We start from the raw sequence: 230,686 nt of genomic DNA, 5'->3' as shown, positions 1-230,686 counted from the left end.
AATACAGATAAGAAAGTCGAAATCTGGATGACAAAAGGCGATGAAAGCGTAAAATTACAGCAACAAAATGCATTAACTTTTGTAAATACTTCTAATAATTTTCAGAATATTGAAATTGACGACACTCAGAAGTTTCAATATATTGATGGTTTTGGGTATACATTAACCGGCGGAAGTGTTGAAGTAATCAATCGTCTTTCTCCTTCAAAAAGAAAAGCGCTTTTAAACGAACTTTTCGGAAATGATAAAAACTCAATTTCAATAAGTTATTTAAGATTGAGCATTGGTGCATCCGATTTGGATGGCGAAGTTTTTTCTTATGATGATTTATCGGAAGGGCAAACCGATCCTTCTCTTTCTAAATTCAGTTTGGCAAGAGACAAAGATTTGATTTCGATGTTAAAAGAAATTTTAGCAATCAATCCTAAAATAAAAATCATTGCAGCACCTTGGTCGCCACCGGTTTGGATGAAAGATAACGGTAAATCGATTGGTGGAAGCTTAAAAACTGAATATTATGATGTTTACGCAAAATATTTTGTGAAATATATTCAAGGAATGCAAAAAGAGGGAATTACAATTGATGCAATCACTCCTCAAAACGAACCATTACACCCAGGAAACAATCCCAGTTTACTGATGGTTTCCGATCAGCAGAGAGATTTCATTAAGCAAAGTTTAGGTCCGATCTTTAAATCAAATAATATTAAGACTAAAATCGTTGTTTATGATCATAATTGTAATAAACCAGAGTACGCTATCAATATTTTAAATGATGCTGAAGCCAATCAATATATCGACGGTTCTGCTTTCCATTTGTATGAAGGAGATATTTCAGCTTTGAGTACGGTTCACGAGGCTCATCCCAATAAGAACCTTTATTTTACAGAACAATGGACAGGTGCAAAAGGGACTTTCAATGAAGACCTAAACTGGCACACCAGAAATGTTGTCATCGGCTCGATGAGAAACTGGAGTAAAATTGCTTTAGAATGGAATCTTGCGAATGATACTCAATATAAACCTCATACACCGGGAGGATGTACAGAATGTAAAGGAGCGATTACTGTTTCAGACAGTGAAAACTTCACAAGAAATGTTGCCTATTATATTATTGCTCATGCTTCAAAGTTTGTTCCGGCAAATTCTCAGAGAATAGCTTCTACACAAACAGAAAACTTAGCTACAATTGCTTTCAAAACTCCCGAAGGTAAAACGGTTTTGATAGTTCAGAACAACAATAAATCGGATGAAAGTTTCAATATAAAATATAATCAGAAAACAGCGCCGGTTACAATCAGCGGAAGTTCTGTAGCAACTTATATTTTTTAAGTTAGAGTTATTATTAATTGGTAAAACTTCTTTTTTTGCTAAGTAAAAGATTTTAGTGAACTTAAAAAATCAACCGCACTATTTGCAAGAAAATCTTTGCGAACTTTACATTTAGAAACATACCAAAACTAATTATAAATGAAGAAGATATATTTCATATTAGCATTTACAGCATTCGGATTCAACGCTTTCGGGCAAAAAACAATCGACCAGAAAGTTTCCGAGTTGTTGTCAAAAATGACGTTGGAAGAAAAAGTAGGACAACTCGTTCAATACAGTGGTTTTGAATATGCAACGGGTCCGCAAAACTCAAATTCTGCGACGGTTTTAGAAGAAATAAAAAAAGGAAAAGTTGGTTCTATGCTCAATGTTGCAGGAGCAGAAGAAACGAAAAAATTTCAGGAATTAGCTTTAAAATCTAGATTAAGAATTCCTTTACTCTTTGGTCAGGATGTAATTCATGGCTACAGAACAACATTTCCCGTGAATTTAGGACAAGCAGCGAGTTGGGATTTAAAATTAATTGAAAAATCAGAACGAATTGCAGCCACAGAAGCTTCAGCTTATGGAATTCACTGGACTTTTGCACCGATGGTCGATATTGCAAGAGATCCGAGATGGGGAAGAGTGATGGAAGGTTCCGGCGAAGACACGTATTTGGGAATGCAAATTGGTTTGGCAAGAATCAAAGGTTTTCAGGGAAAAGGTCTTGGAAATCTTGACGCCATTATGGCTTGTGCGAAACATTTCGCAGCGTATGGAGCTGCAGTTGGCGGAAGAGATTACAATTCTGTGGATATGAGTTTAAGACAATTCCACGAAACTTATTTACCTCCTTTCAAAGCTGCTGCAGAAGCGGGAGTCGCGACTTTCATGAACTCTTTTAATGACATTAATGGAATTCCGGCAACAGCAAACAAATATATTTTAAGAAATCTTTTAAAAGACCAATGGAATTATAAAGGTTTTGTAGTTTCAGATTGGGGAAGTATCGGAGAAATGGTTCCTCACGGATATGCCAAAGACAGCAAAGAAGCAGCCGAAAAAGCCATGAATGCAGGAACTGATATGGATATGGAAAGTCGTGCTTACATGGCTGAACTTCCAAAATTAGTTCAAGAAGGGAAAGTTGATCCAAAATTTATTGATGACGCAACGAGAAGAATTTTGGTCAAAAAATTTGAAATGGGATTATTTGATGATCCTTACAGATTCAGCAGCGAAAAAAGACAGAAAGAACAATTAAACAATCAGGAAAATAGAAGATTCGGGAGAGAATTTGGTTCAAAATCTATTGTTCTGCTTAAAAATGAAAAAAATATTCTTCCGCTTTCAAAATCTATTAAAACGGTGGCTTTAATTGGTCCTTTCGGAAAAGAGACAGTTGCCAATCATGGCTTCTGGTCGATTGCATTTAAAGATGACAATCAAAGAATTGTTACTCAGTTTGATGGAATTAAAAATCAATTAGATAAAAATTCGACTTTATTGTACGCCAAAGGCGCTAATGTTGATGATCAGGATAAATCTATGTTTGCTGAAGCTGTAGAAACGGCAAAAAAAGCAGACGTTGTGATTATGACTTTAGGCGAAGGTCATGCGATGAGCGGAGAGGCGAAAAGCAGAAGCAATATTCATTTTTCGGGAGTTCAGGAAGAACTTTTAAAAGAAATTGCTAAAACGGGAAAACCAATTGTTTTAATGGTCAATGCAGGAAGACCTTTGGTTTTTGATTGGGCTGCAGATAATATTTCAACCATTGTTTACACTTGGTGGTTGGGTACAGAAGCCGGAAATTCTATTGCAGATGTTCTTTTTGGAACGGTAAATCCAGGTGGAAAACTTCCAATGTCTTTTCCTAGAACAGAAGGACAAATTCCTGTTTATTATAACCATTATAATACAGGAAGACCTGCAAAAAACAACACCGACAGAAATTATGTTTCAGCCTACATCGATTTGGATAATGATCCTAAATTCCCATTTGGTTATGGTTTAAGTTATACTCAATTTAAATATTCTGAAATGAATTTAAGTTCAACAAACCTGAAAGGAAATCAGACTTTAAATATCAGTGTAAATGTTTCTAACACCGGAAAATACGATGGGGAAGAAGTGGTGCAGCTGTACATCAGAGATTTATTTGGAAAAGTAGTACGACCTGTAAAAGAATTAAAAGGTTTTCAAAAAGTTTTCATTAAAAAAGGAGAAACTAAAACCATTAATTTTACATTAACTCCAGAAAATCTGAAATTTTATGATGATGAATTGAATTATGATTGGGAAGCCGGAGATTTTGACATTATGATAGGAACCGATTCTCAAAATGTTCAGACAAAAAGAATTAATTGGTCAAAATAAATAATAGTTTTTATTACTAAGAGCGGGATAAAACCCGCTTTTGGTTGTAACAAAATATAACGTTTGTCATTCTGAAAGAAGTGTAGCGGATTGAAGAATCTCAACATCATTATTAGAGATTCCTCGTTCCTCAGAATGACAAACTTTGAGAATAATGTAAATTGGATTTTTAACGAAAAGTTTTAAATATTACGTTCAAAAATTTTAAGGAGCAAAGAATTGCGACAAGTCGCTGATTAAGTAAGCTTCATAAAATCAATGGAATTGATTCGTCTTTTCCTCCCTAAAAATCAGATTTTTTTTAAAATAAAACTTTGCTTTAAAAAAATAGAATAGCTCATAACATAAAACTCAAAACTTTAATACAAAGTACACTTCATATTAATATTTTTAATTAAAATTCAGCGGAGCCTTTGGCTCCGCCGAATTTATTTATCACAAAAGGCTAGATAACTATCAAAAAAAATCCGAAACAAAATATTTCGGATTTAATATTCAGAGTGAAAATTTCACTTATTCAACATCATATTTGCTGATTACTTTCTGAGTAACTCCAGAGCTGCTGAATCCTCCATCATGGAAAAGATTCTGCATCGTTACTTTCTTCGTTAAATCAGAGAAAAGAGTTACGCAATAATCTGCGCATTCAAGAGCCGTAGCGTTTCCTAGTGGAGACATATCTTCAGCATACCCTAAGAAACCTCCGAAACCTTTCACACCGCTTCCTGCAGTAGTTGGAGTAGGAGACTGAGAAACCGTGTTTACACGTACTTTTCTTTCACCCCAATAGTTTCCGAAAGTTCTTGCGATACTTTCCAGATAAGCTTTGTTATCAGACATATCGTTGTAATCCGGGAATGTTCTTTGAGCAGCAATATAAGTTAGTGCCAAAATACTTCCCCATTCGTTCATACAGTCTTTTTCGTAAGCCACTCTCATTACTTTGTGGAAAGAAACTGCTGAAATATCCCAACCTTTTTCCAACCAATCGTAGTTCATTTCTGTATAATGCTTTCCTTTTCTCACATTGATAGACATACCAATTGAGTGAAGGATGAAGTCGATTTTACCAAATTTTGCAACAGCAGCATCAAAAAGTTTTTCAAGATCTTCGATAGAAGTTGCGTCTGCACCGATTACCTCAGAACCTGTTTTTTCTGCTAAACCGTTCAATTCTCCCATTCTAAGAGCAATCGGAGCGTTTGACAGGATAAATTCTGCGCCTTCTTCGTGGCATCTTTCAGCAACTTTCCATGCGATAGATTGTTCATTAAGGGCTCCAAAAATAATTCCCTTCTTGCCTTTAAGTAAACCGTATGACATAATTCTTTAATGTTTATTAATCCCACAAATGTAGCAATAATTTGTGTTTAGAACATAATAAAAAACGAAGCCTTCCTAAAAAGACTCCGTTTTTCTTTGATAATATATAAAAGACTAATAAACTTAGTTCGTTTTTTTGTTCCATTCTGCCTTCACATCTTCTGCTGCATCTTTGGTTTTTTCCCAAGCATCATTGGCTCCGTCTTTAATATCTTCCCACGTATCTGCTGCATTAGCTTTTACCCTGTCTAGCCAACCTTCATGGTTTGCTTCTTCGTCGTTATTTCTTTTTTCGTTGATATAATCTCTGGCTTTGTCTGCCAAATCACTGATTTTCCATTTTGCATCGGTTGCTGCATTTCTTAAAGAGTTTTCAGTGTTGTCTACTGCTTTTTCAGCTTTGTTATAATCCTGGTTTTCCATAATGTTAATATTTAAGTGTTATGTTTAAGAATAGGCAAGAAGTATTCCTAAATAATTTTATAAAAGTTAAAAAAAACATAATTTTTTTTATATTTGATTTTAATAAAAAACTATAATCAATTTTATGAAGATTAAAATACTACTGTCTTTACTTTGTTTTAGTACAGCGAAGATTTCTTCCCAACAATATTATGGGAAGAAACAGGATAAAGAACAACCGAAAGCTGAATTTGTAATGGAGGATGGCTCAAAAATAAATGGCTTTTTTGTCGGTTACAATTACCCAAATGGTACATATCCGGGCTTTTTTGATAAAGATAATATCTACAGTTTTGAATATAAAAAAACACAAAGTTCTTCGGCAGAAAAATTAAGTGCTAAAGATGTAAAATCTCTGAAAATATTTGATGATCATGATGATGTTACCAGTGCCATCGAAAGATTAGACATGAAGTATGTAGATAAAAACGGCAAAGTTGAGGACAAAAGAAAAAGATCTTTTCAACCATTGTTATATGATGGGAAAATTCAGATTTTTGGCTCTAATATAGATATTTGTACCAATTCAATCTGCAATTATGCCTATTCAGAGTTTTATATCAGAAATGCAAAAGATGATTTTGCTTTGATGCCTGTAGATTACGATAAAATGAGCCTTTTCAGTATAGGTTCGATGTACGACAGAATGGTGCAGAGTTTTAGATATGCAGGAAGAAATTGTCCTGATTTCCAAAAATACATGAATGTTTTTGAAGCGAAATTAGAAGAAAAAAGTTTCAGAAAAGAAATTAACGAAAGATTTAAACAAGTCCGTAAACAGGCTTATGATGATGCAAAAAAACAAGGCTATAAACACAATCGAACGCAGCAGGTTATCGGAGACTATATGCTTCGTGCTTATCTCGAATTTTATGCAGGAATCATAAAAGAATACGAAAAAAATTGCCCATATTAATAAAAACTAAAAAAGGATTGCAACTCGCAATCCTTTTTTTTATTATTTAATAATTCTGTCGAGAACCCACTCAATCAAATTCTTTTCAGAAGCATGATGATCAGATGAAAACTCACCACGTCTTCTGTTGGCAATCACATTATTTACGGTAATCGCTTTGTGGCCCAACAATTTTGAAAAAGCATAAATTGCAGATGTTTCCATTTCAAAATTGGTAATTCCTAAATCATTTAAAGTTTCAAGGAATTTATCATCCAAAGCTTTTAAACGAAGCTGTCTTCCTTGTGGAGCATAAAACCCCGGGAAAGTAGCTGTATTTCCGTGATATTTGGCATCTTTATACAATTCTCCCAATTCTTCAGACCACTCAGAGAAATAAAGCATGGGCTTAATTTTTTCGTACGGGAATTTTTCAAAGAAATTTTTTGAAAACTCATTTTCAAACTGATAATCCTGATAAAAATGCATCAAACCGTCAAGCCCAACTACATTTTGAGTAACCAGCATATTGTCAACCTGCACATCAGGATTTACACTTCCGCAAGTTCCCATTCTGAATAGTTGTAATGATTGATGTTCAGATTTAAATTCTTTTTCCTTTAAATCGATATTCACCAAAGCATCAAGTTCATTCATTACGATATCGATATTTTCGGTACCGATTCCGGTTGACATTACAGAAATTCTTTCACCACGCAAAGTTCCTGTGTGGGTATAGAATTCTCTTTTATTTTTTTTGATTTCTACCTTATCAAAGTATTTTGAAACTTTTGGAACTCTGTCCGGATCGCCTACCAAAATTATTTTGTTGGCAATATCTTCCGGCAAAAGGTTAAGGTGATATACACTTCCGTCTTCGTTCAGAACCAATTCTGAAGCTGCAAGTTTATTTAGCATAATTATTTTATTAAAAAAGGGAAGTGAAGATAAGAATTTTGTTTTAAAAAAAGCAGATCAATCAAAAGATAATCTTTATTTAATTTAAGATTAAAGTTACGGTAATATTGAAATCTTAGATTTGTGTTTTAATAATTACACTTTCTCTTTTGCTGTCGTCATGTTCTTTGTCGATGGCAATTTTTTTTATTTATACATTATTAAAAATAATTTCCTGAAAATATTTATGCCTGCTTTTCAGTTTTAAAACTTGAATTCATACTGTAAACTATCACCTATCAACTGCAACCTAAAACCTAATATAATCTATCCGCCGACTCTTTTAGTTTTATAACCCAAATCTTTTAGAATCGCCATAATTTTATCACGGTTATCTCCCTGAATAATAATTGTTCCGTCTTTTTCAGAACCACCGATTCCCAAAGTGGTTTTTATTTTTTTTGAAATCTTTTTCAAATCGTCTTCACTGCCTTGCCAACCTTCTACAATAGTTACAGGTTTTCCGTTTCTGCCTTTCTTTTCAAATTTACAAACCAGAGGTTCTTTCTGCTTAAATTCTTCTTCGGGCATTTGAAAATCCTGCTCTTCATGCTCAGGAAAAAGGTTTTTTAGTTGGTCTCTTAAATCCATAAAACAAAATTAAAAATAATATTTATAATTCGGGATAATTTAATTTCAATCCTAAATATCATTTAAAAAAAAACTGATTTTCTCTGATCTATTATAAATGAAAATTCTTAGAATTCTTCGCCTTTGCGAACTTAATAACAGTTAGTTCTTAAAAAAAATCTTAGCGACCTTTGCGTTAAAATTAAGTATTATAATCAATAACGAATAATCAATAAGAATTCTAAGTTAGATTGACTATTTGGAATAGTTTCCTTTAAACTTTTAAGGAAAATTTAAACCTTGAAAATTCTTCAATTCACTTTAAAATCAATAAATTTGTTTGTTTAAAAATCAAATTAAAATGTCTAAAAAAGCAATATTGGCAATACTTGACGGATGGGGTTTGGGAACAAATCCTGAAGTTTCTGCATTAGCTCAAGCAAATACACCATTCATAGATAGCTGTTATCAAAAATTTCCACATACAACTTTAGAAGCGAGCGGTTTGGCAGTTGGTCTTCCGGCCGGACAAATGGGGAATTCTGAAGTAGGACACATGAATTTGGGAGCAGGTAGAGTAGTATACCAGAATTTGGTAAAACTAAATATGGCTGTCGAAAATGGAACTTTAGGACAGGAAAAAGTAATTCAGGAGGCTTTTGCTTATGCCAAAAGAGAAAATAAAAATGTACACTTTATCGGTTTGGTTTCCAACGGTGGAGTACATTCACATATCAATCATTTAAAAGGACTTTTGTCTGCGGCAAAAGATTTTGGTTTAAATGAAAATGTTTACGTTCATGCTTTTACAGACGGTAGAGATTGCGATCCGCATTCAGGTTTAGGATTTATTGAAGAATTGCAGGAACACATGAGTCACACAACCGGAAAAGTAGCTTCTGTTATCGGAAGATATTACGCAATGGATCGTGACAGAAGATGGGAACGTGTAAAATTAGCTTACGACGCAATGGTTGAAGGAGTTGGTTTGCAGACAACCAATGCACTTGCAGCAATCAAAGCATCTTATGACAAAAATGTTACCGATGAATTCATCAAACCAATTATTTTGGTTAAAGAAACACAGATTGGAAACGTTGTTCCTGTAGGAAAAATCGTTGATAATGATGTAGTGATTTGCTTTAATTTCCGTACAGACAGAGGTCGTGAGATTACAGAAGTTCTTTGTCAGCACGATATGCCTGAATATTTCATGCGAAAGCTGAATCTTCATTATGTTACGCTAACCAATTATGATAAAACGTATCAAAACGTAAACGTCGTTTTTGACGAAGAAGTTTTAAAAGATACAATGGGTGAAGTTTTAGAAAGAAACGGAAAAACTCAGATCAGAATTGCTGAAACTGAAAAATACCCTCACGTTACGTTTTTCTTTTCAGGAGGTCGTGAAGAAGAATTTCATGGCGAAAAAAGATTGCTTTGTCCAAGCCCGAAAGATGTACCAACTTACGATTTAAAGCCTGAAATGTCGGCTTATGATATTACTAATGCAATTTTACCTGAACTGGAAAATGAAACTGCTGATTTTGTATGTTTAAACTTTGCAAATACCGATATGGTAGGTCACACCGGAGTTTTTGAAGCAGCAGTAAAAGCAGCCGAAACGGTAGATAAATGCATCGAAAAAGTTGCAACAATGGGTTACGAACACGGTTATGCCGTTTTTATTTTGGCAGATCATGGTAATTCTGATGTTATGATTAATTCAGATGGTTCTCCAAATACGCAGCATTCAACCAATTTAGTTCCTTTAATTGTGATGGATAAAGATAAAAAATGGGAATTGAAACCAGGAAAATTAGGAGACATGGCGCCAACAATTTTATCGGTAATGGGTGTAGAAATTCCTGCAATTATGACAGGAGATGTTTTAGTGAGCTAAAAGTGAAATAATATTATCAAAAAAATACCGTTATCATAGTGATAGCGGTATTTTTTATGATTTATGTCAGAAATAGTATGACTTACATATTATATTATGTCACAAATAACAAATAAACCTTATCTTTGTAAATTATAAATATATTATTTGATGTATAATGCTCTCGTAAGAAAAGAAGTAATGGGTATTTTGGAAAAGGAAGTTGGTTCTTTTCTCGATAAGTTTTTGACTCCAATTGAGAAAATTTGGCAGCCTTCAGATTATTTACCAGATCCTTCTAGTTCTGATTTTAAACATGACTTAGAAGAAATTCAAACTTTCGCTCAAGAAATGCCTTATGATCTTTTTGTAACATTGATTGGGGATTGTATTACTGAAGAAGCATTACCTTCTTACGAATCTTGGCTAATGAGCGTTGACGGAATTGATCAGGAAAAAAGCGGACCAACTTGGGCAAGCTGGATCAGATCTTGGACTGCCGAAGAAAACAGACACGGTGATTTACTTGGAAAATATCTGTATTTATGTGGTAGAGTAAACATGAGACAGATGGAAATTACCACCCAATATCTTATTAGTGATGGTTTTGACATCGGAACAAGTATGGATCCTTACAGAAACTTTATCTACACAAGTTTTCAGGAAACAGCAACCAACGTTTCGCATAGAAGAGTAGGTACTTTGGCAAAACAAACTGGTAACGGAAAATTAGCAAAAATGTGTGGTGTAATTGCAGCAGATGAAGCAAGACACGCAAAAGCTTACAAGCATTTCGTAGCAAAAATTTTAGAATTAGATCCTTCGGAAATGATTTTAGCATTTGAAGACATGATGCGTAAAAAAATCGTTATGCCGGCTCACATGATGAGACAATCTGGTCAGAAAGCGGGTGAACTTTGGGGACATTTCTCAGATGCAGCACAAAGATGCATGGTTTACACAGGTCAGGATTATATCAATATCATGAAAGACCTTCTTGACGAATGGAAAATTGAGCATATTACGGGTCTTACAGAAAAGGCAGAAAAAGCTCAGGAATATCTGATGAAGCTTCCATCAAGATTACAGAAAATTACAGATAGAATTTCTACTCCAGATTTGCAGTTTGAATTCAACTGGGTTAAAAAATAATTAGATTTTAACAATAAATTATAAATTGAAGTGTCGGAGTTTTTCGGCACTTTTTATTTATTTAGTATCTTTGCCCAGCTAAAAACGCAACAAAATGTTAAATAATAAAAAAATTGCTGTTGATTTTGACGGAACTATCGTAGATGACGCATATCCTGCAATTGGAAAAACTAAGATTTTCGCTTTCGAAACACTTAAAAAACTTCAGGCTCAAGGTTTTAGACTGATACTTTGGACGTACAGACATGGTAAGACTTTGGATGAAGCTGTAGAGTTTTGCAGACAGAACGGTATTGAGTTTTATGCAGTTAACTCAAGTTTTGAAGGAGAAGTTTTTGATGCTGAAACTCAGTCTAGAAAATTGGATGCAGATTGGTTTATTGACGACAGAAACTTAGGCGGTTTTCCAGGTTGGGGCGAAATTTACAATATCATCAACGAAAGAATTGAGTTTCGTGTAGAAGGGAAAGAGGTTTTAGCATATTCAAAACTGAAAAAAGAAAAGAAAAAAGGATTATTCTGGTAGAAGAATAAATCTAACAATATAGCAGTGTAGCAATTTACCAATGATAATTGTTACATTGTCAAACTTTTAAATTGTTACATTAATTACATGATTCAATTAAAAACAATAGACGAGCTTCGTCTTATGAAAGAAAGTGCCCAATTGGTTTCCAGAACGTTAGGAATGTTGGCAAAAGAAATCAAACCGGGAATTACTACTTTATATTTAGATAAATTAGCACACGATTTTATTAAAGATCACGGTGCCGAACCTGCATTTTTAGGATACGGAGGTTTTCCAAATTCTTTGTGTATTTCACCAAACGAACAAGTAGTTCACGGTTTTCCAAATAAAGAAGAGATCAAAGAAGGCGATGTACTTTCTGTAGATTGTGGCGCTATTCTTAACGGTTATGTTGGTGATCACGCCTATACTTTTGAAATCGGTGAAGTAAAACCTGAAACCAAAAAATTACTGAAAGTTGCTAAAGAATCTCTTTACAAAGGAATTGAGCAATGCATCAGAGGAAAAAGAATCGGTGATATTTCTCACGCTATTCAAAAACATTGCGAAAAAGAAGGGTACGGAGTTGTGAAAGAGCTTGTTGGTCACGGTTTAGGAAAGAAAATGCATGAAGATCCTCAAGTTCCGAATTACGGAAAACAGGGAAGCGGAAAAGTAATTAAAGACGGTTTGGCAATTGCTATCGAGCCGATGATTAATTTAGGTACTGAAAAAGTAAAATTCCATAATGATGGATGGACTGTTACAACATTAGACAATCAACCTTCTGCACACTTCGAGCATGATGTTTGTGTCATCAACGGTAAACCTGTTTTATTATCAACTTTCAAATATATTTACGATGCTTTGGGTATTGTAAGTGATGAAGAAAAGCCATTTCAATTGGATTTTTAATGAAAAAGCTGACTAAGTTTTTATTAAATAAAATCCCTCGTCCGATGCTTATCAAGATGAGTATTTGGGCGCGTCCGTTGATCTATCAGTTTTTTAAAGGGGATAAATTTTACGATCCTATCGATGGAAGATCTTACCGAAAGTTTTTACCTTACGGATACGGAAAGCAAAGAGAGAACGCGTTGTCTCCGGGAACTTTAAGTCTCGAAAGGCATCGTCAAATGTATCTGTACCTTCAGAATGAAACCGATTTTTTCATTAAAAATTATAAAGTTCTGCATATTGCTCCCGAACAGGAATTTTTGAGAAAATTTAAAAGAATGAGTAATCTCAACTATATTTCAGCCGATTTATATTCACCGATTGTAGATGTGAAAGCTGATATTTTAGATTTACCTTTTGAAAATGAAAGTTTTGACATTATCTTTTGTAATCATGTTTTAGAACATATTCAGGATGATGCAAAAGCAATGAGCGAATTATACAGAGTAATGAAACCGGGAGGCTGGGGAATTCTTCAGGTTCCGATGAAAAATTCTTTGGAAAAAACCTATGAAGATTTCACTATAAAAGATCCAAAAGAAAGGCAAAAACACTTCGGACAGTACGATCATGTTCGTTGGTACGGAATGGATTATTTTGACCGACTTAAAGATGCTGGTTTTGAAGTTGAAGCTAATTTTTATTCACAACAATTTTCTGATGCAGAAATAAAAAAATATGGTTTACGACTCAACGAAATTTTACCCATCGTTTTAAAGAAATAAAAAAACGGCTTCAGATTCTGAAGCCGTTTTTTTATTATAAGCTGAAAATTTATTTTTTAATAAAAATTCTGGTTTAAAGTTTTCTACACTTAAAATATATTGTCCGGTTGCAAAACTGCTCACATCTATTTTTAAAGTTTTATCCGATGTTAATGTTTCAAATAAAACCTTCCCTGAAAGATCATTAATCTTCAACTTTAAGTTTTTTTCTACATTGTCTATGATAACAAAATCCGTAGAAGGATTTGGGTATAATTTGAAAGCTTTTTTAATATTATTCTCCTTTGTACCTAAAAATGAATTATTATAATAAATTTTGTTACCTGTAACAGTATTTGTAAAAATGAGTGTTTTTGAACTTCCATTGTTTACAATTTCATAATTAAAAACACTTCCAGTCGGAGTATTCATAATGTAGAAATCACAATTTTGTTGGTCGTAATCCCTAACTGCGGTTTGATTTATTCCTACGTATTGCATCAATGTACATGCACCTCCGTTTGTTATAAAACTATCTTGTATGGTCGAAAAATTCATACTAATTACTGCCGAATTAAAATACTTAGAACTAAAAGAATTAGGTGTCCCTAGTTGATAAAATAACGACTTTTCAAGATTAATATTCATAGCAGGAGTAACTGTCGTTTGTCCGTTCATTACAATTTGGGAGATGTACCAATCATTATTAAAAAGATCAGCGTTTTGCCCAAACAATGTGCAGCTGATAAACAGGAAAAGTAGTTTTGTTCTCATATAATAGTTTTTCCCAAATATAAGAAATAAACCATTTACTTTTAATGAGAAACCGCTTTTAAGCCGATAACAGAACCAATCAATGTTGAAATGAAGAATATTCTCCAGAAACTTGCAGGATCTTTAAACACTAAAATTCCTACTAGAGCTGTTCCTACAGCTCCAATTCCGGTCCAGACTGCATAAGCAGTTCCGATAGGCAAAGTTTCTGTGGCTTTGATGAGCAAAAGCATACTGATGGTGAGACAAACCAAAAATCCTCCAAACCACCAATACATCTCGTTTCCGGTGGTTTCTTTTACTTTTCCGAGGCATGATGCAAAAGCAACCTCAAAAATTCCTGCGATAATTAAAATAATCCAGTTCATTACTATTTAATTTTATACCGCAAAATTGAGGCTTTAAAGTGAAATAAAATTTTACAAATGTTAAAAAATGAAATTTATTTTAATAATGGCAATAAAAAACCCCTCGCAGATTTAGCTAATTAAACAAATTTTTATCTGCGTCATCTGCTCAATCTGCGAGAATAATTTAATACTATTTAATTTCCGCACGAATTCTACTCAAACTAACCTGTGTAATTCCTAAATAAGAGGCAATATGACCCAACTGAACTCGCTGCAAGAGATAAGGCTTTTCTTTCAGCAAGTCTTTATACCTTTCAAGTGCCGTTTTATATTGCCGAGAAATAATCAGTTCTTCCGTTTTTACGAGTTCCCTTTCTGCAAACTTCCGTCCCCAATTTGCAATATGAATGTCTTCATGATAAAGATTTTTTAACTTTTCAGTTTCAAGTCTGTAAAATTCACAGTCTTCCAAAAGTTCTATATTTTCATAGCCTGGTTTTTCATCCACATAACTTTTCATAGAAACAACAGGTTCGCCTTCAGTCCCAAACCAAAAAGTAATATCATTATTTTCTGTAGAAGCATAAGCGCGAACAATTCCTTTCTTTAAAAAATAAATATAAGGAATCACTTTGTTGGCTTCCATCAGGCAAAATCCTTTAGGATAGCTAACTTCGGAAATATGTTGTACCAAACTTTCTTTTGAAGCTTGAGGAAGTGAGTAAATAGTATCTATAATCTCTTTAATATTCATTAGAATAATTGTTTGGAATTAACAGCGAAGGTTTCCAATTTTATAATCATTATTAAATAGCTGAATTAAATCGAAAATATAATGAAGTCAAACGTCTTTACAGTCTTAAAAGTATTTAGTTTAATAAAAACTCTGCAGTCTGTATTCATTAAATTTAGTTCAAAAATAATCTTTTTTAGGCATCTAATTTTCAATATTGGCCGAAAGACCAGTTTTGTTTTACTAACTTTGCAAATCGTAACAAAACGAATTAATACTTTTATATGCACAAAGCAGGATTTGTAAATATCGTTGGAAAGCCGAATGCCGGAAAATCTACCCTTCTGAATCAGTTGATGGGAGAGAAGTTGGCAATTGTAACGCAAAAGGCTCAGACAACACGACATAGAATTTTTGGAATTTATAATGAAGAAGACTTACAGATTGTATTTTCTGATACTCCGGGAGTTTTAGATCCAAAATATGGTTTGCAGGAAAAAATGATGGATTTTGTAAAAGATTCTTTACAGGATGCAGACGTTTTCCTTTTCATTGTAGATGTTACCGATAAAGCCCAACCATCAGAATTTTTAATTGATAAACTAAATAAAATTCCGGTACCGGTTTTATTATTATTGAATAAAGTTGACCAAACTAATCAGGAAGGTCTTGAGAAACTGGTTTCAGAATGGCATGAGAGAATTCCTAAGGCAGAAATCCTTCCTATTTCAGCTTTAAATGCTTTCAACACCGAAATTATTTTACCTAAATTAAAATCGATGTTGCCAGAAAGTCCGGCGTATTATGACAAAGATATGTACACCGACAAACCTGAACGTTTCTTTGTAAACGAAGCCATCAGAGAGAAAATTCTTTTGAATTATGAAAAAGAAATTCCTTATTCTGTGGAAGTGGTAACCGAAATGTTTAAAGAAAAAGAAGGCATTATCTTCATCGATTCTATTATTTATGTAGAAAGAGATACCCAAAAAGGGATCATTATCGGTCATAAAGGTGAAGCTATCAAAAAAGTAGGAACAGAAGCAAGAATTGATCTGGAAAAGTTTTTCTCTAAAAAAATTCACTTAAATCTTTTTGTAAAAGTGAAAAAAGACTGGCGAAAAAATGACAGAGATTTGAAAAATTTTGGATACAGATAGACTAAAACGTCTCTATTCATCGTTGTATTAACGGATATTTTTGTTATCTTTAGTTTAAATTTTCAATCAATGAGCTATTCAAACACAAAGGCGAATCCTGTAATTTTTGATATTGTACTATTTCTTGTAAGACTATTTATAGGCTTTGCGATGATTTCGCACGGTTTTCCCAAACTTCAAACATTAATTGACGGTGGTGAAATTCAGTTCTACGACTTTTTAGGTTTAGGTCCGCAAATCTCTTTAGGATTAACGGTCTTTGCTGAATTTGTGTGTTCTATTTTTCTTATTTTAGGTCTGTTTACAAGAGTTGCAGCAGGATTTTTAATCTTTACAATGGGTTTTGCTGCCTTTGTAGTTCATGGCGCCGATGGTTTTGATAAACGAGAATTAAGCTTATTGTATCTTTCAATTTACCTGATCATTATTACATTTGGAGCAGGAAGATTTTCAATTGATGGAATGATCGAAAAACGCAGAAGAGCCTCAGATTGGTAAAGTCAATTTGATATAAAATAAAATCCCGAAACATTTTGTTCCGGGATTTTTTATGTGAATTTGAAATATTTTATTCAATAAACGAATATCAAATCTCAAACTTCAGATTTCAAATTCTTACGCCAATTTTTGAGAATCTGCAACAAACTGAGCCAAACCGCTGTCTGTTAAAGGATGTTTCAATAAACTCAAGATTGGAGGAAGTGGTGAAGTGATAACGTCTGCACCAATTTTTGCACAGTCAATAATATGCATTGAATGACGGATAGAAGCTGCTAAAATTTCAGTATCGTACATATAATTATCAAAAATCAATCTGATTTCCTGAATTAAATTTAAACCGTCTGTTGTAATATCATCTAATCTTCCCAAGAACGGAGAAACATAAGTTGCACCAGCTTTAGCCGCTAAAAGAGCCTGTCCTGGAGAGAAAATCAAAGTACAGTTAGTTTTGATTCCTTTGTCTGAAAAATATTTCAAAGCTTTGATACCGTCTTTGATCATTGGGATTTTTACCACAATATTTGGGTGAATTGCAGCCAATTCATCACCTTCTTTGATCATTTCTTCGTACGTTGTAGAAAGTACTTCAGCAGAAATATCTCCATCTACAATCTCGCAAATTGCTTTGTAATGATTTTTGATTGCTTCAGCTCCCCGAATTCCTTCTTTAGCCATCAATGATGGGTTGGTTGTTACACCATCTAAAATTCCAAGGTCTTTCGCTTCTTTAATTTGCTCTAAATTAGCAGTGTCAATAAAAAATTTCATTTTGTTTAAATAGATTTATTTCCGCAAAGATAAACATTCCATTTTGAATTATCAGTTACGAGATTTGAGTTTCGAGGGTTGCTTATTGCATCATTCGACACGAACCCTGCAACTCGGATCAAATTTATAACTTTGAAAATATGAAAAACCAATTCACCGCAAAGCTCGAAATCATAGGAATTAATCCTTTTGTTTTTCTTCCTGATGAAGTTTTAAATGAAATATTTGAAACTTCAGGAAAGAATAAAAGCCCGATTCCTGTGAAAGGAACTGTAAACGGTAAAGAATTCAGACAAAATTTAATGAAATATTTAGGAGAATGGCGGTTATATATTAATTTAACCATGCTAAAAGATTCTCCGAAAAGAATTGGTGAAATGCTTGAAATTTTTGTGGAATTTGATAATTCAGACCGAACGATTTCAATTCATCCGGATTTAGAAAAAGCAATTAGAGAAAATCGTATTGCTTTACAAAATTTTGAAAACCTCATTCCTTCAAGAAGATTGGAGTTGATCCGTTACATTAATAATTTAAAGACCGAAGCAAGCATCCAAAGAAATATTGAGAAAATCATTCGATATTTAACTGGCGAAACAGACTTTTTCGGAAAGACAATCAAATAAAAAACCGAAGAAAATAAATTCTCCGGTTTTTATCTTTATGAATTAAGAGCCTGACTCAATTTTACAGCTTCCTGATTAGTAGGATCATACTGTATTGATTTTGCAATATGCTCTTTAGCTTTATTTGGATTGTCTTTTTGTTCGCTAAATGCGATGTAATAATAAGCATAAGCAAGATTTTTCTTACTTGCCTCAATCTCTTCCGGTTTTACGGTAGCAATGTATTTTTCATAAGAAAGTTTAGCATTTACATCATCTTTAGCCGATTGATAAGAATAGGCCTGACTGTAATAAGATGGAGCCCAATCTGGTAACAACACGGAAATTTTTTTCCATGTAGCAATTGCGTTTTGCCAATCTGTAGCATCCTGATAAGCAGTAGCTAATTTAGCAAGAGATTCTGCATCTTTAGGATTGGCTTCAACCTGTTTTTTTAATCCCTCAATCACAGGATTTGTTTGTACCTGAGTTGTAGAAGCAGTAACTTTTACACTGTCAGTTTTTGGTGAAGTCTGGGCAACAAGAGCACCTGTACTTCCTATCATCATTAAACCTACAAATAATTGCTTAGTATTAATTTTAATCGTTTTCATATTTCTTACATTTTTAAAATTGTAAATAGTGAAGTTCAAGAATAATTCCATTAAAAGAAAAGTTTTAGAACTCTTAAGTTTTTTTTGAAGGTATTAACAGTTATCAGACTTTTTTTAGCGTATTTTTTGATTCTTACCTTGTTTGAGTTTATCTTTGTTTCATTACAAACCTATTATTTTTCATCTTATGAATGTATTATTAGCCTCAACATCTACACTTTTTGGCGGAGAATATCTTGAATATTTAAAAGAAGAACTTATTGATTTATATAAAGGAATTGATGAAATCATTTTCATTCCATTCGCAAGACCCGGTGGAATTTCACATGACGATTACACTTCAAAAGCACAGTCTTTTTTTGAAACCATCAATATTAAAGTAAAAGGTTTACACGAATTTGATAATAAAATCGAAGCTTTGCATTCAGCGAAAGGATATTTTACAGGTGGTGGAAACACTTTTTTATTGGTTAAAACTTTGCATGAAGAAAACCTGATGTCTATTTTAAAACAAAACATCGAAACCGGAAAGGCATATTTAGGCTGCAGCGCAGGAAGTAATATTGGCGGACAAAATATGAAAACAACGAATGATATGCCGATTGTTTATCCTCCAAGTTTTGAATGTATGGGATTGGTTCCTTTCAATCTTAATCCACATTATTTAGATCCAAATCCAGATTTGAAACATAACGGAGAAACAAGAGAAACAAGAATTAAAGAATTTTTAACGCAAAACGACACTAAAGTTATAGGACTTCGCGAAGGAAACTGGATCAGAAGAATTGGCAATAAAATTACCGTGGAAGGAAATGAATTGACAAGAATTTTTGAAAAAGGAATAGAGCCTTACGAAATTAAAGCAGGAAGCGAACTTTAATTCTTATTTTTGAATACTACTCAAATAATTTAATATTATTAGCGTTGTCATGCTGAGCGGAGTCGAAGCATTCTGTAAAGCTTTTTAATAAATATCAAATGAAAAAAACTTTTGTATTTCTTACACTTTCCACACAAATTATTTTTGCTCAAAATATTTCGCAGAAATTAGATGATGCCACAAAAAATCTAATGAATTCTTCTTTGGCAATTTCATCCAATTTATCTTTTTATGTTGCTGATGAAAGCGGAAATCTTGTGTATGAATTTCAGGGAAATAAAGGATTATCTACTGCTTCAACACAGAAAATTTTCACCGCTGCGGCAGCTTTGGAAACTTTAGGCAAAAACTATACGTACAAAACAACATCATCCTATTCAGGAACGATTTCTAATGGAAATTTAAATGGAAATCTTTTTATCACTTCAAACGGCGATCCTACTTTGGGAAGCTGGAGATACGAAGGTTACAAACCCGAAAATTTCAAACAAAAACTGATTGAAGCAGTCAAAAAATCAGGAATTACAAAAATTTCTGGCGATTTGGTGATTGATGATTCTTATTTTGACCATCAAACCATTCCCGGAGGTTGGCCGTGGGACGATTTGGGAAATTATTACGGAGCCGGAGTTTGGGGTGTAAACTGGCGTGAAAACCAATTTGACATTAATATCAACGGGAATGATTTTAAAAGTTTTTCTTATCCTTTAGAAAACGTAAAATGGCTGAATGATTTAAAAGCTGCAGGAAATTCAGATCAAAGTTTAATTTTTACCGCACCGCATTCTAACGTCGCTTTAATCAACGGAAGTTTACCTGCAGGAAAAGTAACGACAGTTTCAGGTTCTGTTCCGAATCCACCTTTGCAATTGGGTGTGGAAGTTCAGAAATGGCTGAAGGAATCTGGTATTGATTTTTCAGGAAAAGTGTTGACCAATTCTCAATTAGAAATAGAAGGTAAAAACACGTTAGAAACTCCAAAAAACAATATTATTCTTACTTACGAATCGCCAACTTTAGATAAAATTGTGTATTGGTTTCTGAGAAAATCGGTGAATTTATATGGAGAAAATTTAATTAAAACTTTAGGCAAAGAGAAAAAAGGAAATCCAGGTTTTAAAAGTGGAATTGCATACTTAAAAGAATTCTGGAAATCTAAAGGAATTAATTCTAATATGATCAATTTTGCTGACGGGAGCGGACTTTCTCCTCAAAATTATGTCTCGGCAAAAGCGGAAGTTCAGGCATTATTGTATGCTAAAAAACAATCTTGGTCTGATTCTTATTACGATGGATTTCCCAATCAGGACAACGGCATGAAAATGAAAAGCGGAACAATGCGTGACACAAAATCATATGCAGGTTATCATACTTCAAAAGATGGAAAAAAGTATTTATATTCAATTATTATTAACAATTATCAGGGAAGCGGAAGTACAGAACTGCAGAAGATTTTGAATATTTTAAAATAAATAAAATTGAAAAAAAGATCCATATTTTCCAGATTCAACAACTGGTTTATTTTTTCTTTGATGACTTTGGTAGTTATCGCTATTGTGATTTCTTCCACTTTGGTTATCAATTATTTGAAGAAAGAAGAAGTAAAGAGAGTTGATATTTTGGTGAAAGCTATAAAATTTCAGCAGGATATGACTCCGAGTTTAGAAGTTCAGGAATTGCTTCTTGCTATTTATAGTTCAAACACAACTATTCCTGTGATTATTTTGGATAAAAATGATCAAGTTATTGAATATAAACATCTACCAAAAGAATTTGGAACTAATCCGGATGATATTGTTGCTTTAGCAAAAAAAATGGAGAAAAAATATCCCGCAATTGAAATAAAAGTTCAAGGCGGAAATGACCAGTTTGTTTATTATGACAACTCTATAATGCTTAATAATCTACAGTATTCTCCATTTTTACTGGGATTTTTTGTACTGTGTTATTTCTTGTTTTCCTTCTGGTTTTTAAGGACAGTTAAAAAAACCGACGAAGGTTATCTTTGGGCAGGATTAGCAAAAGAAACCGCCCATCAAATCGGAACTCCATTATCATCTATGATGGGCTGGATGGAAATTATGAAGCTTGAAAACCCCGATTCAGATGGCGTTATCGAAATAGAAAAAGACATTGAAAGACTGAGAACAATCTCCGAAAGATTCTCGAAAATTGGTTCAGTTCCTGAATTAAATGACACCAATTTTAATGAAACCATTAAAGAGAATTATGATTATCTGAAAACAAGAATTTCAAGAAAGATAGATTTTACACTTCTGCTTCCAACATACAATATTTTGGTTCCGCACAATAAAATCCTGATGAGCTGGGTGATTGAAAACCTCGTGAAAAATGCAGTTGACGCAATGAAAGGTGAAGGAACTTTGCAGATGTCGGTTTTCGAACGCAACAAAAATATTTTGGTAGAAGTAAAAGACAACGGAAGCGGAATGACAAAATATCAGGCACAAAATGCTTTTAAACCTGGATATTCCACGAAAAAACGCGGTTGGGGATTAGGTTTAAGTTTAGCCAAAAGGGTAGTGCAGGAATATCATAATGGTGATATTAGGATTTCTCAAACCGAAGTAGGAAAAGGAACTACTTTTAGAATTGTGATCAGAAAAGCATAAATCATTATCATTACAAAATGAATATTTTACAAGTCAAATTTTCATCTTAAAAGCAACAGTCAAAACTTCAAAACAAAAGAAAAAATCACTATTTTTGAAGCATGATTAAAGCGAGTAATATCCATAAATCTTATGGAAGTCTGGAAGTATTGAAAGGAGTTGATATTCAGATCAAAACTGGAGAAGTTGTCTCTATTGTTGGAGAATCCGGTGCCGGAAAATCTACATTGTTACAGATTTTGGGAACTTTAGACACCCCTTCAAATCCTACAAAATACAATACTGAAATCATGCTGAATGATGAATCGTTTATCAATATGACCGATAAGCAGATCTCAAAATTCAGAAACCAGAATATTGGTTTTGTTTTTCAGTTTCACCAATTACTTCCTGAGTTTACAGCTTTAGAAAATGTTCTGTTGCCTACCAAAATTGCAGGAACCAGCGAGAAAGAGGCTTTAGATAAAGCGTATCAACTATTTGAGGATTTAAAAATAGTTGAAAGAATTCATCATAAACCCAATCAATTATCGGGTGGCGAAGCGCAAAGAGTTGCCGTTGCGAGAGCATTGATCAATTCTCCAAAGATTATTTATGCAGATGAACCGACAGGAAATTTAGACTCAAAAAACGCAGATGATCTTCACCGATTATTTTTTGATTTGAGAGATAAATACAACCAGACTTTTGTGATTGTAACCCACAACCCACAACTGGCTGAAATTACAGACCGTAAACTGGTGATGAAAGACGGATTGATTATTGAGTAATATTTTAAATATGAAATCTTTACTATTTGCATTCTTATTTTTAATTTCCTGTAACTCTTCAAAAGCTCAGGAAAGTATAGATATTTTGCCTAAAGAAAAGATTTTAGAGCTTAAAAATTATATTAAAAATAAAGATTACAATCAAAACTTGGCTATTTTTATTAATTTTAAAATTCATTCAGGGAAGTACCGTTATTTTGTTTATGATTTGAAGAACGACAAAATAATACAGAAAGCAGTTGTTTCTAACGGTTCAGGATCTGTAATTAAAAATTCAAATCAACTTAAATTTTCTAATATTGAAGGCTCTTATCAATCTTCATTAGGAAAATATGAAATTAAAGAGAGTTATTCCGGTCAATTCGGAAAAGCATATCGTTTAAAAGGTTTAGATTCCACCAACAGCAATGCCATGCAACGTGCGATTGTATTACATTCTTTTGGATGTGTTCCGGATCAGGAATCTCAAAATTTAGCTTGTTTAAGTTTGGGTTGCCCGATGCTATCAACAAAAGCCTTTAAAGAAACCGCAAAACATGTAGACCAATCGAAAAAGAGTATTATTTTGTATGCTTTTTATTAATTTGGTTGATGGTTTTTAGTTGATTGTTGTTAGATTGATATTCGGTATAATAAAAAAATGTAGTAATAAATGTTTTTAATAACTAATAACTAATAACTAAATCCCATAACCTAAACCCTAAAATCATGTCTATAAAATTTTTGGCAGAAGATGACAGACCCAGAGAAAAGTTTTTACTGAAAGGTAAAAATTCACTATCTGATTCTGAACTTTTGGCAATCATTATGGGCAGCGGAAACAGAGACGAAACAGCTGTAGAATTAGGCCGAAAAATTCTGGCATCGGTTGATAATAATTGGCATCAGCTAAGTTTATTAACGGTTAAAGATTTAATGAAATTTAAAGGAGTAGGTGAAGTAAAAGCGATTTCAATTGCAACAGCTTTGGAAATCGGGAGAAGAAGAGCCAATCAGGAAATCCCTGAAAAACCTTTGATTTCGAGCAGTAAAGATGCTTACAATATTTTGAAACTGCATTTATCGGATCTACGAACTGAAGAATTTTGGGCACTTTTTCTCAACCAAAGCAATAAAGTAATTCATATCGCTCAGTTGACGCAAGGTGGAATTAATCAGTCGATTGTAGACATCAGAGTACTCTTTAAAACTGCATTAGAACATTTTTCGACAGGAATTATTATTTCGCACAATCATCCGTCAGGAAATTTAAAACCCAGTACAGAAGATATCAGTATAACCAAACAAGTGAAAGAAGCTGGAAATGTGATGAACATTCAGCTTTTGGATCATTTAATTATTACTCAAAACGCATATACCAGTTTTGCAGACGAAGGATTATTATGATTAAAAGATTAAAATACCATGAAATTGATTTTGAAAAATATGCTCAATGCCTGGAAAATTCCGCACAGCGAAAATATTCTGCTACAAAACAGTTTTTAGATATTTCATCAGATAAAAAATGGGAATTATTGGTTTACAAGGATTACGAAGCGGTGATGCCTGTTCCATATGTGTTCAAATCAAAAATTAAAATCGTTCATAATCCCATGCTTTGCCAGCAATTGGGTATTTTTTCAAGAGAGGATAATGTAGAAATTAACGAACAATTTTTAAGCTTTTTAGAGAAAAATTATCTCATCAGAATTTATACTTTTAATGAATTTAATCATTTTAAAACTCCCTTAAATTCTAAGAAAAATTTTCTCATTCTTCCTGATAACTACGAAACGGTTTACTCTAAATATTCTCCTAAAAGAAAAAGAAAACTTAGACTTGATGAAGAAGTTGTAAAAAACTCAGAGATTAAAAATATCAGTTTTTCTCAGGCAGAAAGCTTTATTAAAGAAAATTTTTTGGGAGCCAATAAAGAAGAAGATGTAGATTCTTTCATTTCGATATTTAAAAATATGTTTGAGGCAAACTGTTTGAATTTTTCAGCTTTTTATCTCAACCAAAGAATTATCAATATTATCGTCACTTATTTTGATGATTTTACAGTGGCACTTTTAGGAACGTTTAATGATAAAGAATCGGTTAAAGTATCGGGGTCTTCTGTTCTAATAGACAGATGTATAGGAGGAAATATCTCAACCAGAATCTTTGATTTTGAAGGGAGTGAATTGCCGAATGTAGAAGAATTTTTCAGAGGTTTCAGACCCGAACTTCGTCCTTATCATCTGATCGAATATTCTAAAAAAGATATCGTTAAAAAATTGTTGAGCTTGAAATTTATCATGAAACTTTAATTTAATCACGTTCTTTAGATTAGTTCTATATATTATTCTTAAATTTATAAAAGTATTTACAAACTGCTCACAATGCTAAAGAAGATTCGCAATTATAAGTTGCCTTACATGATTTATAATTTTTTCAACAAAAAAAAATTACAGCATAATATTCCGCTTTATAAAAAATACGGTCTTGATAAAAGCTATTTTTCGAGTATCTCAAGCAAAGACTTTGCGCATTTACCTGAAAATGAAAGAAAATTTGATGAGCAAAAACTTTTCAATACCGAATTTTATAAAAATCTTTCCGAAGAAAATAAAACAAGCGCCAAAGGTTTTAATGATAACGGTTTTTTGGTTCTGAGAAATTATCTTAAACCTGAAACTGCCGATCAGATCAACGATGAAATTGAAAAACTGATGAAAGATGGAACCATTAAATTCCGTTATGGCGGTAAATTAATGTTCGTTATTCATCATTCTGAAATCATAAAAAATATCGGAAATGATAAAAACTTACTCGAATTTTTATCTGTTTTAATCGATGGTGATGCAAAATTGTTCCAGAGCATCAATTTCATCAACGGAAGTCAGCAAAAAACACATTCAGACAGCATTCACATGACGACTTATCCTTTGGGCGGACTTTTAGGAGTTTGGATTGCCTTGGAGGATGTGGACGAAACGAATGGCGCTTTACAATACATTCCGGGAAGTCATAAGCTTCCGTATTTCTTAAATTCTGACTACGACAATGAAGGAACAACTTTTAAAATAGGCAAAAAAAGTTATGTAGCTTACGAAGAATTTCTTGAAAATAAAGTGAAAGAATTAGGTTTAAAAAAAGAAATTTTCAGAGCAAAAAAAGGAGATCTTTTGATTTGGCATGCCAATATTCTTCACGGTGGAGAACCGCATTTAGATAAAACAAAAACAAGAAAAAGCTTAGTTTATCATTATTTTGACGAAAAAAGCGTATGTTATCATGAGGTTACGCAAAGACCTGCATTATTTGAGCTGTAAAAAATGCTGAAGAAAAACTATCTTATTTTGAAGGTTTTACTTTCGGTTTATTTATGTTTTATGTCGTATTATCTTTATACGCATCAATATTATAATGTTGATATTGAAGCTTATATGGGGTTGCTTTATAAAGCTGAATATCCTGAAATGAAGATTGAAGAAATCCACCAAAAAGTGTTTGCTGAGTTGGATGAAAAAAGACCCGGAATGTTTGAGTCTGATCTTTTGCATGAAGAAACCGCAAAAGGTGAAAATACTTATTACAAAATCATCTCAGAAAATCCAAAAATTTTTGAAGAAGAATTACAGTTGTTTTCGGTAAAACCATTTTATAATTTTGTTAATTTATTATTTTTTAAAGCTGGTTTTGCAGCATCGACTTCTACATTTTTGATTTCGATACTATCTTATGCTTTAATACTATATTTTATCTTTTTATTTTTAAGCAAAACATTGAAAAACCATCAGTTAGCATTTCTGTTAACTATATTATTATCGCTTTTCAAAACTCTTTTAGAATCGAGTAGACATGCTTCACCGGATAGCTTATCTTGCTTGCTTTTGCTTTTAAGTTTTTATGCTTTCATTATTAAACGAAACTTTCTTATTGCAACAGTTTTTGCAATGCTTTGCATTTTAACCAGACCGGAATACTTTATATTTTATGCTTTCTTTTATATTTTAATTTTTATCCAGAGAAAAAAATTGGAGATTAAAAACCATGAACTTGCTGTTTCTTTTGTTTACTTATTTCTTTCATTTGCTGTAGTGCAGTATTTTAATCAGATTTCCTGGTCTACATTATTTATGAATCAGTTTACGAAAGTTCAGCTATATCCGATTTCAAACCCCGATCCGTTTAATTTTCAGGATTATTTACACTTTATTAAATCTAAAATATTGTTTGAATTTAATTCATCATATTTCTTATTACTGTTGATTTTTATTATAATAATTGTTTACAATAAATTTTCTTTTCACAGGAAAAACTATCTGCCATACCTGTTTTTTGGGTTTATTTATCTATCTATTTTTCTTAGATTTTTAATTTTTCCTACCATGGTCAACAGAATGATGATTGGTTATTATCTAATAATCATACTGGGTTTAGTTTACATTCAGAGTTCAAAAGAAGATTTATTTAAAAAACTTTCCTAAGAGCCAATTTATTAGTAATTTTGCTACCTCAAATTATGACAGATTTTTCAGACTATTTACCCTATGCAGCTGCATTAGTTATTGCAATTCCGTTTTTGGTTTTGCTGAGACAATTTGTGTATTCGTACATCAATTTAAAAAATCAGGAAATAAAATTACTTTCTGTAAAGTCGAATTCTGAAAACAAAACGCATTCTTATGAAAGAATGACTCTTTTTTTGGAAAGAATAAAACCTGCAAATCTTATTCTTAAGTTTGATAAAGAGCTTGCCGCTCATGAATTTGTATTTCTTACCGAGAAAACCATCAACGAAGAATTTGATTATAATGCTTCACAGCAGCTTTATTTAACAAAAAATTCATGGCAGAATATCGTAGATTCTAAAAATGCAATCATAGATTTGTTGCACAAAACCTATGAAAGTCTTAATAACAACCCGAATCTTAATGAGTATAAAACCGTTTTCATCATGAATTACATGAATGATAATGATTATATTGGAGAAACGATAGAAGATTTGAGGAGAGAAATTTTAATAATAGCTTAATTAAATAATAAATATAAATAATGATTCCAAATTTTAAAGCACATCCGTGGCATGGGATTTCTGCAGGAGAAGATGCGCCAAACGTGGTAAACGTATTCGTGGAAATAGTACCTTCAGACACAATTAAATACGAAATAGATAAAGAAACTGGTTACCTTAAAGTAGACAGACCTCAGAAGTTTTCTAACATTATTCCTGCATTATACGGTTTTGTTCCTAGAACTTACTGTAATGAGGAAGTAATGAAATTGGCAGTAGAAAGTGGCGCAACTGACGTTACAATGGGAGATCACGATCCTTTGGATATCTGTGTATTAAGCTCTCACAACATTCATTCTGGAGGACTTTTGATGGAAGCTATTCCAATCGGTGGTTTCAAAATGATTGACGGAGGTGAAGCTGATGACAAAATTGTTGCTGTAATGGTAAGCGATCACGCATTCGGTCATTTCAGAGATATTTCAGAATTACCTGAAGCTGAAGTAAAAAGATTGATGCACTATTTCTTAACGTACAAAAACTTACCGGATGAGCCTGCAAAATGTAGAATTCAGGAGGTTTACGGAGCAGAGCATGCAAGAAAAGTAATCATAGCTTCACAAAATGATTATTCAAGCAAATACGGAGGATAAAATTCTCTTTGTTTAACATATAAAAGGGTAAATGAAACTGTTCATTTACCCTTTTTTGTTTTTTAATCTGAATATTAAAATAGATTTCCGAAATCAATTACTTTCTAATATAAACCGGAATATCTTCTTTAATAGTTTCTAAAACTTTAATACTTCTAATTTTTTCTGGATCTATCGTTAAAGGATTCTGATCAAGTATTACAAAATCAGCTAATTTTCCTTCTTTAATAGAGCCTTTTCTATTTTCTTCCTGTAATTGATAAGCAGCATTAATCGTAATAGCTTTCAAGGCTTCAATTGTTGTAATTCTTTCATTTGATCCTAAAATTCTTCCGGAACGGGTTTTTCTGTTAACTGCAGCATAAACCGCAGTGATAAGATCTGGTGGAGTAACAGGAGCATCATGATGAATAGTAAAAATAATTCCCGCTTTTAATGCAGAGTTTGCTGGGCTAATAAAAGAAGCTCTTCCAGGACCAAAAACACTTGAATAATGCCAATCTCCCCACAAATAAGTATGAGTAGAAAAATAAGACGGAATAACCCCCAATTCTTTTATTTTTTGAATGTGATCTGGTCGGCTGTTTTGCACATGAATTAATGTTGCTCGCAATTCCGGAGTATAAATATTTTCATCTTTTAGTTTTTTGATGACACGGATTGTCTGGTCTATCGCTGCATCGCCATTTACGTGAAGTTGAGCGGTAATATGATTTTGAAATAAGGTTTTTAGGTCTTCATATAAAGTTTCATCTGTAAATATTGGGAAACCTTTGTAGTCTTTCGACTGTCCTTCAGGTGGAACAAGATAAGGCTGTGTAAGCCAAGCTGTTTTACCTTGAGGAGAACCATCGTCAGAAAATTTAAATCCTCCAAGTTTTAAATGATTTTTATATTTCATGTATTTAGGTTTAAAAACATCTAAATCTTTTTTAAAATATTCATAATCCGGAAAATAAACGACATCAGCTTTAAACAAGCCTTCAGTAGCAGCTTGCTCCAAAAGATCTACACTTCCTCCCATCGTTCTTCCGTCACAAATGGTAGTTTGCCCATAACTTAGCCATTCTTCTTGAGCTTTCATCAGATTATTCATAGCCTGAGCTTTAGAATCACCGGTTTTCATTTTTTCGGTAATAGTAAGTAATGCCTTAAAACTTGCATTTTCTTCTAGCTTTCCGTTGAGTTTTCCATTCTTATCTCTTCCTAAATATCCGCCTTCAGGATCTTTTGAAGAATCTGAGAGGTTGAGCAACTTTAGCATCGCAGAATTAGCAACACTTGCATGACCGGAAGTATGAATGACAATAATCGGGTTGGTCGTGCTGATTGCATTAAGCTCATCCTTTGTTGGATGTCTATGTTCTGTCATGATGGCATCATCGTATCCATTACCTATAACAGGTTGGTTATCCGAAATTTTATTTTTTATAATAGAATTTCTAATAGTATTTTGTAAATCTTTGATAGAGGTAACCGTACCGTATGGTTCAGGAAATAGATCTATCGCTTGTATCAATCCAGCTCTTGAAGTGAAATGACCATGAACATCTATAAAACCTGGTAGCAAAGTTTTACCATTCAGATCAATCATTTTTGTTTTGCTATTAACATGATGATCAGCTTCAGCTTTAGATCCCGCAAAAAATATCTTTCCATTTTTTACGACAACAGCTTCTACCTGAGGAGAAGAATCTTCCATCGTCAAAATTGTTCCACCAAAATAAAGCGATTCTGCTGATTTTTGGGTTTGACAACTGCTGATGAATAATGCTGAAATAGATAGGTAAAGTAAAATTTTCATGGTAAAATAGTTTGGATGGTGTTGACTAAATTTACAAAAAAATAGAATAATCAGGCTTGTTTTTACAAAGTATTTATAAAAATCATTATATTTATAAAGATAATCACGAACTTTTAATATAAAAATAATAAACTATGGACTTATTTGTTTTAGTACCCATTTTTGGTGTTATTGCCCTGATCTATACTTTTATTCAAAGTAATTGGGTAAGTAAGCAGAATGCTGGAAATGAAAAAATGAAAGTAATCAGCGGACATATCGCTGACGGTGCGATGGCTTTTCTAAAGGCCGAGTACAAGATCATGATGTATTTCGTAATTATTGTTGCCATTTTATTAGCCGTAATGGGAATGACCAATTCCAATTCACACTGGACTATTGGAATTGCCTTTGTAATCGGAGCTATATTGTCTGCTTTGGCAGGTTTTATTGGAATGAAAATCGCTACAAAAGCCAACGTAAGAACCGCAGAAGCCGCAAGAACTTCTTTATCTAAAGCATTGAAAGTATCTTTCACCGGAGGTTCCGTAATGGGAATGGGAGTTGCCGGATTAGCTGTTTTAGGTTTAGGAGCGCTTTATTTAATTATCAAACAGATTTTTGCTCCTGATGCTGCCGTAAATTCTCACGAAATGGAAAGAACCATAGAAATTCTTACAGGATTTTCTTTAGGTGCAGAATCTATTGCATTATTTGCCAGAGTAGGAGGTGGAATTTATACTAAAGCTGCCGATGTTGGAGCAGATTTAGTAGGAAAAGTAGAAGCGGGAATTCCCGAAGACGATCCCCGAAATCCGGCTACAATTGCTGATAATGTAGGTGATAACGTAGGTGATGTTGCAGGGATGGGAGCCGATTTATTTGGTTCGTATGTAGCAACCGTTTTAGCAACAATGGTTTTGGGAAGAGAGACGATTTCAAATGATTCTTTTGGAGGTTTTGCTCCGATTTTATTACCGATGCTTATTGCAGGAACAGGAATTATTTTTTCAATGATTGGTACTTTATTCGTTAAAATTAATGATAACGAAGGTTCATCAACATCCAATGTGCAAAATGCTTTAAACTTAGGGAACTGGGGAAGCATAGTCATCACCGCAATAGCTTCTTATTTTTTAGTAACTTATCTTTTACCTGAAAAAATGGTTTTAAGAGGTCATGAGTTTACTAAAATGGGAGTTTTTGGAGCCATCATAGTTGGCTTGGTTGTGGGAACTTTAATGAGCATCATCACAGAATTTTATACTGCGATGGGAAAAAGACCGGTTTCAAGTATTGTAAGACAGTCTTCTACTGGTCACGCAACCAATATTATTGGCGGGCTTTCCGTAGGAATGGAATCTACACTTTTACCAATTCTTGTTTTAGCAGGCGGAATTTACGGATCTTATTTATGCGCAGGATTATACGGTGTCGCAATTGCAGCAGCCGGAATGATGGCAACTACAGCAATGCAGTTGGCAATCGATGCTTTCGGACCTATTGCTGATAACGCAGGCGGAATCGCCGAAATGAGTGAATTACCAAAAGAAGTTCGTGAAAAAACAGATATTTTAGATGCAGTAGGAAATACAACCGCTGCAACCGGAAAAGGATTTGCAATTGCTTCTGCAGCATTAACGGCATTAGCTTTATTTGCTGCATTTGTGGGTATTGCAGGAATTGATGGTATCGATATTTACAGAGCTGATGTTTTAGCCGGATTATTTGTCGGTGGAATGATTCCGTTTATATTTTCATCTTTGGCTATTACCGCAGTTGGACAGGCTGCAATGGCGATGGTGGAAGAAGTGAGAAGACAGTTTAGAGAAATTCCCGGAATTCTTGAAGGAACAGCCGAACCGGAATATCAAAAATGTGTAGCGATTTCTACCGATGCTTCCATCAAAAAAATGATGCTTCCTGGTGCAATTGCAATTGTATCACCATTATTGATCGGCTTTATTTTCGGACCTGAAGTTTTGGGTGGTTTTCTTGCCGGAGCAACTGTTTGTGGTGTTTTAATGGGGATTTTTCAGAATAATGCAGGGGGAGCTTGGGATAATGCCAAAAAATCTTTTGAAAAAGGAGTTGATATCAACGGACAAACGTATTATAAAGGCTCAGAACCTCATAAAGCTTCTATAACAGGAGATACTGTGGGAGATCCATTTAAAGATACTTCAGGGCCATCGATGAATATTTTGATTAAACTAATGTCTATTGTTTCTTTGGTCATTGCACCTACTTTAGCAATCTTACATAAAGATAAAATTGAAGCCAACAGAAAAGCGAAAATTGAAAGCTTAATAGGAAAAACAGCAATTCACTCAGAGAACCAGTCAATCGATGGAAAAGACGTTGCTGTTGGAACTTTAGAAGTAGTTGGCCAAATTAATGAAAACGGAGACTTTGTCTACAATACAGGAACTATTCAGGAAGTAAAACTGAAAAGTGGTAAAACAATTTCTTTGGGTAATCAAAGCCAATTGTACTTTTTACAAGAAGATGTAAGTAAGAAAGATCAAACGGTTTTAGATCCGAATAACTGGTATACTATTGAGAACATGTATTTTGAAACTGGTTTAAGTGATTTAAAAACTGGTTCAGAAGCTCAACTTTCTAATTTAGCAGAAATTATGAATGCTTATCCCGATTTAAAAATCAAATTGGGCGGTTATACAGATAATGTAGGAAATGAAGAAAGTAATCTGAAACTTTCAAACCTTAGAGCTCAAACTGCAAAATTAAAATTATTGGAATTGGGAATTGCTACAGATAGAATAGAAGCAGAAGGATATGGTTCTCAACATCCCATTTGCCCTACAAACGACACCGAAGAATGTCAGGCAAAAAATCGTAGAATAGACCTAAGAGTTACAGCTCTTTAATTCAAATTAAACTAAACTGAGCACCGCAAAATGCGGTGCTTTTTTATTCTTTAGAAATAAAATATTCAAGCTTTAAAGAAAAAACTCTAATTAAATCATTTCAAGTTTTTTAATGTTTCTTTCAGGATAAAAAGATTAATTTTTATTGGGTTTTTTGATATTTCTTCTGGAATACTTGCAACATTATTGAAGCTTTTTTTAAGCATATCATACGCAATAGAGGCATCTTCTTCATCATAAAACAACTCATTCCAGTTTTCGTTTTTATAATGATTTTTTAATGCAATTCCATTTCCATAGAATTTAAAAGGCAAAGGCTCTAAATAAAGGGTCATCGCTACTTTATCTTCAAATTCATGATATTCTAAAAAAGCAATTGAAAACTCCAAGGCATTTTCAATTTTAGATTTTATTTTTTCTTTTGTTTGTTTACTCTTACTTTTTATACGCCATTTATTTAATTCATTAGTCGTAAAGTTGTATTTCGAACGGCTCACATCATTATAATCTTCTTTTTTATATTTAAATTCCATTCCCTTTACTTGCTTTTGTTCAGGAAAATTCAGTTTCATATTTCTCTCATTACTAGAAATTATTTTGGCTGAAAATTCCGGGATGTTCTTATGATTTTGAGTTTCAAAATAAATTATTGAGTCTTTTACCGACCATGTTCCGAAATAAACTTCTGTATTATTATCATTTTCATTAAGTGAATCTTTAGGAATACTCAATGTATTTATAGGACTCGATTGTCCGTGATCTACGAGCAAAAAAGAATTATCACCAGAAAGAGTTATATACGACTTGTATGATGAATAATCATCTTCTTTATACTTATCCGCTTCATTATTTGCATGACTGTAAGTAAATTTCCATGTTCCAATCAAAGGATTCTTTTTGGCACATGAATAAAATAATATGATGATACATAAATACATCAAAATTTTTTTTGAGATCTTCATTGAAGTTTTTTATTAAGTTTTATTTTTTTATGCATCTGTCAAATTCATTTAAACTAATTATAAACGAATTTGAAAATGTCAATTTTGGTAATTATAAGGTTTTGATAACATTTATAATACTTTCTTCAAATGCTCCAAAGCCTGAATAATCACTTCATCTTTTTTAGCAAAACTGAATCTGATGTAATCTGAATCTGTTTTAGAATTATAAAATGCAGAAAGCGGCAAACAAGAAACTTTTTTTTCTACAGTCAGCCATTTCGAAAACTCTACATCGGTCATGGTTTTCGTAATATTTCTGAAATTTATGATCTGAAAAAAACCACCTTGGGATATCTCTTCAACAATCAAAGGGGTAGATTGTATTAATTCATTAAAAATATTACGCTTATTCTCCATGATTTTCTGATTTTCTGCAGGATCAAAAACGTCAAGATATTTTGCAATTGCGTATTGACAAGGCGAATTGGAGCTATACGAAATGTATTGCTGATGATTTCTGAAATTTTCAAGCAAACTTTCTGAAGCTAAAATATAACTTACTTTCCAGCCTGTTGCGTGGAACATTTTACCAAAAGAAAAAATACAGAATGTTTTTTTTCTTAATTCAGGATGCAAAAATGAACTGTAATGTTCTGCATTATCATAATGGTAAATATCATAAACTTCTTCAGAAATAAGATAAATTTCCTGATGTTTTATAAGCTCGTATAGTTGATCCCAATCTTCTTTATTCCACGTTTTTCCGGTCGGATTTTGGGGTGAATTGACAATAATAGCTTTTGTTTTTACAGAAATACATTGCTTTAACTTTTCCCAGTCAATTTTAAAATCTTTTTCCAAATTGTAGTACACAGGAACACCGCCATTCATAACAATTGAAGGAGCATATGTATAATAAGAAGGTTGAATGACAATCACTTCATCGCCGTTATTTAAAATTGACTTTAAGGAAGTGTACAGTCCAAATGTAGAACACGGTACAATATTAACTTCTTCGTATTTTAATTGTAAGCTGTTTTTTCTGTTAAAATTAAAACGAATAATATTCTCGATCAATAAAGAATTTCCTGAAAGAGATTCGTAGCTGTGACTGATCATATCGGCAGATTCTTTAAGAAAATACCTAAGGCGAGGATCAATTTCAAAATCGGGAAGGCCTAATGATAAATCATAACTTTTATGCCTGGAAGAAAGCTCCGACATGTCTGTAAAAAATTTATAATCATTAAATCCGTAATTTTTTTCCATAGTGTTTATCAAATATATAAAAAAAATGTTTGCAGTAAGCAGATGAATTATTTTTGTTATTTTTAAACAAATATTTTTTACCATGAAGAAATTACTTCTCCCTATATTTTCAGCAATACTTCTTACAAGCTGTGGAAGTTCAGCAATTTCAACACAAAATCAGAATTCAGATCAACATTTAAATTCAAATAATTTAAAAAGTGAAAAAGCTTTTAATAAAGCGTATCAAAGAATTAAACTAAAAGATTTAAAGAAAAATCTATACGTCATTGCATCTGATGAAATGGAAGGAAGAGATACGGGAAGTCCCGGTCAGAAAAAAGCAGGCGAGTACATCATCAATTTTTATAAAGATTTAGGAATTTCGTTTCCCAAAAATTTAACTTTCTATTATCAAAAAGTTCCGTCTTCTTATATGAATAAAAGAGGTGGTGGAAATTTACCGGATTCCGAAAATATTTTGGCTTTTATTGAAGGGAGCGAAAAACCTGAAGAAATTATTGTGATTTCGGCACATTACGATCACGTAGGAACAAAAAACGGAGTGGTTTATAACGGAGCCGATGATGATGGAAGCGGAACGGTTGCGGTAATGCAGATTGCCAAAGCTTTTCAAAGTGCTAAAAAAGCGGGAAATGGTCCCAAAAGATCAATCTTATTTCTACATGTAACTGGAGAAGAACATGGACTTTTCGGATCGTCTTATTATTCGGATAATCCTGTTTTTCCTTTAGAAAACACAGTGGCAGATTTAAATATTGACATGATCGGAAGAGATGATATTGCAAACAGAGGAAAAAATTATGTGTATGTGATTGGTTCTGAAATGTTGAGTTCAGAACTGAAAATTATTAATGAAGCAGCCAACAAAAAGACCAACAATCTGGAACTGAACTATAAATATGATGACCCGAAAGATCCAGACAGATTGTATTACCGTTCTGATCATTATAATTTTGCGAAGCACGGTATTCCTGTAGCATTTTTCTTTGATGGAATTCATGAAGATTATCACAAACCAACAGATGATGTTGAGAAAATTGATTTTCCTTTGCTGCAAAAAAGAACACAACTGGTTTTTACGACAGCTTGGGAACTGGCCAATCGTGAAGCAAGAATTGTGGTAGATAAGAAATAATATTTCGTTTTTTAAAATTCAAATATGATTATTCGTGAAGCTAGAGTAGAAGATATACCTCAAATTCAGGTGGTAAGAAATTCTGTTAAGGAAAATACTTTGTCAAATCCTGATCTTGTGACTGATAAAGACTGTGAAGAGTTTATTAAAGAAAGAGGAAAAGGCTGGGTTTGCGAAATCGACGGAAAAATTACAGGTTTTTCGATTGTAGATTTAAAAGATAATAATATTTGGGCACTGTTTGTTGATCCCGATTTTGAAAAGAAAGGAATTGGCAAGAAACTGCACGATATTATGCTGGATTGGTACTTTGCTAAAACAAAAGATAACGTCTGGCTTGGAACTTCTCCAAATACACGAGCAGAACTTTTTTACCGAAAATCTGGCTGGAACGAAATAGGAATTCACGGTAAAAATGAAATTAAGTTTGAAATGACTTTTGAGAACTGGACAAACAACAAAACAATATGAATCAAAAAATAAAATCGATAAGACCTTTTATCGGTTCAAAAGACTTTGCCGAAAGCAGAGCATTTTACAGGGATTTAGGGTTTGAAGAAGTTGAGATCGATCCCAAATTTTCAGTGTTTAAAAAAGGGGATTTTGCCTTTTATTTGCAAGATTATTATGCCAAAGAATGGATTGAAAACACCATGATTTTCCTTGAAATAGAAAATGTAGATCTCTATTGGGAAGAGCTTGTGTCTTTAAATTTAAAAGAAAAATATAATACAATCCGATTAGTTCCCACAAAGACTGAAGTTTGGGGAAAAGAGTGTTTTCTTCTTGATCCGGCAGGAGTTTTGTGGCATTTCGGAGAATTTTTTATTTCTTAAAAGATGATTTACGCATTCGATACTTTTTATTACGAAGACTTTGCAAAAACAGTCTGCATTGCCTTTGAAAACTTGAGTTCTGAAATGGAAAGCTTTATCTATTCAGAAAATACAGAAATCAGTTCTGATTATGAAAGTGGAGCTTTTTACAAAAGAGAATTGCCCTGTATTTTGAGTTTGCTAACAAAAATCGATTTAAAAGAAGGCGATCTTATTATTGTTGACGGTTATGTCACATTAGATAATTCAGGAAAAATAGGATTAGGTGGTTATCTTTACGAATCTTTAAACAAGAAATATCCTGTAATCGGTATTGCTAAAAATGGATTTGCAAGTGAAGACGATCTGAGAAAAACGGTTTTTCGAGGTGAAAGTAAAACACCTTTATTCCTTACTGCGATTGGATTCGATGTTGAAGAAGCTAAAACCAATGTAGAAAATATGCACGGCCTATATAGAATGCCGACATTATTGAAAAAGCTTGACCAACTAACAAGAGAGAAAGATGAACTAAATGTGAGAAACTGACAAAAGTCAGTTGAATATTATTTATATTTAGTCTAAATAAATATAAATTTGCTTCAGAATTAAAAATGATTCTAAAAACATCAAATAGTTCATATCCATATTAATTTTTCATTTTTCAAGAACCGATAAGCATTGCCTGTCGGTTTTTATTTTATCAATCATTTTTGATTTACTGATTTAAATCTCTACATTTGATTGTCTTTAAACACATAGACATGAAAAAAATTATAACTCTACTTGCGATAACAAGTTCGTTGTTTGCATTATCACAAAAAAATTACACAAAAATCAGCAGTTCTAAAATCAGTACTGAAAGAATAAATGTGAGTGAAAATTTCATCAAAGAATATTACAAAAAATGTGAAAATAAAGATTATTCTCAGTTCATAAATTTTATTTTAGACAAAAGGTTAGAGCGAAAACTTTTTGGTGATTATGAAAAGAAGTGCGAAGAAGTAAATCAATCAGGAAAAATCAATTACATCAAGTTTAATTCAGCTTATATAAAAGATTACACGAAAAATAGTGATCCAATAGAATTAATTGTTTTCGATGCCGATTTTGAAAAATCTAAAGATTTGAAATATATCAATGTATGGATTTATCGTGATCAAAACGTCATCAATGGAATCTGGATTTCTAAGGAGAAAGCTTTTGTAAAATCTAAAGACTAAAAGAATCCGCTCTTTAGAAGCGGATTCAGTAGATAAATACATCTCATTTTTTAATTAGACAACAACAAAAAAGCACAGCCGACGATGCTGTGCTTAAATTTTTATTTCAAATTTAATTGCGATTTCGAAGTCGAAAAAGGCAAGAAAAAGATTCATGTCATTTTTATTACATAGTAAATGTAGGAATATTTTTAATACGAAATATAAATTTAATGTTAAAATTCACAAGTTATCCACAATTTTTTGTGGATAAGTCAGGAATTATTTTGCTTTACTTAAAGCACTTATTTCAAAAGGGGCAATTTTTCTTACTGTATAGGAATGATAACATAAGCTATCAACATCTTGTAAAAGCTTGGAGATATTATAATTTTTAATGGTATCATTTTCAAAAGCAAAAGATAAATGTCGCAAATTTTGTCGACCATCTTTCATTTTTTCTACTGCAGCTTTCGCTTTTAAAAGATTGTAAATTTCACTGTATTTTATAATTTTCAAACTGTTGAAGATAAAACTCTTTTTGCCGGTTTTAAATTTTCTAATCCAGTTCCGCATATTAAACTGAAAAGCTGTTCATTATAATAATAAACTGAGTTATCTTTCAAAAAGATAAAATTTACAGCTCCTTTTGGATAATCGTAAAATTTAATTTCTTTAATTATAGCTAAATCAGGATTTTTCAGTTTCGCTTCCTGAAAATGTTTTTCAATATCATCGTTAAATTTAGAAACAATAAAATCTCTCTTTTCAATATGTTTTGAATCATCCTTTTTACAAGAACTGATGAATAAAATTATTAATGTTGAAAAGAGAAATTTCATGATATTATTACAATTTCTCAGCAATATACTTCGCCGTATGCGATTTCTTATTCTTTGCCAGATCTTCCGGAGTTCCTGCAAAAACAACTTCTCCACCGTATTTTCCGGCTTCAGGACCAATATCGATGATATGATCAGCGCATTTCATAATATCCGGTTGATGCTCAATAACAATCACAGAATGGCCGAGATCAATCAAAGCCTGTAAAGATTTTAATAATTTTTGAATATCATGGAAATGTAATCCGGTAGAAGGTTCATCAAAAACAAATAACGTTTTATCGGTTGTAACGCCTTTTACTAGAAACGAAGCCAATTTCACACGTTGCGCTTCACCACCTGAAAGGGTAGAAGAGCTCTGTCCGAGCTGTAAATATCCCAAACCAACATCCTGAAGCGGAGTCAGTTTTGTAACGATTTTATCTTCTTTATTTTCTCTGAAAAATTCTAATGCTTCATCCACCGTCATGTGAAGAATATCCGAAATGTTTTTTTCGTCAAATTTTACTTCCAGAACTTCATTTTTAAAACGGGTTCCTTTACATGCTTCACATTCAAGCTCGATATCTGCCATAAACTGCATCGAAACACTGATTACGCCTTCACCTTTACATTCATCACATCTTCCGCCATCAACGTTGAATGAAAAATGTTTTGGCTTGTACCCCATCATTTTAGCACTTTTCTGCTTAGAAAACAGATCACGAATATCATCATACGCTTTCAGATAGGTTACAGGATTTGAACGCGATGATTTTCCGATAGGGTTTTGATCAATCAATTCAATATGCTTAATCAGTTTTTTTGGAAATTCTACAGAATCGTAATCGCCTTTTTTTCCGCCCATTCCCAATTGAATCTGAATGTCGTTCGTCAGAATTTCTTTCATCAAAGTAGACTTTCCACTTCCCGAAACTCCCGAAATAACTACTAAACTTTCCAAAGGAATATCTACATCAATGTTTTTCAGATTATTGGATCTTGCTCCTTTAATATGAATAAATTCTTTTGCTTTTCTTCGCTTTTCAGGAACTTTTATTTCAAGTCTTCCTGTAAGATATTTTGAAGTCAGTGTATCGGCATCTTTCAATTCCTTATAATCGCCTGCAAAAACCAACTCACCACCTAAATATCCAGCTTCAGGGCCAATATCAATAATATAATCTGCCGCTTTCATCACATCTTCATCATGCTCCACAACGATTACCGTATTTCCAATATCACGAAGATTTTTTAAAACTTCAATTAAATTTTCGGTGTCTCTGGAATGTAAACCAATCGAAGGTTCATCTAAAATATAAATAGATCCAACCAAAGAACTTCCCAAACTTGTAGCAAGGTTAATTCTCTGACTTTCACCACCAGAAAGCGTATTTGAAGTTCTGTTGATTGTTAAATAACCTAAACCAACTTTCAGTAAAAATTCTAAACGGGTTGTGATTTCGTACAATAATCTTTTAGCAACTTCCTTATCATGTTCTGAAAGATTTAAAGATTGGATCAATGGTAAAAGTTCATCCAAAGGAAGCTCAATCATCGACTGAATATTGTTTCCATCGATTTTCACCCAGCTTGTTTCTTCACGCAAACGTAAACCTTCACAAGTCGGACAAAGCGTTTTACCACGGTAACGCGATAACATAACACGATACTGGATTTTATATAAATTTTCTTCAAGCATTTTGAAGAAATTATTCAAAGAAGGGAAAGTGCTTTTACCATCACCTTTCCAAAGATAATTTTTCTGCTCTTTAGTTAATTGATGATAAGGCTTATGAATAGGGAAGTCTTTCGCTTTTTTAATAAAATCTTTTTTCCATTCGCTCATTGTTTCCCCTTTCCAGGAAGCAACAGCATCTTCAAAAATCGATAAAGCTTTGTTTGGAATAACAAGATCTTCATCAATTCCGATTACTTTTCCATAACCTTCACAAGTTGGGCAAGCTCCAAAAGGATTATTAAAACTAAAAAAATGAACATTAGGCTCAAGAAATTCTATTCCGTCGAGCTCAAATTTATTTGAAAAGTTTTTTACAGTTCCGGTTTCTGTATTTTTTAAAGAACAATAGCCGTGACCTTCATAAAAAGCCATCTGAATAGAATCTGCCAATCGCTGAAGGAAACTTTCATCTTCTTCATATGAAAAACGGTCGATCACTAAATTGATTTCCATACCTTTTTCGGGAGTGAAACCAAAACTTTCCAGATCTTCAATTCCGGCAAGATTTCCGTTGACTTCTAACCTTGTGAAACCGGCCAGTTTTAAAACATTTAAAGTATCTGTAAAGCTTTCAACATCAAAATTTAACGGCGCTGTCAGTAAAAACGGAACATTATTTTCTGAATTCTTAATAAAATCTATCACATCGGTTACCGAATCTTTTTTCACTTCTTCACCTGAAACCGGAGAAAAAGTTTTACCGATTCTCGCAAAAAGAAGCTTCATATAATCATAAATTTCTGTAGAAGTTCCCACAGTAGATCTTGGATTTGAAGAAATTACTTTCTGCTGAATAGCAATTGAAGGAGCCAAACCTTTGATGTCATCAACTTTTGGTTTTTCTAATTTACCTAAAAACTGACGTGCATAAGAACTCAGGCTTTCTACATATCGCCTCTGTCCTTCAGCATAAATTGTATCAAAAGCCAATGAAGATTTTCCGCTTCCGGAAACCCCAGTAATGACAATCAGTTTATTTTTCGGGATTAAAACATCAATGTGTTTCAGGTTGTTAAGATGTGCATTTTTAACGAAAACCTGTTTTTTAATATTTATTTCTGTTGTTGAAGCCATAGTAAAATTAAGACTAACAAAAATACGAATTTTTGCCGGATTTTCTTAAAAGAATTAATTCTTCAATTTTTATTAATTTGAATAAGAATATTTTAAATCACTATAAATCAATCTATAATATTTTATATAATAAATTAACATAAAAACCTTTTATTTTTTTAACAATATCTCTTGTTTTGTAAATATTTTTCTTGTAAAATTGCACCAACCAAATAGTAAAAAAAATGAGAGCACTTTTCAGACATTTTATTACACATTTAATGAAAAAAAGATAAAAAAGGTTTCTAAGCCCATGAAAGATGCATTTACATGCATCTTTTTTTATGATATCTATCATTTTTTGGTTTTGTTAAAGACTCTTAATTTTGAGAACTTCAAAAATAAATCAACAAGTATTATGAACAAGAAGTTCGGAACTGTATTTTTTCTTGCTACGTTTTGTGCACTCGATGCACAGGTAAAAACTTCGGAAATCGATTCTGTTGAAATTCAGGGGAAATTTATTGCAACTACCTATAAAAATGCCAATCAGAATATTTCTGTAATTACAAGGGACGAAATTCTAAATTCTCCGGCTGCAAGTATTGATGAAATTCTTCAGCAGATTCCCGGAATGGACATCAGAAGGAGAGGAGCAAATGGAGTGCAGAGTGATGTTGGTTTCCGTGGAAGTAATTTTGAACAGGTTTTAATTCTAATCAATGGAATCAGGATGAATGACTCACAAACGGGTCACAATTCTTTAAACGTTCCTGTTGATTTGGATAATGTTGAAAGAATAGAAGTTATAAAAGGACCATCAGCAAGAAGATTCGGGCAAAATGCTTACGCAGGAGCCATCAATATTATTACCAAAACTCACGTTGGGAAAAATGTAAAAATCAGCGCCAATGCAGGTGATTATGAAACGTATGGTTTCGGATTTAATGCAAATCTTGGGAACGAAAAATTTTCAAATTCTTTACAGGCTAATTCAAATTCTTCGCAAGGTTACAGACATAATACCGATTTTGAAATCAGAAATGTATTCTATCAAAATCAATTAAAAATAAAAAATGGTGACATCAGATTACAGGCTGGTTTTTCTGAAAAGAAATTCGGAGCCAACGGATTTTATTCTTCGCCACAAGCAACTGAGCAATATGAAGAACTGCAGGCTTCCATTTTAAGTATTGCCCATCAGCAAACTTTCGGAAAACTGAAACTTAATTCTAATGTTTACTGGAGAAGAGGACAGGATATGTATCTGTTTAACAGAGAAAAACCTGAAATCTACAGAAACATGCACATCGGAAATAATGTGGGCGGAGAAGTGAATTCAAGCTACCAATCAAGTTTGGGAACTACAGGTTTGGGTGTAGAATTAAGAAAAGAATTCTTGGCAAGTAATAATCTGGGCGACAGAGAACGTTTCGTAACACAGGTTTTCTTTGAGCATCATTTTTCTTTTTTTGATAAGAAATTAAATATCAGTCCGGGAGCTTCCTGGGCAAATTATTCTACTAACGGTAATTTCTTTTACCCTGGTTTAGACGTTGGTTACACATTCTATCAGAATAATAAAGTTTTTGGAAGTATTTCAAAAGTTCACAGAGTTCCTACTTTTACAGACTTGTTTTATATAAGCAAAACAGAACAGGGAAATCCTAATCTTTTACCTGAAAATGCTGTTTATGCAGAAATTGGATATCAATATCAAAACAAAGGCATTTTAGCAAAATTCAGCGGTTTCTACAGAGATTCTAATAATTCTATTGATTGGATCAAAAATTCTCTGCAAGACCCGGTTTGGTACTCAAGAAATATCGGAAACAAAGAAATAAAAGGGATTGAAGTAGAAATCGATCATAAAGTTTTTGATTGGATGAAATATACTTTGGGTTACACCTATATCGATAATAAGCTGAAAGATTTAAACGACCTAAACTCACGTTATGCATTAGATAATCTGAAACATCAGTTTGTAGCAAAGCTTCAGACAAAGTTTCTGAAATACTTCACCAACGAATTGGTTTACAGATATAACGACAGGATGAATTTAGGCAGTTATCATTTGCTGGATGAAAAGCTAAGCTTTAATAAAAAAGACTTTTCTGTATATGCATTAATCAATAACGTGACTGATTCAGAATACACTGAAACTTTTGGTGTACCGATGCCTCAAAGGTGGTTTCACATTGGTTTTTCTTACAATATTAATATTAAGTAAACTTAATATTACCCAATCGTTAAATGATATAATTTTGCAAAAATTTTTTTGGATGAAACTTATTTTAAGCATAAGCCTACTTTTTAGTTTAAGTATTTTCAAAGCACAGGAACATATTTCCTCTTTTAACGCTTTGACATTGACCTATAAGTTTCATCCAAAATTTTTCCTTTATGCTGAAGGACAGTTGAGAGGTATTGAAGACTATACTTATCCTGATTATTACGAAATAAAAGGAGGTTTAGGATATAATCTTACCAAAAATCACAAACCATTCATCGGTTTAGGACGATATGCAACTTACAAAGATCACGCAATTAATAAGGAAGAATTCCGTGTTTGGTTGCAGGATGTAATTGATTTCAAAAAAGGAATTGTAAAATTTGAAAACAGATTCCGTGCAGAAAAATCATGGTTTTATGAGCCTCAAACCGATAAGAATTCAGAGAGAATGCGTTACCGTTACCGTCTGAATGTTTCAGTTCCTTTAAATGCTAAAAAAATTGCACCAGGAACAGTTTTCGCAAACGTTTACGATGAAGTTTTTGTCGTTACACCCATGAAACCTTCATTTGCAAGAAACAGAGTTTATGGCGGTTTTGGATATCAAATCGATGAAAACTTCGGTATTCTTGGCGGTTATTTATGGCAGAGAGAATTCGAAGCAAAAGGAAATAAAAACGTACATTTTGTTTACTTTGCTCTAAATATCAATATCGACGATACCGATAACGACAACAAAACGTATCATTTCCCGGGAGCAGATTAATCTAATATTTCTCTGATAAATATCGGTACGCTTTCAAATATTTATTGAAACGGTGAATATCTTTTGAAGTTAATTCCCTGTTTACTCTTCTCAAATCCATATTATCACGAAGGTCATTGAGTTTCACCGCAACAGCAAGAGAAGATCTTTCAGTTCTTTTTACGAAATCATCATAAACTTCTTCAGGATCAAATTTTGTAAGGCAGCTTATTGCAAAAAGTATATACTCAGGAAAACCTTCAGATCTTAAATATTCAAAGCTGAATTCTTCAGGATGATCTTCCACCACATCGTGCAAAACACCGACGATTTTTTCGTCCATTGTTTTACCGTATTCCATCACACGCATTACGTGAGCAATGTAGGGCGCATGATATTTATCTTTTTGCCCTTTATGTGCTCTGTCGGCAATTTTTATAGCTTTATTTAAAAGTTCTTCTTTTGTCATTCTTTTTGAAAAAATAGAATACAAAAATATAAAACAGCTTAGAAAAACTTGATAGTTTTGATAAAAATTTTAAGATATTTTTTCAACAATCAGAATTGCCACTTAATTTATTTTACGCTTAATTTTGGTGGTTTTGCTACATCCAACAGGTTGGGCATTTTATGTAATGTAGTATCTTTTTTAGGAGCCTTTAAACTGGAGTAAATTTCAGGGTTTTTCGGCTTTGCAACAGGCATTTTATACAATTTAGCAATAGAACTATCAAACTTTGATGCATCTAAAGGTGTTACAATAAATGGTTTTTCAATTTTCGGAAACTTTATGGAATCAATTTTCAAAGGTATTCTGGGAGAAACCTGTGCTGAAAATGATATAGAACTTAACATTGGGATTATTAATAGCTTTTTCATTGTTTTAAATTTTTATCAGATTTAATAATTTAAATTGGCTTAAAACTCCAAGTATTATTATAAGACAACTGAATACGTTTGTTTATTACATTTTTGAAAAAATTATTTTAAATATAAAATAAAAAACGTCCCAAAAAATTGAGACGTTTTGAAATCAAATTTATTTATAAAGACTAATAATGTCCTTTTTCAATATAATGAGCAGCTACTTTTTCAGTTAACGCAACTACATTCGGACTGTTTGTATATTTTGTAAATCTTCTCAATCCTGAAAGCATCATTCTCTGTTCGTCGCCTTCAGCAAAAGAAACAATTCCTTCTTTTGCAGCAGCAATGATTTTGTCAATTGCTTTGTAAAGGTTTAACTGAGCCATTGCAGCTTCTACAGAATCAGCAGAGAAGTGTTTTTCAGCTCTTAAAACTGCAGATTCTGCCATGTAGATTTGGTTTAAGATTTCAGAAGCATTTAATAATAAATGTTGCTGTTTCTCAATATCCATCATGTATTTTTGAAGAGCCGCACCAGAAACCATTAAGAACACTTTCTTAAGATTTGCAATAATTGCTTTTTCTTCACTCATAAATGCAGAATAATCGGGAGCTTCGAATGACGGAATTCCCATCAATTCTTTACTGATCGCCATTGCCGGAGAAAGTAGATCTAATTCACCTTTCATTGCTCTTTTGATCAACATTCCAACCGCAAGAAGTCTGTTGATTTCGTTCGTCCCTTCATAAATTCTACCGATTCTTGCGTCTCTCCATGCTGATTCCATTGGGGTATCTTCTGAGAATCCCATTCCGCCATAGATTTGAATTCCTTCATCTGCTGTATTTTGAGTAAGATCAGATACGAAAACTTTAAGAATAGAAGCTTCTACAGCGAATTCTTCAACACCTTTTAATTCAGCTTGTTGATGATCCATTCCACCTGCAACCAATTCTGCAATTTTATCTTCAACATTTTTTGCTAAACGGTAAGATCCAGCTTCACTTACAAAAACTCCAGTCGACATTTCAGCAATTTTCTTTCTGATCGCTCCGAAAGTTGAAATAGAAACACCAAACTGTTTTCTTTCGTTTGAATATTGAATAGAGTGGTTTAAAATCCTTCTTTGTCCGTCAAGGTTTGCAGCAGCTAATTTAATTCTACCAACATTTAATGCATTCAAAGCGATTTTGAAACCGTTATTTCTTTCACCCAACATATTTTCTACAGGAACCTTCATATCATTGAAGAAAACCTGACGTGTAGAAGATGAACGAATGCCTAATTTGTGCTCTTCTTCACCAAAAGTTAAGCTTTCAGGGTTCTCCAATTCTGAACGGTTGATTACAAAACCTGTGATATTTTTATCATCATCAATTTTAGCGAACAAAGTGAAAGTATCTGCAAATCCCGCATTAGAAATCCACATTTTTTGTCCGTTGATGATATAATGTTTTCCATCTTCAGATAATTTTGCTCTTGTTTTTCCTGAGTTTGCATCAGAACCCGCATCAGGTTCAGTTAAACAATACGCTCCGAATTTTGTTCCTGTAGCTAAATCCGGAAGATATTTCTTTTTCAATTCTTCACTTCCGTAAAGAAGAGTAGGCAATGTTCCGATTCCGGTGTGTGCTCCGTAAGCTGTTGCTAATGAACCATTTCCTCCGGAAACGTAATCGCAAGCCAACATTGTGCTCACAAATCCCATTCCCAAACCGCCGTATTCTTCAGGAACGGTAATTCCTAATAATCCCATTTCACCCAGATTACGCATTGTTTCTTCTGTCAATGCATAATCTTTTTTCTCAAAACGATCGTGATGCGGGATCACCTCTCTATCGATAAACTCTTTCGCAGAATCACGAAGCATTTTTTGCTCTTCACTCAGTTCTTCAAGACTGAAAATTTCGTTTGCAGGAATTTCTTTGATTAGGAATTCGCCACCTTTTAATGTAGTCATATTTATTTATTATTTTATTTTCAATTATAATATTCAATGTTTGTAGCAAGGTCAAGCCAGCCCTGCTGATTTTTTTCGTTTGTTATTTCCAAAAAATTATCTTTTCGGATTCCTGTTTTTTTGTATTTCGGTTCTTTGCTGAGTTTATAAACTCCGTATTTTCTGTCTTTGTAAAAAATGATTAATTCATCTTTGAAAATAATATCATCATATTCCATTGGTAATAGGGTAATGGCATCAAATTCATAATTGAAATCATAGAACCTAAATTTATGGTCATCTTCATCCTCAATCTCATTCTTAGATCTGCTAAAACTTGCTTCCTGCGTGATCTCAGAATATTTTTTTTCAAATTCTTTATCTTTAATTGTTATTCTCGAACCATTTACGAAATTTCTTTTTTCCTTATCAAAAGAGAAAAGTCCTTTTTTACCTTGATACTCTGCTGTTATGAAAAAATCTTCAATATCATAAGCATCATATTTGAAATAGTTTAGAATATCCTTTCTACCTGCTTTTATATCATTATAGATATAGTTTAGTTTTGCTTTTTGAGGCAGATTTTTTAAAGCATATGATTGTGTTTCAGAAGAATCCCATCGGTTTCTTATTCTTACAATTACATTTCGGTTAGAATTTTTATCATAAGCCGGCGAAAATTTATAATAGGTGTTCGGATCCTGACTGCATGTCATATAAATGTATTTTTTAGGTAGAGTATCTTCCAATAATGAATTGAGATTTCTTACCTTTCCATCATATAAAACATTGATATAGTCACCTTTTAGATAAACACTTTTTATATTGTTGATATTTAATCTATTAAAAAATGGATCATAAATGGAATAATCAGAACCCTTTTTAGTTACAATAAAATAATCATTCATTAGAATTTCATCATAGCTGTCACGAATTACCTGATTCCCAAATACTGAATACAATTTCTTTTTGCCATTTTCTTCAATAATTGTATAATGCTTTTGAACATCGAGATTATGATCAATCTTACTGTCAGATTTATCTTCTGCCTTTACCTTTATATTATTCAATAAGTAGCCGTCTTCAAGAGGTATAAAGAAATTGTCTGACGAATCTTTAAAAGATATAACAGGTCTATTGGTTTGAAGATTAAATAAGAAAGCCGTGAAAGATTCGGAAGAATAGAGTCTCCATTTTTTTTCATGATCATCCTTATTGGACTTATGATACCCAAATCCATAACCCTCATTATCTTCAAACTTATATACTTGTTTGCTAATTATTTCAGGTGTGGGAAAAAAATATTTATATAATAATTGTTCTTCCTTATCATAATAGCTGAAAACTTTCTTAGTTATCTCATTTTTAAAATTTTCAATGGTTTGGTTTTTAATTTTATTAACGTCTAAAAGAAAGTTTTTTTCACCTAAATAGTCCTGTATATTTTTAAATTTAAAAATTCTATCATCATTTTCCAGCTCTGTATACGCCCGGTTTTTTCTGCGATCATCAGAAATCCAGCTTTTATAGTTATAAAAAATATAGTTATCTCCATTTTTTTGAAGAATATCAGAATATTTTCCATGCACTATAAAATGAGCATCGGGAAAATCAATTACCTGGTTTGTAGATATTTTATCATTAAATGAAAGCTTTTTAGAAGCAATGGCAAAGTTATTAAGGATATCATACTTAAAATATTCATGATTGATTACATATCCATCAATAATATTATCAGCATTTATTTCACTGATTAAACTTCCGTCTTGCTTGTAGTTTTTAATTTTAACTAACTGTTTTTCTGTGTTGTAAAATTCCTCATAGGCAAGGTTATTACTATTGTTCCAATATACTTTTTTAACTCCAGTATTTCTTGAATCCGAGTCGTAATCTACTGAATCAATACTTTTTAGGCTTCCATTTTCAAGATAAGTTTCTTCCTGTACTTTTTTTCCATTCGGTTTTTGAATTTTCCAGAGTTTTCCACTAGGGTAGTAGAATTTAAGTTCTAAACTGCTCTGAGAATATTTTGAACCGTTGTCAAAACCATTTTCGTCGTACCAATATTCTGAACCAATATTTTTTTTATGATTTTCTTTTTTCAAAGAGTATCCTTGATATTGGAGTTTTCCATTAATAAAGTAATCCTGGATAAATTCTATTGAATCATTTAATACAACAGGAGTAGGTCTATAGAAAACTGCTTTATCTTTTGTAGTTTCTTTCCATTCTTTGTCAAAATATGTCGTTTTTTTCTGCTGAGAATTCACCAGAATAACCACAAAAAGAGAAAAAAAAGATAACTTGTTTGTCATAAAAAATTAAAATTTGGGAAGAAAGAAAACTCAGTCTTCCCAATTTATTTTATAGAAGTTCAAAAATAGAAGCAGCTCCTTGTCCTGTTCCCACACACATGGAAACCATTCCGTATTTGTTGCCTCTTCTTCTCATCTCGTCGAGAAGCTGAACAGTTAGTTTTGTTCCGGTACATCCCAGTGGGTGACCAAGAGCAATTGCTCCTCCGTTTACGTTTAAGATATCAGGGTTTAAGCCTAATTCTTTCTTAATGGCAACCGACTGAGAAGCGAAAGCCTCATTAAGTTCAATCAAATCGATGTCTTTTAATTCTAAACCTGCTTGTTTTAAAGCCTTTGGAATAGCATAAATTGGCCCCATTCCCATGATTCTTGGTTCAAGTCCGGCTGCGGCATAAGCTACTAATCTAGCTTCAGGCTCAAGTCCTAGTTCTTTTACCATTTCTTCACTCATTACCATTACGAAAGCCGCTCCGTCACTCATTTGAGAAGAGTTTCCGGCAGTTACACTTCCACCGTTGGCAAATACGGGTCTTAGTTTTGATAATCCTTCAAAAGAAGTATCTTTTCTTGGACCTTCATCTATAGAGAAATCAAACTTTTTAGTCTGCATTTTCTGGTTTTCATCCAGAAAGTTATATTCTACAGGAATTGGAACAATTTGGTTTGTAAATTTCCCCTCCTGATTCGCTTTTAAAGCTTTCATATGAGATTCAAAAGCAAACTGATCTTGCTCTTCTCTTGTAATATTGTATTGTTTTGCTACCTCTTCAGCAGTGTAACCCATTCCCCAATAGTAATCAGGATTTGTTTTTGCAATATTCGTTTCAGGAACAGGCTTGTAACCTCCCATAGGGATGTAAGACATAGATTCTGTACCACCCGCGATGATACAATCTGCCATACCAGCCTGAATTTTTGCAGAAGCAATAGCGATTGCCTCACTTCCTGAAGCACAGTATCTGTTGACAGTTACTCCCGGAACTTTATCTGTATTTAACCCCATTAGAGAGATCAGACGAGCTACATTCAGTCCTTGCTCAGCCTCTGGCATTGCATTTCCTACGATAAGGTCATCTATTCTGTTTTTATCTAATTGTGGAAGCTCAGCCATTAATTTTTCAATAACTGTAGCCGCCATTACATCGGGTCTTGTAAATCTTAGACTTCCTTTTGGAGCTTTTCCAACGGCAGTTCTGAACCCCTTTACTATATATGCTTGTTTTGACATTTGTTTATTAATTATTTGATTTTAATTAAAAAAATGATACATCAAATTTGTCATGCTGAAAGCATCTAAGCTTAGATTCCTACGGAATGACAAACTTTGTGAAATTTTTTTATCTTAATTTCTCAACGGTTTTCCTTTCTGCAACATAAACTGAATTCTCTCCAAAGTTTTTCTTTCACCACAAAGCTGTAAGAAAGTTTCTCTTTCAAGATTCAATAAGTATTGTTCGGTCACAACAGTTGGTTCAGAAAGATTTCCGCCTACCAAAACGTTGGCTAATTTATCTGCAATTTTTTTGTCGTGTGCAGAGATGAAATTTCCTGTTAACATTTGGTCAGTTCCTACGTAGAACATTCCAAGAGCGTCTTTTCCAAGAACTTTTACAGTTTGCTCGATGGGTTGAGTATAACCTTGTTCAGCTAATAATTTTGCAACTTTTTTAGCTTCTGCGATCTGACGTTTTTTGTCAACGACTACGATATCTTTTCCTTTTTCAAGAATTCCCATGTCGTATGCTTCATAAGCAGAAGTTGCCACTTTTCCCATGGCAATATTCATGAAAGCTTCACGAAGACGGTTATTTTTAACATCGTCACTGTGGAATTCTCTTGAAGTTCTCAAAGCAAATTCTTTCGTTCCGCCACCGCCTGGAATTACACCAACTCCGGTTTCTACCAATCCGATGTAAGTTTCTGCAGCTGCAACCACTCGGTCTGCATGCATTGTCATTTCGCAACCACCACCTAAAGTCATTCCGTGAGGAGCAACAACAACAGGAATAGAAGAGTAACGAACTCTCATCATCGATTTTTGGAAATAAGCAATTGCCATATTCAAATCATCCCAATCTTGCTCGATTGCCATCATTAAAATCATAGCTAAATTCGCTCCAACAGAGAAATTTGTACCTTGATTTCCGATCACTAATCCGTCGTATTCTTTTTCAGCTAAATCAATCGCTCTGTTTAATCCATCTAAAACTTCGCCTCCCAGAGAATTCATTTTAGAACGGATTTCAAAATTGATGATTCCGTCGCCTAAATCTTCAATTGAAGAACCTGAATTACTCCAAAGTGTCTTGTTTTTTCTGATATTATCTAAAATAATAAAAGCATCTTGCCCAGGAATTTTGTTGTATTCCCCTGAATTTTTATCAACATAAATGCTTTGTCCATCTTCATTTACTTTATAGAAAGACTCTACATTTTTAACCCAGTCTGAAACTTCATAACCCGCTTCTTTAGCCAACTCAATACCTTTTTGAACCCCAATTGCATCCCAAATTTCGAAAGGCCCGTTTTCCCAACCGAAACCAGCTCTCATTGCATCATCAATTTTGTAAACTTCGTCAGAAATTTCAGGAACTTTGTGCGAAACATAAGCGAATAATGCTCCCAAAGATTTTCTGTAAAGCTCTCCAGCTTTGTCTTTTCCACCAATTAAGACTTTAAATCTGTCAATTGGTTTATCGATATTTTTAGTTAATTCTAAAGTAGGGAAAGAAGATTTTCCTTGAAGTTCGTATTCTAAAGTATCAAGATTTAATCCGTGAATTTCAGATTTTCCGTCTGCGCCTTTCACTTTTTTATAGAAACCTTGCTCGGTTTTTGAACCCAACCATTTGTTGTCTACCATTTTCTGAATATAATCAGGAAGGGCAAAAACATTGTTGAAATCATTTGCTTCAGCACCGCTTTGACGAACACCGTTTGCAACCATTACCAAAGTATCTAAACCTACAACATCGGCTGTTCTGAACGTCGCAGATTTTGGACGCCCGATAACCGGACCTGTCAATTTATCTACATCAGAAACATTTAAACATAATTTCTGAACATTATGAAGCAAATCCATCATCGAGAAAACCCCGATTCTATTGGCGATAAACGCAGGAGTATCTTTTGCCAAAACAGTTGTTTTGCCTAAGAATTTTGCTCCGTAACTCATGTAGAAATCTATGATTTCAGGAGATGTATCTTTTGTAGGAATAATCTCTAAAAGAGGAAGATATCTTACAGGATTAAAGAAATGTGTTCCTGCAAAATAATGTTTGAAATCACCGCTTCTTCCTTCTACCAACATATTAATTGGGATTCCAGAAGTATTTGAAGAAACTAAAGTTCCTGGTTTTCTAAACTGTTCAATTTTTTCATAAACCGATTTTTTGATGTCAAGTTTTTCAACAACAACTTCAATGATCCAGTCAGTATCTTTTATTTTCGCTAAATCATCATCAAAATTCCCTACTTTAATTCTGTCGGCAAATTTCGGAGAATAGAGTAGTGCAGGACTTGCTTTTTTAAGTTTTTCAAAGTTTTCGGAAGCAATTCTGTTTCGCACAGCTTTGTCGTCTTTTGTCAAACCTTTTTTCTGTTCGGCTTCATTTAATTCAAAAGGAACAATATCGAGCAGTGAAACCTGCACGCCAATATTGGCAAAGTGTGCAGCAATACCGCTTCCCATAATTCCGGAACCTAATACCGTAACGTGTTTGATTCTTCTTTTCATTAATATTTATTTTAGTTATTATCGCTTAATTTCACCTCTTTTGGTTAGGATTTTTATTTAAGACGTTCCAAAAAAGGCGAATTTTTTATTTTCTGTTATTCAAGTCGGCAGCAATTTTCATGATTTCACTCATTACTTCTTTGAAGGTTTCCAACTTATCAGGAGAAATTTTCTCCATCACTTTTTTGTTGAAATTTACCACCACTTCTTTCGACATATTTCTTGAGCTTAATCCTTTATCCGTAAGCTTAATGATGACTTCTCTTTTATCGGTAGTCGTCTTTTCTTTGTAGATATATCCGTTGTCTTCAAGGAGTTTAATAATTCTTGTGAGAGAAGTTGGCTCGATTGCCATTTTCGGGCCTAAATTGGTACTTCTTGTCCCTTCTTTTGGATCAATTTTAAGTAATGTTAAAGCCTGAACAGCAGTAGAATCGTGTTCTTGTGCAAGCTCAGTATACATTTTTGAAACAGCCAACCAAGTCTGCTTCAGAATGAGGTCTACGTTTTCTGTTTTTTCTTTATTATCCATCATATTATTTTTGCTAATCGGTTTTATCAAATGTAGTAAATATTATGCATGCATAGTATTAATTAATATTAAAATTTATTAATTAACTGAATATCAGTAATTTAAATTATATGACAAGCATAATACTATGCATGCATAGTATATAGAATAAACAAATAAAAGATTGTATTAATGAAGCTTTGTAATCAAATTAACGATTTCTTCGAAGGATTCGCATTTGTAGATTTCGTTTTTGTAAGAAATCTCCCAAAATGTATCGTTATATTGAAAATGGAATAATGAAAGGTCTTTTTGAAAGTTTTTTTGCAATAAAGAGTAGAGCATCTCTTTTTGAATTTCGGGCGAAATAATGGAAGGAGCAACAAAATTTTTATTAACCTGAAATAATGATGCATTCGTCAACTCATCATGCATTAGTAAAATATCCTCAACAATTCCGGAAAATAATTTCTGGTTTTTAACATACCAGATTTTATCGGCAAATTCTTTTGCCAAACGCCAATCGTGGGAAGAAAACAAAATCAGTTTATTTTGTTCTTTGGCAAGTTTCCGAAGTGTTTTTAGAATGATGATTTTATTTTTTTCATCTAAATGAGTTGTCGGCTCATCGAGAATAATAATAGGAGAGTTCTGTGTTAATGCACGTCCAATAAAGGCTTTTTGGAGATTTCCGTCAGACAGATTTTTTAGAGGAGTATTTTTGTATTGCTCTAAATCTAATTCTTTAATAATATCTGAAACTTCATCCCGATCTTCTTTTTTAAGTTCAAAATAAAAAGGATAATAAATATATTTTCCTAAAGAGATCAAATCTTCAACCGTGAAATTTTGCGGAATGATCGCTTTAGAAAAAACAATGGCAATATTTTCGGCAATTTCTTTTACCGATAAATGTTTTACACTTTTGTTGTTAATTAAAATTTCTCCGCTCAACAAAGGATTTTGATGAAGAATCGATTTAATTAAAGTTGTTTTTCCAACACCGTTATTTCCAATCAACAAGCAAACGTCTCCTAAATTCAAAGATGCATTGGCATTTGAAATTAAGGTTTTGTCGTAGCCGATATTGGCTTGTTTTATTTGTAGGTGCATATTGTTGGTTTAGCGCAAAGTTTCTTTTACAAAAATAGTGTTTTAAGGTGCAAGGAATTTGACTTTGTCAAATATTTGTTAGCTTTAATTATAAAAAGTTTGCGATTCTTGTTACTCCATTTTTAAAAATATCAGATTGAAAATTTAATAGTAATCCTAATTTACAATTCGTCATTTTTAAATAAGTTAAAAGTTGAGCTTTATGAGTTGAATTAATATACTCAACGGTTTTTATTTCTAAGATTAATTTATTTTCAACAATCATATCTAATCTGAAAGCGTTTTCAATTTTTAATTCTTCATAAATAATTGGAAGTAGTTTTTGTTTTTCAACAAGTAATCCTGCTTTTGTTAATTCATAAAAAAGACATTCTTCATATACGTGTTCAAATAGTCCTGCTCCAAGTTTTTTATGGATTTTTAATCCTGTTTCAAAAACAATTTTTGATAATTCATTTTCTGTCATTGTGTTGTGCTTTTCATTTTGTGGTTTGTGTTTATTGTTGGTATTTCGCAAAGGCGCAATTTTTTAATTTTTATACTGTTTTTAAGGCGCAAGAAAATCAAAGATTTTCAACCAATATTGAAATTATTTTTTCACTTATATTTTATAGTTTTAAATTTTATCAAAGATAAAATCCTTGCGCCTTACAACATTATTTTATGAAAAATTTTGCGCCTTTGTGAAATACCAACATTTACACTTTATTCTGTTTCAAAAGCATCATTAAAATTACAGGAATACCAAAAACTGAACTGATTACATTCAAAGGAATCTGCGATTTTTCGGCAACCACTGAAAAGAATAACATCATCAACATTCCTAAAAACATATTCAAAATCCACTGTTGCCAAAGTTTTGCAGGATTATAAATCAATCTGCAAAAGTGAGGAACAATAATTCCGATGAATAAAATAGGCCCTAAAAATGCTGTAACCGATGCGGAAAGTAAAGAAGAAGCAACAATGATCATCAATTTCAGATGATTTAAATTAACTCCTAAACTCTGTGCGTATGAACTTCCAAGAGAATTTCCGATTAAAGGTTTTATAGTTTTAAAGCAAATTAATAATCCAATAAAAACTAAAACAGCAAGAACGATAATCTGATTTCTCGATACCATATTATTGGCTCCGAAAGACCATAAAATATAATTTTTTAAGCTTTGATTTTCTGCATAAAACTGAAGAAGAGAAACAATAGCTCCCGCAAAAGCAGATACCAGAAATCCAAAAATAATCAGATAAGATTTATCTTGAAATTTATTAGACATCGACAGCAAAACGAGCATCAACAGCAAGCTTCCTATAATTGCAGACAAACTCAGAAAACTATTTTGAAGAAATTCGGGCAGTAAAATATTGTGTGAAAAGAAAATATAGAATGCAACTGATAAACTTGCGACAGAGGTTATTCCTAAAATATCTGGTCCCGCAAGAGGATTCTGAAAGTATTCTTGCATCAGAAAACCTGAAGTTGGAATTGAAATCCCGGCTAAAAGCATTACTAATACGCGATTCACACGAATTTCTGCAATCTGACTGTTGGTAGAATCCTGAAAAAAATCCTGAAGATTTAAAGTCAAAAATCCTGTATTCAGATTAGTGATCGCTGTCAAAATAACTGCAATTAGTAAAAATAAACACAGGATCTTAAATTTTTTAGACATTTGAAACTAGAATAATCTTATTTTAAAAAAGAATCAATCTTTGAATTAAGCATTTCTTCACTCATTGAACCTAAAGATTCTTCGGTTTTATCACCTTTTCTGAAGAAAGTAAATGGAATATTATTTCCACTCCATTGTTGAAAATTTTCAAAAAAATCTTGGTTTAACTTGCTATCATCAAGAAGAAGAATTTTATCTGCCAAACCACTTGTTTGTGCAAACGCAGAAACTTCTGTTTGCCAATCCGGTTTATTAAAAATATTTATAAAAGTAAACTTTACGGGTTGCCCTTTTAACTCTTCAATTTTCTTTTTAAAATGAGGCATTTCCATCATGCATGGTCCACACCAGGTCGCAAAAAAATTGGTTACATATAAAGTATCGTTATTTTTAGACAGAATCTCAGTTAAGCCTTTTTGATCAACTTCTTTAAGTGAGATTTTAGAAGTTTCACTTTCCGGTGTGCTCTGAATATTTGCAGAGTCTGTTGCGCTGATATTTTCTTCTGTTTTTTCTGCTTCTTTTTTACAACCGATAAGAACAGTTGCTAAAATTGCAGTCAAAATTATTTTTTTCATAAATAATATTCTTTGTTAAAATGAAATATACGAAAGGTATTTTTCATTGGTTTTGTTGCAAGAAAGTTAGGTGAAGGTCGGTTTCATAATTATTTTTTATTTATTTTTGAAATGAAGTATGGAACAACAAATCTATAAAGGAAAACTGACGCAGTTTCACCGCCTAAAAATAGCTAAAAAGGAAGACCTGACCAAAAATACTTTTTCGCTGGAGCTTGAGATCCCGGAGGATTTAGAAGAAAATTTCACGTTTGAAGCAGGGCAATTTGTAAGTGTAAAATTCAATGCTAAAGGAAAAGAAGTGATCAATGATTACTCAATGACTTCGGCTCCGTATGAGAAAAAAATAGCTTTAGGAATTAAAATCAATTCTGAAAACGGTGCAACCGCACAGCTTTATAACAATTATGAAGTTGGTGATGAATTGCTTGTGAGCGAACCCAATGGAAGATTTACTTTAGTTTCTAAACCCAGTGAATTCAGAACGATTGTAGGTTTTGCTGCGGGAATTGGAATTACTCCTATTTTAAGCCATTTTAAAAACATTCTTCATAATGAACCACGAACAAGACTGTTTCTTTTTCTGGGAAATAAACGCTCTGAAGAACTTGTTTACCGTGATCTTTTAGATAATCTTGCAAAACAACATCATCACAGGCTTCAGATTTTTTATTTTTATTCGCAGGAAAAAACGGCAGATCAGTTTTTCTACGGAAGATTAGATGCAAAAAAATTGAATTTAATTATCAATCAAATACTACATCTGGATGATACCGATGAAGAATCCACGATTTGGGATGCCGTTGACGAAGTTTTAATTTGTGGAAAAGGGGAGATGATAAAAACTTTAGCCAATGCTTGTTATCATCACGGAATTCCAAAAAAGAACATTCATTTTGAATTGTTTGAAGAGTTTAATGATGATATTTATCCTGTCGAAAAAGAATTTCCATTGATAGAAAATGTAGAGGTAGATTTTCAGCTTTTAGGGAAAAATTATCAGACGATACTATCAAATAATCGTGAGAAAATTCTTCAACAGCTTTTGATTCAAAAATTTCCGGTTCCCTATTCCTGCAAATCAGGAATTTGTGGAAGCTGCGAATGTACTGTAGAAGAAGGCGAAGTAGAACTTTTGGAAAACGAATATCTTACCGAAAAAGAGGAAGCTCAAGGCAAAATATTAGCGTGTATGTCAATTGCAAAAACTAAGAAAATAAAGCTTAACTTTGATTTCAATTGAGAATCATCCGAAACATATTTAAATTATTTTTTGTGTCAGTAGAAATTGTTTTTCTTCTGATATGTTTATCTAATGCCTGGGTTTTCGGATTGACCAATGGTAGAACTTATACCAAGATTTCAAAAATTCCGCCCAGAGAAGTGGCGTTGGTTTTAGGAACCTCTCCAAGAATGCGTTCCGGACTTTCTAATCCGTATTTTACCAAAAGGATGGATGCAACAGCATTGCTTTATCATCACGGAAAAATTAAAAAAATCATTGTAAGCGGCGAAAAAAGCAAAGGATATAATGAACCTGCCGCAATGAAAAATTATCTGATTTATCAGGAAGGTGTGCCCGAAGAAATCATTATAGAAGATCCTGAAGGTTTTAATACATACAAAAGTATACTACGCTGTAAAGATGTTTACAATAAGAAAAATGTGATTATTGTTTCTCAGGGTTTTCATAATTTGAGAGCATTATTTTTTGCACGAAACAATAACATGAATGCTTTAGGTTTTGATGCGCAAGATGTTACAAAACCAGAGAGTTACTACAGAAACCAATCCCGCGAAATACTCGCAAGAGTGGCCGCTGTAGTTTATTTTATTTTTGGAATTTCTTCGGATTAGAAAGGATATCCGAAAGCGATGTTTAAAGTTGGTTTTAATGGTTTAATATCATGGAATCTCCATCTATCACCATCAGGTTTGTTCGGATCGTAAATTTTATAAGCTAAATCTACTCTTAAGGTAATGTAAGCAACGTTAACTCTAAGTCCAAATCCGCTACCAATACCCATTTCTCTGATGAATTTATTGAATTTAAACTGATCATCAAAACCATTATTTTCAGTATTCCAAACGTTTCCGATATCGGTAAAAATAGCACCTTCATACATCTCGGTAAACGGAATTCTGTATTCTATGTTGGTTGTTAGTTTAATATTTCCCATCAAATAAGTACGCACTTTTTCGTCAATCTGAGAACCTCCCGGTCCTAAACCGCCAAATGCAACCCAAGCTCTGATATCATTAGAACCTCCATTAAAATACGATCTTACAAATGGCATTGCTGAAGAGTTTCCGTAAGGAATACCTATCCCGATAAACTGTCGCAACGCTAAAGTCTGATTACCATTAAATTTAAAATATTTTCTTACATCAAAATCAAATTTCACAAACTGCGCATATGGAATTCCGAAAATTGTTCTTTCAGGACTTCTTAAAATTCCACCGTCATCTTGTCTTTTCTGATTAAAAATACTTGGAATATTTCCTGCCAATTCTACTTTTCCGTTAAAATAAAAAGCATTAGGATAATCTTTTTTACCAATTTCATTATAAATAAAATTATAAATCATCGATGAAATAAGAACGTCCTGAGTCTGTCTGTCTTTATTGACAATTGTTCCCAGAAAAGAAAGTAAATCATCAGCTCTTTTAGGATCAGTTGCTGCAGATGCTGCGTATCCTAAATCACTAATAATCTTTTCTGAAACCTGGTCTCTCGATAAAATTCCGGACTCAAAATCCTGCTTAATTTGTGGATTAGAAATAAAATAATCATTAAAAACAGTCTGTCTTACAACATCATCATTTACGAAGAAATCATAATAACTGTCTTTGTTTTTAGTTAAACTGAAAAGGGTATTAAACAACGTTAATCTGTGAGAAACCTGATCATTAACATTGGCAAAATAATTTAGGCCTGTATTAAAGTTGGTTCTTCCCAAACCGATATTATTCTGTACCGAAGCTCCCAAAACAATTGATGATGTAGGAGTATATCTTTTAGGAATCAGTTTATAATAATTAAATGGAAGCAATAATCTAGGAAAGCTTAAAGAAGCCTGCGCAGAATATTCATACGCTAAAATTCTTTTATCTAAATTTTTAGGATTTCTGATCGATCCAAAAGTTCCTGCAACACTCGTTGTCAAGTTTTCTGCACCACGAAACACGTTTCGGGTTGTAAGGTCTACAGAAGGGGAAACTCCTAAATTTAGTAACTGAGAATAATTGACATCGGTTCCTATCTTTAGTTCATATTTATCTAAAGGTTTCAAGATATATAAAACATCTACAATGCTGTCGTTTGGCGCAGTTGCACCGCCTTGTCTCAAAGAATCTCTGGCTTTAAGGATGCTAAAATTATTCATTGCCAAAAGATTTCTTTTGGTAAGGTCTAATTTTTTCTGATCATAAATAGTTTTACTATCAACAATAATGGTTCTCCATAAAGCCGAAGTCTTATAATTTTCATTCATTTTATGAAATCTAATTCTTCTAAGACTATCTTTCACTGTTCTTCTTGGAAAATCTGAATGACGGTCAACAATTGCGACGTCAATATTTCCAAAAGTAGCTCTTTTGTAAGGACGATTGATAGAATCTTTACGAATTTCTAAAACTAACGGAACTTCTTTTCTGCTCAAAAGAGAATCTGCAACAAAACCTACCTCATCATTTCCTGCATTGAATCTGTAATATCCGTTTTCACGCATCCAGTCATTGATTCTGGTAATTTCTTTTTCTAAAACAGTCTGATCGAGCAATTGCCCGCTTCTTACCAAACTTTCGTGCATTTTTTGCTGGTAAAGTCCTTTAATCCCTAAATCTGGAATGTGGTAATAATATTCTTTTATGTTTGTAGGACTGTTGTGTGTAATAGAATATTTTACAGACGCTTTTTTAGCTGTAGAATCAAGCTTGTGGGCATATTTTACTTCCGCATCCCAAAAACCTCTGTACGTCATTCTTTTTTCAATAGACTGCGCGCTTTTTTCGGTTCTGGTTTGATCTAAAATTACAGGTGGAGTTCCCCAATTGTGATATAGTCTGTCCATGAAAAGACTATTACCAACACTGCTCTGCATATTGTATTTTGTAAAAAGAGAATCACGAAGTTTCTGATTTCTCATCTCACTCGGATACGTCATATATTCATTAAGAATCGTATCGTATTTAGGGTTTGCTGCATTGTATAAAAGAAGACTTAGCGGCATGAAAAGCAGCTGCTTTTTGTTGGGCTTTTGCTGTACATAATCTTCCAGCTCATCATCGAAAAACTGTTTTTTATCTTCAAATTCAAAATTGTTTTGAGTAAGCAGATATTCACCATCCGGAACTTTTTTTGTGGTACTGCATGCATAAAGTAAACCGACAAATGTTGCAAATGATATTATTTTATAATATTTTTGAGGAGAATTCTTAAAATGCTTACAGCTCATACAATTAAAATTTTACAGTCTTTAGATAAAAAGAAGTTCAGGCAAAAATACAACTTGTTTTTGGTTGAAGGGAATAAAACTATTCTTGAACTTCCTAATTCTAACTTTAAAATTAAAGAAATATTTTCTACAGAACCTAACAATTTTCTGTCCAAAGATGTTCAGTTTACACAGATCACTGAAAATGAACTTAAAAAAATAAGTTTTTTACAAAATCCTAAAGATTCTGTAGCGGTTTGTGAATTGCTAGAAAGGTCTGAATTTATTGACAAAGACTTCCAATTGGTTTTAGACGGAATCCAGGATCCCGGAAATTTAGGAACGATTATCCGTTTGGCAGACTGGTTTGGAATTGAACAGATTATTTGCAGTGAAGACACGGTAGATTTTTACAATCCAAAGGTTATTCAGGCAACAATGGGTTCTTTTACAAGAGTAAATATCGTCTATTGCAATTTGGTTGATTATCTTTCAAAAACTGAAAACATCAATGTAGGAACCGATATGGAAGGTGAGAATATTTATCATTTCGAAAAACCAAAGAAAATCAATCTGATTTTAGGAAACGAAGGAAATGGAATGCGTGATGAAACAGAAAAACTTCTTCACAAGAAAATAAGTATTCCAAGATTTGGAAAATCGCAGTCTACAGAAAGTCTTAATGTTTCTATGGCGGCAGGAATTATTTTAGGACAAATGTTTTCAAAATAGAAAAGAAATTAGAAGTTAGAGGTTAGAAATTAGTAAAACAAACTTTATTTAAACTAACCTCTAGATTCTAACTTCTAACTTCTAAGATTATATAAGTTGCTCCATACTGGATACACTTTTTGTTTTTTGATAAGTTTCCAACTTTGTGCGGATAAATTTTAAAGCCATGGGTGCCACATAAATTAATGCTGCTCCCAGAATCTTCTTTTTCCAGTTTGAACTTTTCATATTTTTCTTTGCATAATTTGCTACAAAAGCGGTAACTGCAAGTTTGATAACAGTGTCCATTGCGTCGCCTTTAAATGCGCTTCCTGCAATTACCATTGCTGTATTTTTACTTAGAAAAAGATCTTTTACTTCAGATGTAATCTGCTTTGCAATAACATCTTTTCTGATCACTGTCTTTTCTTCACCATCTTCATCAATCTTCTCCTTTAAATACTGATCACTAAGACCATTAGTAAATGCACTCAAGCTTTCTTTTGTATTTTTAAAAGTCAAAAGTGCTTCCAAATCAGTTATTTCACTTTTCAAAAGTTTCTTCTTTCTTTTAAGTTCTTCCAGACTCTCGTAATTTCTGCCCATAGTTTAGTGATTTAAGAATTCTATTACTTTATTTGCTACCATATGCACGATTCTTTTCTTAAAGGTAACAACTAAAAGCATTACTACAAAATAAAATGCTGCAACAATCAAGAATCCGTATGAATAATTATCTAAAGCTTTACCAATAAGAAACGCCAACCCAAAATTGAAAAGAATGATAAAAAAGCCAAAAGCCACCAACAATATCACTAGATAGGCAATAACACCTGCAGAAATTGAAGATTTTTCTGTGGCTTCAATTTTTAGCAAATCTATTCTCTTAGATGCGTATTCTTTAATAGTTTCAATCATCCTTATATTTTTTTTAAAAGTTACAAAAAAAGGAACTCTTTTAACTAAAGTTCCTTTTTTATATTTAATGAAAAATTAAATACAATTATTTAAGATTGTTCAATTCAGATTCTACATCTTTTACCATATCGGTAGTTTTAGAAACAATTTGATCTTTGTATTTGTCATATCCGTCTTTTACAGTATGAGCTACATTATTGGCAGTTTCTTTGAAAGTAGAAGAGATACTGTCGTACTGATCTTTTACTTTTTCAGATACTTCACCGTATTTATCTTTAGCCTGATCTTTTAGATCATTTGCTTTGTTTTTGATTTTTTTTCTTGTTTCTTTTCCTTCTTCAGGAGCATAAAGCATTCCTAAAATTACACCTGCTGCAGCACCCGCTAAAAGACCTGCCAAAATACCTGCTGTATTATTTCCTTTTCTAGACATTTTTTGTTTTTTTTAATAGTTAATAAATACTAGTTTTCGTTTTAAAAGGTTACAATTAATATACCAATCAAGATTTGTGACTAATAAAAATTGTTAATTTTTGTAAGATATTGCAATATGCTTTCGATTGTTTGACTTTTTGTCAGGTTTGTATTATCAATTAGGATCGCATCATCTGCCTGTCGCAATGGTGAGATCTCTCTTTCACTGTCAATACGGTCTCTTTCAATAAGATTTTCTTTCACATGAGCCTCATCAGCATCGATTCCTAAAGATAAAAGTTCGCTGAATCTGCGTTTTGTACGTTCGTCAATACTTGCGGTAAGAAAAAATTTAAAATCAGCATCGGGTAAAACTACGGTTCCGATATCTCGTCCGTCCATAATTACACCGCCATTTTTTGCAATTAATCTTTGTGCATCAAGCAAAAAATCTCTTACTTCTTTTTGTTTTGCAATTAAGCTAACATTTTCAGACACTTCATTGCTGCGGATTTCTTTGGAAATATTAATATGATTAAGCAAAAGAATCAATTCATCTTCTTCTTTTTTAAACTCAAGATCAATTAAATGAAAAGATTTGAAAAGTAACGGTAAATTAATGGTACCGTCTTCATCCATACAATTTTGCAGAGCAAACCAGGTAATGCCCCGATATAAAGCACCGGTGTCTAAATGGACGATGCCCAATTTTTCGGCAATAATTTTTGAGATAGAACTTTTTCCGGTAGAAGAAAAGCCATCAATAGCAATCACTGGTTTTTTCATAAGACAAATTTCAAGAAATTTTCTGAAAAAATCAAGTATGAATCAATGATAAAGTTGAATATTTAAAGTTTTATAATAAACTTACTCTCCTCTATGACCGCTTAAGTCTACAGAAATCCCGATTTGATTGACATTAGAAGAATTATGATATCTTACATGAGCATAATCTAAACGGAATTTGGAAATCTTTAAACCAAAACCTGCAGATAATCCTGTAAAGTTTCTTTGATCAGCAACAGCAAGCTCATTTCCTCTTCTTACATTATATCCTAATCTGATGTTGAAACCTTTTTCAGGGAAAAGTTCGGCACCAAGAGAAAAGTGATCGGCCAGTTTTCTTCCGAAACCAATTTCCTGCCCATTAATATCATAATCAGAAGAAATATCAAATTTCTGTAGATCGTGCGCGGTAATGGTAATCGCAAGAGGAATTGCTTTTAATATTTTGGTATATCCTAAATCTATTCTAAACGGAAGATTTTCTCTCTCTCCATTGAATGATTTAAACTGGTATCCGAAATTTCTCAACACTACAGAAGCTACTTCTTTGCTCTGTTTGTTGTGATAAGTCATCCCTAAAGTTCCCGATAAGGCAGAAGAAGTATAAGTATCGATTTTTGAAGTGATGAAATTTAATCCACCTCCAATCGTCCAGTCTTCTTCAAACTGATAAGCATATCCTGCTCCCACAGCAACATCTGAAGCTGAAAATTCTCCCATTTCAAAACCGCTTTCGTCGGTTCTGGGAATATTTCCGTAACCCAAATATCTTGCATTGACGGTAACCATATGCCCATTATCTAAATCTTTAGCAAATGCAATCGTTCCAAACTTTGAGTCTGCCAAATAAGTAGAAGCGTTTATTGAAAGCTGTTTATCTGAATCTTTATTCAACAAAGCCGGATTGGCAATGGCAAAAGAAACATCATAATCTCTAACAGTAATAGCATCGCCACCTAAAGCAGCCTGTCTTGCAGAGACGGGAATATTTAAGAAAGAGTAAACGTTTGTTCCAGTTTGTGCAAATGAAACAATTCCCGAAAGAAATAGTGAAAAAATTAGAACTTTCTTCAAATCAGTATTTAATTAATGCAAAAATAATCCTTTTTGCTACTTATCAAAATATTTCTTTCATTATTTCTGTATAATATTTTTCTTTTTTTCAATATTTTTAATGATTATATTTGCAAAGTTAATTTTCAAAGAAATTAATTCTCAAAAAACTATTATTAAAATATACAATGAAATATAAAAGAATCCTTCTGAAACTGAGTGGTGAGGCATTAATGGGGAACAGACAATACGGTATCGATACCGAAAGACTGATGGAATATGCTCAGGAAATCAAGAAAGTGGTTGACAGAGGCTGCGAAATTGCGATTGTAATTGGAGGAGGAAACATTTTCCGTGGTGTAGCAGGGGCTGCAAAAGGAATGGATAGAGTACAGGGCGATTATATGGGAATGCTTGCAACCGTTATCAACGGAATGGCTTTACAGGGCGCTTTGGAAGATGCAGGAATTAAAACCAGACTACAATCTGCTATCGAAATGGATAAAGTTGCAGAACCTTTCATTAAAAGAAGAGCAGTAAGACACCTTGAAAAAGGTAGAGTAGTGATCTTCGGAGCCGGAACAGGAAATCCTTATTTTACAACTGACACTGCAGCAACATTAAGAGCTATCGAAATAGGAGCTGATGTTATTCTTAAAGGAACCAGAGTTGATGGTATCTACGACAGCGATCCTGAGAAAAACGAAAATGCAGTAAAATATAATTCTTTAACTTTCGAAGAAGTTTTTGAAAAAGACCTTAAAGTAATGGATATGACTGCCTTTACATTAAGCCACGAAAATAAATTGCCAATTATTGTTTTTGATATGAATAAAGACGGTAATTTATTGAAAATTGTAGACGGAGAAAATGTAGGAACCTTAGTGAATCTTTAAAAAAAGAGCAAAGTAAAAAGGTAAAAGTTTAAAGTACAAAACCCTTATTACTAATTACTTATTGTTGATTGCTCATACAATGTGTAACTTATCAAATTTTTATTATATAATGGAAGAATTAGATCTTATCATAGAATCTGTAAAACATGATATGGAAGCGGCTCTTAAGCACCTGGATCATGCATTTCAAAGAATCAGAGCGGGACGTGCGTCTACAAGCATGGTTCAGGATGTGATGGTAGAATATTACGGTGCGCCAACTCCTATTAATCAGGTTGCAAACGTTTCTGTGCCGGATGCAATGACCATCTCTATTCAACCGTGGGACAGAACCGCAATTGGTGCTATTGAAAAAGCTATTATTAATTCTAACTTAGGATTTGCACCTTCTAATAACGGAGAAAACATCATCCTTAACGTACCACCTTTAACTGAAGACAGAAGAAAAGAATTGGCTAAACAAGCTAAAGGTGAAACTGAAGACACTAAAATCGTTGTAAGAAACGCTAGACAAAACGGTATCAAAGAACTGAAGAAACTGGAAGGAGTTTCTGAAGATTTAGTAAAAAATGTGGAAGCTACAATCCAGGAACTTACAGACAAGCATGTAAAGCTTTGTGACGACCATTTGAAAACAAAAGAAGCTGAAATTATGAAAGTATAATTTTCAGGTTTTTGAAAATATAAAAAGAGAGGATTCGGTAATGAATCCTCTCTTTTGTTTTTATAAAATGCAATCTGTCTTTCCTTTTTTATCTCTATTTTTTATAAGAGTTTCGAAAGTTTTTCTTAATTCTGTATCATTACAGTTTTTACTTTCTCCATCAGAAACATTTTCAGGTTTTGATTGGTTTTTGGTTCGCAGTGTATATTTTTTATCTCTGCAGGAAATTAATTGATCATTGATGTAATAAAATCGTTTTTCTTCTACATCATCTTTGGTTTCGGGCTTTTCTGGTGTTCCTCCGTCAAAACTCCAACCGGTTTCTTCCTGAAAAATAAAAAATGGTTTTCCGTTTTTCAAATAATAATTTTCTACAGATGAAAAATGGCTGTCCCCATGAAAATGTTTAATACTTTTGAGTTCTCCGTTTAAACTGTAATAAACCACATTCCCGGAAACTTCATTACATTCATAATCAAAACTTGTAGAATCGAGCTTTTTGGCGATTAACTGATTATTAAGTAAAGTATATTCAGTTTTTATTTCTTCAATGCTTTGCGGAGAATTATTTTTTGGTAAACTGTCTGATTGTGAATTTGCATCAACCGGTTCTTTCTTTTTGTTTTCGCAGGAAAATAGAAAGATAAGACTTGGTAGCAGAATAAGTTTTTTCATTAATTAATATTTGGTCTTTTGGAAGAAGCAAAAAATATGCAATTCTAAACTTAATTTAAATAAAAATGCAACTGAAATTCAGCTGCATTTTTCATCATTTGTTAGGTTCTGCAATAATCCGATATCCATAAAACTGGGAGGGGTTATAGCCAGAATACTCTTTCACTAAAGCAATTTTACTTTTAGGAGTAATCCATATATTTACAGGGATATCATTTTTTAAAGATTTTTTAAAATTCTGCACATAAATATCTTTTAAATTCGGAGTATTAGCTTCAGAATATTGTGGTGTAGAATACATTTTTACAAAATAATTATACAGGAAATCTTTGTCCATAGTTTTTATTTGATCTGCAGTGTAGCTATTCATATTGTCCCATGAATTTGAAACGAAAATATATGGATTTCCGTTTTCAAATTCATTATAGAAAACCAATGAATTTTTTCCAAGTGCATTATAATATCCTGTAGGAGTATTAACTGAAAAATTATCCCAATTCGTTACAAGAAAATCTTTGGTGTCTGAAACTTTTAGGTTAATGTCGTCTTTATAAATTATTTTCCCGCTTTTATAGCCTAAAATACTTGCATTGTAATTTCCTGGAAGATAGAAGTTGTGATTGAATTGAGTTGTTCCCACATTTCCATTATCCATTTTTTCAAAAAGTCTTTTTGTTTCTTTTATATCAGAAATTTTAAAAACTAAAGAATCCAGATGCTGATCAAGATCACCAAAATAACTTGACTGGTTCTTTTGTTTTAATTTAAATACAAAACCATCAAAGATATTACCTGATGTTTTATTAACAGATAATTTGATTTCCATACTTGTTAAATCCGGATCATTAACGACTGGAGTTTCTGCAGGAATTAAATCTACAATTTGTTCATCAGTTTCTGAGCACGAAATAAAGAAAAGCCCAATTAAGGAAATTTTTAAAATATTTTTAAGCATTTAAATTTATTTTTAAAATTAAAAATCACTAGTTATTGAATAAAAAATAATGCAAATATATTTATTAATGAATCACCTCACAACTTCAAGAATTATATTTACCATAAAAATGACAACAATCAGGTAAGAAAAAATAGCAAAAAAAATCCGAAATTTCTTTCGGATTAAATTATTATTGATAACGTTTATGTTCTTTCTGTTTTACGAAGAGTTTTGTAAGAGGCTTAAAGAAGGCTTTGTATTTTTCAGAATCGAATAACTGAGAATCTGTCAAAGCTTTATAAGTCATTAAAATTCCAAAAGGAAATAATATCATATTAGGAAGCCAAGCTGCAAGATATGGGCTCATTTTGCCGGACCAAGCAACATTTTCAAAACCTACATTAATTACATAAAAAATAATGAATATTATAATCGCTATGATAACCGGAACTCCCATTCCTCCTTTTCGGATAATAGATCCCAAACTCGCACCAATCATAAAGAAAATGATACATGTGAAAGAGTAGGTAAGAATTCTCTGCTGGTAAATAACAACTTTACTGAAATATTTAACACTCGGATCAAGTTCTTTGTCTTTAGAATCCAGATTGGTTTTGAGATTATCAAGTCTTGAATATGCATTCGTAAGAAGCTGCAGTTTCTTTTCTCCTTTTATAGAATCTAGTTTGTATTGTGATTTTACAGGAGCTTTGGTTTTATTTTTGTCCATATAAGTAATCACAGCATTGGTTTGAGAAATAATATCGTTACTGATATTATCTGCAGTTCTGGTGTTGTCTTTTTTGGTTTTATCAATCGTAGCCAAAAGTTCAGTATACGTCTGAAAACGGTAATCGTCTGTAATCTGTTCTTTTTCGATAGCTTTATCAATCAATTCACTAATATCGAAGTGAATGGTTAGGCTATCAAATTTTGTTGCCTGATCGGGCTGTTTTAATCTTACATTATCGGGTTTTCCGGCATAACTGTCTTCAATTACACTTCCGTTATATAAAATAAGCTTCATGAATTTAGGATTTTTTGCGTTCGCAAATTTTCCTTTTTCGGCAACAATTGTCTGTTGATTTTCGTAGTTTCCTGCTTTTTTATGAATAAAAACACCTTCTAAATCTCTTCCATCTTCCCCTTTAATTTTATCAAATTTTACCATAACACCAGGTAATTGATCGATAAATTGTCCCGGAGTAAAATTCAATGCAGGTTTGGTTTGAGCAATATTAAAAAGCATGTTCTTCGCTTTCCTCTGAAAATCGGGGATAATATTGTTGGAAAAAAAGTAGAGCATGACTGCCAAAACAGCAGTTACTCCCAAAAGCGGCATCATCACTCGCGTTAAAGAAATCCCGGCAGCTTTCATTGCGGCAAGTTCGTAGCGTTCTCCCAGTTCACCGAAAGACATGATACTTGCCAATAAAACGGTCAATGGTAAAACCATACTTACAACACTTACTCCAAGATAGAAAAGGAGCTTCATGATCTGTAAAGTCGTTAAACCTTTACCCATAAACTGACCAAGCTGAATCCAGATAATGTTTACAATAAATATAAAAAACAGTACACTGAATATAAATAAAAACGGACCAAAAAAGGTCTTGATGATATATCGGTCTAAGATTTTAAACATTCGCCAAAATTAATGAAAAAGCCACAAAGTTTTCTTTGTGACTTTAAATTTTAATATTTATTTAGAATTATAATTCTGTAACAAGATAATTTTTGAATTTTGCCTTGTCAAAAACAAACATATTCGGGTCTAATTGCTGGTTTTCTTTGTATTCTTTTATCGCAATTACAGAGATATCTTTATTGTTTCCGTGTTGTTCCAATTTCAGCATTTGCTTTTTCGCAGAATCTACATAAAGATAAATGTATTTTAATCCATTTGCTTTTACCGGAGTTAATTTAATTAAATCTGCATTCACACCATCAACTGTTTTTTTCCCTCCGTATGCAACATTATAATCTTTTCTATACGATGTAAGATAATTGATAGGGGAGAACATGGTGCTGCTTGCGTTTGGTTTCGCAACGGTAACTTCCATGTCTTCGGTATTGATGTTATAGATTTTATTACCATCGAAAATCTGTTCGGTTTCCATGATTTTCAACTTGTACTTATCACCTGCAGAATAATAAATTCCAGGCTCTGTTTTAGAAACAGCTCCGTTCATTCCGCTTCCAAAAGCAAATTTGAAATATGAGTTTTTCTTAGAATTGTAGTTCGCCGTAATATCGTCTAATATTTTTTTTGCTTTAGCATCAATTTTCTGTGCCTGCACAAAACCAATACTTCCTACTACTAATGTTCCTAAAACTATTTTTGATATTATTTTTTTCATTCTAAATTTTTCTAATTTTTCCTATTCTTTAGACTTTCATATTCTCTGAAAGTTAAAATCGTAGATTTTTTTAAATTTTAATTTCGCAGATCTTCCAAAAACTGTTCCAAAGAATACAAATCGCTGATGAGAACTTCTCTTGCTTTAGCACCATTAAACCCTCCAACAATACCGCTTGCTTCCAATTGATCCATAATTCTTCCGGCTCTGTTATATCCTAATTTAAGCTGTCTCTGTAACATTGAAGTAGAACCTTGCTGAGTTGAAACAATAATTCTTGCAGCTTCTTCAAACAAAGCATCTTTTTCATTAGGATCAAATGCACCTACAGTACTTGTCGCTTCTTCAGAAACAAATTCAGGAAGTAAGAACGCAGAAGCATAACCTTTCTGTTCACCAATAAATTCTGCCAATTTTTCAACTTCCGGCGTGTCAACAAAAGCACACTGAAGTCTTAAGATTTCATTTCCGTTGAAATAAAGCATATCACCTTTACCGATTAGCTGATCTGCACCTGTAGAATCTAAAATCGTTCTTGAATCCACACTTGAAATTACTCTAAATGCCGCTCTTGCCGGGAAGTTTGCTTTAATCATACCAGTAATTACATTCACAGAAGGTCTTTGTGTAGCAACAATTAAGTGAATTCCTACCGCTCTTGCTAACTGCGCCAATCTTGCAATCGGAAGTTCCACTTCTTTTCCTGCTGTCATAATTAAATCTGCAAACTCATCGACTACCAAAACGATGTAAGGCAAATAACGGTGTCCGTTTTCAGGGTTTAATTTTCTTTCGGTGAATTTTTTATTGTATTCCTTTAAATTTTTACAGAAAGCATTTTTAAGCAAATCATATCGCTGATCCATCTCTACACAAAGAGAGTTCAAAGTATTAATTACTTTATTGGTGTCTGTGATTATCGCATCATCAGAATCCGGAAGTTTTGCCAGATAATGTCTTTCAATTTTTGAGTATAAAGAAAGTTCTACTTTTTTAGGATCTACCATTACAAACTTCAATTCACTTGGATGTTTTTTGTAAAGTAGAGAAGTAAGAATTGCATTAATTCCCACAGATTTTCCTTGTCCTGTTGCTCCCGCCATCAAAAGGTGAGGCATTTTAGATAAATCTGCCATGAAAACTTCATTGGAAATTGTTTTACCAAAAACTACCGGCAAATCCATATCCGTATTCTGGAATTTCTGAGAAGCAATGACCGATCTCATAGAAACCATTGTAGGATTTTTTCTCGGAACTTCAATTCCAATCGTTCCTTTTCCAGGCATTGGTGCGATAATTCTGATTCCTAAAGCGGAAAGGTTCAATGCAATATCATCTTGTAATTTTTTAATAGAAGCAACTCTGATTCCTGCTTCCGGTACAATTTCATACAAAGTAACCGTTGGTCCGATCGTCGCCTTAATTTCAGCAATTCCGACATTAAAGTTTTTAAGAAGTCCAACAATTTTATTTTTATTTTCTTCTAATTCCTCTTTATTGATTGAGATTTCTTCATTTCCGTAATCTTTCAATAAATCGATTGGAGGCATTTGGAATTTAGCCAAATCTAATCGGTGATCATACAAACCATGTTTGTCAACCAAATCCTGAGATTGTTTTTCTGCATCATCTATAATATCAATTACAGGAGCAACTTCTACCTTAAATTTAATTTCATCCGCATCAGAAGACGAAGAAAAAGAAGTAGAAGGTGAAGAATTTGAAACCGGAGCATCAAAAGCATCTTCTGGTTTTATAGCAGGAATTGCAGGTGTTGTTATATTTAAATTTAAAGTAGGTGCAGTTTCTTTGTTATCTTCAAAAGAAGTCTGGTTTGGCGTTACAATAGTTTCAACTTCTGGAATGGGTTGCGTTTCCTGAATAACCGGATTTTGTTTTGCAACTTCAGGAGTTTTTCTATTATCAGATAAATCTGTAACCGTAATATTTTGTGCTTCCTCATTTACTTCCTCTTCTTCCAATTCCTGATCGGCATCAAAATTTTGATCAGAATTTGGCATCATCGATTTTACTTTTCCGATGGTATTTTCATTAATTATATCAAGTTTAGCTTTTATTGAACTTGGTCTAAGATTAAATTCAAGAATAAAATATAGGGCAATACTTACTACTAAAACTACCCAAAGCCCAACATTTCCAATAATTGCAGAAAGAGAATCCATGATTTGATATCCATAAACTCCGCTTAAAACGCCACCGTTACCGTTACCCCTTGTAATAGCTCCCAATAAAATGGGTAACCAGCAGATAAAGAAAAGTGAGTGACCAAAAGTCATCCAAGGTTTAAAGATTTTTTTCTTTAAAATCATTGTTCCGAAAACTACAAATAGAAATGCAACAATAAATGATGCAATACCAATGCTTTCAAAAATAAAAAGATTACCAAGCCAGTCTCCCAGCTTTCCGAATATGTTTGATGATTTTATCGATTTATCTAAAATTGTTCCGGCCTGACTTTGATCTGCCTTCCAATTCATTAAATAAGAGATAAAAGACAGCGCAAGTACTCCGGCGAAAACAATTGATGTAAGTCCGAAAAAAATACGTTGTTTTGATAAGATTCTGCCTGTTTCAGGCATTTCTGGTTGTTTTTTTTGTGATTTCTTTTCCATAATGTCAGTCTGGGCAAATTTAATGTTTTTTTTAGATTTTAAATATTTTTTAGGAGAAAACACGTTTGTTTTTTGATGTGATATTTTATGTTGGAAATCTATGTCTGTTTTTATGTTTTATTTAATAAAAATCAGCTTATTAAGAATGTTTCAAAATAAGCTAAATCCCTTTTAATGTGATAAAAAACAGCTTTTTTTAGCCCTCTTTCGGTTTATCATCCTTATTTTTGCATGTCAAGTAAAAAAAATCATGAAGAAGATCCAAGATATTCTTATTTCAACCAGAACAATGGCAGTTCTATTGCTGGTTTACGCATTTTCCATGGCTTATGCGACGTTCCTAGAAAACGATTACGGAACACCTGCAGCAAAAGCCTTAATTTATGAAGCAAAATGGTTTGAGCTCATTATGCTTCTCCTCATTATCAACTTTTGTGGGAACATTAACCGTTACCGCCTTTGGAAAAGAGAAAAATGGCCACTTTTGGTTTTTCACCTTGCCTTTGTTTTTATTTTTATTGGGGGTGCGATTACAAGATACATCAGTTTTGAAGGGCAAATGACAATCAGAGAAGGTGAAACTTCAAACGAAATCGTTACCGACAAACAATTCTTTAAAATTCAGATTGAAGATAAAGGTGATGTGTTGAATTATCAAGATGTTCCTTATCTAATGTCACCATTACACAAAGATTTTAAAGCAACTTATGATTTCCACGGAAAACAGGTTAAGATAAAGACTTTGGATTATGTTCAGAGAAAAAAAGACAGTTTAGTTGCTGATGCAAATGGTGCAGAATATCTTCATTTGGTGTCTACTGCAGAAATGGGAAGACAAAATATTTACATCAAATCCGGAGAAACAAAATCTATCAACGGAACTTTGGTTACTTTCAACAGAGCTATTGACGGTGCTGTAGAATTTAAGCAAGAAAACGGACAGATTTTGATTAAAACTCCTGTTGATGCAACGTACATGACGATGGCAACTCAGGCAACCGGAAATACGGCTAAAGATCAATATCAACCTTTGGTTTTAAGAAGCCTTTACAGCATTAACGAATTAAAGCTAGTTGTTCCTGAAGGTCTTAAAAAAGGGAAGCTAATGGCTTTTGAAGGTGACAAAAAGAAAGATCAGAATGTTCCTGATGCAATGACGATAGAAATAGAAGGTCCGAAAACGAAACAAATCGTAGAGCTTTCTGTGGAAAGAGGAAATCCTAATGCTTACAAACAAGTAACAATGGATGGTTTGAATATTATGGTTGGGTTTGGTCCTAAAATTTACACCACTCCTTTTGCTATAAAATTAGATGATTTCGTAATGGAAACTTACCCTGGAAGTTCATCTCCAAGTGCCTACGAAAGTCACGTAAAAATCATCGACGAAGGAAAACAGACTCCTTATAAAATCTATATGAATAACGTTCTTAATTATAAAGGTTACCGTTTTTTCCAGGCAAGTTATACGCCGGATAGAATGGGAACTTTACTTTCTGTAAACCACGATTATTGGGGAACTTTAATTTCTTACATCGGTTATGCATTCTTATTCGGAGGTATGTTTGTAATGTTTTTCTGGAAAGGAACACATTTCTGGAAACTTAATAAAATGCTGAAAGATATCAATAAAAAAAGAGCAGCAACAGTTGTTTTATTATTCTTAAGCTTAACGTTAAGCGCTCAGAAAATTGAAATGCATGGAACAAACGATGGAAGTGGAGAACATGTACATGTAGAAGGAGATGGTCATACTCATGAAGTAGCTCCTCAAGCAACCCAATCACAGGGAAGTCAGCAGAATTCTAATTCTTTAGCTGCTCCTTTGACGAAAATGAGAATAATTTCGCCGGACGAGATTATTTCGAGAAATAAAATTAGCAAAGAACATGCAGATCAATTTGGCTATCTTTTGGTACAGAATTACGAAGGAAGAATTGTTCCGGTTAATACACAGGCTTTAGATATTCTAAGAAAGCTTTATCAAAAAGATAAGTTTAAAGGAACTGACGGAAAATACTTAACAGCTGAACAATGGTTTTTGTCAATTAATACAGATACACCAAGCTGGACAATGGTTCCTCTTATAAAAGTAGATGCGAAAGGTGGAAAAGCTCTTTTAAAACGTGTAAAAGCAAACGAAGACGGTTATACAACTTTGATGAATCTTTTCCCATCTGATGCTAACGGAAACCTAACTTATATTTTGGATGAAGAATATAACACCGCATTCCGTAAAAAACCGGCATTACAGTCTGAGTATGACAAGGAAGTTATTAAATTAAACGAAAAGGTTCAGATCTTTAATGAATTTTTCAGTGGACAATTCATGAGAATCGTTCCGGTAAAAAATGATCCCAACCATACTTGGCATTCTTGGCTTGATCAAAAAATGGAACCGGATATGGAATCTCAAAAAGTAATGGGACCTTATTTTGCAGAAGCACTTCAGGCTCAAAAAACAGGAGATTGGAGCAAAGCAGATGCTGAATTAAAAAAACTTTCAGACTATCAGCAGAAATGGGGGAAAGCAGTTGTTCCTTCAAAAGAGAAAGTTGATTTAGAAGTTTTTATTAATAAAGCAAATATCAATTTTTTCTTATTAATTTTCTACACTATCGTTGGTGGTTTGGTATTTATTTTAGGTTTTGTAGAATTATTTAAACCTACCAAAATTCTTAATAATATCATTAAAGGAATTATTTATCTTGGTCTTGTAGGTTACGTTGTACACTTTTTAGGACTGATTGCAAGATGGTATATTTCTGGTCACGCTCCTTGGAGTAACGGTTACGAAGCAATTATTTTCATTTCATGGATAGGAGTTTCAGCAGGGATGATGTTCTATTTCGGATTCGGAAATCCAAAATTGAAACAACAAGATTCTGAAAATAAATTATCAAATAAAAACCATTCTAATGCATTAATTCCGGCAGCAGGATTTATGGTTGCGGTGATCATGATGGGCTTTGCTCATGGAGCAGTAGCACTTAACCCGCAGATTACACCTTTGGCACCGGTTCTTAAATCTTATTGGCTAGTTGTACACGTTGCTATTATTGTATCGAGTTACGGTTTCTTTGCATTGTCGATGATTATTGCTGTAATTACACTGATATTTTATATCATTACAGATAAAAAACAGTTCAAATTGCATAATGATTCAACATTAAAAGAATTAGCAATTGTATCTGAAATGTCTTTAACAATCGGACTTTTTGCATTAACCGTAGGAAACTTCTTAGGTGGAATCTGGGCGAATGAATCTTGGGGGAGATACTGGAGCTGGGATCCAAAAGAAACATGGGCATTTATCTCAATTATGGTGTATGCATTTGTTTTACACATGAGATTGGTTCCTGGATTAAGAAGCAGATGGGCATTCAGCGTAGCGACAATGTTTGCTTTCTGTTCTATGGTAATGACGTATTTCGGAGTAAATTACTACTTAAGCGGGCTTCACTCTTATGCAGCAGGAGATCCTGTTCCAATTCCGGCTTGGGTATATATCGGTTTAGCAGCCATGTTTACTTTAGCATTAGTATCTTACTTTAAGTTTGTTGCTTTAAAGAAAAAATAAATCATTCATATATTTATAGAAATCCCGAAAATTATTTTCGGGATTTTTTTTGTTTAAAACAGTAAAAATTTTTAACTAAAAAAATACGCCCATAAGAAAAGAAGATTAAGAAATATAATAACTAATAACTAAAAATTCATATCTTTATGATATCAAAATAATATCACTTTAAAATTACATTTATGGAAAAAACTTTAAAACCAATGTCAGGTTATTTGGCACTCGTAATCTCTCTTCTTTTATTGGGAGGTTCAGCTTATCTTTTTATTTATGGTATTAATGATGGAGAAAATCAGGATATCACTTATATCATTATTTCAATTATTTCATTTTTTATTACCTGTTTTTTATTGAAAGGTTTAATGATTATTCAACCTAATCATTCAAGAGTTTTAAATTTCTTTGGGAAATATGTTGGCTCTGTAAAAGACAACGGGCTGTTTTTTATCAACCCTTTGTATTCATCTCAGAAAATGTCTTTACGTTCAGAAAACTTACAGGGACAGACTTTGAAAGTAAATGATAAAATGGGTAACCCTATCGAAATCGCGGTTGTTATGGTTTGGAAAGTAGGAGACACCTACAAAGCTGCATTTGATGTAGAAAGATATTCAGATTTTGTAAAAATGCAGAGTGAGGCGGCAGTTCGTCATTTGGCAATGAGTTTCCCTTACGATAATTTGGAAGACGATCACGCTCCAATTACTTTAAGAGAAGGCGGTGAAAAGATCAATTCGATTCTGGAACAGGAATTAACAGACCGACTTTCAAAAGCAGGAATTATCATTCAGGAAGCAAGAATTTCACACTTGGCATACGCATCTGAAATTGCAGGAGCAATGCTTCAAAGACAACAGGCAACAGCAATTGTTGCAGCAAGAACTAAGATTGTAGAAGGAGCAGTCGGAATGGTAGATTTAGCCTTAAAGAAACTTTCGGAAGAAAATATTGTTGAATTGGATGACGAAAGAAAAGCAGCAATGGTAAGTAATTTAATGGTTGTTCTCTGTGGTGAAAAAGCAGCGCAGCCAATTTTAAATGCGGGAACGTTGTATAATTAAGGTTGAGGCTAAGGTTAAGTTTGAGAAAAAAACCTGATTCTAGCTATAAAGATTAGTTACAGCGTTCTTTGCTGAGCGAAAAATATTCTCAATAATTTAAGAAAAATCTTTGTACTCTTTGCGTTTAAAAACAAAGCTGCAAATAGAAAAACAAACAAAATGAAATCAGAAAAAGCTCAGAACTCTCCCGAAAACAAAAGCAAAAAATCTTTCGTGATAAGGATAGATGAGTCTACCTATAAACTTCTTGAAAAATGGGCAAATGACGAGTTTAGAAGCGTCAACGGGCAGATTGAGTATCTTCTTAATCAGAATTTAATCAATGCCGGGAGAAAGAAAAAAGAATAAAATAAATGGCAAAACAAAATCAAAAGCAGAGAATATTTTCTTTGCTTTTTTTATTGAAAAATTCCTGTAAAATAACCGCTGATTATGCTCCAGAAATTTTTACCTAAGAAATAAATCAGCGTAGAAGTGATAATTCCTTTTACCGTAAAAAAGATGATTCCGCCAATACCGAATTTCTTAAGCATTTTCTTCCACCTTGATTTTTTTTCTACATTTTCTTCGTTTATAGCTTCTTTCGTTTCCATTTCTGCAATTATAAATGTTATTTACAAAGATAAGCATGTTTATAATTAGTCCAAATAAAACCAGTTAAAAAAAATTAAATTTCCCATTTAAGTAATATTTTCTATCTTAGGCAAAACGAAAAGTTAAATTTTTATGTCAAAGAAAATCAAAGATTTCGGAATTGAAAAATCATTAAAAAATTTAGGAATCAAAGATGAAAACAAAGGAACTTCTACGGGAGGGAAATTTTTTGCATCAGGAAAATCTATAGAAAGTTATTCTCCGGCAGACGGAAGATTAATCGCCAAAGTAAAACTATCAAACGAGAAAGATTACGACAAAGTAATCGAATCTGCTCAAAAAGCATTTCTGGAATTCAGAACGGTACCTGCTCCAAAAAGAGGAGAAATTGTACGTCAGCTTGGGCAAAAATTAAGAGAATACAAAGATGATCTTGGAAAGCTTGTTTCTTACGAAATGGGAAAATCTTTACAGGAAGGTCTTGGTGAAGTACAGGAAATGATAGACATCTGCGATTTTGCAGTAGGTTTATCAAGACAGCTTCACGGTTATACAATGCATTCTGAAAGACCAGGTCACAGAATGTACGAGCAATATCATCCGCTTGGAATTGTAAGCATCATCACAGCATTCAACTTTCCGGTAGCAGTTTGGGCTTGGAACACAGCTTTAGCTTGGATTTGTGGAAACGTTACCATCTGGAAACCATCAGAAAAAACTCCTCTTTGTGCGATTGCATGTCAGAATATTATGAATGAAGTTTTAGCAGAAAACAATCTTTCTGAAGGAATTTCAAGTGTATTGGTTGCAGATCACACAATCGGCCAAAAATTAGTTGATGACAAACGCGTTGCTTTAGTTTCATTCACAGGTTCTACAAAAGTAGGAAGAATGGTTTCTTCTAAAGTTGCTGAAAGATTTGGTAAATCAATCTTAGAATTAGGAGGAAATAATGCCATCATCATTTCTAAAGATGCAGATCTTGATATGTCAATTATCGGAGCTGTTTTCGGAGCAGTAGGAACTGCAGGACAAAGATGTACTTCTACAAGAAGACTGATTATTCATGAATCTGTTTATGATGAAGTGAAAAACCGTTTAGCAAAAGCTTACGGACAGTTAAAAATCGGAAATCCATTGGATGAAAATATGCACGTTGGACCGCTTATCGATGTTCAAGCTGTAAATCAGTACGAACTGGCAATTGAAAAGTGTAAAAAAGAAGGCGGGAAATTCGTTGTTGAAGGCGGAGTTTTAACAGGTAAAGATTACGAATCTGGATGTTATGTAAAACCTTGTATCGCTGAAGTTAAAAATTCTTACGAAATCGTACAACACGAAACTTTTGCACCGATTTTATATTTAATCAAATACAAAACTTTAGAAGAAGCGATTGCCATTCAGAATGATGTTCCGCAAGGTTTATCTTCGGCAATTATGACTCAGAATTTGAGAGAAGCAGAATTATTCCTTTCTCATGCAGGTTCAGATTGTGGAATCGCTAATGTAAATATCGGAACTTCTGGTGCAGAAATTGGTGGAGCTTTCGGTGGTGAAAAAGAAACAGGAGGCGGTAGAGAATCTGGTTCTGATGTTTGGAAATACTACATGAGAAGACAAACCAATACTATTAACTATACCGCAAGTCTTCCATTGGCTCAAGGAATTAAATTTGATCTTTAAAATAATTTAGAATTAAGAGATTCTGAGATGAATGCACAGAATCTCTTAATCCATTTCACTTAAAAAATTTTAAAATTAATATGAACAATATATTAGAAATTCAGTCAAATAAAGTAAAAGAAACAGTAGGTAAACACGTTTTAGCAGACGGTTTTGATTTTGTAATGGATATCGAAAACTCTCACGGATCTTGGATTCACGATTCAGTTTCAGGGAAAAATTTCCTGGATATGTTTTCAATGTTCGGCTCAGCTTCTATTGGATACAATCATCCTTATTTGGTTGAAAAGTCTGATTGGCTGGGAAAAATGGCAGTCAACAAACCTACTTTGGCCGATGTTTATTCTAAAGAATATGCTCATTTTCTTGAAGTTTTCGAAAGAGTAGTTTTACCTAAAGAATTGCAGTATGCATTTTTTATTGAAGGCGGAGCTTTAGGTGTTGAAAATGCGATGAAAGCATGTTTCGACTGGAAAACAAGAAAAAATTTCGAAAAAGGATTAGATCTTGAAGCTGGAATCTGCATCCATTTCAGACAGGCATTTCATGGAAGAAGCGGTTATACTTTAAGCTTAACCAACACTTCAGACCCAAGAAAATATCAGTATTTCCCGATGTTTGAATGGCCAAGAATTCTTAATCCTAAATTACATTTCCCAATCACAGAAGAGAATTTAGAAGAAACCATTAAGAACGAAAATTTAGCGTTAATCCAAATCACAGAAGCAATTCTTGCAAATCCTGATAAAGTTGCTTGTATCATTATTGAGCCAATACAAGCTGAAGGTGGTGATAATCATTTCAGAGACGAATTCTTTGTTGGTTTAAGAAATATTTGCGACGAGCATGAAGTTTTATTAATTTTCGATGAAGTACAAACAGGAATCGGAATTACCGGTAAAATGTGGGCTTTTGAACATTTAAGCATAAGACCGGATATTATTTCTTTCGGTAAAAAAACTCAGGTTTGTGGTGTTTTGGCGAATAAAGAAAAGTTTGACGAGATACCAAATAACGTTTTCAGAGAAAGCTCTAGAATCAATTCTACTTTTGGCGGTAACTTTATTGATATGCTTCGTTTCCAATTGGTGATGGAAGTTATCGAAAAAGAAAACCTTTTAGAGAATGCCAATATTGTAGGTGAATATCTTTTGGAAGGTCTGCAAAATTTAGCTCAGAAATATCCTGAAAAATTATCTAATGCAAGAGGAAAAGGTTTGATGTGCGCAATAGATTTACCTTCGGGCGAACAAAGAGATCACATCAGAAATGAGCTGTATAATGATGGTTTAATCATTCTTGCTTGTGGAGATCAGTCAATAAGATTCAGACCACATTTGAATGTTACAACAGAGGAAATTCAGATCGCTTTAGATAAAATTGAAAACAACATTAATAAAATTTAAAACTTCAAAATTTGGAATTCTGAAAAAAACGTCCTATATTTAGATACTCAAAATGTATATTATATGGAACGTAACACGAGAGTATCAGTTTTTGAAAGCGATAAATCTACCGAAATTCAGTTAATAAAGTCAAAGTTAGATGATGCACAGATAACGAATGATGTTGAAAATAATTATCTGACTTTTACAACAACGCCTACAGCGACAAGTTTAAAAGTAATGGTAGATTTACATGACGAGAAGAAAGCATTCGAGATTATCGATGCCTATCTTCAACAAAATCAAAATCAATAAAAAATTTCATAATTTTAAATTTTACTACTTCGGAACCGAAAATTAATTCTCATTAATTTTCGGTTTTTTTAGCACCAAACTTTTAAATATAATATTCTTAATAAAATTTTAATGGAAAACATTTGGCACTGATTATGTTATTTCCCAATTTTCAAGTTTGTAATATAAACCTCTTATGAATAATAAAAACGAAATCCATTTTAGAAAAGCAAATGCAACAGATATAGATATTATTTGGGAAATTATTCAGCAATCCATCGAACGCAGAAGAAAAGATGGCAGTGATCAATGGCAAAACGGATATCCCAATTTACAAACCGTAGAAAGTGATGTTGAAAAAGGATTTGGTCATGTTTTGACAGTTAATAATGATGTTGCGGTTTACGTTGCGCTGATTTTCAACGACGAACCAGCCTACAGTTCAATTGAAGGAGCCTGGTTAACAACAGGAGAATTTGTGGTTATTCATAGGGTAGCCGTTTCAGAAAATTTTGCCGGTCAAGGACTTGCCAAAAAACTTTTTGATTATATTGAAGATTTCACAAAATCTCAGAATGTTTTAAGTATCAAAGTTGATACAAACTATGACAACCTTGCCATGCTTAAAATTTTAGAGTCTAAAGGTTACTCCTATTGTGGTGAAGTTGTTCTTGCAGGTGGTGTAAGAAAAGCTTATGAAAAAGTACTTATTATTTGATGTTTTTCGTGAAAAAGCTTTGAAATTCTTTTATTTTTGTTGGTAAATCATTTTCATATACACAAATGACTAAATTATCTATTTTAATAATTTTTTCTTCGCTGTTGCTATCATGTTCAAAGAATATTTATCAGCAAAAAGAACAATATGTTAAATTCAAAAATACAGGAAGACATATTAGTATTAATCTGAAAATTAATCAATATGATGAAGGAAATTTCTATTTTGATACAGGGTCACCTTGGTTGCTTATAGACAGTACTTTTTATAAAAATCAGAAAATGTCTTTTAATGATTTCTCTGAATCTGAAAATGCAGGCGTTGGGAATAATCCAGTGAAAATGACCAGAATTCTTGATACGGTTGAATTTTCTGTTATTGACAATACATTTTTTTCGAAGTATAATATGATTCATAATTTGAAAAAACCTTTGGGCAAGAATATAGACGGAATTGTAGGATTTTCGAATTTTGGCACCACACCATTTGAAGTTAATTATATCACACAGAAAATTATACTTAACCCTACAATAAATGATAGTTATCAGGAAGTTGCAATTAAATTTGATGGTTATTTTATGTATCTCCCAATGGAACTAACGCTAAACGACAACACAACTATAAAGGGAGATTTCTTAATTGATACAGGTTCTAAAGAAACAGTCTTAACAAGTGAGCTTGCAAATAATAAAGACATCCTAAATAGTAAAAAAGTAACTTATAGGAATAATGGTGGTGTAAGTGGATTACATATGGGGTATTCTCTGTTTGCTTCAGAAGTAAAATTTGACAAATTCAAACTAACCGACCACCAAATAGATGTAAGTAATGATAGCATTGGAGCACTTTCGAAAAACGAAAATTACATCGGTATTATTGGCAACGATATGTTAGATAATTTTGATATCATCTATCATCCGACTCAGTATAAAATTTGGGTAAAACCAAATGAAAATTTCAACAAACCTACAGATGATTTATACAAATCTTTTATTTTGATTGAAATAGAAAATGTAGATAAAGGCTGGTCTGTTGGCAGTATATATGAAGAAAGTGATGCTTACAAAAAAGGACTACGTCATAACGACGAAATTTTAGAAATCAATAAAAAGTCTGTTAAAAAATTAAATATAGAAAAGTTTGAAAAAAAACTTAAACCTAACCAAAAATTAAAACTCAAAGTTAAACGCCAAAACGAATATTTTGAAATTGATACATATTTAAATATTTTCCTGAAAAGAGATGAGTAAAAGCCGTTGAAAAAGTTATGATTTAAAAAAGCACAAAAGGTTAAATCGATATTCATTGATTCTTTAAGAAACTGTTTATTTATAAACTCTATCACCTTTGTTCGTTTAGTTCCGAACTAATCTCTACATTTGAGAAAATTTTCAATAATGAAAAAAAGTCTAGAAGTAGATGAGAAAATATTTCAGGATGCTGTGAAGTTTTACGGCACTGTTCTCAATCTGCCACCTCTGGCTTCAAAAATTTATTCCTACCTCATTTTCGATTTCGATAAGGTAGGAATTACCTTTGATGAGTTTGTTGAAGTCTTTTCAGCAAGCAAAAGCTCGGTTTCTACCAATCTTAATTTACTTATTAGCTCAGAATTAATTATTGACGTTAATAAAATGGATGAAAGAAAGCGTTATTTTTTTGCCAACGATGATTATAAAAAAATAAGGTTTGAAAAAATTGTTCAAAAAATGCAGGATGAATTAAAACTGTTAGACGATCTAAAAAACTTCAGAAAAACAGAGCATAAAGAAGAAGACGAAAGAATTGAAGTCTACAAAGCTCTTTTAAATAAAAACATAACAAATATTCAGGAATCTCTTAATAAACTATAAAATGACAAACAAGCTTATACTATTTTCTGTAGCAGCATTTTCGTTGACTGCCTGCAAAAAAGAAGCTCCGAAACAGGATGGCCCAAAACCTTTTCCTGTGGTTTCGGTAGAGAATAAAAATATAGTAGGGTACGACACTTTCCCTGCAAGTATTGAAGGTAGAGTTAATAATGATGTCAGAGCAAAAATTCAGGGTTATATTACCCAGGTTTTGGTAGATGAAGGTCAGTATGTAACTAAAGGACAGCCCTTGTTCCGTCTTGAAACTAACATTTTAACGGAAAATGCCGCTGCTTCAAAAGCAGGAATTGGCGCAGCCGAATCTAATATCGCTGCTGCTCAAGCTCAGGTAAATGCGGCTAATGTAGAAGTAAATAAACTGAAACCTCTTGTTCAGAAAAACATTATTAGTAATGTTCAGTTACAGACTGCTCAGGCAAATTTAGTTCAGGCTCAAGCTGGTTTACAACAGGCAATTGCTGCTAAAAGACAAGCCGTTGCTAATTATAAAGGAGTAGAAGCAAACATTGATTATTCAGTGATTCGGGCTCCTATTTCAGGGGTTATTGGTAAGCTTCCTTTAAAAGTGGGAAGTTTGGTTGGTCCTACAGATCAGGTTGCTTTAACTACAATTTCAGATACTTCAGAGATATTCGCTTATTTTTCAATGAATGAAAAAGCGTATTTCGATTTCTTAGAAAAATCTGTAGGAGCAAATGTTCCAGAGAAAATAAAAAACCTTCCGATGGTTGAACTTCAGTTGGCAAACGGAAGTATTTATCCTGAAAAAGGAAGAATTGAGGCTATTACAGGTTCTTTAGATCCTACAACAGGAACTATTCAATTTAGAGTTTCGTTTAAGAATGCTCAAAAACTTTTGAGTAACGGAAATAGCGGAACCATCAGATTCCCTAAACATTATGACAATGTTTTAGTCGTACCGGAAAGCGCAACTTACGAACAGCAAGGAATTGTTTACGTATATAAAGTTGAAAAAGATACAGCACGAAATACAGTTGTTGAAGTCATTGAAAGAATAGACAATTTAGCTTTAATAAAATCTGGGGTTAAAAAAGGTGAAGTAATTATTGCAGCCGGAACAGGAAATGTGAAGCCAGGTACAGCGGTAAAACCTAAAAAAATCAGCATGGATAGTCTCGTTCAATCAGTAAAACCGAAATTCTAATGATAAAGAACTTTATTAACAGACCGGTTTTATCCACTGTAATCTCCATTATCATCGTTATTCTCGGTGTTTTGGGACTTACAGCACTTCCGGTTACACAATATCCCGATATTGCTCCGGCAACGGTGAGTGTGAGAGCCAATTATACGGGAGCCAATGCTGAAACCGTAATGAAGAGTGTGGTTGTTCCTTTAGAAGAACAAATCAATGGGGTTGAAGGGATGGATTATATTACTTCAACAGCAGGAAATGATGGTTCAGCTCAGATTCAGGTATTTTTTAAACAGGGAATAGATGCAGATATTGCTGCGGTAAACGTTCAGAACCGTGTTTCAAGAGCAAGCCCGCTACTTCCAAGTGAAGTTACGCGTGCGGGTGTTGTAACTCAGAAGCAACAAACGAGTGCGTTGATGTATCTTTCTTTTTATTCAGAAAATAAAAATATTGATGATGTATATCTTCAAAACTTTTTGAATATAAACGTAATTCCTAATCTACAAAGGATTAATGGAGTAGGTGAAGCTAACGTTTTTGGTGGAAAAAATTACTCGATGAGAGTATGGCTTGATCCGGCAAAATTGGCAGCTTACGGAATTACACCAACTGAAGTTACCAATGCAATTAATGATCAGAGTAGAGAAGCTGCAGCAGGATCTTTAGGACAAAACAGCGGAAGTTCTTTTGAATATATCATTAAATATGTAGGAAAGTTCAGTGAAAAGGAACAATACGATGACATTATCATCAAATCTCTTCCAGACGGACAGAATTTAATGCTGAAAGATGTTGCTAAAGTAGAACTGGGCGGATTATCTTACAGCGGAGTCGGTGAAAACGGAGATTATCCATCAATCAGTATGGGAGTATTTCAAACTCCGGGATCTAATGCTCAGGAGATTATCGAAAACATCAAAAAACAGCTTAAAGAAAATGAAAGTTCTTATCCTGAAGGAGTAAAATATACCTTCAACTTTGATACCAACGAATTCCTAGATGCATCTATCGAAAAAGTAATTCATACTTTGATCGAAGCATTTATCTTGGTATTTATTGTAGTTTATATTTTCTTACAGGATTTCAGATCAACATTGATTCCGGCGATCGCGGTTCCGGTATCGATTGTGGGAACGTTTTTCTTCTTGAATCTTTTTGGATATTCATTAAACCTATTAACGCTTTTCGCTTTAGTTTTAGCAATTGGTATTGTGGTAGATGATGCGATTGTCGTCGTCGAAGCAGTTCACGCTAAAATGGAGCATGGAATTTCTAATGCTAAAAAGGCAACAGTAGAAGCAATGGACGAAATTACAGGTGCGATTATTTCAATTACATTGGTAATGGCGGCGGTATTTATTCCTGTTACATTTATTACCGGTCCTACCGGAGTATTTTATCAACAGTTTGGGATTACCTTAATTATTGCGATCATCATTTCGGCGGTAAACGCATTAACGTTAAGTCCGGTTTTATGTTCATTATTCTTAAAACCTCACGAAGATCATCACGAAGATTATAAAAATAAAAACTTCATTCAGAAATTCTTCTATAAATTTAATATCGGTTTCAAAACAGCAACTGAGCGTTATGGAAGAGGATTTAATTTTTTAATTAAACATAAATGGGTGACTTTAGTAATTCTTGTCGTTACCGGAGGAATTATCTATTGGGCAAATGGAAGCATGAAAAAAGGTTTCGTACCAACAGAAGATAGAGGGATTATCTTTACAGATGTACAGCTTCCTCCGGGAGCATCTATGGAAAGAACCTATAATGTTCTGAAAACTTTACAGAAAAATGCATTGCAGATTCCTGGAATTCAGAATGTAACTATTTCTACAGGTAGAGGATTATTATCCGGAAACGGAAGTAATAACGGTCTTGCCTTTGTTAAGCTTAAACCTTTTGATGAAAGAAAAGGGGATGGATTATCATCTGAAGAAATCACAAAGAGATTATTTGGTCTTGCAGGAAAAGTTCCTGATGCTAAAGTTGTTTTCTTCCAGCCTCCAAGTGTACCGGGTTTTGGTAGTAGTGCAGGTTTTGAGATGGTACTTTTAGATAAATCGGGAGGTGATTTTGCTCAGCTTGACGCTAAAACCAATGAGTTTATTGGAAACCTGATGCAAAGACCGGAAATTGAATTTGCTCAGACTTCATTTAACACAAAATATCCTCAGTATCTAATGGAGATCAATGTTCCGTTAGCTAAACAAAAAGGAGTTTCTGTAAATGATATTTTGTCTACCATGCAAGGATACGTCGGTGGAATTTACAGTGCTGACTTTACCAAATACGGAAAACAATTCAGAGTAATGATTCAGGCTCTTCCTGAAAACAGAGTAAATGCTGAAAATCTTAATCAATATTATATTAAGACAAGCTCTGGAGAGATGTCACCTATTTCACAATTTGTAACATTGACGAAATCTTATGGACCACAATCTGTTGGACGTTACAACTTATTTACTTCAGTAAAAATTACAGGAGCAAACAAGGCTGGCTACAGTTCGGGAGATGCAATTACTGCGGTTCAGGCGGTAGCTAAAGAAACACTTGATCAAAATTACGATGTTGAGTTTACAGGTCTTACAAGAGAAGAATTAAATTCAGGATCTCAGACTTTATTGATTTTTGCTTTGAGTTTGGTTTTTGTTTATTTCATTCTTTCTGCTCAGTACGAAAGTTACATTCTTCCTTTAGTTGTGGTAATTTCACTTCCTCTTGGGGTAATGGGAGCTTATTTCGGACAGAAAATAATGGGCTTGGAAAACAATATTTACTTCCAGATTGCATTGATTATGTTGGTCGGTTTGTTGGCGAAAAATGCGATTTTGATTATCGAATTTGCTGTTCAGAGAAGACATCATGGCGAAACGATTGTAGAGTCTGCCGTAAATGCAGCGAAAGCGAGATTGAGACCAATTTTGATGACTTCATTGGCATTTATCTTCGGTTTATTACCATTGGTTTTAGCAAGCGGAATTGGTGCGGTTGGTAACCGATCAATTGCAACAGGTGCATCGATTGGATTATTGATCGGTACCATTATGGGAGTATTTGTGATTCCGGTTTTATATGTGATTTTCCAGACTTTACAGGAAAAAATAAAACCGATTAAGCACGAAGAAATGAACTTAGCTGAATAAGAAATCTTTAAGATTTAAATAATGAAAAATTTATCAATAATAATAAAAGGAACTGCTTTTTCAGTTGTCACGTTCGCTGTTTTATCATCTTGTATGGTAAGAAAAGAGTACGAAAGACCTGCAGCTGCAGTTGACGAAAAACTATTCCGTACCGATATGCTGCCTCAAGACAGTACAAGTATTGCGAATGTTTCCTGGAAAGAGATCTTCACAGATCCTATTCTTCAGGGGCACATCACAAAAGCTTTGGAAAACAATCTTGATGTAAGAATTGCAGTACAGAGTATTACTTCTGCAGAAGCTTATTTAAAACAGGCAAAAGCAGCTTACGAACCTACTTTATCAATAGGCCCGAACTACACTTTTCAGACACAGTCGATCAACACACAGTTTGGTCAGATCATCGGAGAGAGACGTTATGTCAATCAGTTTGATATTACAGCAACAATCGGTTGGGAAGCAGATTTGTGGGGAAAAATGAAGTCTCAGCAAAAAGCTCAGTTAGCAACTTATTTGGGAACTTTAGCAGCTCATAAAGCTGTGAAAAGTGACCTGGTTGCATCCATTGCTTCTGCTTATTTCCAGTTGTTGACTTATGATGATCAGAAAAGAATCATTGAGGAAACAATTAAAGTAAGAGAAAATAATTTAGAAACTACAAAAGCATTAAAAGACGCTGGAACATTGACTGAAGTTGCAGTTCAGCAAAGTCAGGCGTTGGTTTATAATGCTAAATCTTTATTGATCGACATTGATACTCAAATTCAACTTTTGGAAAATACGATGAGCTTATTGATGGGTGAATCATCACAAACCATTGCAAGATCCTCTTTAAAATCACAGTCATTACCGGAGAGTTTAGCTTTAGGATATCCTGCAAGTTTGCTGTCAAATCGCCCGGATGTGATGCAGGCAGAATTTAATTTGATGAATGCTTTCGAGTTGACCAATGTTGCCAAAGCTCAGTTTTATCCAACCTTAAAACTAACAGGAAGCGGTGGAGTACAGTCGGTAGATATCGATCATTTGTTTAGTGTAAACTCTCTTTTTGCAAATGTTGTAGCTGGTTTGGCACAACCTATTTTAAACAAGAGACAGATCAAAACCAATTACGATGTAAGTTTAGCCAACAAAGAAACAGCTTATCTTAATTTCAGAAAGTCTATTCTGACTGCAGGAAAAGAAGTTTCAGATGCGATAAGAGTATTTTCGGTTCAGGATTCTTTTATAGATTTAAAGAAAAAAGAGCTTGATTCTTATAAAAAATCGGTTGATTATTCTCAGGAACTGGTCAACTACGGTATGGCAAATTACCTTGAAGTTTTAAATGCAAGTGTAAACTCATTGAACGCCGAGCTTAATATTTCAAATGCAGAATACAGTAAAATGAAAGCTGCAGTAGATTTATACCAAGCTTTAGGCGGCGGATGGAAATAACGGAAAGTTAGTTATTATATATTCAAATCTTGTTAAGACGTGTGCTGGAAACAGTGCACGTCTTTTTATTTTAAATTGCAAACAATTGATTTTCTATATTTTAAAATTATATTTTAATTTTTTATTGCATATACGTAGCTAACTACGTAGTTTTGTACATAAATTAAATCATATGTTAGAAATTAAACTTGTAAACAATACTTATTCAAAAGAAATAATAGACTTGGTTCTGAATATTCAGCAAAAAGAATTTAATGTTCCCATTACAATAGAAGATCAGCCGGATCTTATGCAAATTGCAGATTTTTATTTTGCCAATGGCGGAAGTTTTTGGGGAGCTTTCATAAACGGTGAGCTTGTAGGAACCATTGCTTTGGTTAAATTTGATGAAAAAGCAGCGGCAATTCGAAAAATGTTTGTGAAAAAAGAATTCAGAGGAAAAGAACATGGTATCGCTCAGAAACTATTAGAAACCCTGATTGCTTATTGCCAGAAAAACGGAATAGAAGAAGTATATTTAGGAACAGTATCGATACTGAAAGCAGCATTGCGTTTTTACGAACGAAATCACTTCGAAGTCATTGAAAAAGAATTGCTTCCTTCAAAATTTCCTTTAATGAATGCCGATAATGTATTTTGTTTTCTTAATCTAAAATCATAGTTTATGAATGTCATCAATGAATCCGGAACTTTAGCTTTATCTACAAGATTACAACGTCTCAGCGAGCAATTGCGTAAAGAGGGAGCCTTAGTTTATAAAGAATTTGGAATAGATTTCGAACCCAAATGGTTTCCGGTAATCTTTACATTACATCACAAAAATACACTCAGCGTTGTAGAAATTGCCAATGAAATAGGATATACACATCCTTCCACAATCAGCCTTTTAAGAGAACTTGAAAGGCAACAAATGATTATATCTAAAAAAGATAAAACAGATGAACGCAAACGCTTAATTGAATTGGCACCAAAAGGCATTGAATTGATAGAAAAAATGAAACCAGCATGGGAAATCATCTCCAAAGTATTGGAAGAAATAGCAGATAATGAGAATCATTTACTAAAAGCAATTAATGAAGCAGAAGAAAAAATCGCCAAACAGTCTTTTTTACAAAGAGTTTTACACTTAAAAAACAGCCAATAAATAATGATAATTAATTGATTGTCTTAAATTTAATTCATAATATCATTCAAAAATAGTTTGCAAATAAAAGAAAGTTTTAATAAAAAGTTTGCGTATGTGTTTTAAATAGCTACTTTTGTACGGCTTCCGAAAAAATGGGGGATTAGCTCATCTGGCTAGAGCGCAACACTGGCAGTGTTGAGGTGATCGGTTCGAGTCCGATATTCTCCACTTCTATCATGAAAAAACCTTCCGAATTGGAAGGTTTTTTTATTTATTCAAATCCAAATCTTTGTGGTTATTAGATTGCTCAAATCTAAACGTTAGGCTAACCAATCGTTTATGATTCCAGTCACATTCCGAAAATCTTAAGCTTTTTTAATTAAATTACCTTTAAATAGAGTTTTTATCACGTTAAAAAAAATAATAGTTATGAAAAATAATATTTTACAATAAATTTACTTCAAACCGTTAAAAATTATCTCCTGTAAAATATTAAACTATAAAATTAAATTGATATATTTGCCCAATTCTAAAAATATAGAGATAGTGTTAATTTTAAAAACTATCCTGAATTTTTCAGACTATTTTTAAGAATAAATTGAATAAATAAACTTATTTCATAAACTATTGTAACCTATGAAGAAACTATTTTTACTTTTATTGACTATTTTTTCATTAATTGGATGTACTGCAGATGACGAAACCCTTGTTGATTATGTAGGAACTTGGTCTGGAACTTACGAAGGAACCGAAAAAGGTCTTTGGAAATTCGTAGTTGCCACCGACGGAAAAGTTACCGGAACAATGTATAATGAAACGAGTAATGAAAACTATAATATTTCAGGATTTCTAGACAGATCTGGTCAATTAACTGCTGAATTGGTTATACCTGCAGACGGACAGTTTAACGGAACATTAAACGTTGAAGAAAAAGGTAGCGGAAATTGGGTAAATGAATCGCCAACTCCTGCAAGAAGCGGATCTTGGTCTGGACAAAAAAATAAATAGATAAAACTATTATAAATTAAAATCGGCTGCAAACTCTGTTTGCAGCCGATTTTTTTATTTTAAACAAATCCCATTTGTACAATTTGAGAAGCTTTCTTTATGGCTACAAAATGAATCACATCATCTTCTTCCGAAAAATGGTTTTTAAAAATCAATTCAGTTTGATTACGTAGTTTTATTTCTTCTTCGAAAGATTCAGTAAGATAGTTTTCAAAATCTATTTTTATACTGACGATTGCTACTTCATCAGCAACAATTTTCTTATCTAAATGTAAACTTCTATCCCACAACCCCAGTAAAATATAAGTATTCTGATTAAAATTAGGAATATTTCCAAACTGAAATTGCTGGAGTATATTTCGGCCTTCATTAGTTTTTAAACCCGTTTTTACAGATCTTTTTCCTTTTTCATGTTCTACATCCCAATCTTTAATATTGGTCATTACTTTTGCAAACCGTTGATAGAGTAGGCCTTCATTCGCCAATTCAATATATTTTGAAATGCACAAACGGATTATTTTTCCAATTTTTGAGCAATGACCAAATTCAAAACTGTTTTGTCTTACTTTTTCATAAGTCGGACTTTTCTTATAGGCAGCTTTATTGAATCCGCTTTTTTTACGCACCACATTTTTACCATTCAGATTATAAAAAACCAAATCACCAACCGCTCCGTTGAGCCTAATGAAACTTTCGTAAGTCGCCATAATTTTAAAATAGCTTCAAATATAACCATAAATTTTAACATTTTTTTAAAAATTGTAATATAATTAATATATACTTGTAGTATAGTTATAAAATAGTTATTGTATAATTAAGAAAAATAATTTATATTTGTATTGTATTAATAAATTGATTTTCAAATGAATATGGAAATGCGTTTTTCGGAAATTAAATTATATAAAAATCTTGCTGTTTTAGCGATAGCTTCTACAATTATTGTCTCTTGCGGAAGCTCTAAAAACGTTTCTTCTTCTAAGAAAAGTCCTTCAAAAAATGTTGCAAAATCTGAAAATCTGAGAAAATTAGATTCTTCTTTTGACAGAAAGATTTCAGGTTCTATAAAAAGTCTTTTAAAAGATGCTGAAACTTATTTAGGAACTCCGTATAAATTTGGTGGGAATACTTCTTCAGGTTTTGACTGTTCCGGATTTACCGTGAAAGTTTTTCAGGATAACAATTTCAGTTTACCAAGAAGATCTTCAGATCAGGCAGATGCAGGAAAATCGATTGATATTAAAACAGTAAAACCAGGAGATCTTCTGTTTTTTGCCACTTCAGGCGGAAGTCGTGTTTCGCACGTAGGAATAGTTCACACTATTGAAAATGATGGCGAAATAAAATTTATTCATGCTTCAACTTCTAAAGGAGTGATTATCTCTTCTTTAAACGAGAAATACTGGAACAAAGCCTATCTTCACGCTCAAAGAGTTTTATAATTAAATTAAAACTTTGCAATAGAATTGCATTTAACGGAACTCTACATTTGTCAAAAATTAATAATTATGACAGATTTTATCAGAGTTTTCATTCCTCTATTTTTTATCATTTTCTTTATGACCGCTTTTTTTGGAACAAGTTTTATCGTTTCAAAAAGAATAGGGAAAAATCCGAATGTTTTGCCAAAAGATGATTCCGCTTACGGACTAATTGGGAGATATTTTAAATATTCCTTGTTCCTTATTTTTATTTACACCGTTTTACTTTTCATTTTTCCTGAAGATATTTTCAGCAGTTTTAAAATCAATTTACCCAAAGAAATTATATTTAAATATATAGGAGTTGCCTTGTTGATTTTAAGTTTGATATGGATTCTTATCGCTCAGTTTCAAATGAAAAATTCTTGGCGAATAGGAATTGATGAAGATGTGAAAACAGAATTAATCACAACCGGACTTTTCAATTATTCGAGAAACCCTATTTTTCTTGGAATTTTAGTAAGTTTAATAGGTTTTTTTTTCACATTACCTACCTTAGTTTCGCTAAGCTTTTTCCTGATTACTTATATTCTGATTCAGACCCAGATCAGATTGGAAGAAGAATTTTTATTAAACCAACACGATAAAATTTATCTCCGGTACAAAGCCAAAGTAAGAAGATTTTTATAGAAATATTTAATTAAATTTTAATCACTTAGATCTATTCTAAATCATCACTTTTGCCCAACTTTTTTGTATATTTGGCAGTGATTTTTTAAAACAAATTTTATACATTATTATGTCATTACAACAAACTATTGAAAATATTTGGGACAACAGAGATTTATTGCAGAATGAAGACAGCCAAAAGGCGATTAGAGAGGTTATTTCTTTGGTTGACAAAGGAGAACTTCGTACAGCTGAGCCTACAGAAAACGGATGGCAGGTAAATGAATGGGTAAAGAAAGCTGTCGTAATGTATTTCCCGATCCAAAAAATGGAAACTATTGAAGTAGGTCCGTTTGAATTTCATGATAAAATGCCTTTGAAGAGAAATTATGCTGAAAAAGGTGTAAGAGTTGTACCACATGCAATTGCAAGAGAAGGAGCTTATATTGCTTCTGGTGTTATTTTGATGCCTTCTTATGTAAATATTGGCGCTTATGTAGATTCAGGTACAATGGTTGATACTTGGGCAACAGTGGGAAGCTGTGCACAGATTGGTAAAAACGTTCACTTGAGTGGTGGTGTTGGTATCGGTGGTGTTTTAGAACCGCTTCAGGCTGCTCCGGTAATTATTGAAGATGACTGTTTTATCGGTTCTAGATGTATCGTTGTAGAAGGAGTTCACGTTGAAAAAGAAGCTGTTTTGGGTGCAAATGTTGTATTGACGGCTTCTACAAAAATTATTGATGTTACAGGAGATACTCCAATCGAAATAAAAGGTAGAGTTCCTGCCCGTTCAGTTGTAATTCCTGGAAGTTATACGAAGCAGTATCCTGCAGGAGAATATCAGGTTCCTTGTGCTTTGATCATTGGTCAGAGAAAAGAATCAACAGACAAGAAAACCTCTCTTAATGATGCTTTAAGAGAAAATAACGTAGCTGTTTAAATCTTTGCAAAATGGCAATTCCTAAACAAATTTTTCAGACGTTTAAAACCGATAAGCTTCCTTGGCTTACGAAGTTTCATATCAAAAGAATGCTCAAAAAAAACCCTGAGTATGAATATCATTTTTATGATGATAACAGAATTCAGACTTTTTTTAAAGACGAGTTTCCACCTGAATACTTGAAAGCTTACAACAGACTGACGATAGGAGCTGCCAAAGCAGATTTTTTCAGATATGCCATTCTTTATAAAAAAGGTGGCGTTTATCTAGATGTAGACAGCGGAATCAACAAGCCGATCAAAAAGTTTATTCGTGAAGACGATGTAGCTTTGGTGACGGATGAAATTCCACACACATATTATGTACAATGGGGTCTTGCATATGCTGCAGGACACCCATTTTTACAGAGAACCTTGGAGATGATCTTAGATAATATCAAAAACAATCCATATCCTCATAATGTACACAAAACAACCGGACCAACCGTTTATACAGACGCAGTTAAAGCCTGTTTAAAAGAAGATCCAACTATTCCGCATCGATTTATGGGACCGCATTATGACAATAATATGCAGTTTAAATATAAGCTGGGGAAATTCTTCCTTTACAGTGATAAATCTGAACACTGGAAGAGAAAACAGCTTACCCAAAACATTATAAAACCTGAGAATGAAGATAGCATTTGATGCCAAACGTTTTTTTCATAATACTTCAGGATTAGGGAATTACTCGAGAGATTTAGTCAGAATTTTGTCTAAATATTATCCTGAAAATCAATACTTACTACTCAATAAAAATAAATCGGAAAGAGGTTCCGATATTTTAGAAAGCTCCAATGTTACCTTTGTAGAAACCTCTAAAGGAACTATGTCTCGACAGTTTAAAATGGGAAAAGATGCACAAAAAGAAAATGCGGATATATTCCATGGATTATCGGGCGAGTTACCTTTAAAATGGGACAAAAAACCCATCAAAAAAATAGTCACCATTCACGATTTGATATTCGTAAGATATCCTCAATATTATTCTTTTTTTGACAGAAAAATCCATCTTTGGAAATTCAAAAAAGCAGCAAATACGGCTGATAAAATCATTGCCATTTCAGAACAGACCAAAAGAGATATTATTCAATATCTGAAAGTTCCGGAAAGCAAAATTGAAGTCATTTATCAAGGTTGTCACAAAGCTTTTAAAGAGCAACAATCTGAAGAATTTATTCAGAAAACTAAAGAGAAATTCAATCTTCCAGAACGGTTTATTTTAAATGTTGGAACGATTGAAGAGCGTAAAAATCTTTTCAATATTGTTAAAGCAATAAAAGACACAACAATTCCTTTGGTAGTTGTTGGGAAGAAAACAAAGTATTTTCAAAAAATAAAGCATTTTATTGAGAAAAATAAAATAGAAAATCAGATTCATTTTTTAGAAAATGTTTCAATGGATGAGTTAGCTGTCATTTATAAATCTGCTGATATTTTTGTTTATCCAAGTTTTTTTGAAGGCTTTGGAATTCCCGTGATTGAAGCCTTATTTTCAAAAACAGTTACCATTACAAGCAATACAAGTTGTCTTCCTGAAGCAGGAGGTTCAGATTCTGTTTATATCGATCCCGAAAATTATCTGGATATTCAATCAAAAATAAAATTTTTATGGGATAGCGAATCTGAAAGAAAACGCCGTTCTGATAAAGGTTTTGAGTTCGTCCAGAAGTTCAATGACGAACCCATTGCTCATCAACTGATGGATCTCTATCAAAAAATTATTTCGTAAAATTCTTGCGGGATTAAAAATTAGTCCTACATTTGTACCACAAAATTTCAACAATGAAACCGAATTTTTTAACAGTACATCATTATTATCATCATCTCTGCTAGACGGAATTGTTGATCTATGACTATGTTAAAAATCAAAATAATTAAAAACCGTCTGAGTAAACAGACGGTTTTTTTGTTTCTAAATTCTTCCCGGGCAATTTATTTCAATTAATCATTTTCGTTTACTCAGATTTAAAATAATAAAATGAGTAAATTAAAAATTGCCATACAAAAAAGCGGTCGCCTTTACGAAGAATCGCTCCAACTCCTCAAAGATTGCGGAATTTTCGTCAACAACGGAAAAGACCAGCTCAAGGTTTCTGTAGACAATTTCCCAATGGAGATCATGTATTTAAGAAATTCTGATATACCACAATATCTGGAAGATGGTGTGGTTGATATTGCTATCGTCGGCGAAAATCTTTTAGCAGAAAAGCAAAAAAATATTGAAATTATTCAAAGTTTAGGATTTTCAAAATGCAGAGTTTCAATAGCTGTTCCTAAAGAAGTTGAAACAGATGACATCAATTATTTTCAGGGCAAAAAAATTGCTACTTCTTACCCGAACACATTGAAGAATTTTCTTGAGAAAAATAATATTTCAGCAGATATACACGTTATTTCCGGCTCGGTAGAAATCGCTCCAAATATTGGTCTTGCCGATGGAATCTGTGATATTGTAAGCTCTGGAAGTACTCTTTTTAAAAATGGTTTGAGGGAAACTGTTACCATTTTAAAGTCTGAAGCTGTTCTTGCAAAAACATTCCAGCTAAATAATGACAAGCAAAAAATCTTAGAAAAATTTCTGTTCAGAATTCAATCTGTTTTAAAGGCAAAAAACTCAAAATATATTTTGATGAATGTTCCCAATGAAAAGATCTCAGAAGTCTCAAATGTTCTCCCGGTTTTAAAAAGTCCAACGGTAATTCCTTTAGCCGAAGAGGGTTGGAGCAGTATTCATTCTGTCATTGATGAAGAGCATTTTTGGGAAGTCATTGATGAACTGAAGGAAAAAGGAGCACAAGACATTTTAATTATTCCAATCGATAAAATGGTGATTTAAGATGAAAATTAATAAATATCCTAAAAAAGACAGCTGGCCAGAATTGGTAAAAAGACCAGTTTTAAAGAAAGAACAATTGACAGAATTAATAACCAATATTTTTAATGAAGTTGAAAAAAATGGTGATCAGGCTTTAATAGCTCTCAATAAAAAATTTGATCAGGCAGAAATTGAAAACATTCAAGTTTCAGAAGAAGAAATAGAAAGTTCAGAAAATTTAATAGGTGAAGAATTGAAACTTGCCATTCAAAAGGCAAAAGAAAATATTACAAAATTTCACTTGTCACAAATTACTGAAATTCAAAAGATTGAAACAACAAAAGGAGTTGTTTGCTGGAGAGAAAACAGAGCCATCGAAAAAGTTGGAATCTATATTCCGGGTGGAACTGCTCCGCTATTTTCTACGGTTTTAATGTTGGCAATTCCTGCTCAGTTGGCTGGTTGCAAGGAAATTATTTTATGTACTCCGCCTGATAAAAATGGAAATATTAATGCTGTCATTTTATATACGGCAAAACTTTGCGGTGTTACAAAAATCTTTAAAACCGGCGGAGCTCAAGCCATTGCAGCCATGACTTTAGGAACAGAAAGTATTCCGAATGTTTACAAAATTTTCGGACCTGGAAATCAGTATGTTGTTGCAGCAAAAGAGTTTAGCCAAAATTATAATGTCGCAATAGATATGCCTGCAGGACCAAGTGAAGTTTTGGTCATTGCTGATGAACAGGCAATTCCAGAATATTGCGCTGCAGATCTACTTTCTCAGGCAGAACACGGAAGCGACAGTCAGGTTATTTTTCTTTCAACTGATGAAAAAATTTTTAACCAAACCATCGAAGAAACAGAAAAACAGCTTAAGAAACTTCCACGAAATGGATTGGCAAACGAAGCTTTGAAAAACAGTCATTTCATTTTGTTTGATTCTTTAGATGAAGCCCTCGAATTCAGCAATCTGTATGCTCCGGAACATTTGATTTTAGCTTTGGAAGATTATGAACAGTATATTCCAAAAATTCAAAATGCAGGTTCGGTTTTTCTGGGAAACTATTCTTGTGAAAGCGCAGGAGATTATGCAAGCGGAACCAATCATACACTTCCAACCAACGGATTTGCAAAGAATTACAGTGGAGTTTCTTTAGACAGTTTTGTGAAGAAAATTACGTTTCAGAATCTATCAAAAGAAGGACTCCAAAATTTAGGAAAAACAATAGAACTCATGGCCGAAGCAGAAGGATTATTTGCTCACAAAAATGCCGTATCAATCAGATTAAAATAAGAAAATGAAAGAATTTAACATCAATAATTTAGTAAGAAAAAATATTTTGGAATTACAGCCTTACATCAGTTTTAGGGACAATAATGAATTTGAAAACCCAGTTTTGCTGGATGCAAATGAAAATCCGTTTGGAGAATTGAACCGTTATCCTGATTCTACTCAAAAAAAATTGAAGCAAAAACTTTCAGAAATAAAAAATATTTCGGCCAATCAAATCGCAGTTGGAAATGGAAGCGATGAGCTCATCGATTTGATTATAAAAGTATTTTGTGAACCTAAAAAAGATTCAGTTTTAATGATGAATCCATCGTTTGCAATGTATGGTTTTTACGCTTCTATCAACGAAAATAAAGTAATAAAACTCGATTTAAATGCAGATTTTGAAATTGTAAAAGATGATTTTCTGAAAATTTCAAAAGATTTTAAATCCAAAGTTTTTTTCCTTTGTTCACCGAATAATCCTACCGGAAATTCTGTAAAAGATATTGAGTATTACATTAAAAATTTCAATGGAATTGTAGTGGTGGATGAAGCTTATATTGAGTTTTCAGGTAAAAAATCTTGTATTGAATTATTAGAAAAATATCCAAATCTAATTGTTCTTCAGACTTTTTCAAAAGCTTGGGGAATGGCAGGAGCAAGAGTCGGTATTGCATATTCTTCCAAAGAAATTATTAAGTTAATTAATACTGTAAAAGCGCCTTACAACGTGAATTCTTTAAGCTCAAATAAAGTCATTGAGCTCATCGATAAACAAGAAAATGTAAAACAAAACATAGAAAGTATTTTAAATGAAATTTCTTGGTTGAAAAATGAATTTCAATCAGTTAACTGTATTAAAAAAGTGTATCCGACAGATGCTAATTTCTTTTTGATTGAGTTTGAAGATATAGAAAAAGTTTACGAAAAATTGTTGGAAAAAGAAATTTTGACGAGCAAAAGAAGCCCTCAAATTCCAAATTGTATCAGAATTAATGTAGGAACCAGAGAAGAAAATATTCAATTAATTCAGGTTTTAAAAAGTATTTAATCATGAAAAAAATATTATTTATAGACCGTGACGGAACTTTGATTCTAGAACCTCAAGCAGATTTTCAGGTTGATTCTTTGGAAAAACTTGAATTCTATCCTGGAGTTTTTCAAAACCTTTCAAAAATTGCCAAAGAACTTGATTTTGAATTGGTCATGGTGACGAATCAGGATGGTTTGGGAACAAAAAGTTTTCCAATGGAAGATTTTATAAAACCTCATGAAAAGATGTTGAAAGCTTTTGAAAATGAAGGAATTATTTTTAATGATATTTTGATCGATAAAAGTTTTGAAAGTGAAAATCTTCCGACAAGAAAACCAGGAATTGGAATGTTGGGAAAATATATTTACGGTGATTACGATCTTGAAAATTCTTTCGTGATTGGAGACAGAATTACGGATATTCAATTAGCAAAAAACTTAGGTTCAAAATCAATCTTCATTAATAAAATTCAAAATGAAGATGCAAATCTAACGACAGAAAACTGGAGTGAAATTTACCAATATTTAAAGCAAATCCCCAGAAAATCTAAAGTTTCAAGAAAAACAAACGAAACAGAAATTGAAATAGAAATCAATCTCGATGGAAGCGGAAATTCTGAGATCTCAACAGGGTTACATTTTTTCGATCATATGCTTGAACAAATATCGAAGCACGGCAATTTAGATTTAAAAATCAAAGTTAACGGAGACTTACAAGTTGATGAACATCACACCATTGAAGACACAGGAATTGTTTTGGGAGAAGCAATTTTAAAAGCTTTAGGAAAGAAAAAAGGAATTGAAAGATATGGTTTTTTGCTTCCGATGGATGATTGTTTAGCACAAGTTGCTCTTGATTTTGGAGGTCGTTCGTGGTTGGTTTGGGAAGCTAATTTTAAGCGTGAAAAAATTGGAGACGTTCCAACTGAAATGTTCGAGCATTTTTTCAAATCTTTTACCGATTCAGCAAAATGTAATCTCAATATTAAAGTGGAAGGAGAAAATGAGCATCACAAGATTGAATCTGTTTTTAAAGCCTTTGCAAAAGCAATAAAAATGGCTGTAAATCAATCTGATCAAAATTTTAATGTGCCATCAACAAAAGGAAGTTTATAAGATGATTGCAATTATAAAATACAACGGCGGAAACGTAAGTTCTGTACAAAATGCATTAAACAGATTAGGAGCTGAATCGATCATTACAGATGATTTTGAGCTAATAAAAAATGCCGATAAAGTAATTTTTCCTGGAGTTGGAGAAGCGTCTTCAACGATGAAAATTTTAAAGAAAAAAGGATTAGATCAGTTAATTCCGACTTTGAAGCAACCCGTTTTGGGAATTTGTCTTGGAATGCAGTTAATGTGCAAAAATAATGAAGAGGGAAACACAGTTGGAATGGGAATTTTCGATATTAATGTAAAAAAGTTTCCTGCAGAAGATATTATTCCGCATATGGGTTGGAACACAATTTCAGAGTTTAAATCAACCATTTATTCAGGAATTAAAGAAGAAAGTGATGTCTATTTCGTGCACAGTTTTTATTGTGAATTGTCAGAAAATACCACTTCTGTTTGTGATTATATTTTGCCATTCAGTGCGTCTTTGCAAAAAGATAATTTTTATGCAATGCAGTTTCACCCTGAAAAATCGGGCAAAATTGGAAGTCAGCTATTACAAAACTTTTTAAAATTTTAGATATGCGAATTATTCCAGCTATTGATATTATCGACGGAAAATGCGTCCGTCTGTCGAAAGGTGATTACAGAACAAAAAAAATATATAACGAAAATCCTCTAGAAGTTGCCAAAGAATTTGAAAGTTTCGGAATAAAATATCTTCATTTGGTTGATTTGGATGGTGCAAAATCTAAACATATTGTCAACCAAAAAGTTCTTGAAAATATAGCCCGAGAAACGTCTTTACAAATCGACTTTGGAGGTGGTTTGAAAACTATTGAAGATATAGAAATTGCTTTTAATTCAGGCGCAAAGCAAATTACAATTGGAAGTATTGCCGTTCAAAATCCTGAGTTTTGTTTTAGTTTAATTGAGAAATATGGTTCTGAGAAAATTATTTTAGGAGCTGATTGTGAGAACAGAAAAATAAAAACTTCAGGTTGGCTGGAAGAAAGCAATCAAGATGTGATTGATTTTATTCTTGGCTATCAGAAAAAAGGAATTAAAAATGTGATCTGCACCGATATTTCAAAAGATGGAATGTTGGAAGGTGCTTCAGAAGATTTGTACAAAGAAATTTTAGATAAAACAAAAATTCAGCTTATTGCAAGTGGTGGAATTTCGGGTATTGAAGATGTTTACAAAATGAAAGAAATCGGATGCAGTGGAACCATTATCGGGAAAGCGATTTATGAAGGAAGAATTTCATTGAAACAACTGGAGAGTTTTGTTTAAGCATAAAAGGTTTAAAACACATTAGGAATTTTAAGTTACTGCTAATTACTCAATAAGAACGAATAAGTTTTAGCAACTCAAAGATTTCCAGAGAGAGTCCCGAAGGGACGATTTAATAAAAGATAGGATAAAATCCTATCAAAAAATAATTAAAAAATTTGCGCCGCTGCGTAATCCATTAAATAAAATGCTTAAAAAAAGAATCATTCCATGCTTGGATATAAAAGACGGAACTACGGTAAAAGGAATCAACTTTGAAGGCTTGAGAAATGCTGGAGATCCAATAGAATTGGCAAAAAAATATGAAAATGAAGGTGCTGATGAATTGGTATTTCTCGACATTACCGCAACAATCGAAGAACGAAAAACTTTCGCTGAATTGGTGAAAAACATTGCCAAAGAGCTCAGTATTCCATTCACTGTTGGAGGTGGGATTTCTTCTGTGAAAGATGTAAGAAAACTTTTGGAAGCCGGAGCAGATAAGATTAGTATTAATTCTTCTGCGGTAAAAGATCCAAAACTGATTTCTGATTTGGCTAAAGAGTTTGGAAGTCAATGTATCGTTGTTGCCATAGATACAAAATTTGTTGATCATTCAGATTGTGTTTTTGTAAAAGGAGGAAGGGAAATCTCGGATTTAAGAACTTTAGATTGGGCTATAAAAGTAGAAGAATTAGGAGCTGGAGAAATCCTTTTAACCTCAATGGATGGAGACGGAACCAAAAATGGTTTCGATTTAAGGATCACAAAATTAATTTCTGAAAACGTAAATATTCCCGTAATTTCTTCGGGTGGCGCAGGAAAAACTGAAGATTTTGAAAACGTTTTTAATCAAACCAAAGCAACAGGAGCTTTAGCAGCAAGCATTTTTCACTTTGGAGAAATTAAAATTAATAATTTAAAAAGTGAATTAAAAACTAAAAATATTACGGTAAGATGAAAATAGATTTTAATAAAACGGATGGACTTGTTCCTGTCATCATTCAGGACGATAGAACTTTACAGGTTTTAATGTTGGGTTATATGAATGAAGAAGCTTTTGAAAAAACAAAAAAAGAAAAAATGGTCACGTTTTTTAGTCGCTCAAAAAACAGACTTTGGACAAAAGGCGAGGAGTCAGGAAATTTTTTAACCGTAAAAAGTATTGATACAGATTGCGATAACGATACCATTTTAATTAAAGCGATTCCCACAAATACCGTTTGCCACACGGGAAGCTTCAGTTGTTTTGGAGAAAAAGATGTTAAAGGATTTTTATATGAATTAGAAGAAAAAATCAGCCAGCGAATTGATGATAAAGTTGAAGATTCTTATACCTATTCTTTATTTCAAAGAGGTATAAATAAAATAGCTCAAAAAGTAGGAGAGGAAGCAGTAGAATTGGTGATAGAAGCTAAAGATAATAACGACGATTTATTTAAAAATGAAGCTGCGGATTTACTTTATCACTTTTTAATTTTATTGAAAGCTAAGAATGTACAGTTAGAAGATATTGAAAAAGTTCTTTTAACCAGAAACAAATAACTATTACAAGCTATAAGATTATTATTTGGATTGCAACCTATTTATTTTTTGCCACGAATACACAAATATTATCAAAGAAAATATAAATATTTGTGTATTCGTGGCTTATAAATTCAATCATTATTTTTCAATAATCACTTTTTTCGTAACCGTTTCACCATCGGATTTTACAGTACATAAATAAACTCCGCTTGATAATTTTGAAACATTAATGTTCATTTCATTTTCGTGAGCCGAAATTAATCTGCCACTCATATCTTTTATTTCAAAACTAAAATTTTTAATTTCTTTCGGAATTTCAAGATTCAAAAGATCTTTTGCGGGATTAGGATAGATCTTTATATCTTCTAATAAATTTGAACTCGTTTCATGCGTTGCTAAAACAGAAGATGCAATTGCAAAATGTTGTAAAGCTCCCACTGCAGCTTTTCCTACTTTGAAAACATAAGTTGGGTCTACATTGGCAAAAGTATCATTAGCAGTGTGCTCATTCTGGCTCTGTGGAGTTTCATAGAAACCGGTGATAATATCTCCCTTACCTTCAAAGGGTACATAATCTGATGAATATGCATTAGACATTACAGTTTGTAGAGGAGAATAGAGGGTTGTACACGCTGCCAACTGTTGTGTAAAAGATAAAGAAGTGGCATTATTTCCCGGTAAACCAGACTGATCGCTCTCGCATTTCACCGAATTACTTGGTGCGGATAATTTGCCCCCAACCTGATCAATGTTGAAAACTAATCTAATATCCATTTGACGTACACCATTTTGAAAAACCACATTATTTACATAATGATAACTTCCCACAAGCCCTTGCTCTTCTCCCGAAAAATGAATAAACTTTATAGAATACTCAGTCGGAATGTCTTTTAAAATTCTGGCAGCTTCCAATAAAATAGATGTTCCGCTTCCGTTATCACTAACTCCTGGTCCCACTATTGTATCGTAGTGACCGCAAATAATGACGTAGGTATTTGGATAAACAGTTCCTGTTTTTGTAATAATTAAATTTTTGGTCGTATTTCCATTTACAGTAAAACTATCTTCTGTAATTTGGCTTGGTGCATAACCGTAAGTTTGATATTTAGCTTTAAGCCAGTTCAAAGTATTGTTATTTGCAGTTGAACCTGAAGTTTTTACACCAAATGATTCGAAATCTTGTAGTAATGATGTGATATTCGCTTGTGTTACCTGGTTGACTCTGTTTTGATAAGCCTGTATAAAACTCTGCGCATGCAAATTATATGACGCTAAAGAAAGAAGCAGAAGACCTGTTAGTTTTTTCACTTTAAATGGTAGACTTTTTTATTAATACGCAAATGTAGATAATAAAAAAATCCCGAGCAAAAAACTCAGGATTTATATTGATAACAAAAAATTTTACATTATTTTACTTGATCTACAACTGCTTTGAAAGCTTCAGGGTGATTCATTGCTAAATCAGCTAAAACTTTTCTGTTAAGCTCAATGTTGTTCTTTTTAAGAGCTCCCATAAACTGAGAGTAAGACATTCCGTGCTCTCTAGCTCCTGCGTTGATACGCATAATCCAAAGTGATCTGAAGTTTCTCTTTTTCTCTTTTCTTCCACGGTAAGCATATTGCATTGCTTTTTGTACCGCGTTTTTAGCAACAGTCCAAACGTTCTTTCTTCTACCGAAAAAACCTTTAGCTTGTTTCATTAATTTTTTTCTGCGAGCTCTAGAAGCTACTGCATTTACTGATCTTGGCATAATTTAAATTGTTTTTTTGAAAAGGGCGGCAACACATGTTGCTCTTTGGTGCACCGTTTCAGGGTTAAAATGTTGAATTTGTTTGAATTCTTATAAACCGAATAATGATTTATAAAAACTACTTAATTGCTAATTGACGTTGAACGCTTTTAGTATCCACTTTAGCTACATAAGAAGTAGTAGTAAGATTTCTCTTCTGCTTAGTTTCTTTTTTAGTTAAGATGTGGCTTTTGTAAGCGTTTTTTCTTTTGATTTTACCAGTTCCGGTAAGAGCAAAACGTTTCTTAGCACCTGATTTCGTTTTTAATTTTGGCATTGTTTGCTTTTTTATGTTTTTGTTATCAATACTGTTTTCAAGTGTAGCAATTTATCAGTTTACCAGTGTGTCAATGACAAAATCAATTGTTACATTGTTAGACTTTTAGATTGTTACATTACTTTGGGCGTTTCCCTCACTCGTCATTCCGCTTCGCTTCATTCACTCATTCGGGTCGGGCTATACATTGCAAGTCCTCGCTCATCCGCATATTCTGTCGCTTGCTGTGGGCTTTTCATTACTATCCCTCACGCAGATAATTGGTGTGCAAAATTACGAAAAATTTTCGAGATGAAAAAAGATTTTACAGAGAATAGGAAAGGCTTCTATTTAAAATCCACATTTTAGTTAATTTATAAAAAATTAAAACCACGATTCGTTGAATAATCGTGGCTCAAATATAGAATGTTTTAAATTAAGATCTGATAAATTCCAGTAGATCTTTATTAATCGTTTCTGCTTCTGTTGTCGGCATTCCGTGTGGGAAACCAGGATAAGAAATCAGTTTTCCGTTTTTCAATAGAGTAGCGGCAATTTTTCCCGTCGTTTCAAAAGGAACAATTTGATCGTCTTCGCCGTGCATTACCAAAACCGGAACATCTACACTTTTTAAATCTTCAGTAAAATCGGTTTCAGAAAAAGCCTTGATGCAGTCGAAATGTGCTTTAATCGAGCCATTCATTCCCTGTCTCCACCAGTTTCTCTGAATACCTTCTGAAACATTCGCACCTTCTTTGTTGTATCCGTAAAATGGGAAAGTAAGATCAATGTAAAACTGCTGTCTGTGTTTTGCCGTATTATTTCTAATGTCATCAAAAACCGACATCGGTATACCATTAGGATTATTTTCGTTCTGAACCATAATCGGCGTAACAGCACTTACCAAAACAGCTTTTGCCACTCTGCCTTCACCATGTTTAGCAACATATCTTATCACTTCACCACCTCCGGTAGAATGACCGATATGAATGACATCTTTTAAGTCTAAAGCTTTTACAATTTCGGCAACATCAGAAGCATAAGTATCCATATCATGTCCGTAAGGAGTCTGTTCAGATCTTCCGTGACCTCTTCTGTCATGGGCGATTACTCGATAACCCTGCTCAAGGAAGAAAAACATTTGTGCATCCCAGTCATCGCTTGACAATGGCCATCCGTGGTGAAAAAATAAAGGCTGACCTTTTCCCCAATCTTTGTAAAAAATTTCTGTTCCGTCCTGTAATTTTAGTGTACTCATTGTTTAATTTTTTTTTGGTATTAATATTAAAAAGAATAAGGGTTATTGTTTCTTATTTCTAAAGCAAAGGTAGAACTAAAGTTTTACCCTCATCTTGATCTACCTCAAGATTCAAAAAAATTAATCAAAAAAATAACAGAAACATTTTGAAACGAGTAGGCTTAATTTTTCACTATTGAAAACAACAAAAACCTCAAATTACTTTGAGGTTATATAATCTTCATTCCAAAAAAGGAATTTACTGAATTATTTAGCTGGTTTCTTAGGACTCATCATCATAATCATTCTTTTACCTTCAAGTTTAGGCAACTGATCTACTTTACCAACGTGCTCCAATTCCTGAGCCAGTTTTAAAAGTAAAATTTCACCCTGATCTTTAAAGATAATAGAACGTCCTTTGAAAAATACGTATGTTTTCAGTTTAGAACCTTCTTCCAAGAACTTTTCAGCATGTTTTTTCTTAAACTCATAATCATGTTCGTCAGTCTGAGGTCCGAAACGGATTTCTTTCACGACAACTTTGATCTGTTTTGCTTTAAGCTCTTTCTGCTTTTTCTTTTGCTCGTATAAAAACTTTTTATAGTCTAATATTCTTGCAATAAAAGGCTCAGCTTTATCTGAAATTACAACCAAATCAAGTTCCTGTTCTTTAGCAATCTGTCTTGCTTTATCGATAGGGAAAATTCCTGGCTCTACGTTATCGCCCACTAAACGAAGTTCTCTTACGCGAATCTTGTCGTTTATCATGTGTAAGTCCTCTTGTACAGGACGTCTTTGTGGGCCTCTGTTGTTAAATCGCTGTGCTATTGTATTAAATTTTATTGGTTAACTTTCTATTAAAATTATTCTAACAAAACTATTTTGTTCAGAATAACTGTTTGGATTTTAAGCTTGATACTCAACCCCAGTTTTTGAAGCTTCTTTAAAATAAGCGACAAAATCTTCAAGGCTCATTGCTCCCAAATCTCCTTCTCCACGTCTTCTTACAGAAATTGTGCCATCCTTTTCTTCATTTTCTCCCACTACAAGCATGAATGGGATCTTTTTCAATTCGGCGTCACGGATCTTTTTACCCGTTTTCTCATTTCTGTCGTCAATCAGACCGCTAATATCGTGATTTTCTAAAAGTTGTGAAACTTTTTTAGCATAATCTACATATTTTTCACTGATTGGTAATATTGTAAACTGATCCGGAGCCAACCATAATGGGAAATCTCCGGCAGTATTTTCTAATAAGATTGCGATGAAACGTTCCATAGAACCAAACGGCGCTCTGTGAATCATCACTGGTCTGTGCTTCTCGTTATCACTTCCAATGTAAGTAAGGTCGAATCTTTCCGGTAAATTATAATCTACCTGAATTGTTCCCAACTGCCATTTTCTACCTAAAGCATCTTTCACCATGAAATCTAACTTAGGACCATAGAATGCAGCTTCACCGTATTCTGTAACGGTATTCAAGCCTTTTTCTTTGGCTGCAGTTACGATTGCGTTTTCTGCTTTTTCCCAGTTTTCGTCAGTTCCGATGTACTTTTCTTTGTTATCAGGGTCTCTCAAAGAAATCTGAGCAGTAAAGTCTGCAAAACCTAAAGAACCGAAAACATAAAGAACCAAATCAATTGTCTTCTTAAACTCGTCCATCAACTGATCCGGAGTACAGAAAAGGTGCGCATCATCCTGAGTAAACCCACGAACTCTCGTTAAGCCGTGAAGCTCACCACTTTGCTCGTATCTGTAAACTGTACCAAATTCTGCATATCTTTTTGGCAAATCTCTGTAGCTCCATTGTGAAGTTTTGTAAATCTCACAGTGATGCGGACAGTTCATTGGCTTCAGCATAAATTCTTCTCCTTCATTCGGAGTTTTAATCGGCTGGAAGCTGTCTGCTCCATATTTATCCCAGTGTCCTGAAGTTACATACAATTCTTTAGCTCCGATGTGTGGAGACATTACAAATTCGTAACCTCCTTTTTTCTGAGCATCAGAAAGGAAATTTTCTAATTTTTTTCTCAAAGCAGTTCCTTTTGGCAACCAAAGTGGTAAACCTGCACCTACTTTTTCTGAGAAAGCAAAAATTCCTAATTCTTTACCTAATTTTCTGTGATCTCTTCTTTTAGCCTCTTCTAATAACTCAAGATACTCAGTCAGTTCTTTCTGTTTTGGGAAAGAAATACCGTAAACTCTTGTTAATTGAGGATTTTTCTCATTTCCTCTCCAGTACGCTCCTGCAGCATTTAAGATTTTCATCGCCTTCACAATTCCTGTATTTGGGATGTGACCACCACGACAAAGATCTGTGAAGTTATCGTGTGTTACAAAAGTGATTTCCCCATCATTAAGATTAGAGATCAATTCTACTTTGTAAGGATTATCTGCATACGTTTTTAAAGCTTCTTCTTTAGAAACCGGATATAATGAGAACGTTGATCCTTTTTTAGCATTTTCTAAAACTTTCTTTTCGATTTTTTCGAAATCTTTTTCAGATAAAGTTTCGTCACCGAAATCTACATCATAATAAAAACCGCTTTCGATGGCTGGACCAATCGTTAACTTAGCTTTTGGATAAAATTCAAGGATAGCCTGCGCCAAAAGGTGAGCAGAAGAGTGCCAAAAGGCTTTCTTACCAAGATCATCATTCCATGTCAAAAGCTGTACCGTAGAATCTGTGGTTATAGGCGTGGTAATTTCGACTTGTGTGCCGTTTACAACTGCGGAAATGGTGTTTCTAGCCAATCCCTCGCTTATAGATTTTGCCACATCCAAAGGAGTAGTTACTCCTTCAAATTCTCTGACGCTATTGTCTGGAAGTGTAATTTTTATCATTGTTTACTAAGAAATTTTAAGTTGCAAAAATACGCTTTTTTTACGTCTTTAGGAAATCGTAGCGCGATAATTCACAAAAAATACAATTTATTTTAAATTTTTACGTTGATGATTCCTTTTGAATATTAAACATGGACATCATATCCGGATTATAAGAGATCTTGAAAATCTGCGGAAAGTTGCAGCCCGACCTGAGCGGAGCTCATTTTTTGCTTGATCATAAAGTTCTGTTAAGCCTAAAATGTATGCAAAAAATAGCGTGAGCGGAGGGCGGAAATTGCTGCCATAAAAAATACCAAGCTTTCACTTGGTATTATCTGTTTTTCCTGATTTGTTTTTGGAAGATTTCTGAATGTCTTCCTTATCGACATCGGGTGGATTTTGTTTCTGTGAAGAAGCCGGAATATCGCGGAAGTCTTCATTTTGCTTTTTTGTTTCTGCAGAATTGGCAGATTCTTTCTTTTTGTTATCGTCTTTTGAATCCATAGTTTTGAATTTTAGAGTCCAAGAACACCGATTTTGCCGGTTTGATCTTCTATCTTATAATTCAAAGCCTTTGCCAAAACGAAAATATTATTAAGATTTTCCATCAATTGCTGATGACCTTCACTTCTTAATTTATTCTGATCTACAGATTTTATAGCAGCTTGCTTGGCTTTTTGCTGTACATTTTTGATGTCCTGCTCAGAAATCCTATTGATGAAAGAATCGTCTAACGACTGAATTTCTACACTTGGCGTAATTCTGATATCCGCATTGGGAAGTTCTGTAATGATCAGTTTTTTGTTAATAGAATCAACTTCTATTTTCATTTTATTAAGATCATATGAAACCTGCGCATTGGTTTTGGTATAAGTAATAATGCTATTACTCGTCATTTCTTTCCCAAGAAATTCGTAACCAAATTTGGTTTTCTGCATCGCAGAAAAATCCTGCTCCAAGACCACCATTTTGTTCATTTTGGAAATCTGATTGGTCAGAATATAATAATCGGACTTTTCAGTTTTTTCGCTCATTTTAAAACAAGACTTAAAACTAAAAAACAGGATCAGCATCAAAAGAATTCCCGCAACAAAGGGAATAATTAATTTTAGATTTTTCAATTTTCTTTTTTAAATATTTCTTTCAATACCGACCCATCATCTTTTTTTAAGATTTCTACAAGATCTCTTTCTACATAACCCGTAGTCGGCATTTCTATGATTCTTCCAATTTCCTTGCCATATTTTTCGACAATGATTGTAGGAACCTTTGAAACATTATATTTAACTTCATCACCTGTAGGAGATTCTTTTTTACGGTTCACCGCAATAATCGTCAATCTGCTGTCTGGATATTTTACTTCTTCCAGAATTTTCATCAGTCTAGGAAAATCTCTGTGGCTGTCTTCACACCAAGTTCCTATAAAAACAATCAGATTATAAGAAGTAATATTTTTTTTTCTCAGTTCTCCAACTGCTTTCTGATCTAAAGCATATTCATTAAATTCTTTTGTGTACCATTCCGAGTACGGGTCTTTCAAAAACTGCTCTTTAAGCTGGTTCCCCAAAAGCATTTTTCCGTCATTGGTAGTTTCCACCTCTCTGTTTACTACGACTTTCTGAGCATTAAACTGCTGCATAGACAAAGTAAGAACTGAAAGAGTAAAAATATTGGTGATGATTTTTTTACAAATCATATTTCTATTATTTCTCATTGTATTTGTGAATCTTTGATTTCATATTAATTTTCAATAATTGTTTTTAAATCGGCAGGAGAGTAGTATTTATTTTTCAATACTTTATGATCTGCTTTTCTGTAAACATTGAATTTTTCTCCTGATTTTTCATAGAAAGATTCAACTTCTTTTTCTTTGTAAAATTCTACCGTTTCATTTGCCTGCTCTTCGTTATCGCAAGCTTTAGACATATTAGAACGTTGCACTTCGTTGAATAATTCTACAAATTTATTCCCCAATCCAAACTCTAAAACCGCACCACTCAAAACATACTGCAAATCACACAACGCATCGGCAATTTCTACAATATTATTATCTGCAATAGCCTGCTTCAACTCATTTAATTCTTCCTGCAAAAGCTCAACTCTCAAATCACATCTATCCTGAGAAGGAATTTGTGGAGTATTTAAAATAGGTGCTTTAAAAGTGGTGTGGAATTCTGCTACTTGGTTCAGGCTGTCAATTTTATCCATGAAATTTTATTATTTAAGGCAAATATAAAAATTAGGAATGAGAAAATATGATTGATTGAGATTTAAATTAACACACTCAGTAAAGTTGAGATACGAGATTCGATTTATACGAGTTCTTAAATCCCGAAACTCGAAACCCAAAATCTCAAATAAAAAAAAACTGTCCGTTTCCGAACAGCCTTTTTTACTCAAGGTTAATTGAGAGGGTAATTAGTTTTTAATAAATCGCTTAGAAAATTCGCCCACCTGAATTACATAAGCACCTTTTACAAGACCGCTTACATTCACTGAGCCTTCTTTGAGTTTTCCTGAGTTGATTAGTTTTCCACCCATATCGAAGATTTTATAATCTTCACTAGTCGTATTTGAAACATTTAAAATATCTCTTACAGGATTTGGATACAATTTAATATCTGTTATTAAATCTTTTGTAGCAAAATCATCACCTCTTCCGGATGAAACAATATTTAAAGTATAATCTTCTACTTGTCCGTAAGTATAAGAACCACAAGAAGATGACGGTACAGAATTATACTGCATCATTACTCTCATTCTTGTATTACCAAGAGTTGCAGTTGACGGAATTGTGATTGAACCTGTTACCGGACTTGTTTGAGAGCCAGTTTTTGTCCAAACCAATTCTCCGCTGTCTGCAAAATCTCCATCTTTATTATAATCAATGTAAACTGCGTAGGCTTCATTATATTTAGTTGAAGTCCAAACCGGAGTTATAGAAATCGTATAAGCCGAGCCTCTTGTTACATTCGTAGAAATTGCGGTAAAGTTTTCGTAACCAGCAGTTCCTGTGGATGTATTATTAATCGTTCCGAAGCTTACATTTCCGATTCTTTCATCCGCTGTATTGGTTGATGTTGCAGAACAATAGGTAACTATGCTTCCAGCAAGAGTGGTCACAGAAACCGTATTGCTTGAAACAGAATTATTTCCTGCCGCATCTTTAGCTTTAACCGTAAAACTGTACGTCGTAGAAGGCGTTAAACTTGTTACGGTATAAGAAGTAGAAGTCGTAGAGCCTACCAATGAAGCCCCTTGATAAACATCATAACCCGTCACAGCAACATTATCTGTAGCGCCAGACCAAGAAAGATTTGTACTTGTAGAAGTTGTTCCCGAAGCCGCTAAAGTTGGAGCCGTCGGTGGAGTAGTATCAGAAGTCCCCGAACCTGCATTTACCGTAATATTTGCATTATTGACATCAAAGAAAATATGATTTGAACCTTTTACCATAATTCTCCCTGTCGTTGTGGAAGCATTTGGAATCGTCACCGCTTGAGAGCCGTCATTTGGAGTTCCTGAAAGTAGAGTAGTCCATGTATTTCCACTGTCTGTAGACCAAAGAATATCTACGTTTGCAGCATTCACGCCATTAGCGGTAGTTCCTGCAACATTCCAGGTTACCGTTTGAGAAGTTCCGCCAGAATATGTAGTCGCTGAATTTTGAGAACTCACACTGAATGGTCCCGCAGTTCCATTAACGGTAATTACAGCATCATCAGAATTGTTTCCAGAACCTCCTGATTTGTTATCACGAACTGTAAATCTAAAATTATACGTTCTTGCTACATTAGATAAAGCCTCCACTGTAATTTCTGAGCCGGCCGTTGTTGTCGCGCCCGTTAAAACAGAAGCCATTCTTGGGAAATATCTTGTAGGAGTTGTTTGTGGAGTCCATGATCTGAAAGTTGGTCCAGTCGCTTTTGTAGCACTTGCAGCCGAGCTTGCTCCGGTTTGAGAAGAAGACGCATTATTCATCTGTTCCCAAATATAGGTTAAAGCATCTCCATTAGCATCAGTTCCGGAACCTGTTAGCATAAACGGCGTCCCTTTTGGAATCGTATAATCTGAACCTGCGTTAGCTGTAGGAATAGCATTTCCTGTATTTGTACTTGTCGGGCAGGTTTTAGCTTTAATATTATCTGTAATCTGCTGAATACTCACCGCATGAAAGAAAGAATCTGAGTGCGCCTGAATATCCTGACCCGTAATTCCCGCATAGCCCATAATGGTCGATCCTGAACCAGGTTCCATGTTAACACCTGTTCCTTCGTTAGAATGAGAGAAAGTGTGATTTCCACCAAACTGATGCCCCAATTCGTGAGCTACATAATCGATGTCAAAATTATCTCCTGAAGGAATTGCGTCTGCAGGCGAAGTATAACCACTTCCTTTCGAACCGTTTACACAAACACAACCAATACAACCTGCGTTTCCGCCACCTCCGGAAGCTCCGAATAAATGTCCTACATCATAATTTGCTTCTCCAATCACGGAAGTTAAAGTCGATTGAAGCTGAGAATTCCAGCTGCTCATTCCTGAAGCTGCAGAATATGGATCTGTAGAAGCATTGGTATAAATTACAGCGTCATTATTGGCAATTAAAACCATTCTTGCAGAAAAATCTTTTTCAAAAACTCCGTTTACACGGGTCATTGTATTATTCATTGCCGCTAAAGCAAGAGCTTTTGTTCCTCCAAAATAGGTAGTGTATTCTCCTGTGGAAGACAAAGCCAATCTGAATGTTCTTAGTTTTGCATCATCTGCATTCGGTCTCGCTGCAAGATTATCAATACTTGAAACTCCTTTCTGAGCAACATCGATTACCGTACATTCAAACTTATTAAGATCATCTTTTTTGTCTGATTTTCTGTAAACGACATAGGTTGAAAGATCTTTTGTGTAAGGCTCAATAAAAACAGCAGACTTGTCACCGTAAATTTCCATAGAGGATAAACCTAATGGAGAAATACTAAAATACACTGTAGAATTTGAATCTCCCAGACCTTCACCGACATAAGATTTGATATCAGGATACTTCGCAGCTAACTGAGGATCGAAATTAGAGTTTTCTTTCACTTTAAAATGTTCCAATTTTCCATCAGAATTCGGGAAAGAGATAATAATTTCTGACTTTTCTCCAACAGCCAGTCTTTTTGGAGCTTTTGCCAAAGCATTTTTCAATACATTAATATCTAAACTATAGATTTTCGGATTGTTGATTGTTGATTTGTTCTCAAAAATTTCTGAAGTTGTTTTTCTAGAACTTTCAGACCAAAGACAGTCTGTCTGAGCGAATGAAATACCTGAAACCAGCATTCCAATCACCAATAGTTGTTTTTTCATATAGTAGCTATTTTGATTTTGGAATATCAAAGCTAATAAATTATATTATGAAAAAGAAAATTATTTAAGAAATTTTTAGACAATATATTTAAAATAATATGCATCGAATTAAATATACCATAAAATAAATCTCTATAAAATGAAAATAGCATACGAATATCTCGTATGCTATTGCTTTATCTTGAATTAAGGTAATTTAAACCAAAAAATTATTTTGTGATATCTCTACCGATAACCATTCTCTGAATTTCTGAAGTACCTTCACCAATTGTACAAAGTTTAGAATCTCTGTAATATTTTTCAGCCGGGAAATCTTTTGTATATCCGTAACCTCCAAAAATCTGAACTGCATTATTAGAAATTCTTACACAAGCTTCAGAAGCATACAATTTTGCCATTGCCCCTTCTTTTGTCATTTTCTGTTTTGCGTTTTTCAGCGTAGAAGCTCTTTGAATCAACAATTCTGCTGCATCAATTTCTGTTGCCATATCTGCCAACATAAAGTTGATTGCCTGGAATTCTGAAATAGATTTTCCAAATTGCTTTCTTTCTTTAGCATATTTTAAAGCTGCTTTATAAGCTCCTCTTGCAGTTCCTAAACTTAACGCAGCAATAGAGATTCTACCACCGTCAAGAATTTTCATCGCCTGTTTGAAACCTTCACCAACTTCACCTAAACGATTCGCATCCGAAACACGAACGTTATCAAAAATAAGTTCTGCAGTTTCTGAAGCTCTCATTCCAAGTTTATTCTCTTTTTTACCAGAAGTAAAACCAGCCATTCCTTTTTCTAAAACGAAAGCTGTAGAATTATTTTTAGCTCCAATTTCTCCAGTTCTTGTCATTACGACAGCAATATCACCAGAAATTGCATGAGTAATAAAGTTTTTAGCTCCATTAATGATCCATTCGTCACCATCTTTTACAGCTGTAGTAGACATCCCTCCAGAATCAGATCCTGTATTATGCTCTGTAAGCCCCCAAGCTCCGATTACTTTTCCGGTAGCCAGTAGAGGAAGCCATTTGTTTCTTTGTTCTTCGTTTCCGAATTCGTAAATATGGTTGGTGCAAAGTGAATTGTGTGCTGCAACCGAAAGACCAATCGATGGGTCAACCTGAGAAATTTCATCCAGAATAGCAACATATTCGTGATAACCAAGACCAGAACCTCCATATTCTTCAGGAATCACAATTCCCATAAAACCCATATCTCCTAACTGGTGAAATAGCTCTTTAGGAAAAGTCTGACTTTCGTCCCACTCCATAATATTTGGCCTGATATTCTTTTCAGCAAATTCCTTTGCTGTTTCCGCGATCATTTTGATGTTGTTAATCGTTTCTGTGTTCATATTACTTGTATAGTTATGTCCCAAAGATACTTAAATTGCTGAAATACTAAAATAATTTATTTTGAGGTTGAGTTATAACAAATAAGTAATTAGCTTTCAATAAATTAAATTTTAATTATTAACATAATATTAATCAAATTAATTGGTAATCACTATGTTTATTTCTTACATTAGCCGTCCAATTTTTTTAACATGAAAAAACTTCTACTTCCTATACTTTTAATATCTGCTTATGTTTCAGCGCAAATTCCGGCAGGATATTATGACGGAACGACAGGATTGACGGGTTATGCATTAAAATCAAAACTGCATGATATTATTTCTTCAAAGAATATCAATTGGCATTATGGTGATTTGACGAATTATTATAATCAGACTGATTTAGATAAATATTATGATCACGGACCAACCAATACTACGATTTTACTAGATATGTATTCTGAAATTCCAACGGGACCCGATGCTTACGAATATACTACGGCAAATATTATCGGAAGCGCAAACGCAGAAGGATTAGGATGGAACAGGGAACATATGATGCCTCAAAGCACATTTTACAGTAACTACCCAATGTATTCTGATTTGTTTTATGTAGTTCCTACTGATGCAAGAATTAATCAATTAAGAAGCAATTATCCTTACGGAATCGCAGGAACTACAAATTATCACACATTTACAAATTCTTCAAAAATTAGTAATAGCGCAATTCCGAATTACGTTTATACAGGTCGCGTTTACGAACCAATTAATGAATTTAAAGGCGATGTAGCAAGAAGTTTATTATATTTTGCTGTAAGATATGAAGGGAAATTAGAAACTTTTAATTTTAACAATAATGCAAATCCTGCATCCGACACTAATCCTTTAGATGGAACAGAGGAGAGAGCTTTTGAGCCAGCTTATATTGCAATGCTTATTCAATGGCATAATCAGGATCCTGTTTCCCAAAGGGAAATCGACAGAAATAATGCGGTTTATAATCTGCAGAAAAACAGAAATCCATTTATCGATAATCCATCTTGGGTCAATGCGATTTGGGGGCAATTTCCAGATTCTGTTGCACCTTCAACCCCGGCAAATTTAACAGTAACTCAGAATAGCGCTTATTTCACAACATTAAGCTGGGCTCCAAGTACAAGTACAGATGTTATTGGTTATAAAATTTATCAGAATGGAACTTTAATTGGTTCAACAAAAGAAAATTCGATTAGCATTGATCATTTAACACCTTCTACAACATATACTTATTCCGTAAAAGCTTATGACAACGGATATCTACTTTCGGGAGACAGTAATGTGGTTTCTGCAACAACTTTAGCGACGGATACTTATGCTAAAGATTTAATCATTACAAAATATTTAGAAGGAACATCAAATAATAAAGCGATAGAAATCACCAATAAAACAGGTCATTTTGTTAATTTAAGTGATTACAGATTATCAATTCAGTTTCCTAGCGGAACCAATTATTACTTTCCTGCACCGTTCGAACTGGAAGGAACGGTACAGAATAATGAAACTTTCGTCATTTTAAATCCTGAAGCCAATTTCTCTTGTTTTACCATTAATCAGGCAAAATTTGTAACCGCAGCTCCACAAATGACATTTTCAGGAAGTCAATATTTAGAACTGAGATACAAATCTACAACCGTTGATGCGATTGGAGTTTCTTCTCAAAACAATTCTACAGTTTTAGGAAATGTTTCTCTCTATAGAAAAGCAATAGTTAATCAACCAGTGACAACTTTTGATATCTCAGAATGGGATTCTTATGCAAGCAATTACTGCCAAAATCTAGGAACATTATCTACTTCTGAAGCAGAATTATTAGCTGGAAAAGAATTTAAAATCTATCCAAATCCGGTTCATGAAAACATTTTTGTAAGTGGAAAAACTGAAAATATTCAGACTGCTCAAATTGTAAATTATTCGGGACAATTGATTTACACAGAGAAAAATCCGTTTAAAAACAAGAAAAATATTTCTCTGCAGAATTTAAAAACTGGTTCTTATCTATTGAAACTTGACAATAAAGCTTATCAGTTTATTAAGAAATAAGATTAAATTTAAATACAAAACTTTACAACTTCGTTCAACTTTGAGCGAAGTTTTTTGTTGATAAAATTTATAAGCAAAAAAGCTAATATTTGAGATTTATAATCAAATTGACTTATATTTTTTATTTATAAGTAATAATGATTATATTTGCAAAATGATAGCGGTCATCACTGGTGATATTATTAATTCGCAGCATGCAGACACAGAAGTTTGGATTACCAAGCTTAAAAATCTTCTCGACACGTGGGGAAGTGCTCCCGCAACATGGGAAATCTACAGAGGCGACGAATTTCAGTTTAAATGCAATATCGACGATGTCTTTTGGCATTTCTTAGCTATCAAATCTCTTATAAAAAGTCAGGAAAATTTAGACGTAAGAATTGCAATCGGCATTGGTGAGGAAAACTTTTCTTCTGAAAAGATTACAGAATCCAACGGTTCGGCTTATGTAAATTCAGGAAGGTTGTTAAATGATCTGAAGAGTGATGGTCATACCGTTTCTATCAAAACTTCCAACGACTCTATAGACCGCGACCTCAATATTTTATTAAAATGGGCATCCAAAGATTTTGATAACTGGACCATGGCAACTGCCGAAATCATTCACGAAATGATAATGAATCAAGATTATACACAAGAAGATCTTGCCAAAAAATTTACCATTTCGCAATCCTCAATCAGCCAAAGACTGAAACGGGCAAACTACGAGCTTATCGTAGAAACCAATCAATATTTTAGAAAGAAAATTTCAGAATTGTAAGATGATTTTTATTCAACTCATATTGGCACATTTACTTGGAGATTTTATTCTTCAGCCAAATTCTTGGGTTGCAGATAAGGAGAACCGTAAACTGAAAAGTTTATATTTATATTTTCATGTTCTGATTCATACTATTTTAAGCTTTATTTTCCTTTGGGATCTTAAACTTTGGTGGGTTGCTGTTTTAGTGGGAATTTCTCATTTTATTATTGATGCCTGTAAACTGAGTTTTCAAAAAATTCAGACAAAAAAAAGATGGTTTTTTATTGATCAGGCTCTTCATGTAGCGGTGATTGGTGGAATTTCTCTTTATTTCAGTGAATTTAATTTTGAATTTTTAAAAGATCAGGATTTTTTGAAAATGATAATGGCGGCTTTGTTTTTAACATCACCTGCTTCAATTTTCATTAAATTATTATTATCATCATGGACTCCCGTAACCGGAGAAGAAAACAGCGTACAAAGCGATTCTTTATCGAGTGCCGGAAAATATATCGGGATTTTAGAACGACTATTGGTTTTCACATTTATTGTAGTCAACCATTGGGAAGGAGTAGGCTTTATGATCGCGGCAAAATCTGTTTTCAGATTCAGCGATCTCGCACAGGCAAAACAGAGAAAACTGACAGAATATGTATTGATCGGTACATTATTAAGTTTTGGAATCGCTGTTTTAGCAGGAATTTTAATTAAGTAAAAAGTATATAAATCTAACTATAATTGAAAACCTTTGATTCAAGGTTTTCTAAAGTAAAAAAAGTAAAAATTATGAGTCAAAAGCTAGAAATGCTGTATGAAGGGAAAGCAAAACAAGTATTTGCAACCGAAAATCCTGACGAAGTTGTAGTACGTTTCAAAGACGATGCAACTGCATTTAACGCTCAAAAAAGAGGATCTGTAGATTTGAAAGGTGAAATGAATAACGCCATCACCACTCTTATTTTTGAATATTTAAATGAAAAAGGAATTAAAACTCATTTCATCAAACAACTAGACGAAAGAGAGCAATTGGTAAAGAAAGTATCAATTATTCCTTTGGAAATGGTCGTAAGAAACTATTCTGCAGGAAGCATGGCTCAGAGATTAGGAGTTGAGGAAGGAATTAAATCTCCGGTTACCATCTTCGATATCTGCTACAAAAAAGACGAATTGGGGGATCCGCTTATCAACGATCACCACGCTGTTTTCTTAGGAGCTGCAACGTATGAAGAGCTAGACGAGATGTATGAATTAACTTCAGACATCAACGAAATTCTAATCGATCTTTTCGATAAAATGAATATCATCTTGGTAGATTTCAAAATCGAATTAGGAAAAACTTCAGACGGCGAAATCATTCTTGCTGACGAAATTTCTCCTGATACTTGCAGACTTTGGGATAAAGACACGATGAAGAAGTTAGACAAAGACAGATTCAGAAGAGATCTTGGTGAAGTTACTGAAGCTTATGTTGAGATCTATAACAGATTGAAAACTTTACTTAATAAGTAAAATTTGAGAAGTTAGAAGTTAGATATTAGAATTTAGTATGAAATCGCACCGAATTGAAGATTTGAAAGTTTGGAGTAAATCAATGGCTTTAGTAAAAGAGGTTTATTTGGTTACTGCTGAATTGCCAAATGAAGAAAGGTTTGGCTTACTTTCTCAAATCAGAAGATGTGCAGTTTCAATACCTTCCAATATTGCAGAAGGAGCAGGAAGAAATAATAAGAACGAATTTTATCAATTTCTTGGAATTGCGTTTGGTTCTACTTACGAATTACAAACTCAATTACAATTATTAATAGATTTAAATTTTATTTCCGAAACTAAAATAGTTCCTCTAAAAGAACTTTTAGCTGAGATACAGAAAATGATTTATTCATTGAAGACAAGTTTAAAATTATAATTGAAGTTAACTTAGACTAATTTCTAACATCTAATATCTAACTTCTAATTTAGAAAAAATAGAAATGAAAAGTTTAGACATTCATAAAAGTGAATATTTAAAACAGTTTGAAACTCAAACCTACGGAAGAAATCTCTTCAGAACGCAGGAAGAAGAAAGACTGGATGCTCCAAACGAGGAGTGCGGGATCTTTGGAATGTATTCTGATAATGATTTGGATACATTTTCTCTTTCACAGTTCGGGCTTTTTGCGCTTCAGCACAGAGGTCAGGAAGCTTGTGGTATTTCTGTTCTTAAAGACGGAAAAATCACCAATATGAAAGATGAAGGTTTGGTTTTGGATGTTTATAAAGAGATTCAAAATCCTGAGACTTTTATGGGAAATTCTGCAATCGGACACACCCGTTATACGACTGCAGGAGATAAAAAGAAATATAATTTCCAGCCATTTTTTGCCAAAAACGAATATGACCAGATTATACTTTCTATCGCTCACAACGGTAACTTAACCAATGCGAAAGAACTAAAGCATGAACTGGAAGCTGAAGGTGTAGTTTTCAGAGCGACTTCAGATTCTGAGGTTATCTTAAGATTAATTCAAAAAAATCTTGACCTTGGACTTCGTGGTGCTATCAAAGCAACTATGGAGAAAATTGAAGGAGCTTATTCGGTAGTGGGAATGACGAGAAATAAATTCTTTGCATTCAGAGATTTCAACGGAATCAGACCTTTGGTTTTGGGAGCTATCAACGAAAATTCTTACGTTGTCGCTTCTGAATCTGTAGCTTTAGATGCTGTAGGCGCTCAATATGTTCGTGATATTTTACCTGGTGAAATCATTTATACAAATGAAAACGAGCCTGGAAAACTTCACTCAATTATGGTGGATGAAGCAAAAGCGAAGCAAAGAATCTGTTCGTTTGAATATATTTATTTTGCAAGACCCGATTCTACTTTAGAAAACATCAACGTTTACGAAATCAGAGAAAAATCTGGTGAAAAAATCTGGGAACAGGCTCCTGTAGAAGCTGATATTGTAATTGGAGTTCCTGATTCTGGAGTTCCTGCTGCAATTGGTTTTTCTAAAGCTTCGGGAATCCCTTTCCGTCCGGTTTTGATTAAAAACAGATACATCGGAAGAAGTTTCATCGTTCCAACTCAGGAAATGAGAGAAAGAATCGTTAATCTGAAACTAAATCCTATTATTTCTGAGATCAAAGACAAAAGAGTGGTTATCATCGACGATTCTATCGTTCGTGGAACAACTTCTAAAAGATTGGTTAAAATTTTAAAAGAAGCAGGCGTAAAGGAAATTCACTTCAGAAGTGTTTCTCCACCGATTATTGCACCTTGTTATCTTGGAATTGATACCCCTTCAAAAGACGATTTGATTTCTGCAAATATGACGACAGAAGAACTTAGAAATTATTTGGGAGTAGATTCTCTTGAGTTTTTGAGTACTGATAATTTAAAAGAAATTTTAGGTTCTTCTAATCACTGTTTCGGATGCTTCACAGAAGAATATCCGGTAGCAAAAGGAGAAGAAATAGAATTATTTAATTAAGATTAATTTCTAAATATAAAAAGGTCAGACTTAAAATTAAGTCTGACCTTTATTATTGAAATAAGATTTTCTTTTCTTAGAATTTATAAGCTAAACCTACTTGGAAAGTATTGTTTCTTACAGCATCAGAACCATTTGGTCTGTCTTTAGCAACATCAGTTACACCAGCAACATATCTTGCAGTAATACCAATGTTATCTGTGAAATAATAACCTGCACCAAGACCAATACCTAAGTTGAATGAATTTAAATCATCTTTATAGTTATCTGTTGTTGATGAAGCACCGTTAGATTCGTTTTTAACTTTATTTTTTGCGCTTACCATCAATCCAAATTCCGGACCTGCTTCTACATAGAAGTTTGGTACAAAACTATACTGGAACATTACCGGTACAGCAACATAATCTAAATGTGTTGATGAAGAATATTTAGTTCCTAATAAAGTATAATCTGCTTTACTTCCGTATTGAGTATATAAAACCTCTGGTTGAATGCTGAAAGATTCTGCTACCGGAATTGTTGCAAATACACCTGCATTAAATCCGATTTTTGATTTTTGGTCATCTAATGATCCGTCTTTTGATAATGAAGAAACGTTCATTCCTCCTTTGATACCAAATCTTACATCTGAAGACGATGTCGTTTTAGTTGTAGTGGTTGTCGTCTGAGCAAATGCCAAAGATGTTGACAAAACTGCGATTCCTAAAATTAACTTTTTCATAACTTAAATTTTTTAATATTTTACTAATTCTAATTTTAAATTTTACTACCAAACTTTTTCAGTTTGACGAGACGTATCTTTCAAATTGTTTGCCAAAACTCATAGAAAACTAAAAACATAAAAAAACCATTCACAATAGTAAATGGTTTATATCATAACAGTATGAATATTAGGTAATTAAATTTCAACTAATTTATATGCTATAAATAATAATTATTTGAATTTAAATCTAAAAATTTAGTTTAAAACTTAAAATTCACTTAGTTTTTTGTAATAATTGATTGATTTTTGAATATTTTCAGTGCTACATTCGTGATCATAAATACAAGAACCAATTCCTGAAAGCAAAGAAAAATTGATTTTTGCATCTGTATTTTTCTTATCATTCAATAATAAGTTGAAAATATCTTCATCTTTAAAGTCACCCAAATCAATAAAAGAGAAATATCTCTGAATATTTTCTATAATCAAGTCTGAATCTTCTTTAGAAATTAAACCTTCAAGATAAGAAAGATGGCTTTCGCAAATCATCCCCAATGCAACTGCTTCACCGTGAAGAATAGGATTTTCGCTCTGAAGACATAAACTTTCGATAGCATGACCAATCGTGTGACCGAAGTTCAAAGTTTTTCTCACATTTTTCTCATGAAAATCTGCATTTACAACTTCCTGCTTAATTTCCATTGACTGTGGAATCAGCGGTTCAATTCCTGTCGGATCAAGATGTTGCAGCTTAATCAAAGCTTCCCAGTGTTTTTTATCAGCAATTAATCCGTGTTTCAGCATTTCGGCAAATCCGCTTTTCAGTTCTTTTGCAGGAAGTGTATCTAAAAATCGCGTGTAAGCATATATTTGTTCAGGAAAAGAAAATGTTCCCACCATATTTTTATAATGCATCAGATCAATTCCTGTTTTACCACCGATAGATGCGTCACACATTGAAAGAAGTGTTGTCGGAATATTGATAAACTGAATTCCTCTTTTATAAGTAGATGCTACAAAACCTCCCATATCGGTAATTACACCACCACCAAGATTGATTATCAAAGCTTTTCGGTCGGCCTGCATTTCTGTAAGAATTTCCCAAAGTTGATTGGCAGTCTGAATATTTTTCATTTCTTCACCCGCTTCAATCTCCAGAATTTCAAAAGAAATATCGGTTTCTAAATTCCCTAATAATACAGGAAGACAATATTCATGGGTATTTTCATCCACCAAAATAAAAATTTTGCTGAATGATTTTTCGGTCAAAAATTGATTAAGTTGCGAAAAATTTTCGTCTAATAAAGTAATCATTGTATGATTTTTTTATAATTAAAAGCTATACTAAGCTACAAAGTTATGATTCTTAATTTCTAACTCGTAACTAAATTACTATCTTTGCAAAAATATTTAGAATGAGCAGAGACAATAATAATTCAGGGAGACCTAAAAAACCTAGATCTTCAACAAGAAACTCAGACAGTCCTCGTTCTCTTAAATCTGGAGATTCCGGATCAAAACCTTTCAAGAAGTCATTCCCTAAAGCGGGAGAAAGAAATTCTGATTCCAAAAGAAGTGACGATACCAGTTATCAAGCTCGAATGAATAAGAAATATTCAAAAACTGAACAAGAACCATTTATTACCAGTTCAGGTGAAGAGAAAAAGACTTTCGGTAAATCTGCTCCCAAAAGAGGAGGTAGCAGACCCAATAGTTTTGACGCTAGAGATAAATACGAAAGAGGCAGCCTGAAATACGGAAGAAGACCCGGATCTCAAGGAGACGACAAAGATCAGGATAAAGCAAAATCTTTTGTACAACAAAGAAGATTCAAGAAAGTAGAAAAGGACGTTCATAAAGATACTATTCGTCTTAATAAATACATTGCCAATTCCGGAATTTGCAGCAGGAGAGAAGCTGACGAGTTAATTACTCAAGGTTTGGTAGAAGTAAACGGTAAAGTAGTAACTGAAATGGGTTACCAGGTTGAAAAAACTGACAAAGTAGTTTTCGACGGACAAAACATTACCCCTGAAAAGCCGGTTTATGTACTTTTAAACAAGCCAAAAGGGTATATTTCTACTACGAAAGATGACAAAGCAAGAAAAACAGTTATGGATTTGGTTGCAAATGCTTCTCCATACAGAGTTTTCCCGGTAGGAAGATTAGACCGTTCTACAACCGGAGTTATTCTTTTGACGAATGACGGACACATGACTAAAAAACTGACGCACCCATCTTTTGATGCGAAGAAAATTTATCATGTTACGTTAGATAAAAAGTTGACGAATGAAGACCTGAAACTTATTTCAGAAGGAATTCGTTTGGATGAAGGTGTTGCTGAAGTTGATCAGATTTCATTTATCGAAGGGAAACCTAGAAATGAAGTTGGAATTGAAATTCATATCGGCTGGAACCGAGTTATCAGAAGAATTTTCCAAAGATTAGGATACGAAGTGGAAGCTCTAGACAGAGTAATGTTTGCAGGAATGACAAAGAAAAACATCAAAAGAGGACACTGGAGAATCCTTACGGAGCAGGAGGTGAATAATCTTAAAATGCTTTAGTCGAGATACGAGATTAAAAGTTTCGAGTCTTAACTTAAAATATAAAGACGTTGAATTTTTTCAACGTCTTTTTTCATTTTCAAAGTTTGTCATTCCGACGAAGGAAGAATCTATTATTTAGATTAAAGAGATTCTTCATTTCAATTTGTTTCATTCAGAATGACAAATCGAATGTTAAGTTTTAATGCAAATTACAAAATTGAAATTTGTGTTTATTCAAAAAACTATCCCAAGATTGTCACCCCTTTCTGCAACATTTCGAAAATTGCGTCTTTACCATTATCTGGTTTTACATTGACAGCTCGGGTTCCGTTGAAGTGAAGACAGGTGATGTATCCATTGGCTGCAGCATCGATACAAGTAAATTTTACACAATAATCTAATGCTAAACCAACAATTTCCACCAATTGAATTTCGTGATATTTCAAGAAATCATCCAAACCTGTTTTCATAAAATGATTGTTGTCCTGAAAACCGCTGTAAGCATCAATCTCAGTATTTTTTCCTTTCTGAATAATGTGAGTTACTTTATCTCTGTTTAGATCTTTATGAAATTCTGCACCAAAAGTATTTTCTACACAGTGATCTGGCCACATAAACTGCGGAACACCGTTTAAAATAATACTTTCGCCCACTTTTCTATTGTTATTGCTTGCAAAACTTTTGTGATTTGCAGGATGCCAATCTTGAGTAAGAACAATCTGGTCGTAATGATTTTCTTCCATCAGAAGATTGATGTAGGGAATTACTTCGTTTGCTCCCGGAACAGCCAAAGCTCCGCCTTCACAAAAATCGTTTTGTACATCGACTATTATTAATGCTTTTTTCATATATAGCTTTCTAATTTTTTATTAATTGATGAAAGTTACCATTCAAAAATTTGTCCAAAACCTGATTATCTGACAAAACGGCATTTTAAAAAATAAAATTACAATCTGAAAGATATTTAGAAAGAAAAAACAGACGGCAATAGTTTATCTTTGCATTAAATAAATACTATATGTCATTCGAATCTTTAGGTCTATCACACAATATTATTCATTCTGTTAAAAAATTGGGTTATCTGAAGCCTTTTCCAATTCAGGAGCAAGCGGTACCGGTTATTTTAAAAGGAAAAGATTTGATGGGAATTGCACAGACAGGTTCCGGAAAAACAGCTTGTTTTGTAATGCCGATTTTAGAAAAGTTACAAAATACAGAAGTTAAAAAAGATCGTAATGTACAGGTTTTAATATTGGTTCCTACAAGAGAATTGGCCATTCAGATTGATGAGGTTTTCAGAGCGTTTACAGACAATTTGAAACGTGAAGTCCGTACAATGGCTGTTTATGGCGGTGTTTCTATCAATCCGCAGATGAAGGGAATGTTAGGTGTAGAAGTTCTTATTGCAACGCCCGGTCGTTTATTGGATTTGATTGATCATAAAGCATTAAGCATTTCCCAAATAAAGCATTTGGTGATTGATGAAGCAGATAAAATGTTTCAGTTAGGTTTTGGTGAAGAGATGAATAAGCTTTTTGCCATGATGCCTGTAGCAAAACAAACGACTTTATTTTCGGCGACTTTAAATGATAAAGTTGCTGAGATGAAAGAACGTTTATCAATCAATCCAACGATTATTGAAATTAAAAAAGAAGAGGTTGAAATTGATAATATTCAACAATTGGCTTATCATGTTTCTCCTGAAAATAAAGGTCCGTTCTTACGATATTTAATTAAAGAAAAGAAGGTTGAGAAAGCTTTAATATTTGTTTCTTCTACAAGATCTGCAGATAATTTAGTTGAAAAACTGAAAAAAAATAAAATAAAAGCCGTTGCGATCCACAGCCAAAAATCGCAAGGTGCGCGTAGAAATAATCTGGAAGAATTTAAAGTAAACGGCGCTCAAATTTTAGTTGCTACAGACTTAATCGGTCGTGGAATTCACATTGAGTCTCTACCTTGTGTGATCAATTACGAATTGCCTCGTTCGCCTTTAGATTATATCCACCGCATTGGTAGAACGGGTCGCGCAGGCGAAAAAGGAACAGCGATTTCAATTTTAACAGATGACGAATTGCAGCATTTCAGAGTGATACAAAAGAAAATGGGAAGAAAAGTTACTTTGCAAAGAACGGAGGATATTAATTTGCATGGCTATTAATATTTAAATATTTTTCTCGCAGATTTGAGCGGATTTTGCAGATTGGAAAGAAGTAGTTTTAATTAAACACAAAAGAGACAAAAGATTTAGATATTTTTTAATGAGTATAAAGAAAAAAGTACACAAAAGCTCTTTAAAAATCTTTGATTTTTTATTCTTTTGAGAACTTCGATTATCTAATAATAGCATCATAATTGTCTTTTGTTCCTTTTGTGGTTAAATTTAAACAGACTTAATATTAAACTATTTATAAATTAATTTTGATCAAATCATTAAAATATTATCATTGAAAATGGACATTTTAGAACAGAAAAGATTTCCGATAGGTCGCTTTGAAACTCCTGAAAACATCTGCGATATTACACTCACAGAATATATTAAAGTCATCAAAAATTTTCCAGACAAATTAAAAAATTTAATTGAAGACTTTAACGAAGATCAATTAGATACACAATACAGAGAAGGCGGCTGGACAGTGAGACAGCTTGTCAATCACATTGCAGACAGTCACATGAACAGTCTTATCCGTTTAAAATTGGCGCTTACGGAAGAAAACCCTACAATAAAACCTTACGACGAAGCAAAATTTGCAGAGCTTCAAGATAGCGTAAATATGCCGATAAAACCTGCGATGAGAATTATAAAAGGAACTCATCAAAGATGGACTGTTTTATTAAAAGCAATGACCAATAAACAGTTTGAAAGAACTTTTCATCATCCTGAACACAACGAAAGTTATGATCTGAGAGTTTACCTTGCGAATTATGTTTGGCATTGCAATCATCATTTTGCACATATTGAAAATCTGAAGAAAGAAAAAAACTGGTAGTGAAAAGCCTTCATAACGAGAACGATCTTAACGAAATTAAGCAGAGAATTGCTCAGCTTTCAGAAACTTCAGAAAGAAAGTGGGGAAGCATGGATGTTTCTCAAATGCTCGTTCATTGTGATTTGATCTTACAGATTGCATTAAAGAAGATCACTCTTCCGCCAATCAATTTTCTATTCAAATCAATCGGAATTTTTGTGAAAAGAGAAATGCAGATTTTCAATAACGGAATTCCCCGAAATATGCCTACTTTTAGAAAAGTAATCGTTAATTTTGAATGTAACTTTGAAGAAGCAAGAAACAATCTTTTAAAAAGGTTAGACGAGTATTATCTTGCTTACGAAAATCATCATTTGCCAAATCGCCATGAGCTTTTTGGTGAAATGAAAGAAAAAGATTGGGGATTTATGGAATATAAACACCTCAATCACCATTTAAAACAATTTAATGTATGAGTTTTTTAGATAAAATATTTGGCGGAAAACAGGAACAGGGAGAAACAAAATCTTTCTGGAAAACAATAAAGTCTGAAGAAGATTTAGAAAAAGCAATCAAACAGTCTTATGAAAATAGAGTAGCCATTTTCAAACATTCTACAAGCTGTTTTATAAGCAAAACGGTTTTGAAAAATTTTGAAAAAGAAATTGAAAATTCAGACGAACAAAATGTAAGTTTTTATTTTCTTGATCTTTTGGCTTTCAGACCAATTTCCAACAAAATTGCTGAAGATTTCGGAATTCGTCACGAAAGCCCGCAATTAATTGTTTTTGAAAACGGAAAAGCCATCAATAATGCATCACATCAGGATATTTCTTTAAGCCAGATTTTATGAGTAATATAAACGAATATTTAGCAAAAGTTTTTGAAGTTCCTGCTGAAAAAGTAAATTTATGCAGCATTCAGTATGAAATGAAAAAAGTGGGGAAGCACGAAATGCTTTTGCAGGAAGGCGAAGTGTGCCGTAATACTTTTTTTGTTGAAAAAGGGCTTCTAAGAATGTATTCTATTGATAAAAACGGAAAAGAACACGTTATACAGTTTGCTCCTGAAAATTGGCTGATTGGCGACCGAAGCAGTCTTTATTTTAACGAAAAATCCCGTTACTATATTGAAGCTGTTGAAGATTCTGAAGTATTGTTTTTACAGCCGGATTTTTTTAGTAAACTTTTGGAAGAATTCCCAAATACAATTGAAAAAAATGATCTGATTATTCAGAAGCATGTAAAAAGCTTGCAGGACAGAATCAATTCTTTGTTGGGAGAAACCGCGGAAGAACGCTATTTAAAATTCATCAAAATGTATCCGGATCTTTTACTTAGAGTCCCACAATGGATGATTGCTTCTTATCTGGGAATTACTCCGGAAAGCTTAAGCCGTGTGAGAAAAGAACTGGCAAAAAAGAATTTTGTTACCGATAAATAATCTTTAATTTAAGATAAAAAAAAATCACCGCACCAAACAACTAATCGTTGTTCAGTGTGGTGATTATTCTATTTAGGTATTCCTGTTCTCTTAAAACTTTTTCATAAGATTGTTTGGCATACGAAGGCGACAACTGATAACCATCGGCATGAAGCTGATAACTGTCGTTCTCAACATATCCTGTAAAATTCACCGTATATTCATGGATAAATTTATCGATCACTTTCTTTTTGATATCGCAAATCGTACTGTTCTTTATTTTTTGTAAAGAATTTAATATAAATGACTTATCTCCAGTGAATTGAATTACCTGAGTAATCATTGCAAAATTGCTCAATGGCTTGTTATTCGTTTCATGAACAACAGCGTGCGGGTCATCTTCGAATATCATGATCTTATAGTTTTTAAAGTAAGTAATTATATTAAAAATTAAACTCTAGCGTTCCCTTCTACACCGTCAGAATTATCGGTTTTATTTCCGGTAACTGCGGCAGCTACAAAACTTAGAAGACTTACGAGTTTTCCAGCTTTGGTGTCCCAATAATAAGTATCTTTTGGCGTTACACGGATAATCGAAACATTAGGATCGTCTTTTCCGTCAAACCAAGCATTTGCCATTGCAGACCATTTCTCTTCAATGGTTGATCTGTCTTTATAAATCACAGCGTCACCAAATATAGAAAGATATTCTGAATCTGAGTTATTCATAAATAAAAGTTGTACTCTTTTGTCATCTTTTATTTCAAAATTTTTGTTGCTGGCTTCACTGCTAATAAACCATAGATTTCCACCTTCATCAGTTTCCTGAAGACCCATCGGTCGGGTATTGATGGGTAAACTTTCTAGATTGGTGCAGAACATACAGATTTTAGCTCTTTCTGAAAGTTCCTTAATTTTTTTTACCGCTTCTGCGTTATTCAAATTTTCTGTTGACATAATATTATATTTTGTAATTGTGGTGTGTATTGTAGAATAAAAAATTCTATGATGATTGGTCGCTTCAAAAACCTAACCAAAAATATAAAATCTTTTAAAAAAAAATTCAATTCTCCTATAAAATAAATTAAAAACAACAATTATTGATGAAAACGATACAACATTAACTAAAATTTATGATTGAAATCATAAAGAACTAATTTAATTTATCGTATATTTGAGTAAAGCTAATAAATCATACTTATTCAATCTTATAGTATGCTATCACTATTCACAAAACAAAAAAATTGTGAAAGATTTCTCTATTTAAAATACTAAATACTGAAAGTCAGTAAAATATTCAAGTATTGACATTACTTTTAATCGTAGTTCACCATCCGTTTAAACCTTGTTACCACTAATATTTACTTATATCTTTTGTGAAGATTACCATCACAATCAATCGTAAATATTAAAAATTATGGTTATCCACCAAAAAATCCTGGAATCTGCAGGAGCTATCAGTAAAAACTATCTGCCTACAGAAAATATTTTTACAGAAGGCGAGTCTGCTCAATATTATTTCCAGATTGTTTCCGGAAGTGTAAAAATGAATAAATATGATGAATCTGGTAAAGAAAATATTCAAAATCGTTTGGAAGCAGGAGAGTGTCTTGGTGAGTCTTTTCTTTTTATAGATCATCAATATCCTATGAATGCAGTAGCCATCAATTCTTGTGAAGTTTTGAGTTTAAAAAAAAGTTTATTTATCAGTTTAATGCAGAAAAATCCGAAAATGTGTTTTGAAATAAATAAAAATCTTTCTAAGAAGCTCCATTTTAAATAAATTCTGGCACAAAATATGTGTTGAAAAAATTCGACGGTAAAACTCACAATTAACCTCACTATACTGTATTAAATGATAAAAATTTTTATACCATGAAAACAATAAGTTGCATGAAGATTGACGAGCAATTGCTGAAATCTTACAGTGCTGAAACTAAAATTTACAAAGAAAAAGAACTTATTTTCAGAGAAGGCGATTCGCCGAATTTTTATTATCAGATTATAGAAGGTGCCGTAAAGGTTAATAATTTTAATGATGAAGGGAAAGAATTCATCCATAATATTTTAGGAAAAGGGCAAAGCTTTGGAGATGCACATTTATTTATAGAAAAAAAATATACTGTGAATTCTTACGCTCTAAAGCCTACAACGATCATCATGTTACCAAGAAAAAATTTTATAAATCTGGTAAAAGAGCATCCTCATATTTCTTTGGAAATAAATGCATGTTTATCGCATCGCCTTTATTTCAAAATGAAAATGATTCACGATATGGTTTCACAAAAGCCTTCGGAAAGAATTCTTGGTCTATTCAATTATCTGAGAAGCTATACCGATTGTGAAGATCAACATTCGTTTAATATACAGCTTACAAGGCAGCAAATTGCTGATCTTACCGGTTTACGTGTAGAAACCATCATCAGAACCATCAAAAAAATGGAAAAGGAAAATCTGCTGAAAATTGAAGACCGCAAAATATATTATTAAAGAGGTTACATGACTCAAATCATAAGTTAATAAATCCTTAGCGAAGTATATTTGACATATTTTATCATAGAACCACAATCACAACACCAACCACCTAAATTAATTATAATATGAAAACAGTAACATTATATTTCACCCAATATGGTTTAGAAATTACAGTTTTTAAATCCTGGATTTAAACTGTAACGTCAGTTTTTTATTCATAATTTACTTTCATGATTACCTCTTTTGTGGAGGAAGAGGTAATCTTTAGAACGCTTTAGAATTGGCATATTCATTAAGCTTTTTATGCTATACTTAAAAAACTGATGATCTCCATTACTTTGAAAAACACGTGAATATTTTACAACTTCATTAAATCAAATCTTATGGAATTTCAACAAAACTTACTCAATTATATCAGCGAATCATTAATTGCGACCAATGAAACGATTTCTATTGCTGAAAGTGTAACTTCCGGGCTTTTTCAGCTCGCTTTTTCACAAATGCCTAATGCATCAATGTTTTATAAAGGTGGAATAACCGCTTATACTTTAGATCAAAAAGTTAAACTTCTAAATGTAGATTATGATGAAGGAAACTCATGCGACTGTGTTTCTGAGGAAATTGCAAAAACAATGGCTCTCAGTGTAGCAAAACTATTCGATACCGATTGGTCTATTGCAGTTACAGGTTACGCCAACCCAATGAGAAGCTCAACTTACAAAATATTTTCATATTATTCTTTTGCCTACAAAGGTGAAATTATTTTATCTAAAAAACTGGAACTTCATCCTAAAACACAGGCTTTAGGAGCACAACAATATTATACAGAATTTATTTTGGGATGCTTTAAAAGTGAGATTAATAAACTTTTAATTTTAAAATAACAAAGCTCAGGTAAAGAATAATATTTTAGAGATTAATAAAAGATTTTTCTGTTTTTGATTTTTAAAATTTCTTCTTTCTCCATGTTTTTTATTACCCTGATTACAGTTTCTACGCTTAATCCGGTAAGAGAAGCGAGCTGCTGTCTGGTTAAAAGAATCTGAAGAGCATATTGCGACTGGTCATGATGATGATCTTTAAGATAATTCATCAAGGTTAACAATTTTTGGGCAGGTTTTTGAAAAGCCATACTCTGCATCATCAAAAACTTGTAATGCATATGCTCAGAAAGGAATTGTATATTTTTGAAATAATCTTCGGGATGTTGTTGCAAAAACTGTAGATATTGCGCTTTAGGAAGTCTTATCACTTCAGATTCTTCTACAACAACAGCATTTACCGGGTAGTTTTTTTCTGTAAAAAGTGAAGAAAGACCTACGCTGTGACCTTGTGAGAGTATTCCTTGAATAAATTCTTTACCTCCTTCATTAAAATTATTTAATTTCACTTTTCCTTTGGAAATCAGGAAAAAGTAGCCTGGAACTTCACCTTCAGAAAATAAAAGATCATCAGGATTGTAAGTTTTTAAATCTGCTCCAAAAGAAAATAATTTATCTTCATTTATCATATTATTGGGATTAATTGTATCTGAAAATTCATCAATATGTTCAGAAACATAGGGGTGTTAGGATTTTTAGACATGTAAAGAAAGAGTAATTTTATACAAAAGTGAATTATTTTCGTACCACACAGATACCACATTGACTGTTATAGGTCAGAATTTTGATTAATTTAATCATGCAAACAATAGTCTTGCTTAATTAAACCAATAAACCGAAACCATAAATCGTTATTTGTTGATTAGAATCATAAAAAGAAATATGAAAATTCTGATACATTTGAATCTAAAATTTTAAAAGATAAAAGATTTCTGAAAAATTAATAATCATTTAGAAATCATTTTGGTTAAAATAATCAAGAGCTTAAACCTATAAGAACGAATTGAAAAAAACTAGTAATAAGAACGTTAATCAGATCAAAGCTTTCACGACAACTTTGATAATGATAGAGAAAAATTCTGCAAAATAATGAATAGAAATAGAGAAAATACACAAGACTTTAACGCAGAACAATACAACGCAAAAATTTTGCTTGATGAAGAAATCATCAGACTTGCCAAACAAAATTCACCGCGCCTTTTAAGCAAATTTAAATCTGCATATCCCGTTTTTTTTGAAAATCTTGCAGCCATTAATGCAAGCCTGCAAAATTCTGAAATTATTTTTTGTATTTATCTCAAGTTGAGATTGAGTACAAAAGAGATTGCCACTTATACATTTGTAACTCCAAAAGCCATTCAGAATAGGAAAAACAGATTAAGAAAAAAGCTTAAAATATCTTCAGATACCGATATTTATAAATGGTTTGATCAATTGTAAAAATTATATCTCATAGATTTCTGCATCTGTAAAAACATAGAATCTTCCTTTTTTAGGAAGATTTTTTGTATCTAAACCAGTAAATTCGCTGAACGCAGGAAGCAAGAATTGATTTTCCGTTACTACAAAACATGGTAGCTTTATTTTTTTAATCATAGAATTGATGACAAAACCGGGATGAATATGTCCCGTAATCTGAAATTGTGAATTTGATTTATCGAAATCGTGAACAAATAAAATATCATTGATTTCTAATGAACTATTTTTAAAATCCAGGCAAAGCTTCTTTTCTAAAGTTTTTGAAATCCTGTCATGATTACCTTCTACCAAACAGAATTTAATGTTTGGATATTGATTTTTCCATTCACAAAATTGATCAACATCAGAATTATCTCCGGCATGAAGCAAATCGCCGACAATAATAAATTTTTCGGGTTGAAAATATTCAATTAAAATTGACAATCTTTCCAAATCATTTTTCATAATCTGGTTAGCCAAAGCAATTCCGTTTTTACGGAAATGTGCCGTTTTACCAATATGAAGATCCGAAAAAATCAATGCTTTTTCTTTTTCCCAAAACAGCGCTCGCTGATTCGTTAAAGTGAAAATTTCGTTTTGAATAGTTATATTTTTTGTCGTTATCTTCATTTTAATCTTTATGTTTGTCATTCTGAACGAAGCGAAAGTGTAGTGAAGAATCTATCCTTTGCATAGTTTAGATTCTTCCTTAACCAGAAATCTTTAGATTTGACTGAGTCAATGATAAACCATATTAAATAAATTCATAATTGACTTATTGACAATTCACTTTATATTTCTTCCCGATTGTTTGATCAGTTTCTGAATTCTCGCATCCAGATTTTCACTCGTTAAAGTCTGTCTTAAACTGTCAACTTTTATTGGAAAACTCAAAGGTGTAAATTTATTTGAATATTTTAAAATAAGCTTAGATTTTTCGATTCGTTTAAAAGCTTCTACCAATCGCTGTTCCTGCAATTGCATATTAAAAACTTCAGTATATGCCTGTCTCACAAGAAAATGATTCGGATCATAATCTTCCAATACTTTAAAAATTAATCCTGCCGAACTTTGTAAAGCTTTATTCGACCGTTGCTGTCCCGGAAAATTCTGAACAACCATTCCGGAAATTACCGCAATATCTCTGAATTTCCTTCTCGCCATTTCTGCCGAATTAATGCTGGAAATCACATCAACCATCAGATTTTCCCGGGTTAAAATTTTCTCAAGATTATCTTCGTTTAAAGGGATTTCTTTGTCGCTGAATAATTCAAAACCATAATCATTCATCGCTATAGAAAAGGAAATCGGAGCTAATTTTGAAATTCGGTAAGCAATTAAAGCTGCCATCACTTCGTGAACCAAACGACCTTCAAAAGGATACATAAATAAATGATAACCTTCTCTATTTTTAATTAGTTCAATCAAAAATTCATCTTCTTTTGGAATGTGCGAACGTTCTTCCTGATTGATTAATAAGGGATGTAAAAATTTCAGTTCTTTTTCCGATGCTTTTGGATTTAATGCACCGGATAATTTTTCTCTTAAAAATCGTCCTAAATTTGAACTTAAAGGCAATCTTCCGCCAAGATAACTTGGAGCCATTGCTTTTCCTTTGGAAGCGCGTACAAAAACAGTCATATCTTTTACCATCGCCACTTCCAGAACTCTTCCAGCCAAAATAAATTTTTCTTCTTTTTTCAGCCTCGAAATAAAATATTCTTCGACCATTCCGATATATCCGCCGGAGATAAATTTCACTTTCAGCATGGCATCACTTACAATTGCACCCATATTCATTCTGTGAAGCATCGCAATTTTTCTCGAAATGACTTTATGCAAACCATCTTCCATTACCACAACTTTATGGTATTCTTCGTAGTTTTTCAGCGCACTTCCGCCAATCGTGAGAAAATCGATAATTTCTTTCCATTCTTCGTCTCTGATTTCCTGAAAAGTATAAACCTGTTTAATTCTTTCGTATGTTTCTTCAGGATAAAACCCGTCACCAATTGCTAAAGTCATTAGAAACTGAACCAAAACATCAAAACATAAAACCTGCGGTTCACGAGGCTCAATAACATTTTGTTTAACGGCTTCTTTCAAAGCAGAAACTTCGATTAACTCTAAAGAATGGGTAGGAACACAATAAATTTTTGAGGTTTCAAAAGGGGAATGACCGCTTCGTCCAGCACGTTGCAGAAACCTTGCAACACCTTTTGCAGAACCAATTTGTATCACGGTATCAACTGGCTTAAAATCAATTCCTAAATCTAAAGATGAGGTGGAAACTACGGCTTTTAATTTTCCGTTACTCAGATTTTCTTCAATCCAGATTCGTAAATGTGCATCGATCGAACTATGATGAATGGCGATTTGTCCGGCAAAATCAGGATAAGCATCCAATAATAATTGATACCACATTTCACTCTGACTCCTTGTATTGGTAAAAACAATGGTTGATTTAGATTCTAAAATAATCGGAACCACTTTATCTGCCAATTTATGACCAAGATGTCCTGCCCAAGGCAAAATTTCTACTTCATCAGGAAAAACTGAAATAATATCAATCTTTTTATGTTGTTTAGCGGTGATCTTTGTCTTCTTTATATCGTAAGGAATCAAAACTTCCATCGCTTCATCAAGGTTTCCAATTGTCGCTGTAATCCCCCAGATTTTTAATTTCGGAACGTATTTTCTTAATTGAGAAATCCCTAATTCAACAATCACTCCGCGTTTGGAACCTAATAATTCGTGCCATTCGTCAATGACAATACTTTGCAGATTTTGGAAGAATCTCTGATGATTTTTTTGCCCAAGAAGCAAATGTAAACTTTCAGGTGTTGCCACTAAAATTTCCGGCATATTTTTGACCTGTTGTTGTCTCACTTTGGGATCTGTGTCTCCGTTTCTTACCCCAACCAACCAATCTAAACCAATTTCGTCAATGGCTTCCTGCATTGCTTTCGCAATATCTTTTGAAAGGGATCGAAGCGGTGTGATCCAAATCATTTTTAATCCTTTCTTATATTTTTCAGGATGATTTAAGAAATCAGAAATTAAAGCTAAAAAAACAGAATAGGTTTTCCCAAAACCTGTTGGAGCAACGACCATTCCGCTGTAACCATTTCCGAATTTTTTCCAAGTATCAATTTGAAATTTGAATGGCGAAATCGATTTTTCCATCATCCAGTTTTGAATGATCTTGAATCCTTCTGTATTTTCGTAGTTGCTCAAATTGTTTTTATAAATTAAATAATATTAAATCTACTGATTTAGAAGAAAAACTGCAGAGCAGTTTTATCTGTGTAGTAATTTAATTAACGTTATTAGCGGCGCTCCGTAGGAGCGCTATCTCTTTAAAATTTAGTTATAAGATAGAACTCCTACGGAGTTCTCCAATGTTTATGTTTTTTCTTCTACACAGATAAAGCTCCTCTGGAGCTTTGACGAAATTTATTGTATCAGCTTTTTAATCTCTTCAATATCATCAATTTCGTCAACGGTTTTATCTTTTCGCCATCTTAGAATCCTTGGGAAACGTAATGCAACACCACTTTTATGGCGATTGCTGAACCCAATTCCTTCAAAAGCAATCTCAAAAACTAATTCGGCTTTTACGGTACGAACCGGACCAAATTTTTCAATCGCATTTTTGTTTACAAACTTGCTGACTTCCATAATTTCTTTATCGGTCAATCCCGAATAGGCTTTTGCAATCGTGACCAATTTATCACCACTTTTTACGGCAAAACTGTAATCGGTGTAATAAGCACTTCGTCTTCCGCTTCCTTTTTGAGCATAAATGAGAACTGCATCAATCGTCATCGGATTGATCTTCCATTTCCACCAATCGCCTTTTTTTCGTCCTGAATGATATTGTGAATTTTTCTGTTTCAGCATCAAACCTTCACTGTTTATTTCTCTAGAGTTTTCTCTGATTAAATCTAATTTGTTCCAATCATCAAAATCGATTGCCCGAGAAATTTTGATGTTTTCAGGAGCTTCATTTAATAATAACTCTTCCAGCATTGCTCTTCTAGCTGACATTGGTTTTTCGCGCAAATCAGTTCCTTCGAGTTCTAAAATATCATACGCAAAAACTTCAATTGGAATTTCAGCGAGCATTTTTTTGGTTAAAGTTTTACGGTTCAAACGTTTCTGTAATTCATTAAAATTTAAAACGTTACCTTCCTTTACCGCAAGTATTTCTCCATCTATCACAAAATTACCTTTCATCGCTTTTACGGTCTCCGCAATTTCAGGAAACTGCTCTGTAACCAATTCTTCACCACGAGACCAAATAAAGACTTCATCATTTCTTTTGATGATTTGTCCACGAATTCCGTCCCATTTATATTCGATGAGCCAATCTTCGGGCTTCCCTAAATCTTCCAAATCTTTTTCTAAAGGATAAGCGAGACAGAAAGGGTAAGGCTTTGAATTATCAGGATTGATATTTTCAGCAGAAATCAATTCTTTAAATGAAACTTCGTCAGGTTGCCATTTCCCCATTAAACTGTGCATTAGAGTACTTGCTTCCTGCCCGGAAAATTTTGTAAGAGAATTAATCAATGTTTTTGAAGAAACACCAATTCTAAAACTTCCGCCTAATAATTTATTGAAGATCAAACGTTCTGTATAATCCAAACCATTCCAGGAATTGAGAACGAATTCTTTTTTTTCAGCTTCGGTTTTATTCTTTAAACTAATAATTTCCTGCATCCATTCAGATAAAGATTTCTCAATTTGTTCAGTTGGTGGCGGAAGAATTAACGATAATGTTTCGCCTAAATCTCCAACCGAAGAATAACTTTCCTGAAAAAGCCAAAACGGCAATTGGGTAATTTCCAATGCCCATTCTTTCATATAATTCGTATTAACATTTCGCTTGGGTCTTTTGCCTGTAAACAAAGCAATAAACCACAATTTGTCATCATCCGGTGCACGTTCGAGATAATCGATGATGGCATCGATTTTTGCATTGGTTTTATTCGTGCTTTCGAGAGCGTTGATGAGTTCTGCGAAATTTTTCATTTCTTATTATTTATAATAAATTTTGACGGTTTTAAAACCTTTTTTATCGCAAAGATTTTATAACAAATCTCATATTTTTTAAGATTGCAAAGGCAAATAAAATTTGCTGCGCAAAGCATATGCATTAGCTTAATCAACTTGTTGATTCTTTCTTTGCTCCTTAAAATCAAAAGAATAGATAAAAAATCTTTGAGTTTAATAATTATCTAATTCAGTTTCAATTTTCAATAATTGTTTTCTCTTTTTCTTCTTCATCGTCGTCTCCATACAAAGTTTCTACAACATCAGATTTAATTCCTATTTCGTTTAAATATTTTGAAAAAACTTCGGTTTGTCCGTGAGTAACGTGAACAATTTCTGCTTCAGTAGCTTTTATAGCTTGCAACAACCCTTTCCAATCGGCGTGGTCACTCATTGGAAATCCAGCATCGGCACTTCGCCATCTCCTTGCACCACGAACCTGCATCCACCCTGAACAAATTGCTGTTGCTGCATCAGGAATTTTTTTAATGACATTGCTGTCTAATAAAGCCGGCGGAACGATGACAATGTCACCTTGAACGTGTTTTATATTTTCTCTAAAATCAGGAACTTCATAATCAGGAAGCACGATTCCTACTTCTTCAAAAGCTTTATTTAACTTTCCAATCGAGTAGTGGACGTGGATTTTTGCCATTCCTTCCACAGCTTTCATAATTCTTTGCGCTTTGCCTAAAGAATAACCTATAAATACGGATGTTTTTTGATTCTCCTGATTCCTTAAAACCCAATTTTGAAGTCTTTTATTTAAATCGGGAACTTCCAGCCAATTGTAAATGGGGAGTCCAAACGTACTTTCTGTAACAAACTCATTACATTTTACTTCTTCAAAAGGGGTACTCAAACCATCATCCTGAACTTTATAATCACCGGAAATTACACTTACATAACCTTTGTATTCCAAACGTATTTGCGCCGAACCAATAATGTGACCTGCAGGATGAAGCGAAAGTTTCACGCCATTGATATCTAAGACTTCACCATACTGCAATGTCTGACATTCAATATCCGGAGAAATTCTTTGGTATAAAATGGGTTTTGTAAAATGATGGCAAAGGTATTTTTTCATTCCCCAACGAGCGTGATCAGCGTGTCCGTGTGTGATGACCGCAAAATCAACAGGTCGCCAAGGATCAATATAAAATTTTCCCTGCGGACAATAAATACCTTTGTTTGTGAATGTGATGAGTTTCAAGAGCGTGATGATTAGTGTGTTTCTGAATATTCAAAAACCTAACCAAATTATTTCTTTTCAATATTTTTCTGTAAATCGCTCCATGCACCACCGTTATAAACTTTCTTAAAACCTTTTTCTTTTAAAATAGATTCAACTTTTATGCTTCTTAAACCGTGTGAGCAGACTGTAATATAAGTTTTCTCCGGATCAAGTTCTACATATCTTTCCTGCAACAAATATTGTTTTTTCTTCAATTTTTTCACTGAAAAAAAAGATTGTAGTTCAGTTTTCTGCTGATCCGTTAAATCAACTTTATCCTGAATATGAGAAAGGAGCGTATCAAACATTAAAAAAATATTTAATCAAAAATAATACTTTTACAAGCTACTTTCTTCTGTTTTAAATTTTTCATAAAACCAAAACAATCCGAATAAATAAAATGAATGGAGTAGCTGTGCTTCAATGGCAGACCAGTTCTCGATGGAGCAACTTCCAAAGATCAAAATACTCATTAACACTAAAGCCGAATATAAAGTATATTTTGTTTTAAAATTAATCAACAACAAGATTCCGAGAATTGCTTCGGCAATAGGTAAAACATAGCTGAACGGAACAATTACAAGTTTTGGGATCATCGATTTTTCCATTGTGGTAAGCATCCATTCACTAAAAGAATAAAGCTTCGGAATTCTTACCAATCCGTGTCCCAATAAGGAAATAGCAATCGGAAGTCTTAAAAAGAAAAATGCTGTTTTAAAATCTTTCATTAATTACTGACTTTTCAGTTTTTTCATAAATTCCATGATGGCAGGTCGCAGATCTTCAAATAAAGGATGCTGTTTGTTTTTTAGCATCACTTCTGTGAAAAGCTTTAAACCTAATGCAAACTCCTGAGCAGTATTTTCGTCTTCAAAAATATTTTTGGCTTTTATAACTTCAAATATTTTAAAAAGATCGTCATGATTTTCAAAATCAAAATCTAAGTTTTTATCTCCAGCAGAACCATCTTTTAATGATAATTCTTTAAGCTGGAGATGATATTTATTATTTCTTTTTTCCATTTTTAAAAAGTATTTACCAATTGATCAATCGTTTCAATTTCTTCTTTTGAAAGGTTAATATCAATAGCTTTCGCATTTTGAACTGCTTGTTCCGCATTTCTGGCTCCCGCTAAAGCGATGGTAATTCCAGGTCTTTCTATCGTCCATCTTAAAACTAATTGTCCCAAACTTGTATTATACTTTTCTGCAATCGGTTTTATTTTATCTAAAAGCTGATTTGTTTTTTCAATAAATTCTGGCTGGAAATGAGGGAGTTTTGCCCGGTGATCGCCTTCCTGGAATTTATAATCAGTTGTAATTTTACCAGTCAACAAACCTCTTTCCAATGGACTATATGCTAAAATAGATTTATTGTTTTCTATACAAAAAGGAACTGTTTCTTCCTCAATCCCACGATTGACCATACTAAACGGAATCTGGTTGGAAACTAAGTTCAACTTTTTTTCTGCTTCTGCCATTTGCTGAGCATTATAATTACACACTCCGGCAAAACGAACCTTTCCCTGATCGATCAATCTTGAAACGGCTTCAAAAGTTTCGTCAATCGGTGTGGTAGAATCTGGCCAGTGAATTTGATATAGATCGATGTAATCTGTACCGAGTCTTTTTAAACTTTGCTCACACTCATAAATGATGCTGTCTTTCCCTGCATATTTATAGACATCAATGTCTTTTCCTTCATTATTTTTGCTGTGCATTGCAAAATCGCCTTTCGCCAAATCCCAACGCATCCCGAATTTTGTAAGGATCTGTACTTTATCACGTGAAATACCTTTAATGGCTTCACCTACTATTTCTTCGCTCGTTCCCTGTCCATAAATGGGAGCTGTATCAATAGAACTTACACCAACATCGTAAGAAGCTTTGATGGCTTCAATCGCATCGTTTCTGTCAGTGCTTCCCCACATCCAGCCTCCTGCAGCCCAAGCTCCAAAAGTAATTGCCGAAATTTCCAAATCGCTGTTTCCTAATTTTCTGTATTGCATTTTGTATAATTTTTTATTTAATGAATGGTAAAAAGATTAATTTAATTTTTATTCGATCTCAAAAAAGAGATATAGAATAGGCTATTACAAATTTTGACAAAAAAAATGGCAAAACACTTGTAATAATTCTACAACATATTGTAATTTTATTACATGAAGAGAAAACAGTTTGAGCCTTTAGAGCTTGATTGCTTTGAAGCTGAGGTTTATCCGTTTCCCAATCACAGTCATACCTATTACGAGCTTATTTTTATTGTAAAAGGAACAGGAAATCATCACATCAACAAACTGGTGATTCCTTATAAATCCGGAGATCTTTATCTGATTTCACCCGATGATGAGCATTTTTTTGACATCAAAAAATCAACCAAATTCTGTTTTATAAAATTTAACGACAGTTATTTTAATTTTCACAAAAACCTTTCTCCGGACGACATTTTCATGGCTTCACCTTTTGATATTATGCGAAATCCTGTATTTAAAGAAGAAAAATTAAATTTTGATGAGCCGTGCAAAAGCATTTTAAAGAAAACTGTTGAAAATATTTTTGAGTATCACCGGTATCATAAAGTTTCAGATTCGCCGATTGTCTTTTTCCAGATCATGTCGCTTTTTGGTTTAATCCGTGAAGTTTCAATGAAAAACATGAAGTTTAATATCGACCGGAAAACACCTGAAAAGGAAGACCTCATCACCTACATTCATAAAAACATTTATAATCCTGAATTTATAAGAATGCATATTATAGCCAAGCATTTCAGCATTTCACCAGGTTATTTCAGTAATTATTTTAAAAGAAATTTTGAAGTAAGCTATCGTGATTATGTGAAAAATTATAAATTAAGATTAATAGAAAGAAGAATTCTGTCGGGTAAAATGACCATGAAGCAGATCGCTTTCGAGTTTGGGTTTACAGATGAAAGCCATCTCACCAATTACTTTAAAAAGCAGATGAAAATAAATCCTTCTCAGTATAAATTGAAGTTTGCAGAATAATTTCTCTAAAAATCAAATTTCTGTTTTTAATCACTTTAGAATTAATAAATCTTACGGAAATTTGCAAAAAATAAATCAATGAAGGTTATAGATGTAGAAAGTTGGAACAGAAAAGAGCATTTTGAGTTTTTTTCTAAAATGAAAAGCCCGTATTTCGGATTTACAACGGAGGTAGACTGCACGAAAGCTTATGATAAAGCCAAAAAAGAAGGTCATTCTTTTTATGCTGTTTATCTTTATAAATCAATGGTGGCAATCAATACTGTGGATGAATTAAAACTCAGAATTGTTGACGGACAAGTGATTTTGTATGATGAGGTACATGTAGGAGGCACAATTGGAAGAGCAGACGGAACATTTGGATTTTCATTTTTTCACTATTCTCAAGACTTTGAAACTTTTAACAAAAGACTTCAAGAAGAAATTAAATCTGTACAAAATTCTACAGGTTTAGGAATAAGCAACGATGTTTTACCTATTAATCACATTAGGCATACGACAATTCCGTGGAACTCATTTACTACCATTTTGCATCCGACAAATTTTGATCCTAAAGAATCTATACCAAAGATCGCATTTGGAAAATTCAGCATTCGTGAAGGTAAAAAGTATCTTCCGGTTTCCATTGAGGCACATCATGGATTGGCAGATGGGCTTCATTTGGCAAAATATATTGAAGAATTTCAGAGACAGTTAGACTTATAAGTGGTTGATGGTTTTTAGTTGATTGTTGATGGATTAGGGTTCAAAATACTAAAAACTAAAAATATATTTTTTTTCAACCGCAAAAGAATCAAAAGATCGTACTAGGATTTCGTTATTCAAAAGCTTGCAATACGATTGGCTATACAGGCTTTTTAGATTTTTGTAAACTATTGAATTTCTATTTTTTCAATCATTTCTTTTGAACCTTTTGCGGTAATATATTTTCAAAAAAGTACAAAAAGAAAAATCCTGATTTCCTCAGGATTTTTTATTACCAATTGCTCAGTCCGTTTTCTAATGCTTTTTTATAATTTTCTTCGTCAAAAGAGTAGAGGTCGGGAGATTTGTGGGCACCGCCACGACGCTGCTCATTTAATTTTTTCAGAATTTCGAGATTTTTTATTTTTCTATAAAAATTTCCGCGGTTAAGCTCTTTCCCAAGAATGGTTTCGTATAATTTCTGTAATTCTGAAAGGGTAAATTTCTCAGGCAATAAATTATACCCGATTGGCTTATACGTAATTCTTTCACGCAAAGTCAATAAAGCTTTTTCTATAATTTCGCGATGATCCATTGCCAATTCTATTTCGTTTAGCTGGCTCAGAGAAATCCATTCACATTTTTCGCTGAGCTCATCCACGACAAGAATTGCATTATCAGGATTGTATAAAGCATAATATCCTATAGAAACAAAACGCTGTTTCTGCCATAGAGAATCATCGAAATCTTCAAAATAAAATTCGCTTCTTTTATTTTTACCAAAAACAGCAAACTCTTCCAAATAAACATCAGAAATTCCTGCTCTTTCTTTTAAAACTCGTTTAGCTGCATCATCTATATCTTCTTCTTTTTTTACATAACCACCCGGTAAAAGCCATTGCTTACGATACGTCATCTGAAGAAGAAGAACCTTTAATTCACTTTGATCAAAACCAAAAACTACAGGGTCTGCAGAAAGGTGCGGAAGAAAAAGATCTTTTGCCTCCTCAGATTTCTTTAAAAATTGTTGTTGTGAATCCATAAACTGTTTGTGAATACTTAGTTCGACAAATTTAACATTAAAAATTTAACATTAACCCTAATAATACAATTCCGAAACTTTTTTTAGATTTTTTTAAACTTTCTCTCTATCATAAACTCATAATGAAGCAATGATATGTTTAATTTTATTTTATTAATAAATTACTTATAATCAAATATTTAAATCTCTATTTTTATTCAAAATGACCTTTAAAATTGATAATTCAGGATAAAATTATTGTCCCAAATTAAGATATTATCAACAAAAGAGGTTATCTTAGCCTCTTAATTTTAATGTATATGATAAATAATGAAGTAAAATCTAAAAGGAATTATACGATTCCTTTGATTACTATTACGCTTTTATTTTTTATGTGGGGATTCATCACATGCATGAATGATATCCTTATTCCATACCTGAAACAACTATTCAAACTAACATTCTTCGAATCGATGTTGGTGCAGTTTTGTTTCTTTGGAGCTTATTTTATAGGTTCTCTAATTTACTTTCTAGTTTCCACATCAAGCGGAGATCCCATCAACAAAGTAGGTTACAAAAAAGGAATTCTTTTCGGGATTTTCCTTGCGGCTTTCGGATGTATTTTATTTTATCCGGCGGCAACATTCTCTTCTTACGGATTATTTTTAGGCGCTTTATTCGTTCTAGGATTAGGATTTACCGTTCTTCAGATTACGGCAAACGCTTATGTATCGCTTTTAGGTTCGGAAGATTCTGCATCAAGCCGACTGAATATGACGCAGGCTTTCAATGCTTTTGGAACAACAATTGCTCCGGTTTTAGGCGGACATTTAATTTTTGAATTCTTTTCTGCAGCCGACGGATCTTTCTCAGCAGTGGCAACAAGAATTCCTTATTTAATCTTTGCAGGAATTTTATTATTGGTCGCTTTATTGATTTCAAGAGTGAAGTTGCCATCTTTCCAAACTGCGGAAGAAGAAATTGAAAAAGGTTTAGGTGCACTTCAATATCCGCATCTTTTATTCGGCGTTTTTGCAATGTTCTGTTATGTAGGTGGGGAAGTAGCAGTAGGAAGTTTTATCATCAGCTTTTTAGAACAACCACAGATCATGAACCTTAATGAAGTGGTAAGTAAAAACTATCTTTCTCTGTATTGGGGAGGTGCGATGATTGGGCGTTTCTTAGGTGCAATTTCGTTAAATCATTCGATCAGTCAAGGAAAGAAAGCATTATATATGTTGGGAGCTGCAGCTGCAGTGTTCTTAGTAATTTTCAGCATTGTTGATCTTACGTTCTCACAAATCAGTTTCTTCTTAGTATTTATTGCCTTAAACTTTGTAGCGTTCTTTGTAGGAAAATCTGCTCCGGCAAGAACATTATCCATTTTTGCAGGAATCAACGTCTTGTTATTAATCTCTGCAATGTTAAACCACGGCGAATTGGCAATGTACAGCATTTTAGGAATCGGAATTTTCAACTCGATTATGTTCTCTAATATTTATACACTTGCTATTTCGGGATTAGGAAAATACACAAGCCAAGGTTCTTCATTAGTAGTAATGGCTATTTTAGGAGGTGCGATTGTTCCTATTTTCCAAGGCTATTTGGCAGATATTTTCGGAGTACAGCAATCATTTATTATCCCTGTGTTCTGTTATATTGCCATCTTAATTTTTGGTGCTTATTGTACTAAATATTTAAGCCATGTAAAGCAGGATGCTGATGCAAAATCTGGACATTAAGATTTTTAATTTTATATATGGAAAAACCTGCTTCAAAGCAGGTTTTTTTTTGATATTTAGAATGCTATTTTTTATAATGATGTTCTCTATGATATTTAATTAAATCTAAATCAATTTTATGTTTAAGATTTATTGTTAATTTTTCATTTTCTAATCCTAAAATATTAAAATTATCATCTATAGAAATAATGCCCAAATCAAACATTTTATGATGATTTGGACATAAACAAATAATATTCTCTTTAGTATCTGGACCATTATGAGGCTTTCCTAAAGATTTTATATGTGCAGCTTCAGAATACGTTGAAACAGGACTTTTGATCTGGGTTCCACAAATTTGACAAGTATCATTGTAAAGTTGTTTTATAAATTGAGCTGTTTTTGTTTCTCTAATTATTTTATTAATCACATATTCTTTTCTACTCGTATTAGTATAGTTTGATTCAGGTTCTTTTATTATTTGTATTGGTCTTGCTTCTTGAGAATATTTTTCATTTATTATTTTTTCTAATCTGAATCTCCAAACATTAAATCCACTTCTTCCTTTTTCACGCCAATATTCAGTTATTAGAAATAATCCATCATATCGATAACCACTATTAGGGGCAAAACTTGAATTTTTACTAGCACCCCTTGACACTCTTATGGGCAATTTTCTTTCACAAGAAATTGCTAAAGCTTTATTTCCTTTCGTTAACGTTTGATCGGCTACTTGGAATTTGGATTCATTACTTCTACCGCCATGTCCAGTATATATAATAATATCTCCATTATCCTCATCATCTTCATAACCTCCGGAAAGTACAATTGAGTCAGCTCCTTCCTTTTCAGTTCCACTAATTCCAGCTTGTAATGGTCTATGAATATTTGCCATAGATAGAGCACTTCTACTTTCAAAAATATCTCCTTCAAAAGTTCCTTTGATATTACCAAATGTTTTACTCATTATTAGTTTTTATACTTCAAAAATATAAATAATTGAGATGAAATTAAATATTTTAAAATAAAACTTATTTAGAATCTCCTGGTTTATGGATATGAGGTTTTAAAGCAGGATGCTTTGGTTTTGTTTCAGGTGTTACGCGTCGTCTTTTGTCTGGCGTACCATCTGCTTTATCAGGTTTAGGGCCAGGTTTAATTGCCTTAATTTTTGTGCTCATAATAACTAATTTTGGGTTAATAAAGTAAAGGTAAACTGTTTATAAGTTTAATCCTTACGGTTTTCCATAATCCTCAAAATAAGATTTTTCAAATTCAAACTCTCAAAAACACTGATTTTCTAATCTCTCCTTAATTTTTTTGACAGAAGTCACAAAAACACAACCTACAGAAAGTTCAAATCATTAGATCAAACATTTTGTGCTTTTACAAAACCCCTAAACCGATAGATTAAACTTATTGTACAAGTACAGAATATTTAATCTAACAAAATAAACTCTCCGTAACATTACAAAAAGTTTAAACCAATTGTTTTACTCAAATGAAAAAATGATTATCTTCATGCTTGAAATATTTAGATAATTTCTAACAAAAACACACTTGATTATGAAAATTTCACTCACAAGGCTGAGTACAAAAGACTTGGCTACACTTACCCAACGTATTATTAATACTTCAGATTCCGGTACTTATGGAGTCATTACCAATCATCCGCTTCTTACAGAGCTCAAAACAAATTATGCAGAGTACGATGCTGTTTACACCAAAGAAACATTCAGTGGTAAAGGTGCAGATGTTGCGGGTGCAGACAGAAGCAGAGATATTGCTTTCAGAAACTTAAAAAACTTCCTGAACGGATACCGGAAAATGGCAACCATGCCCAATTATCATCTTGCCGAAGATTTATTTGAGATTTTCAAAGCGTACAGTCTCAACCTTGACAAAATGAGTTATTCGTCCCAAACCGCACAGATGAAAAAACTCATTGAAGAACTTGAAACCTCAGAAAATATTCAAAAGCTTAATGCTCTTTCATTACTTCCGTCTTTCAATGAAATGAAGTCTAAGCATGAAGCTTTTGAATTGCTATTTGCAGAACAGGCAGGAGCGAATGCCCATCTCAGACAAATGAAAAATGCATCAGCAATTCGCAGAGACCTCGAGAAAATTTTAAAATCTTTCCTCAGTCTCATCACCGCTATGAAAGATATTCAAGATTGGAAATTGCTGTACGCAGATCTTAATGAACTGGTTAAAGCAGCAAAAAATTCTACATTAAATAAACCCGAAAATAATATCCAACAATCTTAAAAAAATTCCCCTCTTTTGGAGGGGTGGCGAAAATTCCAAGAATTTTTGACGGGGTGGTTACTAAAGATAGACCAGCGTCAGTTCGAGTTTTTTCGTAGCAAAGCGGAGAAAAATGTATCGAGAACCGAATTTAAAAACATAAACTTCTCGATACGTTTTTTGCAAAAGCTACTCGAAGTGACGGCTTTCGGAATAAATATGAATCATAAAAAACGAGAACCTTTTACAGATTCTCGTTTTTATTTTTGCCTTTAAATAGTTCTCGATACAAATTCTTTCAGAATTTTACTCGAACTGACGGAAGTTGATCATTAATCATCCAGGTAAATATCATTATTTGCTTTTTTTGATTTCAGTAGCATAAAAGCTAATCCCAAAACTAATCCGGCAACCAAAGCAATTTTGGTTTTCTTTCCGGGAACAGGAAGGATGGTTTCACCATAAATCTGATGAGGTTCTGAAGAAGGTTCAAGTACATTTCCGGAATCGGGTGGTGCATTTTTTAGTTTCATCATTAATCGCATTCCTGCAGAAGCGGTATTAATAATGACTTTTGGAAACATTTCATATAAATTGACCAGTGCTCTGGATTTAAAATCCGGAAACAAATCCTTTTGTGGCTCTTTTGCCAACTGTACAATTTTATCTGCGGTATCTCTAGGATCTGAAGCAAATGGCGGAATTTTAAAATCTAATCCTGAAAACTTTGCCGAATGCATATTTCCCGTAGATCTCTGAATTTGCGGATACAGATTGGCAATATGAATATTGGGATAATCTGAAATTTCACCATGCAGACATTCCATCATTCCACGGATCCCGAATTTTGTTGCCGAATAAACTGCGCTGTAAGGAGCGGGCATAAATCCGCCAATCGAAACATTATTAATCAAAATTCCTTCGTTCTGTTCTTTGAAAAGCGGTAAAACCGAATACGCTCCATGCATATATCCGAAAAGATTGGTTTTAACGACCTGTTCGTGAAGCTCCATCGGAATTTCTTCAAATTTTCCGCTTGCCATTACTCCGGCATTGTTTACCCAGATATCAATTCGCCCGAATTCTTGTACTGCAGCTTTCAAAAGATGGTCTACTTCTTCAGCTTTCGAAACATCGGTAGAAACTGCAATAGCATTTACACCTAAGTCTTTACAAATTTTTAAAGTTTCGTCTAAAGCTTCCTGACCTCTTGCTGCGATAACGATGTTACAACCTTCAAAAGCAAAGGCTTCAACAGAAGCTCTTCCGACTCCGCTGGTTCCTCCTGTAACGACGACAGTTTTACCACGAAGGCTTCTTTTTTCTAAACTGTTTTGTGATTTCATATTGTGATGTTTATAGATTTGAGATAAAGTGTTATCTGTTACCTATCTATTTTTACACCAAATAAGAATTTCAGAGCCATTAATTTTAAATCTAACTATTATTAAAACAAAAAACACAGACTAAATTGCCTATGTTTTGTTTGAAATAATATTTAAATTGAGTGTTTTATCTGTATAAATCGAGTTCGAGAAAGTTGTTTGTTTTTTTAAGTGCATCTTTTCTTTCTTTTTCCATCAACTTTAACATATCATCTTGTGAATATGTTTTACCATCGAAAGTAATCGATGATGAAACGGTTACAGGAGCTGAAATACTTGAGGAACCTGAAGTTTGTCGCATATCTTTCACAGGATCTTTCTTATAATCATTCCATAATTTTTTGAATTTTTCTTCGTCTACGACAATTTCTCTGTTTTTTTTGCTAAGCAAATCATCAAAATCAGCAGTCACTTTTTTTGTTGCGATAAGCGTAAATTGATGGTCACCTTTAGAATCTTCAGCTTTTACAATAAGACCGGGAAGCCCACAAAGCTCGTGTGGTCCATCCTGAATCGGAATTTCGGGTGCAAACCAAACATTCCATTTTCTGCCGTGCAAAACAGTTGTTGCCAACTGAACATCATAACCCAGAACTTTTGATTTTTTTTTGCCGATTTCCCATTTTAGTTTTTTATCATAAACAATTAAAAGCCGGTTTGAGCTGATGCTTCTCTTTAATGTTCTTTTATAATCGGGATAAGTTTTTATCACTTCTGTACTTACTTTAGACTGTTTCAAATTGGTAAAATCAAAATGCGTCTTCTGTGTTGCCTGTGCATCTTTAAATGCTGCAGTCATTGTAGAATCATACACCTGTTTTACCTGACTGTAAAATTTAGAACCTTTGGGAGAAGTCTGCAATACCATATTTTCAATTTCTGATTTATCGCGATTCAGAGAATCCATTTTGAAAGTGTATTCATAAATGAACTGATTAGATTGTGCTAAACAGAAGCCTGTAATAAGTACTAACAGAATCGATAATTTTATTTTCATACTTGTGAAGATCATTGAAAGATGATACTTTCTTCTTTGGTATTATACACGATTATATTTTTGTTACTTCCTCCTGTTTTTGATACCGTTTTAGCATACAATATTTTAAAATCTTTTGGATTATAAATGGTAATCGTATTGTTTTTCTCGTCTATCGTTACTTTATCAGCATTTACCAAAGAAATGTTTTTTGTTTTCAGCATTACATTTCCGTTCAGAATAACTGTGCGTTCTTGAGTATTTTTTTTGATGTTATCTCCTTTATATGTCATTGTAAGCTCAGATTGTACTTCTTGCGCAAAAGTATTTTGAGAAAATAAAATGAGTGTAAAAATTCCTGAGATTGTAAAAAGTCTTTTCATATATATTCAATTTTATGAAAACGAAAATACACTTAATTCTCAATGCTGTGGAAAATTTAATATTATTTATGATTTCTAAGATATTTTTAACTAAAACATTGACAGTAAAAAGCTTCACTAGAAAACTGGCAAGAAATATACAAGACCGGAATTAAAAATAAAAGCAAAAAAGGGACATTAATCAGAACAATAGAATATTGTTTCTTATAAATCCTAATAATAGAATTTGTAATAAAACTTACCATCAGAATAATTAAAACAAATACAAGCAGAAATGCAATACCCAAACCTACATCAGTACGGTGTTCTCGTTGTCGATTGGCTTCGAAAGCCATTTCAGAATAAAAATATAATAAAAGTAGGGGAATAACTACTACCAAAATTCTGATAATAATGTGTTTGGTTATTTTCATAGATTGAAATTAATTATTTGTTTGTCATTTCCATATTCTTTTTTAAACTTTGTGAAGAAAGATCATTTTCAAAACTGAACGGAACTGATTTTAAAGTCTTTCCTTTTTCAGGAATTAAAACATTAAAATGCAAATGCTCTCCGGAAGCAAAACCTGTAGCTCCGCTCAATCCAATGGGTTGATTTCTTTTTACAGCATCGCCAACTTTCACAAAGCTACCGTCTTTTTTTAGATGTACATATTGGGTGAATAATCCACTTTGAGGATGATAAATAGTAATATAGTTGGCAAAATCCCTCCATTTTCTATCGTTTCCGCCATATTCATAATCTTTAATAACACCTACAACAAATCCATCATCTGCACTTGTGATGGTATCTCCAGTTTTCATATCAAAATCTACAGCATATCTTGAATAATCATCATTATGACTGAAGCTTCCTTTATTAGATTGCATAATTTGATACGTTTTACCCTTAGAAAAGGGTAGTGCAAGATTATTTTGTTTAATTATTTTACGATCATCACCAAATGCCTGATTAATATTAAATTTTATTTTTTCAAGATCAATATTCTTTACGAAAATCTTGATTTCTGCAAAAGAATTTTCATTAGCCATAACCTTTAAAGTATCATCAATTAAATTTTTATTTTTTAAATAATCAGAAAAAATTCTAATTCTTAAAGGACAGAATAATGGGTTTTCAATTTTGAGAGAAAGGGTATCGTTCTTATAATCTTGTGCATAACTATTTCTAAACTGATTCAATTTCACTTTCGGAAGTTCCTGCGCCTTATAAAAAGAAAAGCAAAAAAATGAAAGAATGAAGAATACTTTAAAAAACTTCATATGCTTTAATTTGAATTTAAAAATACAATAATTAATGAATAAGAGACGGTTTTACAAGTTCACTTTCAAAGACAATATTTTTAATTGATTTTTCAGTGTAATAAAACAAATTACTATTTTTATTCATCTGATTTTCAAGAATAATAATGTGTAAATCTGCTTTGGGAACGTAAATATTCATCGATGAAAAACCATCGCCTAAACCTGTGTGACCAAGATATTGTATTCCTTTTGTTTCAGCAATTCTGATATTGTAACCGTAACCCACTTTCTCCTTTCCAAAAACATCATGTTGTGATTTTGCAGATTCAGAGGTCATTAATTGATAAGATTTCCGGCTTAAAATTTTGCCTTTATGAAGTTGATTATTCCAAATTACTAAATCGTTTACCGTAGAAATAACTCCATCCGCAGGTAAATTTTCATCATTAATCATTGAGCTTTCTACTTTCGTGAACTTGTTTTCTTTATTGATGTAGCCAAAAACAAGATTTCGTTTGCCGTTTTTAGAATAGCAGAATGTATCATTCATCTTCAGCTGCTTAAATAATTTTGAAGCCAATTCTCTGTATGATTTCCCTGATATATTTTCAACAATTTTTCCTAAAAGAATATTAGAAAGATTTCCATATTTAAAATCAGTTCCCGGTTTAAAAGCTAAAGGTTTTTCTACATCTACAATTCCGTGAGTATGATTCAAAAGCTGATGAACGGTTACAGAATCTGCCCAAGTTTGCTTTAATTCTGGCAAATATTTTTTGATAGGAGCGTGAAGATTAATTTTCCCTTTTTCGACTTGTTTCAAAACTAAAACAGAGGTAATTTGTTTAGTATTAGACATGATTTCAAACTGATCATTCATTTTCAGCCGAGTTTTATTCTCAATATTCGAAAATCCGAAAGCTTTAGAATAAACCGTTTTACCGTTTTTATTGATCAGAACGACACCGTTAAAATTGACTGGTTGTTTAATTTGTATGATACTGTCTATTTTATTTTGCCAATTTTTATCGGTTTGAGAAAAAACTTTTACGCTTAAAGAAAAAATAAGAAAAGCCGAAATTATCTTTTTTGAAATCATTATTCTGTGAATTTTTTAGAGTTTCCAAATATAATATTTTACATTATTTCATGGAAAAAAACTATTGTACTTAATACATTTTTCACCTTTTAAAAACCGACAATCATTGAACGAATCCTTATCTTTACGTAAATTTTAAATAAAATGAAAATAGAAATCTGGTCGGATGTGATGTGTCCGTTTTGCTATATTGGAAAGAAAAATTTTGAACAGGCTTTAGAAACTTTACCTTTCAAAGATGAAGTAAAAGTAGAGTGGAAGAGTTTTCAGCTTGACCCAACTTTAGAACAATCGAAAACAAAAACAACAGCAGAATATTTCAGAGAAAAGAAAGGTTTTCCTGAAGAGCAGGCTAAACAAATGACCAATCAGGTGATACAAATGGGAAAGGCTTCAGGAATTGATTTCAATTTTGAAAAAGCTTTGATTACCAATACTTTTACCGCTCATAAACTTCTTCATTTAGCGAAAAAACATAATAAATCTAATGAAATGGAGGAGGAGCTATTCAAAGCTCATTTTCTGGATGGGAAAAATGTAGGCGACATCGATACGCTTGTTTCTTTGGCGGTTTCTTTAGGAATTGATGTGGAAGAAGCTAAAAAATCTTTACAGTCTGAAGAATTCGATTACGAAATCAATCAGGATATTTTGGAAGCCAGAAATAATGGGATTTCAGGAGTTCCGTTTTTTATTCTTAATGGTAAATATGCGGTTTCAGGCGCACAACCTGCTGAAGTTTTGAAAAATGCTTTAACTCAGACTTATGAGGAAACGGTAGTTCCTTTTAAAGATAATACGCAAAACAATCTTTCTTGTCATGCAGATGGCTGTTCAATTTAACATAATATAACTTCATGATTCAATTAAATAAAGAACTTTCTTATCCGATTTCTGAAACCCTTTTTGTGTTTGCATTAGATTCAGAAGCAGGAAAAGTATTTGATCACACCCGAAAATTAATTACCGGAATCGGAAAAGTAAATGCAGCAATTGCACTCACAAAAGCAATTCACGAAAAGAAACCAAAATTGATTGTTAATCTTGGTTCGGCAGGCGGAAATGGTTTCAAAAAAGGAGAGGTTATCTGTTGTACACAATTCATTCAGCGTGATATGGATGCCCAAGGTTTAGGTTTTAAAAAATTTGAAACTCCGTTATCTGGAATTCCTATTGTTTTGGAAAATGGGCTTAAAATGGATAACCTGAAAGAAGGAATCTGCGGAAGCGGTGACAGTTTTGAGATGAATCACATCAACACAGAATATAACGTTATCGATATGGAAGCTTATCCTTTGGCACTGATTGCAATGCAGGAAAACATACCGTTTCTATGTTTGAAATATATTTCGGACGATGCAGGAAGCGACGCAGCAGACGATTGGTCGATTCAGGTACATCTTGCTTCAGAAGCATTTAAGCAAATATTATTTACAGAAGTATAAAATTTAAACCAATCTAAAATTAAAATATGAAAGCGATTATTTTAGAAAATCCGGGCGGAACAGAAAATTTAAAACTTACAGAAATAGAAAAACCAACTATTAAACAATGTAAAGTTTTAGTTGAAGTAAAATCCTTAAGCATCAATCCAATAGATGTAAAAACTCGTTCAGGCAAAGGAGCTTTTCAAAAATTAAAAGATGAAAATCCATTGATTTTAGGTTGGGATATTTCCGGAATTGTCGTTGAAACCAATTCTTCGATGTTTAAAGTGAATGACGAAGTTTTTGGAATGATTAATTTTCCGGGACATGGAAAAGGTTATGCTCAATTTGTTGTTGCTTCTGAAAATCATATTGCTTTAAAGCCAAAAAACATCAGTTTTGAAGAAGCTGCAGCAACAAGTTTAGCGGCTTTAACCGCTTTACAGGCAATTGAAAAAGCAGAACTGAAAGAAGATCAAAATGTTTTGATTCATGCAGCTTCAGGTGGAGTAGGCCATTTTGCCGTTCAGATTGCAAAATATTTCGGAGCTTCTGTAACGGGAACTTCATCCGACAAAAACAGAGAATTTATTTTGAGTCTCGGAGCTGATCGGCATATCGACTATAAAAATTATGAATGGGGAAATTCTGAAGAAAAGTTTGATTTTATTCTAGATACAATCGGTGGTGAAAATATTGATCATTCTGTAAAAGTTTTAAAAGAAGGTGGAATAATCATTAGCATTCCTAGCGGTTTGAATGATGATATAGAAGAAAAAGCGGCTTCTGTAAAAGGAAAAGGCTTTAAAATGATGGTTCAATCTGATGGAAATGATATGAAAAAACTCGCCGAGCTCTTAGAAAAAGGCTTTATACAACCTCATATTTATAAGGCGTATCATTTTGATGAAATGTCGAATGCTCATGAAGAATTGGAAAAGGGGAGAACGGTTGGGAAAATAGTGGTAAATTTCTAAAAATAACAGATTAAATTGATCAACACAAATGAATTATGGAGAATATTTCTGAAATAATATCGCATTTTAATTTTACCCAAACCAGAAAGTCTAAACAGTATTTAGTATCATTTTTTAGTCAAAAAAACTTTAATAAAAACCAAACTTTATACACGCAGCAAAAGCTAAAGATGTTTTTAGAAAACTTCCAGCTTATTAACGAATACAAGTGTAGTGAAAATATTATTTCTTCTATTCAAAAGTTCTTAGGAGAAGTAAATTCCAACAATTATAATCTGCTGACAAAAATTACGTACAGAGAGTTTTTCAACCAAATCAATAATAATATTTCTTTATTTATAGAGTTATTTTATCGTTTTGGCGTTGTGTTAAAAAGCTTTCAGAAATCCAATCTTTGTAAAGATTATTCTGATGAAATTGAAAAAAACATTCAATTTATCGATTCTTTATCTATAAATGAATATCACCATAAAATTTTAGATTTCAAACAAAGAAAAAATATCTTAACCAAAATAGAAGCTGAAGTTAAAAACGGAAACTTTGTATCATTCTGGAATTTCTTCTACATGTTTGATGTTTATGCAAGCATTGCAAAAGGAATAAAACAACACAATTTAAAATTTCCTCAATTTAATTCTGATGCTAATTTTACGATTGAACATTTTTATCATTTAGACTTAAAAGATGCGGTTAAAAATACTATTGAAGTAAAGGAGAAGAATACAATTATCTTTACAGGAGCCAATATGTCTGGTAAATCAACTGCCATGAAGTCAATCAGCATCATTGTTTTGTTGGCTCATTTAGGAGTTGCAGTTCCGGCTGAGAATTGTAATATTCCGTTTTATGAAAGCATATTTTTACATTTTTATGTAAATGATAATCTGAAACAAGGATACAGCCACTTTATGCAGGAAATTGTAAATCTTAAAAATGTACTCCTGGAACTGAAGACCAAAAATTGCTTCGTTGTTTTTGATGAAGTATTTAATGGAACCAATATTAATGATGCCGCAAAAATAACAGTTGACACAATAGATGGCTTATCTAAATATAAAAACTCGATGTTTGTTTTTTCAACTCATTTAAATTTGATAGAAAATTATTTAGTGAACAATAAAAATATTATGTTGCTAAATCTGGAATCTTTTCTTACAGATAATGAATTAACATTTACGTACAAGCTAAAAGAAGGCTGGTCTAAACTCGAAATCGGAAAAATACTTTTTGATAAATATGGCTTAAATGATTTATTAAAGCAACATTAATTAAAAATTTACTTATGAAAAACTATATATTTTTAGCATTTGCAATACTTTTCGAATCTGTTGCAACATCATTTTTAAAGGCATCTGAAGGTTTTACAAAACCTTTACAGACCATAATTTTTGTCGTGACAATGTCAGCTTCATTTTATTTATTGACTCATGCGATCAAAGTTATCCCAATTGGGATTGCTTATGCAATTTGGTCAGCGGTCGGAATTGTTCTAATTTCTTTAGTAGGATATTTTGTTTACAAGCAAACTCTTGATCTTCCTGCAATTTTAGGAATAGCCTTAATTATTATCGGAGTAGTGATTATCAATATATTTTCAAAATCGGCGTCTCATTAATTATATGAAGCGATAGTGAGGTTTTACTGTTGCCAGAAAAATATTCAATTTAACATAATATAAATTATAGGACTTTTATAATTATCTAATAATCTGACTACAAATATTAATACTGAAATTAAAGGCTTAATTATTGATTACTCTTTTAACTGAATATTTTTAGAATCAATGCTCAAAATCAAAATGCTAATCTTTCATTCTTTGATAATAAAATAAATAATAAAAATACTTCCTGAAACTTCAATTAAACTTAAATACAATCCGGAAAATATTTTTTAAACGATTCTCAGCGATTAGAATTTGAACATAAATTTTCAATTAGTTTCAGAATTCTTTTATGTTTAAATTAGCAGTAATAAAGTTTAACATACTCTTGAAATTATGAAAAAATATATTGTACTCGGTGCGTTGTCAGTTTTGGCAATGAGCTGTAATAAAAAAAATGAAACTGTAAAACCTGTTGTTACTACAGATTCACTTGAAAATCCTGCAGAACCTGTTGTTGATACTTTAGACTCAAAAACTTTCTGTTATTTGGGAGTTACAGGAAAAGACAGCGTTTTTGTAAGCCTTGACGATAATTTGGGTACGCTTTCAGGAAAAATGGCTTATAAAAACAGTGAAAAAGACAGTTCAAAAGGTGAATTATTCGGATTTAAATCTGGCGATACTTTAAAACTGACGTATGAGTTTGCCTCTGAAGGAACAACCAGTAAAAGAGATATTTACTTCATTCAGAAAGGTAATTTTTTAACAGAAGGAATTGGAGATCAGAAAGATGAAAACGGAACAATGCGTTATGCAGATGAAAAGAAAATAACTTATAAAGACGGACAAAAACTGGAAACAGCTGATTGCAAAGTCGTCACAAAAGCTTTAAATTAAATTATAATCAAACCAAATCTTTATGCAAAATTTTAATGTGAAACCATTTACGAAAAATGAATTTATTGAAGAATTAAGGAAAAAATTTCCGCAATATAAAATTCAAACCAGTTTGGGTGCGTTGCAGGTTCGGAAAAGTGGTTTTACGCTGACAGGAAATGTAAAAATCGACACAAATCCTGATACCGGAAAAATTACGACAACAACGCAGCTCGATTCTATGCCTTTTTTAATTATTATGTTGCCAATTGGCCTTTACGTTTGGTCAAAAAAACAGAAAATTAAAAACTTTGAAAACGAAGTTATTGAAGGCATAAAAGCCATGATGAACTGATTAAGCAAAATAAAAATGCAACTCTTTTGAGTTGCATTTTTTAATTATAATTCACTATTAAAAGTTTTAATAAATTCTTCAACGGGTTCATTTTTAGTATTCCATGAAGTTATTAAACGAATTGCCGATAAATTCTCATCTATTTTTTTCCAGATATAAAATTCAAATTTTTCAGATAAGACTTCAATGATTTTATTGCTTAAAATCGGAAAAATCTGGTTGGTAGAAGTATCAGAAAGGAACTGCACTCCCCTTTCAGACAAAGCCTTTTTAATCTTCATCGCTTGTTGGTTTGCGTTTCTGGCTAAATCAAAATACAAATCGTCTTTCATCAGCTCCAAAAACTGAATTCCCAAAAGTCTTCCTTTTGCCAACAACGCTCCTTTTTGCTTGATATTAAAGGCGAAATCCTGACGCAAATCATTTTCAGTAATTATTATTACTTCCCCTAATAAAGCGCCATTTTTGGTACCTCCTAGATAGAAAACATCCGTTAATTCAGCAATATTTTTTAGTTCTAAATCGTTCGTTTTTGAAGTTAAAGCGTGACCCAATCGAGCTCCGTCCATAAAAAGATACAATTTGTTTTCCTTACAAAACTTAGAAAGGTTTTCGAGTTCTCTTTTTGTATAAATTGTCCCAAGTTCAGTAGAATTTGAAATATAAACCAACTTCGGCATTACCTGATGCGGAACATTCTGATGACTTTCCAAAACAGGAATAATGTCTTCCGGGAAGAGTTTTCCGTCCTCTTTTTCTATACTTAAAATTTTGTGTCCCGTTGCTTCAATCGCTCCGGTTTCATTATTTAAAATATGTCCGGTTGAAGCAGAAATCACACATTGATAAGGTCTTAAAATTGAAGAAATTACAATGAGATTTGCCTGAGTTCCTCCGGAAACAAAATAAACTTCAGCGTCCTGATTTTCAATTTTAGCTTTAATTAAATCTTTAGCTTTTTTAGAATAATCATCTTCACCATATCCTGCTTGCTGATCGAGATTATTTCGAAGAAGTGATTCTAAAATCTGAGGATGACACCCTTCGGAATAATCGTTTTTAAAAGAAAATTTCATAGTGTAAAATTAAAAAATCTCAAAATAACAAGACCTACATTTAAAAAATATTTTGTTAGATTTGTAATGAAAATCATCTAACATTTTGAAAACAACATTAACAGAAGAAAACTATCTGAAAGCTTTGTTTCATGTAGTCGACCATGAAGGAAAAGTGACGATTAACGAACTGAGCAAATTTCTTAACGTAAAAATGCCCAGCGTTAATAATATGATGAAGAAATTTGCCGACAAAAATTGGGTAATTTATGAAACCTACAAACCTCTCAGAGTTACCGAAAAAGGCAGACGTGAAGCGGCTTTAGTCGTAAGAAAGCACCGTCTTACCGAAATGTTTCTGGTTAAAAAAATGAATTTTGGCTGGGAAAATGTACACGAGATTGCAGAACAATTGGAACATGTACATTCACAGGTTTTCTTTGATAAAATGGATGAGATTTTAGATTATCCGAAATTCGATCCTCATGGCGAACCCATTCCCGATAAAGACGGAAATATCATTGCTCAGGATTTACAGCAGTTAAGCAACTGTAAAATTGGTGAAACTGTTATTTTTACCTCTGTTACTCTATCTGATGATGCCTTTCTGAATTATCTTACCGAAAGAAAACTTCTATTAAATACTAAAATCAAGATTCTTAAAATTGAAGATTTCGACAAATCAATTACTATAGAAATTTTAGGAAAAACAGAAGTTCTCAGTAAGAAGGCAACCGAAAAGATTCTGGTGAAACATTAGTTCCCGGTTTCTTTTATTTCATGTAATTTTTTCGGTTTTTTACTTAATAAAAATACGGTCGAAATAATAAGCAGACTCCCTACCCAATCGATTGTAGAAAAAGAAACATTCAGCCAAAGTACCGCCAAAACCGTTGCAGAAAGAGGTTCCATTGAAGCTAAAAGACTTGTTTTTTGTCCGCCAATAATTTGCACCGCAGTAAGATAGGCGTAAAATGCGATTAAAGTTCCGAAAATTACGATGAATGCTGTGTACCAATAGGTCTGAAAATCCCAGATTCCTTCAACGCTAAAAGGAGATTTTACAAAGCTGAAAACAAAACCACCACACATCATCCCCCATCCGATGACCACAGAAGATTTATATTTTGAAAGTAATTTTACAGGTTGTAAAGTATAAATTGCCAAAGCAATCGCCGAAGCTAAGCCAAAAAACAGAGCTGTTCCTGAAATATTTAAACTATTTATGTTTCCGTGGGTGACTAATAAAAAGGTTCCGACAACAGCTAAAATAATAGCTAGAAACTCAATCATCAACGGAATTTTTTTGTTTTTAAAAGCCAAATAAACAGCAATTACAACAGGACCTGCATATTGCAAAACTGTCGCTGTCGCTGCATTCGAATGTTTAATTGCTGCAAAATACGTGTACTGTACAGCAAGCATTCCGGTGATGCTGAAAACAGTAAGCTGAATAGCATCTTTTTTGTTTTTCCAGATAGAAAGCAAGTCAGATTTTTCGAAAAATTTGGCAAATAAAAGTAAACATATTCCAGAGATCAACATTCTTACAGTAATCAGCCATTCAATATTGATTCCTCTTTGCTGAAAAAGAAACTGTCCGAAAGTACCGGAAACTCCCCAAAGTAATGCTGCAAGTACAGCCAACAGAAAGCCTTTAAAAACATTCATCGTTAATTGATTTATTTTGCAAAATTGCATCAAAAACCAATTGCTTTTTAATGAAATACCGATAGTTTTTTGCAATTTTGTTTCATATTTAACCCTAATTATTGTATTTTGAAATCACTCGATCAATTTGACACAGCAATTTTAAAAATTCTTCAAAAGGATAATCTAACTCCACAAAGAGATATTGGCGAAAAAATTGGGCTTTCTGCTGCAGCTGTTCAGCGTAGAATTAAGAGAATGCGTGAATCTGGAATTATAAAAGCCGATGTTTCTGTGATTGATATCAACAAGATTCATCATTGTGTCACCTTGGTTGTAGAAGTTTTTATGGAAAGCGAGAAAATTGAATTGCTTGATCAAGCCAAAGCTATTTTTACAGCAACTCCGGAAGTACAGCAATGCTATTTTGTAACCGGAGATTCAGATTTTATTTTAATCATCGTAGTTCCTTCCATGAAGGATTATGAAGTTTTAACGAGAAACATTTTCTACAGCAATAAAAACATCAACCACTTTCGAACCATGGTCACCATGGATACTTTGAAATCTAATCTTGAATTACCGTATCAAATATTACAGCAATTAGAATGATCTTTAAATTAAAAATTAGCTTTTAGTTTATTGCTTATTTCTGTATCAATATTTTTGCTATCCTTTATTTTATCATAAAATTTTCTTGCTTTCTTTTCTAAAGATGCATCATTATTTTCTTTTGCATTTTTAAGCATAGAAAGAGCATAAAGCGCTAAATATCCATCATCTTTTTTATATTGTGAATAAACTTCTTCTAAATATGGCAGACCAGATTTATAATCTTCCTTTAGAGCATACAAAATACCATACATGAATTTCACATCTTTTTTTACTCCACCTTCTTTTTTATATAAATCTTCTGCAATTTTGAGATTCTTTAATCCTGCATCATAATCTCTCAAAACAATAGCTGTGTTTCCAATTCCATAGAACCCTTCCGGATTTGTCGGGAAATATTTAGCCATTTCTTCATATTTTTTACGGGCTTCATCGGCAGCTCCAAATACCATAAACTCAATTGCCAGATTTTGTTTAAATTCTAATGATTTATTTTGAGCCAAACTATCTGCAACATAATAGTATGCAAGAGCTTCCTTATGCTTTTCTTGAAGTCGGATAAATATCCTACCATAAAAAATGCATCACAATATGTAGGATCTTTTGCTGTCACATCAACTATAGCACGAGTAGCTTTATCATAAAGATTGGGAAACTGAAGAGCCTTTATAACCGCATCAAACTTTTTCTTAGAATTTTCATTTTGAGGAGTACAATAATTAATATTACCAGAAAAATATCCTTGTGAAAAAAAATTGACTGATACAATTAAAAGTAAGATGGTAAAAATTTTATTCATGTTCAAAAATAAAAAAAGCGGATTAAAAAATCCGCTTTAAAAATATAATTTAAGAATTATTTCAAATATTTAGTAATTTCTACATCTGTAGGTTTTACTTTGCTTACAAAACTATCGATAAGCTTGCCGTTTTCGTCGATTAAAAACTTGGTAAAGTTCCATTTCACTTCGGTGTCTTTTACGCCGTTCAATTGTTTTTCGGTAAGAAATTTAAAAATTGGAGCTGTATCCTCTCCTTTCACAGAAACTTTAGCTGCTAAAGGAAAAGTAACTCCATAATTTTTCTGGCAAAATGCACCGATTTCAACATTTGTTCCTGGTTCTTGTCCACCAAAATTATTTGCAGGGAAACCAACCACCACCAATTTATCGCCGTATTCTTTAGAAAGCTTTTCCAAATCTGCATATTGAGGTGTAAATCCGCATTCTGAAGCAGTATTTACAACAAGGATTTTCTTTCCTTTGAAATCTGCAAAATTGATTGTTTTGCCTTCTTCAAGAGCATCTACTTTGTAATGGTATATTGTTTGTGACATAGCCTGTTTGGTTTTTACTTTAGAAACTTCGCTTTTTTTCTGAGCGCAACTATTAGAAAATGCTATAAAAGAAATAAGCACTATAAAAAACTTTTTCATTTTGAGATATTTATTTTAAAATTTAAAACTGTTTGCAGGAAATACTTTGTTGATTTCCACTTTGTTGAGAAGCATCACATAATCGCCATCTTTTTTGGCGCTCGATGATTCTAATCTGAATGGCATCATCAAATTCCCTACCTTTTTGTAATCTGAATACGTTAAAGTTTCATCTTTTTTTATTTCTTTTAAAAGCATGAACGATTTTGTATCAAAATAATAGTAATTTTTGTTCACATTTTTCGTCAGTTCTACTTTGTGGCAATAGATTTCTCCTACTTTTTCTTTACCTAGATATTTTGCTTCAAAACCTTTGTTTTCCCAATCGATAAAATCATTATCAAAACTTTCCGGAACGTATTCTTTATACTCCTGAATTTTATTGGTTGCATAGTTCATCGCATAGCCTTTAGAACCATCGTAACCTTCAATTGCAGTTTCTTTATTACCGATTGTAATAACCGTTTTGGTTAAATTAGGTCTTTGCTGATATATTTTGATAGGATATTCGTCCTTAATTCCTAAAATTACTTTTCCCTGAAGTAATACTGAATTTAAAAGTTTCCAATTGGTTAATCCTCCCGATAATTCTATGTTTTTATCTATAATTTCTTTAGCAGTCTGAGCGAAAGATAATTGCGAAATAATCAGGACGAAAACGATGAGTAATTTCTTCATTAAATCAATTTATAAAATCAAATATAAGCCTTTCTTGTCTAATGTAACAATGTAGCAGTGTAACAAAATATCACAAATTTGTAATGTATTGTTTCAGTAAACAAAACTTTTACCTTTATACTTTTACCTTGGCTCTTATAGTAACTTTCTTGCTTTTTCTAAATCTTCCGGTGTATCGATTCCGACTCCGATGAAATTGGTTTCTATTAATTTAATTTTCATTCCATATTCCAGATAACGGATGCACTCAATTTTTTCTGAAATTTCCAAAGGTTTCATTTCTAATTTTGAGAATTGAAGCAAAGCGTGTTTTCTGAAAGCATAAACTCCGATGTGTTTAAAATAATCAACATCATAAGAAATTTCCCTGTGAAAAGGAATTACAGAACGGCTGAAATATAATGCAAAACCATTGTTATCGGTAATTACTTTTACGTTATTCGGGTTTTCAATTTCTTCTTTTTCGTGAAGTTTTATTTTTAATGAAGCCAAAGAAATTTCCTGATTTTCGTCTTCTTTAAAAACTTCTATTAGCTGCTTTAAAGGTTCTAATTTTAAAAACGGTTCGTCACCTTGAACGTTGATGACAATATCGCAATCAATATTCTGTACTGCTTCTGCAATTCGGTCGCTTCCTGTTTCGTGTTGTCCTGTCATTACAGCTTTTCCGCCATGATTTTGAATTTCATTAAAGATGATTTCAGAATCTGTAGCTACAAAAACTTCATCGAAAAGTCCGGTTTCTACAACATTTTGATAGGTTGTTGTAATGACTGTTTTTTCACCCAAAATCTGCATCAGTTTTGCGGGAAAACGGCTGGCTTCATAACGCGCAGGAATAACAGCGATAATTTTCATTTATTAATTTCTTTTTGTTCTAATTAATTTTGTTTGTTCAACGGCGAATTTCACATAGCCCGACTTGAGCGGAGCTCTTTTTGCCGAAACGAAGTGAAGGCAAAAAAGCGGGAGTGGAAGGCGGAAAAAGCTGCCCAAATTAATCTATCTAAAAAACGTGACTAAAAATAAAATTGCCGAAGTACAAACCTTCGGCAATTTATGTGATTTTTCTTAAAACTCAAATTCTCCAATCAGAATTTTGCTATCGTTTTCTTTTTTATTTTCTTTCTGGCTTTGGAAAACGGCAATCTTTCTTTCCTGTCTTCCATCAGAATAATACAGATAAACTTCGGCCATCACCGTTGTTGGCCCGGAAAGAATATTCTGTCTTTCCCCAAAGAAATTGGTCTTGATTTTATATTTTCCTTTCACTGCTTTTTTCAGCAAAAACTGTTCTGGCCCGAAACCTTGTGTAAAATCGTTACTTATTCTTCCGCCAATTGCAGTAGATTTATGCTGATAAGAGCAATCTTCGCCTTTTGGATCGGTTACCCAAAGATCGATGTCTGTATTGTCTTTATTCCAATTGATCACGACACGAATATCTACAGGCAAATCTGCTTTCAGGCGATCATCGATTTTACTTCCGTCAACATTTTTATTTTGCTTTAAAATATTATTGATTTCCATAATCAAGATTTCTTCAATTCCGTTATCTCTTACTGAAATTTCATCTGTAAATTCCTGATACAGCAAAGATTTATAAATATTTAAAGCTTCCTGCGGTTTTTTGTTATCGACCAAAGCTAATGCATAATCTCTGTGGCTTTGCGCATCAAAAGGTCGCCATTCAAGGATTTTCTGAGTGATCCAAAGTTCTTTATCGTAATGACCTCTTTGTTTTAACAGATAATAAATGGTTTTGTACAACTCTTCATTTTCAAGATCAAGCTCTGCTAATGTGCTTAAAACTTTTAGTGAAAGTGCTTTGTCACCTTTTTTGAACAGTAATTTAGAAATATCGAAATAATAAGAAACCTGTTTTTCATGCTTTGAGCGATTTTCTAAATATTTCTGATAAATCACTTCTGCAGACTGCAAATTCTGAAAGTCTTTCATATATTCTTCTGTGCTTTCTATATCGACTAAAGTGATTTTTCCTTTTGGCTTAGCTTCAGATTCTACCATTTTATTTGAGCTTGAAACTTCAATAGCCATATCTGCTCTTCCTGAATTAATTACCTCACTCAACGGAACATCTCTTTGTGCTTGAGGAACTGGTGTTGATTGATTAGAAATTCTTGGGTATTCCTTTTTTTCTACAGGCTTAAATTCTGTATTCCACCACGTTTTTAATTCTCTGGTTTTATCAAAAGCTTTAGATAAAAGATTTTTTCTCTGTTCTAAAACTCTTCCTTTGTTCTGAGAAACAATTTTCTGATAGTCAGCCAATAATTCCTGTGGCGGCGTAATTTTGTAGCGTACATAATCGTTGATGTCATCTAAGACAATCAAACTTGTGTTTTTGCTTACAACTCCGAATTGTTCGCTAATATTTTTAATTTCCTGACGGTTTTGAGTTGAATTTAATTCTAATTCATTTATTTTTTTCTGAGCCCAAAATTGAGCAATCTGCCAGTTTTCCAACGCTTGTGCATTTGAAAAATCTACAGGTGTTTCAAATTTTTCATTTCCTACTGAGAAAACAGCGGTTAATTTCCCCGCATTTCCAGATGTAATTCCAAAAATATTGATAGGCTCGCTGATTACAGAACCTATATTTGGAAACAATTCCTCCATATTGGGATTTTCTTTAAATCCTAAAAAACGAACCGGCAATTTTTTGTAGGTTTTTAAAGCTGATTGTGTATCTAATTCATTTAAATTAATAAAATTTCCACCTGATTGATTTGCCAATAATTTAAGCAGATTAAAATCTGAAGTTGGTGTGCTTGCAATACTGTTTAAAGGCTTTTTAAACTTCATCGTTAAATCTCCAAAATTGGAAATTCCATCCGAAAACAAAAGATATTCTTCTATTCCATTGATTTCTTTTAAAGCTCCGAAATCTGTTCCGCCATCATATTTTAAATTTAAAATTCTAACTTTCAGTTCGCTCCAGTTTCCCTGAGAAATATTGAATTCTTCAGCTTTTTCAAAAGTATTGTTCAGCAAAGAAAAAGAAACGGAAACATTTTTATTATCTGCAAAATAAGCATTCAAAAAATCAAGTTCTTTATCTCGGTTTCTTTTGGTTCCACTGAAAGAATTATCCCAAATAATCGCAATTTTCTGAGATCTTTGTTTTTCTTTTACGGGAAAATCTAATCCTACATTTATAGCAAAATAAAATTTGTCTCCCGAAGCTTTCTGCAAAACAACATTCGATGAATTTTGGTTTTTAGGAATCGTAACTTTTAAACTTTCATTAGGTGTAAAATCAGATTTAGCAATTTCTGCAATCCATTGATTTCCCTGTTTCTGAAAAGCAAAACTTCCGTCAGGATTTTCTAAAATCTTCGGAATACTTGCTGTTTCACTGATCCAGACTTTCAGATTAAATTTCGGAATTGTCGTTGCATTCGCAAAGTTTAAAAAATATTGATAATCTGAAGCAACATTCTTTAATTCCTGATGATAAGTGATCTGAATTGTTCGACTACCTTTTTGTGGAATAGGATAAATCCTGGTTCTGAAATTATTTCCTTCTACTTTCTCAATAATTCCCGGATCAACATTTATTCTTTCAATACTTTCGAAAACTTCTTTGGCTCTTTCTTTGGGGACAGGAACTGCATTTCTGAGTTTGCCGTTGATATCCAAAGCGTAACCACTTACTGAAACACCTTCCGGAAGCGGAAAAGTGAGCTTCCCCTCAAGAATTCTGTTGCTTGGATTATAAAATGTGTATGTCGCCGTTGTCGTCGCAAGATTTCCTAAGATCTTGGTGTCAATTTTAGCCTCCTGAAGAATGACGGGATGCTTTTTTTGGTTTTCAACTTCCAATGTTGGAATTTGTGCAAATGCAACACTGAAAAGCAAAGTTGCAATTAAACTATTTATTTTTTTCATCTGATATTTTGGTTTTTGTTATCATAAATTGGTTTAAATTAATTACGGAAAATCTGATGATAATGTTGTTCATTCAAATTTTTCAATCCGATAAAGATTGCGCTCCTACGGAGCGCAATCTTCGTGTTATATATTTTTGCTACACAGTTGTTGCTCCTCTGGAGCAACGGAAATAGTAAATAATCTGGTGCAATAAGTGGCTTAAATATGCAGTAATTTCATGAACTTTCAATAAAATTGTTTTTCTATTTTTTTGTTATTCATAACAGCAAATTAATATTTTGATATCATGATTATTCTGTACTTGGTCTTGCTTCACCAGCTATAACAGGATATACAGAGTAAATTTTCTTGGCGATAATTCCAAAATTATAACCCTGTACTTTTTCAACTCCACTAAAATTAACGGCAATTAATTGTCCGCAATTATTAAAAACTGGAGCTCCGCTTGCACCGTGTGTTGAAGTAACACTATATTGGATTTTTGTTCCATCAGATTCTTTACTGATTTGTCCATTATACAGCTGTACTTTAATTCCTGAAATGGTTTGCGCTAAATCTTCGCCTAAAGGATAGCCAATCATCACCGCTTTTTCACCGGGGCGTAAACTTTGATCATCGGTTACAGCATTATCAAGATTGATAATATTTACAACAGTATTTGGCGTTTCTTTATTTGTTAATTGTAAAACTCCTAAATCAATAGATTGGTCTTCAGAAATTTTTTCAATCGTACAGGGCAACCATAGTTCAGCAGAATTATGTAAAGCGACAGAAATATCTACAGTTTTCATATAAACTTCGATTTCGTCTTCTGAAACATAATCTTTCTGAGGAATTGAGGCTGCAATATCATCAGAAGTTGTAGTAGAATCTACAGCGACATCATTTGAATTTATAAACTCTTCGCCTCCTCCTTCTTCACCGTCTCCTTCATGATAGCTGCCTTCTTCATTATATTCTGAAGATGCATTTCCCCAATTGGATGCAATAAAGGTTTCGTAACCGTCTTCCGAAATATCAGTGGTAAGAATCGAAGCAATTTTTCTTCGGATGTTGGCTGCATCAGTATTTATTTTATCAATATTTTCCGGAGAATTCCAAGGTTGCAAAACATGACTGTTTGAGATCATATTTCCTTTTTTGTCAACAAAAAATGCAGTTCCAAAAAGTGTTTCTTCTGAAGCTTCAGGAATATTCAGCTGAACTTCTTTTCCTTTAATTTTTGCAACAAAAGCATATCTGTGTTTTACCATTACGACAGCATCTTTATAAGCATCGTAAATTTTGGTATCGGCATCTAAGCAGACATTTTCAACGATAGGTTCAACCTGATGATTTTTGTAGTATTGATATCCAAAATAAGAAGCTCCGCCTAAAAGAATGATCCCTCCCAAACTGAAAAATGCAATTTTATAACCGTTCTTTTTCTTTTTTTCGGTTACGGGCAAGCTTTCTTTAGGTTGATTTTCTATGGGTTTTTCCTGAATCTCATTTGTAGAATTTTCAGTAATTATATTTTCTGATTCAGAATTTCGCTGCTCTGAAAAGTCATCAGAAGGCGAATTATTGTCTTGCTGTGGCTGATTTTGTTCCAACTCATTCTGGTTGGATTCTTTTTTTTCATTATCCATTTGTGTTACAGTTATTAAGTATTTATAATAAAAAAGTTGATTCTTAAAATTAAGAATCAACTTGATATAAATTTAGAAAAAATTTTTAAACTATTTTAAATTATTTAAAGCATTCTCCAGTTTCGGCATCATCAGCTCGATTTCTTTGATATCTAAACCTCCTACAGAAGCTCTGAACCACGGCTCAGATTTTTCTTCACCAAAAGCAGAGAAAGGAACTAAAGCAACTCCCGCTTCATTGATTAAATAGAAAACCAAATCAGAAGAATTTCCGATTACGATTCCGTCTGGTTTTGTTTTTCCAATGTAATCTAATTTAATGGTAAGATACATCGCTCCCATCGGTTCGATGCTATCAACTGCTAAACCATTGGTTTTTAAATTCTGGATTCCGTTATGAAGAACTTTTAAGCTAGCTTCCAGTTTCCCTTTAAAATCAGTAATAAATGTATTTACATTCTCTGAATTTTGGAAATATTTTGCAGTTGCTTCCTGCTCTGGCTTTGGCGCCCAAGCTCCAACGTGAGTCAACAAAGCTTTCATTTTATCTATGATGTGAGACGGCCCGAATCCCCATCCTACACGAACTCCTGTTGCGGCAAGACATTTAGAAATACCATCAATATAAATGGTAAAGTCTCTCATTTCAGGGAAAAGAGAAACCGGATCTACGTGTTTTGCTCCAAAAGTAAGATTAGAATAAATCTGATCGTACATTAAATATAACGGCTTTTCGTCTGCTCCTCTTTTTGCATTTTCTTCCAAGATCATTTCACAGATTTCTCTTAACTGAGCTTCTGTAAACATGGTTCCTGTAGGATTTAACGGTGAACAAAGCGCTAAAAGAACAGCTCCGCTCAAGTGAGGTTTCAAATCTTCAGCAGTTGGTAAGAAATTGTTTTTCTGAGTAGTTTTTACTTCAACAGCATCTGCAGAAGTAAGATAAGCGTAATGATTGTTGTTCCAAGACGGTGTAGGATAAATTACTTTATCTCCTTCGTCAACGATTGTTTTATACACTGCATAAATCAAAGGTCTTGAACCTGCTGTAATCAAAATATCATTTGCTGAATATTCTAAATTCCATCTTATTTTCAAGTCTTTAGAAACTTCAGTTCTTAATGATAATAATCCGTTTGCAGGCGGATAATTGGTTAAGTTATTCTGATATGCTTTCTGAATTTCTTCTTTCAATTCTGCAGGAATAGGATAAAGATTAGAATTCAAATCACCAATCGTAAGGTTGGCAATTTCTGCACCTTTCGCCTTTAAATCATTTACCTCGTTACCAATTTTTACAATTTCAGAACCAATGAGGTTCGCTGCTAATTTTGAAACTTTCACTTTTATTCTTATTTAAAATTTACTAATATTATCTTATCTTCTTAAATTTATTTTCTCACCTATCTGATCTTCAGGAATATGAGCATCATAAGCTGCTATTAACTCTTTAGTTTTTTTTGCGGTCTTAGAGTTCGGATACATTTTGATGATTCGGTTGTATTCTTGCCTTATGTCATCAAAAATTTTTCTTTCTTCGCTGTTATAAACCTGACTGCTGTCCATTCCAAGAAGATAATCCGACAAATAACTATAATAATTATCTGTTACCGATTTGATCAATGGACTTTTAGGATATTTATTGATAAAATTTTCCCATACAATCAGTCGGTCTCCCAGTTCTTCCCAGGTTATCTGCAACCCACCGTTTATTGCATAATTTTCCTTGTTATCTTTCGCCATTTGTGAAATATAAGCATTATAATCAGGGCTTACCTTATTTTTAAAAACAGACTCATAATATCCGGGTAATGAATGGATTTCGGTAAACCCCTCTCCCATTACACGAAATTCGAGACCTTCTTTTTTCAACTCTGCGGCAATTTTCTTTACATTAGCAGGCAAATTATAGGTGTCTGGCTCTCCTGTGTGATAATCAACATATTTGTCTAATATATCTGTATGCAAAGCATTGAGACATTCTGTATATTTTTCTCTTACTTTCAGATAGTCTTCGTATACCCTATCATTCTGTTCCGGACTATTTTCTGAAATCTCTTTATCTATTTTGGTACGGTACCATTGAAGAGATGTAATATAATCGTCTGTTTTATTAGTGGATGAACAGGCTGTGTCTATGGGCTTGTACTGATCTTCTTTGGATTCGGTTTGAGTAATCTTTACCGATTTTGCTTCTGAAACTGTAGCTTCTTTTTTACAGGAAACTACAGCTGCAGATAGTACGCAAAATGCTATTATTTTTTTGATCATCTGTCGTTCTCGGGAAATTAATCTAGTTTCAAATCTGTTTTAACTACTCTGATTTTAGCTTCCAATGATTTTAATTTATCTCCGAAATCTTCTTTTGAAGTTATGCTCTCTTTTACAGAAACATAAAATTTAATTTTAGGTTCTGTTCCTGAAGGCCTTACGCAAACTTTTGTTCCGTCTTGCGTGTAATAAATCAAAACATTAGATTTTGGAATATCATCCATCACGTGTTTTTCATTTTGAGAAACTACAAAATTAGTCTGCTCTTTAAAATCTTTAACTTCTTCTACTAAAGAACCGGCCAATGATTTTGGAGGATTTTCACGGAAATTTTTCATCATATTCTGAATTTCTTCTGCTCCGTCTCTACCTTTTTTAACGATATTAATTAAACCTTCGTAATACATCCCGGTTTCCTGATAAATCTCGATCAGATATTCATACATCGTTTTTCCGTTGGCTTTACACCAAGCTGCAATTTCACAAGCTAAAATGATACTTCCACAAGAATCCTTATCACGAACGAAATCTCCGGTCATAAAGCCAAAACTTTCTTCACCACCGCAAACAAATTTTTCCTTACCTTCAAAATCACGGATCATTTTTCCGATCCATTTGAAACCTGTTAATCCAACTTTGCAGTCAACCCCAAATTTTTCAGCAATATCAAAGAAAATATCTGAAGTTACAATCGTAGAACCGATAAATTCTTTTCCGGTAATTCTACCTTGATTTTTCCACTGATCTAAAATATAATACGTTAAAATTGTATTACATTGGTTTCCATTTAACAATTGAATTTCACCTTCCAAATTTCTAACAGCAATTCCCAATCTGTCTCCATCAGGATCGGTTCCGATAACGATATCTGCGTTAGTTATTTTAGCTAGGTCCATCGCCATTTCCAAGGCTGCAGGTTCTTCCGGATTTGGAGAATCTACCGTCGGGAAATTTCCGCTCGGAATCATCTGTTCTTTAACAAGGTCTACTTTCTTGAATCCTGCTTTTTCCAAAGCTTGTGGAACTGTTGTATAAGTTGTGCCGTGAATAGATGTGAAAACAATATTTAAATTTCCTTTTCCAATATCTTGATAGGTCGAATTTTCAATGCAAGCATCGATATAAATATCATCCTGCTCTTCTCCGATCCATTCGATTAAATCATCATTTCCTTCAAATTTGATTTCTTCAAATTTTACAGAATATACTTCGTTAATAATTGCTTCATCATGTGGCGGAACGATTTGCGCTCCGTCATTCCAGTATACTTTATATCCGTTGTATTCTGGCGGATTATGAGAAGCCGTTAAAACAATTCCTCCGTTGCATTTTTTATCACGCACAGTGAAAGACAATTCAGGAGTTGGTCTGTGATTTTTAAACAACAAAACTTTAATTCCGTTTGCTGTTAAGACATCTGCCACCAATTTTCCAAATTCTTTTGAATTGTGACGAACGTCATAAGCAATCGCAACACTAATTTCCTCACCTTGAAACTGCTGCAACATATAATTTGCAAGTCCCTGTGTTGCTTGACCTAACGTATATTTATTTAAACGATTGGTTCCAACACCCATAATCCCTCTCATTCCTCCAGTTCCGAACTCTAATTCTCTATAAAAAGAGTCTTCCAAATCAGGAGAATTGCTGTCGATCAATAATTGAACAGCATCTCTTGTTTCTTTATCAAAGGTGTCACTTAACCAAAGTTTCGCTTTTTCTAATGTTGTCATATTTGTATGTTTTTTTGGTTGGAAGTTTGAAGCAGGAAGCTGGAAGTCTCCATCATACTGCTTTAGGCTTCTAACCTTTTTTTATTCTTTTATTTGATTTCTGAAAGCTATAACCTGATTCATTAAACTATAACTTTCATTATATAATTTACTAAACTCTTCTTCAGAAATATATTTTCTATTTTTCGCTTTGTAAAGACAGGTCACTACTTCAGCTAATGAACGTATTGAATATCCTAAAAATTTTCTAAACTCTAATTTAGACTGCAAAATACTTCCTTCAGAAATATTTAATGCAATAGAATCAGAAGCTCTTCTAATTTGAGAAGTAAGATTAAAAGATTCATCTTTTGGAAAATTTAAAGACAGCTTATAAATACTTTCCCCAAATTCCATTGATAGTTGCCAAATTCTCAATTTTTCAAATTTAAAACTCATCACAATTATGTTTAATTAATAAATTTTAAAACTTCAAACCTACTTAACTTCCCTCATCCAGCCTCCAACTTCCAGCTTAGTACAATTTTTTATTCTCCACTCTTGTTGTTCTATCAACTTTAAAAGCTCTGATCGGATCATTATAATATACAAATTTTGCAGTATTTTTTACAGTTCCTTTCAGTGTATCTTTTACGTTGACTTCCGCATAGTTCCCGTTTTGAGAATCTACGTTCAGATTGACAATTTTCCAGTAAGGAGCAATTAAACTCGCCGTGTCTGAAATTTTTATTACTGCATCTTTAGTTTCACCTAAAAAATTGGCTCTACTTCTATTTTGCATATCAATTTCCGCTCTTCTTGTGTTCAATGAACCCATAAAAGTAGCGTAATTTTTTAAATTTAATTTAAAATTATCCGTTTTTATCTCACTCGAAATATTCATTTCCACAGAGTCTGAAATTGAAATTTTCTCCAGATTATATTTTGAATAAATCGTGATATTATAAAAATCGACACCTTTTGTTTTTCGGCTTTCTTTGATGGATAAAGTCTTATCATCAACATCAATATCCAGATTTCCGGCTATGTTTGGGTAGGTTTCTACTTCCACAAAGTTTTTCGGTCCTCTTGCATAGAATACCCGAAATTTCCCTTCTAAATCAAGGTTTACAAATTCTTCAACATCAATTTCTTTCTTCTCTAAATTTCCTTTTGGAGAAATTTTACCACAGGAAAATATAGTCAGTAAACTTATTCCTACAACTATTTTTTTCATTATTTACTTTTTTTATAAAGCCATGTTAGTTTTTTACCATCAGTATTTCTTAAAAGCAAATATTTTTTGTCAACAATAGAATAATTAAACTTTATTGGCTCAGGCAGATTAGAATATTGCATCACCAAAATGTTATTTTTTAAAGTATAAGTACCCTCATTTTTGTTTTTGCTTCCTAACGATAAAAAAGACAGATCATCTTTAAATTCTAATGTACCAGTACCGTATTCTTCGTTGATATTATTCAGCATTTTAGCATCAACTTCGCTTCTTTCACCTTCATTTATACTGATAAATTCCCATCGCGAAGTTATCGGTTCGGTATCTTTCACTTCTGAACATGATAAAAATAAGGAACATAGAATTAATAGATAAAACTTCATACAGCCTATATCACTTCGTCAATATTATAATTTTTATGCTCTCTGTTGGTTCTGATGATCATTTCTCCCAAGAATCCTGCGATGAAAAGCAAAGTTCCCATCAACATCATGGTCAATGCAATAAAAAACCATGGATTATTGGTAATTAAATGCCCATAAATTCCTCGTGCAACGTCGATTAGTTTAGAAATCCCCAACCAAAAAGCTGAAAGAAAACCTACAATAAACATAATCGTTCCTACAGCTCCGAAAAAATGCATTGGTCTACCACCAAAACGACTTACAAACCAAAGTGTTACCAAATCTAAAAATCCTCGCACGAATCTTTCAGTCCCGAATTTTGATGTTCCATAAGGTCTTGCCTGATGCGGAACTTCTTTTTCTGTAATTCTTCTGAAACCTGCATTGGCAGCTAAAACGGGAATATATCGGTGCATATCTCCATACACATCAATCGATTTTACAACCTGTTTTTTATAAGCTTTCAGACCACAGTTGAAGTCGTGCAAATAAACTCCGGAAACTTTTCTTGCCGCAGCGTTGAAGAGTTTTGAAGGGATATTTTTGGTCATTACATTATCAAAACGCTTTTTCTTCCAACCCGAAACGATGTCGTAATTGTCTTCAATCACCATTCTGTAAAGCTCAGGAATTTCTTCCGGGAAGTCCTGTAAATCGGCATCCATGGTGATAATAACATCACCGTGTGCTCTTTCAAAAGCGGCATGTAAAGCCTGAGATTTTCCGTAATTTCTTGAAAATTTTATTCCGTGGATTTGTGGATGCTGAACTTTTAAATTCTCAATAATGCTCCACGACAAATCTGTACTTCCGTCATCGATAAACCAAACTTCATACGATAAGTTGCTGGTTTTGCAAACGTTGTCGATTCTTGTAAACAACTCTTCGAGAGATTCTTCCTCGTTGAGTAACGGAATTACTATAGATAAATTCATTTAATTTTAATAAAAATTATTCTTGATTAATTGCTTCCTGATGGTTTGTTTTCTTTCTGAAAAACGCTCCAAAAAAGACAGACAAAATTACGTAAAATATAAGAATTGCGGCAAAATATCCTGAAAAATGACTCGCCGTAAGCATATCTTTATCTTTTATCGTCGCAGGATCAAATCTTTGAAGACCTTCCTGATATTTTTGCTCCAGCTCATCAATGTCTTTTTGGTGCTTCAGAATCTTTTTTGCAGACTGGTATTCTTTATCCAATTCAGATTTCTGACGCTGTACATATTGATAATTTAACAGCTTTTTAGCATCCGTATCAATGAAATTTAAGAAAGAAAAAATACTTACAATAGATAAAATTCCACCTACAAACATTGGAACGAAAGCTCTTTTAAAAGCTCCTTTAAAATCCATTTCATGGTTATTCCAATAAGATTTTACTGACCAAAACGCAAATAAAACATAGACGATCGGCAAAACAAAAGCATTGACTTTCAATGTAGTATCAAAATATTCGATACCAGAAAAAAATGTGTAGACTACAAAAAAGATCGCCATTGTAATGGCATACAATAAAATTCCTAGGGTAAGTGGACTTTTCGTCATAATTCTAATTTTTAGAAAATTTCTTAAAAAATATTGGTCTAAATTTCAGCGTTTTAGCTTTAATAAAGGGATTTTTAAAGATTTTTTCTGTAATAATATTTTTAAATTTAAAATAAGTTCCTATCTTTGCAACGGCAAGTCCTAAACAACCAGCTCCTGAGAATCCTCCAGGGTGGGAACGCAGCAAAGGTAATTGGTTGAGCGGTGTGATTTAGGTAGCTTGCCATTTTTTATTTTTATAAGTTAAGAGATTAAGATGATTTTATTTAAATTACTTAATCTCTTAATTTTTTTTGTTATATATCGAAACTTTCTCCGAGTTTAGGTAAAACCAATTCAACATTCTTATCTGCAAAATGTTTTGCAGCACTATCATGATTAATTTCAATTGCAGGGAAAGTATCAAAATGACATCCGATTACTTTTGGAGTTTTCAATAATTCTGACGCCGCAAAAGCTGCTTTTCTTGCACACATCGTATAGTGACCACCAATTGGAAGGATTGACAAATCTAAATTTCCGAATAATCTTGGGAAAAGTTCCATATCTGCCATTACTCCTGTATCTCCAGCCAAATACACATTTTTACCTTCAGGAAGTCTGAAAATATATCCTACAGGAACACCTCCGTAAGTTCCGTCAGGAAACGAACTTGTATGATGAGCCGAAACCATAGAAATTTTAAGATCATCGATTTTTGCCGACCCTCCTAAGTTTACATCGTCCGTATTTTTAGCATTTTTGAAATAAGCACAGATTTCCGGTTGACCGATAATGGTAGCTTCAGGATAATGTTGTAAAACTTCTCCTACATCAGCAATATGATCACCATGAGCATGAGTTATTAAAATATAATCGATTTTCTGAGCCGAGATATCAAATCCTGATTCTGCTTTTTTGTAGTTGTAAAAAGGGTCACAAAGAATCGTTTTGTCTTTGTACGTGAACAAAAAACAGTTTTGTCCTAAGTATTGTATTTTCATTGTAAGTTTATTTTTGAATATTTATTTTTTAAACACTGATCACACAAATGTTTTTCACAAATCTCACTAAAATTTACTTGTGCTATTAGTGAAAAATATTTGTGCAATTTGTGGTTTATTTCTGTGGAAATTTATCTTCAATCAATCTCAGATTAATTCCGTGTTCTAAGTAAGCTTTGCAGCCATCTAAAACCGTTGTAAAACCTCCTGTATTGTCATTAATTACAGATAAAAGTTCATCTCCTTTTTCAGAATACCCATAACTTTTAATAATGACTAAAGTTCCTTTTTCCATTTCCTTGAACTCATAATCTACATTGTTGGAAAATAATCCCCACTCTGTTTTTATCAATTGGTTTTGAATAATCTGAAGAACTTTTACTTCAGATTTCGCATTGTACATTTCCCATTCCCAAATAATGGTTTTACCTTCTTCCAGCTTTCCGGTAGATTTTGTAAACCAAAAATTAGTGGTGATTTCTGGATTAATAAACGCTTCAAAAACCTCTTGAATTGGTTTTCTAATTAGCATCTGAGCCTGAACAAATATTTTAGATTCCATAACAGAAAATTTTAGCTAAAATAATTAAGACCTACTGCCGTTAAAACTGCCATCATTAAAGTAAGAATTCCAACCTGTTTTAAAAACGGATCGAGTTGCTTTGGTTCTTTTACCGCCATTATATTTCTTCTTAATTTAGCAACGGGAATCAATAAAATCATTACGATAAACACATAATAATTTTGCATCTGAATAAAGTTGTTGATCCCTAAAAACACAAGAATCAAAATCAATGGAAGTTGCAATAAAACCATTTCGTAAATCATTGCATTTCTAAAACCTATTCTCAAAGCAAGACTGTTTTTTCCTGATAATCTGTCGCTTTCAATATCTCGCATATTATTAAGATTCAAAACTGCCATACTCATCATTCCTATTGCCGTTCCCGGTAAAAGAATATCCCAAGAAAAAGTTTTTGTAAACAGAAAATAACTTCCGCAAACCGAAACCAAACCAAAGAAGATAAAAACGAAAACATCTCCCAATCCCATATATCCGTAAGGTTTTTTACCAACCGTATAACCAATTGCTGCCAAAATACTTGCAACTCCTAATCCGATGAAAATATAAAACTCATTCATAAACTCAGGGATAAAAGCCAAATATAAAAGCGCAACTGTTGCTACGAAAGATAAGACAGAAAACAAAATCACTGCATTTTTCATCTGTTGTGCAGTAATTCTTCCCGATGCAACCGCTCTGGCTTCTGCTTCACCAATTCTTTTAGCATCGGTTCCTTTTACGCCGTCTCCGTAATCATTGGCATAATTTGATAAAACCTGATACAGCAAAGTCACCAAAAGTGCCAAAGCGAAGATCTTCCAATCCCAAATTCCTCCATCTTCATTAAGTCTCCATTTTGCAATGAAAGAACCCATGATAATTCCGCTTAACGAAAGCGGTAATGTTCTCAACCTTGCGGCTTTTATCCAATCGACCATAATTATAATTGATAAGAGATAATTGATTAATGATATATCGATTATCATTAATTAATTATCATTTATTTTTTAGATGTTTCTATTTTATAAATGCAGTAATTCAACAGTTTTTTGAGCTTTGTAAAGTTTAAAGCAACGATTTTGAAGCGTCCTGCAGAGGTATAAAAAGTGATACTTCCTAAGTTTGTTTTTCTTTGCCAAAAATACTGAGAAATTTTCACAGTTTGAAGCTTTTCTACCTCAAAAGTTCGGTTATCGACATCCCAAATTCCTGATTTTAATCTTATGAATCTTTCGCTGTAAAACAATTTTAAATTTCTGAAAGAAATCAGAATAAATAATTCGGCTAAAACAATGTAGACAATCGCTAAAAACCAATAATTTATGAATAATTCTTTTTCAATAAAGAAAACGAGAAACAAAGGCAAAGCAATCCATTGAAAAGTGTGGACGATAATTAATCTGAAATTAGGTTTTAACTCATTTTCAAAAACAGGATTTTCTTTCCAAATTGTTGAAATCAGTTTTGCTTTTTCTGTATTGTTAATTCCGGGAACGGCCGCAACTTTTTTTTCATCTTCTTCATTTTTTCCAATCTGAAGAAATTTCACAAAAGAAATTTTCATTTTCTTCTGAATCCAGTTCTGTGTTTCTGTAATCACCTGAACTTTTGATTTGTTGACAATTGAATTTCGGGTGTTGAACAATCCGTATTCAAAAGAAAAACTCTGGTTGTTTTCGCTGATTTTAAAGTTGAAAAATTTAATCAACGTACGAACGGTATTAATCAGAATTCCTACAATAATGACAACCACAACGATTCCAAGAATAACAGGAATAGAAAATGCCAAAAACCGTGATTCCAGAGTATCGTAATCTAATTGAGTATCAAATTCTACTTTTTTAAGCAAATTAGTCAGCTCAGAAAATCCATAAATCAGTAAACTGACCAGTGCAAAAAAACTTTGAATATAATTCGCAGTAATACCATATTTTAAAATACTGAGCGTAGAAATTTTGATTGAACGAAGTTTTTCAACTTCTTGATTTTCGTTATCTTCAGCATCCTTTGTTAAAGTATTTTCGAGCTGAGTTTCTGTTAAAAGATATTTTTTAAGGTCAATTGCATTTTGTTTCGTCAATGCTGAAATTTTGACTTCTTTTTCAGAACTTCCAGGAGTGTCGATTTCGAGTTTATAGATATTAAAAAACCGATGAACAAAAGGCTGTAAAATATTCACTTCCTGAATATTTTCTTTTTTAATCTTAGTTACCGATGTATTGATAATTCCTTCATGAATGACAAATTCCTCGTTTTCTTCATCAATATAATATTTGAAATGATAATATTGTAAAACCGCAGAAACAATGAGAATTAAGAGTCCGGCAATAATTCCAAGAACAATAATCCAAGGCTCTATTTTATCTTTTCTGACAAAAAAAAGAATAACGAAAACCCATAAATTTTTAATCACCATTCCAATATTATACAGAAAAAGCAATACGATACCCGTTTTCGATTGCCTTTGAGGCTGAAAAAAAGAATTAAGCTTCTCCTCCATCTTCTATTTTTTCTTTCGAAATTGTTCCTCTGATATGATGATTAATTCCTTCTGCAATATCTTCAGGAAGCCCATTTACAGTAACATCTCCACCGCTTACTCCGGCTGTAAAAACCGAGACCGATTTTAAGCCCAATATTTTAGAAAACCAGCCCTGTTCTACTTGGATGTGCTGAATTCTGTTGAACGGAACAATAATCACGCTTCGTTTCAACCAACCAAATTGATATACTAAATCTTTTTCACGAACTGCATATTTTCTGAATTTAAAACCAATCAGCGTATTCAGAAAAAGAAAAACAATCATCAGAAAAATTCCGATAACAATCATCCAAACCTGAATAAGGCTCAAATTAAAATAAAAAAAATAAAAAGCTACAGCAATTGCTCCGATTAGAAAAACAGAGAATAAACCCAGATTAAATAAAATGATCTTGAGGTATTTTGGTGAAACTGGCGTCAGTTTTAAATCCTCGAAATCAGGAATTTCAAGATCTAAGATCTGTGGATTTTGAAAGTTTTGCTCCATATTATAAAGATCTCTCGCAGATTTTCCAGATAAAGCAGATTCTTATTGTTTATTGTCTGCAAAATCATCCGAAAGAATAAATTAAATTTTAAAACTCAGTTTAGGTCTGAGGATAGCGCAGTAGATCAGCATTAGAAAACCAAAAATTAAATAATAAGATCCTTTGGGAGAATAATGAATAAGTTTATTCCAGAAGCTGGCTTTTGAATATCTATATTCGTCTGCATCAAAATAACCAAATCCACAACCTCCATTACCATCTATATCAGAAAACATTTGATGATCAGCTTTTTTGTAAAGGACATATAGACTGTTGGTTTCATCCATATCAAGACCGTACCTTTCCTGTTTGGTTTTCAACATAATATTGAGTAAGCCAACAATATCTGCGTAAATATTTTTATCAGAAAGCTGAAATCGTACCCCGGTTTTGTCAATATCATTTTCTTTTAACTGATTGATTTCTTTAATGAAATTTTCTTCAGTTTTTTCGTCAAAACCCGGGTTTACATTAATTGTTTTGTAATTCCAGCCATCAATAGGAATCTTCGCAAATTCAGGAACTTTTTCTCCTTTTTTAGCTTTATAAGGAAGTCCAATATCTATCACTCTCCTATTCATTTGGTTGTAAACAGGATTAGCGTAGTACAGAAACAAAAGAGGAACTAAAAGTGCACTGATAATACCGGCAACATAATATATTTTTTTATGCTTTCTCATTTCTATTCAATTTAGAACTTCCCTAAAATTACAAAATAATAGGTAATGAAATCACTCATTACCTATTGTTTATTATTTATATTTTAAGAAATCCACTGGTCTTTACCAAAGTCCGGCTTTCTTTTTTCAAGGAAAGCATTTCTACCTTCTTTTGCTTCTTCAGTCATGTACGCCAAACGAGTTGCTTCACCTGCAAAAACCTGCTGACCAACCATTCCGTCGTCTGTAAGGTTCATTGCAAACTTCAACATTCTGATTGACATTGGAGATTTAGCTAAAATTTCCTGCGCCCATTCGTAAGCAGTATCTTCAAGCTCGTCGTGAGGAATTACAGCATTCACCATTCCCATATCGAAAGCTTCTTGCGCATTATAGTTTCTTCCTAAAAAGAAAATCTCACGCGCTTTTTTCTGTCCAACCATTTTCGCTAAATAAGCAGAGCCGTAACCTCCGTCAAAGCTCGTTACATCAGCATCAGTTTGTTTGAAAATTGCGTGTTCTTTACTTGCTAAAGTTAAATCACAAACTACATGAAGCGAGTGACCGCCACCAACTGCCCAACCCGGAACAACCGCAATTACAGCTTTTGGCATAAAACGGATCAGTCTTTGAACTTCCAGAATATTCAAACGGTGTCTTCCATCTTCGCCTACATAACCTTGCTGACCTCTTGCTTTTTGGTCGCCTCCGCTGCAGAATGCCCAAACTCCGTCTTTAGAACTTGGTCCTTCTCCTGAAAGCAAAACCACGCCGATTGACGGATCTTCTGATGCATCATAAAAAGCATCATACAATTCTGAAGTTGTTTTTGGTCTGAAAGCATTACGAATTTCTGGTCTGTTGAAGGCAATTCTTGCTACTCCGTTGCATTTTTTATAAGTAATATCTTCGTATTCCTTTACGGTTTTCCACTCGATCATTTTGTAAAAATTTTCCCCAAATATACGGAATTAGGAAGAGATTTTGAGGATAATTATAAGTGAAACTTCAACCTTTAAGGCTGATTTAAGTTATTAAGTTCAGTTTCGCTGAGAAATTAATAATGAGCATTAGTTCAAGTAAAATTCTGAAAATAATTTTTGTTGAAAACTATTATTTAATTCAATATATTTTCGGAGTACTCGTATTTAATCAACAAAAAAGCCGATTCGTGAGAATCAGCTTTCAATTTTACAACTTATCCAAAATCTTTTTTGGTAGAACTTTCGTCAGTTGTTTTTTATATTCTTTATCAGCAAAAACTACTTTCCAGTTTTTCTTATCTTTTGAAACGGCAACCATTTTCATTGGTGCGTTAATGATATAAGCGCCTTCTTTAGCAAGATATTCTACTGTTCCTTGACCATATTTTTTGGTAAGCATTTCTGAAATAGATTTTTTCATTTCTTCATTCATCGAGCTTACATCAGCTTTCAGCTTTAGATAATAACTTGTAATTGAAAAATTCTCTCCATCAACCAACTCAGGTTTTCCTACCGAAATAAATTTCATATCCAGAACATCTATTTTCACAAAAGGATTATTGTAGGTCATGTTCAGCATTTGCGTGAACTGTTCCTTATTGACGATTGTGAAGAATTTTGGATAAATAGCATCAACAGTCTGGTCTAGCTTTTTATATTTAATCGTATTGGCAAAATAAACCATCGATTTTCTAATTGCCTGATCATCTGTATTTACCTTTGTTTGCGCAAAAGAAAACAGAGAAACAAAAATAAACAGCGCTGTAATTAATTTAGTTTTCATGAAATGATTTTATTTAAAAATTATAAAAGCCATCTCTTTCGAGACGGCTTTCAAATATATTTAAAAATTTCCGATTAAGGAACTTTTACCAATTCTACATCGAAGATTAACCATGCATTTGGTGGAATTACTCCTCCTGCCCCTCTTTCTCCGTAACCCATTGCTGGTGGAATCAATAAAGTAGCAGTTTCACCTTCTTTCAATAACAAGATTCCTTCGTCCCATCCTTTGATTACTCTACCAGTTCCAACAGGGAATTCAAGAGGCTCATTTCTTTTGAATGAAGAGTCGAATTCAGTTCCGTTGGTCAATTTACCAGCATAATGCACCTGAACGTTATCACCTGCTTTTGCAGCTTTTCCTTCAGTCTTTTTAGTAATTTTATAGTAAAGTCCAGACTCAGTTACCTGCATTCCAGCTTTTAAAGCTTCCAAAGCTTTCTTTGCATCAGCTTCAGCTTTTTCAGCCATAGCTTTATTATTAGCAGCTATTTTACCTTTTCCTTCGTTGAAAGTTTTTGCAGCATCATATCCTTTGTACTCATCTCCTTTGCTAAAAATGCTTACTTTTTCAAGAACGATGTCTGTTTTTGGTTTATCCTGAGCTCCTTTTTCAACAGCAGCAATTGCGTCAATAGTTTCAGTTCCTTTTACAACTTCACCAAAAATAGTATGTCTTCCGTCTAACCAAGGTGTAGCAACTTCAGTAATGAAAAACTGAGAACCGTTTGTGTTTGGTCCTGAATTAGCCATCGAAAGAATACCTTTTCCTGTATGTTTAAGGTCGTTTTTCTCATCTTCAAATTTGTAACCTGGATCTCCCATTCCTGTTCCTTGAGGATCACCTCCCTGAATCATGAAATCTTTAATTACTCTGTGGAAAATTGTTCCGTCATAAAAAGGAACTCCTTTCGCTTTCGCTTTATTATCGATTTTACCTTCTGCAAGACCAACAAAGTTAGCCACAGTTACCGGTGATTTTTTGTCTTCAAATTTTACAATAAGGTTACCTTTTGTAGTTTGAATATTAGCATAAAGTCCGTCTTTAAGCCCTTCGTAAGTTTCTTTGTCTACGTTCATCTTTTTATAAATTGGAGTACAGCTTAAAAGCGAAACGCTTGCCGCTGCTAAGATTATATTTTTGTTTAAGAATTTCATTTTACAGTACTTTTAATTTTATAATTAAAGGAATATCGTTATCAATTTTATTTTCGTCTCCGTAAGTTCCGTAAGCCAATGATGATGGTACAAGAAGCGTTACTTCTTCCCCGTTCTGCATGTATCGAAGAGCATTTTCAACGGCTTTAAGCTCATCAAAATGTCCGAATCTTGCATCGTTTCTGCTTATAGATTTATCATAAATTTTAGTCTGGTCAAAATCATAAAGATCGTACGAATACGAAATTGTAGATTCATCAGGTCTTCTTTCTCGCTTATCAAAACCATCGACTGTAGTCCAATAATTCAGTTGTGTTGGAAAGAATTTTATATTTTGACTTGTAATCCAATCCTGAATTTGCTGCCTTTCCACCGTATTCAGATTTTTCATACGGTTTTTGGAAACATCCAGATCATTTTGGCTCAAAACACCACCAACCGGTGGATGCACCGGGTTATTTCTTTTGCAGCTCAATAAGCTAAGAAGAGATATGAAGAGTATTTTTTTCATAAAAACTTTTGCGAAAATAAGCATTTCGGGAATCAATTACAAAACTTGGTGAATTTATATTTAGAAACTACTGAAATTTCATTAAGAGACTAAGATTGTTAACGATAGTTTTAATTTAATATTAAAATCAATTACCATTTCGCATTACAATTTTAAACAAAAAAAGCCAGGAAATAATTCCTGACTTTGTATTGATATTTAATTCTAAAATTAAACTGTTTCTAGTGCATGATCAACCAAAACTCTCCATCCGAAAGGATCTTCAGTAAGGTTATTTTGTAAATCTACTAAATCATTTTTAAGGATTACTGCAAAACTTTCTTCGTCTGAAAGTCTAGGCAATTCAAGTTTTTCACCATTATATCCTAAAGCTTGGAAAACAGTTGTAACAACCGCAGTTCCTACTCCCCAAACTTCTTTCAAAGTTCCGTTTCTCTGAGCTTCCACAACATCTTTTACTTTGATAGGCTCTACTTTTATTTCAAAGCCTCTTTTCTTAGCCAATTGAATGAAACTATCTCTTGTAACACCATCCAAAATTTTCTCAGAAGTAGGCGGCGTATAAATTGTATCGTTGATTCTTACGAAAACATTCATTGTTCCACTTTCTTCGAAATATTCATGAGTAGCATCATCAGTCCAGATAATCTGATCATATCCTTCTTCCATTGCCAACTGAGTTGGGTAGAAAGAAGCAGCATAGTTTCCTGCAGCTTTAGCAGAACCAACACCACCACTTGCCGCTCTAGAATAATGATCTGAAATTTTCACAGACACAGGCTCTGTATAATACATTTTTGCCGGCGTAGCTACAATTGCAAACATATATTTATTAGCTACTCTTGCTTTTAAAGCCTCTTCAGTAGCGAAAATTAATGGTCTAATATATAAAGAATTACCTTCTCCTTGAGGAACCCATTCTCTATCGATATCAATTAAAGCTTTCAAACCATCCAAAAAGATTTCTTCTGTAACCTGTGGCATTGCCAAACGAGCTGCAGATTTATTGATACGCTCAAAATTCTTTTCTGGCCTGAAAAGGAAAACCTGTCCGTCTTTATCTTTGTAGGCTTTCATACCTTCAAAACAAGCTTGCCCATAATTTACTCCCATCATAGCAGGCGTAAACAATAATGGACCATAAGGAACCAATTTTACCTCGCCCCATTTTCCGTTCTCATACTCGCAGATAATCATGTGATCACTGAAAGTACCTCCAAAAGAAAAATTATTAGGATCGAAAGTAGAAATTCTAGAGTTTTCTGTTTTTTGAATTATCATTTCTTAAAATTTTTATGATGTTCTACAAATTTAACATAATTTTCCAAATATAAAAATTTTAGATTAAATTTGAAAAAAATTACTTTGGAAAGAGAAATAAAGACCACAAACGACGGCAGTAAGACACTGTTTATCATCGAGTTAAATGAAAACTACCACTCTCATCATGGAGCTCTTCAGGAAGCTGAACATGTATTTATTAAAAATGGATTAAACTTAATAAATGATTACGAAATTAACATTTTAGAACTCGGTTTTGGAACAGGTTTGAATGTTTTGGTAACAATTAATGAATATTTAAAAACTGACAAAAATCATATCATCAACTATTTTACCCTTGAAAAATATCCAATAAACGAGTCTGAAATTGAAAACTTAGCCTATTTTGAGCATTTTGATAACATTGAATTAAAAAATATTTATCAAAAAATTCATCAGTCAGAATGGGAAAAATCAGTAGAAATTATTCCGGGTTTTCATTTACATAAGATCCAATGCGATTTTTTTGATCTTAAAAACATTGATTTACCGAAAATTAACCTTGTTTATTACGATTGTTTCGGAGCAAGAGTGCAGCCAGATCTTTGGGAAATGCCTTTATTTGAAATAGTTTCTGATAAAATGAATATAAACGGACTGTTAACAACCTACTCTTCTAAAGGGAGTGTAAGAAGGATTCTACAAGACCTTAATTTTAAAGTTGAAAAAAAACAAGGTCCTCCCGGAAAAAGAGAAATGATTAATGCGATAAAGTTATAGGCTGAAAGCTGGATGTTTGATGATAGAATTTTAACCGTGAATTTAATCACAAATATCACCCCACTTCAAACTTCCAGCTTCCATCTTATCAATATTTTCCCTATTTTAGCTAAGCAAAATACTATCTATGATTGACAATATTAATGTAAGAGTTTATGCGTGTGTTGTAAAAGACAAAAAAGTTCTTACGCTTTTTGAAGAATATGCAGGTGAACCTTTAATGAAATTTCCTGGCGGTGGATTGGAATACGGAGAAGGATTGACAGATTGCCTGAAGCGTGAGTTTGAAGAAGAACTAAATGTAAATATAGAAATTGTAGAGCATCTTTATACCCAAGAAGATTTCTTGGTTTCCCGTTTCAAAGAAAACGAACAGCTTCTTACTATATATTATATGGTAAACATAATTAATGAAGAAGATTTCATTATTCTTGATCCCTGCATTGAAAAAATAGATTGGATTTCTATTGACTCAACAGAAAATCCTTTTAGTCTGCCTATTGATAAAATCGTTTTCGATAAACTGAAAGAAAAATTCCTGTAAATTATTTACAGGAATTTTTTATTTATCTAGATACTTTAAAATCTTTTGCTCCGGGATATGGTTGCAAATAACCGGAATTCCAATTGGACTGCAATAGCGATTCTAAAAACTCATCCGTTCTATTCTTGTGAGGATTGTAAGGTTCTTTCAAATCAATATCTGCCATTTTCCCTTTTACATTCCACCAAAATGCACTCCATCCGCCTCGTAATTCTCTAATGATTTCATAAACGTTTTTCCCTGTTGCTCTGTTCATTAATTTGGCAAAAACCTGACCTTCTGTTGTTGTTAAATCTCTCAACTGCTTTTCATACTGATCAGCCAGCATATTTTGCCTGTCTCTTACGTATTTTCGTTTGGCAGCACTGTCAAGATTATTCATTTCACCCTGAATATCTCTGTATTGTTGCAACGCAGTTAAAAATAAAGGATAGACACGGTATAATTTTTTATTTAAAAAGAAGTAATAGTTTTTATCGAGTTGATTATTAAATTTAGGTTTATTTAAAAGAACTAATTCATCCATCACCACGACAGTTTCACCGTTGATTTCGTAGAATTTAGCTTTTTGCCTTTCATCATAATAATATTTATTACCAAATTCATCGGTTTTCAATTGTTCCGGTGGATATTGACTGAGAGGCTTTATAGTTATAGAATCTTTCTGCTGCCCAGAAACACCAATCACAAAAAACAGGAGAAAAAGGCAGGCAATTTTATGAAATTTCATTATTTTTACACGTATTATAACAAAATTTGACAACAAAAATCATTCCCTTTATATGAAATTCGAAAAGAAATCTTTGAAATTTTTAGAGAAATATTTAAACACTTCATCACCAACAGGTTATGAACATCACGGGCAAAAAGTTTGGATGGATTACATCACTCCATATGTAGACAAAGTAGAAGTTGACCATTATGGAACATGCTACGGAATCATTAATCCTGAAGCAGAATTCAAAGTAGTTATTGAAGCGCACGCCGACGAAATTTCATGGTACGTTAATTACATTACGGATGACGGATTAATTTATGTAATCAGAAACGGAGGTTCAGACCAAACTATAGCGCCTTCTAAAGTTGTTCACATTCACGGTGAAAAAGGAATTGTAAAAGGAGTTTTCGGATGGCCTGCAATTCACACAAGAAGCGCCAATCAAAATGAACCCACTCCAAAAATCGACAATATTTTTATCGACTGTGGAGCAATCTCAAAACAGGAAGTTGAGGATTTAGGAATTTTTGTGGGATGTATGATTACATATCCCGATGAATTTTTCGAAATGAACGACCGTTATTTTGTTTGCAGAGCTTTAGATAACAGAATCGGTGGATTTATGATTGCAGAAGTTGCAAGGCTGTTAAACGAAAATAAAAAACAAATTCCTTTCGGTTTATATATCACGAATTCGGTACAGGAAGAAGTTGGTCTTTACGGTGCAGATATGATTGCAGATACGATTAAACCTAATATCGCAATCGTTACTGATGTTACCCATGACACGACAACACCAATGATTGAAAAGAAAAAAGAAGGCGACCAAAAATGCGGCGACGGTCCGGTTGTATTTTTCGCTCCAAGTGTACATCACACGATTAGAGAATTAATCATTGATACCGCAAAAACTAAAAAAATACCTTTTCAAAGAGCAGCAGCAAGCAGAGCAACAGGCACAGACACAGATGCTTTCGCTCATTCTAACGGCGGTGTACCAAGTGCTTTGATTTCCTTACCTTTGCGCTACATGCATACAACAGTAGAAATGGTCTCTAAAGAAGATGTCGGAAATGTCATTCAGTTGATTTACGAAACACTTCTTAAGATAAAACCGGAAATGAAACTGAAATATCATTAAAAAAGAAGTTAGAAATTAGACTTTAGAAGTTAGTTTAAAAACTAATGGTTGATTTCTAATTTCTAACTTTTAATATATCTAATATCTAAGTAAAGTAAAAATGAAAACGAAGCTTATTGCTCCTTCCCTTTTATCTGCAGACTTTGGGAATCTGCAAAGAGACATTGAAATGCTGAACAATTCTCAAGCCGACTGGTTACATGTTGATGTAATGGACGGAAGATTTGTTCCTAATATTTCGTTCGGTTTTCCGGTGATGAAAACAATCCAGCAACACGCAAAGAAATTTGTTGATGTACATTTGATGATTGTAGAACCTGAAAAATATGTTGAAGAATTTATCGATTACGGGGCAGATTTGGTTTCTGTACATTACGAAGCCTGTACACATCTTCACAGAACAATTAATTTGATCCAAAGCAAAGGTGCAAAAGCAGGAGTTGTATTAAATCCTTCTACTCCGGTTTTGATGTTGGAAGATATTATTGCTGATGTAGATTTGGTATTATTAATGAGTGTAAACCCAGGTTTTGGCGGACAAAAATTCATTGAAAACACTTACAAGAAAATTGCTGAGACTAAAGATCTTATTTTAAGCAATAATTCCACAGCACTTATTCAGGTTGATGGTGGAGTAAATTTAGATAATGCATCTAAGTTATTTGAAGCGGGTGCTGATGTTTTAGTTGCTGGAAACGCAGTTTTCTCTACAGAAAATCCTGAAAGAACAATTGAGCTTTTAAAGGTTTAAGAATTCAAACTAAATACAAGAGGCTGTTTCATTTATCATGAAACAGCCTTTTTTTTAATTATATTGTGCTTATTTAATCAACTTGCTGAAAATTAAAACTTAAATCTCCACCATTATAATCCAGAGAAATATTGGTTGGAAAAACTTGAGAAGAGCCTCCTACCCATCGATATTCCCAAAATTTTATATTTCCCGCAGTAATTGGATACACCGCATTACTGTTATCCGCTTTATTCCTTTTATACCAATCGTTAGAGTTCATCGTAATAACATATTTTTTGTCTTTTTCAAGCATCATTTCAGGAATGCTTTTTACAACAACTGTATTTGCAGTAGCAACATTTACCATTTCAGTTCTTAACACCGTTTTTGTATCAAAATCCCAGATCGTTATTTTTAAATTCGGATTCAAGTCAGGTAATTTTACGACCAAAGCATTTATTTTACCTTTTACATTTGGAGAAAATGTAAGACCAAATTCATAATTTCCAGAATTCACAAAATTAGACGTTGTTGTAAAACCAGCCAGATTATGATATTTATCTAAAGGATTTTCTTCATTATAAACAATTGCAGCCGGCGGTTGATTATCATCTTCATCTTTACTACAGCTCAAAGAAGAAAACACAATCATTAAAGGTAATATCATCAATACGTTTTTTATTGATACATATTTTTTCTCAAAAAGGAAACTTAGATTTTTCATAATTTTTTATTTAAATATTATGAAGCAAATTTCAAAATAATACCTTTTTGAACTATCAGGAAAAACACTCTTTCTAACAGAGGTATTTACCTTAATAATGTACAAATAAAAAAAGGCAGTTTTATCAACTGCCTTTCTTCTCATTACATTGAGGAATTATATGGTTATTAGTTTTTCTCTTTTTTGTTTCGATTTAGTGAAACCGATTACCTTTTTTTTAATGACATAAAGATGGTAAAATAAAAAACACCATCCTATCCGTAAAAACACTGAAATTTCAATAAATAAATCTTTATTATAATTTTTAATTCAAACATATTAGACTTTTGATTACAATACTTTCAATCACCAAAAAATTAATTAGATTTAATTTAAATAATGTTTTTTATAAAAATTAAATTTTTAAATTATAATTTTTTAGGACGAAATGGCAGATAATTAATAAAAAAAATATTAGCACAAAAAAAATCCGGAATAATTTCCGGATTTCTTATTTATGGGATTTTAATTAAAAAATCTCTCTTCCTGAAAAATGAAATTGAGCTTCAATTAAAGCATTTTCGTTAGAGTCAGAACCATGCACAGCATTCTCTCCGATGCTTCTAGCAAACATTTTTCTGATAGTTCCTTCAGCTGCTTCAGCAGGATTTGTAGCACCGATTAAAGTTCTGAAATCTTCCACGGCATTATCTTTTTCTAAAACCGCAGCAACGATTGGACCTGAGCTCATAAAGTCAACCAATTCTCCGTAAAAAGGTCTTTCTGCATGTACTTCGTAGAATTTTTGTGCATCAGCAACAGTAAGTTGAGTTAATTTCAAAGCTTTGATCTTATAACCTCCTTCTGAAATCTTTCCTAAAATAGCTCCAATATGACCGTCAGCAACCGCATCTGGCTTAATCATTGTAAATGTAATGTTTGACATAACTGTATATTTTTTTTAATGGCGCAAAATTACAAAAAATATCCAAAATATAGTTTTAAATTAATTTTAACATAAAATAACTTTTATTAAGAAATTTTAAAATCATTTTTGGCACAGTAATTGTAACTACTAATTCGATTCTCATGTTTAATTTGAGTTTTCATGGTTATTAGTTTTTACCCAGCTTCGGCTGGGTTTTTTATTTACAAAAAACAACCATATTATTTGAGAAATTCACAATAATACAATTAATCACAATTACACATAATAATCTTTTGCTTCAAAATCAATCAAAGCAATAAATTAAATGTAGAAAATAAGATAAGAAATTACTTATATACGAGTGTTTTCTTCTGCCTCGTCCATAAGCTTAACATAGGTAGAATATCTTGTAGGTTGGATTTCACCAGTCTCTAAAGATTGTAAAACTGCACATTTTGGTTCATTCACATGCATGCAGTTATGATATTTACATTCTTCCCTTTTTTTGAATATTTCAGGAAAGTAATGTTGCACTTCTTCTTTCTCAATATCAATCATGGCAAATTCACGTACACCGGGAGTATCGATCACGTTTCCGCCAAAATCCCAAAAATGCATCTGGGCAAAAGTTGTGGTATGTTTTCCTTTTAAATGAGTATCAGAAATTTCAGAAGTTCTTAAATTGAGATTTGGCTGCATTGCATTGACCAATGTAGATTTTCCGCAACCTGAGTGGCCAAAAAATACTGAAGTTTTATCTTTTAGTATTTCAACCAAATCATCCAAATTAAGTTTAGAATAAGAAGAAATTTCCAATGTTTCATATCCAATTTCGTTGTATAGAAATTCAATATCTTTTACAATCTCAGATTCTTCTTCAGACAAAACGTCCATTTTGTTAAACAAAATAAGAGGTTTTATATTATAAGCTTCACAGCAAGCAAGAAACCGGTCAAGAAAACCTAGAGATGTTTCAGGATGCTTTAATGTAAAAATAAAACACGCCAAATCAATATTCGACGCAATAATATGTGCTTCTTTTGAAAGATTTACAGATTTTCGGATCAGGTAATTTCTGCGGGGTTCTATTTTTGTGATCCACGCAATATCATCCTGCTCAAGCTGAAATTCGACAAAATCACCAACAGCCAAGGGATTGGTAAGTCTGGTTTTTATTAGTTTAAATTTTCCACGAATTCTCGCTTCAAAAATTTTTCCCGTTTCTGTTTCCAAAACCTGATACCAGCTTCCTGTAGATTTAATGATTTTTCCTTTCATACGATAACTGCAAAGATAAGGAATTAGGTTTTAGATAACAGGATTTAGTTTATATCAGATTTGCTAAAATATAAATTCTAAATCCTATCATCTTTTTTAAAACCAATTTATCTATTAATCATAATATTGTTTTGAATTTCAATAGATTCTTCGTGAATCGCTTTGAAGACTTTTTCAATAAAATCTTGAGACATTCCTGTTTCTGTAGCTTTTTGTGCAGCATATTCAGTAATTACTTTCCAACGATCCGGCTGAAAAATAGCAATATCGTTTTCCTTCTTCAGTTTACCGATTTTTGCAGAAATTTTCATTCTTTGAGAAAGCAATTCGATTACTTGAAAATCCAGATCAGAAATTAAAGTTCTGTGTCTTCCCATTTCATCATCAAAACCAGCTAAACCAGTACTTCTAACTTTAAGATTAGAAATCATCTCGCCCAAAACTTCCGGGGTAATCTGTTGCGAAGCATCGCTCCATGCTTCATCAGGGTTACAATGTGATTCGATAATAGCACCTTGGTAACCTACATTTAAAGCTTCCTGAGTAATTCCCGCCAATCCGGTACGATTCCCGCAAATATGTGAAGGATCGATCAAAATTGGAATATTTGGAAACTGACTCTTGAAGTCTAAAGCAATCTGCCAGTTTGGATTATTTCTGTATTTAGTTTTTTGGTACGTAGAAAATCCTCTGTGAATCGCTCCTAGGTTTTTAATATCCTGTCCCAAAAGTCTTTCCAAAGCACCAATCCATAAAGCTAAATCAGGGTTTACAGGATTTTTTACCAAAACTATTTTTTCAGTCCCTTTTAAAGCTTCCGCAATCTCCTGAACTGTGAAAGGATTTACGGTAGAACGTGCCCCGATCCATAAAATATCAACATCTGCCTTCAACGCAGCATCTACGTGATGGGCATTAGCAACTTCTGTTGCAGTTTTGAAGCCATATTCTTCCTTTACTTTTTTTAGCCAGTTTAAACCAATTACACCAACTCCCTCAAAACCATTAGGTTTCGTTCTTGGCTTCCAGATTCCCGCACGGAAAATAGGAACTTGTGCATTAGTTTCTTTAATTCTTTTGGCAGTTTCCAGCATTTGTTGTTCGCTTTCTGCGCTACAAGGTCCTGCGATAATGAGTGGCTGTTGGAACTGGTTAATCCAGTTGTTTTCCAAATCTCTTAAGTTCATATTGTTGTAAATTTATATTTTTAAATTAGAGTCAATAGTATATCTATTATAAAGTTTATTTATAATTCTTTCAAAAAAATGTCGTTCAAAAATTGTTGTGAAATCAGTAATCTAAAAGTGAGTCCTTATATTTTTTTAAGAAAGAAATTAAATTAGCTATACCAATAAAATCGATAATAACTTCTAAAATTTCTATAATAAAAAGCGTCAAAAGAAAGATAGCTGCTTAAGAAATAAGCAGCTATAGTATTGATTTTTGTAGCAAAATCAGAAGTATATGGAATTTTAGAATGTTCCACTTTTATACTATAATTTATCTTTTGTTTTGTAAATATTTAGCAAATATATAAAAAATTATGACAAATCAAACTTCATTAAATCATCTAAATCCTTTAATAAAGGATTCATTTCCACAAATTTCTCAAAGATTTTCTTAGTTGTCATGATTTCTATCTTTAAATTCTCATGATCTTTTTTAAATTCGAAAACGATGGAGTGATTATTTACTTTATGTTTAAAATGATTAAAAAACTCAATGCTTATTTTGTCAAACTCCCCTTTGGCAGAATCTGATGGGTAAGAAATTTCAATGGTTTTTTCGTTAATTTTCGCAAGTTTAAAAGCTTTAATAGCATTAAAAACTACAGGATCTTTAGAGCGAAGGGTTTTTAAAAGTATCGTCCATTCTGTCTGAATATCCGTATCTGTGAAATGATGCTCCGGAAGACTTCCTGTATTTACAATTGCAGGTTTTTCTTTTTCATCAGCTTTTTCTTCTTTATTTAAAAAAGAATTAATGCTAAATCCAGAAGAAATATTTGGTTTTGATAAAGACTTTAAAGGCTTAGTAACAGGTTGTGAAATTTGTTCGGGCTCAGTTGTTTTAGCCTGAACTTTCACTTCTTCTACTTTCTTTTCCTGAACTTGAGTCGGTAATTTTATTTCCTGTTTCTCGTTAAGAAACGGAGCCAGTATTAAGAACTTTTTTTTTTAGCTATTTCGCCAGCGGCTGAAAGAGACGATAATTGCATCAAAGCAATTTCTACGGTAAGTCTAGGATTTTTTGAATTCTTATAATTGATATCTGCGTGATTACAGATTTCAATTCCGTCGATGAGATTTTGAGGACTCCATTTTTGTCCCTGCTCAACAAATTTTACTTTAGTCTGCTCTCCTACTTCAATTAAATCTATTGTTGAAGAATTTTGAGCCATCATCAAATCGCGGAAATGATTTCCAAGTCCGGCAATAAATAGATGCGGATCAAAACCTTTTTTTACAATTTCATTAAAAGCAAAAAGAATTTCCGGAATTTTATTTTCTTTAGCCAGATCAACAATTTTCAGATATTGATCGTAATCTAAAATATTGAGAACTTCAGCTGCCTTTGCAAGAGTAATATTTTTTTGAGAAAATGTAGAAAGCCTATCAAAAATTGAAAGCGCATCTCTTAATGCACCGTCTGCTTTTTGAGCAATCAAATACAATGCATCGTCTTCATACTTTACATTTTCTTTTTCTGCAATCCCTCTTAAATGACTCTGAATATCAAGAATTGTGATTCTCTTGAAATCATAAATCTGACAACGCGATAAAATTGTTGGAATAATTTTATGCTTTTCGGTTGTCGCCAAGATAAAAATAGCATGAGCAGGAGGCTCTTCTAAAGTCTTAAGAAAAGCATTAAATGCAGCAGAAGACAACATGTGAACCTCATCAATGATATACACTTTGTACTGACCAACCTGAGGTGCAAAACGCACCTGATCAATCAGCTCACGAATATCATCAACAGAGTTATTGGATGCTGCATCGAGCTCATAAATATTATAAGCAAAACCATCTTCAGAGACAGATCCGTCTTTTTCGTTGATTTTTCTTGCCAGAATTCTGGCGCAAGTAGTTTTACCAACACCACGCGGTCCGCAAAACAATAATGCCTGCGCCAACTGGTTTTCTTCAATGGCGTGTTCTAAAGTATCTGTAATATGAGATTGCCCAACAACGGTATCAAACTGTTGAGGACGGTATTTTCTTGCAGATACGATAAAATTTTCCATTGCCCAAAAGTAAGAAATATAGTTTTAATTTGAAAATTTTAGCTTTCAAATTTTAGAAAACTACGCTTTACATTTGGGCAACAAATTATTATTATTTATTGTAAGCGAAGTCAATAATGTCTACCAATGCTTTTTCAATTTTCTTTCTTCCTTCCTCAGTTTTCATCTCTATTCCGCAGAAAGTAACTCCGTTGTGACCGGTATAAAGATTCAAATGGTAAATTCCGGCTACCAAAATTGCAGTAATCGCTCTGTATTCTTCTGCTTTATCACCGAAATGAGGATCTGTAATATTCTTGAAAAGTTCTTCACCTACTTCTTCTCTCTGATCCAAAAGTTTTTTAAGAATAGGTCTGCTTTCAGACATTTCCCAAACTAAAATCTTTTGAAGCTCTTTATTTTTCTTCAGGTTTTCAAACTGGTTAAGAATTGCCAATTTAGACATTTCTCTTCCTCCATCAGACAAATCGACGTCTTCTCCTAACTCAAATTTACTCCAGTAATCCTGAGATCTGATGTATTCATCAATTAATTTGTCTGTACTTCCGAAATATTCATAGATCAGTTTTTTGTCAAAACCGGCAACAGCAGCAATCTTGCTTACCATTAATCCTGAATATCCTTTCGTTTTCAAAATCTTTCCTACTGCATTCAGTAGTTTTTGTTTTGTTTTTTCTTTGTCTCTAATAGGACCTTGTACAACTTTTCTGGGCATCGTTTCTATTTTTTGCTAAAAGCAATTATTTAATATTTAAAAATCTTACACAATATCTAATGTTTTATTTATAAAAGATTTATCAAGTCTATTCACAAATATACATCTCTTGAGTGAGAATTGTATGAGATATATTTTTATTAACTACGATTTTTTTCATCATCCGGTTTTCGCAATGTAAAAAAAGGAAACAATTTATTTTATTCTTTAATTTTTTTTCAAATAAAGAGTGCAAAAATACTACATACAAATCAATTATTTATCATAAAAAAATACAAAATATTTACACAAAATAAATTATGCATAAAATATAATTAAAAATAAATGCATTTAAAAACAACAATCACAATAAAGCTATTATATGATAAATGATATCATGAATTAAAATAATTCACCATTCTTAATTAAAATTACAATTTTTTTCAATATTAAATTAATAATTCATAAAAGATTTTATTATTTTTTTTCACTGCTTTCTCCGTACTGTTGCATGTTTGATGCCATCCTTGTTTTTAAAATAATTTTTATTCATCAGTTTTATTTTTTGTAGCAAAATTTTATTTTCATCCATATTACAGATGTATCTTTGCAGTTCTATTCTAACTTTTATTCAAAAAAAACAAGGGTATAATTATACTTAAATGAAAATCATTCCTATAAAAGAAGGTAATTTCATTGCCGATAAATCCAAAAATTTTAAAATTCTTGAAGAAAATCCGGAAGCTAAAGGAGTTCGAATGTCTATTCAACCTTTTTTAATCATTACCAAAAATGATTATATTCTTATCGATACAGGTTTGGGCTGGAAAAACAAAGAAGAAAAGCTGATTATCAATGAAATTTTAAAAGAAGAAAATATTCAGACCAGTCAAATCACAAAGGTTTTGCTTTCACATTTGCATAAAGATCACATCAATGGAACTTTAGTGAAAACAGATTATGGATTTGAATCTAATTTTCCGAATGCTGAAATTTATATTCAAAAAAGAGAACTTGATTTTGCTTTTGAAAGCCGAGGAAATCCATCGTTTGATTTTGAAATTTTAGAAGCGCTCATTCAACAACCCAATATTATTTGGATGAATGATGATCAGGGAAAAATTAATGATGAAATTTATTACGAAGTTGTTGGTGGTCACAGTCCTTTCATGCAGATTTTCAAAATTATCGAGAATAATGAAACGGCATTTTATGGCGCCGATGATCTTCCACAAGAGTCTTATTTAAAATATCATGTCGCTTACAAAAGTGATTTCAATGGTAAAAAAGCCATGCAACTTCGTTTAGAATGGCAAAAAGAAGCTATTGAAAATAAATGGAAAGTTCTTCTTTATCACGATCTTAAAAAAAGTATTTTACAGTTCTAAATTTCCACATATAAAAAAACTCCTGCAAAATAGATTTACAGGAGTCTTTTATTTCAAATTTTTAATTTATTGACTTACTTTATTTAGAAGCTCAACATCTTCAGAACTTAACTTGAGTTCAGGCGCTGCAAACAAAGTTTTCAGTTGAGACTCACTGGTTGCGCTTACAATTGGAGCGGTCACCAAAGGATTTGCTAAAAGCCAGGCTAAAGCAACAGAAGCCTGAGTTGTTTCTAATCTCGCACTTATTTCATCCAAAGCTTTTAAAACATTAAGACCTTTCTCATCCAAATATTTTCTGACACCCTCTCCTCTTGCACTTTTCTTTAAATCATCTTCATTACGATATTTTCCGGTAAGAAAACCTGCAGCCAAAGACCAATAGGTAAATACACTCAAATCATATTCTTTCACCAAATTTGCATATTGAGATTCAAATTTTTCTCTTTCCAATAGATTATAATGCGGCTGTAATGCAACATATTTCGGAAGATTGTTTTTTTCGGCAACTTCAAAAGATTCTTTTAATCTTTCTGGTGAAAGGTTTGATGCCGCAATATATCTTACTTTTCCGGCTTTAATAATTTCATCATACGCCTCTAAAGTTTCTTCAACCGGAGTTTTCTGGTCATCAAAATGCGTGTAATAAAGATCTATACGATCGGTTTGAAGTCTAGCAAGAGATTCGTCAACCGATTTTAAAATATGTTTTTTGCTGATGTCGAAACCATGCTCTTTTGTTTCTGAGCCTACTTTCGTTGCGATCACCAAATCATTTCGGTTGTTTCTTTCTTTCATCCATTTTCCGATAATTTCTTCCGACTGACCGCCTTTTCCATTTACCCACCAAGAATACGTATCGGCTGTATCAATAAAATTGAAACCTCCTGCTGTAAACTGATCTAAAATATCAAACGATTTTTTCTCATCTAAAGTCCAACCAAAAACATTTCCTCCAAAATTTATCGGTGCTATTAAAAGATCCGTATTTTTTATTTTCATCTTTTCCATAAACAGATTTTATATTATTTAAAAAGTAGAGCTAATTTATGAAACAACCTTTGGAAAACAGCTCTGGAATTTAGTTTTAATAAAAATGTAGCCAATAGAAAATTTCGATTGAAAAAGTTTTAAATCAAATCTTGAGGTCAAATTATTTACGAATAAGATATTTATCTTAAATTTGTTCTTTCGAAATAAAGGAAATGGTGTCTTCCTTACCCAACCGCATTAAAAAGCTGATGGCGCCTGATTAGTTGAATTTTTACCATTTAATCAGGTTATTATGTTTAAAAAAAATAAAAGATCGGTTTTTAAAATTCTCAGTGTTTTAATTCAATTATTTTTCAGAAAATATCCTTCTGTATTTTTTGTAGTGAAATGGCTTTTCATTACTGCAATTATTGGAGTATTTATCGGATGCGCGTCCGCTTTTTTCTTACAAACTTTAGAATGGGCAACCCAATTCAGAGAAAATCATCTTTGGATTATTGTTTTTTTACCTTTAGCTGGATTTTTAGTTGGTTTATTATATTACTATTTCGGAAAAGATGTTGAAGCCGGAAACAATTTATTATTAGAAACCATTCATGAGCCCAAAAAGACAATTCCTTTTAAGATGGCTCCATTGGTCTATTTTGGAACAATAATTACTCATTTTTTTGGAGGTTCTGCAGGTCGTGAAGGAACGGCTTTGCAAATGGCAGCATCAATTGCCGATCAGTTTTCAAAACCGTTAAGACTTTCAGCTGATGATAGGAAAATTTTAATTATTTCTGCGATTGCAGCAGGATTTGGTTCTGTTTTCGGAACTCCAATAGCCGGAGCGATTTTCGGACTGGAAGTTTCTCTTACTGGAAGAATAAAATACAAAGCTTTATTTCCCGCAATTTCCGCATCAATTATTGCAGATTTAGTTACAAAATTATTAAACACTCATCATACTGAATACCTCATCAATTTCGTGCCTGAAATTTCATTGTTGAATATTTTATATGCTCTTATTGCCGGTATTTCCTTTGGTATTTGTGCCGCTTTTTTCAGTAAAACCATCCATAAAACAGGAGATTTTTTTAAATCTAAAATTTCTTATCCGCCACTTCGCCCGTTGATTGGAGGAGTTATTATTTTACTATCAGTCTGGTTAATGGGAACCACAAAATATCTTGGTTTAGGAATCCCTACAATTTTAGATTCTTTTTCGCAACAGCTTCCTGCTTATGATTTTGCTTTAAAAGCGATTATTACGATTATTACTTTGGCTTCGGGCTTTAAAGGTGGTGAAGTGACTCCGTTATTTTTTATTGGTGCAACTTTAGGAAATGCTTTAGGATATTTTATCCCTTTACCTTTAGCACTTTTGGCGGGAATGGGTTTTGTGGCAGTCTTTGCAGGAGCAACCAATACACCGATTGCGTGCAGCGTAATGGCTTTTGAATTATTTGGAATAGAATGCGGAGTTTATGTGATCATTGCGTGTGTTGTTTCTTATTTATTTTCCGGACAAAACAGTATTTATAAAAGTCAAATTATTGACAAGTCTAAGCACAAAAGATATTGGAAAAAGGAGGAATATCTTTAAAATAAATCTAAGACCAAAATTTTTAAGCTTCGGTCTTAGATTGAAGTTTTATTTTTGCAATTCCGGGATTGCAATTTTGTGTAAGTTCATCTCAAAACCTTCTAATTGATCCTTGATCTGATTTTTTTGCATTAAAAAGAAAGAAGTTTTCTCAAAAAGTTCTTTATAATAATCAATCCCTTCAAAAAGATTAGATTTAAAAGTTTTCCATTTTTTTATTTGAGAATTAGTCAATTCTCCTGAAAAATCTGAAATTTCATTCTTTAAATGATTCACATACATTTTCAGTTCATTAATAAACATATTCGGTCGCTCGATTTCAGGAAGAATATTTCCATTTCCATAAATATGCTGAATCATTTCTGAAAGAGAAACCTCTTTATCAAAATACGCCAAATTCGGTCCCGGACAAATAACAACTCCTTGTTTTTCTCCTTTTATTTCAATTCCCTGTTCCAAATATGCCGAGTTGACCAAACCTACACAAAGACAGGCTTTATCTGTAATTTTCTTTTTTTCAGATTCAAATTGCTTCTGAGTAATTTCATCTTTTACAGTTGCAAGATCTTTCAGTTTGATATCCTGATATTTTTTTGAAGCCGTACAAATTCCTTGTGGAGAGTATTCTTTGCTTAACGCCAGTAATTTTTTAGGACACGAACTTCCAAATTTATTTTTAGCTTCTTTATGATGTTTCAAAATTTCATTTGATGTTCCTTTTACTGTATTAAACGGAACTCCCAAAGGAGAAATATTGCTCAGATAATAATCATTCTGTTTAGATTTAACCAAAAGATCTCGTGTTTCAATATCTACTGATGTCGCTTCAGGAACCAATAAAAATGGCGAACCCCAACCTATACTGTCAACTTTATAATTTTCAAGAAGAAAATCATGTTCTTCAGAAGTTCCTACTCCACCCTGAACTGTAATTTTCATCTCTAAAGGTTCCGTCGGAACGTATTTCTCTTTTTGCTCTAAAGCTTTAATCATAAGAGAATGTGCCGAAGAAATCAATTCATTTTTTTTCAATCTAAATTCTTCCATGATCGGACCCAATAACAAACCTTCCGTAGCAAAAGCATGACCACCACAATTAAGTCCGGATTCAACTCTATATTCTGAAACCCAAAGTCCTTTTTTAGCCAAAAAATTCCCCTGAATCATCGCAGAACGGAAATCACTTACTTTAAGAATAATTTTCTTTTTTATGAAATTATTAGCATCCGGAAAGAAATCTTCAAACTCTTCAATATAACTGTATAAACGAGGATTCATCCCTGCAGAAAGCACCATTGATGACGAGATTTTACTTTGAGCGAACCCACGAAGAGAAGCATGTGCATCATTGAAAATAACAGGAAGCTGTTCATTATTACGATAATTGTCTTTATCAACCTTCGTCATAATATTAACATCAATATTTCCCGGAACAAGATTTTTTTCTATAAAATTTTTAATATTTAAAGCTATGGAATCTCCTTGGTTCAGAATATTCTGTAGCCCATCTTTTAATTCGGAAGTATTTGGAAGCATCGCCATGAAGTTCTTCAGAGCATCTGTATTTTTAGAAATTTCTTCTTTAAAAGATTCAAACTTCTCTGTGACGATATCATCCATCATGTCGAGATAATCTGTAATCCTTTTGGCTCTGTAATCTTCGGTTTTTGAAGAAATTCCAAAATAATTAAGATTGAATTTTTTGCTGTAGAAATTTTTCATTTTCTCTACAATTTCGTCATCGATGATTGATATAACTGAAGAAATTCCGTATTGCGCGACACGAATCGGGCTATCTATGGTGTAAGATAATCCCATAACGGGAATATGAAAACTGTGTAAAGGCTTATTAATCATTATTTTAAACAATAATATTTTACTTTCATGTTTTATGAAAGTGATAATGATCTGAAAACCTGTATTCTTTACAAAAGTATAGAATTAAGATAAGCTATGCAAAAAATAACAAATCATTTTTAATGATGTCATAATTACAATCCTACCCATTACTTATTTTTAATTTTAAAGGTAAAAATCATATTAATTTGATACAATTTCCATTCTATTTTTATTAAATTTACACTTTCAATTCTCTAAATATCTATTTATTTACAATGTTTGTGTTTAGAAAAATACTCTTATTCAACATTCTACTTATAAGTTTTCTGACAGCAGCACAGAATCATCTCACTGCCTCACAACTGAAAACCAAAATCTCCAACAATTCTAAACTCTATAAAAATAATATTGACGAAGCTTATAAAGAACTAAACGGACTCTTGAAGCAGTCTATCATTCTGAAAGACTCTATTTCTGAAATGAAAATTCTCGACAGAAAATGCAGGTATTTTTATAGTAAAAATATGATGGACAGCCTGATTATCACCAGTGAGAATCTTCGAAAAAAATCGAGTTTATATAAAGACATTTATTTTGAAGCGATGTCTAATATTTATATCGCCGAAATATATTCTATCAATAAATTTCCTGATAAAGCAATTTCATATCTAAATTCTGCCTATCAGATTCTTCAAAAAGATGAATCAAACAGTAAAAAAATATTTTATGCAAAATCGAATGTTCTGAATAGTTTTGCCAATGTTTATTTAGATAAAAATCAGCCAAAAGAAGCTTTAAAAAAGATTTACGAAGAAATTGAAAGTGGAAAAATGCTGAAGGATAAAAACGAACAAGACAATTTTCAATATTTGAATTATGCGAATTTGGCAAATATTTACATTCAGATTAATTCAGATTCGGCTTATCATTACGCCAAAAAATCAATTTTAATTAAACCTTCGGATGTAATCGATGACAAATCGATGATTGATAATTATTCTGTAATTGGAAAAGTATATAAAGACAAAAAAGATTACAAAAATTCTATAAAAAACTTTCATAAAGCATTATTTATAAGCAACAAAAACGGAACAGAACTTAATAACAACCAGATTTATCATTCATTAAAAGATATTTACGATATTCTGAATAATAAAGACAGTGCTAATTTTTACAGCAATAGAATTGAGCAATATGAGCTAAAATCTCTCAAAAGCAAATACAATTCTTTACAGGAAGTAATCAGTAAGGATAAAAAAGAACAGGAAAACGCTCAAAATCCTATATGGTATTGGATTATCCCAGCGATTTCCGCGATCGTTTGCGGTGCTTTTTTAACGTTTAAAAGAAAGAAAAGTAAAGTCGAGCCAGAAGTTAGACCGGAAATTGACCGCAGGGAAACCTATCATCATCTTATGGAGCTTTTAGAGAAAAAGGATCCTGCTTTTTTATTTACTTTTGAAAAAGTCTATCCTGAGTTTTCTAATCAACTTCTCAGTAAGAATCCCGATTTGCAACAATCAGAAATTGAGTTTTGCGCCCTGTTAAAAATGAAGCTTTCAACCAAAGATATCGCTAGAATAAGTTTTATAGAAACCAGAACGGTTCAGAATAAAAAGTATCGAATTAGAAAAAAATTAGATATACCTCAGAATGTCGACATTTATCAATGGATTGATCAAATTTAATTTCATCTCTCCTCTACTACTTATGAAATAACTTGTAAAAAAGTAATTAATTTCAGAAGAATAAGGCTTTGGTTTTTCAAAGTCTTATTTTTTATTCAAAATTAAAAAAAGCATATAAATATATTATTTAAAACAAATTAAGTATATTTGTTTACTATAAATGATTTAATTATGAATTATAATTTAGCAAAAGATGTAATTCAGTTGCTTGAACAATTTGATTCTGAAAATACAAATTCACAATATACTTCTGATATTGAAGGATTTAAAACCTGGGTTCAGCATCAAGAAAATAAGAAAACACCTACTCAAAAAAATATTGTTTGGGAAGGAAAAGAAAACGGAAGAAGCCCGGAAAGCGTTATTAGTACACTACTTGTTCATTTGAACAGATACGCAAAGACTTATTCAAAGTCTGCAATTGCCGGTTCAGAATTTTCTACACAAGAAGAGTTTATCTACCTGATCACTCTAAAATCTTTTGGTAATATGACCAAAACTGAACTGATTAAGAAAAATATTCAGGACAAACCGGTGGGAAACTTGATTATTAACAGACTGATTAAACAAAATTGGGTAGAACAATCTGATTCTAAAACGGATAAAAGATCGAAAGTATTGACTATTACTGAAAAGGGTATTGAAACACTGGAAAAGCAAATGACTAATATCAGAAATGCGACCAAAATCGTCAGTGGAAATCTTACAAAAGATGAAAAATACATCTTGATTGAGCTATTAAATAAGCTTGACCACTTTCATAATCCTATTTTTGGCAGAAATATTGACAGTACAAATTTATTAGATACGGTCTTTAAAGAATATTCATTTAATGATAATTAATTATGATTAAAAAAATAGCAGTTATCGGTTCGGGATTTTCAGGATTATCTGCTGCAGCTTATGCTGCACAAGCTGGTCATGAAGTTCACATTTTTGAAAAAAACAGCAGTTTGGGAGGAAGAGCCAGACAATTTACCACCGATAATGGTTATGTTTTTGATATGGGACCAAGTTGGTATTGGATGCCCGATATTATTGAAGATTTTTTCAATGCATTTAATAAAAAAACTTCCGACTATTACGAATTGGTTTCTTTAAACCCTCAATTTGAAATGGTTTTTTCTGACGGAATTATGGCTGTTCCGAAAGATTATTCTGAAATGCGAGATGTTTTTGAAAATATCGAAAAAGGAGCAGCAAAAAAGCTTGACGAGTTCATGGAAGACGCAAAGTACAAATACGAAGTCGGAATGAAAGATTTCGTGACAAAACCTTGTCATTCATGGTTTGAATTTGTTTCTCCAAAGATTGCAAAAAGTGCTTTAAAGCTTGATTTATTATCCAATTTTCACCGTTTTGTAAGAAAATATTTCTCACATCCAAAACTGATCATGCTAATGGAATTTCCTGTTATTTTTCTCGGAGCTGCTCCAAAAGATATTCCGGCTTTGTACAGCCTGATGAATTATGGTGGTTACAAATTGGGAACATGGTATCCGATGGGAGGTTTTTATAAAGTGATTGAAGCTATGTCTGAAATTGCCAAAGAACAAGACGTTCAGTTTCATTTAAATTCAAATGTTGAAGAAATTAAAATTAAAGATGGTAAAGCACAATCAATCATTGTCAACGGTTCAGAAATTGAGTTTGATAGTGTAATTGCTTCTTCTGATTATCATCACACAGAACAGAATTTGCTTCAGAAAGAATATCAAAATTACAACGAAGATTATTGGAAAAAGAAAACTTTCGCACCTTCTTGCTTGATTTATTATTTAGGATTTAAAGAAAAAATTCAAAATCTGAAACATCATACTTTATTTTTTGAAAATGATCTGGAACTTCATACTTCTGAAATTTACGAAGATAAAAAATGGCCGACAAAACCTTTATTTTATGCTTGCTGTCCATCAAAAACAGATAAAAATGTAGCTCCTGAAAATTGCGAAAATGTATTTCTTTTAATGCCAATTGCAATAGGAATTGAAGATAAAGAAGAAATCAGAGAAAAATATTTTCTTGAAATGATTGAAAGGCTTGAAAAACACACCAAATTATCAAATCTTTTATCAAAAATCGATTATAAAAAAAGCTATTGCATTAATGATTTCAAAAACGATTACAATGCATACCAAGGAAATGCTTATGGTTTGGCTAACACGCTGAATCAGACTGCAGTTCTCAAACCTTCACTGAGAAACAAAAAAGTAAAAAATCTTTTTTATACAGGACAACTCACCGTTCCCGGACCGGGAGTTCCACCTTCGATTATATCCGGAAAAATAGCCGCAACCGAAGCCACTAAATAACCACAGAATATGAAAAAACTTTTCGATGAACTTTCTTATAAGATCAGCAAACAGACAACAAAACAATACAGCACGAGTTTTTCTTTGGGAATTTTGGCGCTTTCACCCAAGATCAGAAATTCTATTTATGCCATCTACGGATATGTAAGATTGGCTGATGAAATTGTCGACAGCTTTCATGGTTTTGACCGTACTACTCTTTTGGCTAGATTTCGTGAGCAAACCAATCAGGCTTTAGAAGAAAAAATTTCTTTAAACCCGATCTTGCAGGCGTTTCAGGAGACGATTCACCGATATGAGATCGATGTGCAACTAATTAATCAGTTTCTTAAAAGTATGGAAATGGATTTGCAGAAAATCGATTATGATTCTGAGCTTTATAAAGAATATATTCTCGGTTCTGCAGAAGTTGTCGGCTTAATGTGTCTTCATATTTTTGTAGACGGAAATAAAGAAAAATACAATCAACTGAAACCTTCTGCGATGAAATTGGGTTCAGCTTTTCAGAAAGTGAATTTTCTTCGTGACATGAAAGATGATTATCAGATTTTGGGACGTACTTATTTCCCTAATGTTGATATTTCTTACTTTGATAATGTTGTAAAGTCTCAAATTGAAAAAGAAATTTATGATGAGTTTAAGGAAGCTTTAGAAGGGATCAAAAAACTTCCCAATTCATCAAGGTTTGGAGTTTATCTGGCTTATCGATATTATACTTCTCTTTTCACAAAAATAAAAAAAACCTCTGCCAATAAGATTATCAACCAAAGAATCAGAATATCAAACGGTAGAAAATTTTCTTTAATGATGAGCAGCTATGTGCAATACAAAATGTCTTTTCTATAAAATATAAATTAAAAAAAATGGTACACCAGCTTAAGCGTCAACAACAACTTAACTGCGATATAAAAACTGCCTGGAAATTTTTCTCTTCGGCAAATAATCTTTCAGAAATTACCCCAAAAGACATGAATTTTGTGGTAAGAACACAGCTTTCTGATGATGAAATCTATAAAGGAATGTTGATCGATTATTATGTTTCACCTCTTTTTGGAATTAAACTAAACTGGCAAACCGAAATTACGGAAGTTAACTTTGAGAAAAGCTTCACCGATTTTCAGAAAAAAGGTCCTTTCAAACTATGGAATCATTTTCATGAGTTTATTCTTAATGATAAAGGTATTTTGATGATAGATACAGTAAGTTATGAATTATCTTTTGGATTTTTAGGAGAAATTGCACACAGCGTAATGGTAAAGAAAAAGTTGGAACATATTTTCGATTACCGATTTAAAATTTTAGAAGAAACATTTAATAAAAAATAGCATGAATTTTTTAATTGTTGTAGCTACATTTTTTACGATGGAAGGAATTACCTGGTTAGTTCACAAATATATTATGCATGGTTTTTTGTGGACTCTTCACCGCGATCATCACGATCACAGCAACGAAGGACATATGGAAAAAAATGATTATTTCTTCGCCATTTTCGCTATTCCAACCATTGCATTAATGTATTACGGAACGATTAATAATTTTAATATTTATTTCTATATTTCTCTTGGAATAACAATTTACGGAATGGCTTATTTTTTCGTACACGACATCTTTATTCATCAGCGTTTCAAGATTTTAAAGAATACAAAAAATCCTTACTTACTGGCCATTCGAAGAGGTCACAAACAGCATCATAAACATATAGGAAAAGAGCATGGCGAATGTTTCGGTTTTCTATGGGTTCCTGTGAAGTATTTTAAAATGTTTTTTAATAAAAATAAAGCGTAAATGTTGCAATACACGTATTTAGCGATTAATTTTTTCACAATAATTATCTGTTTTATATTTTCTTTTCATCCGAAAATTAAATTTCACAGACATTTTAAAGCTTTTTTGCTTTCCTCAATTATTGTTGCTCTATTTTTTATTGCATGGGATGTTTGGTTCACGGCAAATGGAGTTTGGTGGTTTAATGATAAATATTTAATTGGCAAACGACTTTTCGGACTTCCGATTGAGGAATTATTGTTTTTTATCTGCATTCCATTTTCATGCGTATTTACGTATTTCTGTTTAGATAAATTCTTTAAACTAGACTGGAAACCATCTGTTGAAAAGGTTTTTGTGCTTATTTCAATTATTGCTTGTATTATTTTAGCAATTTTATTTAAAGATAAAATTTACTCTTTGGTTACTTTTCTTACCACAGCAATCACTTTAATGGTGCTCTATTTTGTTTTAAAAGTAAAATGGATTGGTAAGGCTTCTTTTATTTATCTGGTTTTAATGCCCGGATTTTTGGCCGTTAATGGAATTCTCACCGGAACCGGACTCGATTCTCCCATTGTTAATTACAATCCAAAAGATTTTATAGGTTTCAGAATTTTAACGATTCCTATTGAAGATACAGTCTATGGCTACGAAATGATTCTGTGGAATCTTTTCTTTTTTCATAAATTTAAAAAAGATGAACAAAATTAATATATTCTGGTTTCGCAGAGATTTGAGGCTTTCCGATAATACTGCTCTCAATGCTGCATTACAATCTGACCAGAAAGTACTTCCAATTTTTATATTTGATACCGAAATTTTAGATCAGCTTGAAAATAAATCAGACCGAAGAGTTGATTATATTCATCAGGCTTTAGAAGGAATTAATGAAGAATTAAAAAAACACCAATCAGGAATTAAAACTTATCTCGGTAAACCACTAGAAATTTTTAAAGAAATCATCAACGAATTTGATGTTGAAACTGTTTTCTGTAATCGGGATTATGAACCACAAGCAATAAAGCGCGACAAAGAAATCTATGATTTCTTACAAAAAAATAACGTTGAATTTAAAGGTTTTAAAGATCAGGTCATCTTTGAAAAAAATGAAATTGTAAAAAACGATGGTTTACCTTACACAGTTTACACGCCGTTTTCAAAAAAATGGAAAGAAAAATTTCATCAAACAGAAATTCATTTAGCAAAAACTAACATTAAAAATTTTTATGCATTTAAAACTAAAGACATTCATACTTTGAAAGAAATTGGTTTTGAAAAAACAGACATGGTTTTCGTTGAACCTGTTATAGATAAAAATGTGATAGAAACTTATGACAAAAACAGAGATTTTCCGGCTTTAGATCAAACGACACGATTGGGAATTGCTTTGCGTTTTGGAACAATTTCTATCAGAAAATGTGTAAAATATGCTTCAGAACATAACGAAACCTGGCTGAATGAATTAATCTGGAGAGAATTTTTTATGCAGATTCTGTATCATTTTCCAAAAGTTGTCACAAAATGTTTTAAGGAAAAATATGAAAACATTCACTGGCGAAATAATGAAGACGAATTTAAACTCTGGTGTGAAGGGAAAACAGGTTATCCAATTGTAGATGCAGGAATGCGACAACTCAATGAGACAGGATTTATGCATAATCGGGTAAGAATGGTTGTCGCAAGTTTTCTTACCAAACATCTTCTCATCGATTGGAAATGGGGCGAAGCTTATTTTGCCGAAAAACTTCTAGATTATGAGCTTTCTTCCAACAACGGAAACTGGCAATGGGCTGCAGGTTGTGGTTGTGATGCTGCGCCATATTTCAGAATATTTAATCCGAGTGAACAAGCTAAAAAATTTGATAAAGATTTAAAATACATCAATCAGTGGAATCCTGAGAAACACGCTGTAAAAACGCCTATCATTGAACATTCTTTTGCCCGAAACAGAGCTTTGGAGGTTTATAAAAAAGGGGTAAAAGGATAATTTTTATTTTCAAAACGAAAAATTTCAAAATTCATATCAATTAGATACCACATACATAATGTGAGGCATAGTATTTGTAATTACTATTTAACATAATAAATATCACACCATCTAATAATATGAAAGTTACAGATTTAAAAATTAAAAATCTTGTTGAATATCAAAAAGAGATTTTTACGATAACAGAGATTTTCCAGAATGAAAAGGATTATTTTGTTAAGATTGAAAATGAAAGTCATGCTATTTCTGTACCGGCAGAAAAAATAAGCCCTATTCAGATTACAGAAGACTGGCTAGAGAAATTTGGTTTTTTGAAAACCTACGCTTCAGACCAACAAATTATTCGCTATGAAAGACCAGAATCTTTTATCAAGTATGATATTGATTTAAATTCAAAAAAGATTTTTGAAGGTTTAAAAATTTATGGGAATACGATAAAATGTAAATACATTCACGAATTCCAAAATATTTTTTCATGTCTCTTTGGGAAAGAAACGACAGTTTTTCTTAAAAGCTCTTTTCATAAAGCAGCCATTTAAAAACGAAGCGATTAAACTTCATATTTTTATATTATTATCCCTGACTTAGGTTGGGGACTTTTTTATGTCACTCTTATTTTATTGCTTGCTTCAACCCAATTTTCTTTGCCACAATTTTTACAGCTTCCCGCATTCCCTTCTTCTTTTTTTTCTGTAAAACCGCAAAATGTGCAAGAATAATGTCCTTCTTTTTTAATATATTTTATTGGATGATCCAAAGAATTCAGCATGATCGGAAGTCCGTATTTTACCTCTTTATCTTCATTAAAGAAAACACTTATTTCTCCGGAAACTTCTTCAATAGCAAACTCAATCTGACCTAAATGAGAAATACCTTTCACCCTTAATTCTGCAAAAAACTCATCACTTCCTAAATTTTCTTTCTTAAAATTGTCGATGGCAAAAACTCCGTGCTCAATAAGACATATTGCTTTTCCTTCAAATAAGTTTTCTAATTTTTTGAATCTTCCTATCAATGCTGTAATAGAAGAATATAAAATAATGATGACCAAAAAAACAAGCATGGACGAGACTATTCCCACTTCTTTATAAAACATAGGATCTCCGGCTGCAGAACCTAATCCGATAATCACAACCAACTCGAAGATTGAAAGTTGCTTCACCCCTCTTTTTCCTAAAATCCGAAGACTTATAATGATGGTAAGAAACATAATGATCGTACGAAGTACAATTTCCAGGAGAAATCCCCAATCTTCGGTTCCCAAGAATAATTCTTTCCAGGTAAAGTTTAAAAGAGTTGCTAAAAACATGATGTCATTTTATTTGAAGATTCAAAAAATAAGCCAATAAAGCTACCTTTTTTTAATTTGAATCTGCAACATAAACCTACATTTCATCGACAAATATTTGGTAATTGATTTATAAAAAATAATTACCTTTGAAAAATCACATTTAAGTGTATTAATTATACAGATAAAAATTAAGGTTTTATTTAAAAAAGAATAAAATGAAAATTATCACTACTCTACTTTTATTGTTTTCATCTTTAGCAATCAATGCTCAGCAAATTCTTAAGCAAGAAAAATATACTGGAACCATCGACGGAAAAATAAATATTTTATTTTACCTGAAAATTGAAGAAACAGGCTGTCCGAGTATTATTGCTTCCGGAATTTATAAATACACCGATAACAAAACTGCGAACTGGATTCTTTTAGATACTACTTTTTCTGAAAAAGCTCAACAATATACTTTTGTTGAGCAATATAATACAGGAATTATGCTTCTGAAGCGTAATTCAGAAATTCTTCAAGGACTGTGGATTTCTCCTGATGGAAAAAAACAGCTTAAAGTCAATTTAAAAAAGATAAAACAATCTAAAGCTGAAATTGAAAAAATGGAAGACGAATTGGAAAAAGCCAATTACAGCGCCAATGATTGCTAAATTTAACGATGTCTAGTTCCTTTTTGATGATAAGAAACCTGCTGATTTGAATTGTAATGATCATTCAGATGTTGATTATTAAAACTCGCATCTACATGATTATGAGTTGAAAGGATATTTTCCGGAGTTTCGAGACGAATCTTTTTTCCGTTTTTAAAAACTTCTCCTTCAGCAGTTCGGTACATTTGATTTTCTTTGTACTGATTTCCATCTGGAGCCGTAAATGTGTGATTTTTATTGTTTCTTCCTTTTCTTTTTTGATTTAAAAAGACTAAAACTCCACCGGCAACAATACCTAAGGCAATTTTCACTGAATTTTTCATAAACTAATATTTCTTCAGTTAAAACAAAATTATTGCCAACCATAAAATTTGTGGTATCTGCGAATCATTATTAAAAATAAAAAGACTGTCAAAAAAATATTGACAGTCTTAAAAAACTTGAGTTATAAACATAGACAAATAAAATTGGATTGATACTATCTATACATTCAAAATTATAAACTTTCGCTATAATTTTTTATGACCTAACGCATAAACTATTTTAAGGCTTGCTGGTTTTATTCATTTAATGATATTAATCAATAATTAAGGCTCAAATTTCTGTATTTTTTCCTTTTCAACCTCGATAGGAAACACTAATTTTGCGTTCAGTATTTAGAATAAATAAAAATAACAATGAAAAAGATATTGTATTCTGCTCTATTATTATTTTCTGTAATAATCAGTGCTCAAAAAAACACTTTATTACAGGCAGATTTTTGGAAATCTAAACCTAATGTAGAAAAAGTAAAGCAAGAAATATCCAATGGAAACAGTGCCTCTGAATTTAATGGAAGTACTTTCGATCCTGTTTCTCTTGCCCTTACCAATAAAGCTCCTCTGGAAACTGTAAAATTTCTTTTAGAGCAAAGAGGAAATGCAGTAGGCAAGCTTACTCATGATGGTAGAATTTATCTTCACTGGGCTGCAATGGCTGGAAATCCTGAAATCATTGAATATTTTATTTCTAAAGGTTCTGATGTTAATAAATTAGATACAAAAGGTTTAACGCCTCTTGCTTTTGCTGCAATGTTTGGTTTAAATGATCCAAAAGTCTACGAAACATTCTTCAAAGCTGGTGTAAATCCGAAACACAAATATAAAAACGGAGCCAATATTTTACTTTTGGCGATTGGAAACGATAAAGATGGTTCTTTACAAAAACTTTTCACTTCAAAAGGTCTTTCTATAAAGGATGTAGATGACACCGGAGCAACTGCTTTTGATTATGCGGCGAGTTTCGGAAATATCGAGCTTTTAAAATCATTAAAAAACCAAGGAGTTAAAGCTTCAGATAAAGCTTTGGTCAATGCAGCAGCAGGAACAAGAGCTGTTACAAATACACTTCCTGTTTATCAGTATTTAATTGATGAAGTAAAGTTAAATCCTTCTGCAACCAATGCAAACGGAGCAAACGCTTTACAGATTATTGCAAGAAAAAATAATCAGAAAGAAATCATCGATTATCTAATCAGCAAAGGAGTTGATGCCAATAAAACCGACAGTGAAGGAAATAATGCATTAATTACTGCTTCAGGAGGAAGAGATCTTGAAAATGTAAAAGCAATTGCAGCAAAAACCAAAAACATCAATGCTGTAAATTCTAATGGAGAATCTGCCTTAACCCAGGCTATCCAAAGTGGTTCTGCAGAGATTGTAAAATTTTTAATTTCTAATAAAGCAGACGCAAAAATTGTTGATGCTAAAGGAAATAATTTAGCTTATTATTTAATTCAGTCTTACAGACCTGGTCCACAAAGAGGTCCTGATGAATTTTCAGAAAAATTAAATATTCTTCAATCGAATAATGTAAATGTTACTGCTTCACAAAAAGATGGTAATACATTACTTCATCTAGCGATTGCAAAAAATGATCTTGATCTTCTGAAAAAATTGAGCGATCTAAAAATTGATGTAAATTCTGTTAACAAAGAAAGTATGACTGCTCTTCAAAAAGCAGCTTTGGTAGCAAAAGATGACACAATTTTGAAATATCTGGTTTCTTTGGGTGCCAATAAGACCATCAAAACAGAATTTGACGAAACTGCTTATGATCTTGCTTCAGAAAATGAAAGCTTAAAAAATAATAACGTATCAATCGACTTTTTAAAATAAAATAATATGAAATATTTTAAAATTCAGGCTTTAGGAATTTTAATGACCTTATTTTGTGCAGGTTTTGCCAATGCACAGGCTTCAAAATATAAATGTATGCTTCAGTTGACCAGTTATGGCGGTGAAGGTGCTTATGTTGTAGTTTCTTTAATTAATCCAAAAGGTGTATATGAAAAAACACTTTATGTGATGGGTCCTGATACAAAATGGCATGATACATTAAAAGAATGGCATAAATTTCAGAGTAAAAAACCTGTGAAATTAAATGCAATCACAGGAGCTTCTGTAGCCGATGGAGACAGAAGTATTTCTACATTTTCTATTGAAGACAAATATCTGAACAAAGGTTACAAAGTACGTTTTGAAACGGCTGTTGAAGATAAAAAATACAACGTTTCAGATGTAGAGCTACCTTTTACAACTGAAGGTATTACAGCAAAAACAGAAGGAAAAGGTTACATTCGATATGTAAAACTTAATAAGTTATAAAAAAATCCAAAAATGACCTTATCGATTTGGAGGTATGCCCATTTAACTTTAGCAATACTTACATTCCTGTTTTTAATCGTAGCCTCTACCACAGGAATTATTTTAGCTTACGATGCTGCACAGGAAAAAGTTCAGCCTTATCGAGTTGACGATTTCAGTAACATAAACCTTGCCCAGTCTTTACCGGAACTGCGCAAGGTTTTTCCGGAAATTACGGAGATTAGTGTTGATCACAATCAGTTTGTAACCTTGGAAGGTTTAGACGATAATGGTGAAAACATCAAAGCATACATCGACCCAAAAACCGGAAAAATCTTAGGAAAACCTGTTGAGAAAAGTAAATTTATCAATTGGATAACTTCGCTGCACCGATCTTTATTTTTAAAAGAAACTGGAAGATTTACGGTTGGAGTTGTTTCTTTTTTATTAATGATCATAAGTATTTCAGGGCTGATTTTGATTATTAAAAGGCAAAATGGAATCAGACATTTTTTCGACAATATCAAAAAAGACTTTTTCTCGCAATATTTGCATGTCGTTTCTGGAAGAATTTTATTAATTCCAATTTTAGTAGTTTCTGTAACAGGAACTTATCTTTTCCTGCATCGGTTTGAATTGATACCAAAAGGAAAAAATGAAAAGATTGCTCATAAAGTTACTAATTCTGAAACTCAGATAAAGTTAGCAGACTTCCCTATTTTTAAGGAAACAAAACTCAGTAAAGTAAAAAAAATAGAATTTCCTTTTATTGAAGATGATGCTGAAGAATTTTTTGTTTTAAAACTAAAAGACAGAGAGATTACCGTCAACCAAATCAATGGTGAAATTGTAAAGGAGGAAAAATATCCACTCACTCTTATTTATGAAAACCTAAGTTTAACCTTTCATACAGGTCGTGGAAGCGTTCTTTGGTCGATCGTTTTAGGACTTTCTTCCATTGGAATCTTGATGTTTATTTATTCAGGTTTCGTCATTACTTTTAAGCGAACCAGAAATAAAATCAAGAATAAGTACAAAGCTGAAAATGCAGAAATTGTGATTTTTGTAGGTTCAGAAAACGGTTCAACTTTAGGTTTTGCCAATAAAATTCATTCTCAACTTTTATCCGACGGAAAAAAATCATTCATTACAGAGCTTAATCAATACAAATTATATCCTAAAGTAGAGCAATTTATAATTTTTACTTCAACCTATGGTTTAGGTGAAGCTCCAACCAATGCTTCCAACTTTAAAAAGCTTTTAAAAGAAATTTCTCAGAATCAAAAGATTAAATATTCTGTAGTTGGTTTTGGATCAAAATCTTACGAAGATTTTTGTGGTTTTGCAATTGAAGTTGACCAATTATTATCCCAACAAAACTGGGCAGAATCTCAGCTTGAACTTTTTACAGTCAACGATAAATCAACGGCAGAATTTGCAGAATGGGCGAAGAAATGGAGCTATGAAACCATGATTCCTTTGGCAACTGCACCATCTTTATACAGCGAAAAAGTTCCTTCTTTAAAGAAAATGAAAGTTGTTGGTAAAAGTGAAATCGTTGATGAAGTGACAACTTTTAAAGTGATTTTAAAACCAAATTCATTAGTAAAATTTAAATCCGGAGATTTGCTTGCCATTTATCCTGAAAATGATCATAAAGAAAGATTCTATTCTATCGGAAAGGTGAATGGAGCGATCCAATTGGTTGTAAAACTTCATGAAAATGGTCTTGGATCAGGATTTTTGCATAGTTTAAAAGAAAATCAGGAAATAAAAGCAAGAATTATTAAAAATTCAGAATTCCATTTTCCTAAAAAGGCTTCTGAAGTAATGATGATCGCAAATGGAACCGGAATTGCACCATTTTTAGGAATGATTGAGGAGCAAACCGGAAAAACAAAAACTCATTTGTATTGTGGTTTCAGAAAATCAAATGAATTGACTGTTAATTACGAATATTTTGCTCATGAAAATATCAAAAAAGGAAAATTAATGTCTTTTAATTTGGCATTTTCTAGAGAAGAAAATTCTCAATATGTAATGGATTTGGTTGAAAGAGATGCCGAATTGTTTATCAATTCATTAGAAAACGGAGGTTTCATCATGATTTGTGGTGCACTAAAAATGCAGCATGATGTGGAAGATACTTTAAGAAGGTTGTATGCCCTGAAAAATAAAGATTACGAAATTTATAAAGCAAACGGACAAATTTTAACCGACTGTTATTAATGTTAAAGCACATGAAAAGCCTAAAAAATTTCTCTTATTTATTTTTAATACTATCGTCAACATCAATGTTTGCTCAAGTTGAAAGAAGCAGATTGGTTACTTTAATGGGAAGTAAATTTGAAATTACTTTGGTAGATAAAGATTCTCTTTTGGCAGAAAAAAACATTGATAAATCTATAGATGAAATCCGGAGAATTGAAAATTTAATTTCAGAATGGAAACCGGAAACTCAGATCTCGGAAGTTAACAGAAATGCAGGAATAAAGCCTGTGAAAGTTGATCCCGAAGTTTTTGCTTTAACAGAAAAAGGAATTTATTTTTCTAATTTAACTGACGGAGCTTTCGACATCAGCATCGTTGCAATGGATAAAATCTGGAAGTTTGATGATTCTATGAACGAATTACCTTCTGAAGAATCTATAAAAAATTCTGTAAAAAATGTAGGCTATCAAAATATTATTTTAGATAAAACCAATTCTACTATTTTTTTGAAAAACAAAGGAATGAAGATTGGTTTCGGATCGATAGGAAAAGGTTATGCAGCTGATAAAACCAGAGAATTGATAAAAAGTTTTGGAGTAAAAGCAGGAATTATCAATGCTTCAGGTGACATTTCAACTTGGGGAACTCAACCCGATGGAAAACCTTGGGCAATTGGAATTAATAATCCTTTTAAAGACGATAAAATTGCTGCAGTTCTTTATTTAAAAGAAAATGCAGTGACCACTTCGGGAAGTTATGAGAAATATGCAGAAATTCACGGCAAAAGATATTCTCACATTATGAATCCCAAAACAGGTTATCCTTCAACCGGATTAACCAGCGTTACTGTTGTAGGACCTAATGCAACAATGGCAAATGGTTTCAGTACTTCAATAATGGTTTTAGGAAAAAAGGAAGGTTTGAAGCTAATCAAAAAATTCCCTGAATATCAGTATTTGTTGATTACTGATTCAGGGAAAATTATTAAAAATTTGAATAATTAAATATCTATTTATATCAATTTTTATCTTTAAAAATAAAATAACAGATTAATAAGGTCAGGTTTACCAAAACGGCAAATGAATTTGATAAAATAATAGGCAATTCATCCTGTTCAAAACCATACCAAACCCAAAGTGAAAGTCCGGAAATCAGAATCACAAGCATCAACCAGGAAATATCTTCTACATTTTTTGTTTTGATTACTTTGATGAGTTGCGGCATTGATGCAATAGCAGTTAAAGCACCAGCAATTAATCCTAAAATTTCTACATTCATTTTTTCTAAATTATCCGTTAACAATAATTCCACCATTGGGATGCAAAACCTGTCCTGTCATTTGTGCTGAAGCGGAGGTTGCCAAAAAAAGATAAGACGGTGCAATTTCTTCAGTACTTGCATTTCTCTGCAAGGGTGGTTTATTCTCATCTTCCTCTTTTTCGTTAAAAGTTTCTTCTGTAAGCGGTGTTTCAACAGGTCCCGGAGCAACTGCATTTACTCTTATTCCTTTCGGTTTTGCCTGTAAAGCTAAAGATCTTGTAAAAGAAACAATCGCTCCTTTAGTTGCTGCATAATCCAGTAGTTCTTCATGACCTTGGTAAGCTACTGCAGAAGTTGTATTAATGATAGAGCTTCCTTCTTTTAAATAAGGAAAAACCGCTTTTGTAAGAAGAATCATTCCGATGATGTTTGAATTAAAAGTAGTACGAATATCTTCTTCTTTTAGCTTGGCAATATCATCACTTGGAAACTGAATTCCTGCGTTATTTACCAAGATATCAATACTTCCCCATTTGTCGATCACTTCTTCTGTTGTCTTTTGACAAAAGCTACTATCATTTATATCTCCTTTAAAAATCAAGCATTGGCGTCCTAAATATTCGATTTCACTTTTTGTCTTTTCGGCATCTTCAATATCCGAATGAAAAATAATCGCAATATTGGCACCTTCTTCTGCAAAAAGTAAAGCTGCTGATTTTCCTATTCCGCTGTCGGCTCCAGTAATTAAAGCTGTTTTACCATTAAGTTGTAATCTATTCATATATTTTGTGATTATGGTTTAAAATAAAAATTCAGCATAAAATAATATACTGAATCTTTATTTCTTTAAATTGCATAGAGCAAATTGTATGCTTTTATGATAAAAAACAACAACAAAATGACAGATGTGGTATTTTATTTTAAACTTACCATACCATCAGTGAGTTGTTTCCATTGAATTTTTGATGAACCAACCACTCTACCAAGAGCAATGAACATATTTTTTACACTACTAATTATATCTGTATTTTGATTAGGCTTTTCGTTTCTTCCATAAATTGCCATCTTAACATAATCATTCCCTTTAGAAATAACAAATGTAGAAGTAGTATTTACTGAGTGAAAATGTACTGTTTTTCCTGCAAACTCATTTCTTGGTAATTTTGAAGGTCGGCATTGCATCATTATACGATTAGGATTTGTTTTATCAATCATATCAATACGTACCCATTGATAATCATTAGTCTTAGGATTTTTTATTTCAGACAGTAATATTTTGATATAATCTCCTATTAAAGGCAATCTTTGTACTATATTTCCTGAAGAATCACATAATGTGAATACTGTAATATTTTCTTTGGAATAGTTTCCCCATTTATTTATTTCAAAAAAACGTTGTTTAAGTATATTATATTTTAGCTCAGCTTCATGAATATTTTCAAATTTTTGGATACTTTCGGTGTCATGGAAATTTCCCTTCACCTGCAACGGAATTCCAGGAACTTTCTTTGGCTTTATTAATTTTACCTGCATAATTATTAGGAATATAACCTGATTCTTTATTTAACGTTTAAATCATTCTAAATTTTACTTTTCATATATCAGTAAGTGTAAATACTTATTGATAAAGATTATTACAAAATTAATATATATCACATTTAAATGAAAATATTTATGTTTTTAATAATAAACCTGTTTAAACTTTTTAGAAAAAGAGTTTCCAGAAAATTAGCAATTTAGAGTTGCAAAAAAAAGAACTAAAATCTGGAACTCATAAGCAAAGATAAACTGGAAAAATGGATTTTACCTCATTTAAGCAAAGGCAAGCGAGGATTTTCCACGAGATTTTATTTAGGAAAAATCTTTAAACTTATTATTAAACGATTAAAAACGGGCTGTCAATGGCGGGAATTAAGCCTTAAAGAATACTTTTCAAAAGAAACAATAAGCTGGCAACTCGTCTATTATTATTTCAGTAAATGGAGTAAAGATGGTTCTTTCAAACGAATTTGGATTTCTCTTCTCCAGAATAATAAAAGGAAATTAGATCTTTCCAGTGTCCAATTGGATGGAAGCCATACCCGAAGTAAAACAGGAGGACAATCGGTAGGCTATCAGGGAAGAAAATCATCTAAGACAGTAATTGTATTTTTATCTGTGATAATCAGGGACAAATGCTTTCAATGGGAAAGCCAATAAGCGGTGAACATCATGATCTTTATAATATTGAAGATACTTTGGAAGAGATTTTCGGTCTTCTCGATAATGCTGATATAAAGTGTAAGGGATTATTTCTCAATGCAGACTCTGGTTTTGACAGTAAAAAATTCAGAGATATGCTGGATAAAAAAGAAATAATTGGGAATATTAAAGAGAATCCTCGTAACGGAGATACAAAGAATGAAAAATATTTTGATGATGAACTGTATAAAAGAAGATTCAAAATAGAAAAAGCAAATGCATGGTTGGATAGTTTCAAAGCTTTATTAATAAGGTTTGAAACACTAAATTTAACTTGGGTAAATCTACATTATCTCGCTTTTTCTATTTTATTCCTCAGAAAAATAAAAGTTTAAACAGGTTCATTGTAAATTTTTAAATAATAATCTAATTTTAAAATTATTTCACAATAGAAATTTATAAAAACTTGAAATGAAAAAAGAGACTGTGAAATTTATTTTAATTAATTCACATAGATATTATTATTTTTGAGTATATTTGAAATGAAAATTTTTTTTTCATCATTTGTGTTTTTATTAAACCCTCCCACAAGGAGGGTTTAATTTTTCACCACTTTTATTCTCAATTTTTAATACTGATTTTAAGCTTAGATATTTTTGGAATATACATAAATAGTTAACTAGATTGAATTTGAATAATAAAACGTAAATTTTTTTGAGCAAAATATCGAAAATTAGTTAGTACTTCAGTAAATATCTGTAGATGTAATTATTAGTTTTTCCATAAAGACACTTATAAATATAGAAAAACTAACAGTTCGTTTCGTTCATGAGCCAATTTTGAGAAAAGTATTTGTAAGTATTACACTTTTCACTGTCAACTGCTTAAAAACTGCCTACAGAACTCTATAGCTTTGAATATATAATATACACATTTTATTTTTGTTAGTTATGCAAAAAGACTATTAAATTCTTAATTTTATTTATAATAGCGGATAATTTTTATGAAAGGCACACAATATGCTAACAATAATATATAAATCTTAAAAAATATTATTATGAAAAGCGTATTATGGTTAGTAGCCGTTATCTGTATTATTGTTTGGCTTCTAGGAATGCTGAACATTATTCCTGGAATCAGTACCAATTATTTAATTCATGTCTTACTGGTGATTGCAGTAATTGTAGTTCTTTACAATATTATTTCTGGTAGAAAACCTTTAGATTAGAAAAACAATAAAAAAGCTGAATAATATTATTCAGCTTTTTTTATTCTAAATTATAATTTGATGCGGATATATTGATAAAATTAAATTTAGTTTTAATTTTTATTTAGAATTCTATATTAGATAATATTTTAATTTAAATTCATAAAATAAAAAAACAAGTTATTGATTATAAGATAATTAAAACTCTAAAGCTTGGTGCTTTTTTGCGAATTATTACGTCATTATTTATAAATAACTCCCACAATGTTTTGTTGATGAAATTTTATGATGATATATTTGTAACAGATAAAACGAGACACTTAATCATTCATATATAATAACTTTTCATCATTCAGTTTTCATGTAGAACATCAGGGTTCGGACAATCTAGGAATAAGAACCCTGTTCTCTACAATTCTAATTTAGACACCATCATCACATTTTATTAATAGAAAAACCGAACTTCAAAGAAGTTCGGTTTTCATTTTAATAGGCCTGTTTTTTATAACTAAGAATTATTTTGATCTTCTAATTCTTTAATTCTTTTTTTTATAAAATCAGCAGGTCTTATACCATTTTGCTCAAGAAAAATATTTGAGAAGCTTTGCCTGTTGCTAAAACCTGCAGCAGAAGCAATATGCTCAATAGAATATTTTCTCCATTCTTTATCATGATAAATCTTCTGCGTTGCAAAATTGATTCTCAAAACATTAATGTAAGTATTAAAGTTACTTCCTTTATATTCGTTGATTACCTGTGAAAGATAAGAAGTATTTGTTTTAAACTGCTCTGCTAGTTTCTTAAGGGTTATACCTTGTTCTAGGTATCCCTGTTTATTTTCAAATGTATGAATGTCCTTTAAAAGCTTTTCTACAATACTGCTATCAAACTTTATATTTTTATCTCCTGTATCAATCACTTCAACTATTACAGGAGAAGTAATTACTTCAGCATGATTGCTTTCTTCAAGCTTTACTAATAACTCGTCATAATTTTTCTGAATATTTCTTTGCTTTTGGATTCTGTAATACATTATAATTCCTAGTGCTGTAATAATTGCTAAACAAAGAAATATGAGTAATCTACTGTAAGAATTTGTTTTCTCTAAGTTTTCTTTTGTCTCCAGAAGCATCTTTGTATCATATTCCTTATAAACCCGCGTAGAAAGATGTTTAAAATCTGAAGCTATCACACTATCAACTTTAAGAAGTTGATTGGTATAATATAACTCTTCTTTATGATTGTTATTTTTTCGGTAATATTCTATCAACTCTTCATAATTGCTGCGTAATTCAGGAAGGATAAATTCATTTTTATTGAATATAGAATCTACTTTTCTATAATTTTCTACTTCAAGATTTAAATCACCTAAAAGCTCGTAACTTTTACCTTTATAGAAATAAATATATGAAGCCCATGTAAAATCATTAACTTTTAAAAGCTCAGGAAGTGCTCTATCAAAATAATAAATAGCTTTTTTATAACTTTTCTTTTTAAACTCAGAAACACCTAAACTTTTTGTGAAGTAACTGGTTTCCAAATAAAAATCTTTTGTTTTGGGGATTTTGGTTTCTGCTATATTCAAAAGTTGGTTGGCCTGCTCATCTTTACCTAACATCTGATAGCATATAATTGCCTGATGGAGAGAGTTTAGATATCCTTTAGTATTATTGAAAATAATATTTTTTTTAATGTCACCATCTATTTTTGTTTCAAAAAAATCAATACATTCATTAAATATCTTAAGAGCTTCATCGTAATATCCAAGATAACTTTTTACAACGCCTATATGATAAATATTCTGATACTTTAAAAACTCATTTTTTGAATCCTTTAGATATTCGTATGCTTTTAGATATTCTTCTAAAGCATATTGAAATTTCCTTTGATTAAAATAATATATTGCTCCTTTACTAAGATAAGCATCTCCCATTAAATCATTATTTCCAGAATTTTTTGCAGCAACTAAAGCACTATCTGCATAAATCATTTTTTGGTTTTCAGAATACAGAATTGCATCTTTATAGGCCTGAAAAAGTTCAGAATAATTTTTCTCTGACTTTGCTTTTTTAATATATTGATTTACATATACAAGTGCCTTAGGATCATTTTCTTCATAGGCCCAGTACTTTTCTCTAAGCTTTGAGTAATAATCCTGCGAATACATTATACTTATAATGAAAATGCAACTAAATGTAAAAATTCTTTTAATCATCAAATATTTCTAAGAAATTTCATTCAAAAATACACAAAAACTATTTATTATAAGCTATTATAAGATAACAGTTTAATTAATTAACACTATATTTATTAAAATTAATGTATTTTTGCATGGTAAAAATTTATAAATCGAACCCCAATGTATTTGTTAAAACATATATTTTTGATTACTTTCGAAGAAATAAATTATAAGCAAATATAATCATTAATCCTAGAATAAAATGAAAACAAAATTTATTGTACTCAGCCTTATAGCAGCGGGAATCTGCACAATAACGAGTTGTAGACAAGACGATGAAAGCCCCGCAGAAGAGACTTTTCAGTCATCATTGAAACAAGAAAATCCTGAGGTAGAATTTCAAAGAAATGGCATTGATTCTATAATTGTAGAAAATGCAGAAACTGATCCACCAAAGAATGGAACTCATTGGAAAGTGGATGAACTTACTGGAATCAAAAAAAATGATTCTTTATCATTACTTCTTCAATCTGGATTAGAAGTTGGGCCAGAAGATCCACCAAAAAACGGAACTCACTGGAAGATTAAATAAAAAAAGCAAGCCTGTTATAATTATAAGGTTTGTTTTGTATTGTAAACTATCCCAAGCAATGGTCATTGGAGGATGTGAGTAAGAAACTAAAAAAACTTGTTGAAAAATTTCAACAAGTTTTTATTTTATTAACTTATTCCATATATAAATTAATAATTTATCATTTTAGTAAATCTAATTCTAAAAAATTATTATTTTTTGCATTATTTGCTTTGGCATCTCTCTCTTGCTCTCGTAGCATTTTTTCAATATCCAGTGGTTTTCCATTTTCATCGATCATCATTACTTTTGTGTTTCCGGATAACATTTGTCGCATTCCTTTTGTAGGGTTATTTCTAGAATCAATGACTTGCTTTTTGTATTTTTCCTGGTCAATTACAACAGTATTTCCAAAAGATTTTTTCTCATTATCACTTACCCATTCCTGATTAGAATTACTTTTTTTGATTTCTTTTAAAGCAAAAGAATGTGATTTTGTTTTATCTTCAATTTTAATAATCAATCCCGGCAAACCATGAAATTTATAGGGTCCGTCCTGAATAGGAATATCAGAGACAAACCATGCTGTCCAAATTCTGCCTGCAAAATAAAGAGATGCTTTTTGAGCATTAAACTCGCCAATTTTCTCTTTTTCAGGTAAAATTTTCCAGTTCATTGATCTGTTATCAGAAACTTTATATTTATTCATGTCCAGATTGTTAAAGAAATCTATTTTAAAATCAGGATAAGATTTTTCGACAACAAATGGAACTAAGCCATAATCAATACCCGTAAAATCTCTTGTCTGTTTCGTTATTCTATCCTGATGTATTGAATCAGCTATACTTTTCTTTTGGCTATAGAATTTCGAACCTTTTTTGGCTACATCCAGATACATGATTTCTGTACCAACTTCATTCGTTTTAGTAGAATCTGTAATGAATCTGTATTCGTAAGAAAAACGTTGATTCTGAGCTAAAAGCGTCACACTTAAAAAGGAAAAAACCCCAATAATAATTCTCTTCATTTAGATATTTTTTTTACTAAAATATATATTTTATTCGGATCCAGCAATATTTTTAATTACTTTACATGGATTCCCTACAGCAATTACATTAGCCGGAATATCTTTTGTCACTACACTTCCCGCTCCGATTACCGAATTACTTCCAATAGAAACTCCAGGCAAAACCACAACATTTCCGCCAAACCAAACATTATCTCCAACTGTTATAGGATGTGCGTATTCTAGACCAGCATTACGCTGTTTCACATCAATTGGATGACCTGCAGTGTAAAAGCTACAATTTGGTCCAATAAAAATATTATTTCCAAACTTTACTTTTGCCCCATCTAAAATTGTTAGATTATGATTCGCATAAAAGTTTTCACCCAGCTCAATATTATATCCGTAATCACACCAAAAATTAGGTTCTACAGTTATATTTTCTTTTGAATTTTTAATAATTTTCTTTATTAATTCTTTTCTCTTTTCTAATTCTGAATTTTTAAGTTGATTGTATTCCAAGCAAAAGTCTTTGCACACCATTCTGTCATTTAATAATTCAGAGTCATAGTTTGCATCATATAATAAACCGTTCTGGCATTTCTCTTTTTCTGTCATTGGTTAATATTTTCAATTAATATTTTTAAATTTAAATATTATCAAACA

Annotated in this window: 235 protein-coding genes, 1 tRNA gene, 1 other RNA gene and 1 riboswitch (1 of these 238 running past the window's edge); of the genes, 118 read left to right on the top strand and 119 right to left on the bottom strand. The window is 32.6% G+C overall.

What is annotated here, in order from left to right; genetic code table 11:
* Positions 1–1,332, top strand: partial view of a glycoside hydrolase family 30 protein gene (locus tag FDY99_RS21795; protein ID WP_139423704.1) — the 3' portion only. Its footprint begins 99 nt before the window's first position; only the last 1,332 of its 1,431 coding nucleotides appear in the window; its start codon lies beyond the left edge, outside the window; it ends in the stop codon at positions 1,330–1,332.
* A 138-nt stretch (positions 1,333–1,470) separates the two neighbouring features.
* On the top strand, positions 1,471–3,693 hold the full coding sequence (gene bglX, locus FDY99_RS21790; protein WP_139423703.1) for a beta-glucosidase BglX: 2,223 nt from the start codon (positions 1,471–1,473) through the stop codon (positions 3,691–3,693).
* Between the two features lie 513 nt (positions 3,694–4,206).
* Here bglX and FDY99_RS21785 read toward each other — a convergent pair.
* Together FDY99_RS21785 and FDY99_RS21780 are read right to left on the bottom strand one after the other, a co-directional pair.
* Positions 4,207–5,016, bottom strand: a complete 810-nt coding sequence (locus FDY99_RS21785; RefSeq protein WP_066679025.1) for an enoyl-ACP reductase FabI — start codon at positions 5,014–5,016, stop codon at positions 4,207–4,209.
* A 123-nt stretch (positions 5,017–5,139) separates the two neighbouring features.
* A complete protein-coding gene (locus tag FDY99_RS21780; RefSeq protein ID WP_139423702.1) occupies positions 5,140–5,439 on the bottom strand; it encodes a hypothetical protein in 300 nt (99 codons plus the stop codon).
* A 124-nt stretch (positions 5,440–5,563) separates the two neighbouring features.
* On the opposite strand from FDY99_RS21780, the gene FDY99_RS21775 reads away from it, so the two are divergent.
* Positions 5,564–6,394 carry a hypothetical protein gene (locus FDY99_RS21775; RefSeq protein WP_139423701.1) on the top strand — a complete coding sequence of 277 codons (831 nt, stop codon included), beginning with the start codon at positions 5,564–5,566 and terminating at the stop codon, positions 6,392–6,394.
* 42 nt (positions 6,395–6,436) lie between these two features.
* On the opposite strand, the gene FDY99_RS21770 is transcribed toward FDY99_RS21775, so the two are convergent.
* Entirely contained in the window at positions 6,437–7,291 is an 855-nt protein-coding gene (locus FDY99_RS21770) for a nucleoside phosphorylase (protein WP_139423700.1), read from the bottom strand.
* A gap of 306 nt (positions 7,292–7,597) precedes the next feature.
* Positions 7,598–7,921: a translation initiation factor gene (locus FDY99_RS21765; protein WP_139423699.1), complete on the bottom strand. Its 324-nt coding sequence runs from the start codon at positions 7,919–7,921 to the stop codon at positions 7,598–7,600.
* A 340-nt stretch (positions 7,922–8,261) separates the two neighbouring features.
* Between FDY99_RS21765 and gpmI the strand changes: the two genes are divergently transcribed.
* The 5 genes from gpmI to FDY99_RS21740 all read left to right on the top strand — a co-directional run bounded on the left by gpmI (position 8,262) and on the right by FDY99_RS21740 (position 13,124).
* The gene (gpmI, locus tag FDY99_RS21760) at positions 8,262–9,803 is read left to right on the top strand and encodes a 2,3-bisphosphoglycerate-independent phosphoglycerate mutase (protein ID WP_139423698.1); all 1,542 of its coding nucleotides are present in this window, start codon (positions 8,262–8,264) and stop codon (positions 9,801–9,803) included.
* A gap of 150 nt (positions 9,804–9,953) precedes the next feature.
* Positions 9,954–10,934, top strand: coding sequence for an acyl-ACP desaturase (locus FDY99_RS21755; RefSeq protein ID WP_074228522.1), 981 nt, complete (start codon positions 9,954–9,956; stop codon positions 10,932–10,934).
* 94 nt (positions 10,935–11,028) lie between these two features.
* Positions 11,029–11,460, top strand: a complete 432-nt coding sequence (locus FDY99_RS21750) for a BT0820 family HAD-type phosphatase (RefSeq protein ID WP_074228524.1) — start codon at positions 11,029–11,031, stop codon at positions 11,458–11,460.
* Positions 11,461–11,547: 87 nt separating this feature from the next.
* A complete protein-coding gene (map, locus tag FDY99_RS21745) occupies positions 11,548–12,357 on the top strand; it encodes a type I methionyl aminopeptidase (protein WP_115949132.1) in 810 nt (269 codons plus the stop codon).
* The gene (locus tag FDY99_RS21740; RefSeq protein WP_139423697.1) at positions 12,357–13,124 is read left to right on the top strand and encodes a class I SAM-dependent methyltransferase; all 768 of its coding nucleotides are present in this window, start codon (positions 12,357–12,359) and stop codon (positions 13,122–13,124) included. Before map ends, FDY99_RS21740 begins: the two co-directional genes overlap by 1 nt.
* Here FDY99_RS21740 and FDY99_RS23470 read toward each other — a convergent pair.
* The 3 genes from FDY99_RS23470 to FDY99_RS21725 all read right to left on the bottom strand — a co-directional run bounded on the left by FDY99_RS23470 (position 13,113) and on the right by FDY99_RS21725 (position 14,981).
* Positions 13,113–13,877 carry a T9SS type A sorting domain-containing protein gene (locus FDY99_RS23470; protein ID WP_228448890.1) on the bottom strand — a complete coding sequence of 255 codons (765 nt, stop codon included), beginning with the start codon at positions 13,875–13,877 and terminating at the stop codon, positions 13,113–13,115. The genes FDY99_RS21740 and FDY99_RS23470 overlap by 12 nt on opposite strands.
* Positions 13,878–13,918: 41 nt before the next feature.
* Positions 13,919–14,245: a DMT family transporter gene (locus tag FDY99_RS21730; protein ID WP_066675715.1), complete on the bottom strand. Its 327-nt coding sequence runs from the start codon at positions 14,243–14,245 to the stop codon at positions 13,919–13,921.
* A 172-nt stretch (positions 14,246–14,417) separates the two neighbouring features.
* A complete protein-coding gene (locus FDY99_RS21725; protein ID WP_139423696.1) occupies positions 14,418–14,981 on the bottom strand; it encodes a Crp/Fnr family transcriptional regulator in 564 nt (187 codons plus the stop codon).
* 263 nt (positions 14,982–15,244) lie between these two features.
* Between FDY99_RS21725 and era the strand changes: the two genes are divergently transcribed.
* Together era and FDY99_RS21715 are read left to right on the top strand one after the other, a co-directional pair.
* The gene (gene era, locus FDY99_RS21720) at positions 15,245–16,120 is read left to right on the top strand and encodes a GTPase Era (protein ID WP_102981615.1); all 876 of its coding nucleotides are present in this window, start codon (positions 15,245–15,247) and stop codon (positions 16,118–16,120) included.
* A gap of 69 nt (positions 16,121–16,189) precedes the next feature.
* Positions 16,190–16,618 (top strand): DoxX family protein, encoded by a 429-nt coding sequence (locus FDY99_RS21715; protein ID WP_139423695.1) that lies wholly within the window; start codon positions 16,190–16,192, stop codon positions 16,616–16,618.
* A 117-nt stretch (positions 16,619–16,735) separates the two neighbouring features.
* Here the strand turns inward: FDY99_RS21715 and fsa are convergent, their stop codons facing one another.
* Positions 16,736–17,389 carry a fructose-6-phosphate aldolase gene (gene fsa / locus FDY99_RS21710; RefSeq protein ID WP_139423694.1) on the bottom strand — a complete coding sequence of 218 codons (654 nt, stop codon included), beginning with the start codon at positions 17,387–17,389 and terminating at the stop codon, positions 16,736–16,738.
* 140 nt (positions 17,390–17,529) lie between these two features.
* Here fsa and FDY99_RS21705 point away from each other — a divergent pair, with 140 nt between their 5' ends.
* The gene (locus FDY99_RS21705) at positions 17,530–18,015 is read left to right on the top strand and encodes a YdeI/OmpD-associated family protein (protein WP_139423693.1); all 486 of its coding nucleotides are present in this window, start codon (positions 17,530–17,532) and stop codon (positions 18,013–18,015) included.
* A 35-nt stretch (positions 18,016–18,050) separates the two neighbouring features.
* Here FDY99_RS21705 and FDY99_RS21700 read toward each other — a convergent pair whose 3' ends face one another.
* Positions 18,051–18,608: a tetratricopeptide repeat protein gene (locus FDY99_RS21700; RefSeq protein WP_074230197.1), complete on the bottom strand. Its 558-nt coding sequence runs from the start codon at positions 18,606–18,608 to the stop codon at positions 18,051–18,053.
* A 187-nt stretch (positions 18,609–18,795) separates the two neighbouring features.
* Here FDY99_RS21700 and pepE point away from each other — a divergent pair, with 187 nt between their 5' ends.
* The 11 genes from pepE to FDY99_RS21645 all read left to right on the top strand — a co-directional run bounded on the left by pepE (position 18,796) and on the right by FDY99_RS21645 (position 28,525).
* Positions 18,796–19,488, top strand: coding sequence for a dipeptidase PepE (gene pepE / locus FDY99_RS21695; protein ID WP_139423692.1), 693 nt, complete (start codon positions 18,796–18,798; stop codon positions 19,486–19,488).
* Positions 19,489–19,586: 98 nt separating this feature from the next.
* Complete coding sequence (gene dacB / locus FDY99_RS21690) at positions 19,587–20,960, top strand: D-alanyl-D-alanine carboxypeptidase/D-alanyl-D-alanine endopeptidase (protein WP_139423691.1); 1,374 nt, start codon at positions 19,587–19,589, stop codon at positions 20,958–20,960.
* Positions 20,961–20,966: 6 nt separating this feature from the next.
* Positions 20,967–22,121 (top strand): sensor histidine kinase, encoded by a 1,155-nt coding sequence (locus FDY99_RS21685; RefSeq protein WP_228418587.1) that lies wholly within the window; start codon positions 20,967–20,969, stop codon positions 22,119–22,121.
* 101 nt (positions 22,122–22,222) lie between these two features.
* Positions 22,223–22,891, top strand: coding sequence for an ABC transporter ATP-binding protein (locus FDY99_RS21680; protein ID WP_139423690.1), 669 nt, complete (start codon positions 22,223–22,225; stop codon positions 22,889–22,891).
* A 10-nt stretch (positions 22,892–22,901) separates the two neighbouring features.
* Positions 22,902–23,474 carry a murein L,D-transpeptidase catalytic domain-containing protein gene (locus FDY99_RS21675; RefSeq protein ID WP_139423689.1) on the top strand — a complete coding sequence of 191 codons (573 nt, stop codon included), beginning with the start codon at positions 22,902–22,904 and terminating at the stop codon, positions 23,472–23,474.
* Between the two features lie 125 nt (positions 23,475–23,599).
* On the top strand, positions 23,600–24,277 hold the full coding sequence (radC, locus tag FDY99_RS21670) for a RadC family protein (RefSeq protein ID WP_139423688.1): 678 nt from the start codon (positions 23,600–23,602) through the stop codon (positions 24,275–24,277).
* Positions 24,274–25,182, top strand: coding sequence for a hypothetical protein (locus FDY99_RS21665; protein ID WP_139423687.1), 909 nt, complete (start codon positions 24,274–24,276; stop codon positions 25,180–25,182). Before radC ends, FDY99_RS21665 begins: the two co-directional genes overlap by 4 nt.
* 72 nt (positions 25,183–25,254) lie before the next feature.
* Positions 25,255–26,187: a phytanoyl-CoA dioxygenase family protein gene (locus FDY99_RS21660; RefSeq protein WP_139423686.1), complete on the top strand. Its 933-nt coding sequence runs from the start codon at positions 25,255–25,257 to the stop codon at positions 26,185–26,187.
* 3 nt (positions 26,188–26,190) lie between these two features.
* A complete protein-coding gene (locus tag FDY99_RS21655; RefSeq protein WP_139423685.1) occupies positions 26,191–27,345 on the top strand; it encodes a glycosyltransferase family 39 protein in 1,155 nt (384 codons plus the stop codon).
* A gap of 35 nt (positions 27,346–27,380) precedes the next feature.
* Positions 27,381–27,893 carry a DUF7935 family protein gene (locus tag FDY99_RS21650; protein ID WP_074228560.1) on the top strand — a complete coding sequence of 171 codons (513 nt, stop codon included), beginning with the start codon at positions 27,381–27,383 and terminating at the stop codon, positions 27,891–27,893.
* Positions 27,894–27,913: 20 nt separating this feature from the next.
* On the top strand, positions 27,914–28,525 hold the full coding sequence (locus FDY99_RS21645; protein ID WP_074228562.1) for an inorganic pyrophosphatase: 612 nt from the start codon (positions 27,914–27,916) through the stop codon (positions 28,523–28,525).
* Between the two features lie 97 nt (positions 28,526–28,622).
* Here FDY99_RS21645 and FDY99_RS21640 read toward each other — a convergent pair whose 3' ends face one another.
* Positions 28,623–30,329 (bottom strand): amidohydrolase, encoded by a 1,707-nt coding sequence (locus FDY99_RS21640; RefSeq protein WP_139423684.1) that lies wholly within the window; start codon positions 30,327–30,329, stop codon positions 28,623–28,625.
* A 134-nt stretch (positions 30,330–30,463) separates the two neighbouring features.
* Here FDY99_RS21640 and FDY99_RS21635 point away from each other — a divergent pair, with 134 nt between their 5' ends.
* Entirely contained in the window at positions 30,464–33,199 is a 2,736-nt protein-coding gene (locus FDY99_RS21635) for a sodium-translocating pyrophosphatase (protein ID WP_139423683.1), read from the top strand.
* Between the two features lie 95 nt (positions 33,200–33,294).
* Here FDY99_RS21635 and FDY99_RS21630 read toward each other — a convergent pair whose 3' ends face one another.
* Both FDY99_RS21630 and FDY99_RS21625 read right to left on the bottom strand, forming a co-directional pair.
* Positions 33,295–34,161: a hypothetical protein gene (locus tag FDY99_RS21630; protein WP_139423682.1), complete on the bottom strand. Its 867-nt coding sequence runs from the start codon at positions 34,159–34,161 to the stop codon at positions 33,295–33,297.
* A gap of 111 nt (positions 34,162–34,272) precedes the next feature.
* Positions 34,273–35,412 (bottom strand): aminotransferase class I/II-fold pyridoxal phosphate-dependent enzyme, encoded by a 1,140-nt coding sequence (locus tag FDY99_RS21625; RefSeq protein ID WP_139423681.1) that lies wholly within the window; start codon positions 35,410–35,412, stop codon positions 34,273–34,275.
* Positions 35,413–35,494: 82 nt separating this feature from the next.
* Here FDY99_RS21625 and FDY99_RS21620 point away from each other — a divergent pair, with 82 nt between their 5' ends.
* From FDY99_RS21620 to FDY99_RS21600, 5 genes are all read left to right on the top strand, one after another.
* Positions 35,495–36,550, top strand: a complete 1,056-nt coding sequence (locus tag FDY99_RS21620; protein ID WP_139423680.1) for a M28 family metallopeptidase — start codon at positions 35,495–35,497, stop codon at positions 36,548–36,550.
* A 24-nt stretch (positions 36,551–36,574) separates the two neighbouring features.
* A complete protein-coding gene (locus FDY99_RS21615) occupies positions 36,575–37,021 on the top strand; it encodes a GNAT family N-acetyltransferase (RefSeq protein ID WP_139423679.1) in 447 nt (148 codons plus the stop codon).
* Positions 37,018–37,386 (top strand): VOC family protein, encoded by a 369-nt coding sequence (locus FDY99_RS21610; protein WP_139423678.1) that lies wholly within the window; start codon positions 37,018–37,020, stop codon positions 37,384–37,386. Before FDY99_RS21615 ends, FDY99_RS21610 begins: the two co-directional genes overlap by 4 nt.
* A 3-nt stretch (positions 37,387–37,389) precedes the next feature.
* Positions 37,390–37,914: an endonuclease V gene (locus FDY99_RS21605; RefSeq protein ID WP_139423677.1), complete on the top strand. Its 525-nt coding sequence runs from the start codon at positions 37,390–37,392 to the stop codon at positions 37,912–37,914.
* Positions 37,915–38,129: 215 nt separating this feature from the next.
* Positions 38,130–38,588, top strand: a complete 459-nt coding sequence (locus FDY99_RS21600; protein WP_139423676.1) for a hypothetical protein — start codon at positions 38,130–38,132, stop codon at positions 38,586–38,588.
* Between the two features lie 261 nt (positions 38,589–38,849).
* Here FDY99_RS21600 and FDY99_RS21595 read toward each other — a convergent pair whose 3' ends face one another.
* From FDY99_RS21595 to uvrA, 3 genes are read right to left on the bottom strand one after another with little or no spacing between them, the layout of a single operon-like run.
* Positions 38,850–39,086, bottom strand: a complete 237-nt coding sequence (locus FDY99_RS21595; RefSeq protein ID WP_139423675.1) for a hypothetical protein — start codon at positions 39,084–39,086, stop codon at positions 38,850–38,852.
* The gene (locus tag FDY99_RS21590) at positions 39,083–39,409 is read right to left on the bottom strand and encodes a hypothetical protein (RefSeq protein ID WP_139423674.1); all 327 of its coding nucleotides are present in this window, start codon (positions 39,407–39,409) and stop codon (positions 39,083–39,085) included. Before FDY99_RS21590 ends, FDY99_RS21595 begins: the two co-directional genes overlap by 4 nt.
* A 7-nt stretch (positions 39,410–39,416) precedes the next feature.
* Positions 39,417–42,203: an excinuclease ABC subunit UvrA gene (gene uvrA, locus FDY99_RS21585; RefSeq protein ID WP_139423673.1), complete on the bottom strand. Its 2,787-nt coding sequence runs from the start codon at positions 42,201–42,203 to the stop codon at positions 39,417–39,419.
* A gap of 397 nt (positions 42,204–42,600) precedes the next feature.
* On the opposite strand from uvrA, the gene FDY99_RS21580 reads away from it, so the two are divergent.
* Together FDY99_RS21580 and FDY99_RS21575 are read left to right on the top strand one after the other, a co-directional pair.
* A complete protein-coding gene (locus FDY99_RS21580) occupies positions 42,601–44,412 on the top strand; it encodes a TonB-dependent receptor plug domain-containing protein (protein ID WP_139423672.1) in 1,812 nt (603 codons plus the stop codon).
* A gap of 52 nt (positions 44,413–44,464) precedes the next feature.
* Positions 44,465–45,181, top strand: coding sequence for a DUF2490 domain-containing protein (locus FDY99_RS21575; RefSeq protein WP_139423671.1), 717 nt, complete (start codon positions 44,465–44,467; stop codon positions 45,179–45,181).
* A gap of 1 nt (position 45,182) precedes the next feature.
* Here the strand turns inward: FDY99_RS21575 and FDY99_RS21570 are convergent, their stop codons facing one another.
* The 11 genes from FDY99_RS21570 to FDY99_RS21520 all read right to left on the bottom strand — a co-directional run bounded on the left by FDY99_RS21570 (position 45,183) and on the right by FDY99_RS21520 (position 57,893).
* Complete coding sequence (locus tag FDY99_RS21570) at positions 45,183–45,629, bottom strand: phosphohydrolase (protein ID WP_139423670.1); 447 nt, start codon at positions 45,627–45,629, stop codon at positions 45,183–45,185.
* A 107-nt stretch (positions 45,630–45,736) separates the two neighbouring features.
* On the bottom strand, positions 45,737–46,039 hold the full coding sequence (locus FDY99_RS21565) for a hypothetical protein (RefSeq protein WP_139423669.1): 303 nt from the start codon (positions 46,037–46,039) through the stop codon (positions 45,737–45,739).
* Positions 46,040–46,212: 173 nt separating this feature from the next.
* Positions 46,213–47,988 carry an acyl-CoA dehydrogenase family protein gene (locus FDY99_RS21560; RefSeq protein WP_139423668.1) on the bottom strand — a complete coding sequence of 592 codons (1,776 nt, stop codon included), beginning with the start codon at positions 47,986–47,988 and terminating at the stop codon, positions 46,213–46,215.
* A 20-nt stretch (positions 47,989–48,008) separates the two neighbouring features.
* Positions 48,009–50,282, bottom strand: a complete 2,274-nt coding sequence (locus FDY99_RS21555; RefSeq protein ID WP_139423667.1) for a hypothetical protein — start codon at positions 50,280–50,282, stop codon at positions 48,009–48,011.
* Positions 50,283–50,331: 49 nt separating this feature from the next.
* Entirely contained in the window at positions 50,332–51,513 is a 1,182-nt protein-coding gene (locus FDY99_RS21550; RefSeq protein ID WP_139423666.1) for an acetyl-CoA C-acyltransferase, read from the bottom strand.
* Between the two features lie 114 nt (positions 51,514–51,627).
* Positions 51,628–54,021, bottom strand: a complete 2,394-nt coding sequence (locus FDY99_RS21545) for a 3-hydroxyacyl-CoA dehydrogenase/enoyl-CoA hydratase family protein (RefSeq protein ID WP_139423665.1) — start codon at positions 54,019–54,021, stop codon at positions 51,628–51,630.
* Between the two features lie 85 nt (positions 54,022–54,106).
* Positions 54,107–54,556 (bottom strand): MarR family winged helix-turn-helix transcriptional regulator, encoded by a 450-nt coding sequence (locus tag FDY99_RS21540; protein WP_139423664.1) that lies wholly within the window; start codon positions 54,554–54,556, stop codon positions 54,107–54,109.
* Positions 54,557–54,721: 165 nt separating this feature from the next.
* Complete coding sequence (locus FDY99_RS21535; protein ID WP_139423663.1) at positions 54,722–55,645, bottom strand: ABC transporter ATP-binding protein; 924 nt, start codon at positions 55,643–55,645, stop codon at positions 54,722–54,724.
* A gap of 88 nt (positions 55,646–55,733) precedes the next feature.
* Positions 55,734–56,111, bottom strand: a complete 378-nt coding sequence (locus FDY99_RS21530) for a GxxExxY protein (protein ID WP_139423662.1) — start codon at positions 56,109–56,111, stop codon at positions 55,734–55,736.
* Positions 56,112–56,343: 232 nt separating this feature from the next.
* Positions 56,344–57,315, bottom strand: coding sequence for a FecCD family ABC transporter permease (locus FDY99_RS21525; protein ID WP_139423661.1), 972 nt, complete (start codon positions 57,313–57,315; stop codon positions 56,344–56,346).
* Positions 57,316–57,332: 17 nt separating this feature from the next.
* Complete coding sequence (locus FDY99_RS21520) at positions 57,333–57,893, bottom strand: TlpA family protein disulfide reductase (RefSeq protein ID WP_139423660.1); 561 nt, start codon at positions 57,891–57,893, stop codon at positions 57,333–57,335.
* Between the two features lie 118 nt (positions 57,894–58,011).
* Between FDY99_RS21520 and FDY99_RS21515 the strand changes: the two genes are divergently transcribed.
* Positions 58,012–59,136 (top strand): flavin reductase family protein, encoded by a 1,125-nt coding sequence (locus FDY99_RS21515; protein WP_139423659.1) that lies wholly within the window; start codon positions 58,012–58,014, stop codon positions 59,134–59,136.
* Positions 59,133–59,750, top strand: coding sequence for a SanA/YdcF family protein (locus FDY99_RS21510; protein ID WP_084550366.1), 618 nt, complete (start codon positions 59,133–59,135; stop codon positions 59,748–59,750). The genes FDY99_RS21515 and FDY99_RS21510 overlap by 4 nt, the downstream gene beginning before the upstream one ends.
* Here FDY99_RS21510 and tamL read toward each other — a convergent pair.
* The gene (gene tamL, locus FDY99_RS21505) at positions 59,747–62,350 is read right to left on the bottom strand and encodes a translocation and assembly module lipoprotein TamL (RefSeq protein ID WP_139423658.1); all 2,604 of its coding nucleotides are present in this window, start codon (positions 62,348–62,350) and stop codon (positions 59,747–59,749) included. The genes FDY99_RS21510 and tamL overlap by 4 nt on opposite strands.
* On the opposite strand from tamL, the gene FDY99_RS21500 reads away from it, so the two are divergent.
* A complete protein-coding gene (locus FDY99_RS21500) occupies positions 62,336–63,061 on the top strand; it encodes a TrmH family RNA methyltransferase (protein ID WP_074228621.1) in 726 nt (241 codons plus the stop codon). The genes tamL and FDY99_RS21500 overlap by 15 nt on opposite strands.
* Before the next feature lie 87 nt (positions 63,062–63,148).
* On the opposite strand, the gene FDY99_RS21495 is transcribed toward FDY99_RS21500, so the two are convergent.
* From FDY99_RS21495 to porQ, 5 genes are all read right to left on the bottom strand, one after another.
* Positions 63,149–63,646 (bottom strand): phosphoribosyl-ATP pyrophosphatase, encoded by a 498-nt coding sequence (locus tag FDY99_RS21495; protein WP_139423657.1) that lies wholly within the window; start codon positions 63,644–63,646, stop codon positions 63,149–63,151.
* Positions 63,647–63,649: 3 nt separating this feature from the next.
* A complete protein-coding gene (locus tag FDY99_RS21490) occupies positions 63,650–63,958 on the bottom strand; it encodes a phage holin family protein (protein ID WP_074228624.1) in 309 nt (102 codons plus the stop codon).
* Between the two features lie 85 nt (positions 63,959–64,043).
* Positions 64,044–64,391, bottom strand: a complete 348-nt coding sequence (locus FDY99_RS21485) for a YtxH domain-containing protein (protein WP_074228626.1) — start codon at positions 64,389–64,391, stop codon at positions 64,044–64,046.
* An 80-nt stretch (positions 64,392–64,471) separates the two neighbouring features.
* Complete coding sequence (gene cmk, locus FDY99_RS21480) at positions 64,472–65,158, bottom strand: (d)CMP kinase (RefSeq protein ID WP_139423656.1); 687 nt, start codon at positions 65,156–65,158, stop codon at positions 64,472–64,474.
* An 81-nt stretch (positions 65,159–65,239) separates the two neighbouring features.
* A complete protein-coding gene (porQ, locus tag FDY99_RS21475) occupies positions 65,240–66,232 on the bottom strand; it encodes a type IX secretion system protein PorQ (RefSeq protein ID WP_139423655.1) in 993 nt (330 codons plus the stop codon).
* A 167-nt stretch (positions 66,233–66,399) separates the two neighbouring features.
* On the opposite strand from porQ, the gene pyrH reads away from it, so the two are divergent.
* Both pyrH and frr read left to right on the top strand, forming a co-directional pair.
* A complete protein-coding gene (gene pyrH / locus FDY99_RS21470; protein WP_074228632.1) occupies positions 66,400–67,107 on the top strand; it encodes a UMP kinase in 708 nt (235 codons plus the stop codon).
* A gap of 109 nt (positions 67,108–67,216) precedes the next feature.
* Positions 67,217–67,771, top strand: coding sequence for a ribosome recycling factor (frr, locus tag FDY99_RS21465; protein ID WP_074228635.1), 555 nt, complete (start codon positions 67,217–67,219; stop codon positions 67,769–67,771).
* A gap of 60 nt (positions 67,772–67,831) precedes the next feature.
* Here the strand turns inward: frr and FDY99_RS21460 are convergent, their stop codons facing one another.
* The 5 genes from FDY99_RS21460 to FDY99_RS21440 form a co-directional block, all read right to left on the bottom strand.
* Complete coding sequence (locus tag FDY99_RS21460) at positions 67,832–68,446, bottom strand: hypothetical protein (protein WP_139423654.1); 615 nt, start codon at positions 68,444–68,446, stop codon at positions 67,832–67,834.
* 94 nt (positions 68,447–68,540) lie between these two features.
* Positions 68,541–69,401 (bottom strand): hypothetical protein, encoded by an 861-nt coding sequence (locus FDY99_RS21455; protein ID WP_139423653.1) that lies wholly within the window; start codon positions 69,399–69,401, stop codon positions 68,541–68,543.
* A 172-nt stretch (positions 69,402–69,573) separates the two neighbouring features.
* Entirely contained in the window at positions 69,574–71,028 is a 1,455-nt protein-coding gene (locus FDY99_RS21450; RefSeq protein WP_139423652.1) for an LptF/LptG family permease, read from the bottom strand.
* A 67-nt stretch (positions 71,029–71,095) separates the two neighbouring features.
* Positions 71,096–71,743, bottom strand: a complete 648-nt coding sequence (locus FDY99_RS21445; protein ID WP_074228644.1) for a LolA family protein — start codon at positions 71,741–71,743, stop codon at positions 71,096–71,098.
* 77 nt (positions 71,744–71,820) lie between these two features.
* Positions 71,821–74,376, bottom strand: a complete 2,556-nt coding sequence (locus FDY99_RS21440) for an FtsK/SpoIIIE family DNA translocase (protein ID WP_139423651.1) — start codon at positions 74,374–74,376, stop codon at positions 71,821–71,823.
* A 250-nt stretch (positions 74,377–74,626) separates the two neighbouring features.
* Here FDY99_RS21440 and ccsA point away from each other — a divergent pair, with 250 nt between their 5' ends.
* The 3 genes from ccsA (at position 74,627) to FDY99_RS21425 (ending at position 79,365) form a co-directional block, all read left to right on the top strand.
* On the top strand, positions 74,627–77,956 hold the full coding sequence (gene ccsA, locus FDY99_RS21435; RefSeq protein ID WP_139423650.1) for a cytochrome c biogenesis protein CcsA: 3,330 nt from the start codon (positions 74,627–74,629) through the stop codon (positions 77,954–77,956).
* Positions 77,957–78,138: 182 nt separating this feature from the next.
* On the top strand, positions 78,139–79,017 hold the full coding sequence (locus tag FDY99_RS21430) for an SPFH domain-containing protein (protein ID WP_139423649.1): 879 nt from the start codon (positions 78,139–78,141) through the stop codon (positions 79,015–79,017).
* A 159-nt stretch (positions 79,018–79,176) separates the two neighbouring features.
* Positions 79,177–79,365 (top strand): Arc family DNA binding domain-containing protein, encoded by a 189-nt coding sequence (locus tag FDY99_RS21425; protein WP_074228653.1) that lies wholly within the window; start codon positions 79,177–79,179, stop codon positions 79,363–79,365.
* Between the two features lie 50 nt (positions 79,366–79,415).
* On the opposite strand, the gene FDY99_RS21420 is transcribed toward FDY99_RS21425, so the two are convergent.
* Entirely contained in the window at positions 79,416–79,610 is a 195-nt protein-coding gene (locus tag FDY99_RS21420) for a hypothetical protein (protein ID WP_074228655.1), read from the bottom strand.
* A 133-nt stretch (positions 79,611–79,743) separates the two neighbouring features.
* On the opposite strand from FDY99_RS21420, the gene amaB reads away from it, so the two are divergent.
* The 13 genes from amaB to FDY99_RS21355 all read left to right on the top strand — a co-directional run bounded on the left by amaB (position 79,744) and on the right by FDY99_RS21355 (position 93,447).
* Positions 79,744–81,294, top strand: a complete 1,551-nt coding sequence (gene amaB, locus FDY99_RS21415; RefSeq protein ID WP_139423648.1) for an L-piperidine-6-carboxylate dehydrogenase — start codon at positions 79,744–79,746, stop codon at positions 81,292–81,294.
* A gap of 80 nt (positions 81,295–81,374) precedes the next feature.
* Positions 81,375–82,700, top strand: coding sequence for an L-lysine 6-transaminase (lat, locus tag FDY99_RS21410; protein WP_139423647.1), 1,326 nt, complete (start codon positions 81,375–81,377; stop codon positions 82,698–82,700).
* A gap of 63 nt (positions 82,701–82,763) precedes the next feature.
* Entirely contained in the window at positions 82,764–82,994 is a 231-nt protein-coding gene (locus FDY99_RS21405; RefSeq protein ID WP_074228661.1) for a hypothetical protein, read from the top strand.
* A 175-nt stretch (positions 82,995–83,169) separates the two neighbouring features.
* Positions 83,170–83,691, top strand: coding sequence for a GNAT family N-acetyltransferase (locus FDY99_RS21400; RefSeq protein ID WP_139423646.1), 522 nt, complete (start codon positions 83,170–83,172; stop codon positions 83,689–83,691).
* Between the two features lie 65 nt (positions 83,692–83,756).
* Positions 83,757–84,941 carry an aspartyl protease family protein gene (locus tag FDY99_RS21395; protein ID WP_139423645.1) on the top strand — a complete coding sequence of 395 codons (1,185 nt, stop codon included), beginning with the start codon at positions 83,757–83,759 and terminating at the stop codon, positions 84,939–84,941.
* Positions 84,942–85,088: 147 nt separating this feature from the next.
* Positions 85,089–85,544, top strand: coding sequence for a GbsR/MarR family transcriptional regulator (locus tag FDY99_RS21390; RefSeq protein WP_139423644.1), 456 nt, complete (start codon positions 85,089–85,091; stop codon positions 85,542–85,544).
* A gap of 1 nt (position 85,545) precedes the next feature.
* On the top strand, positions 85,546–86,730 hold the full coding sequence (locus FDY99_RS21385; RefSeq protein ID WP_139423643.1) for an efflux RND transporter periplasmic adaptor subunit: 1,185 nt from the start codon (positions 85,546–85,548) through the stop codon (positions 86,728–86,730).
* Positions 86,730–89,876, top strand: a complete 3,147-nt coding sequence (locus FDY99_RS21380) for an efflux RND transporter permease subunit (protein ID WP_074228672.1) — start codon at positions 86,730–86,732, stop codon at positions 89,874–89,876. Before FDY99_RS21385 ends, FDY99_RS21380 begins: the two co-directional genes overlap by 1 nt.
* Positions 89,877–89,897: 21 nt before the next feature.
* A complete protein-coding gene (locus FDY99_RS21375) occupies positions 89,898–91,313 on the top strand; it encodes an efflux transporter outer membrane subunit (protein ID WP_139423642.1) in 1,416 nt (471 codons plus the stop codon).
* A gap of 172 nt (positions 91,314–91,485) precedes the next feature.
* Positions 91,486–91,974: a GNAT family N-acetyltransferase gene (locus FDY99_RS21370; RefSeq protein ID WP_139423641.1), complete on the top strand. Its 489-nt coding sequence runs from the start codon at positions 91,486–91,488 to the stop codon at positions 91,972–91,974.
* A 3-nt stretch (positions 91,975–91,977) separates the two neighbouring features.
* A complete protein-coding gene (locus tag FDY99_RS21365) occupies positions 91,978–92,457 on the top strand; it encodes a MarR family winged helix-turn-helix transcriptional regulator (protein WP_139423640.1) in 480 nt (159 codons plus the stop codon).
* Positions 92,458–92,593: 136 nt separating this feature from the next.
* Positions 92,594–92,667: transfer RNA gene (locus FDY99_RS21360), tRNA-Ala, on the top strand.
* Between the two features lie 408 nt (positions 92,668–93,075).
* Complete coding sequence (locus FDY99_RS21355) at positions 93,076–93,447, top strand: hypothetical protein (RefSeq protein WP_139423639.1); 372 nt, start codon at positions 93,076–93,078, stop codon at positions 93,445–93,447.
* Positions 93,448–93,506: 59 nt separating this feature from the next.
* Here the strand turns inward: FDY99_RS21355 and FDY99_RS21350 are convergent, their stop codons facing one another.
* Entirely contained in the window at positions 93,507–94,154 is a 648-nt protein-coding gene (locus FDY99_RS21350) for a hypothetical protein (protein ID WP_139423638.1), read from the bottom strand.
* Between the two features lie 156 nt (positions 94,155–94,310).
* Between FDY99_RS21350 and FDY99_RS21345 the strand changes: the two genes are divergently transcribed.
* From FDY99_RS21345 to hisIE, 13 genes are all read left to right on the top strand, one after another.
* Positions 94,311–94,886 carry a C40 family peptidase gene (locus FDY99_RS21345; protein WP_394344547.1) on the top strand — a complete coding sequence of 192 codons (576 nt, stop codon included), beginning with the start codon at positions 94,311–94,313 and terminating at the stop codon, positions 94,884–94,886.
* 66 nt (positions 94,887–94,952) lie between these two features.
* Positions 94,953–95,555 carry a methyltransferase family protein gene (locus tag FDY99_RS21340; RefSeq protein ID WP_139423637.1) on the top strand — a complete coding sequence of 201 codons (603 nt, stop codon included), beginning with the start codon at positions 94,953–94,955 and terminating at the stop codon, positions 95,553–95,555.
* Positions 95,556–95,664: 109 nt separating this feature from the next.
* Positions 95,665–96,477: a 2,3,4,5-tetrahydropyridine-2,6-dicarboxylate N-succinyltransferase gene (locus FDY99_RS21335; RefSeq protein WP_139423636.1), complete on the top strand. Its 813-nt coding sequence runs from the start codon at positions 95,665–95,667 to the stop codon at positions 96,475–96,477.
* Positions 96,478–96,488: 11 nt separating this feature from the next.
* Complete coding sequence (locus tag FDY99_RS21330; protein WP_074228688.1) at positions 96,489–97,163, top strand: glycosyltransferase family 32 protein; 675 nt, start codon at positions 96,489–96,491, stop codon at positions 97,161–97,163.
* Positions 97,147–98,247 (top strand): glycosyltransferase family 4 protein, encoded by a 1,101-nt coding sequence (locus FDY99_RS21325; RefSeq protein WP_139423635.1) that lies wholly within the window; start codon positions 97,147–97,149, stop codon positions 98,245–98,247. The genes FDY99_RS21330 and FDY99_RS21325 overlap by 17 nt, the downstream gene beginning before the upstream one ends.
* Before the next feature lie 249 nt (positions 98,248–98,496).
* The gene (hisG, locus tag FDY99_RS21320) at positions 98,497–99,354 is read left to right on the top strand and encodes an ATP phosphoribosyltransferase (RefSeq protein ID WP_139423634.1); all 858 of its coding nucleotides are present in this window, start codon (positions 98,497–98,499) and stop codon (positions 99,352–99,354) included.
* Between the two features lies 1 nt (position 99,355).
* Positions 99,356–100,630, top strand: coding sequence for a histidinol dehydrogenase (hisD, locus tag FDY99_RS21315; protein WP_139423633.1), 1,275 nt, complete (start codon positions 99,356–99,358; stop codon positions 100,628–100,630).
* 4 nt (positions 100,631–100,634) lie between these two features.
* Positions 100,635–101,660: a histidinol-phosphate transaminase gene (gene hisC / locus FDY99_RS21310; protein ID WP_139423632.1), complete on the top strand. Its 1,026-nt coding sequence runs from the start codon at positions 100,635–100,637 to the stop codon at positions 101,658–101,660.
* 2 nt (positions 101,661–101,662) lie between these two features.
* Positions 101,663–102,757, top strand: a complete 1,095-nt coding sequence (hisB, locus tag FDY99_RS21305) for a bifunctional histidinol-phosphatase/imidazoleglycerol-phosphate dehydratase HisB (RefSeq protein ID WP_185148747.1) — start codon at positions 101,663–101,665, stop codon at positions 102,755–102,757.
* Position 102,758: 1 nt separating this feature from the next.
* Positions 102,759–103,337 carry an imidazole glycerol phosphate synthase subunit HisH gene (hisH, locus tag FDY99_RS21300; protein ID WP_139423630.1) on the top strand — a complete coding sequence of 193 codons (579 nt, stop codon included), beginning with the start codon at positions 102,759–102,761 and terminating at the stop codon, positions 103,335–103,337.
* Between the two features lie 2 nt (positions 103,338–103,339).
* Positions 103,340–104,053 (top strand): 1-(5-phosphoribosyl)-5-[(5-phosphoribosylamino)methylideneamino]imidazole-4-carboxamide isomerase, encoded by a 714-nt coding sequence (gene hisA, locus FDY99_RS21295; RefSeq protein ID WP_139423629.1) that lies wholly within the window; start codon positions 103,340–103,342, stop codon positions 104,051–104,053.
* A gap of 187 nt (positions 104,054–104,240) precedes the next feature.
* Complete coding sequence (gene hisF, locus FDY99_RS21290; protein WP_139423628.1) at positions 104,241–104,993, top strand: imidazole glycerol phosphate synthase subunit HisF; 753 nt, start codon at positions 104,241–104,243, stop codon at positions 104,991–104,993.
* A complete protein-coding gene (gene hisIE / locus FDY99_RS21285) occupies positions 104,990–105,577 on the top strand; it encodes a bifunctional phosphoribosyl-AMP cyclohydrolase/phosphoribosyl-ATP diphosphatase HisIE (RefSeq protein WP_139423627.1) in 588 nt (195 codons plus the stop codon). The genes hisF and hisIE overlap by 4 nt, the downstream gene beginning before the upstream one ends.
* Positions 105,578–105,697: 120 nt before the next feature.
* Here the strand turns inward: hisIE and FDY99_RS21280 are convergent, their stop codons facing one another.
* The 12 genes from FDY99_RS21280 to FDY99_RS21225 all read right to left on the bottom strand — a co-directional run bounded on the left by FDY99_RS21280 (position 105,698) and on the right by FDY99_RS21225 (position 118,366).
* Positions 105,698–106,867 (bottom strand): M28 family peptidase, encoded by a 1,170-nt coding sequence (locus tag FDY99_RS21280; RefSeq protein WP_139423626.1) that lies wholly within the window; start codon positions 106,865–106,867, stop codon positions 105,698–105,700.
* Positions 106,868–106,965: 98 nt separating this feature from the next.
* Positions 106,966–107,310, bottom strand: a complete 345-nt coding sequence (gene rplT / locus FDY99_RS21275; protein WP_066678564.1) for a 50S ribosomal protein L20 — start codon at positions 107,308–107,310, stop codon at positions 106,966–106,968.
* A gap of 118 nt (positions 107,311–107,428) precedes the next feature.
* Entirely contained in the window at positions 107,429–107,626 is a 198-nt protein-coding gene (gene rpmI, locus FDY99_RS21270; protein ID WP_066678566.1) for a 50S ribosomal protein L35, read from the bottom strand.
* A gap of 415 nt (positions 107,627–108,041) precedes the next feature.
* Positions 108,042–108,863 (bottom strand): alpha/beta fold hydrolase, encoded by an 822-nt coding sequence (locus FDY99_RS21265; protein ID WP_139423625.1) that lies wholly within the window; start codon positions 108,861–108,863, stop codon positions 108,042–108,044.
* Positions 108,864–109,109: 246 nt separating this feature from the next.
* Positions 109,110–109,610, bottom strand: coding sequence for a translation initiation factor IF-3 (infC, locus tag FDY99_RS21260; protein WP_066678569.1), 501 nt, complete (start codon positions 109,608–109,610; stop codon positions 109,110–109,112).
* Positions 109,611–109,748: 138 nt separating this feature from the next.
* Positions 109,749–111,686: a threonine--tRNA ligase gene (gene thrS / locus FDY99_RS21255; protein ID WP_139423624.1), complete on the bottom strand. Its 1,938-nt coding sequence runs from the start codon at positions 111,684–111,686 to the stop codon at positions 109,749–109,751.
* 303 nt (positions 111,687–111,989) lie between these two features.
* Positions 111,990–112,172, bottom strand: a complete 183-nt coding sequence (locus FDY99_RS21250; protein ID WP_139423623.1) for a hypothetical protein — start codon at positions 112,170–112,172, stop codon at positions 111,990–111,992.
* Between the two features lie 11 nt (positions 112,173–112,183).
* The gene (locus tag FDY99_RS21245; protein WP_074228713.1) at positions 112,184–112,789 is read right to left on the bottom strand and encodes a DUF4230 domain-containing protein; all 606 of its coding nucleotides are present in this window, start codon (positions 112,787–112,789) and stop codon (positions 112,184–112,186) included.
* The gene (locus FDY99_RS21240) at positions 112,786–113,364 is read right to left on the bottom strand and encodes a TlpA family protein disulfide reductase (RefSeq protein WP_139423873.1); all 579 of its coding nucleotides are present in this window, start codon (positions 113,362–113,364) and stop codon (positions 112,786–112,788) included. Before FDY99_RS21240 ends, FDY99_RS21245 begins: the two co-directional genes overlap by 4 nt.
* Before the next feature lie 44 nt (positions 113,365–113,408).
* Positions 113,409–113,876: a pyrophosphohydrolase domain-containing protein gene (locus FDY99_RS21235; protein WP_139423622.1), complete on the bottom strand. Its 468-nt coding sequence runs from the start codon at positions 113,874–113,876 to the stop codon at positions 113,409–113,411.
* Positions 113,877–114,086: 210 nt separating this feature from the next.
* Positions 114,087–117,017, bottom strand: coding sequence for a reprolysin-like metallopeptidase (locus FDY99_RS21230; protein WP_139423621.1), 2,931 nt, complete (start codon positions 117,015–117,017; stop codon positions 114,087–114,089).
* A gap of 209 nt (positions 117,018–117,226) precedes the next feature.
* A complete protein-coding gene (locus FDY99_RS21225; protein ID WP_139423620.1) occupies positions 117,227–118,366 on the bottom strand; it encodes an acyl-CoA dehydrogenase family protein in 1,140 nt (379 codons plus the stop codon).
* A 192-nt stretch (positions 118,367–118,558) separates the two neighbouring features.
* Between FDY99_RS21225 and FDY99_RS21220 the strand changes: the two genes are divergently transcribed.
* From FDY99_RS21220 to purF, 6 genes are all read left to right on the top strand, one after another.
* Complete coding sequence (locus FDY99_RS21220) at positions 118,559–120,424, top strand: endonuclease (protein WP_139423619.1); 1,866 nt, start codon at positions 118,559–118,561, stop codon at positions 120,422–120,424.
* A 154-nt stretch (positions 120,425–120,578) separates the two neighbouring features.
* On the top strand, positions 120,579–121,184 hold the full coding sequence (locus tag FDY99_RS21215; RefSeq protein WP_102980289.1) for a SatD family protein: 606 nt from the start codon (positions 120,579–120,581) through the stop codon (positions 121,182–121,184).
* Position 121,185: 1 nt separating this feature from the next.
* The gene (locus tag FDY99_RS21210) at positions 121,186–121,881 is read left to right on the top strand and encodes a DUF3307 domain-containing protein (RefSeq protein WP_139423618.1); all 696 of its coding nucleotides are present in this window, start codon (positions 121,186–121,188) and stop codon (positions 121,879–121,881) included.
* Positions 121,882–121,952: 71 nt separating this feature from the next.
* Positions 121,953–122,675: a phosphoribosylaminoimidazolesuccinocarboxamide synthase gene (gene purC, locus FDY99_RS21205; RefSeq protein ID WP_066680769.1), complete on the top strand. Its 723-nt coding sequence runs from the start codon at positions 121,953–121,955 to the stop codon at positions 122,673–122,675.
* 37 nt (positions 122,676–122,712) lie between these two features.
* The gene (locus FDY99_RS21200) at positions 122,713–123,072 is read left to right on the top strand and encodes a four helix bundle protein (protein ID WP_139423617.1); all 360 of its coding nucleotides are present in this window, start codon (positions 122,713–122,715) and stop codon (positions 123,070–123,072) included.
* 64 nt (positions 123,073–123,136) lie between these two features.
* On the top strand, positions 123,137–124,636 hold the full coding sequence (purF, locus tag FDY99_RS21195) for an amidophosphoribosyltransferase (RefSeq protein ID WP_102980291.1): 1,500 nt from the start codon (positions 123,137–123,139) through the stop codon (positions 124,634–124,636).
* Positions 124,637–124,712: 76 nt separating this feature from the next.
* Here the strand turns inward: purF and FDY99_RS21190 are convergent, their stop codons facing one another.
* Positions 124,713–125,357: a porin family protein gene (locus FDY99_RS21190; RefSeq protein ID WP_139423616.1), complete on the bottom strand. Its 645-nt coding sequence runs from the start codon at positions 125,355–125,357 to the stop codon at positions 124,713–124,715.
* Between the two features lie 249 nt (positions 125,358–125,606).
* On the bottom strand, positions 125,607–126,653 hold the full coding sequence (gene aroB / locus FDY99_RS21185) for a 3-dehydroquinate synthase (RefSeq protein WP_139423615.1): 1,047 nt from the start codon (positions 126,651–126,653) through the stop codon (positions 125,607–125,609).
* Positions 126,654–126,754: 101 nt separating this feature from the next.
* Here aroB and FDY99_RS21180 point away from each other — a divergent pair, with 101 nt between their 5' ends.
* Positions 126,755–127,906 (top strand): pseudouridine synthase, encoded by a 1,152-nt coding sequence (locus FDY99_RS21180; protein ID WP_228418596.1) that lies wholly within the window; start codon positions 126,755–126,757, stop codon positions 127,904–127,906.
* Between the two features lie 224 nt (positions 127,907–128,130).
* Here the strand turns inward: FDY99_RS21180 and pncA are convergent, their stop codons facing one another.
* Entirely contained in the window at positions 128,131–128,736 is a 606-nt protein-coding gene (pncA, locus tag FDY99_RS21175) for a bifunctional nicotinamidase/pyrazinamidase (RefSeq protein WP_139423614.1), read from the bottom strand.
* Positions 128,737–128,906: 170 nt separating this feature from the next.
* Here pncA and FDY99_RS21170 point away from each other — a divergent pair, with 170 nt between their 5' ends.
* The 5 genes from FDY99_RS21170 (at position 128,907) to FDY99_RS21150 (ending at position 132,300) form a co-directional block, all read left to right on the top strand.
* Positions 128,907–130,049, top strand: coding sequence for a DEAD/DEAH box helicase (locus tag FDY99_RS21170; protein ID WP_139423613.1), 1,143 nt, complete (start codon positions 128,907–128,909; stop codon positions 130,047–130,049).
* A gap of 292 nt (positions 130,050–130,341) precedes the next feature.
* A complete protein-coding gene (locus tag FDY99_RS21165) occupies positions 130,342–130,878 on the top strand; it encodes a YfiT family bacillithiol transferase (protein WP_139423612.1) in 537 nt (178 codons plus the stop codon).
* Positions 130,878–131,333: a hypothetical protein gene (locus FDY99_RS21160; protein WP_228448888.1), complete on the top strand. Its 456-nt coding sequence runs from the start codon at positions 130,878–130,880 to the stop codon at positions 131,331–131,333. The genes FDY99_RS21165 and FDY99_RS21160 overlap by 1 nt, the downstream gene beginning before the upstream one ends.
* Positions 131,330–131,710, top strand: coding sequence for a bacillithiol system redox-active protein YtxJ (gene ytxJ, locus FDY99_RS21155; RefSeq protein ID WP_139423611.1), 381 nt, complete (start codon positions 131,330–131,332; stop codon positions 131,708–131,710). Before FDY99_RS21160 ends, ytxJ begins: the two co-directional genes overlap by 4 nt.
* Positions 131,707–132,300, top strand: a complete 594-nt coding sequence (locus FDY99_RS21150) for a Crp/Fnr family transcriptional regulator (RefSeq protein WP_074228741.1) — start codon at positions 131,707–131,709, stop codon at positions 132,298–132,300. The genes ytxJ and FDY99_RS21150 overlap by 4 nt, the downstream gene beginning before the upstream one ends.
* Positions 132,301–132,340: 40 nt before the next feature.
* Here FDY99_RS21150 and FDY99_RS21145 read toward each other — a convergent pair whose 3' ends face one another.
* Both FDY99_RS21145 and FDY99_RS21140 read right to left on the bottom strand, forming a co-directional pair.
* Entirely contained in the window at positions 132,341–132,691 is a 351-nt protein-coding gene (locus FDY99_RS21145; RefSeq protein ID WP_074228743.1) for a hypothetical protein, read from the bottom strand.
* Positions 132,692–132,729: 38 nt separating this feature from the next.
* A complete protein-coding gene (locus FDY99_RS21140) occupies positions 132,730–133,236 on the bottom strand; it encodes a pyridoxamine 5'-phosphate oxidase family protein (RefSeq protein ID WP_139423610.1) in 507 nt (168 codons plus the stop codon).
* Between the two features lie 460 nt (positions 133,237–133,696).
* Between FDY99_RS21140 and FDY99_RS21135 the strand changes: the two genes are divergently transcribed.
* The 3 genes from FDY99_RS21135 to FDY99_RS21125 all read left to right on the top strand — a co-directional run bounded on the left by FDY99_RS21135 (position 133,697) and on the right by FDY99_RS21125 (position 135,638).
* Positions 133,697–134,062: a Crp/Fnr family transcriptional regulator gene (locus FDY99_RS21135; protein WP_139423609.1), complete on the top strand. Its 366-nt coding sequence runs from the start codon at positions 133,697–133,699 to the stop codon at positions 134,060–134,062.
* 92 nt (positions 134,063–134,154) lie between these two features.
* Positions 134,155–134,769, top strand: a complete 615-nt coding sequence (locus FDY99_RS21130; protein WP_228448887.1) for a Crp/Fnr family transcriptional regulator — start codon at positions 134,155–134,157, stop codon at positions 134,767–134,769.
* A gap of 368 nt (positions 134,770–135,137) precedes the next feature.
* Positions 135,138–135,638, top strand: a complete 501-nt coding sequence (locus tag FDY99_RS21125; protein WP_139423608.1) for a CinA family protein — start codon at positions 135,138–135,140, stop codon at positions 135,636–135,638.
* A 32-nt stretch (positions 135,639–135,670) separates the two neighbouring features.
* On the opposite strand, the gene FDY99_RS21120 is transcribed toward FDY99_RS21125, so the two are convergent.
* Positions 135,671–136,264, bottom strand: coding sequence for a Crp/Fnr family transcriptional regulator (locus tag FDY99_RS21120; protein WP_139423607.1), 594 nt, complete (start codon positions 136,262–136,264; stop codon positions 135,671–135,673).
* A 460-nt stretch (positions 136,265–136,724) separates the two neighbouring features.
* Here FDY99_RS21120 and FDY99_RS21115 point away from each other — a divergent pair, with 460 nt between their 5' ends.
* On the top strand, positions 136,725–137,075 hold the full coding sequence (locus FDY99_RS21115; protein ID WP_139423606.1) for a helix-turn-helix domain-containing protein: 351 nt from the start codon (positions 136,725–136,727) through the stop codon (positions 137,073–137,075).
* 3 nt (positions 137,076–137,078) lie between these two features.
* On the opposite strand, the gene pdeM is transcribed toward FDY99_RS21115, so the two are convergent.
* The 8 genes from pdeM to FDY99_RS21075 form a co-directional block, all read right to left on the bottom strand.
* Positions 137,079–137,723 carry a ligase-associated DNA damage response endonuclease PdeM gene (gene pdeM, locus FDY99_RS21110; protein WP_139423605.1) on the bottom strand — a complete coding sequence of 215 codons (645 nt, stop codon included), beginning with the start codon at positions 137,721–137,723 and terminating at the stop codon, positions 137,079–137,081.
* A gap of 156 nt (positions 137,724–137,879) precedes the next feature.
* A complete protein-coding gene (locus FDY99_RS21105) occupies positions 137,880–140,282 on the bottom strand; it encodes a ligase-associated DNA damage response DEXH box helicase (protein WP_167494310.1) in 2,403 nt (800 codons plus the stop codon).
* Between the two features lie 267 nt (positions 140,283–140,549).
* Entirely contained in the window at positions 140,550–142,130 is a 1,581-nt protein-coding gene (locus FDY99_RS21100) for an ATP-dependent DNA ligase (protein ID WP_139423603.1), read from the bottom strand.
* 217 nt (positions 142,131–142,347) lie between these two features.
* A complete protein-coding gene (locus FDY99_RS21095) occupies positions 142,348–143,364 on the bottom strand; it encodes a ligase-associated DNA damage response exonuclease (protein WP_139423602.1) in 1,017 nt (338 codons plus the stop codon).
* A 47-nt stretch (positions 143,365–143,411) separates the two neighbouring features.
* On the bottom strand, positions 143,412–143,693 hold the full coding sequence (locus tag FDY99_RS23465; RefSeq protein WP_228448885.1) for a rhodanese-like domain-containing protein: 282 nt from the start codon (positions 143,691–143,693) through the stop codon (positions 143,412–143,414).
* A 30-nt stretch (positions 143,694–143,723) separates the two neighbouring features.
* On the bottom strand, positions 143,724–144,113 hold the full coding sequence (locus tag FDY99_RS21085; protein WP_139423601.1) for a MauE/DoxX family redox-associated membrane protein: 390 nt from the start codon (positions 144,111–144,113) through the stop codon (positions 143,724–143,726).
* A 3-nt stretch (positions 144,114–144,116) separates the two neighbouring features.
* Complete coding sequence (locus FDY99_RS21080; RefSeq protein WP_074228775.1) at positions 144,117–144,407, bottom strand: DUF3861 domain-containing protein; 291 nt, start codon at positions 144,405–144,407, stop codon at positions 144,117–144,119.
* A gap of 2 nt (positions 144,408–144,409) precedes the next feature.
* Positions 144,410–145,393, bottom strand: coding sequence for an aldo/keto reductase (locus tag FDY99_RS21075; protein ID WP_139423600.1), 984 nt, complete (start codon positions 145,391–145,393; stop codon positions 144,410–144,412).
* 153 nt (positions 145,394–145,546) lie between these two features.
* On the opposite strand from FDY99_RS21075, the gene FDY99_RS21070 reads away from it, so the two are divergent.
* A complete protein-coding gene (locus tag FDY99_RS21070; protein WP_139423599.1) occupies positions 145,547–146,389 on the top strand; it encodes an AraC family transcriptional regulator in 843 nt (280 codons plus the stop codon).
* Between the two features lie 78 nt (positions 146,390–146,467).
* Positions 146,468–147,094: a chloramphenicol acetyltransferase gene (locus FDY99_RS21065; protein WP_139423598.1), complete on the top strand. Its 627-nt coding sequence runs from the start codon at positions 146,468–146,470 to the stop codon at positions 147,092–147,094.
* Positions 147,095–147,365: 271 nt separating this feature from the next.
* Here FDY99_RS21065 and FDY99_RS21060 read toward each other — a convergent pair whose 3' ends face one another.
* Positions 147,366–148,115 (bottom strand): NUDIX hydrolase, encoded by a 750-nt coding sequence (locus FDY99_RS21060; protein ID WP_074228783.1) that lies wholly within the window; start codon positions 148,113–148,115, stop codon positions 147,366–147,368.
* Between the two features lie 299 nt (positions 148,116–148,414).
* On the opposite strand from FDY99_RS21060, the gene FDY99_RS21055 reads away from it, so the two are divergent.
* Entirely contained in the window at positions 148,415–149,836 is a 1,422-nt protein-coding gene (locus tag FDY99_RS21055) for a sugar MFS transporter (RefSeq protein ID WP_139423597.1), read from the top strand.
* A 64-nt stretch (positions 149,837–149,900) separates the two neighbouring features.
* Here the strand turns inward: FDY99_RS21055 and FDY99_RS21050 are convergent, their stop codons facing one another.
* Positions 149,901–150,782 carry a YDG/SRA domain-containing protein gene (locus tag FDY99_RS21050; protein WP_139423596.1) on the bottom strand — a complete coding sequence of 294 codons (882 nt, stop codon included), beginning with the start codon at positions 150,780–150,782 and terminating at the stop codon, positions 149,901–149,903.
* A 64-nt stretch (positions 150,783–150,846) separates the two neighbouring features.
* Positions 150,847–150,996 (bottom strand): hypothetical protein, encoded by a 150-nt coding sequence (locus tag FDY99_RS23180; RefSeq protein WP_167494300.1) that lies wholly within the window; start codon positions 150,994–150,996, stop codon positions 150,847–150,849.
* Positions 150,997–151,381: 385 nt separating this feature from the next.
* Here FDY99_RS23180 and FDY99_RS21045 point away from each other — a divergent pair, with 385 nt between their 5' ends.
* Positions 151,382–152,086, top strand: coding sequence for a DUF6261 family protein (locus FDY99_RS21045; RefSeq protein WP_139423595.1), 705 nt, complete (start codon positions 151,382–151,384; stop codon positions 152,084–152,086).
* 311 nt (positions 152,087–152,397) lie between these two features.
* Here the strand turns inward: FDY99_RS21045 and FDY99_RS21040 are convergent, their stop codons facing one another.
* From FDY99_RS21040 to FDY99_RS21015, 5 genes are all read right to left on the bottom strand, one after another.
* Positions 152,398–153,411: an SDR family NAD(P)-dependent oxidoreductase gene (locus FDY99_RS21040; protein ID WP_139423594.1), complete on the bottom strand. Its 1,014-nt coding sequence runs from the start codon at positions 153,409–153,411 to the stop codon at positions 152,398–152,400.
* Positions 153,412–153,577: 166 nt separating this feature from the next.
* Positions 153,578–154,447, bottom strand: a complete 870-nt coding sequence (locus FDY99_RS21035; protein WP_162304197.1) for a GLPGLI family protein — start codon at positions 154,445–154,447, stop codon at positions 153,578–153,580.
* Between the two features lie 11 nt (positions 154,448–154,458).
* Positions 154,459–154,809, bottom strand: a complete 351-nt coding sequence (locus FDY99_RS21030) for an LptA/OstA family protein (RefSeq protein WP_139423592.1) — start codon at positions 154,807–154,809, stop codon at positions 154,459–154,461.
* Between the two features lie 426 nt (positions 154,810–155,235).
* Positions 155,236–156,072, bottom strand: coding sequence for a M23 family metallopeptidase (locus tag FDY99_RS21020; RefSeq protein WP_139423590.1), 837 nt, complete (start codon positions 156,070–156,072; stop codon positions 155,236–155,238).
* A 31-nt stretch (positions 156,073–156,103) separates the two neighbouring features.
* A complete protein-coding gene (locus tag FDY99_RS21015) occupies positions 156,104–157,153 on the bottom strand; it encodes a serine hydrolase domain-containing protein (protein WP_139423589.1) in 1,050 nt (349 codons plus the stop codon).
* Between the two features lie 144 nt (positions 157,154–157,297).
* Between FDY99_RS21015 and FDY99_RS21010 the strand changes: the two genes are divergently transcribed.
* The 7 genes from FDY99_RS21010 (at position 157,298) to FDY99_RS20980 (ending at position 162,391) form a co-directional block, all read left to right on the top strand.
* The gene (locus tag FDY99_RS21010) at positions 157,298–157,996 is read left to right on the top strand and encodes a DsbA family oxidoreductase (RefSeq protein WP_139423588.1); all 699 of its coding nucleotides are present in this window, start codon (positions 157,298–157,300) and stop codon (positions 157,994–157,996) included.
* Positions 157,997–158,010: 14 nt separating this feature from the next.
* Complete coding sequence (locus FDY99_RS21005; protein ID WP_139423587.1) at positions 158,011–158,598, top strand: 5'-methylthioadenosine/S-adenosylhomocysteine nucleosidase family protein; 588 nt, start codon at positions 158,011–158,013, stop codon at positions 158,596–158,598.
* A gap of 26 nt (positions 158,599–158,624) precedes the next feature.
* Positions 158,625–159,557, top strand: a complete 933-nt coding sequence (locus tag FDY99_RS21000) for an NADP-dependent oxidoreductase (protein WP_139423586.1) — start codon at positions 158,625–158,627, stop codon at positions 159,555–159,557.
* 170 nt (positions 159,558–159,727) lie between these two features.
* Positions 159,728–160,825 carry a MutS-related protein gene (locus FDY99_RS20995; protein ID WP_228448883.1) on the top strand — a complete coding sequence of 366 codons (1,098 nt, stop codon included), beginning with the start codon at positions 159,728–159,730 and terminating at the stop codon, positions 160,823–160,825.
* Positions 160,826–160,839: 14 nt separating this feature from the next.
* The gene (locus FDY99_RS20990; protein WP_139423584.1) at positions 160,840–161,172 is read left to right on the top strand and encodes a DMT family transporter; all 333 of its coding nucleotides are present in this window, start codon (positions 160,840–160,842) and stop codon (positions 161,170–161,172) included.
* Between the two features lie 381 nt (positions 161,173–161,553).
* The gene (locus FDY99_RS20985) at positions 161,554–162,057 is read left to right on the top strand and encodes a hypothetical protein (RefSeq protein WP_139423583.1); all 504 of its coding nucleotides are present in this window, start codon (positions 161,554–161,556) and stop codon (positions 162,055–162,057) included.
* Positions 162,058–162,079: 22 nt separating this feature from the next.
* The gene (locus tag FDY99_RS20980) at positions 162,080–162,391 is read left to right on the top strand and encodes a hypothetical protein (protein WP_139423582.1); all 312 of its coding nucleotides are present in this window, start codon (positions 162,080–162,082) and stop codon (positions 162,389–162,391) included.
* A gap of 44 nt (positions 162,392–162,435) precedes the next feature.
* On the opposite strand, the gene FDY99_RS20975 is transcribed toward FDY99_RS20980, so the two are convergent.
* Positions 162,436–163,467, bottom strand: a complete 1,032-nt coding sequence (locus FDY99_RS20975; protein WP_139423581.1) for a threonine aldolase family protein — start codon at positions 163,465–163,467, stop codon at positions 162,436–162,438.
* Between the two features lie 85 nt (positions 163,468–163,552).
* Between FDY99_RS20975 and FDY99_RS20970 the strand changes: the two genes are divergently transcribed.
* On the top strand, positions 163,553–164,206 hold the full coding sequence (locus FDY99_RS20970; RefSeq protein ID WP_102980340.1) for a metal-dependent transcriptional regulator: 654 nt from the start codon (positions 163,553–163,555) through the stop codon (positions 164,204–164,206).
* Here the strand turns inward: FDY99_RS20970 and FDY99_RS20965 are convergent.
* Positions 164,203–165,117, bottom strand: a complete 915-nt coding sequence (locus FDY99_RS20965) for a DMT family transporter (RefSeq protein WP_139423580.1) — start codon at positions 165,115–165,117, stop codon at positions 164,203–164,205. The two genes, FDY99_RS20970 and FDY99_RS20965, sit on opposite strands and share 4 nt — an antisense overlap.
* Before the next feature lie 108 nt (positions 165,118–165,225).
* Here FDY99_RS20965 and FDY99_RS20960 point away from each other — a divergent pair, with 108 nt between their 5' ends.
* Positions 165,226–165,708 (top strand): Lrp/AsnC family transcriptional regulator, encoded by a 483-nt coding sequence (locus tag FDY99_RS20960; RefSeq protein ID WP_139423579.1) that lies wholly within the window; start codon positions 165,226–165,228, stop codon positions 165,706–165,708.
* 8 nt (positions 165,709–165,716) lie between these two features.
* On the opposite strand, the gene FDY99_RS20955 is transcribed toward FDY99_RS20960, so the two are convergent.
* The 15 genes from FDY99_RS20955 to FDY99_RS20885 form a co-directional block, all read right to left on the bottom strand.
* On the bottom strand, positions 165,717–166,211 hold the full coding sequence (locus FDY99_RS20955) for a tetratricopeptide repeat protein (protein ID WP_139423578.1): 495 nt from the start codon (positions 166,209–166,211) through the stop codon (positions 165,717–165,719).
* Complete coding sequence (locus FDY99_RS20950; RefSeq protein WP_139423577.1) at positions 166,190–166,507, bottom strand: hypothetical protein; 318 nt, start codon at positions 166,505–166,507, stop codon at positions 166,190–166,192. Before FDY99_RS20950 ends, FDY99_RS20955 begins: the two co-directional genes overlap by 22 nt.
* A 56-nt stretch (positions 166,508–166,563) precedes the next feature.
* Positions 166,564–167,142: a glutathione peroxidase gene (locus FDY99_RS20945; protein ID WP_139423576.1), complete on the bottom strand. Its 579-nt coding sequence runs from the start codon at positions 167,140–167,142 to the stop codon at positions 166,564–166,566.
* A 15-nt stretch (positions 167,143–167,157) separates the two neighbouring features.
* Complete coding sequence (locus FDY99_RS20940) at positions 167,158–167,820, bottom strand: histidine kinase (RefSeq protein WP_102980345.1); 663 nt, start codon at positions 167,818–167,820, stop codon at positions 167,158–167,160.
* Between the two features lie 135 nt (positions 167,821–167,955).
* Entirely contained in the window at positions 167,956–168,678 is a 723-nt protein-coding gene (kdsB, locus tag FDY99_RS20935) for a 3-deoxy-manno-octulosonate cytidylyltransferase (protein ID WP_102980346.1), read from the bottom strand.
* 213 nt (positions 168,679–168,891) lie between these two features.
* A complete protein-coding gene (locus FDY99_RS20930) occupies positions 168,892–171,732 on the bottom strand; it encodes a VIT domain-containing protein (protein ID WP_139423575.1) in 2,841 nt (946 codons plus the stop codon).
* Between the two features lie 293 nt (positions 171,733–172,025).
* On the bottom strand, positions 172,026–173,366 hold the full coding sequence (locus FDY99_RS20925) for a S1 family peptidase (RefSeq protein ID WP_139423574.1): 1,341 nt from the start codon (positions 173,364–173,366) through the stop codon (positions 172,026–172,028).
* A gap of 90 nt (positions 173,367–173,456) precedes the next feature.
* Positions 173,457–174,710 carry a pyridoxal phosphate-dependent aminotransferase gene (locus FDY99_RS20920; protein ID WP_139423573.1) on the bottom strand — a complete coding sequence of 418 codons (1,254 nt, stop codon included), beginning with the start codon at positions 174,708–174,710 and terminating at the stop codon, positions 173,457–173,459.
* 33 nt (positions 174,711–174,743) lie between these two features.
* Complete coding sequence (locus FDY99_RS20915) at positions 174,744–175,637, bottom strand: hypothetical protein (RefSeq protein WP_139423572.1); 894 nt, start codon at positions 175,635–175,637, stop codon at positions 174,744–174,746.
* Between the two features lie 17 nt (positions 175,638–175,654).
* Positions 175,655–177,370 (bottom strand): phospho-sugar mutase, encoded by a 1,716-nt coding sequence (locus tag FDY99_RS20910; RefSeq protein WP_139423571.1) that lies wholly within the window; start codon positions 177,368–177,370, stop codon positions 175,655–175,657.
* An 81-nt stretch (positions 177,371–177,451) separates the two neighbouring features.
* The gene (locus FDY99_RS20905) at positions 177,452–177,808 is read right to left on the bottom strand and encodes a four helix bundle protein (protein ID WP_102980976.1); all 357 of its coding nucleotides are present in this window, start codon (positions 177,806–177,808) and stop codon (positions 177,452–177,454) included.
* Between the two features lie 76 nt (positions 177,809–177,884).
* Entirely contained in the window at positions 177,885–178,586 is a 702-nt protein-coding gene (locus tag FDY99_RS20900; RefSeq protein ID WP_139423570.1) for a GIN domain-containing protein, read from the bottom strand.
* On the bottom strand, positions 178,586–178,918 hold the full coding sequence (locus FDY99_RS20895) for a hypothetical protein (RefSeq protein ID WP_139423569.1): 333 nt from the start codon (positions 178,916–178,918) through the stop codon (positions 178,586–178,588). Before FDY99_RS20895 ends, FDY99_RS20900 begins: the two co-directional genes overlap by 1 nt.
* A gap of 56 nt (positions 178,919–178,974) precedes the next feature.
* Positions 178,975–179,925: a glycosyltransferase family 2 protein gene (locus FDY99_RS20890; RefSeq protein ID WP_074228842.1), complete on the bottom strand. Its 951-nt coding sequence runs from the start codon at positions 179,923–179,925 to the stop codon at positions 178,975–178,977.
* Between the two features lie 16 nt (positions 179,926–179,941).
* The gene (locus FDY99_RS20885) at positions 179,942–180,538 is read right to left on the bottom strand and encodes a DUF4199 domain-containing protein (protein ID WP_102980980.1); all 597 of its coding nucleotides are present in this window, start codon (positions 180,536–180,538) and stop codon (positions 179,942–179,944) included.
* Between the two features lie 132 nt (positions 180,539–180,670).
* On the opposite strand from FDY99_RS20885, the gene ffs reads away from it, so the two are divergent.
* An RNA gene (ffs, locus tag FDY99_RS20880) (signal recognition particle sRNA small type) lies at positions 180,671–180,767 on the top strand.
* A 67-nt stretch (positions 180,768–180,834) separates the two neighbouring features.
* Here the strand turns inward: ffs and FDY99_RS20875 are convergent.
* The 11 genes from FDY99_RS20875 to FDY99_RS20825 all read right to left on the bottom strand — a co-directional run bounded on the left by FDY99_RS20875 (position 180,835) and on the right by FDY99_RS20825 (position 190,530).
* The gene (locus FDY99_RS20875) at positions 180,835–181,521 is read right to left on the bottom strand and encodes a metal-dependent hydrolase (protein WP_139423568.1); all 687 of its coding nucleotides are present in this window, start codon (positions 181,519–181,521) and stop codon (positions 180,835–180,837) included.
* Between the two features lie 115 nt (positions 181,522–181,636).
* A complete protein-coding gene (locus tag FDY99_RS20870) occupies positions 181,637–182,083 on the bottom strand; it encodes an SRPBCC family protein (protein WP_139423567.1) in 447 nt (148 codons plus the stop codon).
* Between the two features lie 11 nt (positions 182,084–182,094).
* Positions 182,095–183,024, bottom strand: coding sequence for a 1,4-dihydroxy-2-naphthoate octaprenyltransferase (gene menA, locus FDY99_RS20865; RefSeq protein ID WP_139423870.1), 930 nt, complete (start codon positions 183,022–183,024; stop codon positions 182,095–182,097).
* 62 nt (positions 183,025–183,086) lie between these two features.
* Positions 183,087–184,586 (bottom strand): PH domain-containing protein, encoded by a 1,500-nt coding sequence (locus FDY99_RS20860; protein ID WP_139423566.1) that lies wholly within the window; start codon positions 184,584–184,586, stop codon positions 183,087–183,089.
* Complete coding sequence (locus tag FDY99_RS20855) at positions 184,570–185,115, bottom strand: PH domain-containing protein (RefSeq protein WP_139423565.1); 546 nt, start codon at positions 185,113–185,115, stop codon at positions 184,570–184,572. The genes FDY99_RS20860 and FDY99_RS20855 overlap by 17 nt, the downstream gene beginning before the upstream one ends.
* Positions 185,116–185,196: 81 nt before the next feature.
* Positions 185,197–185,835: a hypothetical protein gene (locus FDY99_RS20850; RefSeq protein WP_139423564.1), complete on the bottom strand. Its 639-nt coding sequence runs from the start codon at positions 185,833–185,835 to the stop codon at positions 185,197–185,199.
* A gap of 83 nt (positions 185,836–185,918) precedes the next feature.
* Entirely contained in the window at positions 185,919–186,755 is an 837-nt protein-coding gene (locus FDY99_RS20845) for a 1,4-dihydroxy-2-naphthoyl-CoA synthase (protein WP_066677606.1), read from the bottom strand.
* A 250-nt stretch (positions 186,756–187,005) separates the two neighbouring features.
* Positions 187,006–187,581: a hypothetical protein gene (locus FDY99_RS20840; protein ID WP_139423563.1), complete on the bottom strand. Its 576-nt coding sequence runs from the start codon at positions 187,579–187,581 to the stop codon at positions 187,006–187,008.
* Between the two features lie 74 nt (positions 187,582–187,655).
* The gene (locus tag FDY99_RS20835; protein WP_139423869.1) at positions 187,656–188,660 is read right to left on the bottom strand and encodes a peptidylprolyl isomerase; all 1,005 of its coding nucleotides are present in this window, start codon (positions 188,658–188,660) and stop codon (positions 187,656–187,658) included.
* A 79-nt stretch (positions 188,661–188,739) separates the two neighbouring features.
* Positions 188,740–189,249, bottom strand: a complete 510-nt coding sequence (locus FDY99_RS20830) for an FKBP-type peptidyl-prolyl cis-trans isomerase (RefSeq protein ID WP_139423562.1) — start codon at positions 189,247–189,249, stop codon at positions 188,740–188,742.
* Between the two features lie 210 nt (positions 189,250–189,459).
* Complete coding sequence (locus tag FDY99_RS20825; RefSeq protein ID WP_102980990.1) at positions 189,460–190,530, bottom strand: branched-chain amino acid aminotransferase; 1,071 nt, start codon at positions 190,528–190,530, stop codon at positions 189,460–189,462.
* Positions 190,531–190,614: 84 nt separating this feature from the next.
* Between FDY99_RS20825 and mnmD the strand changes: the two genes are divergently transcribed.
* Together mnmD and FDY99_RS20815 are read left to right on the top strand one after the other, a co-directional pair.
* Positions 190,615–191,289, top strand: coding sequence for a tRNA (5-methylaminomethyl-2-thiouridine)(34)-methyltransferase MnmD (gene mnmD, locus FDY99_RS20820; RefSeq protein ID WP_139423868.1), 675 nt, complete (start codon positions 190,615–190,617; stop codon positions 191,287–191,289).
* 127 nt (positions 191,290–191,416) lie between these two features.
* Positions 191,417–191,833, top strand: a complete 417-nt coding sequence (locus FDY99_RS20815) for an NUDIX domain-containing protein (protein ID WP_102980991.1) — start codon at positions 191,417–191,419, stop codon at positions 191,831–191,833.
* A 22-nt stretch (positions 191,834–191,855) separates the two neighbouring features.
* Here FDY99_RS20815 and FDY99_RS20810 read toward each other — a convergent pair whose 3' ends face one another.
* A complete protein-coding gene (locus tag FDY99_RS20810) occupies positions 191,856–192,563 on the bottom strand; it encodes a DUF4294 domain-containing protein (protein WP_139423561.1) in 708 nt (235 codons plus the stop codon).
* Positions 192,564–192,615: 52 nt separating this feature from the next.
* Between FDY99_RS20810 and chrP the strand changes: the two genes are divergently transcribed.
* The gene (gene chrP / locus FDY99_RS20805; protein WP_139423560.1) at positions 192,616–193,692 is read left to right on the top strand and encodes a chryseobasin maturation metalloprotease ChrP; all 1,077 of its coding nucleotides are present in this window, start codon (positions 192,616–192,618) and stop codon (positions 193,690–193,692) included.
* 100 nt (positions 193,693–193,792) lie between these two features.
* The gene (gene rpe / locus FDY99_RS20800) at positions 193,793–194,443 is read left to right on the top strand and encodes a ribulose-phosphate 3-epimerase (RefSeq protein ID WP_102980998.1); all 651 of its coding nucleotides are present in this window, start codon (positions 193,793–193,795) and stop codon (positions 194,441–194,443) included.
* Between the two features lie 73 nt (positions 194,444–194,516).
* Here the strand turns inward: rpe and FDY99_RS20795 are convergent, their stop codons facing one another.
* From FDY99_RS20795 to FDY99_RS20765, 7 genes are all read right to left on the bottom strand, one after another.
* Entirely contained in the window at positions 194,517–195,149 is a 633-nt protein-coding gene (locus FDY99_RS20795; RefSeq protein ID WP_139423559.1) for a DUF4082 domain-containing protein, read from the bottom strand.
* 508 nt (positions 195,150–195,657) lie between these two features.
* The gene (locus FDY99_RS20790) at positions 195,658–196,074 is read right to left on the bottom strand and encodes a nucleoside-diphosphate kinase (protein ID WP_139423558.1); all 417 of its coding nucleotides are present in this window, start codon (positions 196,072–196,074) and stop codon (positions 195,658–195,660) included.
* A 333-nt stretch (positions 196,075–196,407) separates the two neighbouring features.
* Positions 196,408–197,334 (bottom strand): ribosome small subunit-dependent GTPase A, encoded by a 927-nt coding sequence (rsgA, locus tag FDY99_RS20785; RefSeq protein ID WP_139423557.1) that lies wholly within the window; start codon positions 197,332–197,334, stop codon positions 196,408–196,410.
* A gap of 107 nt (positions 197,335–197,441) precedes the next feature.
* The gene (locus tag FDY99_RS20780) at positions 197,442–198,521 is read right to left on the bottom strand and encodes a chorismate mutase (protein WP_139423556.1); all 1,080 of its coding nucleotides are present in this window, start codon (positions 198,519–198,521) and stop codon (positions 197,442–197,444) included.
* Between the two features lie 354 nt (positions 198,522–198,875).
* Positions 198,876–199,421 (bottom strand): hypothetical protein, encoded by a 546-nt coding sequence (locus FDY99_RS23460; protein WP_228448881.1) that lies wholly within the window; start codon positions 199,419–199,421, stop codon positions 198,876–198,878.
* 74 nt (positions 199,422–199,495) lie between these two features.
* Entirely contained in the window at positions 199,496–200,581 is a 1,086-nt protein-coding gene (gene dnaX, locus FDY99_RS20770) for a DNA polymerase III subunit gamma/tau (RefSeq protein ID WP_139423555.1), read from the bottom strand.
* A gap of 91 nt (positions 200,582–200,672) precedes the next feature.
* Complete coding sequence (locus tag FDY99_RS20765; protein WP_074228886.1) at positions 200,673–201,296, bottom strand: TetR/AcrR family transcriptional regulator; 624 nt, start codon at positions 201,294–201,296, stop codon at positions 200,673–200,675.
* 641 nt (positions 201,297–201,937) lie between these two features.
* Between FDY99_RS20765 and FDY99_RS20760 the strand changes: the two genes are divergently transcribed.
* Positions 201,938–202,663: an MBL fold metallo-hydrolase gene (locus FDY99_RS20760; RefSeq protein ID WP_139423554.1), complete on the top strand. Its 726-nt coding sequence runs from the start codon at positions 201,938–201,940 to the stop codon at positions 202,661–202,663.
* 66 nt (positions 202,664–202,729) lie between these two features.
* Here FDY99_RS20760 and FDY99_RS20755 read toward each other — a convergent pair whose 3' ends face one another.
* Positions 202,730–203,674, bottom strand: coding sequence for an aldo/keto reductase (locus FDY99_RS20755; RefSeq protein WP_139423553.1), 945 nt, complete (start codon positions 203,672–203,674; stop codon positions 202,730–202,732).
* Positions 203,675–203,855: 181 nt separating this feature from the next.
* A riboswitch (Fluoride riboswitch) is annotated at positions 203,856–203,921 on the top strand.
* Between the two features lie 27 nt (positions 203,922–203,948).
* Between FDY99_RS20755 and FDY99_RS20750 the strand changes: the two genes are divergently transcribed.
* Entirely contained in the window at positions 203,949–205,244 is a 1,296-nt protein-coding gene (locus FDY99_RS20750; RefSeq protein ID WP_139423552.1) for a voltage-gated chloride channel family protein, read from the top strand.
* Between the two features lie 48 nt (positions 205,245–205,292).
* Here FDY99_RS20750 and FDY99_RS20745 read toward each other — a convergent pair whose 3' ends face one another.
* Complete coding sequence (locus FDY99_RS20745; RefSeq protein ID WP_139423551.1) at positions 205,293–207,101, bottom strand: hypothetical protein; 1,809 nt, start codon at positions 207,099–207,101, stop codon at positions 205,293–205,295.
* Positions 207,102–207,358: 257 nt separating this feature from the next.
* On the opposite strand from FDY99_RS20745, the gene FDY99_RS20740 reads away from it, so the two are divergent.
* From FDY99_RS20740 to FDY99_RS20700, 9 genes are all read left to right on the top strand, one after another.
* Positions 207,359–208,771, top strand: a complete 1,413-nt coding sequence (locus FDY99_RS20740; protein ID WP_139423550.1) for a helix-turn-helix domain-containing protein — start codon at positions 207,359–207,361, stop codon at positions 208,769–208,771.
* Between the two features lie 171 nt (positions 208,772–208,942).
* Positions 208,943–209,614, top strand: coding sequence for a MarR family winged helix-turn-helix transcriptional regulator (locus tag FDY99_RS20735; RefSeq protein ID WP_139423549.1), 672 nt, complete (start codon positions 208,943–208,945; stop codon positions 209,612–209,614).
* A gap of 2 nt (positions 209,615–209,616) precedes the next feature.
* Positions 209,617–211,083, top strand: a complete 1,467-nt coding sequence (locus FDY99_RS20730) for a phytoene desaturase family protein (protein WP_185148745.1) — start codon at positions 209,617–209,619, stop codon at positions 211,081–211,083.
* 9 nt (positions 211,084–211,092) lie between these two features.
* Positions 211,093–211,929 carry a phytoene/squalene synthase family protein gene (locus tag FDY99_RS20725; RefSeq protein ID WP_139423548.1) on the top strand — a complete coding sequence of 279 codons (837 nt, stop codon included), beginning with the start codon at positions 211,093–211,095 and terminating at the stop codon, positions 211,927–211,929.
* Positions 211,930–211,946: 17 nt separating this feature from the next.
* A complete protein-coding gene (locus FDY99_RS20720) occupies positions 211,947–212,408 on the top strand; it encodes an SRPBCC family protein (protein WP_139423547.1) in 462 nt (153 codons plus the stop codon).
* A gap of 1 nt (position 212,409) precedes the next feature.
* Positions 212,410–212,868 carry a sterol desaturase family protein gene (locus FDY99_RS20715; protein WP_139423546.1) on the top strand — a complete coding sequence of 153 codons (459 nt, stop codon included), beginning with the start codon at positions 212,410–212,412 and terminating at the stop codon, positions 212,866–212,868.
* Entirely contained in the window at positions 212,869–213,561 is a 693-nt protein-coding gene (locus FDY99_RS20710; RefSeq protein ID WP_139423545.1) for a lycopene cyclase domain-containing protein, read from the top strand. It abuts the gene before it with no gap.
* Positions 213,548–214,837: a cryptochrome/photolyase family protein gene (locus tag FDY99_RS20705; protein ID WP_139423544.1), complete on the top strand. Its 1,290-nt coding sequence runs from the start codon at positions 213,548–213,550 to the stop codon at positions 214,835–214,837. The genes FDY99_RS20710 and FDY99_RS20705 overlap by 14 nt, the downstream gene beginning before the upstream one ends.
* 119 nt (positions 214,838–214,956) lie before the next feature.
* The gene (locus tag FDY99_RS20700) at positions 214,957–215,376 is read left to right on the top strand and encodes a hypothetical protein (protein ID WP_074228907.1); all 420 of its coding nucleotides are present in this window, start codon (positions 214,957–214,959) and stop codon (positions 215,374–215,376) included.
* Between the two features lie 62 nt (positions 215,377–215,438).
* Here the strand turns inward: FDY99_RS20700 and FDY99_RS20695 are convergent, their stop codons facing one another.
* Positions 215,439–216,146 carry a DUF421 domain-containing protein gene (locus FDY99_RS20695; RefSeq protein ID WP_139423543.1) on the bottom strand — a complete coding sequence of 236 codons (708 nt, stop codon included), beginning with the start codon at positions 216,144–216,146 and terminating at the stop codon, positions 215,439–215,441.
* A 197-nt stretch (positions 216,147–216,343) separates the two neighbouring features.
* Here FDY99_RS20695 and FDY99_RS20690 point away from each other — a divergent pair, with 197 nt between their 5' ends.
* Positions 216,344–216,781, top strand: coding sequence for a hypothetical protein (locus FDY99_RS20690; RefSeq protein ID WP_139423542.1), 438 nt, complete (start codon positions 216,344–216,346; stop codon positions 216,779–216,781).
* Positions 216,782–216,783: 2 nt separating this feature from the next.
* Here the strand turns inward: FDY99_RS20690 and FDY99_RS20685 are convergent, their stop codons facing one another.
* Positions 216,784–217,104: a hypothetical protein gene (locus tag FDY99_RS20685; protein ID WP_074228914.1), complete on the bottom strand. Its 321-nt coding sequence runs from the start codon at positions 217,102–217,104 to the stop codon at positions 216,784–216,786.
* Positions 217,105–217,458: 354 nt separating this feature from the next.
* On the opposite strand from FDY99_RS20685, the gene FDY99_RS20680 reads away from it, so the two are divergent.
* The 4 genes from FDY99_RS20680 to FDY99_RS20665 are packed head-to-tail and all read left to right on the top strand — an operon-like array spanning position 217,459 to position 222,620.
* Positions 217,459–218,937 carry an ankyrin repeat domain-containing protein gene (locus FDY99_RS20680; RefSeq protein ID WP_139423541.1) on the top strand — a complete coding sequence of 493 codons (1,479 nt, stop codon included), beginning with the start codon at positions 217,459–217,461 and terminating at the stop codon, positions 218,935–218,937.
* A gap of 6 nt (positions 218,938–218,943) precedes the next feature.
* Positions 218,944–219,426 (top strand): DUF2271 domain-containing protein, encoded by a 483-nt coding sequence (locus FDY99_RS20675; protein WP_066679959.1) that lies wholly within the window; start codon positions 218,944–218,946, stop codon positions 219,424–219,426.
* Positions 219,427–219,438: 12 nt separating this feature from the next.
* On the top strand, positions 219,439–221,634 hold the full coding sequence (locus FDY99_RS20670) for a PepSY domain-containing protein (RefSeq protein ID WP_139423540.1): 2,196 nt from the start codon (positions 219,439–219,441) through the stop codon (positions 221,632–221,634).
* An 11-nt stretch (positions 221,635–221,645) separates the two neighbouring features.
* Positions 221,646–222,620, top strand: coding sequence for an FAD:protein FMN transferase (locus FDY99_RS20665; protein WP_185148744.1), 975 nt, complete (start codon positions 221,646–221,648; stop codon positions 222,618–222,620).
* A gap of 13 nt (positions 222,621–222,633) precedes the next feature.
* Here the strand turns inward: FDY99_RS20665 and FDY99_RS20660 are convergent, their stop codons facing one another.
* From FDY99_RS20660 to FDY99_RS20650, 3 genes are all read right to left on the bottom strand, one after another.
* The gene (locus FDY99_RS20660) at positions 222,634–222,894 is read right to left on the bottom strand and encodes a SemiSWEET transporter (RefSeq protein ID WP_139423538.1); all 261 of its coding nucleotides are present in this window, start codon (positions 222,892–222,894) and stop codon (positions 222,634–222,636) included.
* A 10-nt stretch (positions 222,895–222,904) separates the two neighbouring features.
* A complete protein-coding gene (locus FDY99_RS20655) occupies positions 222,905–223,657 on the bottom strand; it encodes an SDR family oxidoreductase (protein WP_139423537.1) in 753 nt (250 codons plus the stop codon).
* A 134-nt stretch (positions 223,658–223,791) separates the two neighbouring features.
* A complete protein-coding gene (locus FDY99_RS20650) occupies positions 223,792–224,409 on the bottom strand; it encodes a hypothetical protein (protein WP_139423536.1) in 618 nt (205 codons plus the stop codon).
* Between the two features lie 231 nt (positions 224,410–224,640).
* Here FDY99_RS20650 and FDY99_RS23455 point away from each other — a divergent pair, with 231 nt between their 5' ends.
* The 3 genes from FDY99_RS23455 (at position 224,641) to FDY99_RS20640 (ending at position 226,285) form a co-directional block, all read left to right on the top strand.
* Positions 224,641–225,075 (top strand): transposase, encoded by a 435-nt coding sequence (locus FDY99_RS23455; RefSeq protein ID WP_317129850.1) that lies wholly within the window; start codon positions 224,641–224,643, stop codon positions 225,073–225,075.
* Positions 225,060–225,452: a transposase gene (locus FDY99_RS23450; protein ID WP_262711395.1), complete on the top strand. Its 393-nt coding sequence runs from the start codon at positions 225,060–225,062 to the stop codon at positions 225,450–225,452. Before FDY99_RS23455 ends, FDY99_RS23450 begins: the two co-directional genes overlap by 16 nt.
* A gap of 662 nt (positions 225,453–226,114) precedes the next feature.
* Positions 226,115–226,285 (top strand): lmo0937 family membrane protein, encoded by a 171-nt coding sequence (locus FDY99_RS20640; RefSeq protein ID WP_139423535.1) that lies wholly within the window; start codon positions 226,115–226,117, stop codon positions 226,283–226,285.
* A gap of 487 nt (positions 226,286–226,772) precedes the next feature.
* Here the strand turns inward: FDY99_RS20640 and FDY99_RS20635 are convergent, their stop codons facing one another.
* Entirely contained in the window at positions 226,773–228,431 is a 1,659-nt protein-coding gene (locus tag FDY99_RS20635; protein ID WP_162304194.1) for a helix-turn-helix domain-containing protein, read from the bottom strand.
* Between the two features lie 274 nt (positions 228,432–228,705).
* Between FDY99_RS20635 and FDY99_RS20630 the strand changes: the two genes are divergently transcribed.
* Complete coding sequence (locus FDY99_RS20630; RefSeq protein WP_139423533.1) at positions 228,706–229,035, top strand: hypothetical protein; 330 nt, start codon at positions 228,706–228,708, stop codon at positions 229,033–229,035.
* A 160-nt stretch (positions 229,036–229,195) separates the two neighbouring features.
* Here the strand turns inward: FDY99_RS20630 and FDY99_RS20625 are convergent, their stop codons facing one another.
* Positions 229,196–230,041, bottom strand: a complete 846-nt coding sequence (locus FDY99_RS20625) for a GLPGLI family protein (protein WP_139423532.1) — start codon at positions 230,039–230,041, stop codon at positions 229,196–229,198.
* Positions 230,042–230,071: 30 nt separating this feature from the next.
* The gene (locus FDY99_RS20620) at positions 230,072–230,638 is read right to left on the bottom strand and encodes a sugar O-acetyltransferase (protein ID WP_139423531.1); all 567 of its coding nucleotides are present in this window, start codon (positions 230,636–230,638) and stop codon (positions 230,072–230,074) included.
* Positions 230,639–230,686 lie beyond the last annotated feature (48 nt).

The organism is Chryseobacterium mulctrae (assembly GCF_006175945.1).
Lineage (GTDB): Bacteria > Bacteroidota > Bacteroidia > Flavobacteriales > Weeksellaceae > Chryseobacterium > Chryseobacterium mulctrae.
Note: the sequence above shows the minus strand (reverse complement) of the source record. Positions and strands in the feature narration are given on the sequence as shown.

Excerpts from the sequence above, each read along its gene's own strand:
- bglX (WP_139423703.1), top strand. The coding sequence starts at position 1,471 with ATGAAGAAGATATATTTCATATTAGCATTTACAGCATTCGGATTCAAC.
- FDY99_RS21785 (WP_066679025.1), bottom strand. The coding sequence starts at position 5,016 with ATGTCATACGGTTTACTTAAAGGCAAGAAGGGAATTATTTTTGGAGCC.
- FDY99_RS21780 (WP_139423702.1), bottom strand. The coding sequence starts at position 5,439 with ATGGAAAACCAGGATTATAACAAAGCTGAAAAAGCAGTAGACAACACT.
- FDY99_RS21775 (WP_139423701.1), top strand. The coding sequence starts at position 5,564 with ATGAAGATTAAAATACTACTGTCTTTACTTTGTTTTAGTACAGCGAAG.
- FDY99_RS21770 (WP_139423700.1), bottom strand. The coding sequence starts at position 7,291 with ATGCTAAATAAACTTGCAGCTTCAGAATTGGTTCTGAACGAAGACGGA.
- FDY99_RS21765 (WP_139423699.1), bottom strand. The coding sequence starts at position 7,921 with ATGGATTTAAGAGACCAACTAAAAAACCTTTTTCCTGAGCATGAAGAG.
- gpmI (WP_139423698.1), top strand. The coding sequence starts at position 8,262 with ATGTCTAAAAAAGCAATATTGGCAATACTTGACGGATGGGGTTTGGGA.
- FDY99_RS21755 (WP_074228522.1), top strand. The coding sequence starts at position 9,954 with ATGTATAATGCTCTCGTAAGAAAAGAAGTAATGGGTATTTTGGAAAAG.
- FDY99_RS21750 (WP_074228524.1), top strand. The coding sequence starts at position 11,029 with ATGTTAAATAATAAAAAAATTGCTGTTGATTTTGACGGAACTATCGTA.
- map (WP_115949132.1), top strand. The coding sequence starts at position 11,548 with ATGATTCAATTAAAAACAATAGACGAGCTTCGTCTTATGAAAGAAAGT.
- FDY99_RS21740 (WP_139423697.1), top strand. The coding sequence starts at position 12,357 with ATGAAAAAGCTGACTAAGTTTTTATTAAATAAAATCCCTCGTCCGATG.
- FDY99_RS23470 (WP_228448890.1), bottom strand. The coding sequence starts at position 13,877 with ATGAGAACAAAACTACTTTTCCTGTTTATCAGCTGCACATTGTTTGGG.
- FDY99_RS21730 (WP_066675715.1), bottom strand. The coding sequence starts at position 14,245 with ATGAACTGGATTATTTTAATTATCGCAGGAATTTTTGAGGTTGCTTTT.
- FDY99_RS21725 (WP_139423696.1), bottom strand. The coding sequence starts at position 14,981 with ATGAATATTAAAGAGATTATAGATACTATTTACTCACTTCCTCAAGCT.
- era (WP_102981615.1), top strand. The coding sequence starts at position 15,245 with ATGCACAAAGCAGGATTTGTAAATATCGTTGGAAAGCCGAATGCCGGA.
- FDY99_RS21715 (WP_139423695.1), top strand. The coding sequence starts at position 16,190 with ATGAGCTATTCAAACACAAAGGCGAATCCTGTAATTTTTGATATTGTA.
- fsa (WP_139423694.1), bottom strand. The coding sequence starts at position 17,389 with ATGAAATTTTTTATTGACACTGCTAATTTAGAGCAAATTAAAGAAGCG.
- FDY99_RS21705 (WP_139423693.1), top strand. The coding sequence starts at position 17,530 with ATGAAAAACCAATTCACCGCAAAGCTCGAAATCATAGGAATTAATCCT.
- FDY99_RS21700 (WP_074230197.1), bottom strand. The coding sequence starts at position 18,608 with ATGAAAACGATTAAAATTAATACTAAGCAATTATTTGTAGGTTTAATG.
- pepE (WP_139423692.1), top strand. The coding sequence starts at position 18,796 with ATGAATGTATTATTAGCCTCAACATCTACACTTTTTGGCGGAGAATAT.
- dacB (WP_139423691.1), top strand. The coding sequence starts at position 19,587 with ATGAAAAAAACTTTTGTATTTCTTACACTTTCCACACAAATTATTTTT.
- FDY99_RS21680 (WP_139423690.1), top strand. The coding sequence starts at position 22,223 with ATGATTAAAGCGAGTAATATCCATAAATCTTATGGAAGTCTGGAAGTA.
- FDY99_RS21675 (WP_139423689.1), top strand. The coding sequence starts at position 22,902 with ATGAAATCTTTACTATTTGCATTCTTATTTTTAATTTCCTGTAACTCT.
- radC (WP_139423688.1), top strand. The coding sequence starts at position 23,600 with ATGTCTATAAAATTTTTGGCAGAAGATGACAGACCCAGAGAAAAGTTT.
- FDY99_RS21665 (WP_139423687.1), top strand. The coding sequence starts at position 24,274 with ATGATTAAAAGATTAAAATACCATGAAATTGATTTTGAAAAATATGCT.
- FDY99_RS21660 (WP_139423686.1), top strand. The coding sequence starts at position 25,255 with ATGCTAAAGAAGATTCGCAATTATAAGTTGCCTTACATGATTTATAAT.
- FDY99_RS21655 (WP_139423685.1), top strand. The coding sequence starts at position 26,191 with ATGCTGAAGAAAAACTATCTTATTTTGAAGGTTTTACTTTCGGTTTAT.
- FDY99_RS21650 (WP_074228560.1), top strand. The coding sequence starts at position 27,381 with ATGACAGATTTTTCAGACTATTTACCCTATGCAGCTGCATTAGTTATT.
- FDY99_RS21645 (WP_074228562.1), top strand. The coding sequence starts at position 27,914 with ATGATTCCAAATTTTAAAGCACATCCGTGGCATGGGATTTCTGCAGGA.
- FDY99_RS21640 (WP_139423684.1), bottom strand. The coding sequence starts at position 30,329 with ATGAAAATTTTACTTTACCTATCTATTTCAGCATTATTCATCAGCAGT.
- FDY99_RS21635 (WP_139423683.1), top strand. The coding sequence starts at position 30,464 with ATGGACTTATTTGTTTTAGTACCCATTTTTGGTGTTATTGCCCTGATC.
- FDY99_RS21630 (WP_139423682.1), bottom strand. The coding sequence starts at position 34,161 with ATGAAGATCTCAAAAAAAATTTTGATGTATTTATGTATCATCATATTA.
- FDY99_RS21625 (WP_139423681.1), bottom strand. The coding sequence starts at position 35,412 with ATGGAAAAAAATTACGGATTTAATGATTATAAATTTTTTACAGACATG.
- FDY99_RS21620 (WP_139423680.1), top strand. The coding sequence starts at position 35,495 with ATGAAGAAATTACTTCTCCCTATATTTTCAGCAATACTTCTTACAAGC.
- FDY99_RS21615 (WP_139423679.1), top strand. The coding sequence starts at position 36,575 with ATGATTATTCGTGAAGCTAGAGTAGAAGATATACCTCAAATTCAGGTG.
- FDY99_RS21610 (WP_139423678.1), top strand. The coding sequence starts at position 37,018 with ATGAATCAAAAAATAAAATCGATAAGACCTTTTATCGGTTCAAAAGAC.
- FDY99_RS21605 (WP_139423677.1), top strand. The coding sequence starts at position 37,390 with ATGATTTACGCATTCGATACTTTTTATTACGAAGACTTTGCAAAAACA.
- FDY99_RS21600 (WP_139423676.1), top strand. The coding sequence starts at position 38,130 with ATGAAAAAAATTATAACTCTACTTGCGATAACAAGTTCGTTGTTTGCA.
- FDY99_RS21590 (WP_139423674.1), bottom strand. The coding sequence starts at position 39,409 with ATGAAATTTCTCTTTTCAACATTAATAATTTTATTCATCAGTTCTTGT.
- uvrA (WP_139423673.1), bottom strand. The coding sequence starts at position 42,203 with ATGGCTTCAACAACAGAAATAAATATTAAAAAACAGGTTTTCGTTAAA.
- FDY99_RS21580 (WP_139423672.1), top strand. The coding sequence starts at position 42,601 with ATGAACAAGAAGTTCGGAACTGTATTTTTTCTTGCTACGTTTTGTGCA.
- FDY99_RS21575 (WP_139423671.1), top strand. The coding sequence starts at position 44,465 with ATGAAACTTATTTTAAGCATAAGCCTACTTTTTAGTTTAAGTATTTTC.
- FDY99_RS21570 (WP_139423670.1), bottom strand. The coding sequence starts at position 45,629 with ATGACAAAAGAAGAACTTTTAAATAAAGCTATAAAAATTGCCGACAGA.
- FDY99_RS21565 (WP_139423669.1), bottom strand. The coding sequence starts at position 46,039 with ATGAAAAAGCTATTAATAATCCCAATGTTAAGTTCTATATCATTTTCA.
- FDY99_RS21560 (WP_139423668.1), bottom strand. The coding sequence starts at position 47,988 with ATGACTACATTAAAAGGTGGCGAATTCCTAATCAAAGAAATTCCTGCA.
- FDY99_RS21555 (WP_139423667.1), bottom strand. The coding sequence starts at position 50,282 with ATGACAAACAAGTTATCTTTTTTTTCTCTTTTTGTGGTTATTCTGGTG.
- FDY99_RS21550 (WP_139423666.1), bottom strand. The coding sequence starts at position 51,513 with ATGTCAAAACAAGCATATATAGTAAAGGGGTTCAGAACTGCCGTTGGA.
- FDY99_RS21545 (WP_139423665.1), bottom strand. The coding sequence starts at position 54,021 with ATGAAAAGAAGAATCAAACACGTTACGGTATTAGGTTCCGGAATTATG.
- FDY99_RS21540 (WP_139423664.1), bottom strand. The coding sequence starts at position 54,556 with ATGATGGATAATAAAGAAAAAACAGAAAACGTAGACCTCATTCTGAAG.
- FDY99_RS21535 (WP_139423663.1), bottom strand. The coding sequence starts at position 55,645 with ATGCACCTACAAATAAAACAAGCCAATATCGGCTACGACAAAACCTTA.
- FDY99_RS21530 (WP_139423662.1), bottom strand. The coding sequence starts at position 56,111 with ATGACAGAAAATGAATTATCAAAAATTGTTTTTGAAACAGGATTAAAA.
- FDY99_RS21525 (WP_139423661.1), bottom strand. The coding sequence starts at position 57,315 with ATGTCTAAAAAATTTAAGATCCTGTGTTTATTTTTACTAATTGCAGTT.
- FDY99_RS21520 (WP_139423660.1), bottom strand. The coding sequence starts at position 57,893 with ATGAAAAAAATAATTTTGACTGCAATTTTAGCAACTGTTCTTATCGGT.
- FDY99_RS21515 (WP_139423659.1), top strand. The coding sequence starts at position 58,012 with ATGGAACAACAAATCTATAAAGGAAAACTGACGCAGTTTCACCGCCTA.
- FDY99_RS21500 (WP_074228621.1), top strand. The coding sequence starts at position 62,336 with ATGCTTACAGCTCATACAATTAAAATTTTACAGTCTTTAGATAAAAAG.
- tamL (WP_139423658.1), bottom strand. The coding sequence starts at position 62,350 with ATGAGCTGTAAGCATTTTAAGAATTCTCCTCAAAAATATTATAAAATA.
- FDY99_RS21495 (WP_139423657.1), bottom strand. The coding sequence starts at position 63,646 with ATGGGCAGAAATTACGAGAGTCTGGAAGAACTTAAAAGAAAGAAGAAA.
- FDY99_RS21490 (WP_074228624.1), bottom strand. The coding sequence starts at position 63,958 with ATGATTGAAACTATTAAAGAATACGCATCTAAGAGAATAGATTTGCTA.
- FDY99_RS21485 (WP_074228626.1), bottom strand. The coding sequence starts at position 64,391 with ATGTCTAGAAAAGGAAATAATACAGCAGGTATTTTGGCAGGTCTTTTA.
- cmk (WP_139423656.1), bottom strand. The coding sequence starts at position 65,158 with ATGAAAAAACCAGTGATTGCTATTGATGGCTTTTCTTCTACCGGAAAA.
- pyrH (WP_074228632.1), top strand. The coding sequence starts at position 66,400 with ATGAAATATAAAAGAATCCTTCTGAAACTGAGTGGTGAGGCATTAATG.
- frr (WP_074228635.1), top strand. The coding sequence starts at position 67,217 with ATGGAAGAATTAGATCTTATCATAGAATCTGTAAAACATGATATGGAA.
- FDY99_RS21460 (WP_139423654.1), bottom strand. The coding sequence starts at position 68,446 with ATGAAAAAACTTATTCTGCTACCAAGTCTTATCTTTCTATTTTCCTGC.
- FDY99_RS21455 (WP_139423653.1), bottom strand. The coding sequence starts at position 69,401 with ATGCTTAAAAATATTTTAAAAATTTCCTTAATTGGGCTTTTCTTTATT.
- FDY99_RS21450 (WP_139423652.1), bottom strand. The coding sequence starts at position 71,028 with ATGTTTAAAATCTTAGACCGATATATCATCAAGACCTTTTTTGGTCCG.
- FDY99_RS21445 (WP_074228644.1), bottom strand. The coding sequence starts at position 71,743 with ATGAAAAAAATAATATCAAAAATAGTTTTAGGAACATTAGTAGTAGGA.
- FDY99_RS21440 (WP_139423651.1), bottom strand. The coding sequence starts at position 74,376 with ATGGAAAAGAAATCACAAAAAAAACAACCAGAAATGCCTGAAACAGGC.
- ccsA (WP_139423650.1), top strand. The coding sequence starts at position 74,627 with ATGAAGAAGATCCAAGATATTCTTATTTCAACCAGAACAATGGCAGTT.
- FDY99_RS21430 (WP_139423649.1), top strand. The coding sequence starts at position 78,139 with ATGGAAAAAACTTTAAAACCAATGTCAGGTTATTTGGCACTCGTAATC.
- FDY99_RS21425 (WP_074228653.1), top strand. The coding sequence starts at position 79,177 with ATGAAATCAGAAAAAGCTCAGAACTCTCCCGAAAACAAAAGCAAAAAA.
- FDY99_RS21420 (WP_074228655.1), bottom strand. The coding sequence starts at position 79,610 with ATGGAAACGAAAGAAGCTATAAACGAAGAAAATGTAGAAAAAAAATCA.
- amaB (WP_139423648.1), top strand. The coding sequence starts at position 79,744 with ATGTCAAAGAAAATCAAAGATTTCGGAATTGAAAAATCATTAAAAAAT.
- lat (WP_139423647.1), top strand. The coding sequence starts at position 81,375 with ATGAACAATATATTAGAAATTCAGTCAAATAAAGTAAAAGAAACAGTA.
- FDY99_RS21405 (WP_074228661.1), top strand. The coding sequence starts at position 82,764 with ATGGAACGTAACACGAGAGTATCAGTTTTTGAAAGCGATAAATCTACC.
- FDY99_RS21400 (WP_139423646.1), top strand. The coding sequence starts at position 83,170 with ATGAATAATAAAAACGAAATCCATTTTAGAAAAGCAAATGCAACAGAT.
- FDY99_RS21395 (WP_139423645.1), top strand. The coding sequence starts at position 83,757 with ATGACTAAATTATCTATTTTAATAATTTTTTCTTCGCTGTTGCTATCA.
- FDY99_RS21390 (WP_139423644.1), top strand. The coding sequence starts at position 85,089 with ATGAAAAAAAGTCTAGAAGTAGATGAGAAAATATTTCAGGATGCTGTG.
- FDY99_RS21385 (WP_139423643.1), top strand. The coding sequence starts at position 85,546 with ATGACAAACAAGCTTATACTATTTTCTGTAGCAGCATTTTCGTTGACT.
- FDY99_RS21380 (WP_074228672.1), top strand. The coding sequence starts at position 86,730 with ATGATAAAGAACTTTATTAACAGACCGGTTTTATCCACTGTAATCTCC.
- FDY99_RS21375 (WP_139423642.1), top strand. The coding sequence starts at position 89,898 with ATGAAAAATTTATCAATAATAATAAAAGGAACTGCTTTTTCAGTTGTC.
- FDY99_RS21370 (WP_139423641.1), top strand. The coding sequence starts at position 91,486 with ATGTTAGAAATTAAACTTGTAAACAATACTTATTCAAAAGAAATAATA.
- FDY99_RS21365 (WP_139423640.1), top strand. The coding sequence starts at position 91,978 with ATGAATGTCATCAATGAATCCGGAACTTTAGCTTTATCTACAAGATTA.
- FDY99_RS21355 (WP_139423639.1), top strand. The coding sequence starts at position 93,076 with ATGAAGAAACTATTTTTACTTTTATTGACTATTTTTTCATTAATTGGA.
- FDY99_RS21350 (WP_139423638.1), bottom strand. The coding sequence starts at position 94,154 with ATGGCGACTTACGAAAGTTTCATTAGGCTCAACGGAGCGGTTGGTGAT.
- FDY99_RS21345 (WP_394344547.1), top strand. The coding sequence starts at position 94,311 with ATGAATATGGAAATGCGTTTTTCGGAAATTAAATTATATAAAAATCTT.
- FDY99_RS21340 (WP_139423637.1), top strand. The coding sequence starts at position 94,953 with ATGACAGATTTTATCAGAGTTTTCATTCCTCTATTTTTTATCATTTTC.
- FDY99_RS21335 (WP_139423636.1), top strand. The coding sequence starts at position 95,665 with ATGTCATTACAACAAACTATTGAAAATATTTGGGACAACAGAGATTTA.
- FDY99_RS21330 (WP_074228688.1), top strand. The coding sequence starts at position 96,489 with ATGGCAATTCCTAAACAAATTTTTCAGACGTTTAAAACCGATAAGCTT.
- FDY99_RS21325 (WP_139423635.1), top strand. The coding sequence starts at position 97,147 with ATGAAGATAGCATTTGATGCCAAACGTTTTTTTCATAATACTTCAGGA.
- hisG (WP_139423634.1), top strand. The coding sequence starts at position 98,497 with ATGAGTAAATTAAAAATTGCCATACAAAAAAGCGGTCGCCTTTACGAA.
- hisD (WP_139423633.1), top strand. The coding sequence starts at position 99,356 with ATGAAAATTAATAAATATCCTAAAAAAGACAGCTGGCCAGAATTGGTA.
- hisC (WP_139423632.1), top strand. The coding sequence starts at position 100,635 with ATGAAAGAATTTAACATCAATAATTTAGTAAGAAAAAATATTTTGGAA.
- hisB (WP_185148747.1), top strand. The coding sequence starts at position 101,663 with ATGAAAAAAATATTATTTATAGACCGTGACGGAACTTTGATTCTAGAA.
- hisH (WP_139423630.1), top strand. The coding sequence starts at position 102,759 with ATGATTGCAATTATAAAATACAACGGCGGAAACGTAAGTTCTGTACAA.
- hisA (WP_139423629.1), top strand. The coding sequence starts at position 103,340 with ATGCGAATTATTCCAGCTATTGATATTATCGACGGAAAATGCGTCCGT.
- hisF (WP_139423628.1), top strand. The coding sequence starts at position 104,241 with ATGCTTAAAAAAAGAATCATTCCATGCTTGGATATAAAAGACGGAACT.
- hisIE (WP_139423627.1), top strand. The coding sequence starts at position 104,990 with ATGAAAATAGATTTTAATAAAACGGATGGACTTGTTCCTGTCATCATT.
- rplT (WP_066678564.1), bottom strand. The coding sequence starts at position 107,310 with ATGCCAAGATCAGTAAATGCAGTAGCTTCTAGAGCTCGCAGAAAAAAA.
- rpmI (WP_066678566.1), bottom strand. The coding sequence starts at position 107,626 with ATGCCAAAATTAAAAACGAAATCAGGTGCTAAGAAACGTTTTGCTCTT.
- FDY99_RS21265 (WP_139423625.1), bottom strand. The coding sequence starts at position 108,863 with ATGAGTACACTAAAATTACAGGACGGAACAGAAATTTTTTACAAAGAT.
- infC (WP_066678569.1), bottom strand. The coding sequence starts at position 109,610 with ATGATAAACGACAAGATTCGCGTAAGAGAACTTCGTTTAGTGGGCGAT.
- thrS (WP_139423624.1), bottom strand. The coding sequence starts at position 111,686 with ATGATAAAAATTACACTTCCAGACAATAGCGTCAGAGAATTTGAAGGA.
- FDY99_RS21250 (WP_139423623.1), bottom strand. The coding sequence starts at position 112,172 with ATGGATTCAAAAGACGATAACAAAAAGAAAGAATCTGCCAATTCTGCA.
- FDY99_RS21240 (WP_139423873.1), bottom strand. The coding sequence starts at position 113,364 with ATGATTTGTAAAAAAATCATCACCAATATTTTTACTCTTTCAGTTCTT.
- FDY99_RS21235 (WP_139423622.1), bottom strand. The coding sequence starts at position 113,876 with ATGGATAAAATTGACAGCCTGAACCAAGTAGCAGAATTCCACACCACT.
- FDY99_RS21230 (WP_139423621.1), bottom strand. The coding sequence starts at position 117,017 with ATGAAAAAACAACTATTGGTGATTGGAATGCTGGTTTCAGGTATTTCA.
- FDY99_RS21225 (WP_139423620.1), bottom strand. The coding sequence starts at position 118,366 with ATGAACACAGAAACGATTAACAACATCAAAATGATCGCGGAAACAGCA.
- FDY99_RS21220 (WP_139423619.1), top strand. The coding sequence starts at position 118,559 with ATGAAAAAACTTCTACTTCCTATACTTTTAATATCTGCTTATGTTTCA.
- FDY99_RS21215 (WP_102980289.1), top strand. The coding sequence starts at position 120,579 with ATGATAGCGGTCATCACTGGTGATATTATTAATTCGCAGCATGCAGAC.
- FDY99_RS21210 (WP_139423618.1), top strand. The coding sequence starts at position 121,186 with ATGATTTTTATTCAACTCATATTGGCACATTTACTTGGAGATTTTATT.
- purC (WP_066680769.1), top strand. The coding sequence starts at position 121,953 with ATGAGTCAAAAGCTAGAAATGCTGTATGAAGGGAAAGCAAAACAAGTA.
- FDY99_RS21200 (WP_139423617.1), top strand. The coding sequence starts at position 122,713 with ATGAAATCGCACCGAATTGAAGATTTGAAAGTTTGGAGTAAATCAATG.
- purF (WP_102980291.1), top strand. The coding sequence starts at position 123,137 with ATGAAAAGTTTAGACATTCATAAAAGTGAATATTTAAAACAGTTTGAA.
- FDY99_RS21190 (WP_139423616.1), bottom strand. The coding sequence starts at position 125,357 with ATGAAAAAGTTAATTTTAGGAATCGCAGTTTTGTCAACATCTTTGGCA.
- aroB (WP_139423615.1), bottom strand. The coding sequence starts at position 126,653 with ATGATTACTTTATTAGACGAAAATTTTTCGCAACTTAATCAATTTTTG.
- FDY99_RS21180 (WP_228418596.1), top strand. The coding sequence starts at position 126,755 with ATGAGCAGAGACAATAATAATTCAGGGAGACCTAAAAAACCTAGATCT.
- pncA (WP_139423614.1), bottom strand. The coding sequence starts at position 128,736 with ATGAAAAAAGCATTAATAATAGTCGATGTACAAAACGATTTTTGTGAA.
- FDY99_RS21170 (WP_139423613.1), top strand. The coding sequence starts at position 128,907 with ATGTCATTCGAATCTTTAGGTCTATCACACAATATTATTCATTCTGTT.
- FDY99_RS21165 (WP_139423612.1), top strand. The coding sequence starts at position 130,342 with ATGGACATTTTAGAACAGAAAAGATTTCCGATAGGTCGCTTTGAAACT.
- ytxJ (WP_139423611.1), top strand. The coding sequence starts at position 131,330 with ATGAGTTTTTTAGATAAAATATTTGGCGGAAAACAGGAACAGGGAGAA.
- FDY99_RS21150 (WP_074228741.1), top strand. The coding sequence starts at position 131,707 with ATGAGTAATATAAACGAATATTTAGCAAAAGTTTTTGAAGTTCCTGCT.
- FDY99_RS21145 (WP_074228743.1), bottom strand. The coding sequence starts at position 132,691 with ATGATATTCGAAGATGACCCGCACGCTGTTGTTCATGAAACGAATAAC.
- FDY99_RS21140 (WP_139423610.1), bottom strand. The coding sequence starts at position 133,236 with ATGTCAACAGAAAATTTGAATAACGCAGAAGCGGTAAAAAAAATTAAG.
- FDY99_RS21135 (WP_139423609.1), top strand. The coding sequence starts at position 133,697 with ATGGTTATCCACCAAAAAATCCTGGAATCTGCAGGAGCTATCAGTAAA.
- FDY99_RS21130 (WP_228448887.1), top strand. The coding sequence starts at position 134,155 with ATGAAAACAATAAGTTGCATGAAGATTGACGAGCAATTGCTGAAATCT.
- FDY99_RS21125 (WP_139423608.1), top strand. The coding sequence starts at position 135,138 with ATGGAATTTCAACAAAACTTACTCAATTATATCAGCGAATCATTAATT.
- FDY99_RS21120 (WP_139423607.1), bottom strand. The coding sequence starts at position 136,264 with ATGATAAATGAAGATAAATTATTTTCTTTTGGAGCAGATTTAAAAACT.
- FDY99_RS21115 (WP_139423606.1), top strand. The coding sequence starts at position 136,725 with ATGAATAGAAATAGAGAAAATACACAAGACTTTAACGCAGAACAATAC.
- pdeM (WP_139423605.1), bottom strand. The coding sequence starts at position 137,723 with ATGAAGATAACGACAAAAAATATAACTATTCAAAACGAAATTTTCACT.
- FDY99_RS21105 (WP_167494310.1), bottom strand. The coding sequence starts at position 140,282 with ATGATGGAAAAATCGATTTCGCCATTCAAATTTCAAATTGATACTTGG.
- FDY99_RS21100 (WP_139423603.1), bottom strand. The coding sequence starts at position 142,130 with ATGAAAAATTTCGCAGAACTCATCAACGCTCTCGAAAGCACGAATAAA.
- FDY99_RS23465 (WP_228448885.1), bottom strand. The coding sequence starts at position 143,693 with ATGTTTGATACGCTCCTTTCTCATATTCAGGATAAAGTTGATTTAACG.
- FDY99_RS21085 (WP_139423601.1), bottom strand. The coding sequence starts at position 144,113 with ATGAAAGATTTTAAAACAGCATTTTTCTTTTTAAGACTTCCGATTGCT.
- FDY99_RS21080 (WP_074228775.1), bottom strand. The coding sequence starts at position 144,407 with ATGGAAAAAAGAAATAATAAATATCATCTCCAGCTTAAAGAATTATCA.
- FDY99_RS21075 (WP_139423600.1), bottom strand. The coding sequence starts at position 145,393 with ATGCAATACAGAAAATTAGGAAACAGCGATTTGGAAATTTCGGCAATT.
- FDY99_RS21070 (WP_139423599.1), top strand. The coding sequence starts at position 145,547 with ATGAAGAGAAAACAGTTTGAGCCTTTAGAGCTTGATTGCTTTGAAGCT.
- FDY99_RS21065 (WP_139423598.1), top strand. The coding sequence starts at position 146,468 with ATGAAGGTTATAGATGTAGAAAGTTGGAACAGAAAAGAGCATTTTGAG.
- FDY99_RS21060 (WP_074228783.1), bottom strand. The coding sequence starts at position 148,115 with ATGGATTCACAACAACAATTTTTAAAGAAATCTGAGGAGGCAAAAGAT.
- FDY99_RS21055 (WP_139423597.1), top strand. The coding sequence starts at position 148,415 with ATGATAAATAATGAAGTAAAATCTAAAAGGAATTATACGATTCCTTTG.
- FDY99_RS21050 (WP_139423596.1), bottom strand. The coding sequence starts at position 150,782 with ATGAGTAAAACATTTGGTAATATCAAAGGAACTTTTGAAGGAGATATT.
- FDY99_RS23180 (WP_167494300.1), bottom strand. The coding sequence starts at position 150,996 with ATGAGCACAAAAATTAAGGCAATTAAACCTGGCCCTAAACCTGATAAA.
- FDY99_RS21045 (WP_139423595.1), top strand. The coding sequence starts at position 151,382 with ATGAAAATTTCACTCACAAGGCTGAGTACAAAAGACTTGGCTACACTT.
- FDY99_RS21040 (WP_139423594.1), bottom strand. The coding sequence starts at position 153,411 with ATGAAATCACAAAACAGTTTAGAAAAAAGAAGCCTTCGTGGTAAAACT.
- FDY99_RS21035 (WP_162304197.1), bottom strand. The coding sequence starts at position 154,447 with ATGAAAATAAAATTATCGATTCTGTTAGTACTTATTACAGGCTTCTGT.
- FDY99_RS21030 (WP_139423592.1), bottom strand. The coding sequence starts at position 154,809 with ATGAAAAGACTTTTTACAATCTCAGGAATTTTTACACTCATTTTATTT.
- FDY99_RS21020 (WP_139423590.1), bottom strand. The coding sequence starts at position 156,072 with ATGAAGTTTTTTAAAGTATTCTTCATTCTTTCATTTTTTTGCTTTTCT.
- FDY99_RS21015 (WP_139423589.1), bottom strand. The coding sequence starts at position 157,153 with ATGATTTCAAAAAAGATAATTTCGGCTTTTCTTATTTTTTCTTTAAGC.
- FDY99_RS21010 (WP_139423588.1), top strand. The coding sequence starts at position 157,298 with ATGAAAATAGAAATCTGGTCGGATGTGATGTGTCCGTTTTGCTATATT.
- FDY99_RS21005 (WP_139423587.1), top strand. The coding sequence starts at position 158,011 with ATGATTCAATTAAATAAAGAACTTTCTTATCCGATTTCTGAAACCCTT.
- FDY99_RS21000 (WP_139423586.1), top strand. The coding sequence starts at position 158,625 with ATGAAAGCGATTATTTTAGAAAATCCGGGCGGAACAGAAAATTTAAAA.
- FDY99_RS20995 (WP_228448883.1), top strand. The coding sequence starts at position 159,728 with ATGTTTTTAGAAAACTTCCAGCTTATTAACGAATACAAGTGTAGTGAA.
- FDY99_RS20990 (WP_139423584.1), top strand. The coding sequence starts at position 160,840 with ATGAAAAACTATATATTTTTAGCATTTGCAATACTTTTCGAATCTGTT.
- FDY99_RS20985 (WP_139423583.1), top strand. The coding sequence starts at position 161,554 with ATGAAAAAATATATTGTACTCGGTGCGTTGTCAGTTTTGGCAATGAGC.
- FDY99_RS20980 (WP_139423582.1), top strand. The coding sequence starts at position 162,080 with ATGCAAAATTTTAATGTGAAACCATTTACGAAAAATGAATTTATTGAA.
- FDY99_RS20975 (WP_139423581.1), bottom strand. The coding sequence starts at position 163,467 with ATGAAATTTTCTTTTAAAAACGATTATTCCGAAGGGTGTCATCCTCAG.
- FDY99_RS20965 (WP_139423580.1), bottom strand. The coding sequence starts at position 165,117 with ATGAATGTTTTTAAAGGCTTTCTGTTGGCTGTACTTGCAGCATTACTT.
- FDY99_RS20950 (WP_139423577.1), bottom strand. The coding sequence starts at position 166,507 with ATGAATAAAATTTTTACCATCTTACTTTTAATTGTATCAGTCAATTTT.
- FDY99_RS20945 (WP_139423576.1), bottom strand. The coding sequence starts at position 167,142 with ATGAAAAAGTTTTTTATAGTGCTTATTTCTTTTATAGCATTTTCTAAT.
- FDY99_RS20940 (WP_102980345.1), bottom strand. The coding sequence starts at position 167,820 with ATGAAGAAATTACTCATCGTTTTCGTCCTGATTATTTCGCAATTATCT.
- kdsB (WP_102980346.1), bottom strand. The coding sequence starts at position 168,678 with ATGAAAATTATCGCTGTTATTCCTGCGCGTTATGAAGCCAGCCGTTTT.
- FDY99_RS20930 (WP_139423575.1), bottom strand. The coding sequence starts at position 171,732 with ATGAAAAAAATAAATAGTTTAATTGCAACTTTGCTTTTCAGTGTTGCA.
- FDY99_RS20925 (WP_139423574.1), bottom strand. The coding sequence starts at position 173,366 with ATGGATAATGAAAAAAAAGAATCCAACCAGAATGAGTTGGAACAAAAT.
- FDY99_RS20915 (WP_139423572.1), bottom strand. The coding sequence starts at position 175,637 with ATGATCAAAAAAATAATAGCATTTTGCGTACTATCTGCAGCTGTAGTT.
- FDY99_RS20910 (WP_139423571.1), bottom strand. The coding sequence starts at position 177,370 with ATGACAACATTAGAAAAAGCGAAACTTTGGTTAAGTGACACCTTTGAT.
- FDY99_RS20905 (WP_102980976.1), bottom strand. The coding sequence starts at position 177,808 with ATGAGTTTTAAATTTGAAAAATTGAGAATTTGGCAACTATCAATGGAA.
- FDY99_RS20900 (WP_139423570.1), bottom strand. The coding sequence starts at position 178,586 with ATGAAAAAAATAGTTGTAGGAATAAGTTTACTGACTATATTTTCCTGT.
- FDY99_RS20890 (WP_074228842.1), bottom strand. The coding sequence starts at position 179,925 with ATGAATTTATCTATAGTAATTCCGTTACTCAACGAGGAAGAATCTCTC.
- FDY99_RS20885 (WP_102980980.1), bottom strand. The coding sequence starts at position 180,538 with ATGACGAAAAGTCCACTTACCCTAGGAATTTTATTGTATGCCATTACA.
- FDY99_RS20875 (WP_139423568.1), bottom strand. The coding sequence starts at position 181,521 with ATGAAAATACAATACTTAGGACAAAACTGTTTTTTGTTCACGTACAAA.
- FDY99_RS20870 (WP_139423567.1), bottom strand. The coding sequence starts at position 182,083 with ATGGAATCTAAAATATTTGTTCAGGCTCAGATGCTAATTAGAAAACCA.
- menA (WP_139423870.1), bottom strand. The coding sequence starts at position 183,024 with ATGGTCGATTGGATAAAAGCCGCAAGGTTGAGAACATTACCGCTTTCG.
- FDY99_RS20860 (WP_139423566.1), bottom strand. The coding sequence starts at position 184,586 with ATGGAGGAGAAGCTTAATTCTTTTTTTCAGCCTCAAAGGCAATCGAAA.
- FDY99_RS20855 (WP_139423565.1), bottom strand. The coding sequence starts at position 185,115 with ATGGAGCAAAACTTTCAAAATCCACAGATCTTAGATCTTGAAATTCCT.
- FDY99_RS20850 (WP_139423564.1), bottom strand. The coding sequence starts at position 185,835 with ATGAGAAAGCATAAAAAAATATATTATGTTGCCGGTATTATCAGTGCA.
- FDY99_RS20845 (WP_066677606.1), bottom strand. The coding sequence starts at position 186,755 with ATGATCGAGTGGAAAACCGTAAAGGAATACGAAGATATTACTTATAAA.
- FDY99_RS20840 (WP_139423563.1), bottom strand. The coding sequence starts at position 187,581 with ATGAAAACTAAATTAATTACAGCGCTGTTTATTTTTGTTTCTCTGTTT.
- FDY99_RS20835 (WP_139423869.1), bottom strand. The coding sequence starts at position 188,660 with ATGAACGTAGACAAAGAAACTTACGAAGGGCTTAAAGACGGACTTTAT.
- FDY99_RS20830 (WP_139423562.1), bottom strand. The coding sequence starts at position 189,249 with ATGAAAAAAATACTCTTCATATCTCTTCTTAGCTTATTGAGCTGCAAA.
- FDY99_RS20825 (WP_102980990.1), bottom strand. The coding sequence starts at position 190,530 with ATGATAATTCAAAAAACAGAAAACTCTAGAATTTCTACTTTCGATCCT.
- FDY99_RS20815 (WP_102980991.1), top strand. The coding sequence starts at position 191,417 with ATGATTGACAATATTAATGTAAGAGTTTATGCGTGTGTTGTAAAAGAC.
- FDY99_RS20810 (WP_139423561.1), bottom strand. The coding sequence starts at position 192,563 with ATGAAATTTCATAAAATTGCCTGCCTTTTTCTCCTGTTTTTTGTGATT.
- chrP (WP_139423560.1), top strand. The coding sequence starts at position 192,616 with ATGAAATTCGAAAAGAAATCTTTGAAATTTTTAGAGAAATATTTAAAC.
- rpe (WP_102980998.1), top strand. The coding sequence starts at position 193,793 with ATGAAAACGAAGCTTATTGCTCCTTCCCTTTTATCTGCAGACTTTGGG.
- FDY99_RS20795 (WP_139423559.1), bottom strand. The coding sequence starts at position 195,149 with ATGAAAAATCTAAGTTTCCTTTTTGAGAAAAAATATGTATCAATAAAA.
- FDY99_RS20790 (WP_139423558.1), bottom strand. The coding sequence starts at position 196,074 with ATGTCAAACATTACATTTACAATGATTAAGCCAGATGCGGTTGCTGAC.
- rsgA (WP_139423557.1), bottom strand. The coding sequence starts at position 197,334 with ATGAAAGGAAAAATCATTAAATCTACAGGAAGCTGGTATCAGGTTTTG.
- FDY99_RS20780 (WP_139423556.1), bottom strand. The coding sequence starts at position 198,521 with ATGAACTTAAGAGATTTGGAAAACAACTGGATTAACCAGTTCCAACAG.
- dnaX (WP_139423555.1), bottom strand. The coding sequence starts at position 200,581 with ATGGAAAATTTTATCGTATCTGCAAGAAAATACCGTCCTCAACAGTTT.
- FDY99_RS20765 (WP_074228886.1), bottom strand. The coding sequence starts at position 201,296 with ATGCCCAGAAAAGTTGTACAAGGTCCTATTAGAGACAAAGAAAAAACA.
- FDY99_RS20760 (WP_139423554.1), top strand. The coding sequence starts at position 201,938 with ATGAAAATCATTCCTATAAAAGAAGGTAATTTCATTGCCGATAAATCC.
- FDY99_RS20755 (WP_139423553.1), bottom strand. The coding sequence starts at position 203,674 with ATGGAAAAGATGAAAATAAAAAATACGGATCTTTTAATAGCACCGATA.
- FDY99_RS20750 (WP_139423552.1), top strand. The coding sequence starts at position 203,949 with ATGTTTAAAAAAAATAAAAGATCGGTTTTTAAAATTCTCAGTGTTTTA.
- FDY99_RS20745 (WP_139423551.1), bottom strand. The coding sequence starts at position 207,101 with ATGATTAATAAGCCTTTACACAGTTTTCATATTCCCGTTATGGGATTA.
- FDY99_RS20740 (WP_139423550.1), top strand. The coding sequence starts at position 207,359 with ATGTTTGTGTTTAGAAAAATACTCTTATTCAACATTCTACTTATAAGT.
- FDY99_RS20735 (WP_139423549.1), top strand. The coding sequence starts at position 208,943 with ATGAATTATAATTTAGCAAAAGATGTAATTCAGTTGCTTGAACAATTT.
- FDY99_RS20730 (WP_185148745.1), top strand. The coding sequence starts at position 209,617 with ATGATTAAAAAAATAGCAGTTATCGGTTCGGGATTTTCAGGATTATCT.
- FDY99_RS20725 (WP_139423548.1), top strand. The coding sequence starts at position 211,093 with ATGAAAAAACTTTTCGATGAACTTTCTTATAAGATCAGCAAACAGACA.
- FDY99_RS20720 (WP_139423547.1), top strand. The coding sequence starts at position 211,947 with ATGGTACACCAGCTTAAGCGTCAACAACAACTTAACTGCGATATAAAA.
- FDY99_RS20715 (WP_139423546.1), top strand. The coding sequence starts at position 212,410 with ATGAATTTTTTAATTGTTGTAGCTACATTTTTTACGATGGAAGGAATT.
- FDY99_RS20710 (WP_139423545.1), top strand. The coding sequence starts at position 212,869 with ATGTTGCAATACACGTATTTAGCGATTAATTTTTTCACAATAATTATC.
- FDY99_RS20705 (WP_139423544.1), top strand. The coding sequence starts at position 213,548 with ATGAACAAAATTAATATATTCTGGTTTCGCAGAGATTTGAGGCTTTCC.
- FDY99_RS20700 (WP_074228907.1), top strand. The coding sequence starts at position 214,957 with ATGAAAGTTACAGATTTAAAAATTAAAAATCTTGTTGAATATCAAAAA.
- FDY99_RS20695 (WP_139423543.1), bottom strand. The coding sequence starts at position 216,146 with ATGTTTTTAGCAACTCTTTTAAACTTTACCTGGAAAGAATTATTCTTG.
- FDY99_RS20690 (WP_139423542.1), top strand. The coding sequence starts at position 216,344 with ATGAAAATTATCACTACTCTACTTTTATTGTTTTCATCTTTAGCAATC.
- FDY99_RS20685 (WP_074228914.1), bottom strand. The coding sequence starts at position 217,104 with ATGAAAAATTCAGTGAAAATTGCCTTAGGTATTGTTGCCGGTGGAGTT.
- FDY99_RS20680 (WP_139423541.1), top strand. The coding sequence starts at position 217,459 with ATGAAAAAGATATTGTATTCTGCTCTATTATTATTTTCTGTAATAATC.
- FDY99_RS20675 (WP_066679959.1), top strand. The coding sequence starts at position 218,944 with ATGAAATATTTTAAAATTCAGGCTTTAGGAATTTTAATGACCTTATTT.
- FDY99_RS20670 (WP_139423540.1), top strand. The coding sequence starts at position 219,439 with ATGACCTTATCGATTTGGAGGTATGCCCATTTAACTTTAGCAATACTT.
- FDY99_RS20665 (WP_185148744.1), top strand. The coding sequence starts at position 221,646 with ATGAAAAGCCTAAAAAATTTCTCTTATTTATTTTTAATACTATCGTCA.
- FDY99_RS20660 (WP_139423538.1), bottom strand. The coding sequence starts at position 222,894 with ATGAATGTAGAAATTTTAGGATTAATTGCTGGTGCTTTAACTGCTATT.
- FDY99_RS20655 (WP_139423537.1), bottom strand. The coding sequence starts at position 223,657 with ATGAATAGATTACAACTTAATGGTAAAACAGCTTTAATTACTGGAGCC.
- FDY99_RS20650 (WP_139423536.1), bottom strand. The coding sequence starts at position 224,409 with ATGCAGGTAAAATTAATAAAGCCAAAGAAAGTTCCTGGAATTCCGTTG.
- FDY99_RS23450 (WP_262711395.1), top strand. The coding sequence starts at position 225,060 with ATGGGAAAGCCAATAAGCGGTGAACATCATGATCTTTATAATATTGAA.
- FDY99_RS20640 (WP_139423535.1), top strand. The coding sequence starts at position 226,115 with ATGAAAAGCGTATTATGGTTAGTAGCCGTTATCTGTATTATTGTTTGG.
- FDY99_RS20635 (WP_162304194.1), bottom strand. The coding sequence starts at position 228,431 with ATGTATTCGCAGGATTATTACTCAAAGCTTAGAGAAAAGTACTGGGCC.
- FDY99_RS20630 (WP_139423533.1), top strand. The coding sequence starts at position 228,706 with ATGAAAACAAAATTTATTGTACTCAGCCTTATAGCAGCGGGAATCTGC.
- FDY99_RS20625 (WP_139423532.1), bottom strand. The coding sequence starts at position 230,041 with ATGAAGAGAATTATTATTGGGGTTTTTTCCTTTTTAAGTGTGACGCTT.
- FDY99_RS20620 (WP_139423531.1), bottom strand. The coding sequence starts at position 230,638 with ATGACAGAAAAAGAGAAATGCCAGAACGGTTTATTATATGATGCAAAC.